Origin of the sequence: Kribbella sandramycini (genome assembly GCF_013131805.1) — a bacterium.
Lineage (GTDB): Bacteria > Actinomycetota > Actinomycetes > Propionibacteriales > Kribbellaceae > Kribbella > Kribbella sandramycini.
This window is the reverse complement of sequence record NZ_JABJRC010000005.1, coordinates 115343-340495: the sequence shown is the minus strand read 5'-3', so window position 1 is coordinate 340495 and position 225153 is coordinate 115343. Positions and strand designations below refer to the sequence as shown.

214 protein-coding genes (2 of these 214 only partly in view) are annotated in these 225153 nt (G+C 69.2%); 118 read left to right on the top strand and 96 right to left on the bottom strand.

Features of this window, described 5'->3' with window-relative positions:
* Nucleotides 1-1280 carry the 5' portion of an aldehyde dehydrogenase family protein gene (locus HPO96_RS22280; RefSeq protein WP_171675526.1) on the bottom strand. Its footprint begins 265 nt before the window's first position, so only the first 1280 of its 1545 coding nucleotides appear in the window; it begins with the start codon at nt 1278-1280; its stop codon lies beyond the left edge, outside the window.
* Nucleotides 1281-1398: 118 nt separating this feature from the next.
* Between HPO96_RS22280 and HPO96_RS22275 the strand changes: the two genes are divergently transcribed.
* The gene (locus tag HPO96_RS22275; RefSeq protein ID WP_171675524.1) at nt 1399-1881 is read left to right on the top strand and encodes a DnaJ family domain-containing protein; all 483 of its coding nucleotides are present in this window, start codon (nt 1399-1401) and stop codon (nt 1879-1881) included.
* Here the strand turns inward: HPO96_RS22275 and HPO96_RS22270 are convergent.
* Together HPO96_RS22270 and HPO96_RS22265 are read right to left on the bottom strand one after the other, a co-directional pair.
* Complete coding sequence (locus HPO96_RS22270; RefSeq protein ID WP_171675522.1) at nt 1874-3976, bottom strand: thiamine pyrophosphate-dependent enzyme; 2103 nt, start codon at nt 3974-3976, stop codon at nt 1874-1876. The two genes, HPO96_RS22275 and HPO96_RS22270, sit on opposite strands and share 8 nt — an antisense overlap.
* 24 nt (nt 3977-4000) lie before the next feature.
* Entirely contained in the window at nt 4001-4474 is a 474-nt protein-coding gene (locus tag HPO96_RS22265) for a MarR family winged helix-turn-helix transcriptional regulator (protein ID WP_171675520.1), read from the bottom strand.
* A gap of 116 nt (nt 4475-4590) precedes the next feature.
* On the opposite strand from HPO96_RS22265, the gene HPO96_RS22260 reads away from it, so the two are divergent.
* Nucleotides 4591-5892, top strand: a complete 1302-nt coding sequence (locus tag HPO96_RS22260; protein WP_171675518.1) for an MFS transporter — start codon at nt 4591-4593, stop codon at nt 5890-5892.
* Nucleotides 5893-6019: 127 nt separating this feature from the next.
* Nucleotides 6020-6646 (top strand): hypothetical protein, encoded by a 627-nt coding sequence (locus tag HPO96_RS22255; RefSeq protein WP_337796757.1) that lies wholly within the window; start codon nt 6020-6022, stop codon nt 6644-6646.
* 8 nt (nt 6647-6654) lie between these two features.
* On the opposite strand, the gene ku is transcribed toward HPO96_RS22255, so the two are convergent.
* A complete protein-coding gene (gene ku / locus HPO96_RS22250) occupies nt 6655-7521 on the bottom strand; it encodes a non-homologous end joining protein Ku (RefSeq protein WP_171675516.1) in 867 nt (288 codons plus the stop codon).
* Nucleotides 7522-7539: 18 nt separating this feature from the next.
* Complete coding sequence (locus HPO96_RS22245; protein ID WP_171675514.1) at nt 7540-8391, bottom strand: hypothetical protein; 852 nt, start codon at nt 8389-8391, stop codon at nt 7540-7542.
* 61 nt (nt 8392-8452) lie between these two features.
* Here HPO96_RS22245 and HPO96_RS22240 point away from each other — a divergent pair, with 61 nt between their 5' ends.
* Together HPO96_RS22240 and HPO96_RS22235 are read left to right on the top strand one after the other, a co-directional pair.
* Nucleotides 8453-9112 carry an NIPSNAP family protein gene (locus HPO96_RS22240; protein WP_171675512.1) on the top strand — a complete coding sequence of 220 codons (660 nt, stop codon included), beginning with the start codon at nt 8453-8455 and terminating at the stop codon, nt 9110-9112.
* 178 nt (nt 9113-9290) lie between these two features.
* On the top strand, nt 9291-10154 hold the full coding sequence (locus HPO96_RS22235) for a serine protein kinase RIO (RefSeq protein WP_171675510.1): 864 nt from the start codon (nt 9291-9293) through the stop codon (nt 10152-10154).
* 1 nt (nt 10155) lies between these two features.
* Here the strand turns inward: HPO96_RS22235 and HPO96_RS22230 are convergent, their stop codons facing one another.
* Together HPO96_RS22230 and HPO96_RS22225 are read right to left on the bottom strand one after the other, a co-directional pair.
* Entirely contained in the window at nt 10156-11928 is a 1773-nt protein-coding gene (locus tag HPO96_RS22230; RefSeq protein WP_171675508.1) for a hypothetical protein, read from the bottom strand.
* Nucleotides 11929-11982: 54 nt separating this feature from the next.
* Complete coding sequence (locus HPO96_RS22225) at nt 11983-13638, bottom strand: FAD-binding dehydrogenase (RefSeq protein WP_171675507.1); 1656 nt, start codon at nt 13636-13638, stop codon at nt 11983-11985.
* Nucleotides 13639-13710: 72 nt separating this feature from the next.
* On the opposite strand from HPO96_RS22225, the gene HPO96_RS22220 reads away from it, so the two are divergent.
* Entirely contained in the window at nt 13711-15561 is a 1851-nt protein-coding gene (locus tag HPO96_RS22220) for a DUF5107 domain-containing protein (RefSeq protein WP_238355424.1), read from the top strand.
* 131 nt (nt 15562-15692) lie between these two features.
* Nucleotides 15693-16097, top strand: coding sequence for a DUF3592 domain-containing protein (locus HPO96_RS22215; RefSeq protein ID WP_238355381.1), 405 nt, complete (start codon nt 15693-15695; stop codon nt 16095-16097).
* 58 nt (nt 16098-16155) lie between these two features.
* Here the strand turns inward: HPO96_RS22215 and HPO96_RS22210 are convergent, their stop codons facing one another.
* Nucleotides 16156-16773, bottom strand: coding sequence for a TetR/AcrR family transcriptional regulator (locus HPO96_RS22210; protein ID WP_171675503.1), 618 nt, complete (start codon nt 16771-16773; stop codon nt 16156-16158).
* 96 nt (nt 16774-16869) lie between these two features.
* Between HPO96_RS22210 and HPO96_RS22205 the strand changes: the two genes are divergently transcribed.
* Both HPO96_RS22205 and HPO96_RS22200 read left to right on the top strand, forming a co-directional pair.
* Complete coding sequence (locus tag HPO96_RS22205) at nt 16870-18021, top strand: phosphatidylinositol-specific phospholipase C1-like protein (RefSeq protein ID WP_171675501.1); 1152 nt, start codon at nt 16870-16872, stop codon at nt 18019-18021.
* A gap of 7 nt (nt 18022-18028) precedes the next feature.
* Nucleotides 18029-18472, top strand: coding sequence for an OsmC family protein (locus HPO96_RS22200; protein WP_171675499.1), 444 nt, complete (start codon nt 18029-18031; stop codon nt 18470-18472).
* A 476-nt stretch (nt 18473-18948) separates the two neighbouring features.
* Here HPO96_RS22200 and HPO96_RS22195 read toward each other — a convergent pair whose 3' ends face one another.
* Entirely contained in the window at nt 18949-20133 is a 1185-nt protein-coding gene (locus HPO96_RS22195) for an FUSC family protein (protein ID WP_171675497.1), read from the bottom strand.
* Nucleotides 20134-20187: 54 nt separating this feature from the next.
* On the opposite strand from HPO96_RS22195, the gene HPO96_RS22190 reads away from it, so the two are divergent.
* A complete protein-coding gene (locus tag HPO96_RS22190) occupies nt 20188-20688 on the top strand; it encodes a DUF5709 domain-containing protein (RefSeq protein WP_171675495.1) in 501 nt (166 codons plus the stop codon).
* A 263-nt stretch (nt 20689-20951) separates the two neighbouring features.
* On the opposite strand, the gene HPO96_RS22185 is transcribed toward HPO96_RS22190, so the two are convergent.
* Nucleotides 20952-22292, bottom strand: coding sequence for a cytochrome P450 (locus tag HPO96_RS22185; protein WP_171675493.1), 1341 nt, complete (start codon nt 22290-22292; stop codon nt 20952-20954).
* A 15-nt stretch (nt 22293-22307) separates the two neighbouring features.
* Entirely contained in the window at nt 22308-23516 is a 1209-nt protein-coding gene (locus HPO96_RS39685) for an RsbRD N-terminal domain-containing protein (protein ID WP_202886265.1), read from the bottom strand.
* A 111-nt stretch (nt 23517-23627) separates the two neighbouring features.
* Here HPO96_RS39685 and HPO96_RS22175 point away from each other — a divergent pair, with 111 nt between their 5' ends.
* Nucleotides 23628-24458, top strand: a complete 831-nt coding sequence (locus HPO96_RS22175; protein WP_171675489.1) for an SGNH/GDSL hydrolase family protein — start codon at nt 23628-23630, stop codon at nt 24456-24458.
* 133 nt (nt 24459-24591) lie between these two features.
* On the opposite strand, the gene HPO96_RS22170 is transcribed toward HPO96_RS22175, so the two are convergent.
* Nucleotides 24592-27603: a glycoside hydrolase family 38 N-terminal domain-containing protein gene (locus HPO96_RS22170; RefSeq protein WP_171675487.1), complete on the bottom strand. Its 3012-nt coding sequence runs from the start codon at nt 27601-27603 to the stop codon at nt 24592-24594.
* A gap of 174 nt (nt 27604-27777) precedes the next feature.
* Here HPO96_RS22170 and HPO96_RS22165 point away from each other — a divergent pair, with 174 nt between their 5' ends.
* Entirely contained in the window at nt 27778-28806 is a 1029-nt protein-coding gene (locus tag HPO96_RS22165; RefSeq protein WP_171675485.1) for a TAXI family TRAP transporter solute-binding subunit, read from the top strand.
* Between the two features lie 18 nt (nt 28807-28824).
* On the opposite strand, the gene HPO96_RS22160 is transcribed toward HPO96_RS22165, so the two are convergent.
* Together HPO96_RS22160 and HPO96_RS22155 are read right to left on the bottom strand one after the other, a co-directional pair.
* Entirely contained in the window at nt 28825-30201 is a 1377-nt protein-coding gene (locus HPO96_RS22160; RefSeq protein ID WP_238355380.1) for a sensor histidine kinase, read from the bottom strand.
* A 3-nt stretch (nt 30202-30204) separates the two neighbouring features.
* Nucleotides 30205-30870: a response regulator transcription factor gene (locus HPO96_RS22155; protein ID WP_132414253.1), complete on the bottom strand. Its 666-nt coding sequence runs from the start codon at nt 30868-30870 to the stop codon at nt 30205-30207.
* A 148-nt stretch (nt 30871-31018) separates the two neighbouring features.
* On the opposite strand from HPO96_RS22155, the gene HPO96_RS22150 reads away from it, so the two are divergent.
* Both HPO96_RS22150 and HPO96_RS22145 read left to right on the top strand, forming a co-directional pair.
* Nucleotides 31019-33013, top strand: a complete 1995-nt coding sequence (locus HPO96_RS22150; RefSeq protein WP_337796756.1) for a TRAP transporter permease — start codon at nt 31019-31021, stop codon at nt 33011-33013.
* Complete coding sequence (locus tag HPO96_RS22145; protein ID WP_171675481.1) at nt 33010-33987, top strand: TAXI family TRAP transporter solute-binding subunit; 978 nt, start codon at nt 33010-33012, stop codon at nt 33985-33987. The genes HPO96_RS22150 and HPO96_RS22145 overlap by 4 nt, the downstream gene beginning before the upstream one ends.
* A 180-nt stretch (nt 33988-34167) precedes the next feature.
* Here HPO96_RS22145 and mgrA read toward each other — a convergent pair whose 3' ends face one another.
* Both mgrA and HPO96_RS22135 read right to left on the bottom strand, forming a co-directional pair.
* Nucleotides 34168-35220 carry an L-glyceraldehyde 3-phosphate reductase gene (gene mgrA / locus HPO96_RS22140; RefSeq protein ID WP_171675479.1) on the bottom strand — a complete coding sequence of 351 codons (1053 nt, stop codon included), beginning with the start codon at nt 35218-35220 and terminating at the stop codon, nt 34168-34170.
* Nucleotides 35221-35302: 82 nt separating this feature from the next.
* Complete coding sequence (locus HPO96_RS22135; RefSeq protein WP_171675477.1) at nt 35303-36382, bottom strand: alpha/beta hydrolase fold domain-containing protein; 1080 nt, start codon at nt 36380-36382, stop codon at nt 35303-35305.
* A gap of 65 nt (nt 36383-36447) precedes the next feature.
* Here HPO96_RS22135 and HPO96_RS22130 point away from each other — a divergent pair, with 65 nt between their 5' ends.
* From HPO96_RS22130 to HPO96_RS37635, 12 genes are all read left to right on the top strand, one after another.
* On the top strand, nt 36448-38607 hold the full coding sequence (locus tag HPO96_RS22130; RefSeq protein ID WP_171675475.1) for an RNA degradosome polyphosphate kinase: 2160 nt from the start codon (nt 36448-36450) through the stop codon (nt 38605-38607).
* 9 nt (nt 38608-38616) lie between these two features.
* Nucleotides 38617-39495: an NUDIX hydrolase gene (locus tag HPO96_RS22125; RefSeq protein ID WP_171675473.1), complete on the top strand. Its 879-nt coding sequence runs from the start codon at nt 38617-38619 to the stop codon at nt 39493-39495.
* A gap of 122 nt (nt 39496-39617) precedes the next feature.
* Entirely contained in the window at nt 39618-40091 is a 474-nt protein-coding gene (locus tag HPO96_RS22120; protein WP_272954656.1) for a bifunctional nuclease family protein, read from the top strand.
* 165 nt (nt 40092-40256) lie between these two features.
* The gene (locus tag HPO96_RS22115; RefSeq protein ID WP_171675469.1) at nt 40257-41543 is read left to right on the top strand and encodes a hypothetical protein; all 1287 of its coding nucleotides are present in this window, start codon (nt 40257-40259) and stop codon (nt 41541-41543) included.
* A 115-nt stretch (nt 41544-41658) separates the two neighbouring features.
* Nucleotides 41659-41865 (top strand): hypothetical protein, encoded by a 207-nt coding sequence (locus tag HPO96_RS22110; protein ID WP_171675467.1) that lies wholly within the window; start codon nt 41659-41661, stop codon nt 41863-41865.
* Nucleotides 41862-42911, top strand: coding sequence for a hypothetical protein (locus tag HPO96_RS22105; RefSeq protein ID WP_171675465.1), 1050 nt, complete (start codon nt 41862-41864; stop codon nt 42909-42911). Before HPO96_RS22110 ends, HPO96_RS22105 begins: the two co-directional genes overlap by 4 nt.
* A 5-nt stretch (nt 42912-42916) precedes the next feature.
* Entirely contained in the window at nt 42917-44170 is a 1254-nt protein-coding gene (locus tag HPO96_RS22100) for a hypothetical protein (RefSeq protein ID WP_171675463.1), read from the top strand.
* 515 nt (nt 44171-44685) lie between these two features.
* Complete coding sequence (gene pstS, locus HPO96_RS22095) at nt 44686-45822, top strand: phosphate ABC transporter substrate-binding protein PstS (protein WP_171675461.1); 1137 nt, start codon at nt 44686-44688, stop codon at nt 45820-45822.
* Between the two features lie 128 nt (nt 45823-45950).
* The gene (pstC, locus tag HPO96_RS22090) at nt 45951-47123 is read left to right on the top strand and encodes a phosphate ABC transporter permease subunit PstC (RefSeq protein ID WP_171675459.1); all 1173 of its coding nucleotides are present in this window, start codon (nt 45951-45953) and stop codon (nt 47121-47123) included.
* Entirely contained in the window at nt 47120-48040 is a 921-nt protein-coding gene (pstA, locus tag HPO96_RS22085) for a phosphate ABC transporter permease PstA (protein ID WP_171675457.1), read from the top strand. The genes pstC and pstA overlap by 4 nt, the downstream gene beginning before the upstream one ends.
* A 21-nt stretch (nt 48041-48061) precedes the next feature.
* A complete protein-coding gene (gene pstB, locus HPO96_RS22080; protein ID WP_171675455.1) occupies nt 48062-48838 on the top strand; it encodes a phosphate ABC transporter ATP-binding protein PstB in 777 nt (258 codons plus the stop codon).
* A 119-nt stretch (nt 48839-48957) separates the two neighbouring features.
* Nucleotides 48958-49491, top strand: a complete 534-nt coding sequence (locus tag HPO96_RS37635) for a hypothetical protein (protein ID WP_184999604.1) — start codon at nt 48958-48960, stop codon at nt 49489-49491.
* Between the two features lie 42 nt (nt 49492-49533).
* On the opposite strand, the gene HPO96_RS39200 is transcribed toward HPO96_RS37635, so the two are convergent.
* Nucleotides 49534-49959, bottom strand: a complete 426-nt coding sequence (locus HPO96_RS39200; protein WP_171675453.1) for a DUF2752 domain-containing protein — start codon at nt 49957-49959, stop codon at nt 49534-49536.
* A 55-nt stretch (nt 49960-50014) separates the two neighbouring features.
* Between HPO96_RS39200 and HPO96_RS39195 the strand changes: the two genes are divergently transcribed.
* Both HPO96_RS39195 and HPO96_RS22060 read left to right on the top strand, forming a co-directional pair.
* On the top strand, nt 50015-50605 hold the full coding sequence (locus HPO96_RS39195) for an RDD family protein (RefSeq protein ID WP_171675451.1): 591 nt from the start codon (nt 50015-50017) through the stop codon (nt 50603-50605).
* Between the two features lie 14 nt (nt 50606-50619).
* A complete protein-coding gene (locus HPO96_RS22060; protein ID WP_171675449.1) occupies nt 50620-51339 on the top strand; it encodes an RDD family protein in 720 nt (239 codons plus the stop codon).
* Between the two features lie 3 nt (nt 51340-51342).
* On the opposite strand, the gene HPO96_RS22055 is transcribed toward HPO96_RS22060, so the two are convergent.
* From HPO96_RS22055 to thiC, 3 genes are all read right to left on the bottom strand, one after another.
* Nucleotides 51343-51897 (bottom strand): hypothetical protein, encoded by a 555-nt coding sequence (locus tag HPO96_RS22055; protein WP_171675447.1) that lies wholly within the window; start codon nt 51895-51897, stop codon nt 51343-51345.
* Nucleotides 51894-52493, bottom strand: a complete 600-nt coding sequence (locus HPO96_RS22050; protein ID WP_171675445.1) for a SatD family protein — start codon at nt 52491-52493, stop codon at nt 51894-51896. Before HPO96_RS22050 ends, HPO96_RS22055 begins: the two co-directional genes overlap by 4 nt.
* A gap of 297 nt (nt 52494-52790) precedes the next feature.
* The gene (gene thiC, locus HPO96_RS22045; RefSeq protein ID WP_171675443.1) at nt 52791-54413 is read right to left on the bottom strand and encodes a phosphomethylpyrimidine synthase ThiC; all 1623 of its coding nucleotides are present in this window, start codon (nt 54411-54413) and stop codon (nt 52791-52793) included.
* Between the two features lie 149 nt (nt 54414-54562).
* On the opposite strand from thiC, the gene HPO96_RS22040 reads away from it, so the two are divergent.
* Both HPO96_RS22040 and HPO96_RS22035 read left to right on the top strand, forming a co-directional pair.
* Nucleotides 54563-55321 (top strand): lysophospholipid acyltransferase family protein, encoded by a 759-nt coding sequence (locus tag HPO96_RS22040; protein WP_171675441.1) that lies wholly within the window; start codon nt 54563-54565, stop codon nt 55319-55321.
* Nucleotides 55322-55424: 103 nt separating this feature from the next.
* On the top strand, nt 55425-55949 hold the full coding sequence (locus tag HPO96_RS22035) for a hypothetical protein (protein ID WP_171675439.1): 525 nt from the start codon (nt 55425-55427) through the stop codon (nt 55947-55949).
* 1 nt (nt 55950) lies between these two features.
* On the opposite strand, the gene HPO96_RS22030 is transcribed toward HPO96_RS22035, so the two are convergent.
* The 7 genes from HPO96_RS22030 to HPO96_RS22000 form a co-directional block, all read right to left on the bottom strand.
* Nucleotides 55951-56949, bottom strand: coding sequence for an inorganic phosphate transporter (locus HPO96_RS22030; RefSeq protein WP_171675437.1), 999 nt, complete (start codon nt 56947-56949; stop codon nt 55951-55953).
* Between the two features lie 2 nt (nt 56950-56951).
* Nucleotides 56952-57584 (bottom strand): DUF47 family protein, encoded by a 633-nt coding sequence (locus tag HPO96_RS22025; protein WP_171675435.1) that lies wholly within the window; start codon nt 57582-57584, stop codon nt 56952-56954.
* A gap of 140 nt (nt 57585-57724) precedes the next feature.
* Nucleotides 57725-58033 carry a DUF202 domain-containing protein gene (locus HPO96_RS22020; RefSeq protein ID WP_171675433.1) on the bottom strand — a complete coding sequence of 103 codons (309 nt, stop codon included), beginning with the start codon at nt 58031-58033 and terminating at the stop codon, nt 57725-57727.
* A complete protein-coding gene (locus HPO96_RS22015; RefSeq protein ID WP_171675431.1) occupies nt 58030-58362 on the bottom strand; it encodes a YidH family protein in 333 nt (110 codons plus the stop codon). The genes HPO96_RS22020 and HPO96_RS22015 overlap by 4 nt, the downstream gene beginning before the upstream one ends.
* The gene (locus HPO96_RS22010; protein WP_171675429.1) at nt 58362-59567 is read right to left on the bottom strand and encodes a glycoside hydrolase family 3 N-terminal domain-containing protein; all 1206 of its coding nucleotides are present in this window, start codon (nt 59565-59567) and stop codon (nt 58362-58364) included. The genes HPO96_RS22015 and HPO96_RS22010 overlap by 1 nt, the downstream gene beginning before the upstream one ends.
* The gene (locus HPO96_RS22005; RefSeq protein WP_171675427.1) at nt 59564-60019 is read right to left on the bottom strand and encodes a MarR family winged helix-turn-helix transcriptional regulator; all 456 of its coding nucleotides are present in this window, start codon (nt 60017-60019) and stop codon (nt 59564-59566) included. The genes HPO96_RS22010 and HPO96_RS22005 overlap by 4 nt, the downstream gene beginning before the upstream one ends.
* Nucleotides 59998-60912 (bottom strand): DMT family transporter, encoded by a 915-nt coding sequence (locus HPO96_RS22000; protein WP_171675425.1) that lies wholly within the window; start codon nt 60910-60912, stop codon nt 59998-60000. Before HPO96_RS22000 ends, HPO96_RS22005 begins: the two co-directional genes overlap by 22 nt.
* A 38-nt stretch (nt 60913-60950) precedes the next feature.
* Between HPO96_RS22000 and HPO96_RS21995 the strand changes: the two genes are divergently transcribed.
* Nucleotides 60951-61574 carry a TetR/AcrR family transcriptional regulator gene (locus HPO96_RS21995; RefSeq protein WP_171675423.1) on the top strand — a complete coding sequence of 208 codons (624 nt, stop codon included), beginning with the start codon at nt 60951-60953 and terminating at the stop codon, nt 61572-61574.
* Here the strand turns inward: HPO96_RS21995 and HPO96_RS21990 are convergent.
* The gene (locus HPO96_RS21990) at nt 61552-62211 is read right to left on the bottom strand and encodes a potassium channel family protein (protein ID WP_171675421.1); all 660 of its coding nucleotides are present in this window, start codon (nt 62209-62211) and stop codon (nt 61552-61554) included. The two genes, HPO96_RS21995 and HPO96_RS21990, sit on opposite strands and share 23 nt — an antisense overlap.
* Nucleotides 62208-62747, bottom strand: a complete 540-nt coding sequence (locus tag HPO96_RS21985; protein ID WP_171675419.1) for an acyl-CoA thioesterase — start codon at nt 62745-62747, stop codon at nt 62208-62210. Before HPO96_RS21985 ends, HPO96_RS21990 begins: the two co-directional genes overlap by 4 nt.
* Nucleotides 62748-62881: 134 nt before the next feature.
* On the opposite strand from HPO96_RS21985, the gene HPO96_RS21980 reads away from it, so the two are divergent.
* A complete protein-coding gene (locus tag HPO96_RS21980) occupies nt 62882-63781 on the top strand; it encodes a hypothetical protein (RefSeq protein ID WP_171675417.1) in 900 nt (299 codons plus the stop codon).
* Here HPO96_RS21980 and HPO96_RS21975 read toward each other — a convergent pair.
* Complete coding sequence (locus HPO96_RS21975) at nt 63774-64649, bottom strand: phosphotransferase (RefSeq protein ID WP_171675415.1); 876 nt, start codon at nt 64647-64649, stop codon at nt 63774-63776. The genes HPO96_RS21980 and HPO96_RS21975 overlap by 8 nt on opposite strands.
* Nucleotides 64650-64726: 77 nt before the next feature.
* On the opposite strand from HPO96_RS21975, the gene HPO96_RS21970 reads away from it, so the two are divergent.
* Both HPO96_RS21970 and HPO96_RS21965 read left to right on the top strand, forming a co-directional pair.
* Nucleotides 64727-65347, top strand: coding sequence for a flavin reductase (locus HPO96_RS21970; protein WP_171675413.1), 621 nt, complete (start codon nt 64727-64729; stop codon nt 65345-65347).
* Between the two features lie 112 nt (nt 65348-65459).
* Complete coding sequence (locus tag HPO96_RS21965; protein ID WP_171675411.1) at nt 65460-66296, top strand: hypothetical protein; 837 nt, start codon at nt 65460-65462, stop codon at nt 66294-66296.
* Nucleotides 66297-66460: 164 nt separating this feature from the next.
* Here HPO96_RS21965 and HPO96_RS21960 read toward each other — a convergent pair whose 3' ends face one another.
* The 3 genes from HPO96_RS21960 to mshD all read right to left on the bottom strand — a co-directional run bounded on the left by HPO96_RS21960 (nt 66461) and on the right by mshD (nt 69038).
* Nucleotides 66461-67345 (bottom strand): PKD domain-containing protein, encoded by an 885-nt coding sequence (locus HPO96_RS21960; RefSeq protein WP_171675408.1) that lies wholly within the window; start codon nt 67343-67345, stop codon nt 66461-66463.
* Entirely contained in the window at nt 67342-67914 is a 573-nt protein-coding gene (locus HPO96_RS21955) for a DUF6318 family protein (protein WP_272954668.1), read from the bottom strand. The genes HPO96_RS21960 and HPO96_RS21955 overlap by 4 nt, the downstream gene beginning before the upstream one ends.
* A 200-nt stretch (nt 67915-68114) precedes the next feature.
* On the bottom strand, nt 68115-69038 hold the full coding sequence (mshD, locus tag HPO96_RS21950) for a mycothiol synthase (protein ID WP_171675404.1): 924 nt from the start codon (nt 69036-69038) through the stop codon (nt 68115-68117).
* Nucleotides 69039-69164: 126 nt separating this feature from the next.
* Between mshD and HPO96_RS21945 the strand changes: the two genes are divergently transcribed.
* A complete protein-coding gene (locus tag HPO96_RS21945) occupies nt 69165-70943 on the top strand; it encodes a bifunctional metallophosphatase/5'-nucleotidase (protein WP_171675402.1) in 1779 nt (592 codons plus the stop codon).
* A 51-nt stretch (nt 70944-70994) separates the two neighbouring features.
* Here the strand turns inward: HPO96_RS21945 and HPO96_RS21940 are convergent, their stop codons facing one another.
* Both HPO96_RS21940 and HPO96_RS21935 read right to left on the bottom strand, forming a co-directional pair.
* Entirely contained in the window at nt 70995-71303 is a 309-nt protein-coding gene (locus HPO96_RS21940) for a hypothetical protein (protein ID WP_171675400.1), read from the bottom strand.
* Between the two features lie 358 nt (nt 71304-71661).
* Nucleotides 71662-71901 carry a MoaD/ThiS family protein gene (locus tag HPO96_RS21935; RefSeq protein WP_171675398.1) on the bottom strand — a complete coding sequence of 80 codons (240 nt, stop codon included), beginning with the start codon at nt 71899-71901 and terminating at the stop codon, nt 71662-71664.
* Between the two features lie 134 nt (nt 71902-72035).
* Here HPO96_RS21935 and HPO96_RS21930 point away from each other — a divergent pair, with 134 nt between their 5' ends.
* Entirely contained in the window at nt 72036-72749 is a 714-nt protein-coding gene (locus tag HPO96_RS21930) for a winged helix-turn-helix domain-containing protein (protein ID WP_171675396.1), read from the top strand.
* A 45-nt stretch (nt 72750-72794) separates the two neighbouring features.
* Complete coding sequence (locus HPO96_RS21925; protein WP_238355417.1) at nt 72795-74165, top strand: hypothetical protein; 1371 nt, start codon at nt 72795-72797, stop codon at nt 74163-74165.
* Here HPO96_RS21925 and HPO96_RS21920 read toward each other — a convergent pair.
* The 3 genes from HPO96_RS21920 to HPO96_RS21910 are packed head-to-tail and all read right to left on the bottom strand — an operon-like array spanning nt 74128 to nt 75988.
* Complete coding sequence (locus HPO96_RS21920; RefSeq protein WP_171675394.1) at nt 74128-74748, bottom strand: hypothetical protein; 621 nt, start codon at nt 74746-74748, stop codon at nt 74128-74130. The two genes, HPO96_RS21925 and HPO96_RS21920, sit on opposite strands and share 38 nt — an antisense overlap.
* A complete protein-coding gene (locus HPO96_RS21915) occupies nt 74745-75311 on the bottom strand; it encodes a hypothetical protein (RefSeq protein WP_171675392.1) in 567 nt (188 codons plus the stop codon). The genes HPO96_RS21920 and HPO96_RS21915 overlap by 4 nt, the downstream gene beginning before the upstream one ends.
* A complete protein-coding gene (locus tag HPO96_RS21910) occupies nt 75308-75988 on the bottom strand; it encodes a hypothetical protein (RefSeq protein ID WP_337796755.1) in 681 nt (226 codons plus the stop codon). The genes HPO96_RS21915 and HPO96_RS21910 overlap by 4 nt, the downstream gene beginning before the upstream one ends.
* 48 nt (nt 75989-76036) lie before the next feature.
* Here HPO96_RS21910 and arfB point away from each other — a divergent pair, with 48 nt between their 5' ends.
* The 7 genes from arfB to HPO96_RS21875 all read left to right on the top strand — a co-directional run bounded on the left by arfB (nt 76037) and on the right by HPO96_RS21875 (nt 81316).
* Nucleotides 76037-76462: an alternative ribosome rescue aminoacyl-tRNA hydrolase ArfB gene (gene arfB, locus HPO96_RS21905; RefSeq protein WP_171675390.1), complete on the top strand. Its 426-nt coding sequence runs from the start codon at nt 76037-76039 to the stop codon at nt 76460-76462.
* 62 nt (nt 76463-76524) lie between these two features.
* Complete coding sequence (locus HPO96_RS21900) at nt 76525-76950, top strand: thioredoxin family protein (protein ID WP_337796754.1); 426 nt, start codon at nt 76525-76527, stop codon at nt 76948-76950.
* A gap of 62 nt (nt 76951-77012) precedes the next feature.
* Entirely contained in the window at nt 77013-77900 is an 888-nt protein-coding gene (locus HPO96_RS21895; RefSeq protein WP_171675388.1) for an RDD family protein, read from the top strand.
* A 276-nt stretch (nt 77901-78176) separates the two neighbouring features.
* Nucleotides 78177-78629 (top strand): DUF4395 domain-containing protein, encoded by a 453-nt coding sequence (locus HPO96_RS21890; protein WP_171675386.1) that lies wholly within the window; start codon nt 78177-78179, stop codon nt 78627-78629.
* Nucleotides 78630-78641: 12 nt separating this feature from the next.
* Entirely contained in the window at nt 78642-79490 is an 849-nt protein-coding gene (locus HPO96_RS21885) for a sulfurtransferase (RefSeq protein WP_171675384.1), read from the top strand.
* A 1-nt stretch (nt 79491) separates the two neighbouring features.
* On the top strand, nt 79492-79788 hold the full coding sequence (locus HPO96_RS21880; protein WP_171675382.1) for a DUF1416 domain-containing protein: 297 nt from the start codon (nt 79492-79494) through the stop codon (nt 79786-79788).
* Nucleotides 79789-80089: 301 nt separating this feature from the next.
* Entirely contained in the window at nt 80090-81316 is a 1227-nt protein-coding gene (locus tag HPO96_RS21875) for a choice-of-anchor P family protein (RefSeq protein ID WP_171675381.1), read from the top strand.
* Between the two features lie 86 nt (nt 81317-81402).
* Here HPO96_RS21875 and HPO96_RS21870 read toward each other — a convergent pair whose 3' ends face one another.
* Nucleotides 81403-82293, bottom strand: a complete 891-nt coding sequence (locus HPO96_RS21870) for a GIY-YIG nuclease family protein (RefSeq protein ID WP_171675380.1) — start codon at nt 82291-82293, stop codon at nt 81403-81405.
* Nucleotides 82293-82718: a D-aminoacyl-tRNA deacylase gene (dtd, locus tag HPO96_RS21865; RefSeq protein WP_171675379.1), complete on the bottom strand. Its 426-nt coding sequence runs from the start codon at nt 82716-82718 to the stop codon at nt 82293-82295. The genes HPO96_RS21870 and dtd overlap by 1 nt, the downstream gene beginning before the upstream one ends.
* A 95-nt stretch (nt 82719-82813) precedes the next feature.
* Here dtd and HPO96_RS21860 point away from each other — a divergent pair, with 95 nt between their 5' ends.
* Nucleotides 82814-83638, top strand: a complete 825-nt coding sequence (locus HPO96_RS21860; RefSeq protein ID WP_171675378.1) for a beta-keto acid cleavage family enzyme — start codon at nt 82814-82816, stop codon at nt 83636-83638.
* Here the strand turns inward: HPO96_RS21860 and HPO96_RS21855 are convergent.
* Nucleotides 83581-83997 (bottom strand): hypothetical protein, encoded by a 417-nt coding sequence (locus tag HPO96_RS21855; RefSeq protein ID WP_171675377.1) that lies wholly within the window; start codon nt 83995-83997, stop codon nt 83581-83583. The two genes, HPO96_RS21860 and HPO96_RS21855, sit on opposite strands and share 58 nt — an antisense overlap.
* Nucleotides 83994-85100, bottom strand: a complete 1107-nt coding sequence (locus HPO96_RS21850; protein WP_171675376.1) for a molybdopterin-dependent oxidoreductase — start codon at nt 85098-85100, stop codon at nt 83994-83996. The genes HPO96_RS21855 and HPO96_RS21850 overlap by 4 nt, the downstream gene beginning before the upstream one ends.
* A 153-nt stretch (nt 85101-85253) precedes the next feature.
* On the opposite strand from HPO96_RS21850, the gene HPO96_RS21845 reads away from it, so the two are divergent.
* Complete coding sequence (locus tag HPO96_RS21845) at nt 85254-85811, top strand: hypothetical protein (RefSeq protein WP_337796753.1); 558 nt, start codon at nt 85254-85256, stop codon at nt 85809-85811.
* The gene (locus HPO96_RS21840; RefSeq protein WP_171675375.1) at nt 85811-87451 is read left to right on the top strand and encodes a hypothetical protein; all 1641 of its coding nucleotides are present in this window, start codon (nt 85811-85813) and stop codon (nt 87449-87451) included. The genes HPO96_RS21845 and HPO96_RS21840 overlap by 1 nt, the downstream gene beginning before the upstream one ends.
* Here HPO96_RS21840 and HPO96_RS21835 read toward each other — a convergent pair whose 3' ends face one another.
* Nucleotides 87452-87814 carry a DsrE family protein gene (locus tag HPO96_RS21835; protein WP_171675374.1) on the bottom strand — a complete coding sequence of 121 codons (363 nt, stop codon included), beginning with the start codon at nt 87812-87814 and terminating at the stop codon, nt 87452-87454.
* A 165-nt stretch (nt 87815-87979) separates the two neighbouring features.
* Here HPO96_RS21835 and HPO96_RS21830 point away from each other — a divergent pair, with 165 nt between their 5' ends.
* The gene (locus tag HPO96_RS21830) at nt 87980-88474 is read left to right on the top strand and encodes a heme-binding beta-barrel domain-containing protein (RefSeq protein WP_171675373.1); all 495 of its coding nucleotides are present in this window, start codon (nt 87980-87982) and stop codon (nt 88472-88474) included.
* On the opposite strand, the gene HPO96_RS21825 is transcribed toward HPO96_RS21830, so the two are convergent.
* Together HPO96_RS21825 and HPO96_RS21820 are read right to left on the bottom strand one after the other, a co-directional pair.
* A complete protein-coding gene (locus HPO96_RS21825; RefSeq protein ID WP_171675372.1) occupies nt 88471-89148 on the bottom strand; it encodes a response regulator in 678 nt (225 codons plus the stop codon). The genes HPO96_RS21830 and HPO96_RS21825 overlap by 4 nt on opposite strands.
* The gene (locus tag HPO96_RS21820) at nt 89141-90397 is read right to left on the bottom strand and encodes an ATP-binding protein (protein WP_171675371.1); all 1257 of its coding nucleotides are present in this window, start codon (nt 90395-90397) and stop codon (nt 89141-89143) included. The genes HPO96_RS21825 and HPO96_RS21820 overlap by 8 nt, the downstream gene beginning before the upstream one ends.
* A 120-nt stretch (nt 90398-90517) precedes the next feature.
* On the opposite strand from HPO96_RS21820, the gene HPO96_RS21815 reads away from it, so the two are divergent.
* From HPO96_RS21815 to HPO96_RS21790, 6 genes are all read left to right on the top strand, one after another.
* A complete protein-coding gene (locus HPO96_RS21815) occupies nt 90518-91882 on the top strand; it encodes a cation:dicarboxylate symporter family transporter (protein WP_171675370.1) in 1365 nt (454 codons plus the stop codon).
* A 183-nt stretch (nt 91883-92065) separates the two neighbouring features.
* Nucleotides 92066-93058, top strand: a complete 993-nt coding sequence (ygfZ, locus tag HPO96_RS21810; protein ID WP_171675369.1) for a CAF17-like 4Fe-4S cluster assembly/insertion protein YgfZ — start codon at nt 92066-92068, stop codon at nt 93056-93058.
* Between the two features lie 59 nt (nt 93059-93117).
* Nucleotides 93118-94074 carry an asparaginase gene (locus HPO96_RS21805; RefSeq protein ID WP_171675368.1) on the top strand — a complete coding sequence of 319 codons (957 nt, stop codon included), beginning with the start codon at nt 93118-93120 and terminating at the stop codon, nt 94072-94074.
* 79 nt (nt 94075-94153) lie between these two features.
* Nucleotides 94154-94561: a helix-turn-helix domain-containing protein gene (locus tag HPO96_RS21800; RefSeq protein WP_171675367.1), complete on the top strand. Its 408-nt coding sequence runs from the start codon at nt 94154-94156 to the stop codon at nt 94559-94561.
* A 35-nt stretch (nt 94562-94596) separates the two neighbouring features.
* Complete coding sequence (locus HPO96_RS21795) at nt 94597-95151, top strand: hypothetical protein (RefSeq protein ID WP_171675366.1); 555 nt, start codon at nt 94597-94599, stop codon at nt 95149-95151.
* A 100-nt stretch (nt 95152-95251) separates the two neighbouring features.
* Nucleotides 95252-95599: a DUF2516 family protein gene (locus tag HPO96_RS21790; protein WP_171675365.1), complete on the top strand. Its 348-nt coding sequence runs from the start codon at nt 95252-95254 to the stop codon at nt 95597-95599.
* A gap of 2 nt (nt 95600-95601) precedes the next feature.
* Here the strand turns inward: HPO96_RS21790 and HPO96_RS21785 are convergent, their stop codons facing one another.
* On the bottom strand, nt 95602-96393 hold the full coding sequence (locus HPO96_RS21785) for a L,D-transpeptidase family protein (RefSeq protein ID WP_171675364.1): 792 nt from the start codon (nt 96391-96393) through the stop codon (nt 95602-95604).
* Nucleotides 96394-96557: 164 nt separating this feature from the next.
* Between HPO96_RS21785 and HPO96_RS21780 the strand changes: the two genes are divergently transcribed.
* Genes HPO96_RS21780 through HPO96_RS21755 form a run of 6 tightly spaced genes read left to right on the top strand, consistent with a single transcriptional unit; the run spans nt 96558 to nt 101752 of the window.
* On the top strand, nt 96558-97922 hold the full coding sequence (locus tag HPO96_RS21780) for a hypothetical protein (protein WP_171675363.1): 1365 nt from the start codon (nt 96558-96560) through the stop codon (nt 97920-97922).
* A complete protein-coding gene (locus HPO96_RS21775; protein WP_171675362.1) occupies nt 97919-98329 on the top strand; it encodes a FixH family protein in 411 nt (136 codons plus the stop codon). Before HPO96_RS21780 ends, HPO96_RS21775 begins: the two co-directional genes overlap by 4 nt.
* Nucleotides 98330-98337: 8 nt before the next feature.
* Nucleotides 98338-99423 carry a hypothetical protein gene (locus HPO96_RS21770; RefSeq protein WP_171675361.1) on the top strand — a complete coding sequence of 362 codons (1086 nt, stop codon included), beginning with the start codon at nt 98338-98340 and terminating at the stop codon, nt 99421-99423.
* Nucleotides 99424-99987: a hypothetical protein gene (locus HPO96_RS21765; RefSeq protein WP_171675360.1), complete on the top strand. Its 564-nt coding sequence runs from the start codon at nt 99424-99426 to the stop codon at nt 99985-99987. It abuts the gene before it with no gap.
* On the top strand, nt 99978-101102 hold the full coding sequence (locus tag HPO96_RS21760; RefSeq protein WP_171675359.1) for a sensor histidine kinase: 1125 nt from the start codon (nt 99978-99980) through the stop codon (nt 101100-101102). Before HPO96_RS21765 ends, HPO96_RS21760 begins: the two co-directional genes overlap by 10 nt.
* Nucleotides 101099-101752 carry a response regulator gene (locus HPO96_RS21755; RefSeq protein ID WP_171675358.1) on the top strand — a complete coding sequence of 218 codons (654 nt, stop codon included), beginning with the start codon at nt 101099-101101 and terminating at the stop codon, nt 101750-101752. The genes HPO96_RS21760 and HPO96_RS21755 overlap by 4 nt, the downstream gene beginning before the upstream one ends.
* A gap of 449 nt (nt 101753-102201) precedes the next feature.
* On the opposite strand, the gene HPO96_RS21750 is transcribed toward HPO96_RS21755, so the two are convergent.
* From HPO96_RS21750 to HPO96_RS21740, 3 genes are all read right to left on the bottom strand, one after another.
* A complete protein-coding gene (locus HPO96_RS21750) occupies nt 102202-102762 on the bottom strand; it encodes a L,D-transpeptidase (RefSeq protein ID WP_171675357.1) in 561 nt (186 codons plus the stop codon).
* A gap of 187 nt (nt 102763-102949) precedes the next feature.
* A complete protein-coding gene (gene typA, locus HPO96_RS21745; RefSeq protein ID WP_171675356.1) occupies nt 102950-104812 on the bottom strand; it encodes a translational GTPase TypA in 1863 nt (620 codons plus the stop codon).
* A gap of 151 nt (nt 104813-104963) precedes the next feature.
* The gene (locus tag HPO96_RS21740) at nt 104964-106064 is read right to left on the bottom strand and encodes an FAD-dependent monooxygenase (protein WP_171675355.1); all 1101 of its coding nucleotides are present in this window, start codon (nt 106062-106064) and stop codon (nt 104964-104966) included.
* Nucleotides 106065-106174: 110 nt separating this feature from the next.
* Here HPO96_RS21740 and HPO96_RS21735 point away from each other — a divergent pair, with 110 nt between their 5' ends.
* Nucleotides 106175-107416, top strand: a complete 1242-nt coding sequence (locus tag HPO96_RS21735) for an erythromycin esterase family protein (protein ID WP_171675354.1) — start codon at nt 106175-106177, stop codon at nt 107414-107416.
* Here the strand turns inward: HPO96_RS21735 and HPO96_RS21730 are convergent.
* Both HPO96_RS21730 and HPO96_RS21725 read right to left on the bottom strand, forming a co-directional pair.
* Nucleotides 107410-108153 (bottom strand): SDR family NAD(P)-dependent oxidoreductase, encoded by a 744-nt coding sequence (locus HPO96_RS21730; protein WP_171675353.1) that lies wholly within the window; start codon nt 108151-108153, stop codon nt 107410-107412. The two genes, HPO96_RS21735 and HPO96_RS21730, sit on opposite strands and share 7 nt — an antisense overlap.
* A gap of 43 nt (nt 108154-108196) precedes the next feature.
* The gene (locus HPO96_RS21725) at nt 108197-109186 is read right to left on the bottom strand and encodes a hypothetical protein (protein WP_184999605.1); all 990 of its coding nucleotides are present in this window, start codon (nt 109184-109186) and stop codon (nt 108197-108199) included.
* 105 nt (nt 109187-109291) lie between these two features.
* On the opposite strand from HPO96_RS21725, the gene mshA reads away from it, so the two are divergent.
* The 4 genes from mshA to HPO96_RS21705 are packed head-to-tail and all read left to right on the top strand — an operon-like array spanning nt 109292 to nt 112324.
* Nucleotides 109292-110569, top strand: coding sequence for a D-inositol-3-phosphate glycosyltransferase (gene mshA / locus HPO96_RS21720; protein WP_337796752.1), 1278 nt, complete (start codon nt 109292-109294; stop codon nt 110567-110569).
* Entirely contained in the window at nt 110570-111058 is a 489-nt protein-coding gene (locus tag HPO96_RS21715; protein ID WP_171675352.1) for a type III secretion system chaperone family protein, read from the top strand. It abuts the gene before it with no gap.
* Nucleotides 111059-111068: 10 nt separating this feature from the next.
* Nucleotides 111069-111815 carry a phosphoglyceromutase gene (locus HPO96_RS21710; protein WP_171675351.1) on the top strand — a complete coding sequence of 249 codons (747 nt, stop codon included), beginning with the start codon at nt 111069-111071 and terminating at the stop codon, nt 111813-111815.
* Nucleotides 111812-112324 carry a hypothetical protein gene (locus HPO96_RS21705; protein ID WP_171675350.1) on the top strand — a complete coding sequence of 171 codons (513 nt, stop codon included), beginning with the start codon at nt 111812-111814 and terminating at the stop codon, nt 112322-112324. Before HPO96_RS21710 ends, HPO96_RS21705 begins: the two co-directional genes overlap by 4 nt.
* 468 nt (nt 112325-112792) lie before the next feature.
* Here HPO96_RS21705 and phoU read toward each other — a convergent pair whose 3' ends face one another.
* Complete coding sequence (gene phoU, locus HPO96_RS21700; RefSeq protein ID WP_171675349.1) at nt 112793-113497, bottom strand: phosphate signaling complex protein PhoU; 705 nt, start codon at nt 113495-113497, stop codon at nt 112793-112795.
* A 185-nt stretch (nt 113498-113682) separates the two neighbouring features.
* On the opposite strand from phoU, the gene HPO96_RS21695 reads away from it, so the two are divergent.
* The 3 genes from HPO96_RS21695 to HPO96_RS21685 all read left to right on the top strand — a co-directional run bounded on the left by HPO96_RS21695 (nt 113683) and on the right by HPO96_RS21685 (nt 116840).
* Nucleotides 113683-114954: an ATP-binding protein gene (locus HPO96_RS21695; RefSeq protein ID WP_171675348.1), complete on the top strand. Its 1272-nt coding sequence runs from the start codon at nt 113683-113685 to the stop codon at nt 114952-114954.
* Between the two features lie 107 nt (nt 114955-115061).
* Nucleotides 115062-115739 carry a response regulator gene (locus tag HPO96_RS21690; protein WP_171675347.1) on the top strand — a complete coding sequence of 226 codons (678 nt, stop codon included), beginning with the start codon at nt 115062-115064 and terminating at the stop codon, nt 115737-115739.
* An 81-nt stretch (nt 115740-115820) separates the two neighbouring features.
* Nucleotides 115821-116840 carry an ABC transporter substrate-binding protein gene (locus HPO96_RS21685; RefSeq protein ID WP_171675346.1) on the top strand — a complete coding sequence of 340 codons (1020 nt, stop codon included), beginning with the start codon at nt 115821-115823 and terminating at the stop codon, nt 116838-116840.
* A gap of 98 nt (nt 116841-116938) precedes the next feature.
* On the opposite strand, the gene HPO96_RS21680 is transcribed toward HPO96_RS21685, so the two are convergent.
* Nucleotides 116939-117592, bottom strand: a complete 654-nt coding sequence (locus HPO96_RS21680) for a hypothetical protein (protein ID WP_171675345.1) — start codon at nt 117590-117592, stop codon at nt 116939-116941.
* Between the two features lie 277 nt (nt 117593-117869).
* Between HPO96_RS21680 and HPO96_RS21675 the strand changes: the two genes are divergently transcribed.
* Genes HPO96_RS21675 through ispF form a run of 3 tightly spaced genes read left to right on the top strand, consistent with a single transcriptional unit; the run spans nt 117870 to nt 119614 of the window.
* Nucleotides 117870-118355 carry a CarD family transcriptional regulator gene (locus HPO96_RS21675; protein ID WP_012918679.1) on the top strand — a complete coding sequence of 162 codons (486 nt, stop codon included), beginning with the start codon at nt 117870-117872 and terminating at the stop codon, nt 118353-118355.
* Nucleotides 118356-118406: 51 nt separating this feature from the next.
* Entirely contained in the window at nt 118407-119102 is a 696-nt protein-coding gene (ispD, locus tag HPO96_RS21670) for a 2-C-methyl-D-erythritol 4-phosphate cytidylyltransferase (protein WP_171675344.1), read from the top strand.
* Complete coding sequence (gene ispF, locus HPO96_RS21665) at nt 119099-119614, top strand: 2-C-methyl-D-erythritol 2,4-cyclodiphosphate synthase (protein ID WP_337796751.1); 516 nt, start codon at nt 119099-119101, stop codon at nt 119612-119614. The genes ispD and ispF overlap by 4 nt, the downstream gene beginning before the upstream one ends.
* Here ispF and HPO96_RS21660 read toward each other — a convergent pair.
* Nucleotides 119604-120548 (bottom strand): nitrilase family protein, encoded by a 945-nt coding sequence (locus tag HPO96_RS21660; protein ID WP_171675343.1) that lies wholly within the window; start codon nt 120546-120548, stop codon nt 119604-119606. The genes ispF and HPO96_RS21660 overlap by 11 nt on opposite strands.
* A gap of 70 nt (nt 120549-120618) precedes the next feature.
* Here HPO96_RS21660 and HPO96_RS21655 point away from each other — a divergent pair, with 70 nt between their 5' ends.
* Complete coding sequence (locus HPO96_RS21655) at nt 120619-121482, top strand: LysR family transcriptional regulator (protein ID WP_171675342.1); 864 nt, start codon at nt 120619-120621, stop codon at nt 121480-121482.
* Here the strand turns inward: HPO96_RS21655 and HPO96_RS21650 are convergent.
* The 3 genes from HPO96_RS21650 to HPO96_RS21640 all read right to left on the bottom strand — a co-directional run bounded on the left by HPO96_RS21650 (nt 121479) and on the right by HPO96_RS21640 (nt 127950).
* The gene (locus tag HPO96_RS21650; RefSeq protein ID WP_171675341.1) at nt 121479-122831 is read right to left on the bottom strand and encodes a M1 family metallopeptidase; all 1353 of its coding nucleotides are present in this window, start codon (nt 122829-122831) and stop codon (nt 121479-121481) included. The two genes, HPO96_RS21655 and HPO96_RS21650, sit on opposite strands and share 4 nt — an antisense overlap.
* Nucleotides 122832-126764, bottom strand: coding sequence for a Pls/PosA family non-ribosomal peptide synthetase (locus tag HPO96_RS21645; RefSeq protein ID WP_171675340.1), 3933 nt, complete (start codon nt 126762-126764; stop codon nt 122832-122834).
* Between the two features lie 61 nt (nt 126765-126825).
* The gene (locus tag HPO96_RS21640) at nt 126826-127950 is read right to left on the bottom strand and encodes a neutral zinc metallopeptidase (protein WP_337796750.1); all 1125 of its coding nucleotides are present in this window, start codon (nt 127948-127950) and stop codon (nt 126826-126828) included.
* 76 nt (nt 127951-128026) lie between these two features.
* Between HPO96_RS21640 and HPO96_RS21635 the strand changes: the two genes are divergently transcribed.
* Nucleotides 128027-129712, top strand: a complete 1686-nt coding sequence (locus tag HPO96_RS21635) for a DUF2207 domain-containing protein (RefSeq protein WP_171675339.1) — start codon at nt 128027-128029, stop codon at nt 129710-129712.
* Nucleotides 129713-129778: 66 nt separating this feature from the next.
* Here HPO96_RS21635 and HPO96_RS21630 read toward each other — a convergent pair whose 3' ends face one another.
* The gene (locus tag HPO96_RS21630; RefSeq protein ID WP_171675338.1) at nt 129779-130804 is read right to left on the bottom strand and encodes a neutral zinc metallopeptidase; all 1026 of its coding nucleotides are present in this window, start codon (nt 130802-130804) and stop codon (nt 129779-129781) included.
* Nucleotides 130805-131541: 737 nt separating this feature from the next.
* Nucleotides 131542-132768, bottom strand: coding sequence for a neutral zinc metallopeptidase (locus HPO96_RS21625; RefSeq protein WP_337796749.1), 1227 nt, complete (start codon nt 132766-132768; stop codon nt 131542-131544).
* Nucleotides 132769-132864: 96 nt separating this feature from the next.
* Here HPO96_RS21625 and HPO96_RS21620 point away from each other — a divergent pair, with 96 nt between their 5' ends.
* Nucleotides 132865-134544, top strand: a complete 1680-nt coding sequence (locus HPO96_RS21620; protein WP_171675337.1) for a DUF2207 domain-containing protein — start codon at nt 132865-132867, stop codon at nt 134542-134544.
* A 6-nt stretch (nt 134545-134550) separates the two neighbouring features.
* Here HPO96_RS21620 and HPO96_RS21615 read toward each other — a convergent pair whose 3' ends face one another.
* The 3 genes from HPO96_RS21615 to HPO96_RS21605 form a co-directional block, all read right to left on the bottom strand.
* Nucleotides 134551-135828: a peptidase C39 family protein gene (locus HPO96_RS21615; protein WP_171675336.1), complete on the bottom strand. Its 1278-nt coding sequence runs from the start codon at nt 135826-135828 to the stop codon at nt 134551-134553.
* 76 nt (nt 135829-135904) lie between these two features.
* A complete protein-coding gene (locus HPO96_RS21610) occupies nt 135905-136462 on the bottom strand; it encodes a GNAT family N-acetyltransferase (RefSeq protein WP_171675335.1) in 558 nt (185 codons plus the stop codon).
* A 26-nt stretch (nt 136463-136488) separates the two neighbouring features.
* Entirely contained in the window at nt 136489-137556 is a 1068-nt protein-coding gene (locus tag HPO96_RS21605; protein WP_171675334.1) for a neutral zinc metallopeptidase, read from the bottom strand.
* Nucleotides 137557-137813: 257 nt separating this feature from the next.
* On the opposite strand from HPO96_RS21605, the gene cysS reads away from it, so the two are divergent.
* The 4 genes from cysS to HPO96_RS21585 are packed head-to-tail and all read left to right on the top strand — an operon-like array spanning nt 137814 to nt 140919.
* Nucleotides 137814-139244, top strand: a complete 1431-nt coding sequence (cysS, locus tag HPO96_RS21600) for a cysteine--tRNA ligase (protein WP_171675333.1) — start codon at nt 137814-137816, stop codon at nt 139242-139244.
* A 4-nt stretch (nt 139245-139248) separates the two neighbouring features.
* Nucleotides 139249-140205 (top strand): 23S rRNA (guanosine(2251)-2'-O)-methyltransferase RlmB, encoded by a 957-nt coding sequence (rlmB, locus tag HPO96_RS21595; RefSeq protein ID WP_171675332.1) that lies wholly within the window; start codon nt 139249-139251, stop codon nt 140203-140205.
* Between the two features lie 31 nt (nt 140206-140236).
* On the top strand, nt 140237-140518 hold the full coding sequence (locus HPO96_RS21590; protein ID WP_171675331.1) for a type II toxin-antitoxin system Phd/YefM family antitoxin: 282 nt from the start codon (nt 140237-140239) through the stop codon (nt 140516-140518).
* Nucleotides 140515-140919, top strand: a complete 405-nt coding sequence (locus HPO96_RS21585; RefSeq protein ID WP_171675330.1) for a PIN domain-containing protein — start codon at nt 140515-140517, stop codon at nt 140917-140919. The genes HPO96_RS21590 and HPO96_RS21585 overlap by 4 nt, the downstream gene beginning before the upstream one ends.
* A gap of 17 nt (nt 140920-140936) precedes the next feature.
* Here HPO96_RS21585 and HPO96_RS21580 read toward each other — a convergent pair whose 3' ends face one another.
* From HPO96_RS21580 to HPO96_RS21570, 3 genes are all read right to left on the bottom strand, one after another.
* Nucleotides 140937-141809, bottom strand: a complete 873-nt coding sequence (locus HPO96_RS21580) for a chymotrypsin family serine protease (RefSeq protein ID WP_171675329.1) — start codon at nt 141807-141809, stop codon at nt 140937-140939.
* Nucleotides 141810-141952: 143 nt separating this feature from the next.
* Nucleotides 141953-142834, bottom strand: a complete 882-nt coding sequence (locus tag HPO96_RS21575; protein ID WP_171675328.1) for a S1 family peptidase — start codon at nt 142832-142834, stop codon at nt 141953-141955.
* A gap of 57 nt (nt 142835-142891) precedes the next feature.
* Nucleotides 142892-144529: a DUF7800 domain-containing protein gene (locus HPO96_RS21570; protein WP_171675327.1), complete on the bottom strand. Its 1638-nt coding sequence runs from the start codon at nt 144527-144529 to the stop codon at nt 142892-142894.
* On the opposite strand from HPO96_RS21570, the gene HPO96_RS21565 reads away from it, so the two are divergent.
* Nucleotides 144528-144995: a DUF4240 domain-containing protein gene (locus HPO96_RS21565; protein ID WP_171675326.1), complete on the top strand. Its 468-nt coding sequence runs from the start codon at nt 144528-144530 to the stop codon at nt 144993-144995. The two genes, HPO96_RS21570 and HPO96_RS21565, sit on opposite strands and share 2 nt — an antisense overlap.
* Here HPO96_RS21565 and HPO96_RS21560 read toward each other — a convergent pair.
* Nucleotides 144992-145576, bottom strand: a complete 585-nt coding sequence (locus HPO96_RS21560) for a TetR/AcrR family transcriptional regulator (protein WP_171675325.1) — start codon at nt 145574-145576, stop codon at nt 144992-144994. The two genes, HPO96_RS21565 and HPO96_RS21560, sit on opposite strands and share 4 nt — an antisense overlap.
* Nucleotides 145577-145661: 85 nt before the next feature.
* Here HPO96_RS21560 and HPO96_RS21555 point away from each other — a divergent pair, with 85 nt between their 5' ends.
* Both HPO96_RS21555 and HPO96_RS21550 read left to right on the top strand, forming a co-directional pair.
* Entirely contained in the window at nt 145662-146813 is a 1152-nt protein-coding gene (locus tag HPO96_RS21555) for an acyl-CoA dehydrogenase family protein (RefSeq protein WP_171675324.1), read from the top strand.
* A complete protein-coding gene (locus tag HPO96_RS21550; RefSeq protein WP_171675323.1) occupies nt 146810-147577 on the top strand; it encodes an SDR family NAD(P)-dependent oxidoreductase in 768 nt (255 codons plus the stop codon). Before HPO96_RS21555 ends, HPO96_RS21550 begins: the two co-directional genes overlap by 4 nt.
* 100 nt (nt 147578-147677) lie before the next feature.
* Here HPO96_RS21550 and HPO96_RS21545 read toward each other — a convergent pair whose 3' ends face one another.
* From HPO96_RS21545 to HPO96_RS21535, 3 genes are read right to left on the bottom strand one after another with little or no spacing between them, the layout of a single operon-like run.
* On the bottom strand, nt 147678-148550 hold the full coding sequence (locus tag HPO96_RS21545; protein ID WP_171675322.1) for a hypothetical protein: 873 nt from the start codon (nt 148548-148550) through the stop codon (nt 147678-147680).
* Entirely contained in the window at nt 148550-148864 is a 315-nt protein-coding gene (locus tag HPO96_RS21540) for a sigma factor-like helix-turn-helix DNA-binding protein (protein ID WP_171675321.1), read from the bottom strand. The genes HPO96_RS21545 and HPO96_RS21540 overlap by 1 nt, the downstream gene beginning before the upstream one ends.
* Nucleotides 148865-148907: 43 nt before the next feature.
* Nucleotides 148908-150128 carry a DUF4032 domain-containing protein gene (locus HPO96_RS21535; protein WP_171675320.1) on the bottom strand — a complete coding sequence of 407 codons (1221 nt, stop codon included), beginning with the start codon at nt 150126-150128 and terminating at the stop codon, nt 148908-148910.
* Nucleotides 150129-150225: 97 nt separating this feature from the next.
* On the opposite strand from HPO96_RS21535, the gene HPO96_RS21530 reads away from it, so the two are divergent.
* The 5 genes from HPO96_RS21530 (at nt 150226) to HPO96_RS21510 (ending at nt 156127) form a co-directional block, all read left to right on the top strand.
* Nucleotides 150226-151218: a LacI family DNA-binding transcriptional regulator gene (locus tag HPO96_RS21530; RefSeq protein ID WP_171675319.1), complete on the top strand. Its 993-nt coding sequence runs from the start codon at nt 150226-150228 to the stop codon at nt 151216-151218.
* 165 nt (nt 151219-151383) lie between these two features.
* Nucleotides 151384-152757 (top strand): ABC transporter substrate-binding protein, encoded by a 1374-nt coding sequence (locus HPO96_RS21525; RefSeq protein ID WP_171675318.1) that lies wholly within the window; start codon nt 151384-151386, stop codon nt 152755-152757.
* On the top strand, nt 152757-153710 hold the full coding sequence (locus HPO96_RS21520; RefSeq protein ID WP_238355376.1) for a carbohydrate ABC transporter permease: 954 nt from the start codon (nt 152757-152759) through the stop codon (nt 153708-153710). The genes HPO96_RS21525 and HPO96_RS21520 overlap by 1 nt, the downstream gene beginning before the upstream one ends.
* Nucleotides 153707-154576 (top strand): carbohydrate ABC transporter permease, encoded by an 870-nt coding sequence (locus HPO96_RS21515; RefSeq protein WP_171675317.1) that lies wholly within the window; start codon nt 153707-153709, stop codon nt 154574-154576. The genes HPO96_RS21520 and HPO96_RS21515 overlap by 4 nt, the downstream gene beginning before the upstream one ends.
* 9 nt (nt 154577-154585) lie before the next feature.
* Entirely contained in the window at nt 154586-156127 is a 1542-nt protein-coding gene (locus HPO96_RS21510) for a glycoside hydrolase family 13 protein (protein ID WP_171675316.1), read from the top strand.
* On the opposite strand, the gene HPO96_RS21505 is transcribed toward HPO96_RS21510, so the two are convergent.
* The 5 genes from HPO96_RS21505 to HPO96_RS21485 all read right to left on the bottom strand — a co-directional run bounded on the left by HPO96_RS21505 (nt 156120) and on the right by HPO96_RS21485 (nt 160407).
* Entirely contained in the window at nt 156120-158336 is a 2217-nt protein-coding gene (locus HPO96_RS21505) for a heavy metal translocating P-type ATPase (RefSeq protein ID WP_171675315.1), read from the bottom strand. The two genes, HPO96_RS21510 and HPO96_RS21505, sit on opposite strands and share 8 nt — an antisense overlap.
* Nucleotides 158333-159310, bottom strand: a complete 978-nt coding sequence (locus HPO96_RS21500) for a hypothetical protein (RefSeq protein ID WP_171675314.1) — start codon at nt 159308-159310, stop codon at nt 158333-158335. Before HPO96_RS21500 ends, HPO96_RS21505 begins: the two co-directional genes overlap by 4 nt.
* Complete coding sequence (locus tag HPO96_RS21495; RefSeq protein ID WP_171675313.1) at nt 159307-159525, bottom strand: heavy-metal-associated domain-containing protein; 219 nt, start codon at nt 159523-159525, stop codon at nt 159307-159309. Before HPO96_RS21495 ends, HPO96_RS21500 begins: the two co-directional genes overlap by 4 nt.
* Before the next feature lie 21 nt (nt 159526-159546).
* Complete coding sequence (locus HPO96_RS21490) at nt 159547-159843, bottom strand: metal-sensitive transcriptional regulator (RefSeq protein WP_171675312.1); 297 nt, start codon at nt 159841-159843, stop codon at nt 159547-159549.
* Nucleotides 159844-159936: 93 nt separating this feature from the next.
* The gene (locus tag HPO96_RS21485; protein WP_337796748.1) at nt 159937-160407 is read right to left on the bottom strand and encodes a nuclear transport factor 2 family protein; all 471 of its coding nucleotides are present in this window, start codon (nt 160405-160407) and stop codon (nt 159937-159939) included.
* A gap of 97 nt (nt 160408-160504) precedes the next feature.
* Here HPO96_RS21485 and HPO96_RS21480 point away from each other — a divergent pair, with 97 nt between their 5' ends.
* Both HPO96_RS21480 and HPO96_RS21475 read left to right on the top strand, forming a co-directional pair.
* Nucleotides 160505-161428, top strand: a complete 924-nt coding sequence (locus HPO96_RS21480; protein ID WP_171675310.1) for an ATP-binding cassette domain-containing protein — start codon at nt 160505-160507, stop codon at nt 161426-161428.
* Nucleotides 161425-162405 (top strand): ABC transporter permease, encoded by a 981-nt coding sequence (locus tag HPO96_RS21475; RefSeq protein ID WP_171675309.1) that lies wholly within the window; start codon nt 161425-161427, stop codon nt 162403-162405. The genes HPO96_RS21480 and HPO96_RS21475 overlap by 4 nt, the downstream gene beginning before the upstream one ends.
* Nucleotides 162406-162462: 57 nt before the next feature.
* Here the strand turns inward: HPO96_RS21475 and HPO96_RS21470 are convergent, their stop codons facing one another.
* Nucleotides 162463-163542: an ABC transporter ATP-binding protein gene (locus HPO96_RS21470; protein WP_171675308.1), complete on the bottom strand. Its 1080-nt coding sequence runs from the start codon at nt 163540-163542 to the stop codon at nt 162463-162465.
* Between the two features lie 300 nt (nt 163543-163842).
* Between HPO96_RS21470 and HPO96_RS21465 the strand changes: the two genes are divergently transcribed.
* The gene (locus HPO96_RS21465; RefSeq protein WP_171675307.1) at nt 163843-164862 is read left to right on the top strand and encodes a LacI family DNA-binding transcriptional regulator; all 1020 of its coding nucleotides are present in this window, start codon (nt 163843-163845) and stop codon (nt 164860-164862) included.
* A gap of 3 nt (nt 164863-164865) precedes the next feature.
* On the opposite strand, the gene HPO96_RS21460 is transcribed toward HPO96_RS21465, so the two are convergent.
* Nucleotides 164866-166401 (bottom strand): carboxylesterase/lipase family protein, encoded by a 1536-nt coding sequence (locus HPO96_RS21460; RefSeq protein ID WP_171675306.1) that lies wholly within the window; start codon nt 166399-166401, stop codon nt 164866-164868.
* Between the two features lie 76 nt (nt 166402-166477).
* On the opposite strand from HPO96_RS21460, the gene HPO96_RS21455 reads away from it, so the two are divergent.
* Nucleotides 166478-167065: a TetR/AcrR family transcriptional regulator gene (locus tag HPO96_RS21455; RefSeq protein ID WP_171675305.1), complete on the top strand. Its 588-nt coding sequence runs from the start codon at nt 166478-166480 to the stop codon at nt 167063-167065.
* A gap of 305 nt (nt 167066-167370) precedes the next feature.
* On the opposite strand, the gene HPO96_RS21450 is transcribed toward HPO96_RS21455, so the two are convergent.
* The 3 genes from HPO96_RS21450 to soxR form a co-directional block, all read right to left on the bottom strand.
* Nucleotides 167371-169155 carry a sialidase family protein gene (locus HPO96_RS21450; RefSeq protein ID WP_171675304.1) on the bottom strand — a complete coding sequence of 595 codons (1785 nt, stop codon included), beginning with the start codon at nt 169153-169155 and terminating at the stop codon, nt 167371-167373.
* A gap of 166 nt (nt 169156-169321) precedes the next feature.
* Nucleotides 169322-170002 (bottom strand): snapalysin, encoded by a 681-nt coding sequence (gene snpA, locus HPO96_RS21445; protein WP_171675303.1) that lies wholly within the window; start codon nt 170000-170002, stop codon nt 169322-169324.
* Between the two features lie 174 nt (nt 170003-170176).
* Complete coding sequence (gene soxR, locus HPO96_RS21440) at nt 170177-170650, bottom strand: redox-sensitive transcriptional activator SoxR (RefSeq protein WP_171675302.1); 474 nt, start codon at nt 170648-170650, stop codon at nt 170177-170179.
* A gap of 361 nt (nt 170651-171011) precedes the next feature.
* Here soxR and HPO96_RS21435 point away from each other — a divergent pair, with 361 nt between their 5' ends.
* Nucleotides 171012-173075 (top strand): DEAD/DEAH box helicase, encoded by a 2064-nt coding sequence (locus HPO96_RS21435; protein WP_337796747.1) that lies wholly within the window; start codon nt 171012-171014, stop codon nt 173073-173075.
* A gap of 52 nt (nt 173076-173127) precedes the next feature.
* Here HPO96_RS21435 and HPO96_RS21430 read toward each other — a convergent pair whose 3' ends face one another.
* Nucleotides 173128-174216 (bottom strand): aminotransferase class V-fold PLP-dependent enzyme, encoded by a 1089-nt coding sequence (locus HPO96_RS21430; protein WP_171675301.1) that lies wholly within the window; start codon nt 174214-174216, stop codon nt 173128-173130.
* A gap of 114 nt (nt 174217-174330) precedes the next feature.
* Between HPO96_RS21430 and HPO96_RS21425 the strand changes: the two genes are divergently transcribed.
* Genes HPO96_RS21425 through HPO96_RS21410 form a run of 4 tightly spaced genes read left to right on the top strand, consistent with a single transcriptional unit; the run spans nt 174331 to nt 180714 of the window.
* Nucleotides 174331-177504 carry a penicillin acylase family protein gene (locus tag HPO96_RS21425; RefSeq protein ID WP_171675300.1) on the top strand — a complete coding sequence of 1058 codons (3174 nt, stop codon included), beginning with the start codon at nt 174331-174333 and terminating at the stop codon, nt 177502-177504.
* 15 nt (nt 177505-177519) lie between these two features.
* Nucleotides 177520-178134 carry a YbjQ family protein gene (locus HPO96_RS21420; protein ID WP_171675299.1) on the top strand — a complete coding sequence of 205 codons (615 nt, stop codon included), beginning with the start codon at nt 177520-177522 and terminating at the stop codon, nt 178132-178134.
* On the top strand, nt 178124-179488 hold the full coding sequence (locus tag HPO96_RS21415) for a GH1 family beta-glucosidase (protein ID WP_337796746.1): 1365 nt from the start codon (nt 178124-178126) through the stop codon (nt 179486-179488). The genes HPO96_RS21420 and HPO96_RS21415 overlap by 11 nt, the downstream gene beginning before the upstream one ends.
* Nucleotides 179485-180714 (top strand): MFS transporter, encoded by a 1230-nt coding sequence (locus HPO96_RS21410; RefSeq protein WP_171675297.1) that lies wholly within the window; start codon nt 179485-179487, stop codon nt 180712-180714. The genes HPO96_RS21415 and HPO96_RS21410 overlap by 4 nt, the downstream gene beginning before the upstream one ends.
* Here the strand turns inward: HPO96_RS21410 and HPO96_RS21405 are convergent.
* A complete protein-coding gene (locus tag HPO96_RS21405) occupies nt 180689-181915 on the bottom strand; it encodes a winged helix-turn-helix domain-containing protein (protein WP_171675296.1) in 1227 nt (408 codons plus the stop codon). The genes HPO96_RS21410 and HPO96_RS21405 overlap by 26 nt on opposite strands.
* A gap of 9 nt (nt 181916-181924) precedes the next feature.
* Nucleotides 181925-182491, bottom strand: coding sequence for a hypothetical protein (locus tag HPO96_RS21400; protein ID WP_171675295.1), 567 nt, complete (start codon nt 182489-182491; stop codon nt 181925-181927).
* 94 nt (nt 182492-182585) lie between these two features.
* Between HPO96_RS21400 and HPO96_RS21395 the strand changes: the two genes are divergently transcribed.
* Entirely contained in the window at nt 182586-183797 is a 1212-nt protein-coding gene (locus HPO96_RS21395) for a pyridoxal phosphate-dependent aminotransferase (protein WP_171675294.1), read from the top strand.
* A gap of 614 nt (nt 183798-184411) precedes the next feature.
* On the opposite strand, the gene HPO96_RS21390 is transcribed toward HPO96_RS21395, so the two are convergent.
* The 3 genes from HPO96_RS21390 to HPO96_RS21380 are packed head-to-tail and all read right to left on the bottom strand — an operon-like array spanning nt 184412 to nt 187388.
* A complete protein-coding gene (locus HPO96_RS21390) occupies nt 184412-185896 on the bottom strand; it encodes a tripartite tricarboxylate transporter permease (RefSeq protein ID WP_171675293.1) in 1485 nt (494 codons plus the stop codon).
* The gene (locus HPO96_RS21385) at nt 185896-186396 is read right to left on the bottom strand and encodes a tripartite tricarboxylate transporter TctB family protein (RefSeq protein ID WP_171675292.1); all 501 of its coding nucleotides are present in this window, start codon (nt 186394-186396) and stop codon (nt 185896-185898) included. Before HPO96_RS21385 ends, HPO96_RS21390 begins: the two co-directional genes overlap by 1 nt.
* On the bottom strand, nt 186393-187388 hold the full coding sequence (locus tag HPO96_RS21380) for a Bug family tripartite tricarboxylate transporter substrate binding protein (RefSeq protein ID WP_171675291.1): 996 nt from the start codon (nt 187386-187388) through the stop codon (nt 186393-186395). The genes HPO96_RS21385 and HPO96_RS21380 overlap by 4 nt, the downstream gene beginning before the upstream one ends.
* A gap of 161 nt (nt 187389-187549) precedes the next feature.
* On the opposite strand from HPO96_RS21380, the gene HPO96_RS21375 reads away from it, so the two are divergent.
* From HPO96_RS21375 to HPO96_RS38440, 4 genes are all read left to right on the top strand, one after another.
* On the top strand, nt 187550-189190 hold the full coding sequence (locus HPO96_RS21375; RefSeq protein ID WP_202886258.1) for an ATP-binding protein: 1641 nt from the start codon (nt 187550-187552) through the stop codon (nt 189188-189190).
* Nucleotides 189187-189849, top strand: a complete 663-nt coding sequence (locus HPO96_RS21370; RefSeq protein WP_171675290.1) for a response regulator — start codon at nt 189187-189189, stop codon at nt 189847-189849. The genes HPO96_RS21375 and HPO96_RS21370 overlap by 4 nt, the downstream gene beginning before the upstream one ends.
* Nucleotides 189850-189859: 10 nt before the next feature.
* The gene (locus HPO96_RS21365; protein WP_171675289.1) at nt 189860-190381 is read left to right on the top strand and encodes a gamma carbonic anhydrase family protein; all 522 of its coding nucleotides are present in this window, start codon (nt 189860-189862) and stop codon (nt 190379-190381) included.
* Nucleotides 190382-190523: 142 nt separating this feature from the next.
* Nucleotides 190524-190886: a cupin domain-containing protein gene (locus tag HPO96_RS38440; RefSeq protein ID WP_337796745.1), complete on the top strand. Its 363-nt coding sequence runs from the start codon at nt 190524-190526 to the stop codon at nt 190884-190886.
* Between the two features lie 5 nt (nt 190887-190891).
* On the opposite strand, the gene HPO96_RS21355 is transcribed toward HPO96_RS38440, so the two are convergent.
* Complete coding sequence (locus HPO96_RS21355) at nt 190892-191698, bottom strand: endonuclease/exonuclease/phosphatase family protein (RefSeq protein ID WP_337796744.1); 807 nt, start codon at nt 191696-191698, stop codon at nt 190892-190894.
* Between the two features lie 39 nt (nt 191699-191737).
* The gene (locus HPO96_RS21350) at nt 191738-194749 is read right to left on the bottom strand and encodes a PQQ-dependent sugar dehydrogenase (RefSeq protein WP_171675288.1); all 3012 of its coding nucleotides are present in this window, start codon (nt 194747-194749) and stop codon (nt 191738-191740) included.
* A gap of 121 nt (nt 194750-194870) precedes the next feature.
* Between HPO96_RS21350 and HPO96_RS21345 the strand changes: the two genes are divergently transcribed.
* Nucleotides 194871-195977, top strand: coding sequence for a glycoside hydrolase family 172 protein (locus HPO96_RS21345; protein ID WP_171675287.1), 1107 nt, complete (start codon nt 194871-194873; stop codon nt 195975-195977).
* Here HPO96_RS21345 and HPO96_RS21340 read toward each other — a convergent pair whose 3' ends face one another.
* A complete protein-coding gene (locus HPO96_RS21340; RefSeq protein WP_171675286.1) occupies nt 195978-196598 on the bottom strand; it encodes a UdgX family uracil-DNA binding protein in 621 nt (206 codons plus the stop codon).
* A 150-nt stretch (nt 196599-196748) separates the two neighbouring features.
* Between HPO96_RS21340 and HPO96_RS21335 the strand changes: the two genes are divergently transcribed.
* The 3 genes from HPO96_RS21335 (at nt 196749) to HPO96_RS21325 (ending at nt 201025) form a co-directional block, all read left to right on the top strand.
* Complete coding sequence (locus HPO96_RS21335) at nt 196749-197621, top strand: GTP-binding protein LepA (protein WP_337796743.1); 873 nt, start codon at nt 196749-196751, stop codon at nt 197619-197621.
* A 150-nt stretch (nt 197622-197771) separates the two neighbouring features.
* Entirely contained in the window at nt 197772-198557 is a 786-nt protein-coding gene (locus HPO96_RS21330; RefSeq protein ID WP_171675285.1) for an NPP1 family protein, read from the top strand.
* Between the two features lie 77 nt (nt 198558-198634).
* Nucleotides 198635-201025, top strand: coding sequence for a hypothetical protein (locus HPO96_RS21325; protein ID WP_171675284.1), 2391 nt, complete (start codon nt 198635-198637; stop codon nt 201023-201025).
* A gap of 34 nt (nt 201026-201059) precedes the next feature.
* On the opposite strand, the gene HPO96_RS21320 is transcribed toward HPO96_RS21325, so the two are convergent.
* Nucleotides 201060-203270: a carbohydrate-binding protein gene (locus HPO96_RS21320; protein WP_171675283.1), complete on the bottom strand. Its 2211-nt coding sequence runs from the start codon at nt 203268-203270 to the stop codon at nt 201060-201062.
* A gap of 124 nt (nt 203271-203394) precedes the next feature.
* On the opposite strand from HPO96_RS21320, the gene HPO96_RS21315 reads away from it, so the two are divergent.
* The 8 genes from HPO96_RS21315 to HPO96_RS21285 all read left to right on the top strand — a co-directional run bounded on the left by HPO96_RS21315 (nt 203395) and on the right by HPO96_RS21285 (nt 211916).
* Nucleotides 203395-203949, top strand: a complete 555-nt coding sequence (locus tag HPO96_RS21315; protein ID WP_337796742.1) for a GNAT family N-acetyltransferase — start codon at nt 203395-203397, stop codon at nt 203947-203949.
* Between the two features lie 100 nt (nt 203950-204049).
* Nucleotides 204050-204370 carry an epoxide hydrolase N-terminal domain-containing protein gene (locus tag HPO96_RS39190; RefSeq protein WP_238358327.1) on the top strand — a complete coding sequence of 107 codons (321 nt, stop codon included), beginning with the start codon at nt 204050-204052 and terminating at the stop codon, nt 204368-204370.
* A complete protein-coding gene (locus HPO96_RS21310; RefSeq protein WP_171675282.1) occupies nt 204288-206987 on the top strand; it encodes an AAA family ATPase in 2700 nt (899 codons plus the stop codon). Before HPO96_RS39190 ends, HPO96_RS21310 begins: the two co-directional genes overlap by 83 nt.
* Before the next feature lie 65 nt (nt 206988-207052).
* Entirely contained in the window at nt 207053-207478 is a 426-nt protein-coding gene (locus HPO96_RS21305) for a VOC family protein (protein ID WP_171675281.1), read from the top strand.
* A gap of 48 nt (nt 207479-207526) precedes the next feature.
* Nucleotides 207527-207907, top strand: coding sequence for a hypothetical protein (locus tag HPO96_RS21300; protein WP_171675280.1), 381 nt, complete (start codon nt 207527-207529; stop codon nt 207905-207907).
* Nucleotides 207908-208072: 165 nt separating this feature from the next.
* Nucleotides 208073-209407, top strand: coding sequence for an MFS transporter (locus tag HPO96_RS21295; protein ID WP_202886257.1), 1335 nt, complete (start codon nt 208073-208075; stop codon nt 209405-209407).
* A gap of 109 nt (nt 209408-209516) precedes the next feature.
* The gene (locus tag HPO96_RS21290) at nt 209517-210812 is read left to right on the top strand and encodes a ferredoxin reductase domain-containing protein (protein ID WP_171675279.1); all 1296 of its coding nucleotides are present in this window, start codon (nt 209517-209519) and stop codon (nt 210810-210812) included.
* A 102-nt stretch (nt 210813-210914) separates the two neighbouring features.
* On the top strand, nt 210915-211916 hold the full coding sequence (locus tag HPO96_RS21285; RefSeq protein WP_171675278.1) for a hypothetical protein: 1002 nt from the start codon (nt 210915-210917) through the stop codon (nt 211914-211916).
* On the opposite strand, the gene HPO96_RS21280 is transcribed toward HPO96_RS21285, so the two are convergent.
* Nucleotides 211910-213196 carry an ABC transporter ATP-binding protein gene (locus tag HPO96_RS21280; protein WP_171675277.1) on the bottom strand — a complete coding sequence of 429 codons (1287 nt, stop codon included), beginning with the start codon at nt 213194-213196 and terminating at the stop codon, nt 211910-211912. The two genes, HPO96_RS21285 and HPO96_RS21280, sit on opposite strands and share 7 nt — an antisense overlap.
* A gap of 133 nt (nt 213197-213329) precedes the next feature.
* Here HPO96_RS21280 and HPO96_RS21275 point away from each other — a divergent pair, with 133 nt between their 5' ends.
* The gene (locus HPO96_RS21275; RefSeq protein ID WP_171675276.1) at nt 213330-215063 is read left to right on the top strand and encodes a hypothetical protein; all 1734 of its coding nucleotides are present in this window, start codon (nt 213330-213332) and stop codon (nt 215061-215063) included.
* Here the strand turns inward: HPO96_RS21275 and HPO96_RS21270 are convergent.
* The gene (locus tag HPO96_RS21270) at nt 215029-215886 is read right to left on the bottom strand and encodes a helix-turn-helix transcriptional regulator (protein ID WP_337796741.1); all 858 of its coding nucleotides are present in this window, start codon (nt 215884-215886) and stop codon (nt 215029-215031) included. The two genes, HPO96_RS21275 and HPO96_RS21270, sit on opposite strands and share 35 nt — an antisense overlap.
* 50 nt (nt 215887-215936) lie before the next feature.
* Between HPO96_RS21270 and HPO96_RS21265 the strand changes: the two genes are divergently transcribed.
* Nucleotides 215937-217421, top strand: a complete 1485-nt coding sequence (locus tag HPO96_RS21265; RefSeq protein WP_171675275.1) for a tannase/feruloyl esterase family alpha/beta hydrolase — start codon at nt 215937-215939, stop codon at nt 217419-217421.
* A 47-nt stretch (nt 217422-217468) separates the two neighbouring features.
* Here HPO96_RS21265 and HPO96_RS21260 read toward each other — a convergent pair whose 3' ends face one another.
* A complete protein-coding gene (locus HPO96_RS21260) occupies nt 217469-218353 on the bottom strand; it encodes a ScbA/BarX family gamma-butyrolactone biosynthesis protein (RefSeq protein ID WP_171675274.1) in 885 nt (294 codons plus the stop codon).
* Nucleotides 218354-218474: 121 nt separating this feature from the next.
* Here HPO96_RS21260 and HPO96_RS21255 point away from each other — a divergent pair, with 121 nt between their 5' ends.
* The 3 genes from HPO96_RS21255 (at nt 218475) to HPO96_RS21245 (ending at nt 220631) form a co-directional block, all read left to right on the top strand.
* On the top strand, nt 218475-219053 hold the full coding sequence (locus HPO96_RS21255; protein WP_171675273.1) for a ScbR family autoregulator-binding transcription factor: 579 nt from the start codon (nt 218475-218477) through the stop codon (nt 219051-219053).
* Nucleotides 219054-219065: 12 nt separating this feature from the next.
* Nucleotides 219066-219818 carry an SDR family oxidoreductase gene (locus tag HPO96_RS21250; RefSeq protein WP_202886256.1) on the top strand — a complete coding sequence of 251 codons (753 nt, stop codon included), beginning with the start codon at nt 219066-219068 and terminating at the stop codon, nt 219816-219818.
* 141 nt (nt 219819-219959) lie between these two features.
* Complete coding sequence (locus tag HPO96_RS21245; RefSeq protein WP_171675272.1) at nt 219960-220631, top strand: winged helix-turn-helix domain-containing protein; 672 nt, start codon at nt 219960-219962, stop codon at nt 220629-220631.
* Nucleotides 220632-220686: 55 nt separating this feature from the next.
* Here the strand turns inward: HPO96_RS21245 and HPO96_RS21240 are convergent, their stop codons facing one another.
* Complete coding sequence (locus tag HPO96_RS21240) at nt 220687-221895, bottom strand: MFS transporter (protein ID WP_171675271.1); 1209 nt, start codon at nt 221893-221895, stop codon at nt 220687-220689.
* A gap of 64 nt (nt 221896-221959) precedes the next feature.
* Here HPO96_RS21240 and HPO96_RS21235 point away from each other — a divergent pair, with 64 nt between their 5' ends.
* A complete protein-coding gene (locus HPO96_RS21235) occupies nt 221960-222373 on the top strand; it encodes a MerR family transcriptional regulator (RefSeq protein WP_171675270.1) in 414 nt (137 codons plus the stop codon).
* Here HPO96_RS21235 and HPO96_RS21230 read toward each other — a convergent pair.
* The 3 genes in view from HPO96_RS21230 to HPO96_RS21220 are tightly spaced (each overlapping or abutting the next) and all read right to left on the bottom strand, a layout consistent with a single transcriptional unit that may run on beyond the window.
* A complete protein-coding gene (locus HPO96_RS21230) occupies nt 222316-223248 on the bottom strand; it encodes a fumarylacetoacetate (FAA) hydrolase (protein ID WP_184999606.1) in 933 nt (310 codons plus the stop codon). The two genes, HPO96_RS21235 and HPO96_RS21230, sit on opposite strands and share 58 nt — an antisense overlap.
* Nucleotides 223223-224479 carry a pyridoxal phosphate-dependent aminotransferase gene (locus HPO96_RS21225; RefSeq protein WP_202886255.1) on the bottom strand — a complete coding sequence of 419 codons (1257 nt, stop codon included), beginning with the start codon at nt 224477-224479 and terminating at the stop codon, nt 223223-223225. The genes HPO96_RS21230 and HPO96_RS21225 overlap by 26 nt, the downstream gene beginning before the upstream one ends.
* On the bottom strand, nt 224476-225153 hold the final stretch of the coding sequence (locus HPO96_RS21220; protein WP_171675269.1) for an AMP-binding protein. Its footprint extends 861 nt past the window's final position; only the last 678 of its 1539 coding nucleotides appear in the window; its start codon lies beyond the right edge, outside the window; the stop codon is at nt 224476-224478. Before HPO96_RS21220 ends, HPO96_RS21225 begins: the two co-directional genes overlap by 4 nt.

The window sequence follows — 225153 nt, the reverse complement described above, 5'->3', positions numbered from 1 at the left end:
GTGTAGATCGAGCTGGACAACCCGTATCCAGGCTTGTTGCCCAAGGCAATCGCTTCGTCGAGGGTCGCGTACGTCGTGACGCCGACGATCGGGCCGAACGTCTCGTTGCGGAACAGCTCGTCGTCCGGGCGGACGCCGTCCACGATCACCGGGTGGTAGAACAGCCCGGCCGCCGGATCGCCGACGAAACCCGGGCGCGGGTTGTCGGCGCCGACCCGCCCGGTCGCGCCGAGCACCGTGTGGTGGGCCGCGATCCAGCCCAGCGACTTCTCGAAGCCGGCCGCGAACTTCTCGTCCAGCAACGGGCCGAACAGGACATCCTGCGTCGGGTCGCCCATCGGCGCCGCCGCGACGGCCGCGGCAAACCGCTCGACGAACTCGTCGTGCACGGACTCGTGAACGATCACCGTGCCGAGCGACGTACAGCGCTGACCGGCGGTGCCGAAACCGGAGAAGAGCGCGCCTTCGACGGCCAGGTCGAGGTCGGCCTGGGCGCTGATCACCATCGGATTCTTCCCGCCCAGCTCCAGACAGGGCGTCTGCAGATGCCGGCCGCACAGCTCGCCGATCTGCGTCCCGACCGCGCTGGAGCCGGTGAAGCCGACCTTGTCGATCAGCCCGGCCCCCAATGCCTGCTCCAACCCGGCGAACGTGTCCGGGCCGTCGGCGTACACGACGTTGAGGACGCCGGCCGGTACGCCGCCGTGCGCAAAGATCTCGTAGAACGCGTCGGAGACCACCGAGGAGTACTCCGCGGGCTTCCAGACGACCGTGTTGCCGCAGAGCAGCGCCGGGACGATGTACCAGGACGGGACGGCGACCGGGAAGTTGCCGGCCGAGATCACCGCGACCGTCCCGATCGGGCGCCGGAACGTGAACAGCTGCTTGTCCGGCATCTCCGACGGCACGGTCTGCCCGTAGAGCCGCCGGCCCTCGCCGATGAAGAAGTCGCAGGTGTCGATGATCTCCTGCACCTCGCCGCGCGCCTCGGCGATCGGCTTCCCGATCTCCCGGGTGACCAGGGCGGCCAGCCGCTCCTTGTTCGCGGTGAACAGCCGGCCGACGTTCGCAATCACCTGGCCGCGCTGGGGCGCCGGCGTCGCAGCCCAGGCCCGCTGCGCGTCCCGAGCCGCCTGCGCGGCTCGGACGAACACCTCGGGCGCCGCGCTCCCCACTGTCCCGACCACCTCGGCCAGCCGCGCCGGATTGGTCGACTCGCTGCGCCGAACCACCTCCGCGACCCGCTCGCCGGCCACCACGGACAGCACCTCGACAGCCATCGCATTCCCCTCTCGGACGGTGAGCCCACTGTAGAGGGATTCGTCCTTGTGATTGCGTTCACAAGCTCGTAGGATGGGTGCCCGGAGTAACCTGTCGATGAGACAGCGAGGTGTGACGATGACGAGCCGCAAACCGCCGAACGTGTCGTTCCAGGAGTGGGTCGACCACCAGGTCAAGGAAGCCGAGCAGGCCGGCGAGTTCGACGACCTGCCCGGGGCCGGGAAGCCGCTGAAACTCGCGGACAAACATGATCCCGACTGGTGGGTGAAGGATTTCATCAAGCGGGAGAATCTGGACTCCGAAGCGCTGCTGCCGCCCGCGGTGCTGCTCCGCAAGGAGAAGCAGAAGGTCGCCGAGACGGTGGCGAAGATGCGCCGCGAGTCCGAGGTGCGCGAGTACCTGACGGATCTGAACCGGCGGATCCTGCTCGCGATCCGCGACACCACCGGCCCGGTGGTCCCGGTCGGCAAGGTCGACGAGGCGGCCGTGATCGCCCAGTGGCGGATGGATCACGACGGTCCGCCGGTCGAGCGCACCGAGGCCGGCGTCGCCGCCGAGCGGCCGCGGCGCCGGTCGATCTGGCAGCGGTTGTTCAGCTGAGCAGTTCGCGCGCCGCCTTCTCGATGGTCGCCTCGTCGAGCAGGACGTGGTGCGCGGCCGCGCCGAGTGGGACGTACGAGTCGTAGCTGGTCACGCGGGCCATCCGGCCGGTGAAGCCGTGGTCGACCAGCGCGGCCAGGATGCCCTCGGAGACGCCGCCCGAGCGCCGGGTCTCGTCGACGACCAGCACCCGCCCGGTAGCTGTTGCCTCGCGCAACAAATCCTCCACCGGCAACGGCGCCAGCCAGCGCAGATCGAGTACCCGCACCCCCGGAACGCGCGCCGCGACCCGCAGGCTCATCGGTACGCCGTTGCCGAAGGTCACCAGGGTCAGCTCGGTGCCCCCGCCGTACGTGCGGCCGCGGCCGAGTGGGACGGGCGCGGTCGGGTACGGCGTCGCCCACGCGTCGTCCGCTTCGTCGTACAGATCGCGGCGGTGGTAGAGCGCGATCGGCTCCAGGAAGACGCTGACCGTGCCTGAAGCGCGCGCAGCGGCCGCGCAGGTGAGCAGCATCGCGGCCGCGTCGTCCGGTCGGGACGGCGAGGCGATCACGATGCCGGGGATGTCGCGGAGGACGGCGATCGCGTCGTCGTTGTGGAAGTGGCCGCCGAAACCCTTCTGGTAGCCGTAGCCGGCGATCCGCAACACCATCGGGTTCTTGTACTGCTCCTGGGAGAAGAACTTCAGTGACGCCGCCTCGCCGCGCAGTTGGTCCTCGGCGTTGTGCAGATAGGCCAGGTACTGGATCTCGGGCAGCGGGAGCAGCCCGGAGACGCCCGCGCCGAGCGCGAGACCGAGGATCGACTGCTCGTCGAGCAGGGTGTCGAAGACCCGGGCCGGGCCGAACGTCTTCTGCAGCCCGCGGGTGACGCCGTACACGCCGCCTTTGCGCCCGACGTCCTCCCCGAACACCATCGCCTCCGGGTAGGCCGCGAGGACGTCGGCCAGCGCGCGGTTGATCGACTGACTCAGTGTCAGTCGGTCTGTGGCGCGGCTCAGCTGGGGGAGGGCATCGGCGACGACCTCCGGCTCCGGGAAGCGCAGTGGCGCCGCGACGATCTCGGCCGACGAGAGTTGCGGCAGACCAGCTACTTCGGCCGCGATTCGCATCGCCTCGGCCCGCTTCTCTTCGTAGCGCTCGATCACCTCGTCGACGCCGAGACCCGCGCCGAGCAGGCGTTTCGCCGTCCCGAGCAGGGGATCCAGCTCTTCCTCGGCGGCGATCTCGGCCGGACTCCGGTACGCCGCCTCGACGTCCGACCCGGCGTGGCCGAGCAGCCGGACGGTCCGCAACCGGAGGAACGCCGGACGCCGGTTGCGACGGACGAACGTCGCCGCCTCGGTCGTCATCTCCAGGGTCGCGGCCAGATCGGTGCCGTCGGCATCGAAGTACCGGAGGCCGGGGCGATGGCCGTAGGCCTGCTTGATCCAGCCGTCCGGCGTCCGGACGCTGATGCCGAGGCCGTTGTCCTCGCAGACCAGCAGCAGCGGCATCGGCAGGCCCTGGTACGACGCGTGCAGCGCCGCGTTGATCGCGCCGGTGGCGGTCGAGTGGTTGGCCGAGGCGTCGCCGAAGCTGGTCACGACGATCGCGTCCGCCGGCCAGGGGGACGGGACGCCGAGCTTCGCCGCGCGATTCATCGAGAACGCGACGCCCATCGCCCGCGGCAGGTGGGACGCGATGGTCGACGTCTGCGGGATGATCGCCAGGTCGTGCCGGCCGAACACCTTGTGCCGGCCGCCTGCGATCGGCTCGCTGGTGGCGGCGGCGACGCCGAGCAGGATGTCGCGCAGGCCGTCCTTCGCGCCGCACTGCTCGGCGCGGGCCAGGTAGAACGCGCCGGAGCGGTAGTGCAGCAGGGCGGGGTCGGTCGGCCGGAGTGCGGCCGCGACGGCCGCGTTGCCCTCATGGCCCGCGGAGCCGATCGTGTAGAAGCCCTGGCCCTGGGATTGCAGCCAGCGCGCGGCCAGATCCGCATGCCGACTGCCGAGTTGCGCGTCGTACAGGCTGCGCAGCAACTCGGCCGGGTAGTCGCAGGGGGCGGGTTGGAGGGCGCGGACGCGGTCGGCGAACCGCTGGTCGACCGAGGTCATCGGCAGGTCCGCGGGGTTCGGGGGCTAGAGGCCGCAGTCGAAACCGTCGTCGTTCGGGTTGGCGTCGGCCAGCACGTCCAGGATCCGGCTCGCGGCGCGAAGGTCCTCATTCGATACATGATCCGCGAAGAACGTCGCGACCACAGCCTCGACCACGGGTTGAGCCTCTTTCAGCGCCTTCCGGCCGTCGTCGGTCAGCTCGGCCCAGGTCGCGCGCCGGTCCTCGGGGGTGTTCCGGCGGGCGACGTACCCGTCCTTCTCCTCGAGTTTGCCGACCAGCCGGGTCGCGCCGCTGCGCGAGATCATCAGCTGTTCGGCCAGCGGCGCCATCCGGAGCCGGCCGCCGGCGGCGTCCAGGATCCGGAGCACCTCGTGCTCGAAGTAGCTCATCTTCAGCCTGGCCCGGAGCGTGTTCTCGATATGCGTGAACAACAGCGTGTCCGCGCGGTAGAGCGCTCGCCAGGCCTGGAGTTGTGTGGGAGTCATCTCCTGCGCCATACCGGGAAGTGTACGTCGCGGCGTGCACAAATAAACCGTTGACGCGTGAACTGTTCATCTGCGTATCCTGTCTGGACCGGGTGCGAGACTCGGACGGACGAGAACGGAGGCAGGTCGTGAGCGAGGCAGGTACGGGCTGGAAGGCGGTTCGGCCGCTCCGGCACCGCAACTACCGATTGCTGTGGACCGGTCTGGCAGTGGCGCTGCTGGGCAGTGGCCTGTGGCTGGTCGCGCTGGCCTGGCAGGTGATCGAGCTGGGTGGCGGTCCGGTCCAGCTGTCGGTGGTCACGACGGCATACAGCATCGGTCTGGTGGTCTGTGTGCTGTTCGGCGGCATCGCGGCCGACCGGCTGTCGCAGCGCAGCGTGATGGTCGCGGCGGACGTCGTCCGGGGTGTGGTGCTGTTGGTGGTTGCCGGGCTTGCGCTGAGCGAGCTTCTGGAGGTCTGGCAGCTGGCAGCGGCGGCGGTGCTGATCGGCGCCGGCGAGGCATTCCTGATCCCGGCGTACACGGCGCTGGTGCCGAAGCTGCTCCCCGCTGAGGAGTTGCTTGCGGCCAACGGGCTGGAGGGCACGCTGCGGCCGCTCGCCCAGCAGGCGACCGGGCCGGCGCTCGGTGGGTTGGCGATCGCGGCGCTGTCGCCGGGGTTCGCGATCCTGGTCGCCGCGTTCACGTACTTCTTCTCGGCGGGGTGTGTGCTCGCGATGCGGATGCCTGCGGCCGACGTCGAGGAGGTTGCCGAGGAGGGTGAGCAGCCGACCGGGGTGCGGGCGATGTTCGCCGATATTCGCGAGGGCTGGGGCTACGTCCGGCAGACGCGCTGGTTGCTGGCGTCGCTGCTGTTCGGCACGGTGTTCGTGCTGCTGATCCTCGGGCCGCTGGAGGTGCTGCTGCCGTTCGCGGTGAAGGACCAGTTGGGTGGCGGGGCGTCCGAGTTCGGGCTGGTGCTGGCGGCGTTCGGTATCGGCGGTGCGGTCGGCGCGTTGCTGATCTCGTCGCGCAGCCTGCCGCGGCGGTACCTGACGATCATGACGCTGATGTGGGGGTTCGGGTCGATCCCGATGGTCGTGATGGGCTTCGCCGGCGACCTCTGGGTGATGATGGCCGGCGCGGCGCTGGTCGGGGCCACCGGATCGGCGGCGATGGTGATCTGGGGGACGCTGCTGCAGCGTCGCGTCCCGGACCACCTGCGCGGCCGGATCGCCAGCCTGGACTTCTTCGTCTCGCTGCTGCTGATGCCGGTCTCGATGGCGCTGGCCGGGCCGGCCGGTGCGCTGGTCGGGCTGACGGCGGTCTTCCTGATCGCCGGGATCGGTCCGGCGCTGGTCTCGATCGCGGTCGTCTACTTCGGCCGGATGCCGTCCGACGAGCTGGCGAACCCGCTCGACACACCGGCGGAGGAGCCCGTCACGGCCTGAGCTCTGGTGTCGGCCCGCCCGCGATGACAACCTTTCGGCACGTTCCAGACGTCTTTGTTCGGGGAACGGTGGAAGCGAGCCGTTCGTTGTCGAAGTAGCGGGTGGGGATTGACGTGAGGTGGGCGCAGTGAGTGTGCAGCGGGTGGCGATGGCCGCTGGGCTGGGTGCCGCGACGGTCGGCGCCCTGTCCGGCGTGCTCCTGCTGGGTCCACTGGGCGCGACCCTGCTGCTACTCACCGTGTTCGGCATCGTCTGGCCGCTGGCCGCCGTCATCCGGTACGTCGTCGAGGACTCCCCGGAGTACACCCCCTGGGTCGTCGCCGGCTTCGCCGCCACCGGCGTCCTCGCCCTCCCCGGCCTGGTCCGCCTGGTCGCCCTGGGCGCCTTCGGCCTCGCCGCCCTCCTGGCCGGTGCGGTGGTCTTCACCCTGATCGACCTTGCCGTCCCCGACCGCGCGCCCCGCCCCTCCCGGCGTCAGCGCCGCATCCGCCGCCTCACCGAAGAGCAGCTCCTCGAGGACGAAGCCCTCATCGCCAGCCTCAAATGCCCCCTCACCACCACCGAACTCTGCGAAGTCTGGATCGAAACCGCCGGCCAACTCGCCCAAGGCGCCGACTTCCGCGACCGCCAAGCCGTCGCCGAAGTCCGCCGCATCTGCCTCGACGAGTTCGAACGCCGCAACCCCGAAGGCTTCCACCGCTGGCTGGACGCCGGCGCCCCACCCAACCCCACCACCTACCTCCTGGGTAGGTAGCCGAGCGCTCAGGCGGCCTTCTTCTTGGTCGTTCGTTTCTTGGGGGCCGACTTCTTGGCGGCGGTCTTCTTGGCTGGGGTCTTCTTGGTGGTGCGGGCTTTGCGGGCCGCTTCGACGGAGGCACGGAGGGCGGCGACCAGGTCGGTGGAGGTGGTGGCTTCGGGCTCCTCTTCGGAGAAGACGACGTCCTTGCCCTTGCGTTTGGTGTCGACGAGTTTCTTGACCCGGTCGGTGTAGGTGTCTTTGTAGGTGGCCGGTTTCCAGTCGCCGCTCATGGCTTCGATGAGGTCGGCGGCCATCTTGAGCTGTTTGCCTGCCTTGGATTTCGCCGGGAGGTCGTTCAGTTCCTTGGCCGGGTCGCGGATCTCGTCGGCGAAGTACATGGTTTCGAGGACGAGGACCTTGCCGTCGGCCCGGACGGCGGCCAGGTACTCCTTGCCGCGCATGACGAACTTGGCGATACCGGCGCGGTTGGTCTTCGCGAGGGCGTCGCGGAGGAGGGCGTACGACGAGGCGTTCTCACGGTCCTTGGGACCGAGGTAGTAGCTCTTCTGGAAGTGGATGGGGTCGATCTCGTCGAGGTCGACGAAGGCGGAGATCTCCAGCGAGCGCGATTTACCGGGGGCGATGTCGTCGAGCTCGCTGGGCTCGACGATGACGTACTTGCCGTTGCCCAGGTCGTGGCCCTTGACGATCTTGTCGAAGGGGACTTCGCGTCCGGTGCGTTCGTTCACCCGTTTGTAGCGGATGCGGTCCGACGTGCCACGCTGGAACTGGTGGAAGTCGAGCTCGTGCTCGGAGGTCGCGCTGTACAAGCCGACCGGTACCGAAACCAGCCCGAAGGTGATGTACCCGCTCCAGATCGATCGCGCCATGCGACCCCGGTACCCAGTTCAGAGGCGGTTGTAGCGTTTGCGGGCCTCGCGGCTTTCCTTCTGGGCGTCACGGGCGGCGCGCCGCGCCTCGTCCAGCTGGGCGCCGAGCTGGTGGACGAGTTGCTGGGCGGTGGACAGGGCGTCGCGGGCGTCGTCGAGTTGCTGGTCGAGGTCTTCGACGTGGGCTTCGGCTGCTTGGGCGGCTTCGACTGCGGTTTCGAAGGCTTGTTTTGCTTCGGCTCGGGCGGCGGCTTCGCGTTCGGCTTGGGCGCGCTCCTCGGCGGCGCGGTGGGTGTCTGCCGCGGGTTCGGCCGGTGCGGGTTTGCGGCGGGCGCGGGCGGCTTCGCGGCGTTCGTCGCTGATCGGGGTGACGTTGCTCGGTTCGCCGTTCTCGTCGACGACGCCGAAGCCGACGTGGCGGAGGGCGCTGCTCAGGCGGCCCTCGCGGACGGCGTCGCCGGCGGCCGGGTCGACGAGGGCGGCGTCCAGGGTTTCGCGGAGTTTCTGGGCGACGTCGGGGCTGACTTTCTGGCCGGCGTCGGTCGACAGGCCGGTGGCGGCTTTGGCGAGTTTGTCGAGGAGCTGGTGGCGTTTCGGCGTCAGCTCGCGCAGCCGGTCGCCGTCCAGGTCGGTGGTCGCCTCGCGGAACTCCTCGCCGAGCGCGAGCAGGTCGTCCAGATCGTCCGGCAGCTCGCGGGAGACCAGGTTCGCCACCCAGGCGGCGACCGTCGGCTTGCGCAGCGCCTTCAGCCGGGTCGAGCCGAGCTGGTCGCCGTCAGCCTTCAGCTGTTTGGCCAGCTCGTTCCGCTTCGCGATGAAGTCGGCAGCCGGTACGGCGTACAACGCGTCGGCCGCCTCTTCGAAGTCCACCTCGCCGACGCTACCCGAAACCTGACACAATCTGGCAGGTTGAGCTGATTGGGTCGGATCCGTGAATGAATGCTGCACCGTCGTCGATCTCCGCCAGTACACGCTGCACAGTGGTCAGCGGGACACCCTGATCGACTTGTTCGACGAACATTTCGTCGAGGGTCAAGAGGTCTGCGGTATGCATGTCGCCGGCCAGTTCCGCGACCTCGACGACCCCGACCGCTTCGTCTGGCTGCGCGGGTTCCGCTCCCTCGACGCCCGCGCCGCGGCTCTGCAGAGTTTCTACACCGGCCCGATCTGGCGCCAGTACGCCGAAGCCGCCAACGCGACCATGATCGACTCCGACAACGCGCTGCTCCTGGAACCCGTCTACCTCGGCGCCGGCTACCCACGCCCCGACGCACCGCGCACCCCGGGCCCGACCTCGCTGGTCGCCGGCATCGTCCACCCCCGCACGAGTGTGGACGACGGCTACGTCGAGTACTTCCGGCACGACCTGGCACCCCAGCTGACCGCGCTCGGCGCACCCCCGATCGCGGTCTTCCAGTCCGTCGTCGTCCCGAACAACTTCCCGGCGCTCCCGCTGCGCGACGACATCGTGCTCGCCTGGCTCGCGCGCTTCCCCGATGAGGTGACGTACGACGCGGTGTGGTCGGCCCTGGGGGAGTGGCCCGGCCAGCACCTGCGGCTGCGGCCGACGGACCGCTCCCAGCTGCGGTGAATCAGCTGCAGTGAACCGGCTGCGGTAAATACGTTGCGCGCCCGAATCCGGGCGGGCATCCTGACTGGAGTTGTGCGGCGACGAGCGCTGCCTGGACCTAAGGAGGGCTGACGGATGGCCATCACTGTGCTGCGGCATGTCCGCGTCAGTCTCACCTCCCAGTTCAGGAGCACTCCCGATGTCTTCCGACGTCTTTCGTAGCGAATCCCAACTCTCCAACTTCGAGTTCCAGTTCCAGCAGGTCGACGAGAATCTCCGTCCCGACCAGCGCTGGTCCACCTGGCTGGACGTCGAGCGCGGCTCTCGCGGCCCTGATCCCCGCCCTTCGTGGGTGGTGACGGAACAGGCCGCGATCGACACCGAGCTCGGCGTCCTCAAAACCGGTAAGGAAGCTGATGTCTTCCTGATCGAGCGCGCCGTCGAAGCCATCGGCGACGCGCCCGCGAGGTCCTCATTACTGGCCGCCAAGCGGTACCGCACCGAGGAGCACCGGTCCTTCCACCGCAGCTCGGCGTACACCGAGGGCCGCCGGACGCGGAACAGCCGCGACAGCCGCGCGATGGCGAAGAAGACCGCCCACGGTCGCAGCGTCGCCGCCGGCGGCTGGGCCTACGCGGAATGGGAGGCGCTGAACCGCCTCTGGAAGGCGGGCGTCCCGGTGCCCTACCCGGTGCAGATCGACGGCACCGAACTCCTGATGGAGTTCATCGACGACGGCGAGGGCGGCGCCGCGCCCCGTCTCGCCCAGGTCCGCCCGCCGAAGGACCTGCTCGCCGTCTACTTCGAGCAACTCCGCCACGCCATGCGCGAACTCGCCCGCGCCGGCCTCGCCCACGGCGACCTCTCCCCCTACAACGTCCTCGCCCAGGCCGATCGCATCGTCATGATCGACCTCCCCCAGGTGATCGACATCGTCGGCAACCCGAAAGGTATGGAATTCCTCCTCCGCGACTGCCACAACATGGCCACCTGGTTCACCAGCCGCGGCCTGGAGATCGACGAACAGGAGCTGTTCGCCGATCTCCTCGGCATGGTGTTCTGACTCAGCGGGCCACTCGGTAGGCGTCCGTCACCGTCGTCTCGAATTTGTTGCCAGCAGCATCAATCACCTGGGCTCTGAGCGCGACGGCGCCGGCGCCTTCCGGTACGGCGACCGTCGCGAGGTAGCGGTGGTCGCCGCCGGCCCGGATCGGCGCGACCCGCCAGGTCGTGCCGCCGTCGGTCGAGGTCTCGACCCGTGGCGTACCTGCGGTTCCGGTCGGTGACTCGACCGTCAGCGGCAGCTGGTGGGTCGCACCGGTGCGCAGCACGTTGTTGTTGTCGACCCCCGGCTGGAAGCGGATGCCGGCCAACGGCAGCGCCGTCGTACCGGCGGTGGTCGTCGACTCGAAGCTCCAGGTGGACGTGATGGTGGGAGTCACCAGCTCCAGCTTGTACTTTCCGGGCCCCGCCGGGACGGGGTAGGCCTCCCAGTCTTTGAAGGGATAGGGGAGGACGTCGAGCTTCTGGTCGTCCCGGATCACTGTCAGCGTGCCTTCGCCGAAGCCGTAGTGCCCGTCGGCGTCCGTGTACGGGAGAATGAGCTGGAGGTTGTTTCCGGTCCGGGAGACGTTGAGCGCGCTGCTGGAAAGCACGGCCCGGCCCCACCGCTGGGTGTAGGTCTGGCCGGCTTTGTAGGTCGTGGGGTGGTCGCGCAGGCCCACCGGACTCGCATCGGGACCATCGGCGACCCACACGTCGAACATCCACGGTGTTCCGCCGCTGACGTAGAAGACCGGAGCCGCAGGCAGACCGGAGTACCGGTAGACCCTGCCTCGCCCACCACCGATGCCGGGCACGAACGACAGCGGCAGGACAGCTGCGGTGCCGCCCGCTGCGCCGACGAAGGTCGGCGTGAGCTTCGCAACCTCGGCCCTGGTGAAGATCTTGCGGAAGCCGGTGTAGTACTTGCCGGGCCGGGACTCCGAGAGCGCGTAGACGAACGGGGTCTCGTCGAAGCTGCCATCGGCGTTCTGGCGGGCGAACTGTGCAGAGGCTTCACTGGTGAGCTCCGGCACCGACTGGCCGACCTGCGCGGTGAAGACCGGCTCGCTGTCAGGGCTCTCACTGATCCCGCTGACCCAACTCGAACCGGGCCGGGTCAGCCCGAAGAAGACGTTCGCCATCACCTGATCGGCGTCCGGGTCGGTGAGGCCGACGTCGACTGCTCGCGCCTGGCGGGCGTCGAGGTTGACGGTGCGGTCGCCGGTGAGGTCCAGGCGCGGGAGCACGAGGGCGCTCGTGCCGAGCCCTGCTGTACCGCCGGCGATGGTGGAGTCGAGGAGATAGCGGCCCTTGGGGGCGAGGACCTTGGTGACGCCGTCGGGCTCGGTCGGCAAGAGGTAGAAGGCGCCGCTGTCCCGATCGATGAGCAGGTCGAGGTAGTCGCCGGTCGCCGATCCGTTGCGATCGCGATGGTTGATGGTCAGCTCGACGGTCTCACCGGACGTCGGGAGGCGGCCGGCTTTCCGCCCGCCCGGCGTGACGGTGAAGAGCTCGGGGTCGAGCTGCCCGCGACCGATCCTCGCGAGCGCGTCCGAGGGAATCACCGAGACCCGGTCGCCGGAGCGATGGATGCTGAAGGTGACCTTTCGGCCTGGTCCGGCCTCCGGGACGACGGTCTTCCGATCGGCCGAGACCCGGACCGTGTCGCCGGTGACGAGGTTGATCGTGCGGTCGGCCGGCACCGGTTCGGCGGCTTCGGCCGGGAGGGGGATCGTGGTCAGCAGGGCCAGCGCCAGCAGGCCGGCCCGGATGCGATGACGGGAACGATTCATACCCCGGATGACGCACCGAGCACGGCCTCCTGTCACAGAGCCCCGAGAACCTCGCTAGACCACGGCCTTGGCGGCGGCCCGGCCGGCGGTGCGGCCGGTGAACAGGCAGCCGCCGACGAAGGTGCCTTCGAGGGAGCGGTAGCCGTGGACTCCGCCGCCGCCGAAGCCGGCGACCTCGCCGGCCGCGTAGACGCCGGGCAGCGGGGTGCCGTCGGCGCGGAGGACGCGGGAGTCGAGGTCGGTCTGGAGGCCGCCGAGGGATTTGCGGGTGAGGATATTGAGGCGGACGGCGATCAGCGGGCCGGCCTTGGGGTCGAGGATCTCGTGCGGCGGAGCGACCCGAATCAGTTTGTCGCCGCGGTAGTTGCGGGCGCCGCGCAGGGCGGTGATCTGCAGGTCCTTGGTGAAGCTGTTCGCGATCTCCCGGTCGCGGGCGCGAATCTGGCGTTCGAGGGCGTCGAGGTCGATCAGGTTGTCACCGGTCAGGTCGTTCATCCCGCGCACCAGGTCGGGCAGGTTCGAGCGGACGACGAAGTCCGCGCCCTTGTCCATGAACGCGCGGACGGGCGCCGTCGCGCCGCCGCGGGCCCGGCCGAGGACGGCCTTGATGTCCTTACCGGTCAGATCCGGGTTCTGCTCCTGGCCGGAGAGCGCGAACTCCTTCTCGATGATCTTCTGGGTGAGGACGAACCAGGTGTAGTCGTAACCGGTCGTCATGATGTGTTCGAGCGTGCCGAGGGTGTCGAAGCCGGGGAACAGCGGCACCGGCAGCCGCTTGCCGGTCGCGTCGAACCACAGGGACGACGGGCCGGGCAGGATACGGATGCCGTGCGACGGCCAGATCGGGTCCCAGTTCTGGATGCCTTCGGTGTAGTGCCACATCCGGTCCCGGTTCACGTACCGGCCGCCGGCCTGCTCGGTGATGCCGAGCATCCGGCCGTCGACATGCGCGGGGACGCCGCTGATCATCCGGCGCGGCGGCTCGCCCATCCGCTTCGGCCACTGCGCGCGGACGAGGTCGTGGTTACCGCCGATCCCGCCGGAGGTGACGATCACGGCCTGCGCCCGAAGCTGGAACTCGCTGACCTCGACCCGCGAGCTGGCCTGACCGCGGGCGACGTCGCTCGGCTCCAGCACCTGACCGGAGACGCCGTCCACGACGCCGCCGGTGACGGTCAACTCGTCGACGCGATGCCGGAACCGGAACTCGACCAGCCCGTTGGCGACGGCCTCGCGCACCCGGCGCTCGAAGGGCGCGACCAGGCCCGGCCCGGTACCCCAGGTGATGTGGAATCGCGGCACCGAGTTGCCGTGCCCGTCGGCGTTGTAACCGCCGCGCTCGGCCCAGCCGACGACCGGGAAGAACCGCACGCCCTGAGCGTGCAGCCAGGGCCGCTTCTCGCCGGCCGCGAAGTCGACGTACGCCTCGGCCCACTGCCGGGCCCACTTGTCCTCGTCGTCCAGCCGGTCGAAGCCGGCCGAGCCGAGCCAGTCCTGCAGGGCGAGATCGCGGGAGTCCTTGATCCCCATCCGGCGTTGTTCGGGGGAGTCCACGAACATGAGCCCGCCGAACGACCAAAAGGCCTGCCCGCCGAGCGAGGCCTCCGGCTCCTGATCCAGGAGCAGCACCTTCTTACCCGCGTCGGCCAGCTCCGCGGTCGCTGCCAGCCCGGCCAGCCCGGCTCCCACGACGATTACATCGGCGTCCATGCGCTATGTATACCGGACGGTAGCTGGGCATGGACTCTGCTGCGCGTAATTGCAAGAATAATGGCCGTGACGATGCTTTCCGCGCAAGATCTGCTGCTCCCTGCCGCTGCCCTCGGGGCCGAGAACCCGCTGCCGCCGCTGCGCAGCCATCAGGAGGTGCACGAGGTCCGCAACCTCGCCGAGCTCCCGGCCGAGCTGCGCGCGAATATCGAGTACGGCGGTCTGCGCAGCACGCTGCCCTGTCTCGACCAGGACAGCTACGACCGCACACTCGTCGACACCGTGCTCCCGTCGCTTGTGCTGGAGAACGACCACGCCCGCGCCGTCGTCCTGCCGAGCCTGGGCGGCCGGCTGTATTCGCTGGTGCACAAGGCCTCCGGGCAGGAGCTGCTCTACCGCAACCCGGTCTTCCAGGCCGCCAACCTCGCGCTCCGCAACGCCTGGTTCGCCGGCGGCGTCGAGTGGAACCTCGGCAGCACCGGCCACTGGACCGGCACCTGCGCCCCGATGCACGCGGCCCGCGTCGAAGGCCCGGACGGGACGCCGATCCTGCGCCTCTGGGAGCTGGAGCGGACCCGCAATCTCGTCACCCAACTCGACTTCTGGCTGCCCGAGGACTCCGAGTTCCTCTATGTCGGCGTCCGCTTGCAGAACCCGGCCGAGTACGACGTCCCGGCGTACTGGTGGTCGAATATCGCCGTCGAGCAGTCAGCGGGAACGCGGGTGCTCGTCCCGGCCGATCAGGCTTGGCGGTACGGCTACGGCTCCCGGCTCGACCTGATCGACGTCCCGGCCGAGCTCACTTATCCGATGCGGCACGACCAAGCGGTCGACTACTTCTTCGAGCCGGAGCCCGGCGAGCGGCCGTGGATCGCCTCGGTGGATGCCGAGGGCAACGGATTGGCCCAGGCGTCGACCGAGCGGCTGCGCGGCCGCAAGCTGTTCGTCTGGGGTGAGGCGCCCGGCGGGCGGCGCTGGCAGGAGTGGTTGTCCCCGGGGCTGACCGGGCCGGGGTACGCCGAGATCCAGGCCGGGCTCGCGCGCACCCAGATGGAGCACCTGAAGTTGCCAGGGGCAACCTCATGGCAATGGATGGAGGCGTACGGGCGGGTGTCGGTCGACCCGATCGCGGCGCACTCCGACGACTGGCCGACCGCCCGGCGGGCCGGAACCGTTGCCCTGCAAGATGTTCTGGCCGGTCTGCCCGAGCGGGAGGCGGCCTGGTCCGCAGTGATCGACGCCGAACCGGCCGAGAGCCTGGCAGTAGGCTCGGGCTGGGGTGCGCTGGAGCTGGCCCGCACCGGCTGGTCGGTCTCCGCCGGTACGCCGTTCGCCCCGGAAACCATGACCGACCGCGAACGCGCGTGGTTGCCGTTGCTCGACGGCCAACTGCCGGCCACGGACGGCGTACCGGACGGGACGCTCGTCGCGTGGCGCGAGCTACTGGAGAAGGCCGAGGAGAACTGGCTGGTCTGGTACCACCGCGGGGTCGCGCGGTTCTACGCCGGTGACGAGGGCGGCGCGGTCGCCGCCTGGCGGGAGTCGGGCGACAACCCCTGGGCACTCCGGAACCTCGGGCTGGTCACCAAGGATCTGGCTGCGTACGAGCGCGCGGTCGCGTTGCGGCCCGAGTTGGTGGAGCTGCGGGTCGAGGCGGCCGTGCTCGCGCTGGAGACCGAGCCGGATCGCGCGGCCGACCTGCTGCAGGGCGACGACCCGCGCGTTCAGCTGCTGCGGGTACAGCTGGCGTTGGCGAACGGCGACGCGCAGACAGCGCACGAGTTGCTGGCAGCGGGGATCCAGCTCGCCACGGTTCGCGAGGGCGCGAACCCGCTGACCGACTACTGGTTGGCGGCGGAGGCGGCGCTCGGGACGGACCGGCCGGTGCCGCCGGCGTACCAGTTCGGGATGGGCGGTAGCTGACAAAACAAAAAGATTGTCCGAACGTGGAACCGGCCGGGCCGAACCGGCGTCTCACCGATGTGCGGCAAGGGCCGCGCAACCAGTTTCGACAAACCCCGTCGCCCGCGGGCGACGCGTCGGAGGTGAGTGCCATGTTGACGATCGTCGTACTCGGTGGGTTCGGCCTGGTGCTGCTGGTCACGGCATGCATCGTGGCGGAGGTGGTCGCCGGTTCGCGCCGGCGCGCGAACTCCACCGATGAAGAGAAGACCGCAGGTCGCGTGCTCCGCGTCCGCGGCCCGTTCCACGGTCGGCTGGACGACGGCTCGCAGGCCGTCTACACCGAGGTGACCGTGGAGTACTACACCCGTCGCGGCGAGGGCCCGTTCCAGGTCTCCCGCAAACTCCCGGCCACCGGCCGGGTCACGTACGCGAAGGACGATCGGGTGATCGTCGCGTACGACGTCCGCACGCCGCGCAAGGGCCGCATCGCCGGGCGCGTCAGCCACTGGCCCCAGCTGGGGCCGCGTACGGGGGATCCGCTGCCACAGGCGTAGATCCCCACCAGCTGTCTTCGGAGTCCCTCACCTGGGTTCAGGTGAGGGTTTTGCGATTTCAGACCGGGAAGTACGGGGCGAGCAGGCTGTAGATGGCCGGCAGACCCTGCGCGAGGACGTACTCGGCCTCCGCCTCGGAGAGCCGATCGGCCAGATGGGCCAGGGCCTCGCCCATCGCGATACTCGTGGTCACGGCCAGCCGGAAGTTGCGGTTGTCCTGGGCGCCGAACCGCTCGGTCAGCAGCTCCGCGAACTCGGCCGCGTGCTGGTCGTCGTACTCGCCCGGCTGGGTTTCCAGATCCGGGTCGCCGAGACCGCTGAGGACGACCGCGCGGAAGCCGGGGTCGGTCCGGTGCATCTCGCGGAACGTCGCCATCGTGATGTCGACCGCGGCCCGCCAGCTGGCAACGTCGGCCAACCGGGACCGCACGGTCTCGGTGTAGCGGGCCTGGTTCCGCCGCTCGATCGCCTGGATCAGGCTGCGCTTGTCCGGGAAGTAGCGGTAGACGCTGCCGACCGCGATCTCGGCCCGTTTGGCGATCCCGCTGGTCGAGGCGCCGTCGTAGCCCCGCTCGACCACCTCCGCGCACGCCGCGTCGAGGATGCGCTCGACCTGGCGGTTGGCACGGTCCTGGGTCGGTGTGCGGCGCAGCGGATACGCCCCCGATGTCACCATCCGGCCATTGTGCACCGAAACCAGGACAACGCTGCCACCTTCGTATGACAGATTGCCGTCAGATCTGCCTCATCACTCCTGGAGGGGAACGTACGCATGCGGCTCAGCAAATCGGTGATCGCCGGTCTCGCGACCACAGCGGTCGCCGCGTCCGGCCTGGCCGGATCGGCTCTGACCACACAGTCTTCGCAGGCCGGTACGTCGGCCGGCGTCAAGATGAACCAGATCCAGGTGATCGGTTCGCACAACTCGTACCACCGCGAGGTCAGCGACGCGGAGAAGAAGATCCAGTTCGGCCAGCGGCCGGACTCGGTCGACCTCTGGTACTCGCACGCCCCGCTGAGCCAGCAGCTGGAGGACCAGAACGTCCGCCAGCTCGAACTGGACCTGTTCCCGGATCCGAACGGCGGCCTCTACACCTACCCGCTGATCCGCAAGATCGCCGGCCTGCCGGCGCTCACCGACCCCGAGCTGAGCAAGCCCGGGATCAAGGTGATGCACATCGTCGACGTCGACTACAACACCGTCTGCCGCAGCTTCAAGCAGTGCCTGCAGCAGGTGAAGACCTGGTCCGACGCGCACCCGTACCACGCGCCGATCGTCTTCAACCTGGAGCTCAAGCAGTCCGACCCGGCGATCGTCGCCCAGGGCGGAGTGAAGGCTCCGCCGTGGGACGCCGCCAACCTGAACAGCGTGGACGCCGAGATCCGCTCGGTCTTCAGCGAGCAGCAGCTGCTCTCGCCGGACGACGTCCGCAAGTCGGGCCTCACGCTGGAGCAGTCCGTCACCACCAAGGGCTGGCCGACGCTGAAGAACGCCGCCGGCAAGGTGCTGTTCTACTTCGACAACGGCGGCCCGGGCGCGATCCGCGACGCGTACCGCGACGGCAAGCCGAACCTGGAGGGCCGGGCGGTCTTCACCCGCGGCCCCGAGGGTGAGCCGGATGCCGCGATCACCAACGTCAACGACCCGCGGGGCGCGAACACCGCCGAGATCCAGCGGCTGGTGACGAAGGGCTACCTGGTCCGGACCCGTTCGGACGAGCCGCTGTCGACGATCCGCAACAACGAGTTCAGCCGGGTCGGCGTCGCGCTGGGCAGCGGTGCGCAGTTCGTCAGCACCGACTTCCCGGTGGCCGGCATGGCCTCGCGGTACGACAGCGACTTCGTCGCCGAGCTGCCGGGGGACACGCCCGTACGCTTGAACCCGGTGACCGGAAAGCCCGGGGCGCGCGTCGCGGAGAGGTGAACTGAACATGTCGGAGCACGTGGTCGATATCAGTTGGAGCCGTGGTGAGCACGAGTTCGCCTACGACACCTACAACCGTGACCACGAGTGGCGCTTCGACGGCGGGATCACCGTGCCCGGGTCCGCCAATCCGGCGTACCTGGGCAACCCCGGCCCGGTCGACCCGGAGGAGGCGTTCGTGGCCGCGCTGTCGTCGTGCCACATGCTGACCTTTCTGGCGATCGCGGCCCGCAAGCGGCTGGTCGTCGACTCGTACGACGACCACGCGGTCGGGGTGATGGCGAAGAACGCGGCCGGGCGGCTGGCGGTGACGCAGGTGACGCTGCATCCGAAGATCACCTGGGGCGGCCCGGAGCCGGATGCCGCGGCGCTGGAGCGGATCCATCACCTGGCGCATCAGGAGTGTTTCATCGCGAACTCGGTGACCACCGAGGTCACGGTCGCTTCGTAGTCCCGGCAAAAGAAACCACCCACCGGGTCTGGCCTGAGCCTCGCGCAAGCGGCGTCAGGACAGCCGGTGGGTGGTTCTGCGGTGCACCTCTGTGGTGATGCACCGAACGGATCCGGCGGCGCCTTGCACAAGGGCGCCTCTGTTTTGTGCGACCTCCGAGCGGTCCAACTCGGTGGGTAGGACCGTTCGGGTGCGCCGCCTGGATCCGTCTTCGTCCGGTTCGCGCCTTAGAGGGCTGCTGAAAACTCCTCGCTACGGCGAGGAGTTCCCAGCAGCCCTCTTACTGCTCGGCGGCGGCGTCGCTCCGGTCGTCTGTGGGGTTGATCGTCTCGACCAGCGCTTCGGTCCGGCTCTGCTCGGTCGCCAGCGCGGTCATCAGTCGGTGGATCGTCATGCCAGTGAGACGCCGCCCGGGCCGGGGTATGACGGGAATTTCGAGAAGTTTCTCGATGTGACCTAGGCCACTTTGTCCGGACCTACTTCTCGTCGAGCCCGTCGAGGCGCAGCGGGACGAGTTTGCGGGCCTCGTCGTACGACGTCCCGGTCAGCTCCAGGAGGTCGACGACGGTGGAGCGGATCTGGCCCAGGACGACGACCGCGGACAGGCCGGGAGGGAGTGGGAGATCCGCCGTCCGGCGGCCGAGCTCGCCGAGGACGCGGTGCGCGGCGACTTTGGCGGCCGGCTCGAAGAGGGACTCGGCGATCAGCCGGGTGCCGTCGGCGAGGCGGTCGAGGAGCATCGGGTACTCGTCGGGCATCCGCTCGTCGCGCCAGACCGACACCGCGCAGCGGCGGACCAGGACTCTGATGTTGCGGATCGCGCGGTCGAGCGGGACGACCAGGTCGGCGATCTGCTGGACGCGGCCGCGGTGCCGGCGGCGGAACGGCGACAGGCGGACGACGGCGACGCCCTCCTCGGCCGCGCTGCGCAGATCGTCCAGCATGCCTTCGCTGGCGCGGGCCCGGCGGAGCGCGTCGGTGAGCTCCCGCTCGTCGCGGTGCTCGGCGTGGGCCTCCTGGTCGGATTTGTCCCGCAGGCCCTCGGCGGTCTCGACGAGGATCGCGGACAGCTCGTTCAGGACCTCGGAGGCTTGTTGCCGGGGGCGACGAATCGCGGCGGCCGGGGCGATGGTGGCGGCGGCGAGCGCGACGAGCCCGCCGAGGACGGCGTCCAGCCAGCGGGAGAAGCCCGCGCCGGGGTTGGGCAGCAGGGTGGTGACGATCGCGGCCTGGACGCCGGCCTGGGTGGTCATCAGGGTGCCGGCGCCGAGCAGGACGGCGATACTCATCGCGAGTGCGACGACGAAGATGATCTGCGGGACGCCGGTGCCGAAGAACCGGACGAACAGGTCGCCGACCCCGACGCCGACCGCGACCCCGACCATCACCTCGGCGACCCGGCGTAACCGCTGGCCGAAACTGAAGCCCAGGCAGACCATCGCGGCGACCGGTGCGAAGAACGGTTGCTGGTGGCCCACGACGTACCGGGCCAGCGCCCAGGCGAGGCCGGCCGCGATCGCGCACTGGCCGATGAAGAAGATCCGGTCCCGCCAGCGCTCGACCCGGCGCCGCACCGAGGCCCGCGACCGCCGGGCCGCCCGCGGGGCCACGTCGTCGCGCAGCTCCCGCAGCTGGTCCAACGTCAGCCTGACCGGATCCATTCGCTCATTGTGCCCGGCTTGATTCAACCGGGCCTGTCGGGACACTGTTGCTACATGACCGAGAACAACCGCGAGGACTACGGCAGCTACAGCGTCGACGACGAGGATCAGCTGCAGGCGTCGGACACCCTGAACGACCGCGGGGTGGACGACCTGCTCGACGAGGGCTACTCACCGCCCGAGAAGTGGTCCGCGGGTGAGGGCTTCGGCACCACCGCCGAGGAGGCCCTCCAAGGCGAGTCCCTCGACCAGCGCCTCGCCCAGGAGGAGCCCGACGTCGACCCCTACGCCGAGGACGGCGAAGACGTCGGCGGCCCCGAGGTCGGCGTCCGCCGCTCCGGCCGCCTGGTCGCCCCCGACGAAGGCGCCCACACCGACTCCGAGTCCGACCTGGTCGCCTCCGACATCGGCTTCGACGGCGCCGCCGCCTCCGCCGAAGAAGCCGCCATCCACGTAGTCGACGACGAATCCAACTTCGAACTCGACGACGACGAGTCCAACCTCGACTCCTACGCCAACGTAGACCTAGGCGACATAACCGACCCCGAAAACTAACCCCCACCCCCAGCCGGCCTGCACGGCCGACCCCCTCGCTCGTGGTCAGGTCGCGCTGCGGCCGAAAGAGCAGGTGCCGATCTGAGCCCGTGACCGGTGGTCGGGTTCCGCCGCCCGCCGCCCGCCGCCCGCCGCCCGCCGCCACGCCCGGCCCGCACCCCGTCGTCGCGGCCGGGTCCTTCGCTGGTGGTCGGGTTGCGCTGCGGCCGGAAAGACAGGTGGGGCTCCAAGCCTGTGCCCGGTGGTTGGGTTGGGGGGTGGGTTTACAGGGGTGCTGGCGGTTGGCGGGGGGTGGCTGTGAGTGTGGCGCCTTGTTTGGGGACCAGGGTCACGTTTTTTGCCTGGGCTGGTTCGGGGGTGGGGTTTGCGTGGAAGTGGTGGGTGGTTAGGGCGGCGCGGAGGATTTCGGTGCCTTCCATGAGGGAGAAGCCGGCGCCTATGCAGCGGCGGGCGCCGCCGCCGAAGGGGAGCCAGGTGTTGGGGGCGGGTGGGGGGTCGGTGAGGAAGCGCTGGGGGCGGAAGGTGGCGGGGGCGGGGAAGTGCTGGGCGTCGCGCTGGACGAGGCCGATGGCGGCCATGAGGGTGGTGCCGCGGGGGAGGCGGTAGCCGGCCAGGTCGGTGGTTTCGGTGAGGCGGCGGCCGACCTGGTAGACGACCGGGTGCAGGCGGAGAGACTCTTTGACGATCGCTTCGAGTTCGCGATCGGCGCCGGTGTCGGCGGCGTGCTGGCCGAAGGCGAGGTCGTCGGGGCGGCGGGCGAGCTCGTGGAAGGCCCAGGCGAGGGCGGTGGCGGTGGTTTCGTGACCGGCCAGCAGCAGCGTGACCAGCTGGTCGCGGAGTTCGGCGTCCGTCCACTCGCCGGCGCCGAGCAGCCGGGAGAGGACGTCGTTGCGCCCGGCAAGGTTTCCGCGGCGGCGGGCGATCTCGTCGAACAGGATCTCGTCGACCTGCTGCTGGGCCCGCAGGAACGTGCGCCACGGCGGGATCCGCAGCAGCGGCGGGTAGAAACCGCCGAGCATGAGCACCGGCGAGACCGACACAATCTTGTCCAGCAACGGCCGCAGGGTGTTCAGCCGATCGACGTCGGTGACGCCGAAGATCACCTGCAGGATGATCTCCAGGGTCAGGTTCCGCATCCGCTGGTGCATCGCGAACGGCGTCCCGGTCGGCCAGCTCGCCACCTCGGCGACCGCCAGCTCGTGCACCATCGCGGCGTACCCGCGCAGCGCCGGCCCGGTGAAGGCCGGCATCAACTGCCGCCGCATCCGGACGTGGTCGTCATCGTCGAGCAGCAGCAGCGAGCTCGGCCCCATGATCGGCTCGAGCGCGGTGTTCCCCTCACCGGCATGCATCACCGCGGGCGAGCTGCCGAACACCTCGCGAATGTGCTCCGGCCGGCTCAGCACCACACACACCCGGCTCGCCGGCACCAGCCGGATCGTGAACACGTCGCCGTACTTCGCCCGCATCCGCGGGAAGAACGTCTTGCGATGGTTCGCGAACAGCAGGCTCTGCACCAGCGTCGGCCACCGCGGACCAGGCGGCAACGTCCGAGCGGTCTGCCGATCGAGCGTGCGGGAACCGAGCAACGGAGTCGGAGCCATACGATCGACGCTACGTCAGCCGAGTGAACAGCGCGCGTCCAATGCGACAAGGGCAGCGACGATCCGCGGCAACTGCTCGTCGCTGCTCGGATCGAGCCCGGTGAGACGCGCGACCTGCCTCAGCCGGTAGTCGACGGTGTTGGCGTGGACATGCAGATCGGCGGCGGTCTGCCTGCGGTTACGTGCGTTGCCCAGATAGCAGCGCAGTGTCGCCAGCAGATCGCTGCGGTCAATCAGCGGCGTCAACAGATCGGCCAGCCGATCACGCGCCGGCGTCGGTCGGCTGAGCTGATACTCAAGCAGCAGATCGTCCAACGCATACACACCCGGCGGACGCCGATGGCTGCGGACGACGCCGAGCAGATCACGCACCAACGCCGTAGCGGCCGGTACGTCGCCCGGCGAGCTACTCGTAATCGCCAGTGTGACGTCCACGCCAGCAACCCGGCTGAGCCGCCCGCGCAGGTTCTCCGCGTCGCCACGCGAGCAGGTGAGCAAGGCGATCCCGCCGTCCGCCGACAGACTCGCCATACTCCCCGGCAACCGATCCAGCTCGACCCGGATCCGCCGAAGCTTGCGGTGGGCAACGATCTGCGGATCGACTCCCGGCTGTCGCTCGTCCGGATGCGTCCCGAACGCCAACCCAGCCACCAGGAACTCGACCGGCAGCCGGACGCCGGCGCGCAGCGCGGCCTCGTCCGCCGCGCGACCTTCGAGCAGCGCGGCCAGCACCGCCTGCCGCGAGGCCTGGTCCTCACCCGCGATCGACTGCCGCTCCTCGAAGTAGCTCGCCGAGACGATCGCCGTCACCTGCTGCAGAAAGTCGAGGATCAGCCGGTTCAGCGCGATCGCATCCGGCAGTTCCTCGGGGCGGAAATCGCGGGCGACGTCGTCCGCGCACACCTTGCCGCCCAGGTGGTACGCCGCCAGCAGCGCCTCCAACGGCACCCCCTCCTCCGCCCGCCGCTTCGCCGACTCGCGCAGCGGCGCCAGGACGTCGCCAGTCGGGACGACGCCGGTCCGGAAGGTCTCGACGAACGCGCGCAGCGACTGGTCGGTGATCCGCCGGATGTCGCCCTGCAGCTCCTCCTCCGGAAGCTGCCCGTACATCGGGATCTCGGCGACCAGCCGGGCCAGCACCTCGTCCACCAACCGGCTCAGCCGGGACCGGACGAGCTCATGGACGAGCACGCCACCGCAGCGCAGGTGTTTGTGATCTGTCACAACGATCACCTCGTGAACTCTGGGCATGGCCCCAGCGACCGGCGGGCGCTTTGGGGTCGAACATTACTACCCATAAGTACAGTGTTCGAGCCATCGCGAAGGGTGACCACAATGAAACGACGGGTACTGCTGGCCGTAGGAGTGTTGGTGGCCGGCCTGGTCAGCCCCGCGGTGGCCCACGCGGCCGAACCGCTCGAGTACGTCGCCCTCGGCGACTCCTCGGCGGCCGGGCCGCTGATCCTCCCGCAGATCGACCTGCCCTGCACCCGGTCCGGGGTGAACTACCCGCACGTCGCGGCCGCCAAGCTCGGCGCGAAGCTGACGGACGTGACCTGCTCCGGCGCGGTCATCCCCGACTTCAGCGGCCGGCAGTTCGGTTTCGTGCCCCCGCAGTACAACGCCCTGAAGTCGACGACCGACCTGGTGACGGTCGCCATCGGGGGTAACGACACCGGTCTGGTGGCCGCCGCCCTCAGCTGTATCAACGTTTTCCCGGCCCCAGCCGGCATCTCCTGCAAGGCCCGCTACACCGCGGGCGGCCGCGACCAGTTGGCCGACCGCATCACCGCCACGGCCCCCGCCTTCGGGCAGGCCCTCGACCGCATCCGCGCCCTCGCGCCGAACGCCCGCATCCTCGTCACCGGCTACGGCACCTACATCCGCCCCGGCGGCTGCTACCCGCAGATCCCGGTCTGGCCTGTCGACGCCGACTACCTCCAGGCGACGGTCGACCGGTTGAACGCCATGCTCGCCGCCCAGTCCGCCGCCCACGGCGCGACGTACGTCGACCTCCGCAAACCCTCCATCGGCCACGACGCCTGTGCTCCGATCGGCCAGCGCTGGCTCGAAGGCCTCGTCCCCACGTCGGACGCCGCGCCCCTGCACCCCAGCCGAGCCGGCATGGCCGCCTTCGGCAACCTGGTCGCAGCCGCGGCCAGCTGAAAACACCCGCGCCCGGCGTCGGAGTGACACCGGGCGCGGGTTGGCAGGTGGGCGCCGGGGTGAGGGGCGCTTGCCCTGCCGGGTGATGGCGTGGCACTCCGCGGGGTGGGGGTGTACGGAGTGCCTTGCCGGGTCAGGAACGCTTGAAACGCAGGGTGAGGATCTGGAACGGACGCAGCTCCAGCTCGCCGTTCGCACGGTCGGCCAGGTGCCGCTCCAGCAGGTCCACCTCGGTCACCGACGTCGTCGGGAACGACGGGGTGATGGTGCCGCGGGCGCGGCCGCCGGCGGACTCGTAGAGGCGGACGACAACGTCGCCGGACTGGTCGTCGGCGAGCTTCAGAGCCTCGACGACGATGTTCGGGTTGTCGATGGTGACCAGCGGCTCGACGCCCTCGGAGCCGGTGACGACCCGCTCGGGCAGGTTGATCCGGTAGCCCTCGGCAACCGCCTCACCGATGCCGGCGCCGACCACGAGCGCGTGGTTGACGGTGTGCACACCCTGGTCGGTCTTCGGGTCGGGGTAGCGCGGCGCGCGGATCAGCGAGGTGCGGATCGTGGTCGTCGTGCCGCCGTCCGGGCGGGCGGTGCGGTTGATGTCGTGCCCGTACGTCGAGTCGTTGACGACGGCGACGCCGTACCCGGCTTCGCCGACGTGCACCCAGCGGTGCGCCGCGATCTCGAACTTCGCCGCGTCCCACGAGGTGTTCTGGTGGGTCGGCCGGAAGATGTGCCCGAACTGGGTCTCGGACGCCGACCGGTCGGCGTGCACGTCGACCGGGTACGCGGCCTTGAGGAACTTCTCGGCCTCGTGCCAGTCCATCGTGGTCTCGATGTCGACCCGCTTGGCGCCCGGCCGGACGCGCAGCGTCTGGGTCACCGACGACCGGTTGAAGGACCGCTTGACGACGACCGTCGCGACCCCGTCGACGGTGCTGAAGTCGACCGAGTCGACCTCGGTGACATCGCGGACGTTGTTCTTGTAGAACGAGTCGACGTCCCACGCGTCCCACTGGTTCGGGGTGTCCACGTGCAGCTGCAGAAGGTTGCCGACGGCACCTGGCGCGATCACCTCGCGCTGCGCCTCGACGTCGTACAGCGAGGTGATCAGCCCGCGCTCGTCGATGGTCACGCGGATGACGCCGTTGTCCAGGACGCCGTTCTCGACCGTCACCGACTGGCCTTCGCCGGCCGCGATCCCCGCGCCCAGACCGGCCACGCCGCTCCGGCCGTGCGGTGCGCCGTTGAAGACGATCTGCGCGTCGCCGGAGCCGGCCAGCGCCTGCTGCGCCTTGCCGATGATCGCCTCCAGCTCGGCGCCCAGCGCGGCGTACGTCTCCTCGGCCTCGCGGTGCACCCACGAGATCGACGAGCCGGGCAGGATGTCGTGGAACTGGTTCAGCAGTACGGCCTTCCAGATCCGGTCCAGCTCGGCGTACGGGTACGCGTCCAGCTTGCCCGCGACGACGGCCGCGGCCGACCAGAGCTCGGCCTCGCGGAGCAGGTGCTCGCTGCGCCGGTTGCCCTGCTTGGTCTTGGCCTGCGAGGTGTACGTCGCCCGGTGGATCTCCAGGTAGAGCTCGCCGGACCAGACCGGCGCGTGGTCGGCGTACTCCTCCTCGGCGGCGCTGAAGAACTCGGTCGGGGACTCGATCGTCACCCGCGGCGAGGACTCCAGGTTCGCGACCCGGCGCGCGGTCGCGACGAACTCACGGGTGGGGCCGCCACCGCCGTCGCCGTAGCCGAACGGGACCAGCGAGCGGGTCGCGGCGCCGTTCTCCTGGAAGTTGCGCTGCGCGTGCGCGAGCTCGCGACCGGACAGGTCGGAGTTGTAGGTGTCGATCGGCGGGAAGTGGGTGAAGACGCGGGTGCCGTCGAGACCCTCCCACCAGAAGGTGTGGTGCGGGAACCGGTTCTCCTTGTTCCAGGAGATCTTCTGGGTCAGGAACCACTTCGAGCCGGACAGCTTCACCAGCTGCGGCAGGGCCGCGGTGTAGCCGAACGAGTCCGGCAGCCAGACCTCCTGGGTGTCGATACCGTACTCGTCCAGGAAGAATTTCTTGCCGTGCACGAACTGCCGGGCCAGCGCCTCGCCGCCGGGCAGGTTGGTGTCGGACTCGACCCACATCCCGCCCACCGGAACGATGGTGCCCTCGGCAACGGCCTTTTTGAGCCGCTCCCAGACCTCGGGGTAGTTCTCCTTCACCCAGGCGTGCTGCTGGGCCTGGGAGAACGCGAAGACGAGCTCCGGGTACTCCTCGGCCAGCGTGGCGACGTTGGAGACCGTCCGGGCGACCTTGCGGCGGGTCTCGCGCAGCGGCCAGAGCCAGGCGGAGTCGATGTGCGCGTGGCCGACCGCGGAGAGCTGGTGCGCCGACGCGTGCGCCGGGCGGCTCAGTACGTCGGTCAGCTGGGCGCGGGCGTCGGCGGCGGTCTTGGCGACGTCCTCGTAGTCCAGGGCGTCGAGGGCGCGGCTGAGCGCGCGGAGGATCTCGCGGCGCCGCGGCTCCTGCAGGGACAGCTCCTTCTGCAGGCTGTTCAGGGCCTCGAGGTCGAGGATCAGGTCCCAGACCTCGGCGTTGAAGACCGCCAGGTCGGCGCGGGTCAGCTCGTAGATCGGCTTCCCGCCCGGCTCGGGCTTGTCGCCGATGGACGTCGGGGAGAAGCCGCCCTTGTCACCGAGCACCTCCGGGTTCGCGGCCGCCTCGACGTAGAACTCGATCGAGTCGCCGGCCGCGGCCGCCGTCCCGTCCGGGCCGAGGATCGACAGCGGAGCGTAGGTCTGCCGCGGGTGCAGGCCCTTGAGCGGACGGCCGGTGGTCGTGTGCACCAGGCCCTCCGCGGAGAAGCCCGGACCGCCGCTGAAGCCGAGGTCGATGACGGCCTCGATCTCGCTCCCGGCCCACTCGGCCGGGACCTGGCCGCTGAACTTGAACCAGGCGGTACCCCAGGCCGGACCCCAGGGCAGGCCGACCGCGGCCGGCTCGAAGGTCTGGGCGAGGGCCTCGGCGGGGGACACCGGCTCACCGGGTGCGTGCCACACCTCGATGTCCAGCGGGACCGCCGCGCCGTAGATCGCGGGGCGGATCCGCTCCCGCAGGGCGCGCTGGAGCCGCTCCTCGATGAGTTGACGGTCGTCGTGCACGGAATCATCCTCCGGGGACAGGAAGTGGTGGTGATGACAACGCTGTCACATCGGGAGGGGGCCCGTAAAGACGCAGTTTGTCCGAGCGAGCCGGTACTGCGCCGGGTAGCGGTTCGGTAGCGGCCGACAGGCTTGGCTACCGATCCGGACCGGTTGCCGCATAGGTTGTCCCGTATGGATCGCCCCCGCCTGATCGTGCCGGACTCGATGAGCCGGCGCCGCGCGCTCGGTCTGGGCGCCGCCGCGGCGGCCGCGCTGACCTTGCCCGGCTGTTCCCGCGGCCGCTCCGACGAGCCCGCGCCGGCTGAGCCCGCGACGCTCGCGACCGGGAACAAGGGCGGCGTCTACAACCGCTTCGGCAGCGGTCTGGCGAGCCTGGTCTCCCAGGTCACCGGCGTCCAGCTGACCCCGGTCGTCACCGACGGCTCGATCGCGAACCTGCGCAAGGTGGCCTCCGGGCAGAACGACGTCGGCTTCACCACCTCCGATTCGGCGTACGCCGCGTACGAGGGGCTCGGGCAGTTCGCGTCCGGGCCGCTGCGCTTCCACGCCCTGGGCCGGACGTACGACAACTACGTGCATGTCGTGGTGCCGATGGCGTCCAAGATCGACAGCCTGGAGAAGGTGGCCGGCAAGGTGGTCAGCGTCGGCCCGGAGAACTCCGGGACGAAACTCGTCGCCGACATGATCCTCGCCCAGGCCGGGCTGGCCACCTCGGTCACCAAGCGCACGCTCTCGCTCGAGCAGGCCGTGAAGCAGTTGAAGGACAAGGCCGAGGGCAAGGACGGCATCGACGTGATGATCTGGAGCGGCGGCCTGCCGACCGGCCCGATCGAGGACCTGCAGAAGACCATCGGCTTCCGCCTGGTCAACATCGGGGCCGTCGCGCAGACCATCGCGCTCAAACAGTTCGGCGGTTACATCGTCTCCTCGATCCCGCCGAAGACCTACGGCCTGGCCAGCGCCGTCCCGACGCTGACCATCCCGAACTACCTGATCACCCGGCCGAACCTGCCCGACTCCTGGGCCTGGTGGATCGTCAACACCCTGTTCCGCCGCCAGAAGGACCTGATCGGCGACCCGAACGACAAGGCGAGCTTCCACCCCGAAGCCGGCGCCCTCGACCCCCGCTCGGCGATCGCCACCATGCCCGTCCCGCTGCACCCGGCCGCCGAACGCTGGTACCGCGCCAACCACATCTGAGCCGCCCGGCCGGCGGGCTCAGACGTCGTAGTCGTCGATCAGCGGGACGCGGACCTCGATCACCAGGCCGCCGCCGATCGGCGGGCGGGCGACCACGCGGCCGCCGACGCGGGCGGCCTCGGAGCGGACGATGGCCAGGCCCAGGCCGGTGCCCGGCATCTCGCGGTGGTGGGCGCTGCGCCAGAAGCGCTCGCCGACCTTCTTGAGATCGCGGGAGCCGAGGCCGAGGCCGTGGTCGCGGACGGAGAGCACGACCTCGGTGCCGTCCCGGGTCACCGAGACCTCGACCGGCGGGGCGCCGTACTTGGAGGCGTTGTCGAGCAGGACGTCGAGGATGTCGTCGACCTCCAGCTCGGGGCCGACGCCGCCGGGGACCATGTCGCCGATGATCAGCTCCAGGTCGTCGGCGGCGTACACGGCCTTCCAGCCGACCAGCCGCTCCTTGACCGCCTGGGCGAGGTCCAGCGGCTCCTCACTGTTGCCGTCGGCATCGGCGCCCGGACGGTCGGAGCCGGCCAGCCGGGACAGCCGCTGGACGATCCGGCCGAGCCGGTCGATGTCGCTGAGCGCGAACCGCGCGGTCGGGGACAGCCGGGACAGGCCCTCGATGTGGATCCGGGCCGAGGTCAGCCGCGTCCGCAGCTGGTGCGAGGCGTCGGCGACGAACTCGCGCTCGCGCTGCCGGGCCTGGTGCAGGCTGAGGGCCATCGAGTTGAAGCTGTCGCCGAGGCGGCGGAGCTCCGGCGCGCGGCCGTCGGTGGAGACCCGGGTGTCGAGCGCGCCGCGGGTGATCTGGTGGGTCGCGTTGTCCAGGTCCTTCAGCGGGCGGATCACCCAGCGGCTGATCGGCCGGACGATACCGGCGATGATCGCGCCGATGCTGATCAGCAGGCCGATCAGCAACAGGATCAGGCTGCGCCGGACCTCGACCCGCGGCTCGTCGGTCGGCACCCGCAGGACGGCGGCGCCGAGCACCCGGCCGTTGTTCGCGACCGGGCGGGCGACGACCATCTCGCCGTGCTGCCACGGCCACAGCGCGGGCGGCTCGGCCGGCAGCCGGCCGGCCAGCGTGCTGCCCAGGGCGGTCGCGATCTCCGGCTCCTCGAGCACCACGCCGGACTTCGACGTCGCGACGACCTTGTTGTTGTCGTCGACGATGAAGACCGGGGTGTCGTAGAGGTCGTCGTAGCGGACGGCCATCTCGCGCAGGTTGGCGATGTCACCGGACTGCAGCGGCGCCTCGGCCATCGTGGCGAACCAGTCGGCGTCGTTGCTCCGGGACAGGAACAGCGTGCGCGAGGCGCCGGTGGCGATGAAGTTGGCCAGCGGGACGGTGGCGATGATGGCGAGCAGGACCACCATCGGAACGAGGGACTGCAGCAGGCGACGGCGCAACGGTCAGTCCGAGCCGAGGCGGTAGCCGACACCGCGGATCGTCTGCACGAGCTCGGGCCGGCCGAGTTTGGCGCGCAGGCTCGCGACGTGCACGTCCATGGTGCGCGAGGACGCCTCGAAGACGGACTGCCACGCGTACAGGGCGACCTGTTCGCGGGGGACGACCCGGCCGTGGTGCGCGGCCAGCACAGCGAGCACGTCGAACTCCTTGCGGGTCAGGCTGATGGGCTTGTCCGCGACCTGGACGGTTCGGGCCTCGATGTCCACGGTGAGGTCGCCGACAGTCACCCGGGGGCGGGGCTGCAAGAGGCCGGTACGACGTAGTACAGCATCGATCCGGGCCAGCAGCTCGGAGATCGCGAAGGGTTTCACCACGTAGTCGTCGGCGCCGCTGCGCAGACCGCGGACCCGATCGGCCGCCTCGCCGCGCGCGGTGACCGCGATCACCGGGACGTCGGAGACCGACCGGATCTGCCGGCACACGTTGATCCCGTCGCCGTCGGGCAGGCCCAGATCCAGCAGGACCAGGTCGCCCGGGTCCGCCGCGAGGGCGTCGGCCGCCGTCCGGACATGGGTCACCATCAGGCCGTACCGGCGCAACGCGGGTATCAGGGCATTGGCGATATCGAGATCGTCTTCGACCAGCAAAATCCTGACGGCGCCACTCATGCGGTGATCGTAGGCCAGGTGACGCCCGGATGTGTCAGATCTTGGTAAAGACGTAATCACGCGACTCCACGCAGTGTTCGGCAACATTAGCCTTCCGCACACAGGAGGGAACCGGTAGATGACTGTCGGTATCGGAACGGGGGGTGGCGTGAGCACGCCCTCCGACGAAGAACTGGCCGAGTACGAGCAGGAACGGCCCGCTCGGCGGCTTCGACCTGCCCTCGATGTGATCATCGCGGTCTGGTGCGCGATCGTGAGCATCGGCGTACTGCTCCAGGTCTTCTTCCCACTACCACAGGGAACGCAGTTTTACCTGGTGATCTTTCTCGCAGCCGTGCTGCCGATGACGCTGCTGTGTTACCGGGGCTGGAAGGTCCCCGCGGTGCTGAATCCGTTTCGCAACCGTGACCACGACGACCCCGGCATCAGCGACTGGATCCTCGCGCTGATCGCGCTGGCGGCCTGTGTCTATCCGTTGCTCGACTTCGACGGCTACCTCGAACGGCGGCAGACCCCGACCACGCTCGACGTGCTCGCGGGCGCCGTCCTGCTCGTCCTGCTGCTGGAGGCCTGCCGCCGGACGACGGGCTGGGTGCTCCCGCTCGTCAGCCTGCTGTTCTTCGCCTACGCGTACTACGGCGGCCTGCTGCCCTACACCTGGTCGCTGGCGCACCAGGGCTTCAACTTCGACGCGATCATCGCGCAGTTCACGATGGGCACCGCGGGGTTCTACGGGACGCCGCTGAACGTTGCCGCCAGCTACATCGTGCTCTTCACCATCTACGGCGCCGTGCTCGACTACTCCGGCGCCGGCAAATTCTTCATCGACCTCTCCTTCGCCGCCTTCAAGCGCAGCCGGACGGCGCCCGGCCGCACGGTCACGCTGGCGGGCTTCCTGCTCGGCAGCGTCTCGGGCTCCGGGACGGCGACCGCCGTGTCGCTCGGCACGGTCTCCTGGCCGATCCTGCGCCGGGCCGGCTACCCGGCCGAGCCGGCCGGCGGCATGCTCGCCGCGGCAGGCATCGGCGCAATCCTGTCCCCGCCGACGCTGGGCGCGGCAGCCTTCATCATCGCCGAGTTCCTGCAGGTCTCGTACTTGACCGTGCTCGGGTACGCCGTCATCCCGACGATCCTCTACTACCTGGGCATCCTGCTCGCGATCGAGATCGACGCCCGCCGGCACGGGACGACGTCCACCGAGACCTCGACCCAGTCGGCCTGGAAGCTGTTCCTGCGGTTCGGCTACCACTTCCTGTCGCTGTTCGTGATCATCGGTTTCATGGCGGTCGACGTCCCGCCGTTCAAGGCCGTCGTCTACGCGGTGATCATCCAGTTCGGCTTGTCGTTCCTGGACAAGGAGCACCGGCTCACCGCCGGGCCGCTGGTCAAAGCCCTTGCCCAGGGCACCCGTTCGGTACTGCCGGTGGCGGCGACCTGTGCGACGGCCGGCGTGATCGTGGCGGTCACCACCCAGACCGGGCTCGGGCTGAACCTGGCCGAGATCATCGTCGGCGCGGCCCGTGGGCTGACCGACAACCACACCGTGATCCTGATCCTTACCGTGGTGCTGTCGGCGTTCGCCGTTCTGATCCTCGGGCTCGCGGTGCCGGTGACGGCGTCCTTCATCATCGCCGCGGTGATCATCGCGCCGGCGCTGGTGCAGCTGGGCGTCACGCAGCCCGAGGCGTACATGTTCATCTTCTACTACGCCGTGCTGTCCGAGGTGTCGCCGCCGACCGCGCTGGCCGCGGTCGCGACGTCCGCGATCACCGGCGGCAAGGTGATGCCGACCATGTGGCAGGCGTGGAAGTACACGCTGCCGGCGTTCCTGGTGCCGTTCGCGTTCGTGCTCACCGACAACGGCGCGCACCTGCTCGGCCAGGGATCGTTCGTCGGCATGATCTGGACGCTCGGGGTGTCGATGCTGGCCGTCGGGGCACTGGCCGTGGTGACCGGCGGCTGGATCGTCGTCGCCACCAGCTGGGTGGAGCGCGCGGTCTGCGTCCCGGCCGCGCTGCTACTGCTTTACCTGGCGCCCGTAACCATCGGCGCCGGGATCGGTTTGCTACTTGTTGCCGTCGTCATCAATGTGGTCCGGCGGCAACGCCAGGCCGCACCGAAGGAAGGACCCGCCAGCACATGAAGACCCGTCGCCTCCCCGCTGTCGTGGTGGCGCTCGCCGCCGCCGTCTCGCTCGTCGCCTGTGGCGGCCAGCAGGAGCCGCCCGCCTCCGGCTCGGCGTCCGGCGGCCGGCTGACCATTGCCACCGGCAACACCACGGGCGTCTACTACCAGCTCGGCGGCGCCTACGCCTCGGTGATCTCGGAGAAGATGTCCGGCTACCGGGCCACCGCGAGTGAGACCGGCGCCTCGGTGCAGAACGTGCAGGGCCTGGTCGGCGGCAACTACGACATCGCCTTCTCCCTCGGCGACACCGCCGCCGACGCGGTCAACGGCGTGAACAGCTTCCAGTCCAAGCAGGACGTCGTCGCGCTGACCCGGCTCTACAACAACTTCACCCAGGTCGCCGTCCGGACGTCGGCGAACATCAACTCGATCGCCGACCTGAAGGGCAAGCGGGTCTCCACCGGTTCGCCGAACTCGGGTACCGAGGTGATCGCCCGGCGGCTGCTCGAGGCCGCCGGTCTCGACCCGGCCAAGGACGTCACCGCCCAGCGGCTCGGCCTGCCGGAGTCGGTGGACGCGATGAAATCCGGCTCGATCGACGCGCTGGTCTGGTCCGGCGGGCTGCCGACCGGCGGCATCACCGATCTGACCACCAGCCTCGGGAAGGGCGTCAAGCTCTTGTCGATCACCGACCTGCTGCCCAAAATGACCGAAAAGTACGGCTCGGTGTACTCCGAGGCGCCGATCCCGGCCGCGACGTACAAGCAGCCGGCCGACGTCTCGACGATCGTCGTCCCGAACGTCCTGCTGGTCCGCAAGGACATGAAGGACGAGCTGGCCGAGCAGCTGACCAAGACCCTCTACGAGAACCTCGATGCCCTGGTCGCCGTCAACGCGGCCGCGAAGGGGATCGACAAGGCGAACGCCGCGAAGACCGACCCGGTCCCGCTGCACCCCGGCGCCCAGAAGGCGCTGGACGCCCTGAAGTAGTCACGAACCCGTCCTCCCCCGCACTCCAGGCGCAGCGGGGGAGGGCGTCAGACCCACCGCCGCACACCAGGCGCAGCGGCGGCGGGACCTGCCGGACCGGACAACCAGGCGCAGTCCGAGCCGGCCGACCGGGCCCGGACCTTCGGAGGCATCCGAAGGCCCCGGGCCCGGTCACTCATGTCAGTGGTCGGAGCTCTTCTTCCAGAGGTTGATGCCGGCCTCGACGGCGTCCGCGTCGATGGCTTCGAGCTCGGCGGCGCTGAACTCGAGGTTGCGGACCGCTTCGAGGTTGCCCTCCAGCTGGGCGACGCTGGAAGCGCCGATCAGCGCGCTGGTGACCCGGGTGTCCCGGAGCGTCCAGGCGATGGCGAGCTGGGCGACGGACTGGCCGCGCTGCTTGGCGATCTCGTTCAGCGCGCGGACGTGCTTGAGGGTGTCCTCGGTCAGCGACTCCGGATCCAGCGACTTGCCCTGCGCGGCCCGCGAGCCCTCGGGGATACCGCCCAGGTAGCGGTCGGTCAGCACACCCTGCGCCAGCGGCGAGAACGCGATCACGCCGACGCCGAGCTCGCCGACGGCGTCCAGCAGGTCCTCCTCGATCCAGCGGTTCAGCATCGAGTACGACGGCTGGTGGATCAGCAGCGGCGTCCCCAGCTCCTGCAGGATCCGCGCGGCCTCGCGGGTCTTCTCCGCGCTGTACGACGAGATGCCGGCGTACAGGGCCTTACCGGAGCGGACGGCGGTGTCGAGCGCGCCCATCGTCTCCTCGAGCGGCGTGTCCGGGTCGAAGCGGTGCGAGTAGAAGATGTCGACGTAGTCGACGCCCATCCGGGCCAGCGACTGGTCGAGGGAGGCGAGCACGTACTTACGCGAGCCGCCGCCCTGGCCGTACGGGCCCGGCCACATGTCGTACCCGGCCTTGCTCGACAGGATCAGCTCGTCGCGGTACTTCTTGAAGTCCCGCTGGAAGTGCGTCCCGAAGTTGGTCTCGGCGGCGCCGTAGGGCGGGCCGTAGTTGTTCGCCAGGTCGAAATGCGTGACGCCGAGGTCGAAGGCCCGGCGCAGGATGGCGCGCTGGGTCTCGAACGGCTTGTCGTCGCCGAAGTTGTGCCACAACCCCAGCGAGACCGCGGGCAGCTGCAGCCCGCTCTTACCCGTCCGTCGGTAAACCATCCGGTCGTCGTACCGCTCGCCTGCCGCTACGTAATCAGTCACCCGGCCAGTCTGCCCCATGTAGTTACAAGCGCAAAACCCCTTGTTTTGCGCAAGAAACGGCACAACTGACAGCTAGAAACCCAACTTCTGGACGCCCGGCTCAGGATGCCGGGCCGAGGGCGGCCTTCAGGTGCGCGGTCAGCGTGACGAGCGCGTCGGCGGTCGCGCCGGGCAGCGGGATCAGGTTGTAGTGACCGTGGACGAGCGTCGGGTGGTACAGGTGGGTGACCGGGACGCCGGCCGCGGTCAGCCGGTCGACGTACTCACGGGCCTCGTCGCGGAGCGGATCGAAACCGGCCGAGGTGACCAGCGCGGGCGGCAGCTCGGCGAGGGCCTTGTCGTCGACCAGCAGCGGGGACACCTCGGCGGTCGGGCGCGCGGCCGGGTCGGGCGTGTAGTGCTCGCGGTACCACATGATGTCCTCCTCGGTCAGGAGGAAGCCTTCGCCGAACAGGTCCCGGCTGGGACGGCGGCCGACCAGGTCGAGCGCGGGGTAGAGCAGCACCTGCAGCGCCGGGCGCGGAAAGTCGCGCACGACGGACTGCTGGGCGACGACGGCCGAGACGTTGCCGCCGGCGCTGTCGCCGCCGACGGCGATCCGGGCCGGGTCGACGCCGAGGTCCTCGGCGTGGTCGACGGCCCAGGTGAAGGCGGCGATGGCGTCCTCCGCGGCGGTCGGCGCGGGCGCCTCGGGGGCCAGCCGGTAGTCGACCGCGAGGACGCGAATCCCGGCGTCCGCCGCGATGATCCGGCAGAGCGAGTCGTGGGTGTCGAGGTCGCCGACGACCCAGCCGCCGCCGTGGAAGAAGACGAGCAGGCCGTTACCGGTGTCGCGACCCGTCCGCGGGACGTAGAGCCGGGCGCCGAGCTGCCCGTCGGCGCCGCGAACGGTGAGGTCGGTCACACGCTGTAGGGCCCGGGGGTGCCCGGCGACCAGTTTGTTCACGGAGCGGAACTGGGCGCGGGCCGCGAGCGCATCCGTCTTCGTTGTGCCGGGCAACAATGCGTTGGCCCGCAGCAGCAGCTGGATCTCGGGGTCGAGGGTGTTCCCGTCGATCTGGATCGGCGGGCCGGCCAGGCGGCGGCGGACGGCGGCGGGCAGCGCGTAGAGCGGCGTCAGCGCGTTCGCCTGGGCGGCGGACACGGTGCCGCGGAGCAGGGCGTCCAATCGAGGGTTCACAAGGAGTGACGCTAGCAACAAGGTCCGACATGCCCTGCGCTACCTGGCGTTCACCAAAGGGTGGGATGCTGGTCAACGTGGCTGGAGACTTGCTGGCATCCCACAATCGGGAGTACGACGTCGAACCGCCGTACGACATCGCGGCGGCCGGTGATCTGCCGGCGGATCGGTTCTCCGATCGGGAGCTGGGCTGGCTGGCGTTCAACCAGCGAGTGCTCGAACTCGCCGAGAACGACAGCGTCCCGTTGCTCGAGCGGGCCAAGTTCCTGGCCATCTTCGCCAGCAACCTGGACGAGTTCTACATGGTCCGGATCGCCGGTCTGAAGCGCCGGATCGCGGCCGGGGTCGCGGTCAAGGCGGCCAGCGGTCTGCTGCCCCGCGAGGTGCTCGACCGCAGCCTGAGCCGCAGCCGCGAGCTGATGGACCGGCAGGCCGACACCTGGCGCAAGGTGGTCCAGCCGGCGCTGACCGAGCAGGGCATCGACATCCTCCGCTGGGACGACCTGGAGCACAGCGAGCGCGAGGACATGACGCGCTTCTTCCGCGACCGCGTCTTCCCGGTGCTGACGCCGCTCGCCGTCGACCCGTCACACCCGTTCCCGTACATCTCCGGCCTCAGCCTGAACCTGGCCGTCGTCGTCCGCAATCCCGACACCGGCGGCGAGCACTTCGCCCGGGTGAAGGTGCCGCCGCTGCTGCCGCGGTTCGTCCAGGTCGCCGAGGGCCGGTTCGTCCCGCTCGAGGATGTGATCGCGACCCACCTGGGCCAGCTGTTCCCGGGGATGGAGGTCACCCAGCACCACACCTTCCGGGTCACCCGGAACGAGGATCTCGAGGTCGAGGAGGACGACGCCGAGAACCTGCTGGCCGCGCTCGAGAAGGAGCTGCTGCGCCGCCGGTTCGGCCCGCCGGTCCGGCTCGAGGTCGAGGAGTCGATCGACCCGCAGGTGAAGGCGCTGCTGCTGTCCGAGCTCGGCGTCACCGAGGCCGAGGTGTTCGAGCTGCCCGGCCCGCTCGATCTGCGCGGCCTGTTCACGATCTCCGGTCTGGACCGGGCCGAGCTGAAGTACCCGGCGTTCGTCCCGTCCACGCACCCGCACCTGGCCGAGGTCGAGACCTCGAACCCGGCCGACATGTTCTACGCGCTCAAACAGCGCGACGTGCTCGTCCACCACCCGTACGACTCGTTCTCGACGAGTGTGCAGCGCTTCATCGAGCAGGCCGCGGCCGATCCGCAGGTGCTGGCGATCAAGCAGACCCTGTACCGGACGTCGGGTGACTCGCCGATCGTCGACGCGCTGATCGACGCGGCCGAGGCGGGTAAGCAGGTCCTGGTGCTGGTCGAGATCCAGGCCCGTTTCGACGAGCAGGCGAATATCAAGTGGGCCCGCCAGCTGGAGCACGCGGGCTGCCACGTCGTGTACGGCGTGATCGGCCTCAAGACGCATTCGAAACTGTCGATGGTGGTCCGCGACGAGCCGGACGGCCTGCGCCGTTACGTGCACATCGGCACCGGCAACTACCACCCGAAGACCGCCCGCCTGTACGAAGACCTCGGCCTGCTGACCAGCGACAAGGTCGTGACCGAGGACGTCGCGCATCTGTTCAACCACCTGTCCGGCTTCGCCCGGAACGCCGGCTACCGGCGGATCCTGGTCGCGCCGCAGTCGGTCCGGCGGGGCCTGATCGAGCGCATCGATCGCGAGGTCCAGCACCATCTGGCCGGTCGCCCGGCCCGGGTCCGGATCAAGGTGAACAGCCTGGTCGACGAGGCCCTGTGCGACGCGCTCTACCGCGCGTCCCAGGCCGGTGTGCCGGTCGATCTGTGGATCCGCGGGATCTGCACGCTGCGGCCGGGGATCGAAGGGCTGTCGGACAACATCCGGGTGCGCAGCATTCTCGGCCGGTTCCTCGAGCACAGCCGCGTGTTCTGGTTCGAGAACGGCGGCGAGCCGGAGGCGTGGATCGGCTCGGCCGACCTGATGCACCGCAATCTGGACCGCCGGGTCGAGGTGCTGGTGCAGCTCAAGGAGGCCGACCACATCGCCGAGGTCCGGGAGATGTTCGACCTGGCGCTCGACGAGGGCACGCAGTCCTGGTGGCTGCAGCCGGACAACACCTGGCAGGCCCGGCTGACCGGCCCGGAGGGTGAATCCCTGCGTGATCTGCAGAGCAGACTGATTGCCACGCGTGGCCGCCGCAGAACTGCCGATCCGATTACTTAGGCTGTCACCATGAGTCACCCGGCGACGGTTATCGCCGCGGGGGGCGTCGTCTGGCGAGAGCGCCGCGGCGCCCGCGAGGTGTTGCTCGTGCACCGGCCTCGGTACGACGACTGGTCGCTGCCCAAGGGCAAACTCACGCCGCACGAGCATGTGCTGCTCGGCGCGCACCGCGAGATCGAGGAGGAGACCGGCGAGCAGGTGCTGATCGGCCCGTCGCTCGGCGTCCAGCGCTATCCGGTCCGCAAGAACGGCGCCACCGTCGAGAAGCTCGTGCACTACTGGTCGGCCGTTCCGACGACCGAGCACGGTTTCGAGCCGAACGACGAGGTCGACGAGATCGCCTGGCTGCCGGTCGGTAAGGCGCGCGGCCGGCTCAGCTACCCGCGCGATGTCGGCATTCTGGACGCCCTGGGCGGCGTCGTATCGGTGGTCGCGACGCTGATCGTCGTCCGGCATGCGGAGGCCGTGAAACGTAAGGAGTGGGACGGGAAGGACACCCTGCGCCCGCTCAACGATGCCGGTACGGCGGTCGCCGCGCGACTCACCGGCGTACTGGCGGCGCTCGGCGCCAATCGGTTGATCTCCAGTGACGCAGAGCGATGTGTCGCGACGCTGACGCCGTACGCCGACTCCCTGCAGCGGCATATCCACCTGTGGCCGGAGATCTCCGAGCGTGGGTACGACGCCGACCCGGGCGGTCTCGACGGATTGGCCGAGCGCGCCTGGAAGCCGGGCAAGGTGACGGTCGTGTGCTCGCACCGGCCGGTGCTGCCGGCGCTCGCGCGGGAGCTGGGGCTCAAGGTCGGCAAGTTCGCGACCGGCTCGTTCGTCGTCGCGCACCGGCTCGCGGACGGGCGGATGGTGTCAGAGCGTTTCCGCGCGCCCTGACACGGCTGGGTGACGATCCAGGCACAGCGGGAGGCGTGTCCGGGTGACACTGGAACCGACGGGTATGTTCCTACCGAGGAACCGGCGCCCCACCGGGAGCCGGTCTGAGGAGAGGTCGCACCATGACGATGATGCGAGAACTGACACTGATCGGGATCCGGATGGAATCGCCCAACCGGGCCCCGGTGATGATGCTGCGCGAGTCCGAGGGCTACCGCTACCTGCCGATCTCGATCGGCTCGGTCGAGGCGACCGCGATCGCCTACGAGGAGCAGGGCCTGCGGCCGTCGCGGCCGCTCACCCACGACCTGATGCGCGACCTGATCGAGGCCTGGGGCGTCCGGATCGAGGCGGTCGAGATCGTCGAGCTGCGCGAGGCCGTCTTCTATGCCGAGCTGGTACTCGACAACGGCGTCCGGGTCTCCGCTCGTCCGAGCGACTCGGTGGCGCTCGCGGTCCGGCTGAACACCCCGATCCGCTGTACCGAGGAGGTGCTGCGGGAGGCCGGCGTCGCCACTCCCGAGGAGGAGCAGGCCGAGCTCGAACGCTTCCGTCAGTTCCTCGACGGCGTCGCCCCGGAGGACTTCTCCAGCTGACGGAGAGTCACGCATTCCCCACCGAGTGTGGATTGAAACCTCGGTCACATTGCACATAGCTGCAAAACTTCGTTTCGCGGCCTGTGCGTGCGTTACATTTCGCCCACACACGCGGACTGACGGCAGGGGTGATCGTCAGGCGCTCTCACCTGGGGAAATACCTTCATGCGTAGATTCACCGCCACTGCTGCCGTGGCCGCCCTCCTGTCGGTCGGCGTCGCGGCGCCCGCCTTCGCCGCCGTCCCGGACGCGCCGACCAACGTCGCGATCTCCTGGGCCGACGCGAACAACATCAAGCTGAGCTGGGTCGACGCCGACCTGGCCAACACCGTCTACTGGCAGCTGCCGGGCGGTAACGAGCTCAAGTTCGCCGATGTCGTCTCGACCGCCGCGAACGAGATCCTCGTCCCGAAGAGCATTCTCGCCAAGGGCAAGGACAAGGTGAAGCTCATCGTCAAGGCGTCCAACGCCGAGGGCGAGAGCGCGGCGGCTCCGTCGCCGGAGTTCGACACCTTCCTGCCGGGCGTGCCGGTCGTCCAGGACGCGAACCTGGCCGCCAACGCCGCCATCAACCTGAAGTGGGCGCTGACCGCCGTCGCGGACAGCGGCACGCCGAACGACCCGCTGGACGTCCCGGGCAACGGCTCGGCCGCGGCCGTCGTCGACCTGCCGGGCTCGACTCCGAACAAGACCTACGACTTCGCCGTCGGCGCGACCACGGGCGTCGTCCCGGCGCAGGCTCGGCCGTCGTCGATCCGGGTCGTCGGCGTCAACGAGTGGGGCAGCAGCGCGGCGTCCGCCAAGATCGTGAAGCTCGGCGTCATGGGCTCCGGTATCACCGTCCCGGCCTCGGCGCTCTACTCCAACCGGCTCGCGATCAAGAGCAGCCTGAGCCTGGTCTTCACCGAGGGCCACAAGGAGAAGGCCAGCGGGATCAAGGTCGAGCTGCAGGCCCGCGGCAAGACCACCGAGGCCTTCAAGACCTACGGCCGCTACACCGGCGCCACCACCGCCGCCTTCGACACCGGGATCGCCGCGCTGGGCAACCGCCAGTACCGGCTCTACGTCCCGGCCCGCAAGGTTGCTGCTGGCAACATCATCGCGCTGACCCCGGCCACCTCGACCTCGGTCAAGTCCTCGAAGACCTACGTCAAGTTCGTCAGCGGCGGCTTCAGCCCGTCGGTCGTCAAGGTCGGCGGCCGCTCCACCCTCTCGGTGAAGATCTCCCCGGCGGTGTCGGTCCGGGCCAAGGTCCAGGGCTGGGACGGCAAGCGCTGGATCGACATCCCCGACTTCACCGTCCCGCTGACCAAGGGCTCGTACGTCGAGCGCGGTGACATCGAGACCGAGCGCTACACGCTGCGGCTGCGCTTCATCGTCCCGAACATCGTCGTCAACGGTCTCACCGTGCAGGCGAACACCAGCCCGGCGTACAACCTCACCGTGAAGTAATTGCACCAAGCTGCAACCCGTAGGACTTGCTCCACCCGCCGGTGCGTGCGCTATTTTCAGCTCACGCACTGGCGGCAGGGGTGACCACCAGGCGTTCTCACCCTGGGGATCCCGCATGCGCAAGCTTGTCGTCACCGCGGTCACGGCCGCCCTTTTGACCGCCGTCCTCCCGGCGCCCGCCTGGGCCGCCGCACCGACCGCCGCCGCGGTCGTCTGGTCTCCCGACCGGGATCTCCGGCTCTCGTGGAGCGACGACGGCGGCCCGAACACCATCTGGGCCGAGTACGAGACCCGCATCGGACCGAGCTGCTCAAGTCGGTGACTGCTGCCGAGGGCAACGAAGTGATCCTGCCGGCCAAGCTGAAGGCCGCGGACCGGGTCCGCCTGGTTGTTGCCAGTGGCGACGACCTGACCCAGTCGACCGCGACGGGCTGGTTCGACACCCAGCGCCCCGCGCCGCCCGGGCTGTCCGACGCCGGGCTGGACAGCCGGCTGAACATCAGCCTCTTCTGGGCGACGCCGTCCGATCAGGACCGGACACCGGGCGACATTCTGGACCTGCCCGGCAACGTGGGCTTCAAAGCCGTCGCTGATCTGCCCGGCACGGCCACCCAGACCTTCGACTTCGATCCCCGCCAGACCTCGGCCAACCTGGCCGCGCTGCCCCGGCCCGCCGCCGTTCGGCTGATCTCCACCAACGAGTGGGGTGAGACGCCGGACGCCAAACTGCTGCGGGTCGGCACGATCGGCGCCGGGATCAGCGTCCCCGCCGGCGCGGTCTACTCGTCACGGCTGGGTATCAAGAGCAGCCTGAGCATGATGTTCACCGAGGGCCACAAGGAGAAGGCCGGCGGGATCAAGGTCGAGCTGCAGGCCCGCGCCAAGACCACAGACGCCTGGAAGACCTACGGCCGCTACACCGGCAACACGACCACCGCCTTCGACACCGGCATCGCTTCGCTGGGCAACCGCCAGTACCGGCTCTACGTCCCGGCCCGCAAAGTTGCTGTTGGCAACATCATCGCGCTGACCCCGGCCACCTCGACCTCGGCCCGATCCTCCAAGACCTACGTCAAGTTCGTCAGTAAGGGCTTCACCCCGGCCCACCCGGCCCGCCACGCCCGCGTCGACGTCTGGGCCAAGATCCAGCCCGCCGTCACCGTCCGCGGCATGCTCCAGGTCCTCCTCAAAGGCCACTGGCGCAACGTCTTCGCAGTCCAGTTCCGCAACGGCTCCATGCTCGCCCACGCCAACACCGGCGCCGACCGAGGCCCCTACAGCTACCGCATCTCCCTCCCCGCCGCCACCATCAACAACCTCCCCCTCACCCCCACCACCAGCTCCCCCTTCCCCATCACCATCGGCTGACAACTATGCGCAAAACACTCGCCCTGACCACCGCCCTCCTCACGACCACCCTCACCACCCCCGCCTGGGCAGCCGCTCCGGATGCGCCCACCGACGTCGCTGTTGCTTGGGTCAAAGGGTTTGCCCAGGTCACTTGGCAGGACAATGGTGAAGCGAACGTGATCGAGAAGGAGTACGTCGACACCGGCGTGATCTTCGAAGTCAGGACGGTGGCGGCCGGTGCGGCGAACAAGGCTTTCGTCGACGGTTTGCCGAACAGCGACCGGATCCGGATTCGCGTGACGTCGCGGAATGCGGAGGGGGAGCGGAGTGCGGTCGCTACGTCGGTGGTGTTCGACGCGCGGCGGCCGAATCAGCCGCGGGTTCAGGATGCCGACCTGTTGGCGGATGGCTCGGTGCGGCTGTCCTGGACGCAGGAGCCGGTCGTCGACCAGACGCCAGGTGATCCGCTCGACCTGCCGGACGAGTGGCTCAAGATCACCGCGTACGGGCCTGATGGCGGTGCGGGCGTCGACATCGCCGTACCGCTGGGAGCGACCACGTTCACTGTTCCGCCGCGACCTCGGCCAACGAGCTATCGGGTGTGGGCGGGCAATACCTGGGGTCACGACTTCAACTTCGGTCGCCGGGTGGAGGTCATTTCGGCGCAGGCGGGTATCTCCGGTGTGGCGGCCCAGGTGCCGTACGGGGACAGCGTGCAGATCTACGCGTCGCCGACCAGCAGCCCGCGCACGATGCACTACGCCTCGGCGGTGCATCTGCAGGCCCGGCCGACCAGCAGTGCGGCCTGGAAGACCTACGGCAAGTTCAGCGGCTACTCCAACGACGACCCGATCCAAACCTGGATCGGGTCGCTGGGCGGCCGCCAGTACCGGATCTGGCTGCCGGGACTGAAGAAGATCAACGCGAACTCGATCGAGCTGACGCCGCCGGCCTCCAGTTCGGCGAGGTCGTCGCGGACGATCTCGAACCTGATCATCACCCGATTCGAGTCGAGCCGGCCCAAACTCGGGCAGATCACCAAGCTGAACGTGCGCGTGCTGCCGGCGATCGCGATGAACGCCGCCCTGCACCAGTGGGACGGCAAGCGGTGGCGCTACATCCGGGCCGTCCCACTGAAGAACGGCGCCGCGATCGTGCCGATCAAGGCAACTCGTCGCGGTGTCACCACTTGGCGAATCGCAACACCACCACTCAAGATCAACGGCCTCCCCGTACTCGCAACCACCAGCAAACCCTTCACCCTGACCATCCGCTGAGCGTCTTTCCGGAGTCCGCCGAAAATTGCACGAAGTTGCAACTCCGGGCAGTTTCCTGCGGGCGTCAAGAGGGTCGGTGTGGCAAATGCGGCAAGTTTGCCGGTGGAGGCGTGGGTGGGGTACGGAGTGGGCGGAGGTCAACTCGACGTACACGGCCAACCGGCGCAACGGCGACACCTGGACGCACAGCAACAGCCGGGGGTGCGGTGGGCCTGATGCGCGTCGTCGCCAACGTGTGCAAGGGCAATGCCTGCTCCGCGCCTGAGGTCACCACGGCTCAGCAGTAGTTGTCAGCTGCCCGTTACTGAAACGTGAGCAAGCACTCGTCTTTCTCTACGGAGAGTGACGGGTGCTAACTCAGTTCACCTGATGGCTGCCTGGTGGCACGCCGGGTGTCGTTTATGGTGCCTGAACCGTTCACCGGTCGTTCACCGGTGGCGGGGTGATGAGTCACCTGGTCTCCTTACCGTCTGTGGAAGTTCAGAAGTCTGATTCCCGCAGAAGGGCAACACCTCGTGTCCGTCAATCGCCTGCTCCGCGTCGGCACCGTCGCCGTGGCATCCCTCGGCGTTCTCGCACTGAGCGCCTGTGGCAGTGACCCGGAGCCGTCCGGCTCCTCGAACCCGAGCTCGGGCTCGTCCTCGACCGGCGCGGCCGACTGCCCGCAGGGCACGCTGAACGCCGAAGGCTCGTCGGCGCAGAAGAACGCCATCGAAGAGGTCATCAGCAAGTACAACGAGAAGTGCGCCGACGTGTCGGTGAACTACAACGCGACCGGGTCGGGCGCGGGTATCAAGCAGTTCAACGCGAACCAGGTGGACTTCGCCGGTTCGGACTCGGCGCTCAAGACCGAGAACAAGGACGGCGGCGAGACCGAGGCGGCCGCGGCCGCGAAGCGCTGCCAGACCAACCCGGCGCTGAACCTGCCGATGGTGATCGGTCCGGTCGCGATCGCGTACAACGTCGACGGGCTGCCGAAGCTGGTGCTGGACGGCGCCACTGCGGCCAAGATCTTCCAGGGCGACATCAAGACCTGGAACGACCCGGCGATCGCCAAGCTGAACACCGGCGCCACGCTGCCGTCGACCCCGATCTCGGTCTTCTTCCGCTCCGACGAGTCGGGCACCACCGAGAACTTCACCAAGTACCTGGCCGCCGCCGGCGCCGGTGCGTGGAAGGGCGAGCCGGCCAAGAAGTGGACCGGCACCGGTGCGGGCAAGGAGAAGTCCGCGGGTGTCGCCGAGGGCGTCAAGAGCACCAAGAACTCGATCACGTACGTCGAGTGGTCGTACGCCGTGGACAACAAGCTCGGCGTCGCGCAGATCGACAACGGCTCGGGCGCCCCGGTCGAGCTGACCGCCGAGTCCGCCGGTAAGGCGCTGGCCGCCGCGAAGCCGGCCGGCACCGGCGCCGACCTGGCCCTGAAGCTGGACTACGCGACCAAGGAGGCCGGGGCCTACCCGATCATCCTGGTCACCTACGAGATCGCCTGCAGCAAGGGTCTCCCGGCCGAGAAGACCGCGCTGGTGAAGAGCTTCCTGAGCTACTTCGCCGGCAAGGACGGCCAGGCCTCGCTGACCGAGCTGAACTACGCGCCGCTGCCGGAGGAGATCCGGACCAAGGTCGACGCGGCCATCCAGTCGATCAGCTGACCGCACCGCACTGATGTGAGCCCCGGCCGGTCCGAGTTCCTCGGAGGGCGGCCGGGGCTTCGCCTCGTCATCGAGAACATCCCGAACCGCACGCCCCACGACGACCCCAGGCGCTTGGAGCACCATCGATGAGTAGTCCAGACGGCACGGAACCGCCCGGCCGGCCGGCCGGTCCGGAGCCGAAGATCGAGGACCTGGTCGACGAGACCGGTCCCGCGCTGCGTTTCGACGCGCTGGCCGAGGAGACCGACGACGACGGACGCCGAACCGGCGGCACCGCCGTGGCGACCAAGGACGACAGCAAGAAGGAGCTCGCGCTCGGACCGGTCGGCCACCTCGGCGACCGGCTGTTCTCCGGGCTCGCGCACGGCTCCGGCGCGGTGGTCATCCTGATCGTCGCGTTCGTCGGCGTCTTCCTGCTGGCGCTGGCGATCCCCGCGCTGGCCGACAACAACAGCAACTTCTTGTTCTCCCGGGTCTGGGAGCCGGGCGGCGCCGAGCCGCGGTTCGGGATCGCGGCGCTGTTCTACACCACCTTGATCAGCTCGGTGATCGCGATGGTGATCGCGGTCCCGATCGCGATCGGCGTCGCGTTGTTCGTCACGTACTACGCGCCCCGGCGAATCGCGACCCCGGTCGCGCACGCGGTCGACCTGCTCGCCGCGGTGCCCTCGATCGTCTACGGCCTGTGGGGCGCGCTGTTCTTCGCCCCGATCCTGCTGCCGGTGATCAACGGCCTGTCGTCGGCGCTGGGCTGGATCCCGGTCTTCGACAAGGCGCCGGGCGACAACGTCGGCGTCATCTTCACCGTCTCGGTGGTGCTGGCGATCATGATCCTGCCGGTGGTCACCGCGATCAGCCGCGAGATCTTCGCCCAGACGCCGATCTCGCACCGCGAGGGCGCGCTCGCGCTCGGCGCGACCCGCTGGGAGATGGTCCGGATGGCGGTGCTGCCGTACGGCCGCTCCGGGGTGGTCAGCGCCTCGATGCTCGGTCTCGGCCGCGCGCTCGGCGAGACCGTGGCCGTGATGATCATCCTCACCGTCCCGAACGGCAACGACCCGTGGGATCCGTCGATCTTCGCCGGTGGTGAGACCTTCGCGTCGAAGATCGCCAACAACGCGGCCGAGTTCGACTCCCCGGAGAAGACCGGCGCCTTCATCGCGGCCGGCCTGGTGCTGTTCGTGGTCACCTTCCTGGTCAACTCCGCGGCCCGCCTGATCGTCGCGCGCAGCGCGCCGGGCGCCAAGCGGCCGCGACGTAACCGCCGAGCCGGCGCCACCGAGGGAGCATCCGCATGACCGCCATCGTCGAGAACAAGCCGGCGTACGACGGCAAAGCGCTGGACCTGACCGGCCGGTCGGGGGCGCGGGCGTTCAAGAACACGCTGGCCACGGTGCTGATCGTGCTCGCCTTCGTGATCGCGATCATCCCGCTGGTCTGGATCCTCTGGACCGTGATCAGCAAGGGCTACCACCTGCTGCTGAACGCGGAATGGTGGAGTCAGTCGCAGCGCGGGATCACCGTGCGCCGCGAGGGCGGCGGCGCATACCACGCGATCATGGGCACGCTGATCATGGCGCTGATCACGGCGGCGATCGCCGTCCCGATCGCGATCCTGGGCGCGGTCTACCTGGTCGAGTACGGCAAGGGCACCAAGGTCGCCCGGGCGGTCAGCTTCATGATCGACATCCTGACCGGCGTTCCGTCGATCGTCGCCGCGCTGTTCATCTACGCGGTCTGGATCACGGTCTTCGGGTTCAACCGGGTCGGGTTCGCGGTCTCGCTGTCACTGGTGCTGCTGATGCTGCCGGTCGTTCTGCGCTCCACCGAGGAGATGCTGAAACTGGTGCCGGACGAGCTCCGGGAGGCGTCGTACGCGCTCGGGGTGCCGAAGTGGAAGACGATCCTGAAGGTCGTGGTGCCGACGGCGTTCGGCGGCATCATCACCGGCGTGATGCTCGGTCTGGCCCGCGTGATGGGTGAGACCGCGCCGCTGCTGATCCTGGTCGGCTACTCCAAGAACATCAACCTGAACCCGTTCGAGGGATTCATGGGCGCGCTGCCGACGATGATCAACCAGGACCGGACCGAGCTGGCGCTGCAGCCGGCCGCGGACCGGGTCTGGGCGGCCGCGCTGACGCTGATCCTGCTGGTCCTTGCCCTCAACCTGCTGGCCCGGCTCGTCGCCCGGTTCAGCACCATCAAGTCGAAATAGTCAGAGAGGTTCTGAGTCGATATGGCGAAGCGCATCGAGGTCAGCGGCCTCAACGTCTACTACGGCGATTTCAAGGCCGTCGAGGACGTGTCGATGACGATCGAGCCCCGCTCGGTCACGGCGTTCATCGGCCCGTCCGGCTGCGGCAAGTCCACCTACCTGCGGACGCTGAACCGGATGCACGAGGTGATTCCGGGCGCCCGCGTCGAGGGCAAGGTGCTGCTCGACCAGCAGGACCTGTACGCGACCGGCGTCGACCCGGTCGCCGTCCGCCGGGTGGTCGGCATGGTGTTCCAGCGGCCGAACCCGTTCCCGACGATGTCGATCTTCGACAACGTCGCGTCCGGCCTGAAGCTGAACGGCGTCAAGGACCGCAAGAAGCTCACCCAGGTGGTCGAGGAGTCCCTCCAGGGGGCCAACCTGTGGAACGAGGTGAAGGACCGCCTGGACAAGCCCGGCGCGGGGCTGTCGGGTGGTCAGCAGCAGCGGCTGTGCATCGCCCGGGCGATCGCGGTCGAGCCCGAGGTGATCTTGATGGACGAGCCCTGCTCGGCCCTGGACCCGATCTCCACCCTCGCGATCGAGGACCTGATCGAGAAGCTGAAGGACCGGTTCACGGTCGTCATCGTGACGCACAACATGCAGCAGGCGGCCCGGGTCTCCGACCAGACGGCGTTCTTCAACCTGGCCGCGACCGGTAAGCCGGGCCGGCTGATCGAGATGGGCCCGACCAAGCAGATCTTCTCCAACCCCACCGAGAAGGCCACCGAGGACTACATCACCGGTCGCTTCGGCTGATCCCCCGCAGAACGACCACTGCAGAACGAACGGTTTCGCCGGGCGGCGCGGGTGCGTGACCCCAGACCCGTGGCACAGATAGTCTGCAGGGATTCTTCGACGCTCCAGAAGGGACCGTGGTGAGCACTCCGACGCCTCCCGGCGATGACCAGAACGACCCGAACCGGCCGCAGGACAACCCGGGTGCTCCGCAGCAGCCGGGTTACGGCCAACCCGGCCAGTACGGGCAGCCGGGGCAGCAGCCTGGCTACGGCCAGTCCCAGCCTGGCGGCTACCCGGGCCAGCCCGGTGGGTACGGACAGCAGCAGCCCGGCTATGGGCAGCAGCAGCCCGGTTACGGCCAGCAGCCGGGTGGGTACGGCCAGCAGCCGCAGCAGCCGTACGGCGCTTACCCGGGTGGTGCGCAGGCCGGCGGTTACGGCTACGGCGCCACCGCCGAGCAGAACAACACTCCGATGATCCTCGCGATCATCGGCATCGTCTGCTGGTTCTGCTGCCCGCTGGCCTCGATCGGCCTCGGTCTGTTCGGGCAGAGCAAGTTCCGCGAGCAGGGCAAGCCGGACACCCTGGCCAAGGTGGCCTGGATCGGCGGTATCGCCTTCACCGTGCTGAACATCATCTTCCTGGCGACCGGCACCGTTTACCCGCGCTGATCGCAGTACGTCGTCGCCGGGTAGCGCGGTTGCTACCCGGCGTCAGACGAGGTTGCGGGCGATGCCGTAGCCGATCATCAGCACCAGCAGGGCTTTGGTCACCCGGTCGACCGTTGCCGGGCGCATCTTCAGCCGCGGTAGCCGGGCCACCCGCACGGACTCCAGCGCCCAGGCCAGCAATTGGTAGCCGACGGCAACGCCGATCAGCGGGCCCAGCACCATGACGACCGGGTTGAAGTGCCAGGCGGCGTCCAGGTCCCCGCGCAGCATGGCGGCGGCCATCCGGGTCGAGCCGCAGAGCGGGCAGTTCAGACCGGTCAGCCCGTGCAGCAGGCACGGGATGCCGAGCCCGGTCTGCTGGTAGATCGCGGCCAGGCCGAAGCCTCCGACGCCGACCGCCGCGAGGCCGAGCACCCGTCGATCCACCGGCTGGACGCGCCGGTCGAGAACACCCTCCGGTTGACTCACTCCACCACAGTAACGTGCCGGGCAGTCCCTGATCCCGCCCCGAGAGGAAATCCAGGTGAGCACTCCTCCCAACGGCCCGTACGGCGGCCCGCCCGGACAGCCGGGGCAGTTCCCGCCCGGTCAGCCCGGGCAGCTTCCGCCCGGTCAGCCCGGCGGGCAGTTCCAGCCGGGCTACAACCCTTATGTCCAAGCGACCGCGGGGCAGGGTTACGCCTATGCGCCGCCCGGCCGGATCGCGGACTTCGGCGTCCGGGCCGGCTCCGCGCTCATCGACAGCCTGTTGCAGTCCATCCCGCTCGGCATCGGCCTGATCGCGACCATCGCGCTCAGCAGCAACAGCCCGCAGTCGGCGGCGGGCGGAGTGGCGATCGTGCTCGGCTTCCTCGGCTCGCTGGCGGTCTGGTTCTGGAACCGGGTGATCATCCAGGGCCGCAGCGGGAAGTCGATCGGCAAGAAGATCACCGGCCTGCGGATCGTGCACGCGCAGACCGGCGAGCAGCTCGGCTTCGGCGCGAACCTCGGCCGCGAGGTGATGGCCTACGTGTTCAACTACATCTGCTTCCTGAACCTGCTGTGGCCGCTCTGGGATGCCAAGGTGCAGACGTGGCACGACAAGATCGTCAACGACATCGTCATTCGTGACTGAGAAACGGACCTGAGATGAGTACTCCCACCCCTCCACCCGGCGGTAACGAGCCGCAGCAGCCCTGGAGCCCGCCTGGCCAGTCGCCGCAGCCGTATGGTCAGCCCCAGCAGCCGTACGGCCAGTCTGGGTACGGACAGCAGCCGGGCGGGCCGCAGTACGGGCAGCAGCAGCCGTACGGGCAACAGCCGCATGCGCAGCAGCCGTACGGTCAGCAGCCGTACGGCGGGCAGACGCCGTACGCGCAGGTGCCGGGCGGTTACGGCTACGGCGGCCAGCAGCACGGTGAGCTGGCCGAGTGGCTGCCGCGCGTCGGCGCTTCCTTCGTCGACTTCTTCGTCTCCGGCATCCCGGCGATCATCGGCTATGCGTTGTTCATGAGCAGCGTGCTCGCGAACGCGGCCCGCTCCTACCCGGACGACGGGCCGCGGCCCTGGGCGATCATCGCGTTCGTCGTCGGCCTGCTGATCTCCATGGGTATCGGCCTGTGGAACCGCGTGTTCCGGCAGGGAAAGACCGGTCAGAGCGTCGGCAAGAGCGTGCTGAAGCTGCGTCTGGTCGCGGACGACACCGGCCAGCCGATCGGCCCGCTGAAGTGCTTCCTGCGCGAGATCCTGTCGAGCATCTTCAACAACGCCTGTTTCCTCGACTCGTTGTGGCCGCTGTTCGACGACAAGAAGCAGACCTGGCACGACAAGGTCTGCAACACCTACGTGGTGAAGGTGCCGCAGCAGTAGGGGCTATTTCGACAGCAGGAAGCCGGCGCAGGTGACCGACCAGAGCACACTGGTGAAGGTGCCGATGATGAAGCGTTCGGCGACTGCCTGCGGAGTGACGGAGGCGGGCTGGTCAGGACTGCGCAGCTCGGGGTAGCGAGCCAGACCCTTGATGGCGAGCACGATGGCCAGCCCCTCCGGCCAGCCGGCGACCAGAGCGCCGTAGATGGCGCCCCGCTCGAGCGCACCGATCAGTGCGCCGCCTCGCAGCACCTCACCGGCTTTCTGTGTCGATTGGGCTCTGGTGTTCCCGCGGTCCACCAGAGCCAGCACAGACGTCGTCAGCGGACCGCCTCCGGTCACTGCGAGCCCACCAGCCAGCAGGAGCAGGACGTTCCACCAGCGCTCCGGCCAGTCGGCCACGCCATTCGCTGCGAGCAGTAGCAGCCCCGCAGCGATCAGACAGGCCAGCATGAAGCCGCTGATGATGATCTCCACCGTGGAGCCCGCCTTGGGCACCCAGGCCAGGACTGCGAGGACCAGACCGGCGGCCGTGAGCGCCAGGACGAGTGCCGTCACGCAGCAGCCCCGGCGTCGAGCAGCTCGGTCGCCAGCAGGCGGCCGCGTTGCTCCTCGGCGAAGCCGGCCGCTTGGGCCCGCTGTGTCACCGCAGATTGGCTGATCCCCAGTTTCACGCCGATCTCCCGTCGAGTCAGGCCCTCCGCGAGCAGGTCTGCGACGGCCCAGCCGCGTTCGCTGCGGCGTCGCAGTACGGATGCCATCAACCAGAGCACGGTTTCGACCCGGTCGGCCAGCTGCTCGTCCGAACCGACCACATTGACATGGTGCGGGCTCGATTTCGCCCGCGTCACCGCCTCCCGCGCGTGGACGAACGCATCGCCGTTGCCCGCGCGCGTACTGCGCGGCAGTGGCTGCGCCACCTCGCCGATGCCGAGCCCGACGTACCAGCTGTCCCGGCGGAGCAATTCGACGATCACGTCGATCGTTGCCTTGGCCTCGTCGAACACCGCCTGGACCTCGTCGCCGGCGGTCCGCTCGAACTTGCGGATCAGCCCGGGCCGGCGCGGCCGGCGATTGAGGCTGTTCAGTAGCTCGGGTATGAGATCGCCCGTGATTCGGCTGCCCCGCTGATCTACCGTGAGAACGAAGACCACTGCGCCGCACCTCCTTCCCAACGCAGTTAAGGCTACAGTCTTATTCACGTAGAGTGAAGGCAAAAACCTGAATCGGTTCACCCGACTACTCCCCGTGATCGCCTCGCAGGCCAGCCGATTCCCCAATTCTCCGCTCAAACCGGGCACTCTCGCATCTCGACTCACCCATCTCTTTCACCCTGCGTAAGCCCGAAACGTGTGGTTTTCGCCGCCGGAAGGCCCCCAAAACCGCTTCAGGCAGCGGTTCCAGGGGCCTTCGGGATTCAGCCGCCGGAGCGGTTCAGCCGACCAGTGGGTTCACTCGGCCAAGGGCAGGTAGAGCTTGCCGTCCTTGGCCTTGAAAGTCTCCGACATCTCGGTGAACCCGGCCTCGATCGCCTCGGTCGAGGTCAGGCCGCGCTCCTCGGCGTACGCGCGGATATCGGCGGTGATCCGCATCGAGCAGAACTTCGGCCCGCACATCGAGCAGAAATGCGCGGTCTTGGCCGGCTCGGCGGGCAGCGTCTGGTCGTGGTACGACCGCGCGGTGTCGGGATCCAGCGAGAGGTTGAACTGGTCCTCCCAGCGGAACTCGAAACGGGCCTTGGACAACGCGTCGTCCCAGGACTGCGCGCCCGGGTGTCCCTTGGCCAGATCGGCCGCGTGGGCAGCGATCTTGTAGGTGATCACACCGGTCTTGACGTCGTCGCGGTCCGGCAGGCCGAGGTGCTCCTTGGGGGTGACGTAGCAGAGCATCGCCGTCCCCAGCCAGCCGATCTGAGCGGCGCCGATCGCGCTGGTGATGTGGTCGTACGCCGGCGCGACGTCGGTGGCCAGCGGCCCCAAGGTGTAGAACGGCGCCTCGCCGCAGAGCTCCTCCTCGAGCCGGACGTTCTCCGCGATCTTGTGCATCGGCACGTGGCCCGGGCCCTCGATCATCACCTGAACGTCGTGCTCCCAGGCGACCTTGGTCAGCTCGCCGAGCGTCTTCAGCTCCGCGAACTGGGCGGCGTCGTTCGCATCGGCGATACACCCGGGCCGCAGGCCGTCGCCGAGGGAGAACGTCACGTCGTACTCGCGGAGGATCTCGCAGAGCTCGGCGAAATGCGTGTACAGGAAGGACTCCTGGTGATGCGCGAGGCACCAGGCGGCCATGATCGAGCCGCCGCGGGAGACGATCCCGGTGATCCGCCTGGCGGTCAGCGGCACGTACCGCAACAGGACGCCGGCATGGACGGTCATGTAGTCGACGCCCTGCTCGCACTGCTCGATCACGGTGTCGCGGTAGACCTCCCAGCTCAGCGCGGCCGGATCGCCCTTCACCTTCTCCAGCGCCTGGTAGAGCGGCACGGTCCCGATCGGGACCGGCGAGTTCCGCAGGATCCACTCGCGGGTCTCGTGGATGTTCTTGCCGGTGGACAGGTCCATCACGGTGTCGGCGCCCCAGCGGGTCGCCCAGACCAGCTTCTCGACCTCTTCCTCGATCGAGCTGGTGACGGCCGAGTTGCCGATATTCGCGTTCACCTTGACCAGGAACTTCTTGCCGATGATCATCGGCTCGCTCTCCGGATGCCGCCGGTTCACCGGGATGACGGCCCGGCCGCGGGCCACCTCGTCCCGGACGAACTCCGGGTCCATCCCTTCCCGGACGGCGATGTAGCGCATCTCCTCGGTGATCGTGCCGGCTCGCGCGTGCGCCAGCTGGGTCTTGCTCTCCCGGCCGGCGATCCAGTCCCGCCGGAGTGCGGGCAGACCGGCCTGGACGTCGATCTCGGCGGTGGCGTCGGTGTACGGCCCGGAGGTGTCGTACAGGTCGAAGGTCTCGCCGTTGGTGAGGTGGACGCGACGCCCTGGAACTCCCAGCTCGCCGCGGTAGATCTTCTCCGACCCCGAGATCGGGCCGGTGGTGACAGTCGGTCGTACGGTGCCGATGGTTGTCACGTGCTGCTCCCTACGCCGGAATTACCCGGACAGGTTCGGCGGTCGGCGGCGCCGGGCAGGGTGATCCCTGGCCAGCCGCCCTCTCAGCCCGCTACGGTGCGAGCTCCCGCGATCTGCAATTGTCACCGACACCTTAGTAGGGTTTCTGAATGCGTGACTTCGTGTACCCGCCTGTCGTCGGCCTTTGCCGGACGGCGTTCAAGGTGCTGGACGTGCGGTTCCAGCTGACCGGAACGGCGAACGTGCCGCGGACCGGGGGTGCGTTGATCGCCCTCAACCACATCAGTTACGTCGATTTCGTCCTCGGCGGGTACGGCGCGCTGCCGAGTGGCCGGCTGGTCCGGTTCATGGCCAAAGAGGTGTTGTTCCGGAACCGGTTCTCCGGGCCGCTGATGCGCGGGATGCACCACATTCCGGTCGATCGGAGCGCCGGGGCGGCGTCGTACCAGCAGGCTTTGGACTTTCTGCGCGCCGGGGAGGTGGTCGGCGTCTTTCCGGAGGCGACGATCAGCCGGTCGTTCGAGCTGAAGGAGTTCAAGTCCGGCACGGTCCGGCTGGCCGCGGAGGCCGGCGTCCCGGTGATCCCGATGATCCTGTGGGGCACCCAGCGGTTCCTGACCAAGGACCATCCGAAGGACTTCGCCCGGCATCGCCCGATCTCGATCACCGTCGGCGCGCCGATCACGGTCACGCCGGACGACGACCCGGGTGCGGCCACCGACGCGCTGCGCGCCACGATGGCCGGGATGCTCGACGAGACGATCCGCGCCTACCCGGAGCAACCGGCCGGCGCCTGGTGGTTGCCGGCCGCGTACGGCGGCTCCGCGCCGACCCCGGCCGAGGCCGACCGGATAGACCGCGAGGAGCTCGAACGACGGGCCGCGAAGAAAGCCCAGAGCCAGGAGTAATTCGGACAGACTCTTGACCCTCGCCCGTCCGCAAGGGTACGAAAGGCACTTGTTGTTGACAAAGCAGGGACCTGGGGGGTGCCTGTCGGGCGGGGGATGGCTTGTGTTCGATGCACCGGAAGAACTGCGCTTGTTCGATCCCGGGACGCTGGCGGTGGCGCCGCAGATCGCGGAACGGCTGCCGGATGCCGGCGCCTACTTCATCGACTGGTCGACGCGCGACCTGTCCGCGGAGCGCGCCCGGGAGGTCGAGGCGGCCGTCAATGGACGACGGTGCGCCAACGGCTGGTTCCCGCTCGAGAGCCTGGACACCATCGGCCACCGGGGCTTCTGGCGCGGCCCGCTGACCTACCTGGCGCAGATGACCGCTGACGACCCGGCCATCCTGCAGGACTGGGCGGCCCGTGGCCTGACCGGCCCGGACCGCGCCCGCATCCAGGCCACGGTCAACCACCTGCTCTACGAACAGGGCCACGCGGCCGCAGCCACCTGGGCAGTGGCAGTGCGCCCCCAGGCTGCACTGGACGCCACTGCCCTCGCTGACCGCCTCTTCACTGCCTGGGACCAGAACCTGGATGCCATCCGTCCCAAGGACGTTGCGAAGGCAGTCCGCCGCTGGAACCGCTAGATCACTCCAGAATCAGGTGTGCGATCCAGTAGCAAGCTGCTGCGACCAGACCGGCGGCTGGGATGGTCAGCACCCAGGCGGTGATGATGCCCTTCGCGACGCCCCAGCGGACCGCGGACAGCCGTTTGGTGGCACCCGCGCCCATCACCGCGCTGGTGATGGTGTGCGTCGTGGAGACCGGCGCGTGCAGGCCGATCGCCATCACGTACAGGACGCTCGCCGCGACCGCCTCCGAGGCGAAACCGCGGGCCGGGTCGAGATGGATGATCCGGCGGCCCAGGGTGCGCATGATGCGCCAGCCGCCGGAGTACGTGCCCAGGGAGATCGCGGTCGCCGCGGCCAGCTTGACCCACAGCGGGATGCCGTCGCCCTTCTGCACGTGCCCGGTGGTCAGCAGCGCCAGGAAGATCACGCCCATCGTCTTCTGGGCGTCCTGGAGGCCGTGGCCGAGCGCCATCGCGGCCGCCGACAGCGACTGCGCCAGCCGGAAGCCCCGCGTGGTCTTGCCGGGGTTGCTGCGCCGGAACAGCCACAGGATCGCGGTCATCACGATGAACGCGCCGAGGAAGCCGATCGCCGGTGACATCACCATCGGGATGACGACCTTGTCGACGATGCCCGACCAGAGCACGACGCTGCTGGACGCGAGGCCGGCGCCGACCAGGCCGCCGATCAGCGCGTGCGACGAGGAGCTGGGCAGGCCGAAGTACCAGGTGATCAGGTTCCAGGTGATGGCGCCGATCAGCGCCGCCAGGACGATCACCAGGCCGTGCTGACCGGCCGGGGTGTTGATGATGCCCTTGCCGACGGTCTCGGCGACCTCGGTGCCGAGCAGGGCGCCGAGGAAGTTGCAGACCGCGGCCATGATCAGCGCGACCCGCGGCGTCAGCGCCCGGGTCGAGACGGACGTCGCGATCGCGTTCGCGGCGTCGTGGAAACCGTTGGTGTAGTCGAAGACCAGCGCGATCACGACGACCGCGACGACGAGCGCGAGCTCCACGCTCAGCTCTCCTTGACGGCGATCTGCTCGACCGTGTTGGCGACGTGCTCGAACGCGTCGATCGCCGCCTCCAGCAGGTCGACCACGGTCTTCAGCTTCATCACCGTGAGAGCGTCGTACTCACCGCTGAACAGCTTCGCGATGATCCGCCGGTGGACGGCGTCACCGGTGTTCTCCAGCCGGTTGATCTCGATCCAGTACTCGGCGAGATCCTTCATCGTGCGCAGCCGCGGCATCGTCTCCGCGGTCAGCTGCGCGGCCCGCTGCAGGACCTCGATCTGCTCGGCGACCTCCTCCGGCAGCTTCTCCAGGTTGAAGAGGTGGACCGTGTCCACCGCCTCCTCCATGAAGTCCATGACGTCGTCGAGGTCGGACGCGAGCCGGTAGATGTCCTCGCGGTCGAACGGGGTCACGAACGTCGAGTTCACCCTGCGGATGATCGAGTGCGTGGTCTCGTCCGCGGCGTGCTCGGCATCCTTCATCTGGGCCGCGATCTGGTGGCTGGCCGCCAGACCGCTGCCGGCCGTACTGCCGAGCAGTTCGGCGAGGATGCGAGCTCCGTCCACGAGGTGGTTGGCGGACTCGGTGAAAAGGTCGTAGAACGTCGGGTCGTTCGGACGCAGACGTAACGGCACTTCAAGCTCCGGGTGAACGAGGGACAAACCGTTGATCATGCTAGGGGGAACAGCCCGCGGTTCTTGCATCCGCGGGGTCAACGTAGCGCGTCGGGGTGAACTAGTTCACTAGAAGATGACAGTCGAGTAATCAATTGGTATCAGCGTGTGACCACCGCGTAGAGGTCGAAAAGCCCGACCAGGAGGACCAGACCGGCCGCGACCCGGAGGACTCGGTCCTGCCCGAGCGAGTGGACCGCGGCGCCGCGGGTGTGCCGGTAAACCGCGCTCACCGCGGCCCAGCAGCCGAGGGAGAGCGTCAGGACGACGATGCCGAGCCCGGTCCGGACGTCGGACGAACCGTGGCCGGAGGCAAGCAGCAGGATGCCGTTGGCAATCAGCCCGAGGGAGGTCCGGCGCCAGGCGAGCAGGGTGCGTTCGGGCTGCAGGCCGCTGTCGGGTGTGCTCATCGCCACAGTGCGAAGACCAGGCCGATCAGACCGCCGATGGTGATCGTTGCTGCCAGCATCAGTGGCAGTTTGGTTACCGGGAGTGGTTCTTGGCGACGCATCGCGACGAGGTTCTGCTGCCAGCGCCGGAGCGCGCCGAGCGTGGTGGCCAGACCGGCCAGGACGAGGATGACGCCGATGATCCGGGCCGGCCAGCGGTCCCGGCCGAGATCGAGGAACTGGACCGCCGAGAGGCCACCGGCATAGCAGGCGAGTGATGTCCGCAGGTAGGCCAGATAGGTCCGCTCGTTGGCCAGCGTGAACCGGTAGTCGGGCTCCTGCTCGTCCATCAGCAGGCCACCAGGCCGTGTTTCTCCTTGAGCGCCAGCACTCGTCGGACGCTGGCGGTCAGCTTGGCAGCGAAGGCGTCGTCCTGCTGGGCCTTGGCGACCAGCGCGTTGATCATCGTCGCGTTGAGCCCGGGCGCGCCGTTGATGACGATGTCGCCGCCGGCCGCGATCACGCGGGTCGCGCGCTGACCGGCGGGGACCTTCGCGACCTCCGCGGCGGCCCCGACGTCGTCGGTGATCACGACGCCGTCGTACCCGAGATCGCCGCGGACCATCCCGCCGATGACGGTCGGCGAGAACACGGCCCGGTTGGCCGGGTCGATCTTGGTGTAGGTGACGGTGGAGACCATCAGCATCTCGCTGCCGGCCGCGATCCCGTCGGCGAACGGCTGCAGGTCGTCGTCCCCACGGACCGTGACGGTGTCGACGACTCCGGAGGAGAAGTCGGTGTTGCCGCGGACCCGGCCGATCCCGGGGAAATGCTTGACCGAAGTGATCACGCCGGCGGCCTGCATCCCTTTGACGAACGCTTGGACGGCGGGGCCGACCTCGCCCGGTGTGTTGCCGAACTCGCGGTTCAGGCTGCCGATCGGGGCGTTCCGCTGCTTGAGGTTCGCCGGGACGACGTCCGCCACCGGGGTGAGGTTGACGTTGACACCGGCGTCCATGAGTTGGCCCGCCCAGAGCTTGGCGCGGGCCGTGAGCTTCTCGCTGGACCAGGTGCCCTGCACGGTCGCAGCGGGGATTCTGGTGAAGCCGGAGCCCTTCAGGCGCTGGACTTCGCCGCCCTCCTGGTCGGCGGCCATCAGCGGCTTGATGCCCTTGACGGTCGCCGCCTTGCTGGCTGCGTTGGTGGCGGCGCGGGTGTGGGCGAGGCTGCCGCTGTTGCCGAGCAGGAGGACGCCGCCGGGCTTCTGCTTCTGGATGACCGGGCGCTGGGACGACGTCATCCCGTTCGCGCTGATGCCGGTCATGATCAGCTGGGCGGCCTGCTCGCGGAGGGTGAGCGTCTTGAGTTTGGCGTCGACACAGCTGGTTGGGGTTGCTGTTGGGGTGGGTGTCGGCGTGGGCGTTTCGGTTGGCTGGGTCGTGGGTTTTGGAACGGATGACGACGGGATGGTGCTGGGGCCGGCGGTGGGCTGGGAGGAGTCGCTGCAGCCGGTGACGAGGAGGAGCGAGAGGGCCAGGACGGCGGTTCGCTTCATGCTTGGTTCTGTTCGGCGAGCGCGGTGCAGACGGCGTACAGCTGATCGACCTGCTCCTCGGTGAGGGCGTCGAAGATCGCGCTGCGCACCTCTTCGGCGTGGCCGGGCGCGGAGTCGACCAGCTTCTGTCGGCCCGCATCGGTGAGGATCGCCACCTGGCCGCGACGGTCGGACTCGATGCCTTCTCGGCGTACCCAGCCCTGGGACTCGAGTCGGTTCACCGCGTGCGAGAGGCGGCTGCGGGAGCCGAGGGTCGCGATGGCCAGCTCGCTCATCCGCAGGCGGCCCTCCGGTGCGTCGGAGAGCCGTACGAGGATTTCGTAGTACGTGTGGGGGATTCCTGCGTCACGCTGCAGTTGCTGCTCGATCCGGCTGTTCACCACGCGCTGGGCCGCGATGAACGCACGCCAGGCCTGCTGCTCTTTCTCGTTCAGCCATCGAGGTTCCGCCATGTCCGCAGCGTAGCGTTCACTCTGATGAGGGCGACGGCAATGGCGCAGATCAACATGCCGACGACGGCCAACGGGCCGATCCGCTCGTCGAGTACGACGTACGCGAGCAGCATCGTGGTCGGCGGCACCAGATATAGCAGGCTGCTTACGCGGGTGGCGCCGGAGAGCCGCAAATTGACCAGATACAAGCCCCATCCGCCGCCCGTTGCCAACAGCACCAACCAGAGCACTGCGGCGTAGAAGCCGGGCTCGCGTGGCACGGTGAGCTGGTCGGTCGAGGCGGCGAGTGTGACGAACAAGACGGCCGACACGACACTCTGGATGCACAGCGCGTCCAGCGAACTCACTGCTGGCTTGCGGTGCCGGTCTAGGCAGGTTCCGGCGACGAGGCCCAGCAGACCGCCTAGGGGGAGCAGGAACAGTAGTAGGGAGCCGTGACCGCCTTGTAGGTCGCCGGCGACGACTAGGGCTACTCCTGCGACGCCTAGTAGGAGGCCGGTCCACTGTCTGCGGCTGACTTGTTCGCCGAGGAGTGGTCCGGCGACTGTGGCGATCACGAGGGGTTGGAGTGAGCCGATGAGGGAGGTGGCGCCTGCCGTGATGCCGTGGTCGACGCCGGTGAAGATGGCGCCGAGGTAGATGAACTGCGTGAGTACCGCCATCCAGATCTGAGTGGCGATGTCGCGGCGGGTCAGTTGGGGTCGGCGGATGCTCAGGATCGCTGTGGCGATGAGGGCTGCGAGCAGGAAGCGCCAGGCCAGCAGATCGAAGGCGTTCGTGTACTGCGTGCCCCAGCCGGCGCCGATAAAGCCTGAGCTCCAGAACAGCACGAATCCGGCACCTGCGCCGATCAGGCTCGTGGTTCGGGCTGGGGCGAGTGTTCGGGCGGTCATGGGTTCGAGGTAACCATACCGGTCGGTATACTGTCAGTATGGTTGCGATGCTGATGGTGGACCGCGAGCTGCCGGCGGCGGCTCGGCTGACGCCCGCGGGGGAGCGGATTCTGGCCGCGGCGGCGACGATGTTCTACGAGCAGGGCATCCGGACCGTCGGGGTGGATGCGATCGCCGAGGCGGCCGACGTCACGAAGAAGACGCTGTACGACCGGTTCGGATCGAAGGATCGGCTGATCGCGGCGTACCTCGAGCATCGGAGCCGGGTCTGGCATGCGTTTCTGGACGCTCAGTTGGAGGTTCGCGCGCCGAAGACGCCGGTCGAGCTGATCCTGGCCTTGTTCGCCGCTTTGACCGATTGGGTCACCGAGTCGCGGCAGGGGTGCGGGTTCATCAACGCGAGTGTCGAGCTGGCCGCGCCGGACCATCCGGCGATGCCGGTGATTGTCGGGCAGAAGCAGTGGATGCGGGCCGAGTTCGAGGCGCAGGCGCGGCTCGCCGGGCTGGATGACCCGGGAGAGCTGGCTGACCGGCTGCTGCTGTTGCACGAGGGGGCACTGGTCAGTTTCCGGGTCGCCGCGATGCCGCATGCGCCCGAGGTCGCCGCCCGGGCGGCCGCGGATCTGCTGGCCGGGTGGCCTAGGTCGAGCGGCGCGAGATAGTCAGCCCGACCAGGCGCGAGACGACCATCGCGACGTACCCGAGGCCGGCCAGCTGTTCGAGCATCACGACCGACCGGCCCCACGGCGTGATCGGGACGACGTCGCTCAGGCCGGTGCTGGACAGCGTGGTGAAGCTGAGGAAGAGCAGCTCGATCCAGGTACGATCGTTGCTTGGGGCAACTGCGGCGATGAAGCTGCCGGGGACGAGCACCTGGACGAACGAGTACAGGTAGGCGAAACCCCAGGCCACCAGGGTGAAGGTGGCGCCGGTGGCGTAGAGCTCGTCGGTGCTGACGTCGTGGTCGGAGAGCATGTAGCGCAGCAGGCTGTAGGCCGCGTAGAAGTAGAACGCGGCGTGCAGCGCGCCGGAGACGGCGACGACGGTGTCGCTGGAGTCGAAGGCGTCCCAGAGCGAGAGTGTGACGGCCGGGATGCCGAGGCCGATGCTGACCCAGGTGAGGCCCGGGGTGGCGCGGACGGAGAAGACCGCGAGGACCAGCACCATGATGCCGAGGATCTCGAACGTCACCCGGCCGCCGGTCGAGCCCTCGGTCAGCGGGTAGATCACCACGCCCAGCAGCTGCACGACGAGCAGCACGGCCGACGGATGCCGCCGAGCGCCGGCGAACAGACTCATTGCGTAGCTCCCTCTTGATCTTCCTCGCGCTGATCTTCCTCGCGGGAGGCGATGATCGCAGCCCGGCGGGCCAAGCGGTGGCTGCGACGGATCTCGGCCTCGCGGAGCCGGCGGCGGTCCTCGTCCGTCTCCGGGACCACCTGCGGGACCGCGCGCGGCTTGCCCTCCTCGTCGACCGCGACGAACACCAGGTACGCCGAGGCGACGTGCACCTCGGGCCCGACGGCGTCCCATCGGTCGGCGGTGATCCGGACGCCGATCTCCATCGAGCTCCGGCCGGTCCAGTTCACCTGGCTGCGGAAATGCACGACGTCACCGACCCGGACCGGGACCAGGAACACCATCTCGTCCATCGAGGCCGTCACCGCGGCGCCGCCCGAGTGCCGGGCCGCGACCACGCCCGCGGCCGAGTCGACCAGCGTCATGATCACGCCGCCGTGCACGGTGCCGAGCAGGTTCGTCTCGTTCTGCGCCGTGATGTGCGACAGCGACAGCCGGGTCACCGAAGTCGGCCGCGACGCCGGAATGCTGGTCATCTGGATCTCTCCTCCACGTTCTGGCCGGGTCCCGGCCGTCCGGCGCAGAGTACCGAGCGGGTTGTCCACAGGAACGAATCGACCGGCCGGAAAGGGGTCGAATCCTCGTACTTTCTCTGTCGAGGAGGTGGCCCATGACAACAACCACCGACAACCCTTCCGTCGACTTCCTGAGCCCGCTGACCGGCCCCCAGGTCGGCCGGCTCGTGTGCCTCGCGCTGGCCGTCGTGCGCAGGCTCGGCTACGAGTTGATGTACCGCGACGGCGTCCTCCAGCCGACCGATCCGCGGGCGAGTGGTCCGATCCTCGGCCTGAGCAATCTGGCCCGCGCGATCGCCCATCAGGATCCGGCAGGCTGGCCGCAGGCCGTGGAGAGGCACTTCACCGACCTGATCCGCAGGCTCGAGGAGGGTGTGCCCGATCCTCCGGCCGATCCGGAGCGGGCGCTGGTGCAGCGGCTCGTCCCGCGTGCGGCGCTGCCGGCCGAGTGGACGGCCGACCGTCCTGACTTCCTGCCCGGGCTGTTGTCCGTCCCCGCCGCTGAGCAGGGGGATGTCGTCACGATGTTCCTGAATCCGAGCGATCTCGGGCTGACCTGGAGCGCGGCAGAGGGGTTCGGCCTGGCCAACTTGCGCCGTCGTACCGACACGGTCGACTTCGTTGACGTCGGCGGCGTACAGATTGCCGCGCTGACTGGAGACTCGTTCACCGCGTCCCGGGCGTTGGTGATCGACGCCGTACTGCGTGATTCGCTCGCGATCTCGACGCCGCCGTCCGGCCTGCTCGTCGCGCTGCCCTCGCGGGATCTGCTGCTGATCCATGTGATCCGAGATCTCGGGGCCATCCCCGCCCTGGGCCACCTGATCAACCACGCCGTCCGCACCTACAACCAAGCGCCGGGCCCGCTCTCACCCGACGTCCACCTCGTCACCTTCACCCCAACCCCCACTTGGTATCCGGCAACCAGCGCCCACTCACCGACCACGCTCACCCTGTCACCCGAGCTCTCCGCACTCCTGAAGGAGTTCAGCTGAGATCCGCCCATGGTGCCGGAGGCCTGCTGGTGAAGAACTGCAACAACCCGAGCAGCCGGCTCGCCGGCGGCGCCGTCCAATGCCGTTGCCCCGGCCATGGATCTGCCGCCAACTTCGAAAGCCCCCACGACAACTGCAGATACAAGATGCCCGCTGCCAGCTCCTCTTCGCTCGGAGCCTCATCACCAACCCCCGCCAAGTACCGCGGCAACATCCCCACGACCTCACCCAACCGCAACTTCGCAAACTCGGTTGCCCGCGGCGCCCACGCCGCATCTCCCCAGTCCACCAACACCGGCTCCCCGTCCGCCCCGACGAGAAGGTTGTGCGGGGCAACATCACCATGAATCAACACCCGCGGCGCCGCCCGATCGAACCGCTGCTCCAACCGCCCGAACCACCCCGTCAACCACTCAGCCGTAGCCCCATCCACAACCCCTCGTACAGCCAACCCCTCCACCGTCACCCGCGGATCCCCCCACCCATCCACCGGCAACTCGACCTCGACTGACCGCACCTCATGCACCCGAGCCAACTCGTCCCCCACCCCCACAGACGCCCCCGCCGGCTCCACCCCATGCACTCGCTCCATCACCACATAAACCGCATCCACCACCGCCCGACTCTCATCGAACTCAACAACCTCCGGCGTCCGAACCCCCACTGCCCGGACCGCCGGCACCACCCCCACCTCCTTCCGCAGGTCCCCCTCAAACCCCGCCCGAGCCACCCGCACAAACAACTCACCCCCCACCACAAAAGCCCGATTGGCCACCCCACCAGCGACCTCCCGAACCTCCCCACCCGGCACCCCATACCGTCGCCCAACCCCCACCACCGCACCCAACAACCCACCAAGCTCGCCCACGCAACCCCTCCTTCAAGTCCGTGAGCGATCCTCGTCCCGCGCCACGCCGCCGTCCACCCGTTTGATCTACTGCCACCGTGCGACTAGAACTCGACCCGGACGAGGTCGGCCCCCGAAAGACCTACGCGACCCTCAACGCGATCGTCATCCCCAGACCCATCGCCTGGGTCTCCACCATCTCCGCCGACGGCATCCTCAACCTCGCCCCGCACTCCTTCTACACCGTCGCCTCGGTCCGCCCGCCCATGGTCCAGTTCACCTCGGTAGGCCGCAAAGACACCCTCACCAACATCGAAGCCACCCGCGAGTTCGTCATCAACCTCGCCCCCGCCCCCCTCTTCGAACAAATCAACGCCTCCGCCACCGACTTCCCACCCGAGATCTCCGAATTCGACGCCATCGGCGTAACCCCTGAACCCTCCCGCACCATCACCGCCCCCCGAGTAGCCGAATCCCCCGCCGCCCTCGAATGCACCCTCCACACCACCATCCCCCTAGGCGACTGCACCCTGGTAATAGGCCAAGTCCGCTCCATAGCCCTAACCCCCACCGCTCTCACCAACAACCACCCGACCCCCGAACTCCTGAACCCCCTAGCCCGCCTAGACCAAGACAACTGGTCCACCCTCGGCCCCCTTCGCCAAACCCCCCGAATCCCCTACCCCACCTGGCCCGCCCACTTCACCAAACCCCACTAGCCGCAGTTGACGACCCCGCCGACCGCATCCAAACTCATGAGGCCCCCGGGCCGGCCCCACACCCACGACCTCAAGACCGCCGCCACACGGCGGCGCCTGGATCGGTGCCAAAGTGAACCGCAGGCTATGTCGCGACGAGCAGCGGATCGCTGCCCACCTGGTCTACCAGGCCCTCCTGGAGATCCGGGCAGCAGCCACCGCTGGACAACGCTCCGGAGAACCGGATCTGCAACGAATGCACATGCTCGCGGACGTAGTACACAACTTGCCCGGCATTCTCGGCACCGGCAGAATCTCTGCGCGCAGCGGGCCCGATGGCTGGCCTGGCCCAGGCACGTTTACGTTCTATTGGCTTTGGACGACAGCATCGCCGGCCCAGAAAAACTGGCTGATCGAGCAGCTCCAGAACCTCGAGTACGACTACACCTACCTCGACCGCTACGGCGAGTGGCCCGTCTACACAGAACCGCCCACCTCACTCTCCCTCCGGCCGGGCGGCTGGCGACGCCCGTACGACGCGACGTCAGTCCGCATCGTCCCGACAGAAACCCTCGCCAACCTCCTGACCGAAGAGTTCGCCCGCGGTTTGACCTCGAAGCGCTCAGACCGGCTGATCGCGCATCTCAAACCCGGAGCCACGCACACCGTCATCCCGAACCAGCCCGACGACATCTTCTTCGGTCCGCGTCGCCAAGGCATCTGGGAGTATCGAGTCCTCCAGCAAATGGAAGACGGCGCCCTCATCGACGGTCACCTGCGCGCGTTTCGCACCACCATCGCCGAGCTTCCTCCCAGCGCCGCCAAACTCAAGCGCCTCTACCTCGCAGCCCTCCCACTCGGACACGCCCGCGACACAGGACTCTGGTTCCGAGACCACCAATCCGCGGATCCCAACTGCCCCCGCTGCGCAGCCCATCCGCAACGCCCCATTCCCTTGGCAGACATCTGACCGATGCAACACCATCCAGAGCCGCCAACATCAGCCCTTCGCCGCATCCGATCGCTCCGGCGCAGGCTGAGCGAGCCGCAGTGGCCTAAGGCTGTAGCCGGATAGGTGGCCCAGTCACGTCCTGGCGCCGGTCTCCTTCCGCTCTCGCCTCTCAGCACGCGAGTTCATCTGGGCGGGTCGACGAGAACTGGTACGGCTTCGCGGACTTGGAGCGCGGTTGCGGGCCCGGTGATCGGGACCAAGCTCGGGAGGTACTGCCAGTTGCCGCCGGCAACGCGGAATCGGGCGGCATAGTTCGTGGTCAACGTGAGGCTCACGTCGTTGCGCTTCATGTACTTGTGGGTGATTTCCTTAGCCGGGTACGGCTTGCCCGGCGACGTCGTGGTCTTCGTCGCGCCATCGCCGAAACGCCAGACGTAGCTCCGTGGGGTGGCCTCTACCGTGACGGGAAAGCCGAGCACTTGCACCTCAGTGCGTGCGGCGCTGGCCTCGGTGGTGTAGACGATCGTGTCGAGATTGACGAGCGTGCGCTCTGCTGGCTGGACCTTGACCGACAAGCCGGGGAAGACGACGCTTCGAGTTTCCTGGAGCACTTGCTGCCAGGTGACATCCTCGGGGCTTGGCTGAATAATGACCGGATCGCCCGGCCGGCGCGTCGGCTGCGGCATGTCCGGGCCGGTCGGCTGGCACCTCGACGGCCCAGGCACTGTTCCGTCGGGTTGCCGCATTCCGCAGATACCGATGTTCAAGTTGAGATCGACGCGCTCCGGGATCGTGGTCCGCGGATTGTCTTTCGTGTGCCTGGTGCTGCCAGAGCCGCCTCGTTGTGCGGCCTCCTTCGGTCCCGGCTTCTTCTTGCGAGCTTTCCGCAGTCGATCGTGGACGGTCTTGGTCCCCTTGATCAGGGTGCCGTCTTTCGTCGGGTCGGCTACGACGACCGGATCGTTTCCCGCTCGCACCGCGGCGTTACGGCCGGCCGCAGCGGCGGTCTGTGGCATCAGCGCCACGATCGCCGTGAGGGCAACAGCCGCAATGCCGGGTCTGATCATTGCTTGACCGACTTCATCTCGTACATGACCCAACTACCGGCCTGAGAGGACAGTGCGAACTCGCGTGTGTACGTGGCCGGTTTGCTCGCGAACGGCTTGGAGGTAGCGGTCTCTTTGGTGGTGTAAGCGCCGACGGTCACGCGCGCGGATCCGCCGAGTTGACCGTCCTCACCCCGAACCAGTTCAGCGACCTCGGTCAGTTTCTCGCGGTAGTCACCTGCCAGTAGGCCGTTGGCGGCGTTCGACTTCTGTACCGCCGCGGCGTACGCCTTGCAGTTCTCGCAGCCGGCTTCACTCGCCCCAAGCAACGGTGTGGTGTCACCGGTGTCGGCGGCGTAGTTCAACAGGCTGCTGTAGTACCGAACGAACCGCTCAGCCGCCGCTAGCGACAATCCTTTCGCATCCGCCGGGCGCTCAGGCGGACCGCTCGGGAGATCCGACGGGGTCGCACTGCTGCTCGGAGAGGTGACCGGCGTCGAGGGCGGCGGGGCTGTGTTGGGGCGGCCGGCTTCGGGGCTGCCGGGGCCGCAGGCGGTTAGGGCTAGGGCGGTGGTGGTGGTTAGGGCCAGGGCGGCCAGGGGGGTTGCGGGTTGTCACCGGGGTCACCTCTCCGTAGTCAAAATGATGGTAGACGGAGTGGGAGTGGTGGGGGGATGTCGGTTGGTGGGGGTGTGGATAAGTGGTGGGGGTGGGGGCCAGGAGCCGTCCGGCTGGGGGGTTAGGGGCGCGGACGGCTCCTGGTTGTTGGGGGGACGGTGGGGAGAGGGGTTTATGACGCGGAGTTGGGGGATTGGGGGGTGTATTGGACGTGTTGGGCGGCTGTGGTGAAGCCGAGGGAGGTGTAGAGGCGGCGGGCGGGGGTGTTGGTGCCGTCTACGTAGAGGGTGATTTGGGGTTGGGATTTGGTGGTTTGGAGGTGGTTCAGGCCTTGGAGGGTGAGGGCTTTGCCCAGGCCGGTGCCTTGGTGGGTGGGGGAGACGCCTACTACGTAGACCTCGGCTTCGTTGTTCTCGAGTTTTGTCCAGTGGAAGCCGGCGAGGGCGCCGGTGGGGGTGGTGGCGAGGAAGAAGCCTTCGGGGTCGAACCAGGGCTGGTTGAGGCGGTCGGTGAGGTCGGATTGGGTCCAGGCGCCTTGTTCGGGGTGGGTGGCGAAGGCTTGGCGGTTGAGTTCGAGCCAGGCGGCGTCGTCCTGGCCGGGGACGAAGGTGCGGACGGCGATGCCGTCGGGCCAGGTGGGGGTGGGGAGGGGGGCGGCGGGGCGGCGGAGGAAGAGGAGCTCGCGGGAGATGTGGAGGTCGAGGCGGGCGGCCAGTTCGTCGGCGCCGGGGAGGCGGCCGTGGGCCCAGACGGCGAGGCGGGGGCCGGCGTGGTCGAGGAGGGTGCGGAGGACGGCGGTGCCGGTGCCCTGGCGACGGGCGGACGGGGTGACGACGAGTTCGGCGGAGCCGTCGGGGGAGAGGGCGCCGTAGCCGATCAGGTTGCGGGCCGACTGGAGGCCGCTGGGCTCGATGGTGCCGGGTTCGCCGTCGTAGGCCAGGACGTGCAGGTCGCCGGGGTGTTCGCCGTCGAGGTGCAGCAGGGTGCGTTCGTCGAGTGGGTTCACGCCGTCGCTCTGCGCGGCCAGCCGAGCGATTTCGGTGACGGCGGCCGCGGTGGCCGTGGGCAACGGTGAGGGAACTGCTTCGAGAGTCACGGGAATACCGTAAAAGGTCCGGCTGAGTTCATGCTCAGGTCCTTGGAAGGGCCGTGGCACCCGGGGTAATTTTTCGGGACCGCCTGGCAAATTCCATGCGGTGATCGCTACGACGACGGAGTAGACATGGCCTTGACAGGACGAGACAAGACGCGGCTGAACCGACGATGGGCCGCCGGCCTGATCGCCGTCGGCACCGCCGCCGTGCTCGGCTTGGCCACGGGGGGAACCGTGACCCAGGCATCGCCGGCGAAGCCCAAGCCGACGCACACCCAGATCCAGCTGCTCGCCCTCAACGACTTCCACGGCAACCTGGAGGCGCCGGGCGGCTCGAGCGGCAACATCAACGGCATCCCGGCCGGTGGCGCGGCGTACCTGGCCACCCACCTGAAGCAGTTGCGGGAGGCCGCGGAGGCGAAGGGCCAGGAGTCCGTCACGGTCGCCGCCGGCGACCTGATCGGCGCCTCGCCGCTGCTGTCGGCCGCGTTCCACGACGAGCCGACCATCGAGGCGATGAACCTGATGGGCCTGGAGGCCGCCTCGGTCGGCAACCACGAGTTCGACGAGGGCTGGCACGAGCTGCTCCGGATGCAGACCGGCGGCTGCCTGCCCGACGGAGACGGCCAGAACAACCAGAACTCGTGCCCCGACAAGAAGCGTCCGTTCAAGGGCGCGGACTTCGACTACCTGTCGGCCAACGTGTTCTTCGAGAACACCCAGCGCACGCTGCTCGCGCCGTACACGATCAAGAAGTTCGACGACGGCCGCAAGGTCGCCTTCATCGGGATGACGCTGGAGAACACGCCCAACATCGTCACCAAGTCCGGGGTCGAGGGGCTCACCTTCAAGGACGAGATCGAGACGGCGAACAAGCTGGTCCCGGTGCTGAAGAAGAAGGGCGTGAAGTCGATCGTCGTGCTGCTGCACGAGGGCGGCTTCCCGGCCGATCCGAAGGCGTACAACAGCTGCCCGGGGATCTCCGGCCCGATCGTCGACATCAACGCGGGTCTCGACCCGGAGATCGACGCGATCATCTCCGGTCACACCCACCAGGGCTACAACTGCTCCCTGCCGGACAAGGCCGGTCAGCCGCGGCTGATCACCAGCGCGTCGTCGTTCGGCCGGCTCGTCACCGAGGTCCGGCTGAGTATCAACAACGCGACGAACGACGTCGACCGGGTGAACACGCTGGCCAACAACGTGATCGTCACCCGGGACGTCCCGCAGGACCGCAAGACCACCGAGCTGATCGGCAAGTACCAGACGCTGGTCGCCCCGATCGCGAACAAGGTGATCGGCCACATCAGCGGTACGTCGGTCTCGCGGACGCCGGACGAGTCGCTCGAGTCCCCGCTGGGCAACCTGATCGCCGACGCGCAGCTCGCCGACCCCACGGTGGTGACGGGCGGCAAGACGCCGGTCGCCGCGTTCATGAACCCGGGCGGTATCCGGGCCGATCTCGCGTCGAACGCGGGTGAGGTCACCTTCGGGCAGGCCTTCACGGTCCAGCCGTTCAACAACTTCCTGGTCTCGATGGATATGACCGGCGCGCAGATCAAGGCGCTGCTCGAGCAGCAGTTCTCCGGGGTGAACGGGCCGGAGGCCGGTAAGTACAAGGTGCTGCAGGTCGCCGGGATCACCTACACCTGGAACCCGGCCGCGGCGGCCGGCTCGAAGATCGTGGCCGGCTCGGTGAAGATCGGCGGTCAGCCGCTGGCCGACGGTACGTCGTACCGAATCGTCACCAACAACTTCCTGTCGGACGGTGGTGACGGCTTCCCGGCCTTCACCACCGCGACGAACAAGTTCTTCGGCGGGCTCGACATCGACGCCTTCGCGAAGTACCTGACCGCGCACGACCCGTACACGCCGGGGCCGACGGACCGGATCTCGACCGGGTCCTGAGCCCGGGCCGCCTGTGGGTGGGTACGCCGCTCGGCGTACCCACCCCGGCGGTCAGAGGAAGAACTTGAGCAGGACGAAGGTCAGCGCGCCGGCGGTGAACAGCGGGGACAGCGTCGAGCCGAAACCGCGGCGGACGGCGGCGCCGAAGACGGCGAGCGTCAGCGGGACGAGCATGACGAGCAGGGTGACGCCGGCGGCGTGTACGCCGACGTGGGCGTAGCCGGTGAGGAACAGGCCGAGAACCATCGCGAACGCCAGGCCGAGCCAGGTACTGCGGCGGATCGGCCCATCGGCCGTGCGGTTACCGCGGTGCGAGGCGCGGGTCGCGCGGCGATGCGAGGTCGGTGCAACGTGCGCCATCGGTGATCGGTGACCTTCCGTGGAACGACGGAATACGCAAGGTAGCAGGATCCTTGACAGTCGTAAAAGCCCGTCGAACCACCAGTCACACAACAACACACCAGTCACATCACGAACTTCGTTCACCGGACGAGGAGTGCGGTGGGCGACCGGCGAGTCAGCAGTCGGCGGCGGACCGGTGTGGGGAGTGGCGGTCGGCGGACCCGGTGTGGGGAGCGGTGGTCGGCGGGTGAGCCGTCGGCGGACCCGGTCTGGGGAGCGGTGATCCGCGGGTGAGCCGCGGGCGGACCCCGTGTGGGGAGTGGGGGTTGGCGGGTGAGTCGTCGGCGCGCCAGGCGCGGGGAGTGGGGGCGGCGGGTTAGCCGCCGGCGAAGGGGGGGAGGGCGTCTACGAGGGCGCCTTCGGGGAGGGGGGTGGTGGGGGTTGCGCGTTCGCCGTTGAGCAGGAAGGTGCAGAGTGAGAGGACTCGGGCGAGCTCCGGGCGGTCGGTGGAGACCGTGCTGATCAGGTCGGCCAGGGAGGTGGCGTCCGCGGTCGCGGTGGGGTGGCCGGCGGCGGCGCGGGCCGCGGCGAAATAGCGGATGGTGACTTCCGGCATCGGGTGCGACCTCACTGATCGGATGAGTCTTCGGTTAGTATGTCAGCTTGCTGTTGTTATCCAGTGTGTCTCGGGCCCCCGGCAATGACGCCGCTGGGGCCTGATGTGCACCTAGACCAGCACGGGGAGACAACGTGAGCACGTTGCTTCTGCTGACGAACGCACTGCAGGCCTCCACCGAGGTGCTGCCGTCGCTCGCTCTGTTGCCGCACCAGATCCGGATCCTGCCCGCCGAGGTGGCCGCGCTGGTCGACGCTCCCGACGCGGACGCCGTCCTGCTGGACGCCCGCCGTGACCTGGTCGCCGTCCGCGGGGTGTCCCGGCTGATCCGGACGACGGGGATCGACGTCCCGCTGATCCTGGTCGTCACCGAGGGCGGGCTGACCGCCGTCAACGCCGACTGGGGCTGTGACGACGTGCTGCTCGACACCGCCGGCCCGGCCGAGATCGAGGCCCGCCTGCGGCTGGTGATCGGCCGCCTGGCCGCCACCCGCACCGAGGACCCGGACACCAGCCTGATCCGCACCGGCGACGTCGTGATCGACGAGGCGTCGTACACCGCGAAGCTGAACGGCCGCGCCCTCGACCTGACCTACAAGGAATTCGAGTTGTTCAAGTTCCTCGCGCAGCACCCGGGCCGGGTGTTCACCCGCGAGCAGCTCCTCCAGGAGGTCTGGGGTTACGACTACTTCGGCGGCACGCGGACGGTCGACGTCCACGTACGCCGGTTGCGCGCGAAGCTCGGCCCTGAACACGAGTCCTTGATCGGCACGGTCCGTAACGTTGGCTACCGCTTCGTGGTCCCGCCGGCCGCAACCACCCGGGAAACGGCCGAAGCGCCCGCCTGACCTGCGGTGACGCCCCCTCCGCGGGGTAGATTCTGCGCCGTGGCGATGGAGTCGGGGTCGTTGCTCACCACGGTGGGCCGCGCTGGAGTTCTGTTCGGTAAGGCGTGGCCGAGGCTGCTGGCGGTGTTTCTGATCGCCCAGCTGGCGCACCGCGGGCTGCAGTGGGTTGCGGTCCAGGCCGGTGCGAAGGTCGAGGCCGCCGGTATCGCGGTGCTCGCGCTGCTGGTCGTGGTCTCGCTGGCGATGTACGTCGCCATGTTCCTGGTCCTCCGCGGCGAGCTGCCCTTCCACCGTCGCGCGGTCGCCGAGGGCGTGCTCGCGCCGGACGGCGTGGAGCCCGGTAAGGAGAGCCGCCCGGTCGACGCGCTGGCGGCCGCGCTGCTGCCGTTCCTCGCGTTCTACGCGGCGTACAAGTTCCTGCAGAACGAAGCGCTCGAGTACGAGTACAAGCTGGCCGTCCAGAAGGTGAACGACGCGGCTGCCACGGCGCTCGGCGGCGGCTCGGTCCCGGTGCCCGCCGAAGGGCTGGCCGCGCTGTCGACCTGGCTCTTCATCGGCCTCGGCGTCACCGCCTACCTGCTCCGCTTCGCGTTCAAGAAGTGGCGTGGTGAGACCGAGGGTCCGGTCCGCAAGCTGTTCGTCACCTACCTCGAGGCCCTGTGGATCTTCGTCGTCGCCTACCAGGCCACGTCGTACATCCCGTCGCCGAAGGAGTGGATCCAGGAGCGGCAGCTGTGGGTGTGGCTGCACGACGCCTATCTCTGGGTGCTCGACCACCTGTTCGGCGCCAGCCAGATCCGCGAGATCTGGGACGCCGTCGCCGGCTTCCTCGCATCCGGTATCGGCGACCTCTGGAGCGCGGCCGTGCTGCCGCTGGTCTGGATCACGATGACCGCAGTGATCTACGGCCGCGCGGTCAGCAAGGCGGACACCGAGCCGCGCTGGCGCTTCGACCGGATCACCAACCGCTGGCAGCGCACGCCGCGGATCGTCCAGGCGGCCGGCAACACCGTCGTCGCGGACTGGAAGGATCGCTGGTCACCGATCGCGGACGCGTTCCGGCTGGTGATTCGCTCCGGTCTCCGCCCGATGCTCGGCTACTTCCTGGCCTGGGCCGTCGTGACGTTCGCGGCCAGCGCGGTCTGGATGGTCCTGAAGCTGTGGGTGCTCGGCCCGCACAGCCTGCAGTTCTGGCTGGTCGTCGACGAGCCGCTGAACCTGATCACCGACGGCCTGAAGATCATGCTGCAGGTCGCGCTGCTGGCCGCGGCGTACGACCGGATGATCGGCGGCGTGGCCGGCTACCTGAACCGCGGTACCCGAGCCGTCCGCGAGCAGGACGCCGACGAGCAGGGCGGCGTGGCCGACCTGTCCGCCGCTACCTCGGGAATGCCAGGTACTCGGGAACTTTCGTAGCCCAGGTGATCGTCGGCTGCACGCTGTCGGCGACCGAGGTCGGGACGACGAAGATCGCGACCGTCTCGTAGGGCTTCCCGGCCTGCGGCTTCAGGTAGTGCTCCGCGTTCGCGCCCCGGAAGGACGACGGCTTCTCGTCGTAGCCGCCCGTGCAGCCGTTCGGCCGGTCCTCGAAGGCTTCGCCGCCGACGGTCAGCTGGTCCCAGACCCTGCCGTCCGGCGCGCGCAGGTGCAGCCGGCAGCCGCCGAGCCCCTCCAGGCTGGCCACGTCCGCGACCTGCTGGCGGTAGTAGACCCGGATCCGGGTCGTGTCCGGCGGCAGCGCCTTCGGCTTGCTGAACGACGATTTCAGCTGCTGCGGATCCTTCTCCACACTCGCAGCGAACCACGTCGCGCCCAGGTACTCCGTCCCGCCGTCGGCGACCGTGATCGCGTCGCGCGGCTCGGAGTCGTACCAGGACTTGTAGTCGCTCCGGGTGGTCCACCAGCCGGCCAGCGGGATCGTGAGCGCCAGCGAGGCCAGGGCCGCGGTGTTCTTCTGGAGCCAGCCGGCCTTGCGCCGGGCCCGGCGCGCGCCGCTCACGAGGCGCTCGCAGTGGTCAGCTGGACGACGTCCTGCACCTCGGGCGTCTCGACGTCGAGCGGGACGGTCGCCTCCGGCTCGAGCTCGTTGAACCCGGACTTCTCCATCACCTGCAAGGTTGCTCCTGGCAACTTGTCGGCCGGTAGCTCGACCACGAACGAGCCGCGGACCGGGATCCCGGGCGCGAGTTCGGCGCCGGACAGCGCGGTCTGGTCCAGCCCGGTGCGGTTGGCGCCGAGGTACGCGACGCCGTCCGCGGTCAGCACCCGCACCCGCTTCAGGTACATCGGCTCCCGCAGCGCGGTCACGGTGGCGTCGATCAGCACGAAGTTCGTCCGGCTCTCCCGGTCGGGGCTGCTGCGCGGGATCCGCAGCTTCTTGCCGACGCGGACGCCGTCCACGGTGAGCGTGAAGCGCGGCGTCTCGACCGCACGGCCGACGACGCCGTTCACCGGGGTCGGGTCCTGGATGTCCTTCTGCGTCGGCGTCAGCCGGTAGAGGCCGACGATCGCGATCAGAACAGCGAGCGTCAGGACGCCGTTCAGCACCTTGCGGCTCGTCATGACTTACTCGGCTTCGTCTTGTCGGTGACCTTGATCGTGCCCTCGGCCACGATGTCGGCCGGCAGCCATTTCTCGTGGTGGTCGAGCAGCGACTCGTCGTAGTGCTCGTAGCCCTGCACGGTCACCTTCGCCTCGGTCGGCAGTTCGCTCAGCTTGGGTAGTTTGAACACGTACGCGACGTCCTCGGCGGCATCCGGCGTCAGCACCGGGCTCTGCGTGTTGTCGTCCAGGGTGGCGGTCCCGACCGGCCGGGCGTCGTCCTCGAGGCCTGGTACGCCGATCAGCCGGATCAGGTCCGACGGCGGGGTGGCCCCGGTGTCGTCGGTCACCTTGAGTTTGGTCACGACCGCGATCAGTGCGCCACCCGGCTCCGGCGTGAACAGGGGCTTGAGATCGGTCACAGTGACGACCCGCTGGACCGTCACCTCGAACTGGCCCGCGTTCACCGCGGTACCGGCCGCCAGCGGGGGATTCTCCGCCTCGGCCTTGTTGAGCCCGCCGAACGCCGCGGAGATCGCGAGGACCACCGCGCCGGCGCCGATCGCCCAGATTTTGACCGGACGGCCGCGGACCTGGAGATCTGCCAGTCCCGGAAGCTCTTCGCGCTCCTGTTCCGCCGGTACCGGAAGATATCCGCGCTCCTGCTCCGGCCGCCCTGGCGTCCCCGTCTCCTGCACGGGGAGAAGCGTAACGAGCCGAAGGGGCCAACCAGCACAATAGGTGTCATGGACAACGGGCTGATCGTGCGGCCGGGGGTGGTGGTACCCGACGCGGAGCTGAGTTGGCGGTTCTCCCGGTCCAGCGGCCCGGGCGGACAGTCGGTGAACACCACTGACAGCCGCGTCGAGCTGAGTTTCGACGTCGCCGGTACGACGGCGCTGTCCGCGGTGCTCAAGTCCCGGGCGCTGGAGCGGCTCGAGACCCGGCTGGTCGACGGTGTGCTCACGATCGCCGCATCGGAGTACAAGTCGCAGTGGCGGAACCGGGAGGCGGCCAAGGAGCGCCTGGTCGCAGTGCTCAAGGAGGCGATCGCAGCGCCGCCGCGGCCCCGGCGCCCGACGAAGCCGAGCAAAGGCGCGGTACGCCGGCGCCTGGACGACAAGAAGCGCCGTGGTGAGACCAAACGGCTCCGCGGCCGCCCTGATGACTAGGCGTGTCCGAAGGGTGAAACGGCGGCTGGTGCGGAAAAACCACCGACGTACTCTGGTTTGTTGTGAGCCTAGGTCTGTGGGTGCTGGCCGGCGCGCTCGTGGCCGGAGTGCTGCTCAGCATGCTCAAAGCCTGGTACGACGGCCGTTTTCGAGGGAAGGCACAGGTGGACACAGTCTCCGCGGCCGACCTGGGCGCTGAGCTCGGCGAGCGGGCCACGCTGCTGCAGTTCTCATCTGCCTTCTGCGCCCCCTGCCGCGCCACCCGCCGCACGCTGGCCGAGGTCGAGGGCATGGTGGACGGCGTCCGTCATATCGAGCTGGACGCCGAGGCGCACCTGGAGCTCGTCCGTCGCCTCGACATCCTCCGGACGCCGACGACCCTGGTGCTCGACAGCACCGGAGCGGTCGTCAAACGGGCCAGCGGCGCACCGCGTAAACCGGACGTGATCGCCGCTCTGGCCATCGCGATCGACCACCAGCCGTCCTAACGCCTACATATCAGTCTGCAGGCGGATAGCGATCGGCCCAGCCGATGGGCGATGCTGTGCGCGTGAGCTTTCAAGCCGGTTGGTACGACGACCCCGAGAACCAGTCCCAGCAGCGGTACTGGGACGGCAACGCCTGGACCGATCGGCGCCGGCCGAAGTACGGCCAGCCGGCGCCGGAGCGCCCGCAGGACGGCCAGTCGGTCCAGCACGGCCAGGTCTTCGGCGGCGCGGGCCAGCAGGCCCAGCAGCCGTTCGGCCAGCCCCAACAGCCCTACGGCCAACCTCAGCAGGGCCAGCAGCAGCACGGCCAGCAGTACGGCCAGGGGCAGGGTTTCCAGGGCGGCTACCAGCCCTACCCGCAGCAGGCGGCTGTGGGCTACGGCGCCCCCGGCCAGAACCCGAACCGCGTCGTGACACCCGACGGGCAGCCGCTGTCCGGCTGGTGGCGCCGCGTCTTCGCATACATCATCGACAGCATCCTGTCCGGGCTGATCGCCTTGGTCTTCTCCGGCTACTTCGTCTGGAAGTTCCTGCAATGGGCGATGGACTTCTATCGCCCGCTCTTCGAAGAGGCGGCGCGCGGCGGGAATCCGGTCGCGCCGACAACGCTGCCGGCCGAGGCGTACAAATGGATCATTCCGGCCAGCCTGATCAGTCTCGCGGTCCAGTTCGCGTATCAGTACTTCTTCCTGACCAAGGCGGGCGCGACCCCGGGCAAGATGCTGCTGAGTATCGCCGTCCGACAGCGGGGCAGCCGCGGGTATCTGCCGCCTGCCGTGGCGGCCAAGCGGGTCGGCTTCTACCTCGGCGTGAACGTGGTCAGTGCCATCCCGCTCCTCGGCCAGCTCGTCTTCATCATCATCCTGCTCGACTGGTTCTGGCCGCTGTGGGACGACAAGAAGCAGGCGCTGCACGACAAGTGGCCCGGCACCCAGGTCGTCCGCACCTGACCGGTTCCAGGATGTGATCAGTTGTCTCAGTAAATGGGACAACTGGCCACCCCTCTCCACGGTTTCCGTACTCTCGGAGGCGTGGAGTACACGACTTTGCTGACCAAGCGCCGCGCGGTGGACAACTGCCGCATGCGCTCGTCACTGTGTCGCGGCCGCTGACCAGGCGGCGTCCCGAGCGCTGCGAGACCGGAATCTGAGCCCGGTGTCGCGTACGTCGTCTCCCCGCACACCCGGGCGGGTCCGGCTCGAACCACTCCTTCCGACGGAGTCGGCATGTCCGAACAGACGGCGCAGAAAGCCCAACAGGTCGACCCTCGTGGACTGCGGTTCGCAGCTGGGGTGACCGCAGTCCTGCTGGCGCTGACCCTGATCCTCGGCAATCCGTGGATCCTGGCGGTGCAGACGCTGGTGTTCGCGATCGGTGTCGCCTTCGGCGTCCAGGCGTCGCCGTACGGCCAGCTCTTCAAACGCGTCGTCCGGCCGCGGCTGGGCCCGCCCAGCGAGCTGGAGGACGCGACGCCGCCGCGGTTCGCGCAGCTGGTCGGTCTGCTGTTCGCGATCGCCGGCCTGATCGGCTACTTCAGCGGCGCGATCGTGCTCGGAGTGGTCGCCACCGGATTCGCCCTGGTCGCCGCGTTCGTGAACGCGGCCGTGGGGCTCTGCCTCGGCTGCGAGGCCTATTTGTTGATCCAACGCATTCGTACGCCAAGTACCGCTACCAACTGAGAGGCAGCACACATGAGCAGGGAATCCGCGCTTGTCTCGGCCGACTGGGTCGAAGAGCACAAGAGCGACGCCAACGTCGTCCTGATCGAGGTCGACGAGGACGTTTCGGCGTACGACGCCGGCCACATCGCCGGTGCGATCAAGCTGGACTGGAAGGACGACCTGCAGGACCCGGTCCGTCGCGACTTCGTGAACCAGCAGCAGTTCCAGGAGCTGCTGTCGGCCCGCGGCGTCAAGAACGACGACACTGTCGTGCTGTACGGCGGTAACAACAACTGGTTCGCCGCGTACGCCTTCTGGTACTTCAAGCTGTACGGGCACGGCGACGTCCGCCTGCTCGACGGCGGCCGCAAGCGCTGGGAGCTGGACAGCCGCGAGCTGACCGACGATGTCGTCAAGCGCGAGGCCACCGAGTACGTCGCCAAGGAGCCGGACCTGAACATCCGCGCGTTCCGCGGTGAGGTCGAGGAGGCCATCGGCGTCAAGAACCTGGTCGACGTGCGCAGCCCCGACGAGTACGCCGGCCGGCTGCTCGCCCCGGCCCACCTGCCGCAGGAGCAGGCCCAGCGTGCGGGGCACATCCCGACCGCGGCCAGCATCCCGTGGAGCAAGGCGGCCAACGACGACGGCACCTTCCGCTCCGACGAGGAGCTGAAGGCCCTGTACGCCGACGCCGGGGTCGATTTCGGCAAGGACACCATCGCGTACTGCCGGATCGGCGAGCGCTCGGCGCACACCTGGTTCGTGCTGCACGAGCTGCTCGGCCAGGAGAACGTCAAGAACTACGACGGTTCCTGGACCGAGTGGGGCTCGCTGGTCGGCGTGCCGGTTGCCCTCGGCGACGAACCCGGGCAGGCCTGAGATGTGCGGCGCGAAGCAGGGCGGTCTCGACCTCAAGGGGGTCGACATCGACAAGGAGGCCGTGATCCAGGGCCAGGTGCTGCGCGGCGAGGAGCCGGTCGGCGGCGCGTACGTGCGGCTGCTCGACGCCTCGGGTGAGTTCACCGCCGAGGTGCCGACGTCCGCGACCGGGCACTTCCGGTTCTTCGCCAAGCCCGGCGAGTGGACGCTGCGCACGCTGGCCCCGAAGGCCGACCCGGTCGACCGCCAGGTGGTGGCGCAGTACGGCGCCGTCGCGGAAGTGGCCGTTACCGTCTGAGGTTTCGCTCGTTACTGATGGTGCCGCCGTCGCCGGACGGCGGCCCACCCTGAAGTAGTTTCCGAAGGGCCCGGACCTTGCGCGTCCGGGCCCTTCGGCATGCCGGAACCCCTGTCGGGCAAGGGTTTTCGACCCATCACCGCGAAGTTACGGGTGACCCGGAGGAATCTCAGCCGGCGAGTCCGCAGGTAACGGTTTGGTCTCGGAGCGAGGTCGGCTCGTTACCTACCGCGACCGCCTGAGTTGTGTCTGTGTCCTGGCCCGCGCTACGGGCCATGTCATCACTCAGGGAGGAGGGGTCATGGGACCCCGCATCGGATACAAGAAGCTCGCCGCCGTCGGTGTAGCGGCGGTCGTCGGCGTTGCTTCTACGATCGCGCTGACCTCGGGCTCGGCATCGGCCAGCCCGGTCTTCGGTTACAACGGCTACGGCATCGCTGTCGAGGCCACGGGTGGCGTCGTGAACAGCGGCCCGCAGACGCTGAGCACGATCAGCTGCACCACGAACTCGTCGGCTGCCGACACGAACGACGTCGCGACGGCCAACGTCAACAACCACGCGATCGCCAAGACCGTGCGGACGAACACTCACGCGTTCAACAACAAGGACGGCAACGGCGTCACCAGCACCGCGACCGCGGTCGACGTCAAGATCGGCAACCTGCTGCACCTGACCGGTGTGAAGACCACCACCACCGCGGTGTACAAGAACGGCAAGCTGTCCTACACCGGTAACACGACCTACGCGGGCGTGAAGATCGGCGCCGTCTCGGTGCCGTCGCTGCTGAAGCCGGCCCACAACACCAAGGTCGCCGTCCCGGGCCTGGGCTACATCGTGCTGAACCGCGTCGGCGGCGTGAAGACCGAGAGCGGTATCTACTCGTACGCGCAGGGCGTCGTCGTCCACGCGAACGTGAAGAACAAGTACATCCCGGAGGGTGTCGACGTCGCGGTCCTCAAGACCCGCGCCGAGATCGCCAAGCCGGCCGTCGGCCTCGTCATCGGCGACGCCTACGTCACCAAGGCCAACGTCGACAAGCTGGTCGTCTCCGGCCCGACGTCGTACCAGGCCACCTGCAAGGGCACCGAGGGCAAGACCATCCGCGCGTCGGTCGGCGAGGTCGTGATCCCGAAGGTCGCCTACGTCGGCGCCGCGTACACCACCAAGAACGGCTTCCAGAGCAAGGACAAGGCCGCCGTCCACTTCACCTCGCACGTCGCGGGTGTCAAGGTCGGCAACCTGGCCATCGGCGCGGTGAACTCCGAGGCCAAGGCGTGGAAGACCAAGGACGGCAAGTTCGGCGTCAGCTCGACCTCGAGCATCGCGTCGATCAAGGTCGGCAACAAGGTCTACCCGGTCAAGACCGGTCAGAACGCCACGCTGGACATCCCCGGTATCGCCAAGCTGACCTTCAACCAGGTCGTCAAGCAGCAGCGCTACATCGCCGTGAACGCCCTGGTCATCGACGTCTACAGCCTGAACACCAAGGTTGTCGTCGGTCACTCGGCCGCCGGCGTCGTCGGCTGAACAAGCTGACAGTCACCGTCTGAGTCGAACCTCACCGTCTCAGAATCACCGGCCCCGGATCCGCACAGGATCCGGGGCCGGTTTCGTCATGCCAGCAAGCGCGCGGCGAGCTCGGCGTTGCGCTGGGCAAACAACTGCCAGGACGCCGGCGTGGCCGCGACCCGGTCGTGGGCGGTCCGTTCGGTCATCGCCTGTTGGGTCCAGGTCCGGACTCGCCCGCCGCGCAGGGTGAAGCCGACCAGGACGCCGTTGGCCCAGCCGTACACATCGATGTCATCGGCAACCATCTGGGCGACTTTCTGCTCGGCCATGATCCACTCGAACGCGGCCAGCTCCTCCTGCAGTTTGGCCGCGAACTCGAACCGGAGCGCCGTCGACGCGGCGTCCCGGCGCCGGACCAGCTCGGCCCGGACGGCGGTCACGGCGGCCGGCTCGCGTTCGAGGACGGCGTACGCCGCTTCGGTCAGCGCCACGCGATCGTCCGGGCTGACGCCGAACAGCCGGGCGAACTCACGCAATGAGCCGCCGGTGTCGGCGGTGTAGTGCAAGGGGATCACCCGTTGCAGAGCCGAGATCGCCTGCCGGACGCGGAGGCCGCCGAGATACGGGCCGAAGTGCGGAGCGGTCGGCGTAACTGTGTGGGTGAAGCGGGGGCCGGCGGGATCGAAGCGGATGTAGCCGACCACCTCCGCGCCGCCCCTGACTCGGTTCCAGCGCGGTTTGGAGTGTTCGAGCAGGTTGCGTTCGAGCCAGGCGGCTTCGTGCTCGGAGTCGCACCAGACGCTCTCGACGCGGGCGATCCGGGTCACCATGCGGCGTAGGCGGGGCCGGTCGCCCAGATGCGTCCAGTACGACAACACGCGGCGGCGCAGGTTCACCGCGCGGCCGATGTAGAGGACCCGGCCGTTCTCGTCCCGGAAGCGATAGACGCCGGGCTCCTGCGGCAAGCGCCGGGCGACCAGACGAGCCGGCTCCATCAGGCGTCGAGGATCAGCGTGACCGGGCCGTCGTTGACCAGCGCGACCTCCATGTGGGCGCCGAAGCGGCCGCGCTCGACCTTGGCGCCCAGCCCCTCCAGGGCTGTGCAGAAGGCGTCGTACAGCGGTTCGGAGACCGGACCGGGGGCGGCCGCGCTCCAGGACGGGCGGCGGCCCTTGCGGGTGTCGGCGTACAAGGTGAACTGGCTGATCGCGAGGATCGGCGCCTGCTCGTCGGCGGCCGATCGCTCGCCGTCGAGGATGCGTAGCGTCCAGATCTTCGCGGCCAGGGCCTGCGCTGTTGCGGGGGTGTCGTCATGGGTGACGCCGAGCAGGATCAGTAGCCCCGGCCCGTCGATCGCGCCGACCATCGCGCCCTCGACCGTGACCGATGCGCTGCTGACCCGCTGTACGACTGCTCTCATGGGAACAATCCTGCCGTGCCGGAAAATATCTCGCCAGTCGCCTGTTCGGCCGCTGAATCTCCCGGTTTCGGCGGTGTTCTGGCAAGATCTGACGCATGGCCTCGACCCTGATCACCGTTGCCCCCACCGGCGCCGAGACCGCGAAGGCGGACTGCCCGGCGCTGCCGACGACCCTCGACGAGCTGGTCGAGACGGCGAAGCGCTGCGAGGCGGCCGGGGCCGCGATGATCCACATCCACATCCGGGACGGCGAGCACCGGCCGACCCTCGACCTCGGCCGGCTGACCGAGACGGTCGCCGCCGTCCGGGCGAACTCGGGCCTGATCGTCCAGCTCTCCACCGGCGGCGCGGTCACCGACCCGTTCGAGCATCGGCTCCGCGTCCTGGACGCCGCGCCTGACTCCTGCTCGCTGACGATGGGCACGGTCAACTTCGGTGACGACGTGTTCATGAACCCGTGGCCGTTCGTCACCGAGCTCTACCAGCTCACCCAGGAGCGCGAGATCGTCCCCGAGTTCGAGCTGTTCGACCTCGGGCACGTGGCGGCGCTCGGGCGCCTGCTCGACAAGTTCGGCGTGCCGTACGGCGGCCGCGTGCACTGCGACCTGGTGATGGGCGTCCCCGGCGGAATGCCCGGGACGACGGACGCGCTGGTCGCCGCGCTCAACGCGCTGCCCGCCGCCGTCACGTCCTGGTCAGCGACCGGGATCGGGCGGACGTCGCTCACCGTCGCGCTGGCCGCGTTGTCGAAGGGCGGCCACCTCCGGGTCGGTATGGAGGACACGCTGACGCTGGCGAAGGGTGAGCCGGTCAACCACAACGCCGAGCTGGTCGAGCGCGCGGCCGCCCTGGCGACGCTGGCTCAGCGGCCGCCGATGTCGTCGGACGAGGCGCGCGATCTGTTGAACGTGAAGCGCTGAAACAGGAACACGGCCGCGCCGGTCGCGATGATGATTGCTTCTAGCAACAGCCAGTCCCGCAGGTAGTCGCGCGGGAGGATGGTCGGGTTGGCCCCCTTCCCCTGGCGGAGAAGCAGCGGAATCGCGAGCAGTGTGGTGATTCCAACGTACAGAAGTGTTGTGCGCACGATGTGATGGGTCACCACGACACTGAGAACGATGATGAGCGGGACGAGGAGGGCGTCGTCGGCGACGACGGCTCCGCCCAGCCACAGGGGCAGGTGGAAGAGGGCGCGAGGTTCCAGGACGCTGAGGAGGAGCCAGAGGCCCCACAGGCCGAGGCCGACGCCGGTGGCGCCCAGCATGATGCGGGCTCTCATGCCAGGACCTCCAGGCGGTGGACCCACTTGGTTTGCAGGACACCGGGGCGGTTCGGTGCGATGATGCGGGCCGGGAAGCCGTGGTCGAGGGCGAGTTCGCTGCCGTTGAGGCGAAGGGCAAGCAGGGTGAGCGGATCGGCGGCGAACTGGGGTGGGAGCTCGCTGGTGGCGTAGAAACCGCCCTTCTCCATCGAGACCACTCGCACCCGCGACGACGCCGGTGCGCCGCACAGGTGCAGCAGGTCGCGGATTCGGATCCCCTCCCAGTGGGCGCCCTGGCTCCACCCCTCGACACAGGCGATCGGCAGCTTGGAGTGGTTCTGGGGGAGCTGGCGCAGCTGATCGAGGGTGTACGACAGTTGCTGTGGGCCCACGACGGTGAAGCGCCAGGACGCCGTCAGCGGGTCGATCCCGGCGTCGCGGGCCGTCCGGTTCACGGGGAGCCCTTGCGGGCCGACGTCCGGCTTGCGGGGCGCCAGGACGGCCAGTGGGCCGAGCGGCGGTGCGGACTGGCCGACGCTGGTGATGCCGACCAGAGTTGCCGCGCCGGCGACCGTGCGGAACAGGCCGCGGCGGGTCAGGTCAGTCGTTGCCGGCGGCAAAGGCTCCTTACGCCACTGGATGACCGGGATCTTGACGGCGATGTGGACGAGGAGCGCGCCGACGATGATCCAGCCGAGTGCGTAGTGCGTCTGCTTGAACGGGAACGGCCAGGGGTACCACTGCAGGGTGTTCAGGTAGCCGATGAACAGCTCCAGTGCGAGGGCTGAGACCAGCACCAGGATCGACAGGCGCTCCAGCAGCGTCTTCAGCGTCGGTTTCTCGAACAGCTTGGGGTAAACCGTCCAGAGCTTTGCCAGCAGCAACGGTACGGCGACTGTTCCGCTCAACACGTGCAGACCCTGGGTGACCCGGTAGAGCGAGGCCGGCCGGGTCGGGATGTGCAGCCAGGCGGGGGATTCCTGCTGGAAATGGCTGAACAGGCCGGTCAGGAAGCAGACCAGCACGGCGACGCCGAGCCAGCGGCCCAGCACGGTCGCGACGCGCGGATGGTGCAGCGGCGACCGGAACGACTGCGCCGTCGGCGGCGCCGGAAGCTTCATGTTTCCACTACAACCCAGATCGGGCCGGTTGCGGGGCGGCGAACGCTTACTGCTCGCGAACGGGATCCGTTGCCGCTTCCGGCACGTCTGTTCTGGGGTGAGTGCGCCGCCATGGGCTTAGGGTGGGTAACTCTGGGAGAGGAGTGGGCAGCGGTGAAGACGCAGCAGCGGTCGTCGGACGACGACGAGCGCGCGATGGCGGATCTGGCCGAGGTTTCCGACTGGAAGCCGGTCTGGGGCCCGCCGGGCGCCGGCCTGGAGGCGATCCGGGCGCGGGTCCTGCGCGTCACGGCGGCCACCGGGTGGCAGCCGTGGGCGCCGGGCAACATCGACCCCGAGCGGTTCACCTGGGGCCTGGTCACGCAGCGCGAGACCGTGATGCTCCTGCTGCCGGACGCCGTCCTCCCCGAGAGCCCGCGCAGCGGCTGGTCGGCGTACGAGATCACGCCGTCCGAGGTCGCGGACGCCGAAGCGGGGCTGGACGAGCACTGGCCGTCCGAGGTCGAGCGCGCCCGCAGGCATTGGGGCCCGCCGGTCTTCGTCGGTCCGGGCGACGATCCGCGGGTGCCGCCGGAGTGGCGCGGCCTGCGTAGGCACCTCGCGGTCTGGCTGCGGCCGGGTGCCGAGTTCCATCTGTATGCGACTCAGCCCGGCGCGGACAATCCGCAGGCCGGGTTCGCGTACTCCGTCTATGCGAGTGAGGTGGCCTGATGCTCGAGGACGAACTGCTCGACGTGCTGATCAAGCGGACGCAGGTGATGATCAGCCACCTGGAGAAGGCTCGGCAGAACGCCAAGGGGACGCTGCCGCGCACCCTGCTGGAAGAAGCCCGGAACCTGCGCCGCTACCACCCGGACATCGACCGTGAGATGCGCGGTCCTGCCCCCGCCGACCAGTACGGGCGGTTGGAGCGGCAGTTGCGCGCTCTGCAGGAGCGGCATGCTCAGTTGCAGTTGCAGCTCGCCGAGCGGCAGCGGGAGGCCGAGCGCGCGAATCAGGACCTGAACCGGGACGGCGAGCCGGACAGCTCGGTCGACGACCGCGCCGAGCGGGACGAGGTGACCGACGAGCGCGGGGACGACGAGCAGCAGCGCGCCGAGGAGGAGCGCCGTCGGGAGGAAGAGGACCGGCGACGCGAGGAAGCGGAGCGTCGGCGGCAGGAAGAGGAGGACCGGCGGCGCGAGGAGGAAGAGCGGCGGCGTGAGGAAGCGGAGCGCCGGCGGCAGCAGGAAGGGAACCGGGACGGGCGCAGCGGCGAGCCGCAGGCGGAGAACCTCGGTGTCCCGGCGGCCGGGGCGGCTGCTGGAGCCGCGACGGCTGCTGACGCGGCTGCGGCGCGGGCGGACTACGAGCGGGCGGCCGCGCAGATGGAGGCCGACTTCGAGGCCGAGTCCGCGCAGAAGCATCAGGAGTTCGAGGCGCGTGGCGAGCAGATGCGCGCGGACTTCGAGGCCAAGAGCGCGCAGATGAACGAGCGGTTCGAGCAGTTCTCGGAGCAGTTCCGCAACGAGGACGGCTCGGTGAACCAGTCCGCCCTCGGTGTCGACCAGCCCGACCAGCCGGACCGGCAGTTCACCCATGAGGACGGGTCGGTCAACGAGGCCGGGCTCGGGGTGCAGGAGCCGCAGGCCCAGCAGGAGCGGGAGAGTGAGTTCACCCGCCCGGACGGCACGGCGAACCAGGCCGCGCTGAACGGCGAGGACCGCGCCCAGGAGAACGTCGCCGAGCAGAACCGCGAGTTCACCAACGAGGACGGCTCGGTCCGTCAGGAGGCGCTCGGCGTCGACCCGGCGCGCGAGGCGCAGCAGAACCGCGAGTTCACCCACGAAGACGGGACGGTCAACCAGGCCGCGCTGAACGGGCAGGAGAACGCGGCCGAGCGGGATCGGCAGTTCACCAACGAGGACGGGACGGTCAATCAGGCCGCGCTGAACGGCGAGGGGCGCAACCGGCAGGAGACCGAGCGGCAGGACGAGCAGCGCGACCGGCAGGAGGCCGGGCCGACCGGCGGGTTCCCGACCGGGGGCGACAAGGCGGCGTCCGAGCAGGTCGCCCAGCAGACTGACCAGGAGCAGCCCGTCGACCGGCTGCTCGCCGAGGAGCGCGCCAACCGCGACAACCAGCGCGCGCCGCAGGAGGGCGCCCAGCGCTCACAGATGTCCCCCGAGGAGATGCGCGCCAGCCAAAACGCCTACTCGGCCGGCACCGCCAGCCCCAACGGCGCCACCACTCGTCCCAACGAAGAGGCCCTCAGCGGCGCCCGCGGCGGCCAAACCCCCGCTCAGCGCCACGAGAAGTCGGTCAACCGGGGCGGCCGCGAATCCGAAGGCCACGGCCGCAGCCGCGAGTAGCTAATAGACGATCGCCTGGGCGTGCTCCGCCAGAATCTCTTCGGTGAAGGCGGGGGCGCCGGCGATGCGGGTGCCGGGCAGCAGGTCGGCTTCGGTGAGGTCGCGGCGCTTGACGCATTGGGTGCAGGCGGTGAGTTGACCGCCTTCGCGGATGGCAGTCAGGAGGTCCACCAGGGGGGCCGCGTGCGGGAGCTCGAAGGTTTCGGCGTGGCCGGGGACGGCGAAGCGGACGGCCTCGCCGGTGAGCCAGAAGGAGACCTGAGCGCCTGCGGCGACCGCGGTGGCGGCGACGGTGAAGGCCTGGTTGGCGCGTTCGGGCTCGTCGGCGCCTGCGGTCAGTTTGATCACCAGCGTGCGGGACATCACGCCACGGTAGCCGAAGGGCCCGGAACCATCCTCTAGACTGGCGAACGTGCTCCACGTCATCTTCACCACGCTGCTGGTCCTGGTCACCATTTTCATGGGCTGGTTCTCGGCGTACGTCGTCTACCGGCTGTTCCGCGGCCGCAGCGCGAGCTGAGTGACCCGATGGCGTTCGAGATCCCGCAGAACCTGCACCCCGACCTGATGCCACTCGCGTGGCTGCTCGGTCGCTGGGAGGGCCGCGGCCACGGCGACTACCCGACCATCGAGAAGTTCGAGTTCGGTCAGCAGATCGACTTCAGCCACAACGGCAAGCCGTTCCTGCACTACGTCAGCCAGACGTTCGTGGTCGGCGAAGACGGTAAACGCGAGCGCCCGCTGGCCCTGGAGACGGGTTTCTGGCGTCCCAAGCCGGACAACAAACTCGAGGTCATCCTCGCGCACCCGACCGGTTTCGCCGAGATCTGGTACGGCGAGATCGACGGCGCCAAGATCGAGTTGCGGACGGATGTCGTCGCCCGCACCGAGACCGCCAAAGAGGTCACCGCCGGCCACCGCCTCTACGGCCTGGTCAAGGGCGAGCTGATGTGGGCCTACGACATGGCCGCCGAGGGCCTCCCCCTGCAGCCGCACCTCTGGGCCACGCTCGTCCGGTCCTAACTCTCCGCAACCCAGCTGTACTCGACCTTGGGCCGGCCGCTGCGCCCGTCGTACCGTTGCGTGCGCAGTGCCTGGCCTTGGTCGGCCAGGTGCTCCAGGTAGCGGCGGGCGGTGATCCGCGAGGTGCCGAGTGCGGTGGCGATCTCCTCGGCCGTCCAGCCTTCACGGTTGCCGAGCAGCTGGACGACGCGGTCCAGCACCGAGCCTGCCAGCCCTTTCGGCACCGACGAAGTCCTTGCCGGATGCAACAACCGGTCGACCTCGTCCTGATCGGCGACGACCTGACCGGCCTCGGCGGCGCGGCGCTGCCGGGCGTACGCCGTCAGCCGGTCCCGCAAGGTCTCGTAGGCAAAGGGTTTCAGCACGTATTGGACGACGCCGATCCGGGCCGCCGCCTGGACCGCCGCGACCTCGCGGGCCGCGGTCACCGCGACCACATCGGTCTGGTTGCCCTGGGCCCGCATCCGGCGGACGACGTCCAGGCCGTGGCCGTCGGGCAGGTTCATGTCCAGCAGCACCAGGTCGACGTCGCCGCGGCTGAGCACCTGCAGCGCGCGGGCCGCCGTACTCGCGATGCCGACACAGGTGAAACCGGGGAGCCGGTCGACGTAGGTGCGGTGCGCCTCGGCCGCGACCGGGTCGTCCTCCACCACCAGGACGCGCAGGTCAGGCACTCGCGCTCACCGCTCGCGGCAGCCGGACCCGTACGGTCAGCGCAGGCACTTCGTCCACCTCGGAATCCGGATCGACCATCAACGTCCCTTGCCAGCGCTCGACAGTACTGCGGACCAGCACGAGCCCGAGCCCGTGTCCCGGTTCGGCCTTGGTGGTCCAGCCGCGCTCGAACATGTGCGCCAGCTCGGTGGCGCCCAGCTCGGCGCCGGTGTTCGTGACGGCCAGGTCGATCGCGTCCGGCGTCGTCCCGGCGCGGAGCTCGACCCGGCGCGGCGCCGGACCTCCGCGCGCGGCCTCGATCGCGTTGTCGAGCAGGTTACCGACCACGGTGACGACGTCCTGCGCGGGGAGGCGGGTGCTGAGCGACTCCTGCCCGAGCTCGAGCGTGAGCGTGACGCCGCGCTCCTGCGCCTGCGCCAGCTTCGCGAGCAGCAGCGAGGCGAGCACCGGGTCGCCGACCGTGCCGACGACGCGGTCCGTCATCGCTTGGGCGAACTGCAGCTCGGAGACGGCGAACTCGCGCGCCCGCTCGGGTTTGCCGATCTCGATCAGGCTGACGACGGTGTGCAGCCGGTTCGAGGCCTCATGGTTCTGCGCCTGCAGGGACTCGGCCAGGCTGCGGATCGCATCGAGCTCGCCGAGCAGCTGTTGCAGCTCGGTGTGGTCCCGCAGCGTGACGATCCGGCCGGCCCGGGCGGGCTGTTGGTTCACGACCAGGACGCCGTTCGCGCCCAGGTGCAGCTCGTCGTACGCCGTCCGGCCCGCGCGGAGCAGCTCGGCGAGCGGCGTCCCGAGGTGCAGCTCCTCGATCGGGGTGCCGGGCGGGATCTCGCGCAGCCCGAGCAGCTGACGGGCTTCGTCGTTCGCGAGCTGGACGCGACCGTCGGCGTCCAGCAGGATCAGGCCCTCGCGGGCCGCGTGCAGGACGCCTTCGTAGAAGTCGAGCATCCGGGCCAGCGACTGGGTGCCCATCCCGCGGGTGGCGCGGCGGACCCGCCAGCTCACCAGCGCGTTACCGGCGATCGCGACGCCGAGCAGCAGACACGCGACGCCGAGCATCGGGCGCAGGTCGATCCGGATCAGCTCCCACCAGCCGGGCGGGGTGCGCCCCGCGATCGCCGCGTCCCGCTCGGCCTGGGCGCGGGTGCGACTGACCAGCGCGATCCAGACCATGACGATCAGGACCGTGACCGTGCCCGTCTGCAACCAGAGGACCTGGCGACGGAGTTCCCACGGCCGGTGTTTCACAACGGACAGTCTGCACCGAGAACGATATGAACGAAATGCGCACTTCTCCTGTGCGTCACGTCACAGTTACTGAAGCTCTCCACAGCCCAGTTCTGCCCACGGCCGATACAGGAGTCCTACATGGCCACGACCGAACCCCGCCCGACTCCGGTCCGCAACGACCGGACGCACTTCCTCTACATCGCCGTCATCGTCGCCGCTCTGCTCGGCATCGGCGTCGGTCTGCTGTTCCCGAGTTTCGCGGTCGAGCTGAAACCGCTCGGCACCGGGTTCGTGAACCTGATCAAGATGCTGATCAGCCCGATCATCTTCTGCACGCTGGTGATCGGCATCGGCTCGGTCCGCCAGGCGGCGTCCGTCGGCAAGGTCGGTGGCCTTGCCCTCATCTACTTCCTGGTGATGTCGACGGTTGCCCTGGCCATCGGTCTGGTCGTCGGCAACCTGGTCCAGCCCGGCTCCGGCCTGAACCTGACCGACAAGCTGCGTGAAGCGGGGCAGAAGCAGGCCTCCGGCGCGCACGAGTCGACGACCGACTTCATCCTCGGCATCATCCCGAAGTCGCTGCTCTCCTCGCTGACCGAGGGTGAGGTTCTCCAGACCGTCCTGGTGGCGCTGCTGGTGGGCTTCGCGCTGCAGGCGATGGGCTCGAAGGGCCAGCCGATCCTGGACGGGATCGGGCACATCCAGCGGCTGGTCTTCAAGATCCTGTCGATGATCATGTGGACCGCCCCGATCGGCGCCTTCGGCGCGCTGGCCGCCGTCGTCGGCGCGGCCGGCTCGACCGCGCTGGTCAGCCTGCTGAAGATCATGGCCGCCTTCTACATCACCTGCGCACTGTTCGTCTTCCTGGTCCTGGGCGCCATTCTCAAGGTGGTCACCGGGATCTCGATCTTCCAGCTGCTCAAGTACCTGGGCCGCGAGTTCCTGCTGATCGTGTCCAGCTCGTCGTCCGAGACCGCGCTGCCGCGGCTGATCGGCAAGATGGAACACCTCGGCGTGGGTAAGTCGGTCGTCGGTATCACCGTCCCGACCGGTTACTCGTTCAACCTGGACGGCACCGCGATCTACCTGACCATGGCGTCGCTGTTCATCGCCGAGGCGATGGACACGCCGTTCTCGCTCGGTCAGCAGATCTCCCTGCTGCTGTTCATGATCGTCGCCTCCAAGGGCGCCGCCGGCGTCACCGGCGCCGGTCTGGCCACGCTGGCCGGCGGCCTGCAGTCGCACCGCCCCGAGCTGGTCGACGGCGTCGGCCTGATCGTCGGCATCGACCGCTTCATGTCCGAGGCCCGCGCTCTGACCAACTTCGCCGGTAACGCGGTCGCGACCGTCCTGGTCGGCCATTGGGTCAAGGACTTCGACAAGGACCAGGCTCGCCAGGTCTTCGCCGGTGAGGATCCCTTCGACGAGGCCGCCTTCGCCGCCGGTGACACCCACGCCGGCGACGTCCCGCAGAAACCCGCCACCCCCGCCGGCACCCACTGACCACCCTTCCCACCCCCCCACACTGCCCGCCGGAGCCACAGCCCGGCGGGCAGTGTCATGCCTGCACGAACGACAGGACGTAGACGCCGCATCGCGGCGCTGTCGGCGCCCGCCCCCGCCTGGGCGGCGGCCTGCGTAGGCATGTACGTCCTGTCCTTCATGTCCACGACGTACTCTGGTGATATGTCATCGAAGCGCAGTCCGCTGTTGGATCGGCCCGCGGCGGTTGCGGCCGACGGGATCGACGCGGGGGTTGCCGCGCATTACGGGTCGGATCTGCGGGAGCAGCGGGCGATCGTGGCGGGGGAGGCGTTCGTCGACCTGTCGCATCGGGACGTGGTGACGATCAGCGGGCCGGATCGGCTGACGTGGCTGCATGCGTTGACTTCGCAGTACTTCGAGGGTCTCAAGCCCGGTACGTCGACGACGGCGCTGCTGTTGTCGCCGACGGGGCATGTCGAGCATGTGATGTACGGCGTCGACACCGGTGAGACCTTCTGGCTGCACACCGAGCCTGGCGCGGCGGCTGCGCTGGTCGAATGGCTGCAGAAGATGGTGTTCATGTCGCGGGTGGAGATCACCGACGTGACGGATGAGTACGCGATCGTCTGGCGGCCCGGGCCCGCGCAGGGTGAGCACCTGACGCGCAGCGGGGAGGACTCGCTCGGCGGTCATGAGGTGTTCCTGCCGCGGGCCGAGCTGGGCGCGCTGGAGGGGCCGGCCGCGGGCATCTGGGCGTACGAGGCGCTGCGGATCGAGGCCGGGCACCCGCGCTTCGGGCTCGACACCGACGAGCGTGCGATTCCGAACGAGATCGGCTGGCTGGGGATCGGCGTCCATCTGAACAAGGGGTGCTACCGCGGGCAGGAGACGGTCGCCCGGGTGCACAACCTCGGCCGCCCGCCGCGGCGGCTGGTGCGCCTGCTGCTGGACGGGTCGGTGGATCACCTGCCCGTGCACGGGTACGCCGTCCGCGTGGGCGAGAAGCAGATCGGGTTCATCGGGTCCGCGGCCCGCCATCACGAGCTCGGGCCGATCGCGCTCGCGCTGGTGAAGCGCAATGTCGACCCGGAGGCCCTGCTGGAGGTGACCGCCGACGAGCAGCCGACCGTGACCGCGACACAGGAGCTGCTGGTCGACCCCGAGGTCGGGTTGCACGTGCGCGCCCGGCTGTGAGCCGGATCATCCGCATGACCGCTTTTTGCTCCTGACATCCAGGCCGTACAGTTTCAGCCGTGACCGAACCTGTGATCCTGGCCGACGTCGTCCGTAGTGGTTTCGTCGAGGGCCACCACCGTGGCTCCGTCGTGGTGACCGATCCCGACGGCAGTGTCGCGTGGTCGGCCGGGATCGTCGACGAGCCGATGTTCCCGCGCTCGTCGAACAAGCCGATGCAGGCCGTCGGCATGCTCCGGCACGGCCTCGACCTGGACGGCAAGCTGCTCGCGCTCGCGGGCGCCTCGCACTCCGGGGAGCCGTTCCACCTGGATGGCGTCCGGGAGATCCTCGCGCTGGCCGAGCTCGACGAGTCGGCGCTGCAGACGCCGCCGGCGTACCCGATCGAGGACGCCGTCCGCGACGCCTGGGTGCGTGCCGGGCACGGCCAGGAGCCGATCACGATGAACTGCTCCGGCAAGCATGCCGCGATGCTGCTCACCTGCGTCCGCAACGGCTGGCCGATCGACACCTACCGCGCGCCTGACCACCCGGTCCAGCAGGTCATCCGGACCGCCGTCGAGGACATCGCCGGCGAGAAGATCTCGTACGTCGCCGTCGACGGCTGTGGCGCGCCCATCCTCGCGATCAGCCTGGCCGGGCTGGCCCGCTCCTTCGGCCTCTTCGCCGCCGCCCAGCCCGGCACGCTCGAAGCCCGCGTCAAGGACGCCTTCCGTGCCCACCCGGAGTACGCCAGTGGCACTACTCGCGACGAGGCGGCCCTGATGCGCGCGATCCCGGGCCTGTTCGGCAAGGTCGGCGCCGAGGCCGTGTACGCCGTCGGTCTCGAGGACGGCCGCGGGATCGCGGTCAAGATCGAGGACGGTACGCCGCGGGCGCGCGCGGTCGTGATGGCCGCCGTGCTCCGCAAGCTCGGGCTGGAGCACGACGTGCTCGACGTCCAGGAGCAGTTCCCGCTGCTCGGTGGCGGGCAGCCGGTCGGCTCGGTCCGTCCGCACGCGCCGACCTTCGGTTAACAGCGCATTACCCAGTGCGTGAGTGAGGTCACGGGCAGTCTGCTTGCAATTGCAAGCACGCTGCTAGCAAACTGGGGACATGGCCAGGTTGAGTGATCGCGTCGCCGGATCGGTGGGCTCCGTCGGGGAGTACCTCGCCGAGCAGCGGCGGCAGGCGCAGCTGTCGTTACGGCAGCTGTCCGACCTGGCCGGAGTGTCGAACCCGTACCTGAGCCAGATCGAGCGCGGCCTGCGGAAACCGTCGGCCGATGTGCTGCAGCAGCTCGCGAAGGCCCTGCGGATCTCCGCGGAGACCTTGTACGTACGGGCCGGCATCCTCGATCCGGATGACAGCCCGGAGGGCAAGAAGGCCTCCGGCGTGGTCGACGCCGTCCTGCTCGACCCCGCGCTGAACGAGCGGCAGAAGCGCGTGCTGCTGGATGTGTACGCGTCGTTCGTCCGTGAGAACCAGACCCCTGACGAGTCCGCGAAGGGCTCGACCAAGTAACCGTTTCCTGCTGTGCACCCCCAAGGAGAAGCCTGATGGCTACCCGTACGCCCGTCACCCCGTTCTACGCGCTCGCCGGCGCCGGCGACCTCGCGGTCGAGAAGTTCCGCGCCGTCGGCGTGGACGTCACCGCCCGCGTCGCCAAGCTGGACCAGAAGACCGTCCAGGCCGAGCTGAGCAAGCGTCAGACCGAGCTGACCGCCGAGCTGGCCAAGCGGCAGGCCGAGCTGACCAAGCGCTTCGAGGCGCTGGTCGCCGAGGCTCGCACCGCCCCCGCCAAGCTGCGTGAGCTGCCCGCTGTCGCTCAGGCCGGTTTCACCACCGTCCTCGGCCAGGCCGAGGAGACCTACGAGGACCTGGCCGGCCGCGGCAAGGACCTGGTCGACCGGATCCGCTCGCAGCAGGCCACCGAGGACCTCGAGGCCGCAGCGAAGACCACCGTGAGCAAGGCCAAGGCCACCCGGACGACGGTCAAGAAGACCGCCGCGACCGCGACCCGCAACGTCAAGGCGACCACCACCGCCGCCAAGAAGACCGCGAAGACCGCCGCCAAGGCGACCTCCGACGCGGCCGCCAAGGTCGGCGACTGAGCGTAGTTCGCGCTCGTCGCAGCGTGAAAGTTCCGCCTGAGCGGCCCACACCTGTCCTGCACAGGGGTGGGCTGCTCGGTCTTTCGGCTAGGCTCGGTGCATGCTCCCACTCGCCTTCCCGAACCTGTTCCCGGGTTTCGCGAACCCGTTCGAGATCATTTGGTGGGTGCTGCTCGGTCTCAAGCTGGTGGCGCTGGCCGATGCCGCGCTGCGCCCGCGAGCGGTCTTCCTCGCCGCGGACAAGCTGACCAAACCCGGCTGGGTGCTGATCCTGGCCGTGTTCTCGCTCAGCCAGATCTTCCAGGGCTGGCTCAGCTTCTTCGGCCTGATCGGGATCGCCGCCGCCGGCGTCTACCTGGTCGACGCCCGGCCGGCCCTGCGCGCCGCGACCGGCCGTGGCCGCGGCGGCTGGGGGATTCGCCGCCGGCGCGGCCCGCGCCCCCTGTAGCGCTACGAGCGGTAGACGATCACCTTGTCGCCGACCTTGATCAGGTCGAAGAGCCGCTTGATCTTGGCCAGGTCCCGGACGTTCACACAGCCGTGCGAGGCGCCGGCGTACCCGCGGGCGGCGAAGTCCGAGGAGTAGTGGACGGCCTGGCCGCCGCTGAAGAACATCGCGTACGGCATCGGGGAGTCGTACAGCTTCGACACGTGGTTGCGGCTCTTCCAGCCGACCGTGAAACCGCCCTCGCGGGTCGCGGTCTTCACCGCGCCGAACCGGACGTCCATCTGCATCAGGACCTTGCCGTCGACGACGTACCGCAGTTTGCGGGTGGTCTTGTCGATGCAGAGCGCCACCCCGGTCGCGCAGCGCGCGTCCAGCTTCCGGCCGTCGACGACCGGGACCGGCGGGTACAGCTCGGTCTGTGTGGGCTCCCGAGTCGCCGCGAGCAGCTTGTCCCAGGTGTTCTGGTCGACGTACCCCAGCGGCGGGATGCCCTTGGACTGCTGGAACTTCTTCACCGCGGCGCGGGTCATCGTGCCGTACTCGTTGTCCAGGTAGCGCTTCTCCAGCAGTTTCAGCTGGATCAGCCGGGCTTCGAGTTTGCGGACCGTCGTCCCCGTCGAGCCGTACCGGTACAGCGCCTTCGGGTAGATCGGCAGCTGCCCGCTCACCTCGAACGGCACCGGCTCCAGCTCGACCGACCGTGCCTGCGCGCGGACGCCGACCCCCGCAAGCACGGCAATGACCGCGCCCGTGACCACACCGGCCACCACGTTGCGAATCATCAGCGCGCGCATCGGGACACCCCTCGGTAGAACCTGTCCCTCATAGGACGTCCTGGTAGCCAGTTTTGTTGACCACCATCGTAAATTACCCACCGCAGTGCGTAGTGCTCCGGTACTAGTCGGATCAGTCCGCTCGCCCTATGTAACCAAGTCGGCGTTTTTCTACTGTCGAAACCGTGCTCAGACGACTCACGGTGATCGGCATGCTGGCCTTCCTGCTGCTGCTCCCGGCCGCCCCCGCCGCGGCGCACGGCGTCAGCCCGACGGCAGACCTCCAGCTCGCCCAGTCGTTCGCCGGGAACGAGCTCACCGTGGTGATCCGGCGGACGCCGGCCGTCCCGGGGCCCTTGCACGTCGACGTGATCGCACACGACCCGGTCCGCCCGGTCACACTGCAGGTCAGTGTCCGCGAGCTCGAGGCGCAGAGTTCGGGAGTCGTGCGGATCGACCGGCTCGGGATGCATTCGCTGAGACTCGGCGTGACCGCGGCCGGCGCCCATGAGCTGACCCTGCGGGTGGACGACGAGGTCGCGGTGATCCCGTTCCGGGTGCTGGTTCCGGGCCCGGCGGGCTGGGAGTACTTCGTGTACGGCGGATTCGCCGCGGCCGGGCTGTTCACACTCGGTGGGATCGCGTGCGCCGTCGTCCGTCGGCCGGGGGTGCGGGCGTTCGCCGTACCGCAGGCGGCGTTGGTTGCGGTGGCGATCATCGCGTCCGGTACGACGGCCGTGCTGTCGAAGGACTTGCCGCCCGCACAGCCGCGTGGCGCGCTCGACCAACCACGGGCGTACGCCGATCCGGCCGACGGCTCGGCGCCGAACGGACGCCCGTACGCCAATCTGACCGTGCAGGCTGCGAACGCCCGGACCGGCGAGCCGTTCCGACTGGTGTTGCGCGTGACCGACGGGAACACGGGCCGCCCGGTCGACGACGTCGTCGCGCATCACGCCGCGCTGATGCATCTCGTCCTCACCGACCAGGCAGGTAATGAGTTCCGGCATGCCCATCCGGTCCGGACCGGGCCGGGTGTCTACGCCATCGAGCACACCGCTCGGACACCCGGCCGCTGGTTCGTCCACGCCGAGTTCGAACGCGCGGACAGCGGCTCTCAGCTCGTGACGGGCTCGTTCAGCGTGTCCGGCCGACCGCTGTCCGCGGTCAAGCCGACGCCGGCCGAGGTCCGCCTCGAAACGACCCGAGCCGTGGCCGGTCGACCGATCACGGTCACCGCGCGGGTCTCGGTGGACGGCAAACCGGCGTCCGATCTCCAACCCTGGCTGGGAATGGCTGGGCATCTGGTCATCCGGGACCGTAGCGGCGCGTACTTCGGCCACGTCCACGAGCTCACCTCGATGGCGGCTGCGCAGGGTCGTGATCCGGCTGCGGTACCGGACGAGACCGTCGCCGCCGAGGGGCCCGACCTGCGCTTCACCTTCAGTGTGCCCACGCCCGGCCGGTACGTCGCCTGGGTCCAGTTCGCCCGCGGCTTCCGGATTCACACCGTGCCGTTCCAGATCACTGTCTCGGAGGGACAACCATGACCAAGACCCGCAGGCGCACGCTGGCCATCGCGCTCACCGGGGTCGTGCTGGCCGCCGTCGTCGCGATCGCGTACGCCGTCGGCGGCGGCGAGGACCGGGTGGCGCTGAAGGCCGCCTCGGACCGCTACCAGATCGAGCTGTACCTCGGCGAGCAGCGGACCGGTCCGATCGACGCCGAGCTCGTCGTCCGCGACACCGGTGGGCGGCCGGCCGAACTCAGCGGCATCACGCTCGCCGGAGTGATGCCGAGTATGGGCCACGCGATGTCCGAGCTCACCGCGACCGCCACCGCTCCGGGCCGGTACGCCGTCCGCGGCGAGCTGTTCACGATGACCGGCCAGTGGGAGGTCGTCGTCCGGCTGGGCGGCTCACACGAGATCACCGTCCCGGTCACCGTTACCCGTTAGGAGCTGTCATGGAAGTGAACCGCACGCTGCCCAAGCGCGAGCAAATCGGCGCCTGGCTTCTCCTGCTCGGCACCAGCACGGCCATGTTCGGCCTGGTCTGGGACGTCCAGTGGCACTCAGATGTCGGCCCGGACACCTTCTTCACGCTGCCGCATCTGCTGCTGTACCTCGGCTCCGCGATCTCGGGAGTCACCTCGCTGACCGTGGTGCTGCTCAGCACCCGAGCGGCCCGGCAACCACAGTACGTCGACGGTACGCGCGCGCTGACTGTCTTCGGTACGTTCCGAGCGCCGCTGCCGTTTCTGATCTGCGGATCGGCCGGAGCGGTCGGACTGCTGTTCGGACTGACCGACCTGTGGTGGCACGAGGTGTACGGCTTCGACGTCACGCCAACTTCGCCGCCGCACGTGGGGATGTCTCTGATGTGGTTCTACGACTCGTTCGGGCTGCTGATGGCCTTCACCATGCTCAGGTCGACCCGAGCCGGCCGGATCGGGTTGCTCGCGGCCGCGTCCGCCGTCGTACCGGGTGCGATCTTCCTGTCGTACTCGACGCCGACGCTGCCCGGCGTCAACTCGTTCGTGCTCGCGGTCGTTGCTGTTAGCACCCTTTTGATCGCGCTGGTGGCGGGAGCGCTGCGACGGCCCGGGCCGGTGGCGGCGATCGCCGCGGTGCAGGCGGTTTGGCACGCAATGCTGTGGTTCTTCGCCCCGGTCGTGACCAGGTGGTACGCCGACAGCCTCGGCCTGGGGTTGCGGGATTTCGCCGATCAGATTCCGTCCGTGCCGGTCACGCTGCCGTTCGCGTTGCCGGTGGCGGCGCTGGTGTTCGCCGGGGGACTGGTCCTGGCCCGCCGGTGGTCGCCGCGGGTGGCGGTCCCGGCGCTGGGCGCGGTCGCCGGGCTCGTGATCGCGGCCGGCTACCTGCCGATTCCGTTCGATTTCCCCGCCTTGACGGTGGTCGTGGCCGCGCCGGTCGGTGCGTTGACCGCGTGGCTCGGCTGGATGCTCGGCTCCTTGGGGCGGGCCGAGAGCTCCGACGTCACGATCGTCCAGCCGGTCGCACCGGCCCGTCTGACTGTCCAGGAGGCCTGAATGCGTACCCTGCTTGCGATTCTCACCGCCGGTCTGTTGTTCACCGCTGTCGGTACGCCGGCGGTCGCCGGGCCGCCGCCGGTTGACGTCGTCCACTCGGAGGTGACCCAGGTCGGGCCGTACCAGCTCCGGACGTCGTTCAGTGAGTGGCCGTTGCGGTCCGAGCGTTCACTGGACTTCCTGTTCGACCCGGAGCTGGGGATCAAGGCGGTCACCGGGAAGGTCAAGCCGATCGCGCCGTCCGGGAAGGTGCTGCAGCCGCAGACGCAGTCGACGCGGGACGGCACCGGGTTCGCCCGGCATCCGCGGGCGCTGGACAGCTGGGGATTCGACATCGTCGCGCTGACCGAACCGGGGACGTGGCGGTTCGAGTACACGCTCGACGGGCCGCGTGGGGCTGGGCGCGGCGTACTGGAGATTCTGGTCGGGAGCCGGCCTGGACCGCCCTCCGAACTAGCCTGGAGCGTCGGTCTGCTGCCGCTGGCCGCGCTGGTACCGATGGGAAGCTATCTCTGGTGGAGAACTCGACGGCGTCGCGACCTCAGTCTCAACGCATGGTCCTGAAGGCTTGGCTGACCGACCGGCTGGGCCAGGTGCCGGTCGGTCAGGTGCACCATTGGGTCACTGCGGCGATTCCGCTGCTGTTCTCCTGGCTGACGGTGCAGTCCGACGGCAGCGGGTTGGTGGGGGTCGGGTCCGGGCTGGCGCAGACGCTCGCGCTGCTGGGCGCGCGGCGGGCGCCGGTGCTCGCGCTCTTCCTGGTCGGCACGATCGACCTCGGCGCGGCGTACCTCGGTTCTGGAGTGGCTGGTCTCGGGCCGGTGCTGGCGATGTACTACGCCGCGGCCTGGGCCGCTGGCCGGCAGCGCGTGGCGGCCGCGGGGGTCGGGTTTGCGTACGCCGTCGCGGTGGCGATCGCGGCTGGATGGCCGCCAGCGGCAGTGATCGTCGGGCTCGGGTTGGGCGCGTTCTGGATCAGCGGGCTGTTCGAAGCGTCGCAGCGGGCCCGGATCAGTGAGCTGCACGAGCTGGTCGAAGAACGGGCCGTGACCGAGGAGCGGGCCGCCGAGCGGGAGCGAGCGCTGCTTGCTCGGGAGCTGCACGACATCCTCAACCACTCGGTTACCCGGATGGTTCTGGACGCCGAGGCGGGTGCTGAGACCATGGCTGACCGGGAGGCGAGCGCGACGCTCCGCCGGGTCGCTGACACCGGGCGGGACTCGTTGGCCGAGCTACGGCGGTTGCTCGGCGTCCTGCGGACGCCCGGCCCGGACGAACTGCGGCCACCGCCGCATTTGGGCCAGGTGGACGAGCTGGTCGCGCGAATCCCGGCGTCCGGGCCGCGGGTGCGGCTTGAGCGACGCGGCGACGTCCGGCCGGCTGATACGAGTATCGAGCTGGCGGGGTACCGGGTGGTGCAGGAGTCGCTGACGAACGTGGCCAAGCACGCGGGCGCCGTACCGACGTCTGTGCTGTTGACGTACCTGCCGAACGCCTTGGAGATCGAAGTGACCAACGAGCTACCTGCCGCGCCCGCCTCCGGCTCTCCGGGCACCGGGCTGGTCGGTCTGCGGGAGCGCGTCGAACTGCTCGGCGGCACGCTGCACGCCGGGCCGCGGGGGCGTCCGGCGTCCGAGTTCGCCGTGTATGCGACGCTGCCGCTGCGCGGTGGCCGATGATCCGCGTTCTCGTCTGCGACGACGAGCAACTGCTCCGCGAGGCCCTCGGCCGGATCGTCGACGTCGCTGACGATCTGCACGTCGTCGGCCTGGCCGAGAACGGCAGCCAGGCCCTCGAGCTGGTCGCCAAACACTCGCCGGACGTCGTCCTGATGGACATCCGGATGCCCGTCCTGGACGGGATCGAGGCGACCCGCCTGATCGTGCGCGCTCACCCGGCGACCCGCGTCCTCATCCTCACCACCTACGACCTGGACAGCTACGTCTACGCCGCCCTCCAGGCCGGCGCCTCCGGCTTCCTCCTCAAGGACGCCCCCAGCGAACGCCTCCGCGACGGCGTCCGAATAGTTGCTGCCGGCAACTCAGTACTGGCCCCCGAAGCCACCACCCGCATGATCGAGGCCCTCCGCCCCGACCTCCCCGACGAATCCGACCAGCACCTCCTCGCCGCCATCCAAACCCTCACCGACCGCGAACGCGAAGTCCTCACCCTCCTGGCCGCCGGCCACTCCAATCAAGCCATCGCCGACCACCTCCACCTCAGCCGCCACACCATCAAAATCCACGTCTCCAACATCCTCGCCAAACTCAACCTCCCCGACCGAATCCAAGCCGTCCTGGCCCACACCCGCCTCCGCCCCCACCTGTAAGCCCCCGTTTGCTGGGTCAGCCCACCAGCAGCTGGGAGGGCCCATCGCAGGCGGTTGGCCCACCCGCCACGCGCTGCGTCAGCCCACCAGCCGGTGAGACCTCTGCTGGGCGGCGGGTGGTCTGCTCCCGTTTGGTGGGCGGACCCATCAGATTGGTGGGCGGGCCCAACAGAGGGTGGGAGGGCCTATGGCATGCGGTTGGCCCACCCGGCGTTTGCTGGGGCGGCCCAGCAAACGGCTCGAGCGGAGGGCGGAGGGTGGGGGCAGCGGATGGGAGGGTGCGGGCAGCGGGCAGCGGGCAGCGGGCAGCGGGCAGCGGGCAGCGGGCAAGCGGGCAGCGGGCAAGCGGGCAGCGGGCAAGCGGGCAAGCGGGGGCAGTGGGTGGGTGGGGAAAGGCAACAGCGGCCGAGGAGTGGGTCCTCGGCCGCTGGTGGGAAGTGCGGGGTGGATCAGCCGCTGTAGACGACGACCTTGTCGCCGATCTTGGTGGCGGCGAAGATCTTGGCGATCTTGGCCTTGTCGCGGATGTTCAGGCAGCCGTGGGAGGCGCCGCGGTAGCCGCGGGCCTTGAAGTCCGAGCTGTAGTGGACGGCCTGGCCGCCGCTGAAGAACATCGCGTAGGGCATCTTCGACTTGTAGAGCTTGGAGACGTGGTTCTTCGACTTGCGGTAGACCTTGAACTGGCCGTTCCGGGTCGGCGTCTTGGAGCCGCCGAAGCGGGCGTCCAGGACGTAGATGGTCTTGCCGTTCACCAGGTAGACCATCTTGCGCGTCTTCTTGTTCGCGCACATCACGCGGCCCTTCATGCACCGCGGGTCCAGGTGGTAGCGACCGATGTACTTCGTCTTGGCGGCCGGCTTCTTCGCGGCGGCCTTGGCGACCGCGGCTTTCGGCGCGACCTGCGGCGCCGGAGCGGCGGCGTTGGCCGCCGTCGTGCCGACAGTCAGAGCACCGACCCCGACGATCGCTACGGCGGTCACGGTGGCGCCGAGCTTACGCAGAATGCTCATGTCCTTCGTCCTTCCCCCAACTGATTTTTGCTTCTTCACAAGATCAGACGCCGTAACTCCGCAAGAGGTTGGTAACGAGTTCGCACAAACTCTTCGGCGACGGGCCGAGGAACGGTGTATCACACCGCTGTGATTCCCGTCCCGCCGCCGAAGTGCGCGTTGCCGAACCGTGCTCTGAAAAGCTTTGTTACGCCTTGTTCTTGCGGCCGAGCTTGGCCCGCTCGACCTGCGTCAGCGCGACCTTGCGCATCCGGATCGCGTCCGGCGTGACCTCGACGCACTCGTCCTCGCGGCAGAACTCCAGCGACTGCTCGAGCGAGAGCTTGCGGGCCGGGACCAGCTTCTCGAACTCGTCCGCGTTCGAGCGGACGTTGGTCATCTTCTTTTCCTTGGTGATGTTGACGTCCATGTCGTCGGAGCGCGAGTTCTCGCCGACGATCATGCCCTCGTACACCTCGGTGGCCGGCTCGACGAACAGCGTGCCGCGCTCCTGCAGGTTGATCATCGCGTACGACGTCGCGGCGCCCGTCCGGTCCGCGACCAGGGAGCCGCTCGGGCGGGTGCGCAGCTCGCCGAACCACGGCTCGTAACCCTCGAACACGTGGTGCGCGATACCGGTACCGCGGGTGTCGGTGAGGAACTCCGTCCGGAAGCCGATCAGGCCGCGCGCCGGGACCAGGAACTCCATCCGCACCCAGCCGGTGCCGTGGTTGGTCATCTGCTCCATCCGGCCCTTGCGGACGGCGAGCAGTTGCGTGACCGTGCCGAGGTACTCCTCGGGGCAGTCGATGGTCAGCCGCTCGACCGGCTCGTGCCGCTTGCCGTCGATCTCCTTGGTGACCACCTGCGGCTTGCCGACGGTCAGCTCGTACCCCTCGCGGCGCATCTGCTCGACCAGGATGGCCAGCGCCAGCTCACCACGGCCCTGCACCTCCCAGGCATCCGGCCGCTCGGTCGGCAGCACCCGGATCGAGACGTTGCCGACCAGCTCCTTGTCGAGCCGGTCCTTGACCAGGCGGGCGGTCACCTTGGTGCCCTTGACCCGGCCGGCCAGCGGCGAGGTGTTGGTGCCGATCGTCATCGAGATGGCCGGCTCGTCGACCGTGATCAGCGGCAGCGGCTTCGGGTTCTCCGGGTCGCTCAGCGTGTCGCCGATCATGATCTCCGGGATCCCGGCGATCGCGACGATGTCACCCGGTCCGGCCGAGTCGCCGGGGACGCGCTCGAGCGCCTCGGTGACCAGCAGCTCGGTGATCTTCACCCGCTGCACCGAGCCGTCGTGCCGGCACCAGGCGACCTGCGAGCCCTTCTTCAGCGTGCCCTCGTGCACCCGGACCAGCGCGAGCCGGCCGAGGAACGGCGAGGCGTCCAGGTTGGTCACGTGCGCCTGCAGCGGCGCGTCCTCGGTGTACTCCGGGGCCGGCACGTTCGCCAGGATCGTCTCGAACAGCGGCTCGAGGTCTTCGGAGTCCGGCAGGCCGCCGTCGGCCGGCTGGGTCAGCGAGGCGCGGCCCGCGCGGGCCGAGGCGTAGACGACCGGGAAGTCCAGCGCGCCCTGGTCGGCGTCGTGGTCGAGCAGGTCGAGGAACAGCTCGTACGTCTCGTCGACGACCTCGGCGATCCGCGAGTCCGGCCGGTCGACCTTGTTCACCACGAGGATCACCGGCATCCGGCGGGCCAGCGCCTTGCGCAGCACGAACCGGGTCTGCGGCAGCGGGCCCTCGGAGGCGTCCACCAGCAGGACGATCGCGTCCACCATGGACAGGCCGCGCTCGACCTCACCGCCGAAGTCGGCGTGGCCGGGGGTGTCGATGATGTTGATCGTCACCGTCTCGCCGCTGGCCATCTTGTGCCGGACGGCGGTGTTCTTGGCGAGGATCGTGATCCCCTTCTCGCGCTCCAGGTCGCCGGAGTCCATCGCCCGCTCGTCGACGTGCTGATGCGCGCCGAAGGCGCCGGACTGCCACAGCATCGCGTCGACCAGGGTGGTCTTGCCGTGGTCGACGTGGGCCACGATCGCGACGTTGCGCAGGTCGTTACGGACAGGCATGGGGAAGCGCTCCAAGCAGTAGACTGGGTGTCAGGCGGTGGCTACGGCGTGTTCTGAATCGTGTTCTGAGTCACGGAATCGGCCACTCGACGCAAGGCACAGCCTCTTTATCTTACCGGTGACCCTTCGTATCCACGAAACTCGCAGCCGGTCAGCGCCAATCCAGCAACGCGTTCCCGGAGCGCTGCGCCGCGCCGGCCGGTGCGATCCGCAACAGGCTGTCACGCAGCGTCAACCCGCGGCCGAGATGGGCGCCGAAGCGAGCCATCTGCGCCGATCGCCTGACCAGCAGTTGCGTACGCCGATACCGGGCCGCCTCGTAGCGCTGTAACCCCGCTGCGAGGTCGCAGTCCGCTGGGAGCAGCCGGCCAAGCGTCACGCCGTCCTCAAGCGCCGAGTTCGCCCCCTGGCCGAGTGTCGGCAACATCGGGTGTGCCGCGTCGCCGATCAGAACCGTACGCCCCCGGGAGTAGTACGGCAGCCGCCTGCGGAGCACCCAGACGTCGTGCCGGATCACCTGCTGCGTGGCCGCGATCCGGGCCTGGACGTCGGGCGCCCAGCCGGCGAACCGATCCCGAGCCGCCTGCAGCTCGTCCGGGAAGCGATGCGCGGCTGGGAGTGCGACGTACGCGTACCAATAGACCTCGTCGGCGCTGATCCGCAGTTCGCCGTACTCCGCGCGCCGTCCCCACACCATCGCGAAACGGTCGGCGCCACCCCCGGCGTCCGGGACGACGGCCCGCCAGCTGGAGAAGCCGCTGTACGCCAACTCGTGCGCGGGGAAGAGGGACTGACGTGTCGCGCTGCGGATGCCGTCGGCACCGACCACGAGATCGGCGGACTCGGTGTACCTGCCCCAGCTGACCACGCCGTCCGGCTCGACGGCGGTGACCCGTGCTCCGGTGACGACATCCGCGCCGGCGGCGGCGTCGAGCAGGACCTGCTGGAGCCGTCGACGGTGGATGCCGACCATTCGACTGCCGGATTCAGGTGCCTTGAGCAACCATTTGCCGTCGGCTCGGCGGGTTCCGGCCGGCTGGACGGCGAATCCGGCGCGTTCGACCGCTTCGGCGGCGTCGATCGCGGCCAGGGCGTTGAGCCCATTGGCAGTGACGGCAAGCCCGGCGCCGACCTCGCCCAGCTCAGGCGCGCTCTCCAGCACCTTGACGCGCCAGCCCGAGCGGAGCAGCGCAGCGGCGGCGGTCAGTCCCGCGATGCCGCCGCCGATCACGATCGCTTGGTGTTGTGCCATAGCTGCACGCTAGGCGGCGGACGGCGCTCGGCGCGTACGGCTGTCGGCGTATCTGCGAAGCCTTCCCCTGGAGGATGTCTGGGGACGCCGGCCGACGCGAGGCTGATGGCATGACGATTACTCGACGGCGGCTGATCGCCGGAACGACAGGTGTTGCGGCTGCGGCCGTGTTGGGTGCTGGGACGGCTCGGGCGGGCCAGACCGGCGTTCCTGAGTGGATTCGGGCGAATGCGCGGCCCGTAGGCGATCTGCGGCAGTTACGCCGTTCGATCGGAGGCGCGCAGGTTGTCGGGCTGGGAGAGGCGGTGCACGGGACGGCGGAGATCACTCGGCTCAAGCTGCGGGTGGTGCGGTATCTCGTCGAGGAGCTGGGGTTCCGGGCGATCGCGTTCGAGGACGACTGGTCGGTGGGCACCCTGCTCAACGACTACGTGCTGACCGGCCGCGGGGACCTGCGGGCGCTGGTCGGTCAGTTGAGCCGGGAGTCGCGGACACATGAGATCGGCGAGCTTTTCGAGTACTTGCGGTCCTACAACGCGACCCACCACGACAAGGTGCGGTTCGCGGGTGCGGAGTACTTCGCCACCCGCCAGCTCTCGTACGACGCCATCGACGCGTACGTCGCTCGTCGGGCACCGCATCGGCTGGCCGAGCTCCGGCGTGACCTGAAGCCGATCACGCCGCATCTGACCGATATCGGCGCGTACATCCAGTGGTATCGCGACGACGTGCAGAACAAGGAGCTCTTCATCCAGCGGGCCACTGCGGTCCATGCACTGGTACGAGACCTGCCCAGCAATCGCGAGCAGGCGGTCATCGAGCACCATGCGCGGCAGATCCGCTCGTTCTACACGGCGTTCAGCCTGCCGGACGAGGAGATCTGGGCTTACCGCGACGCCCGCGGCGCCGAGAACGTCCGCTGGTGGCAGGCGTTCACGCGCAGCAAGGTCATCTACTGGGCGGCGTCCGCACACACGATCAACGCGCCCAACCTCTGGTTCAGCGTCGGAGCCGGCTTCAAGAATGTCGGCACCTACCTGCACGAGTGGTACGGCGACCGCTACCGCTCGCTGGGCTGCACGTTCGACCACGGCACCGCACTGGGCCCGGTCGATCTACCGCCGGCTGCGCCTGACTGGTTCGAGTATCAGCTGAACGCCGCGGCGTCCGACCAGTTCACACTGGACCTCCGGAGTCCGCAGCCACCCGCGGTCCGGGAGTGGCTGCACCGGACCGCGCGTACGAGGGGCCTGCCGGACGTGCCGGGGTCGTATCTGACCGGTGACAGCCTCAGCACCTGGTTCGACGTACTGCTGCACACCAGGGAGGTGTCCCCGACACACCGCTACTGAACCCGGTGCACCTTGTGCTGTGCGGCCTGGGCGCGGGGGCGGACGGTGATCCGGTCCAGGTTGACGTGCGGCGGGCGGGTGGCGACCCAACTGACGATGTCGGCGATGTCGTCCGACGTCAGGGGCTCGGCGACGCCGGCGTACACGGCGTCCGCCTTGGCCTGGTCGCCGTCGAAGCGGGTGATCGCGAACCCCTCGCTCTTCACCATGCCCGGCGCGATCTCGGTGACGCGGACCGGCTGGTCGAACAGCTCCAGCCGGAGTGTGTCGACGACGGCCTTGGCAGCGTGCTTGGCGGCGACGTACCCGCCGCCGTTCTCGTACGCCACCTGACCGGCCGTCGAACCCATCACGATGATCGTGCCGCTTCCGGCGACCAGGGCCGGGAGCAACGCCTTGGTGACGGCGGCGACGCCGATCACGTTCACCTCGTACATCCGCCGCCACGCGTCCAGGTCGGCGTCTGCCACCGGCTCGGCGCCGAACGCCCCACCTGCGTTGTTCACCAGCAGCTCCAGCCGGTCGCCGACAGTCGCGGCCAGCGCGGCCACATCCTCCGGCGCGGTGACATCACACTGGAAGGCCCGTCCGTCGATCTCCTTGGCCAGCGCCTCGATCCGGTCCAGCCGGCGCGCAGCGGCAATCACCTCGAACCCATCCTGCGCGAGGCGGCGAGCAGTCGCCGCCCCGATCCCACTGCTCGCTCCGGTCACCACGGCAAGAGGACGCTCAGTCATGCCCCGAGTCTCCCAAACTCTGGTCAGGCGGCCGCAGCCCGTCTCACGAGACCAGAGTCGAGTGCCGCGCCGGGGGCGCGATCGGTGCGGTCAGACGGGCTTTGCGGACTACCAGAACGAGTGCTGCGACGCTGAGTACGACGAAGCCCGCAGCCAGAGCCAGGGTCGGTGCGTCGAAGCGGATGGCGGAGTGGCCGCGGACGGCTTGGAAGGTCGTGACGGTCATCAGACCGGTGTAGGCGAAGGCGGCCACGCCCAGCAGTTGGTGCCGGACGCGCTCTGGGCGCAGCCAGATGATGCGGGCGGCCAGAACGGTCAGGAGCAGGACGAGCGCGAGGAGTGCATGCAGAGCGTGCATACCGAAGAAGTGCGGGACGCGGAGGTCGCCGCCCTCGGTGCTCCAGCGGACGATCGGTAGCCCAGGCCCACCGGCTTCGACACCCACGCCGTGGCTGCCCATCAGCTCGACCGGACGGCCCTGCGCATCGGTGACCTGCTGCGGGTGCGCATCTGCTCCGGACAGGTAGAGCGCGACGGCCATCCCGGCAAAGGCCAGTCCGACCCCGACGCGGATCGCCCGGGTCAGCGGCTTGTCGCCGATCCGCTGGAACAGCAGCATGATCGCGATCACCAGGCTGGCCGTGAACAGGCCCAGCACGCCGATCGAGAAGATCTGCTGGCCGATCGCGTTGAACTTGTCGGTGTTGTTGTTGAAGTGGCTGAACGTGCCGCGCGCAGCCTGGACGGCGATGAATCCGACGTCGATCAGCCCGGTGACCGCGAACGCCGTACCGAGTAGCCAGCCGAACCGCTTCGCCTTCTGCAACCGGGAGAGCAGCCACGCGAGCGCTGCGCCGTACGCGGCGAACGACATCGCGAACTTCAGCGGTTTGAGCCAGACGGACTCGTTCAGCACGGTCCGGTCGTCGACCAGCAGACCCACCCCGGCAACCCCCGCCAGCGCGGTCATCACAAGCACCATCAGCAGCAGCGGCCGGTGCCAGCTGCGTACTTCCCCCAAGACTGTTCGCATGGCTCAATGCTTTCGATCAGCCGGGTGTTGAGCAGTGGGCCGGAGTCGCCTGATCAGGTGGTGGTAGGTCCACTTACAGGTGTATGCCAGGCGTACTCTGACCGGGTGACCGAACCGTCCGCCGTCCCTCCGCCGCGTCGGGTCGCGATGATCAGCCTGCACACCTCACCGCTCGACCAGCCCGGGACCGGCGATGCCGGCGGGATGAACGTGTACGTCGTGGAGCTGTCCAAACAGCTCGCCGAGCTCGGCACCGAGGTGGATGTGTTCACCCGGGCGACGTCGTCCGCGCTACCGGCCCGGATCGAGCTGATGCCCGGCGTGACCGTCCGCAACGTCGCCGCCGGGCCGTACGAAGGGCTGACGAAGAACGAGCTGCCTGCCCAGCTGTGCACGTTCGCTCGCGCCGTACTGCGGGCAGAGGCGATCCACGAGCCCGGCTGGTACGACGTCATCCACTCGCACTACTGGTTGTCCGGCCAGGTCGGTCTGCTCGCCCGCGACCGCTGGGCGGTCCCGCTGGTGCACACCATGCACACGATGGCCAAGGTGAAGAACCTGAGCCTTGCGGACGGCGACGTCCCGGAGCCGCCGGCCCGGGTGCTCGGTGAGGAGCAGGTGGTCGAGTCCGCCGATCGCCTGCTGGCCAACACCCCGGACGAGGCGCAGGAGCTGATCAGCCTGTACGGCGCGCAGCCGGCGAAGATCGAGGTCGTCAACCCTGGTGTGGATCTGGAGGTGTTCGCCCCCGGTGACCAGGCCGCGGCCCGGCGTGCGGTCGGTGTACCTGTGGATGCGGTGGTTCTGGCGTTCGTGGGGCGGATCCAGCCGTTGAAGGCGCCGGATCTGTTGATCCGGGCGGCTGCGCGGATGCTGGAGCGCGATCCGGCGCTGCGGGCGCGGCTGGTGGTCGCGATCATCGGTGGGCCGTCGGGGAACGGGATGGAGCACCCGGAGGCGCATGCCGAGCTGGCGCGGGCGCTGGGGGTGGACGACGTCATCCGGTTCGTGAAGCCGATGGAGCGGCCGGGGCTGGCCGAGTGGTACCGCGCCGCATCGGTTGTGTGCGTGCCGTCGTACTCGGAGTCCTTCGGGCTGGTCGCGCTGGAGGCGCAGGCGTGCGGTACGCCGGTGGTCGCGGCGGCCGTCGGCGGGCTGACGACCGCGGTCGTGAACGGGCAGACCGGGCTGCTGGTCGACGGGCACCGCGTCGACGACTTCGCCGACGCGCTGGCGCGGATCGCGACGGATCCGTACACCCGCGAGACGATGAGCCAGGCGGCGGTCAAACACGCGCAGGGCTTCGGCTGGGAGCTGACCGCCCGCAGGACGCTGGCGGCGTACCGGACCGCGGCGGAGACGATGGCAGCTGAGGTGTTCTGAATGAGAGTGTCCGCGGCGGACGTCATCCGTCAGGTGCTGACCGAGAACGAGTTGGAGTTCACCGAGGCGACGCCGGGCGCGTTCACGGCCGACCTGCCGGGGGAGCGCAAGCTGAAGACCACGGTGTCGCTGACCGTTGGCGCGCAGGCGGTTCAGGTGCACGCCTTCGTGGCCCGGCATCCGGACGAGAACCACGCGGCCGTCTACCGCTGGCTGCTCGAGAAGAACCTCAAGATGTACGGCGTCGCGTTCGCCGTCGACCACCTCGGCGACATCCACCTGGACGGGCGGGTGCCGCTGCACGCGATCACCCCGACCGAGGTGGACCGGCTGCTCGGCGCCGTCCTGGAGTACGCCGACTCGTCGTTCAACACCATTCTCGAGCTGGGCTTCGCCTCGTCGATCCGCAAGGAGTACGAGTGGCGGGTCGCGCGCGGCGAATCGACCCGGAACCTGGACGCTTTCAAGGGTTGGCTCGAACCTCAGTAAACTCTGGCCCATGACCTATCGCCTGATCCTGCTCCGCCACGGCCACAGCGACTGGAACGCGAAGAACCTCTTCACGGGCTGGGTCGATGTCGACCTGAACGCCCAGGGCGTCGAAGAGGCGCACCGCGGCGGTGAGCTGCTCCGCGATCGCGGTCTGCTCCCCGACGTCCTGCACACCTCGCTGCTGCGCCGCGCGATCCGCACCGCGAACATCGCGCTCGAGGTCGCCGAGCGCCAGTGGATCGACGTCCGCCGCTCGTGGCGCCTGAACGAGCGCCACTACGGCGCCCTGCAGGGCAAGGACAAGAAGCAGACCCTGGAGGAGCTCGGCGAGGAGCAGTTCATGCTGTTCCGCCGCTCCTACGACACTCCGCCGCCCGCGATCGAGCGCGGCTCCGAGTTCGACCAGGCCGGCGACCCGCGCTACGCGGCCCTCCCGCCGGAGATCCTCCCCGCGACCGAATGCCTCAAGGACGTCGTCGCCCGGATGCTCCCCTACTGGTACGACGCCATCGTCCCCGACCTGCGCGCCGGCAAGACCGTCCTGGTCACCGCCCACGGCAACTCCCTGCGCGCCCTCGTCAAGCACCTCGACGGCCTCGACGAGCCCACCGTCGTCGGCCTCAACATCCCCACCGGCCTCCCGCTGCTCTACGAACTCGACGAGAACCTGAAGCCGATCACCCCTGGCGGCGAATACCTCGACCCGAACGCCGCGGCCGCCGCCATCGAAGCCGTCAAGAACCAGGGCCGTTGACCGCTCGCTACGGTGAGCCGTTCGACGCCGCGCGCGCCGAGACCGAGGTGACCGAACTCCTGGTCGCCGACGTCCCGGCCGCCGGCCCGGTCACGGCCGCAGGAGACCCGGCCACCGGCGAATGGACCCACACCACCGGCCCCGGCTTCCGCGTCATCCCGCTCTGGGAAGGCGGTGACCTGACCGGTCTCTACGAAGCCGACTGGACGGCCGCCACCGAAACCGCCGAAGCCCACCTCAAGCACCTCGCCGCGGCGCTCTCGGCCACCTGGGGCCCACCCCGGGTGATCTCCATCGACGGCCCGATGCTCAAACACCAGATGGGGCAACCGGTGGAACCCCTCTACCGCGCCCTCTTCGCCCAGGACCTCTACGGCGATCTCCACCTCTGGGGCCCGATCGAAACCCGCTGGCCGGCCCTAGTCCTCGGCCACAGCGACGGCGACGCCCCCCTAGTCCTCGCCGCCCTGATCTCCACCCAAGAGATAACCCAACCCCCACCCCCGTAGAACCAGCACCCCCGCCAACCACCTGGTTGCCGGGGGCCACTTGTTCCCCACCCCACCCGCTCGGCCGGGCGGCCCCGCCGTGCGCCAGTCGCCCGTCGCGGCCGACCCGTTCGTCGTGCCCACCTGATCGCCGGCCGCAGGAAGTGCGCTCAGCGTCGAGCGCACGGCGGAGCCGCACCGTGGGACCAGCCGGTGGAGCTTCTGCTGACCCCGCTCTGTGGGCTGTCGTTCGCACGCCGGGAGCTCACTCCGCTGTGCGCCGGTTGCCCGTCGAGCCCCCCGGGCTGTGGCGCTGAGCTCACCCCGCTTTGTGCCAGTTGCTTGTCGCGGCCGGGCCGTTTGCCGTGCCCACCTGATCGCCGGCCGCAGGAAGTGCGCTCAGCGGCGCGCGCTTCCGCGGAGTGACGCTTGTGGCGCCCGTAGGGCGGGTAGCGCTGGTGCAGTTCCTGCGGCGGAGCCGCGGGCGTCTTAGTTGTTGGGGTTGGGGGTGGAGGCGCCGGCGCCGGAGCCGGCGGCGGTGCCGCCGATGGCGATGGGGAGTTCGCCGGTGACGAGGTAGACGACGCGGCGGGCCATGGAGACGGCGTGGTCGGAGATGCGCTCGTAGTAGCGGCCGAGGAGGGCGATGTCGACGGCGACCTCGACACCGTGCGGCCAGGTGTCGTCCATCATCAGGCGGAACTGGTTGGAGCGGAGTTTGTCCATCTCGTCGTCGGTGGACTCCAGGCGGGTGGCGGCGTCGACGTCGCGGGTCTTGATGACGTCGCCGGCGGCGTCGACCATGGTACCGGCGACGGTGCCCATCTCCTGGATGACGTCGTGCAGCTCGGCCGGGATCGCGGGCGCGGGGTAGCGCAGGCGGGCGATCTTCGAGACGTGCGCGGCCAGGTCGCCCATCCGCTCCAGGTCGGCGACCATCCGCAGCGCGGCGACCAGCATCCGCAGCTCGTTGGCGACCGGGGCCTGGCGAGCCATCAGCTCGAAGACCTTCTCCTCGACGCCCTCACCGGCGGCGTCGAGCTGGATATCGGCCGCGATGACCTCCTCGGCCTGCCGGATGTCGGCCTCCAGCAGAGCGGCGGTGGACCGGCGGACCGCGGTCGAGACGGTCCGGGTCATCCGCTCCAGCTCGGCCAGGATGTCGTCGAGCTGCTCGTGGTAACTGTCACGCATTGTGTTCGTTTCCGATCTGTGGTCCGGTGCCGGACAGGCCCGTACCCGTCCAACGGTGACCGTACGGCGTCGAGGTTGCCGGTCGGCGACGAGTGGTGAACGCCTGATGAACAGTTGAGACTTGTCCCGGTCAACTGGTGCTCATTCGGTCTTTCCCTGCTGGTTGCCCGCGTAGCATCGATTCCGTGGACCCCACGCTGGCTGCGGTGCTGGGCGGCGTCATCGGCGCGGCCCTGGCCCTGCTTTCACTCGGTGCGATGGTGCTCTCCGAGCGATCCCAGCGCAAGATCCCGGTCTCCCCGGATCCCGCCGTCCCGAGCGGCGTCGCGACCGTCCTTTCGGTCCTGCGCTCGTCAGCGGTCGTGATGGGCCCCGAGGACCAGGTGCTGCAGGCCAGCGCCCCGGCCCATGTGCTCGGCATCGTCCGCGGTGAGCGGCTGGTGGTCGACGACATCCTGACCATGGTCCGCGCGGTCCGCCGGGACGGCGAGATCCGTCAGCAGGACCTGGAGATCGTCCGCGGCCGGCTCGGCGCCACGCAGTACGTGAGCGCTCGGGTGGCCCCGCTGGGCAGCCAGCTCGTACTCGTCCTGGTCGAGGACCGGACGCGCGAGCGCCGCCTGGAGGCGATCCGGCGGGACTTCACCGTCAACGTCAGCCACGAGTTGAAGACCCCGGTCGGCGCGCTCATCCTGCTCGCCGACGCCGTCTCCGAGGCCTCCGACGACCCCGAGGCCGTCCAGCGGTTCTCAGACCGGATGCGGATCGAGGCGTCCCGGCTGAGCCGGCTGGTGAAGGAGATCATCGAGCTGTCCCGGCTGCAGGGCGACGACCCGCTCGAGCACCCGCACTCGGTCGACATCAACGCGGTGATCGAGGCCGCCGTCGACCGCTGCCGGGTGGACGCCGAGGACCGCGACATCAAGATCGTGGTGAAGACCGAGCCCGAGCTGGAGGTGATGGGCAGCGAGGACCAGCTGTCCATTGCCATCGGCAACCTGGTCGAGAACGCCGTCAACTACAGCCCGGACGGGACCCGCGTCGCTGTCGCGGCGCACCCGATCGGCGATCTGGTCGAGGTGACCGTGAGCGACCAGGGCGTCGGCATCCCGACCGGCGACCTGGAGCGCATCTTCGAGCGCTTCTACCGGGTCGACCGGGCCCGCAGCCGGGAGACCGGCGGCACCGGGCTCGGCCTGTCGATCGTCAAGCACATCGCCTCCATCCACGGCGGCGACGTCCGGGTCTGGAGTGTCGAGGGCCAGGGATCGACCTTCACCGTGCGCCTCCCGTTGCGGCTCGACCCCGCACCGGGCCAGACCGGCTCCCTCAGCCAGGAGGAGCCGGCCGTCACTTCGACGCCTACCCCGTCGGACATGCGGTCTGCATCACAGGATCCTTCGCAGGCGCGGCGCCCAGGCGGGCACCTCGCTGCGTTGGAGGAGGAACCACGATGAACACCGCATCGAGGCACCTCCTCCGCCTTGCGATGTACCCACCTGGACACCGCGCCTGCTGAAGCATCCCGCGATGCAGACCGCTCAATCACAAAGGAGACAGCTTCGTGACCCGAGTGCTGGTCGTCGAAGACGAAGAGAGCTACAGCGACGCCTTGTCGTACGTCCTGCGCAAGGAAGGCTTCGAGGTCGCCGTCGCGGAGACCGGGCCGGACGCCCTGGACGAGTACGACCGGGCCGGCGCGGACATCGTCCTGCTCGACCTGATGCTGCCGGGCCTGTCCGGTACCGAGGTCTGCCGGGCGCTGCGCAGCCGGGGCAACGTCCCGGTGATCATCGTCAGCGCCAAGGACACCGAGGTGGACAAGGTCGTCGGCCTCGAGCTGGGCGCGGACGACTACGTCACCAAGCCGTACAGCCCGCGCGAGCTGCTGGCCCGGATCCGCGCCGTCCTGCGCCGTGGCCAGGACGTCGAGCTGCTGCCGGACACCCTGGAGGCCGGCCCGGTCCGGATGGACGTCGAACGGCACGTGGTGACCGTCGGCGGCGCGGAGATCCGGCTGCCGCTGAAGGAGTTCGAGCTGCTCGAGATGCTGCTCCGCAACACCGGCCGGGTGCTCACCCGCGGTCAGCTGATCGACCGGATCTGGGGCGCCGACTACGTGGGCGACACCAAGACCCTCGACGTCCACGTGAAGCGGCTGCGCTCCAAACTCGAGCAGGACCCCTCGAATCCGGCGCACCTGGTGACCGTGCGCGGCCTGGGCTACAAGTTCGAGTCCTGACTCACAACCCGGGCGGCTCGTCAGGAGTCACCGGGTTAGCTTAGGCTGTCCTTAGTTGAACCCCGACTGAGGAGAGTTGTTGTGTTCTGGCCCCGTCGTCTCCGGGCGATCAGTGCGACCGCCGGCGTACTGATCGCGAGCAGCTCGCTCGTCGCGTGCGGCGCGGCCGACGACGCGCAGCCGCAGGCTTCCGGGGGGACGGCGTCCGCCGGGTTCCCGGTGACGCTGAAGAACACCTTCGGCGAGACCGTCGTCCCGGCGAAACCGCAGCGGATCGTCACGCTCGGGTGGAACGCGCAGAGCATCGTGCACGCCCTCGGCGAGACGCCGGTCGCGATGCCGAAGGTCACCTACGGCCCGACGGCCGCCGGCGTGAGCGCCTGGGACGCCGACTGGTTCGACGCCTCGAAGACCCAGTTGCTCGACACCGGCGACAAGTTCCCGTTCGAGAAGATCGCCGGGCTGAAGCCGGATGTGATCCTCGCGCCGTACGAGGGGTTCGACAAGGCGACGTACGACACGCTGACCGGGATCGCGCCGACCGTCGCCTACCCGGGCAAGCCGTGGCAGACCACCTGGCAGGAGCAGACCCTGCTCGTCGGCCAGGCGCTCGGCAAGAAGACCGAGGCGGAGAAGCTGATCAGCGATCTCAACGCCGAGGTCAAGCAGGTTGCCGCCGACCACCCCGAGTTCAAGGGCAAGACCATCTCGGTCGGCTCCTTCGGCACGGACAACTGGCTCTACATGCCGACCGACCCGCGGGTCCAGATCCTCACCGAGCTCGGCTTCGTGAACTCACCCGGCGTCGAGGCGCTGCAGAAGCAGAACGCCAAACAGGAGTTCGCCGTCCCGATCAGCAAAGAGAAGATCGCGGACGCCGAAGCCGACGTCCTGGTCGCCTATGTCGACGGCCTCGGCCCCGACAAGTTCGCCGCCGACCCCCTCTACGCCTCCCTCGGCGCCGTCAAACGCGGCAGCACCTTCGCCTCCGCCGACCAGCAACTCATCTCCGCCATGAGCTCGGTCAGCGTCCAAAGCGTCCCCTGGGTCCTCGCCAAGATCGTCCCCGCCCTCTCCAAGGCCGCCAACGCCGCCAACTGAACGTCCGCCGGGACCTCGGCCACAGGCCCCGCCGGCACGACGAAGGGGCCGTCCCGCGCCGGGGCGGCCCCTTCACCTGTCAGCCGGTGGGGACGGGCTCAGTGGCCGCCCTCGCCCTTTTCGGCGTCGTCGCGGGGGGTGGGGGAGAAGTGGTCTTCGGTGATGACCGGGATGTGGGTGGTGATGGGGGCGGCTTTGCCGAAGGTGATGACGACGTCGATCATCGTGCCGGGTTTGCCTCCGGTGACCGAGAAGGGCTTGGGGGCCGCCGGGCTCGGGGTGGTGGTGGGGGTGGCGGTCGGCGTGGCCGTGGGGGTGCTGGTGGGGGTGGCCGTGGGGGTGGGCTCGATGCCGCCGGTCTGGGGGAGGGTGATCGAGTCGCCGAGGGCGAGCGGGAGTGGCTCGAACTTGCCGAAGGTGACGACGACGGGGGCCGGGGGCTGCTCACCCTCGGCGACCGGGGCGACCGGCTTCGGCGGGGCCTGGGTGATGGAGACCAGGGTGTCGGCGGCGGCGCCGTTGTTGACCAGGACGCCGTGCAGCTCGCCCTTGCCGTCCGCGGACGCGACGACCAGGAGGTTCCGGACGGCGATCCCCGCGGAGTCGGCGTTGGTGCCCTCGGCCGGCTGGTAGGGCTGCGCGGTCTGGGCGTTGAAGTTCGCGCCGCAGGCCCCCAGGACGATACTGAGCGTGGCGGCGGCGGCCGTCAGCGCGGTACGCCGGACGGACCGCGAGGACAACGTGATCGGCACTGGAATCCCTCTCCTGCAAGCTGTTTCGGGGCCCTCGGGCAGGGCCCGGGTCGACGACCCGGCGCATTGCCTCCGGCGAAGCACAGCGTAGTGCCCGGCCGCCCCGGGCCCGACGCCGGGTGGCCCCGCAACGATGTCCTGAGCAACGGTGCCCGCGCGCACGAGGCATGAGCCGTAGCGTTTGTCAAGGCGGGAAGTGGCCTCTGACCAGCGCAAACGCCTCAACCGGACCACCGACTGCGTGGTAGGATAGGACTCGGAAAGGGGCACGTGACATATGACTTTCACAGTCGGCGAGACGGTTGTTTACCCCAACCATGGTGCGGCCGTCATCGAGGACATCGAGACCCGTCAGATCAAAGGTGAGGACAAGACCTATCTGGTCTTGAGGATCGTCGCTCAGAACGACCTGGTCGTCCGGGTCCCCGCGTGCAACCTCGATCTTGTCGGCGTGCGTGACGTCGTGGATCAGGCCGGTCTGGAGCGCGTCTTCGACGTGCTGCGGGCGCCGCACACGGAGGAGCCGACCAACTGGTCGCGACGGTACAAGGCGAACCTGGAGAAGCTGCACTCCGGTGACGTGATGAAGGTGGCGGAGGTCGTTCGCGACCTGTGGCGCCGTGAGCGTGACCGCGGTCTTTCCGCCGGTGAGAAGCGGATGCTGGCGAAGGCTCGCCAGATCCTGGTCTCCGAGCTGGCCCTGGCCGAGCACACCAACGAGGACAAGGCGGAAGCCATCCTCGACGAGGTCCTCGCGTCCTGATTTTCAGGTCGAGCCAACACCCGTGATCCTGCTGTCCTGTCCGGTCTCCCGATGAGTACCGCGGCAATCATCCCGGCAGCGGGGCTCGGGTTACGGCTCGGTGGCGAGACTCCGAAGGCGTTTCGAGAGGTCGGTGGCGATTCGCTGCTGGTCCACGCGGTGCGTGGGCTGAAGGCAGCGTCCGCCGCCGACCTCGTTTGTTTGGTGGTCGCCGTCCCGCCCGGCTCCGAGGAGTCGGTGGTCAAGGAGCTCGGCCCGTACGTCGAGGGCGTCGAGCTGCTCGTGGTCGCGGGCGGGGCCGAGCGGTCCGACTCGGTGGCGGCCGCGCTCGCCGTCGTCCCGGTCGAGGGGATCGACTGCGTGCTGGTCCACGACGCGGCCCGGGCCTTCGTCCCGGTCGATGCGATCGAGCGGGTGGTCGCGGCGGTGCGCGCCGGCGCCGCGGCCGTCGTACCGGCGTTGCCGGTGACCGACACGATCAAGCAGATCGGGCCCGGCGGCGAGGTCGTCGGCACTCCGGATCGGTCGACGCTGGTCGCCGTCCAGACCCCGCAGGGTTTCGATCCCGAGGTACTGCGGCGCGCGCATGCGGCCGGTGTCGTCGGGGCGACCGACGACGCGATGCTGTGCGAGCGGCTCGGCGTGACCGTGGTGACGGTCGAGGGCTCGACGGACGCGTTCAAGGTGACCCGTCCGCAGGATCTACTGCTGGCCGAGGCGTTGCTGGCAGAGAGGCGAGCGGTGTGAGAGAGAGCAGCTTCCCCCGGGTGGGCAACGGTATCGACATCCACCCGCTGGAGGCGGGCCGCCCGATGTGGCTGGCCGGTCTGCACTGGCCGCGGGAGACCGTCGGCGCCGCTGGCCATTCCGACGGTGACGCCGCCGCCCACGCGATCTGTACGGCGTTGCTCAGCGCGGCCAAGCTGGGCGACCTCGGCACGAACTTCGGCACCGATGAGCCCGAGATGGCCGGCGCCTCCGGGGTGACGCTGGTGGCCGAGGCCGCCAAGCGGGTCCGTAACGCGGGCTACGAGATCGGCAACGTGACGGTTCAGGTGGTCTGCAACCGGCCCCGGTTCGCGTTGCGGCGGCAGGAGGCCGAGAAGGTGCTCAGCGAGGCCTGCGGCGCCGACGTCTCGGTCAGCGCCGCCACCAGCGACGGCCTGGGCTTCACCGGCCGCGACGAGGGCATCGTCGCGATGGCGACCGCCCTGATCTACGGCTCGGCGTCCGGGTCGAACTTCGGCCCTACCTTCTGACCGGCTCCGCCGAGAACCGAGCGGTCCGCGGGTCCACCTCGTCGCCGAGGACCGTCAGCGGGCCGTACAACTCCGGACGGCGGCCGCGGATCCAGCGTCGGCCGGTTGCCAACGGCACCAAGTCCAGCTCGAGATCTCCGGTGACGATGGCCTCGGCCGGGACCGGCGTCTCCGCGACGATCCGCCCGTACGGGTCGAGGATCATCGCGTTCCCGGTCCGCACCTCGTCGTCGTCCGGCCCGACGCCGTTGCTGAAGACGACGAAGATGCCGTTGTCGTGCGCCCGGGCCGGTAGCCAGCGCAGCAGCCACTCGCGCCCGTTCCGCCCGTTGGCGGCCGCCTCCGGGTCCTGCTGCCAGAGGCCGCGCGAGATCGGCTTCATCCCGTGCGGACTGCGGGAGTTCGTTCCGCCGGTCTGATGCGGCGCCAACAGGACGGTGGCCCCGAGCAACGCCGTGATCCGCACGTTCTCGACCAGGTTGTTGTCCCAGCAGATCAGCACCCCGGCCCGGAATCCCCACGGGGTGTCGAACACGGTGTACGACGTCCCGCTCGAGATCGCCGGATGCTCGAACGCATGCAGCTTCCGGTGCACGTGGACGTCGCCGGTCGGCAGACAGACGGCGTACGAGTTGAACAGCTGCCCGTCGGCCGCCTCCAGGAACCCGACTCCGATCCCGGCGTCCAACTCCTTGGCCAGGGCAAGCACCTGCCCGATCAGCCGCCCGTCCGCCGGCGCCGCCAGCTCGGCCAGCCGCTCCGGACTCTGCCGCCGCAGATGCCAGTAGCCGAGCAAGCACATCTCCGGAAACACGACCAAGCGGGCGCCGTCGGCCACCGCTGCCCGAGCCAACCGCCCGACCGTCGCGAGATTCGCCGCCGGCTGATCCGGAATCGCCTGAAACTGGACGGTTGCCGCCCGGAATGTCGTCATACGGCTATCGAAACCCGCCTGCATCCATAGCGTCCAATGGATGTTTGTCGACTTTCTATAGTCTTGGGTTATGGATTTGCGGCTGCTGCGGGCGTTTGTGGTGGTTGCTCGGGTGCGGACGTACGGGGGCGCTGCGGCGGAGCTGGCGATGAGTCAGCCCGCGTTGACGAAGCAGATCCAGGTGTTGGAGCGGCGGGTGGGGGCGGTGCTGTTCGTGCGCGGGCGGCACGGGGCCCGGGTGACTGCGGCGGGGGAGGCGTTACTTCCGGACGCTCTGGAGTTGCTGGAGCGGGCGGACGCGTTCGAGCGGCGTGCTGCGCAGGTGGCTGCGGGGCTGGAAGGGTCGCTGGCAGTGGGGTTCGGGTTGTCGGGGATCGAGCTGGCGCCGCGGGCGGTGGCGTTGTTCCGGAGCCGGTGGCCGCGGGTGTCGGTGTCCTTGGAGGACATGTCGTCGGAGGCGCAGTACGAGCGGCTGCGGTCGGGGGCGCTGCAGGTGGGTTTTGTGCGGTTGCCGGTGCCCGCTGGGTTGGAGCACCTGCGGCTGCGTAAGGACCGGCTGGCGCTGGCGCTGCCGGTCGATCAGGCGGTTCCGCGCGACCTGGCGAGCTGGCTGGACGGGCGGCCGCTCGTCCGGCTCGTACCGGAGCGTGGCCCCGGTCTGACCGCACAGATCAACGGCCTGTACGCCGAGCACGGCTGCCGCCCGGAGGTGCTGCAAGAGGCCCGCGACGTACAGACCCTGTTGGCGTTGACTGCGGCCGGTGCTGGGCCCGCCGTCGTCCCACAGTCGGCTGAACGGATCGCTCCGGGGGAGGTGCGGCTCGTACCGCTCCCCGGCCGTGCAGCGACCTGGTGGATCGGTGCGGCCTGGTCGACTCGTGCACCGCTGACAGAACGCTTCCTGAAGGCGGCCACCGAGGTAGCGCGCGGTTAGCGCTTACGCGCTCGCCGAGGCAGTGCAGGGAGCTCGTAGCCGCCCAGCCAGACCGCGAACAGTTCGCGCAGCGCCTCTTGGTCAGCGGAGAACTGCGCAGCCTGGGCGACGAAATCGGCCGTCGTGACCGAGCCGTGCCGGTACTTCTTGGTCCAGCTGCGCAACAGCTCGAAGAACGCGTCGTCGCCGAGGTGGAGCCGCAGCGCGTGCAGAGTGATCGCGCCGCGCTTGTAGAGCCGGTCGTCGAACATCAGCTCCGGCCCTGGGTCTGACAACAGGAGGTCCTGCGGCAGACCGCGCAGCCGGGTATGGGCCTTCGACACCTGCTGGTCGGCACTCAGACCGCCGGACTCCTCCGACCACAGCCACTCGGCGTAGCAGGCAAAGCCTTCGTTCAGCCAGATGTCCTGCCAGGCAGACGGCGTCAGACTGTTCCCGAACCACTGGTGTGCCAGCTCGTGGGCTACCAGCCGCTCCGCCGTCCGCTTGCCGTCGACGTGGTTGCTGCCGAAGACGGAGATGCCCTGGGCCTCGAGCGGGATCTCCAGGTCGTCGTCCGTGACGACGACCGTGTAGCCGCCGAACGGGTAGGAGCCGAACAGCCGGCAGAACAGCTTCATCATGTCCTGCTGCCGACCGAAGTCGTGCTTGAACTCGCGCAGTTGGCCCGCGGGCAGCAGGGCCCGCGTAGTGACCGGTGCGGTCGCCAGGTCGACCGCGTCGTACCGGCCGATCTGCACAGTCGCCAAGTACGTCGCCATCGGCGCGGCCTGGTCGTAGACCCACGTCGTTCGGCTGGCCTTGACCCGCCGTGACACCAGCCGGCCGTTCGCGAGCGCGTGGTACGGCGAGTCCGTGGTGATCGTGATCCGGTAGTGCGCCTTGTCGCCGGGGTAGTCGTTACAGGGGAACCAGGTCGCCGCGCCGCTGGGCTGGCTGGCGACGATGACCCCTTCGGTCAGCTCGTCCCACCCGAGGCCGCCCCACGGGCTGTCCTCGGGTTTCGGGTTCCCGTTGTACTGGATGTCGACGACGAACTCGGCGCCGTCCATCAGGGTGCTCGACGGCGTGATGTGCAGCTTGCCGGAGCGCTGGGTGAACCGCTGCACCCGGCGGCCGTTGATGGTCACCTTGGAGACCCGCAGGCCGGACAGGTCCAGCGCGAACCGGGACAGCGCCTGCTCGGCCACAGCGGTGATGCTGGCCTTGCCGGTCAGCCGGTTGCTGTTGACGCGATAGTCGAGGTCGAGCTCGTACGACTCGACGTGGTAGCCGCCGTTGCCGTGGTTGGGCGTGTAGGGGTCGCCTGCGGACGACGCTCCGGCCTGTCCGGTGGAACGGAAGACCATTCAGCCCTGCCAGGGGGCGATCGGGTTCCCGGCCCAGCGCGTGCCGTCCGGCACGCCTTCACCACGCATCACGAGAGACACCGGGCCGATAGTAGCCCCCGCACCTACTGACGCCGCAGGCAGGACGATGCCGTGCGGTCCGAGCGTTGCTCCGGGCCCGAAGGTGACAGTGCTCATGGAGAGCACTCGATCATGAAATAGATGTGTCTGCAGCACACAACCGCGATTCACCGTTGCCCCGTCGCCCAAAGTGATCAGATCGGCCTCCGGTAACCAGTACGTCTCGCACCAAACGCCCTTGCCGACCTTGGCCCCGAGAGAGCGCAGCCAGAGCGCCAGCACCGGCGTACCGGCCGCGGCGTTCGCGAACCAGGGGGCGGCGACCAGCTCGACGAAACTGTCCACGACCTCGTTCCGCCAGACGAACGAGCTCCACAGCGGGTACTCGACGGCGCGCGTCCGGCCGACGATGACCCACTTGGCCACCGTCGCCATCCCGCCGGCGACCGCGCCGGCGGCCAGAATGACCGCACCGGACAGCACCAGCGCCCACCACGGGCCCAGCCAGATGTCGAGCGCCTGCAGAGCGAACAGGACGCCGAGCGCGATCAGCACCGTGCACATCATCGGGACGAACCGGCACAGCTCCACCAGCGCCCGCGCGACCTTGAGCTTGAACGGCGGGTTGAACGTCCGGCTCTGGTCGCCCGCGACGGCCTGCCGGCGGAGCTTCACGGGCGGCGAGCCGAGCCACGACGTCCCGGCCTTCGACTTCTTCGGCGCCGCCGACAGCACCGCGACCAGACCGTTCTTCGGGACCGACCGGCCGGGCGCAGTCATCCCGGAGTTGCCCAGGAAGGCGCGCTTGCCGACCTTCGCGCCGGCCACGTGCAGCCAGCCGCCACCGAGCTCGTACGACGCGATCATCGTGTCGTCGGCCAGGAACGCGCCCTCGCCGACTGTGGTCATCTTCGGCAGCAGCAGGACGGTCGAGGCTTCGACGTCCCGGCCGATCTTCGCGCCGAGCGTCCGTAGCCACCACGGCGTCGCGAGGCTGGCGTAGAGCGGGAACAGCAGCGTGCGCGCGGAGTCCAGCAGGCGTTCGGTCGCCCAGACCTGCCAACCGATCCGGCTGCGGACCGGGTAGTGGCCGGGCTTGATGCCGATGCCGAGCAGCCGGACGCCGATCAGCGTCAGGACGGCGAGGGTCACAAAGCCGACCAGCGTCATCAGCGGAACGGCGATCAGCGCCTGGACTGCGGCCTCGCCGAGCGTTTGGGTGCCATGCAGCGCGTTGCCCAGGACGAGCAGCGCAGCGGCCGCGGCTGCGACCGGCAACAAGGACATCACCGCGGACTGCGCGCCGTACGCCGCCACCCACCATGGCGCCCGGGCCGGCCGCTCCTCGGGCCACGGGTGCCGTGCGCGACCGATCCGCACTGCCGGACTGCCGGACCAGCGCTCGTTGGCCGGGACCTTGCCCGAAACCGCCGACCCGGCCATGATCTCGGCGCTACGGCCCACCTCGGCGCCGGGGAGCAGCGTGCTGCGTGAGCCGACCACTGCATCGGCGCCGACGCTGACGGCGCCGACGTGCAGCTGGTCGCCGTCGATCCAGTAACCGGCCAGGTCGACCTCGGGCTCGATCGAGGCGCCGCGGCCCATGGTCAGCATGCCGGTCACCGGCGGCAGGGTGTGCAGGTCGACGCCCTTGCCGATCTTGGCGCCGAGCGCACGGGCGTAGTACGCGATCCAGGGCGCACCGGCCAGGTTGGCCGCGCCGGCGGCGTCCGCGAGGTTCTCGGCGGCCCAGAGCCGGACATGCACGTTGCCGCCGCGCGGGTAGACGCCGGGCTGGAGACCGCGAAGCAGGATTCGCGCACCGACGACGGCGATCCCCATCCGGCCCGCAGGGGTGATCAGTAGCAGCCAGCCGGCCAGGATCCACCACCACGAGACGGTCCGGATCCAGGGCAGCGGACCGGCGAACTCATCGAGCAGGTTGTTCAGCGTGAACAGATAGACCAGCCAGCGGACGCCGACCACCGTTTGCAGCACCAGCGTCAGCGCGGTCTGCAGCAGCTGCGTGCCCTTCGGCGTCGGCCGGATGTCGCGCAGCTCGACCGGCTCGGCCAGGACCGGGGCGGACTCGTCCAGCCGGTCGGCCAGCGCGCCGAGCCGCGGGTACTCGTAGATGTCGGCGACCGTCACCTCTGGGTAGCGCTCGCGCAGCGCGGACACCAGCTGTGCAGCGGCCAGACTGCCGCCGCCGTGCAGGAAGAAGTCGTTATCGGGCCCAGTGACCGTCGCACCGAGCACCTTGGTCCACCGGTCGGCCAGCCAGCCCGCAGTGCCCTCCAGCTCGGCTGCAGGGCCGTCGGTCTCCATCCCGGGTAGCGGCCATGGCAGTGCGTTCCGGTCGACCTTGCCGGACGTGCGAGTCGGCAGGGTGTCCACGATCGCCAGCAGCGGGACCAGCGCGGCCGGCAACGCCTCCCGCAGTCGCTCGGTCGCTCCGGCCTTTTCGAAAGACTCCGGTTCCTCCGGGACGACGTACCCGACCAGTAGCTGGTTACCCGCCGCACTGGACCGGACTGCGGCAGCGGCACCGGAGACTCCAGGCAGCGCCTGCAGCGCGGCGTCCACCTCACCGAGCTCGATCCGGCGACCGCCGAGTTTGATCTGCTCGTCGGCGCGGCCCTGGAACAGCAGACCGGCCGCCTCGTTCTTGACCAGGTCGCCGCTGCGGTACGCGCGCTCCCAACCCAGGCTGGGCATCGGCGCGAACTTCTCCGCATCCTTGGCCGGATCGAGGTAGCGGGCCAGGCCGACGCCGCCGATGATCAGCTCCCCGATCCCGCCCTCGGCAACTTCGTTGCCTTCGGCATCCACCACGGCGAGGTCCCAGCCGTCCAGCGGCAGACCGATCCGGACCGGGCCCTCGCCGGTCAGCTGGGCGCCACACGCGACCACAGTCGCCTCGGTCGGGCCGTACGTGTTCCAGACCTCGCGGCCGTCGACGGCGAGCCGCTCGGCCAGCTCCGGCGGGCATGCCTCGCCGCCGAAGATCAGCAGCCGGACCTGGTCGAGTGCGTCGGCCGGCCAGAGCGCAGCGAGCGTCGGCACGGTCGAAACGATCGTGATGCCCTGCGCGACCAACCAGGGGCCGAGGTCCATCCCGCTGCGGACCAGCGACCGCGGTGCGGGCACCAGACAAGCGCCGTGCCGCCAGGCCAGCCACATCTCCTCACAGGACGCGTCGAACGCGACCGACAGCCCGGCCAGCACCCGGTCGTCCGGGCCGATCGGCTCCTGCTGCAGGAACAGCCGGGCTTCGGCGTCCACGAAGGCTGCGGCGGACCGGTGCGACACCGCGACGCCCTTGGGGACGCCGGTCGAGCCGGAGGTGAAGATGATCCACGCGTCGTCCGTCGGCTCCGGCCCGTCCTGGGCGCGCGGGGGCGCCGACGTGCCGGGGTCGTCCATGCGGGCGGAGTACGGGTAGTCGGAGTAGCCGTCCGCGTTGTCGTTGGCTACGACCGGTGCGGGCTGCACGCGCAGGACGGTGAGCTCCAGCTCGTCGCCTACGGTCGCAGCGACGTCGGCCTCACCGAACACCAGTTCTGCGCGTTCGTCGGGGTCGTCGGCGTCGACCGGCACGTACGCCGCGCCGGCCTGCAGTGTGCCGAGGATGGCGACGTACAGGTCGTTGTGACCGGACGAGATCCGGACGCCGACGCGGTCGCCCGGGCCGATCCCCGCAGCGGTCAACCGGCCCGCGAACTTGGCCACCTGGTCCAGCAGTTCGCGGTAGCTCAGGCTGACGCTGCCGTCGTCCAGCGCCGGCTCGTCGGCGTACTTGGCGGCCGTGTCCTGCAATACGTCCACCAGCGTCCGCGCCGCCGGCGCCAGGTCCCCGCGTCGCAACGTCACGGGCGGATCTTACTTCGCGGGGTTAACGCTCCAGAAACGCTGAACGACCAATGGACCGCGGCTACTTCACCAGATCAGCTGGTGCGGCGAAGGTGTTGCAGGCCTTGTTGGAGCCGACGTTGAAGCCGTTCTGGATCCAGAAGCCCTGGCTGGTGGCCAGACCGTGCGTGCGCTCGTCCTCCGGCGTCTTCGGCGATTCGCCGAAGCTGTTGCTGGACTGCTCCTTGAACTCGTCCATCCGCGCGGTCAACGGGTACGACTTCTCGACGGCCTTGCTGAACACACCGGCGTAGCAGGACGCCTGCAGCTCGTTGCGGCGCGAGGAGTCCAGCTTCTTCTCCGGGTGCTCCTGCAGGTAGGCCATCCGGGCGTAGAACGTCCGGCTGATGCCCTGCACGTGGTGTCCGTACTCGTGGGCGATCGTCATCAGGTACGCGAGGTCCTGCTGCGGGCCGAAGGCCTTGTTCATCTGCTGCACGTCGGTGTACATCACGTTGTTGCCGTAGCAGTAGAACGCGAGCACGCGGCCGGACAACGGCGCGAAACTGCCACACGGAGTGACGACGGGCTTGTCGAAGACCACGAGACCCGGGTCGGGCTTCTCCTCGCCGATCTCCTTGAAGATCGGCCGCCACGCCTCGTTCAGGCAGGCGAACAGCTTCTCGTAGTAGACCTTCTGCGCGGCCAGGCTGCCGTCGCCGAGCTTCTCGGCCTTGCAGTCCTGCTCCGGAAGCGGTCCGGTCCGGTAGATCTTCGCGTTCAGCAGAAAGTCCTCGGCGGAGCCCTGCTGCGGGTTCGTCGTCGGCGTCGGCACGATCGAGGGGCCGCCCAGCCCCGGGCCGGCGGCAGAGTCGCCACCGCGGCCGAGCAGCGCGCCGATGACAGCCAGCGACACGCCGACGAAGACCAGCATCACGAACCCGAACACCAGCAGCTTGACCGTGTTGTTCCGGCGCGGCGGCGGCTGGAAGCCGTTGAACTGCCCACCGGGCGGCCCGTAGTACGGCTGCGCCCACTGGCCCGGCTGCTGCTGGAACTGCTGGTACTGCCCCTGCGGCGGGAACTGGCCCTGCGGAGGCCCGGCGTACTGGCCCTGCTGCTGCCACGGGGAGGCCTGCGGCGGCGGGAGCACACCGGGTGGGGGACCGAGCCGCTGGTCCTGGGGACCGCCGTACGGGCTGCTCACCGGTCTTGTCCTCCTGTGACTGGGCTGTGGCTGGACGATTTGCCTGGACGAACCGGCACGAGACTACTCTCAACCCATGTCACTGAAGCGCCGCCTCCTCCCGGCTGCCCTGCTGAGTTGCCTGACCGTACCGATCGTTGCCTTCAGCACGTTGCCCGCGCACGCCGCGGACGACCGGATCTCGGCGTACTCCGCCCAGGCCACGCTGTCCAAGGACGGGAAGCTGACGGTCAAGGAGACCGTTGACCTGACCGCTGGCGGTTCGACGTTCAGCCGGACGCTGGCCACCCGGGTCCGCGCCGACTCCGAGCGGGACCGGACGTACGACGTCAGCGACGTCACCGCGACCGTGAACGGGCAGCCCGCGCAGGGGCTGAGCAACGAGAGCACCGACGACGGCCGCCGGATCACGGTGAACGTCTCCGGTCAGACCACCGTCGTCTACAGCTACACCGTGGACAACGTGGTGGCCGAGTCCACCGAGGGCCGCGAGGTGAGCTGGCCGATCGTGCAGGGCTTCTCGACCGCGGTGCCGCGGGCGCTGGTCTCGGTCAACGTCCCGTTCGCGACCTGGGTGACCTGCTTCGCCGGGCGTCCCGGCTCCGGGATGCCGTGCACCTCGTCGCAGCTGGCCGAGTCGGCCGAGCTGGAGATCCAGCAGAACGGCGTACCGGCTGGTGGCCGGCTGACGTTCCTGACCGGGCTGAGCTCCGAGGCGACGGTTCAGCCGAATGCGACGTACAAGACGCGCTGGACGCTGGGGCATGCGTTCACCGTCGACTCCAGCACGCTGGGGCTGGCAGTGCTGGTGCTCGGGCTCGGTCTGCTCGGTGCGGCCGGGCTGTGGTTCCTCCGCGGCCGGGACGCGGGCAAGGTCGGTGCGGGCGCTCCGGAGCGTCCGGTGCTGGAGGGCGCCGACGGTCCGCAGTTCGCCGCGCCCGATGGGATTCGTCCCGGCCAGGTGGGCACGGTGGTCGACGAGACGGCCGACGTCGTAGACATCACCGCCACGCTGCTCGATCTGGCCGTTCGGAACTACCTGACCATCGTGGAGCTGCCGCGGCAGTCCCAGTTCGGCCGTCTGGACTGGGAGCTGCACCGCCAGCACCAGGGCGGTCCGGAGCTGCTGCCGTACGAGAAGGCCTTGCTGGATGCGGTGTTCGCCGACGGTGACACGGTTGTCGTCTCCGAGCTCGGCTCGGCGCTGCGGCCGCGGCTCGGGCTGGTTCGCGAGCAGCTGTACGCCGACGTCGTCACACAGGGCTGGTTCGCCAGCCGCCCGGACGCCGTGCGGAATCGCTGGACGACGGCGGGTGTGGTGCTGGCGGGTGCGGGTGTCGTACTGACGATCGTGCTGGCCATCGTGAGCAAGTTCGGTCTGGTCGGCTTCGCGCTGATCCTGGCCGGTCTGGCGCTCGCACTGGTCGGTCAGGTCGCTCCGGCGCGTACCGCGCGCGGTGCGGCGGTTCTGGGCCGGGTGGCCGGGCTGCAGCGCTACCTGACCGACGAGACCTCGGCGAACCTGCCGCAGACGCACCGGCTCGAGTTCGCGTCCCGCTGCCTGCCGTACGCCGCCGTCCTCGGGCTGACCGAGAAGTGGGCGGCCGAGATCGCCGCGACCGATGACGACGACGACCCGGACGCCGGTATCGGCTGGTACTCCGGCCCGGCGGACTGGCACCTCTCCGACATCGGTGAGTCGCTCAGCAACTTCGTGACGTCGTTCGGCGGCTCACTGGCGAGTGCGCGCCGGCTGTTCTGAGCTCTGGTACGGCGAAGCCCGGGTCTCCCTGCGAGGGAGGCCCGGGCTTTGTCGTGACCGCAGTGCTCAGGCGACGCGGTCGCGGCCGGCCTTGAAGGTGTTGCAGCTGCCGGGCTTCTTGGTGTTGAAGCCGGCGATGTTCCACTGGTAGTTGCTCTTCGCGTTCCCGTGGTCGTGCGTGCGCGGGCGCGCGTACTCGTCACCGGTGTGCGAGATCAGGAACCGGTAGCTGGTCAGCAGCGGGCCCGTGATCGGCAGGAAGGCCGAGTTGATGCCGAGGTACGCCGCGCCCAGGCAGGTCGCCTGCAGCTCACGGCGGCGGCTCTCGGTCAGCTTGTCGGCCGGGGACATCGTCTGCGCGCGCTCGATGGACGCCGTCAGCACACCGGTCCGCTTCTGGATGTGGTGGCCGTACTCGTGCGCGAACGTGCTCAGCATCAGCGCGCGGGCGTAGACCGGGTTCGACTTGTAGGCGCGCGCGTCGGGGGCGTAGGGCATGTAGATGGTCTCGTTGACCCCGCAGTACGCCGCTCGGACGCCGCCCTGCCGGCCGCACGCGGTGTTGATCCGGCCGTTGTACACGGCAACCTTCGGGGCGCGGTACTTGACCTTGATCTTCTTCATCGCGACGCCCCAGGTGATGTTCATACACCCGAGCAGTTGGTTGTAGTAGGCCTGCGCGAGCTGGTACGACGTCGGCGCGAACGGGGGCTCCTTGCACTTCGACGGCCCCAGCAGGCCGACGCCGTACAGGTTGCTGTTCAGCACGATCGCATCCTGCTTGGCCGTGGTCGGCGTCGGCGGCGGCGACGGCTGCTCGACCGGCGTGGTCGGCGCGGACGGCGTCGGGCTCGGCGTCTCACTCGGCCCCGCGGACGGCGTGTTCCCCGCCTGCGGCTGCTCGTCGTCGCCCAAACTGCCCACCAGCAACGTGATCCCGGTGCCGACCACCAGCACTGCCAGCACCACCAGCCCGATCAGCAACACCCGCGGCGTCTTGCGCGGCTTCTTGCGCCGCCCGCCACCCGGCGGCTGCGGAATCGGAATCGGCGGGTACTGCCACGTAGGCGCCTGCTGCACCGGCTGCCCCATCGGCCCGAGCTGCCCTCTGTTCTCCGCCGGCCCCGGCTCACTGGGAGCCCACAAGTAAGAGCTTTGGGTAGGCGCGGCGGGGTGCGGAGGCGGCGGCTGCTGCTGGCCGCGGTTCGGCGGCGGGCCGACCGGACGGCTCGGTGCCGGACCCGACTGCGGGGGACGCTGGGGAGCGGAGTACGGCGGCGCGGGCTGCTGCGGGGGGCGGGGCTGCTGCGGGCGCGTGGGCGGTGTCTGGGGTGGGGTGGGGCGGTTGGCGCCGGAGGGCTGCGGCCGCGCGGGCGGCGGCTGCTGCGGGCGTGCGGGAGGACCTTGGGGCGGCGTTCCGGAGGTGTCCGGCTGTGGGCGGTCCGACTTGGTGTCTTCGGGGCGGGTGGTCCAGCCTTCGCCGAACCAGTTGTTGGGGGTGCGTGGGGTATCGGAGGCGGCGGGGTCCTGGAACTCCCGTTTCGCCTCGCTTCCGGTCCACCACCGGGGCGACTGCCCCTCCCGGCGCTCCGGCGGGCCGGCGGCCTCGCCGTCCGCCGGCTCGTTCCCCCGTGGTGGGTTCCCGCTGTCCGACATCGAAACTCCTCACGACCTTCTGGGTGTAGCCGTCAACTGCTGCTTCCGGCGCTTCTCGGGGTGCCGAGGCTGCGCACGGTCGATCGGTCCCCCCCAGAACTCCGCCGTACGCCCCCGGGTCATACTCTGCGTGATCCTGGCGCACTGCGCCAGCCACCGCGGCCGGTCGTGAGTTACTGCACCCTCCGCGACGACGCGGTGAAGGTGTTGCACACACTTGGGTTCCGGCTGTTCCAGCCACGCAGCGCCCAGTACTTGTGATTGACCCCGTCGCCGTGGTCGTTGTTGTGGTCCGTCCAGGCGCCGATCAGGAAGTTCCACTGGAACTTCGACTGCCCGGTGATCGGGTAGCTGCTCCGGTTCGAGCCGATGAAGATGTCGCCGAAACAGGAGGCCTGCAGCTCCAGCCGCCGGCTCCACTCCAGCTCCTTGGCCCGGGTCGGCGCCTCGTACTGCAACTGGTGGGTGGCGCCCATGATGCCGGTCAGGTTCTGCACGTGATGCCCGTACTCGTGCGCCAGCTGGTGCAGCATCCACATCCGCGCCCAGACCTTGTCGTAGTCGTTCGGCAGCGCGTAGTTGCGGGTGTCCTCGGTGATGTTCATGTAGATCGTGCCGTTGCTCGGGCAGTAGAACGGCGGCCCGGTGTCCGACCAGGCGCCGCACGGCGACTGCACCGTCCCGGTGAACGTCATCAGCCGCGGCGGCCGGAACGTCACGCCGGACCGCTGCACCATCGCCGGCCAGGAGCGGTTCAGGCAGTTGATCAGGTTCCGGTAGTTCACCTTGGCCCCAGCCGCGGTGGCGGGCCGTGCGCTCGACTCCCGGCAGCCGACGGACCGCATCGTCCCGGCCGACTTGTAGACCCGGTTCCGGGCGACCCGGTCCAGATCGGACACCTGAGGCTTCTTCGGCTTCGGCTTGGTCGTCCGCGGCGCCGTCGGCCGAGTGGCCACCGGCACCGGTTTGGTGGTCGTCGGTGACGCAACCGGCGTCGGCGGCCCGGCTGTCGGCTGGGTCGTCGTCGGCGAGGTCGTCGGGCTGTAGGTGTACGACGGCGTCGGGTCACTCGAGTACGACGACCCGGCGTCCTTCAGCGCGGCAGACAGGCCGACCATGCCGGCCACCGCGACACCGATCACACCGAGCACGATCAGCGCCGCCTTGCCGGCACTGCCCTTCTTCCGCGGCGGCCGCGGCTGCTGCGGCCCCCAGCCGAACTGCGGCTGCCCAGGAGGCGGCGGCGCGTAGTAGGGCTGTGGAACACCCTGGTACGGCGGCTGCCCAGGCGGGAAATGCCCCTGCGGCGGCGGGAAGTGCGGCGGCTGCTGCGGGTACTGCCCGGGTGGGGGCTGCTGCGGGTACTGGCCCGGCGGCGGGCCCCACTGATTGCCTGACACGCGCCTGACGGTAGCGGAGCGCTGGCTCAACCTGCGCCCTCCCGCACGGTATGGTGCCTCGGTCAACTGACCCTCTCTTTACGGTGTGATTGGGCAATGCGTCTACGTCTGCTCGGGACTTCCCTGTGTGCTCTCGGTCTTGCCGCCCTGACCGGCGTACCGGCCGGCGCGACCGCTACCGATGGCACGGCCGATCCGGTCGTGACCAGTTACAACGCCACCGTCCGGGTCGAGGAGGACGGCCTGCTGCGCGTCTCCGAGACGTGGAAGCTGAGTGAGGTCACCGGGACGTTCTCCCGGTTCGTGCTCACCCGGCGGCACCTGGCCGACGATGTCGACCACGTGCAGGAGCTCGGCGACGTCCAGGCGAAGGTCGGCGGCGCCGCGAAGAACGTCGAGCTGAAAGAGGACGGCGACGTCACTGCGATGGCGGTCGGCGACCTCCAGGGCAGCACGCAGCTGGACATCAGCTACACGGTCAAGGGCGCGGTGGCCAAGACGCTGAACGGCACCGAGGTGCAGTTCGCCCCGCTCACCGGGATCAACCTGACCATCCAGCAGGTGCACGTCGAGTACAGCACCCCTGCGGTCAGCCACGTCTCCTGCTTCGCGGGCGCAGTCGACAGCAATACCCCGTGCACGCTGGCGCAGCTGGCCGAGACGGCCGGCCCGACGTTCGAGCAGACCGGTCTGCCGCCCGGCAACACGGTCCGGATGACGGTCGGCTTCCCCGACGGCAAGATCGCGGCCAACTCGATCGTCGAGTACCGCAAGACGTTCAAGCGCGCGTTCTCCACCGACACCGCGCAGCTGTCGGTCGCAGTGGCGGTTCTGGTGCTCGGTGCGATCGCGCTGCTGCTCCTCTACCGGATGCGCGGCCGTGACCAGGTCGACCCGCGCCGTGTGGTCCCGGCGTCGCTGTTCAGCCTCGGCCCGGACGCGACGATCGCCTTCTCCCCGCCGTCGGACCTGCGTCCAGGCGAGGTCGGCACGCTGATCGACGAGCGGATCGATCCGGTCGACGTCACGGCGTCCATCATCGATCTGGCTGTCCGCGGCCACCTGACGATCATCGAGCTCGAGCACCGCAGCGAGTACGCCCGTCCGGACTGGGAGCTGCGCCGCGTGGCGAACGCTCCCGCCGAGGAGCTGCAGCGGTACGAGAACGTGCTGATCCGCGCCATCTTCGGCGACTCCGACTCCGTGCTGGTCTCTGAGCTGGGCCGTCAGGTCCGGGCCAACCTCGAGCAGGTGCAGGACGCCCTGTACGACGGTGTGGTCAAGCGCGGCTGGTTCAACGAGCGCCCGGACCGCACTCGCTCGCTGTGGGCCACCATCGGCATCGGGACCACTGTGGCCGGTGTCGTACTGACTGTCCTGTTCGCGCTGCTCACCAGCTGGGGTCTGCTCGGTTTGGCGATCACCGCGATCGGTGTCGGCCTGCTGGTCATCGGCCGCTACATGCCGGCCAAGGCGCCGGCTGCGGGCCGAGTGCTCGGTCAGATCGCCGCAGTCCGCGGTGAGCTGCAGGAGATGGACATCAGCGAGCTGCCGACCGACCAGCACGCGGTGCTGTGCGCGCGGGCCCTGCCGTACGCCGTCGTCCTCGGCGGCTCCGAGCGCTGGATCGATGCACTGGTCGCAACCGACGACGACGCCGACGAGGACGAAGGCTTCTCCTGGTACCGCGGTCCGAGCGGCTGGCACCTGCAGAACCTGCCGGACTCGCTCCGCAACCTCACCACCAACCTGACGGGCGCCCTGTTCGCCCGCTGATACCTACTACCAGTTGGCTTGGGGGCCGTGCGGTGGCAGCGCGGTCCCAGCCGGGTGGATGACGTAGACGAGCCCGCCGGAGTGCGGTACCCAGGCGTTCTCGAAGGCTGCGCGGTCGTACGTCGTTCGCACCTCGTCGTTACTCGGGATGAGGTGCGACGCCGGGTCGTTCACAACCACATCGCCGTTCGGCGCGAAGCCGACGATCACCATCAGGTGGCCGTTGGTTCCGTACCCCGCACCGGGCAGATCGCCCTTCTTGAACGACAGCGACGCCACCAGTGGGATGCCGGCCTTGATGAACTGCTCCGCCTCGGTCAGCGACCGCAGCCGGGTGACGAACCCGTCCACGCCACGCGTCCCGGCGTACGCCGTGTTGAACGGCCAGTTCCCGGCGCCGTCGTACGCGTAGTCGAAGACCTGCCGGGCCGCGTGGTCGACCTGCGGATCGGCGTCCTCTGGATCGACCCAGGCGGTCTCGGCCGGAGTCGGGCCGGCGCCGTAGTAGTCGAGCACCATCGCGGTAGACGTCGCTGAGCACCACGCCTCGCCGCCGCCGTCCCACTGCGGGTAGTGGCCGAGGTGCGTCTCCTGTGAGTACGTCGGAACGTCCAGAGTGATCCCCTGCGCGCCGCCAAGGGGGCTCACGGCAACTTTCGGGTCAGATGGCAGCCGGGACGCCACTGCGCCGACCGAACGGACCTGCGGCGCCTGACTGGTGCCAGTGAGCCGGTACAGCGTCACCTTCAGCTGCCAGCGGTCGATCCAGCGGTTCTTGGCCGCGACGAACGTGTCCACCGCGACTGAGCCGTTCGCGTCGCCCTGGCGTGGCACCGACGTCCGGTGCATGGTTTCGTCACCGGCTGCCCAGCGGCCGAGCACGTACCACTTGGTGGCTGTTCCCTGGTCGGTCCGGCCCGCCATCGACACCTCGACCCACGTCCCGGGCGGAGTGTCGGCGTTCCAGGACGCGATCAGCTCGGTCGCCCCGAAGCCGGTGCTCATCGGCGCCGACGTCCAGCTCACCTGGTCGTAGCTGCGCGCGGTGCCGTCCCCGAACGGGTCGACGTACGTCGTACTCCCAGCGGACTGGCCGAAGCGCAGCGTGCCGTCGGCGACTGTGGTGCCGGAGTGGGCTCCGGAGAGGAAGTCGGTGGTCGACGTCCACGTGTGGAAGGCGATCTGTCGCGGCGGGGCTACCTTGACGGCTGCGCTCGGCAGGACTGCGGAGCTCAGCACGGCCACAGCGGCGATCAGGGCGGTGGCGGTACGCGGGGCGGTCATCTTTCGACGGTAGGCCCGGATGCCGCCGCTGTCGCGGTGAACGCGTGCCGCGCACCCGGGTTATGCCGTCAGAAACTTACGAACGCTTGTCCCACTCCTCGGTGAGCAGCGCGAAGACCAACTCGTCGGTCCACTCACCCTTGAGGAACTCGTTGCGGACGAAATGCGCCTCCTGGCGCATCCCGAGCCGCTGCAGCAGCTTCACCGAGCCTGTGTTGCGGCCGTCGAGGCGGGCGATCATCCGGTGGTACCCGAGCTCCTCGAACCCGAGCCGGAGCAACTCGACCGCGGCCTCGGCGGCGTACCCCCGGCCACCCGACTCCGGGTGGAAGACGTACCCGATCTCGCCGGTGCGGTGCTCGGTGCTGTTCACGAACAACGTGACCTCGCCCAGATGGACTCCGGTCTCACGGAGGATCACCGCGAGCGTGAGAGCCTGGCCGTCGGTATCCATCGGGACGTCGGCCAGCCGGGCGGCCATCGACTCCCGGACCTGCTCCGGCGTCTTGGCGTCGTACAGCAGGAACCGCGTCACCTCAGGGTTGGACTGCAGTTTGAGCAGGTTGTCGTAATCGGTCTCGGCGTAGCGGCGGAGGGTCAGGCGCTCGGTCTCGATCGGCAGGGAATAGGTCACCGATCGAGACTAAGCGCCGACCGGGTCTACCTAACGAGCCGCGGGCTGGCTGTGAAGGTGTTGCACTGGCCGACGTTGCGCGAGTTGTAACCGCGGTTCGACCAGTAGGGCTGGATCGCCTTGCTGCCGTGGTCACGCTTGGTGTCGTACTCGTCGCCCGAGTTCGCGTGGCTCCAGACGATCTGCTTGCGGACGGCGCTGGAGACCATCGTGCTCCGGTTCGCGCCCAGGAAGACCTGGCCGAAGCAGGTCGCCTGGATCTCCATCCGGCGGTTGATCTCGAGCGCGTGGTCGCCGGTCCGCCGGTACTTGATGTTGTACATCGCGTCCAGGATGCCGGTGACCTCTTGCAGGTGGTGGGCGTACTCGTGGGTCGTCGTGTTCATGCTGGCCGCCCGCACCCAGGCGGTCGCGACCGGGTCCCGCGGGTACTTCTGCCACCAGTCGACCCGGGATTTCGCGTCCATGTAGATGGTCCGGTTGCTACCGCAGTAGAACGACCGCTGCACCATCGAGCCGCATGGGCTGTAGCCGGTTCCCCAGTAGGTGCTGGTGGAGACGGGCTTCCACTCGAAGCCGGCCGCGCGCACCTGGGCGGGCCAGGCCCGGTTGAGGCACTTCACGATATCGGCGAAGTACGTCCGGGCGCCGGGCAGCGTGGAGGGGCGGGACTTCGGCTCCCGGCAGTTCACCGAGCGCTGGACGCCGGTCTTGTAGAACTTGTTACGCGCGGTCAGATCCGTGTCGGACGGAGGTGGCGGCGTGGTCTTGGTCGGGCTCGGCCGGGTGACGGTCGGGCGCGTGGGCTTCGGCACCGTCGGGCCGGTGGACGTCGACGAGCCCGGGCCCCAGGTCGGCGCCGGAGTGTTCGTCGTCGACGTGTAGACCGGCGTCGGGTTGGCGTAGTTGTTCCGCTGCTGTTTCTGCAGCATCGCGAACAGGTACAGCGAGACGACCCCGGCGACCACGAGCACGATCGGGACGATGATGAACGGCGCCTTGCTGCGCTTGCGCTTCGGCGGGAAGCCGTTACCGCCGAACCCGAACCCCGGCCCGGGCGGCGGACCCATCGGCGGGCCCATGGGCGGACCCATCGGCGGCCCCTGCGGGGGCGGACCCCAGTACTGCTGCGGCGGCCCTTGCGGCGGGCCATATCCAGGCGGCGGTCCCTGCGGTGGTCCGTACTGCGGCGGACCGCCGTAGTGCTGCGGTGGCTGGCCGGGCGGTGGGCCGTACTGGTTCGACAAGAGGTCCTCCTGGGGGGCTCTGCACCTTATCTTGTCAAGAAGGAGTGCCACTTCGACTGGGGCGGTGGGGCGGGGAAGGCATTCAATACAGCTACCCTTGACCGGTGACACTTCGCTTGTACGACACCGCGACAGCTTCAGTGAGGGATTTCGTGCCGGTCCACCCGGGCCAGGTCGGGATCTACCACTGTGGGCTGACGGTGCAGGGTGCCCCGCATGTCGGGCACATCTACAAGGAGGTCGTCTTCGACGTGCTGCGGCGCTGGTTCGAGCGCTCCGGCTACCAGGTCACGGTGATCGCGAACGTGACCGACATCGACGACAAGATCCTGGCGAAGTCGGCCGAGCGGTCCGTCCCCTGGTGGGCGCACGCGTACGAGTTCGAGCGCGAGCTGCACTGGGCGTACGAGGTCCTCGGCTGCCGCCCGCCGACGTACGAGCCGCGCGCGACCGGGCACATCCCCGAGATGATCGAGATGATCGGCGAGCTGATCGAGCGCGGGCACGCGTACGCCGCTCCGGACGGCTCGGGTGACGTCTACTTCGACGTGAAGTCCTGGCCGGCGTACGGCGCCCTGTCGCACCAGAAGATCGCCGACATGGAGCCCGCCGAGGACGCCGACCCGCGCGGTAAGCGCGACCCGCGCGACTTCGCGCTCTGGAAGGGCTACACCGAGGGCACCCCGCGGACGGCGTCCTGGCCGACGCCGTGGGGCCGCGGCCGCCCGGGCTGGCACCTGGAGTGCTCGGCGATGGCCGGCAAGTACCTCGGTGACGAGTTCGACATCCACGGCGGCGGCCTCGACCTGCGCTTCCCGCACCACGAGAACGAGCTGGCCCAGTCGACCGCGGTCGGGCAGAAGTTCGCCCGCACGTGGATGCACAGCGCGCTCGTCACCACGGCCGGCGAGAAGATGTCGAAGTCGATGGGTAACGGCGCCGTCGTCCGCAACGTCGTCCAGCGGGTGCGGCCGATCGAGCTGCGCTACTACCTCGTCCAGTCGCACTACCGCTCGGTGGTCGAGTTCTCCTTCGAGGCGCTGGAGGAGGCTGCGAAGAGCTTCCAGCGCGTCGACGGGTTCGTCACCCGGGCGACCGAGGTGACCGGCGGCGTCGACGCGGCGTCCGAGCTGCCGTCCGAGTTCGTCGCCGCGCTCGACGACGACCTGGGGACGCCGGCTGCGGTCGCCGTCCTGCACAACACCGTCCGCGACGGGAACAAGCTGGTCGCCGACGGCGACTCGGCCGCGTTGCGGGAGAGTCTGGCCGCGGTGCGCGGGATGCTCGACGTGCTCGGGCTGGATCCGCTGGCCGAGCCGTGGGTCTCCCGGTCCGCGGCCGGTGACGAGCTCACCGGTGTGGTCGACGGTCTGGTGAAGGCGCTGCTCGAGCAGCGCGCCGCCGCCCGCGAGCGCAAGGACTACGCGGCGTCGGATGCGATCCGTGACCAGTTGAAGTCCCTCGGCGTCGTCGTCGAGGACACCCCGCAAGGCCCGCGCTGGACGATTGCGGCCTCGAACACCGAAGGACAGTGAAGTAGTGCCAGGCAGCAGTCGGCGCAAGGGCGCCATTCGTAAGAAGACGGGTAACCCGACCGCCGGTTCCGGTGGCCGGATCCGCCGTGGGCTCGAGGGCAAGGGCCCGACGCCGAAGGCCGTCGACCGGACCAAGCACCCGGCCCACAAGCGGGCCAAGGCGAAGGCACGCGCCGAGGAGCGCGCGAGCAGCCGCCGTCCGGCCCGCAAGGACGCCGACGCCACCGTCGAGTGGGTCTACGGCCGCAACCCGGTCGTCGAAGCGCTCCGGGCCGGCGTCCCGGCCGCCGCGCTGCATGTTGCCGAAGGCACCGAACGGGACGCCCGGCTGCGCGAGGCGCTGCTGATCGCCACCGAGCACGGCATCTCGATCCTCGAGGTCCCGCGCCAGGAGCTCGACCGGGTCACCGCCGGCGGCGCCCACCAGGGCCTGGCGATCCAGATCCCGCCGTACGAGTACGCGCACCCCGACGACCTGCTCGACCGCGCCTACGACGCGCACCAGGTCCCGCTGATCGTCGCCCTGGACGGCGTCACCGACCCGCGCAACCTCGGCGCCATCACCCGCTCCGCCGCCGCCTTCGGCGCGCACGGCGTCGTCGTCCCCGAGCGCCGCGCCGCCCAGGTCTCGGCGTCCGCCTGGAAAACCTCCGCCGGCGCCGCGGCCCGCATCCCGGTCGCCCGCGCCACCAACCTCAACCGCGTCCTCAAGTCCTACAAGGACGCCGGCCTGCTCGTCATCGGCCTCGACATGGGCGGCGCCGTCGAACTCCCCGCCCTCGAAGCCGCCACCGAACCCCTCGTCCTCGTCGTCGGCTCCGAAGGCAAAGGCCTCGCCCGCCTCGTCCGCGAGAACTGCGACCTCATCGTCTCCATCCCCATGACCTCGGCCACCGAATCCCTCAACGCCGGCATCGCCACCGGCGTAGCCCTCTACGAAATCTCCCGCCGCCGCGCTTGATGTACCTACTTGAGGTAGGTACATTTGCGGTATGGAGACCATCGGGCTGCGGGAGCTGAATCAGAATCCGTCGCGAGCGGTGGCGCGCGTCCGCGCGGGGGAAACCATCGTCGTGACCGATCGGGGCCGGCCGGTGCTCCGGCTGGTCCCCGAGGTCGATCGGCCGGACACTCTGCAGCGGATGGTCGAGTCCGGCGAGGTGACGCCGCCGGCCGAGCTGGGCATGCCTGACCTGATGCTCGAGCTGGCGCCGAATGTCGAGAGCCTGTCGGATCTGCTGATCGAGGAGCGCGACCGGGAGCGGCGTCGGTGATCTATCTCGACGCCTGCGCGTTGCTGAAGTTCATCAAGCCCGAGCCGGAGTCCGCCGCGCTGCGGCAGTGGCGCGAAGAGCTCTCGGAGCACGAGGAGCTGGTCACCAGCGAGCTCTCCGAACTGGAGGTCAGCCGGACGTTGCTGAGGGCCGACGTCGACCACCAGCACGTGCCGTTCTTCGCCGGGCAGGCGATGCGTGGGTGCTACCTCGTCGACCTGACCAGGACGGTGTTGCGGCGAGCCATGGCGTACCGCACCCCACGACTCGGATCGCTGGATGCGATCCATCTGGCCAGCGCCGAGCCGTTGCGTGCTGAGCTGTCGGCGTTCGTCACCTACGACCGCGAACTGGCGAGAGCCGCCACCGAGTTGGGATTCCCGGTGACGGCTCCGGCCTGATTGCCTTGATCCCTGCGTCAGTAGACGTTGACGCCGTAGCGGGAGAGGACTTCGGGGACGGGGTTGTAGTAGGTGGTGCCGCCGGTGGTGCAGTTGCCGGAGCCGCCGGAGGTTAGGCCGAGGGCGATGGTGTTGGCGAAGAGTGCGCCGCCGGAGTCGCCGCCTTGGGCGCAGACGTTGGTGCGGATGAGGCCGGTGACGGTGCCTTCGGCGTAGTTGACGGTGGCGTTGACGCCGGTGACGGAGCCGGAGCGTAGGCCGGTGGTGGAGCCGGAGCGGCGGACGGCTTGGCCGACGGTGGCGTTACCGGCGGAGGTGATGTCCTGGGTGCTGCCGTTGTAGAGGTTCACGACGCCGGGGTGGTTGGTGTAGGAGGCGGCGTACTTGACGATCGCGTAGTCGTTACCGGGGAAGCTGGAGCCGGTGACGGTACCGAGCAGCGTGGTCTTGGCGGAGTTCGCGTACCAGGTGGAGGCGATGTTGCCGCAGTGGCCCGCGGTCAGGAAGTAGTAGGCGCCTGCGTTGTCGCGGACGTTGAAGCCGAGCGAGCAGCGGTACTGCCCGCCGTAGATGGCGTCGCCGCCGGCGATGTACTTCGTCAGCTTGCCGGGGATCTTCTCGAGCGTGATCCGGCCGGCGAACCGGTCGGTGACGCGGGTCAGCTCGGTCAGCTTGGACGCCGTCACGGTGTCGTCGTACGACACGATGATCCGGCCGTCGGGGTTGGTCTGCCAGGCGGTGCCGGGGATCCGGGCGTCGGTGTTCAGGGCCGAGGTGATGTCGGCGGCGGACGGGACGACGGGGGCGGCGGATGCCGATCCGGTCAAGAGACCGGCGGCGACGAGCCCGGCAGTGGCCAGGATCGCGGTACTACGGCGGATGTGGTTCACGGTTTCAGCCTCCTCACGATGAGGACGCGCTCGGGGCGGGTGCGTCCTTGACTTCAACCAGGAGCACTCCTACCCGCAAACACCGCAGAGTATTCAAACAAACCCGGAGCGTGACCGGTTTTCGGCCACGCCCCGGGGGAAAGTCAGTACACCGCGACGCCGTACGCCTGCAGAGCCTCGACGACCGGCTGGAAGTACGTGACGCCGCCCGGCGTCTTGCAGTCGCCCGTGCCGCCGGAGGTGAGCCCGTAGGCGACCCGGCCGCTGAACAGCGGACCGCCGGAGTCACCCTGCTCGGCGCAGACGCTGGTCCGGATCAGGCCGCTGATCGGGCCGTCGCCGTAGTTGACCGTCGCGTTCAGTCCGCGGACCCGGCCGCTGCGCAGCCCGGTGGTCGCGCCGGCCCGGTAGACGTACGTCCCGAACGCCGGCGTGGTCGCGCGGGTGATGTCCTGCGACTTCCCGTTGTAGAGGTAGACGCCGCCACCCGGCTGCTTGACCCCGACCGGGTAGTTGATCAGCGCGTAGTCGTTACCCGGGTAGCTGGAGTGCTGCCGCGTCCCGAGCTTGGACCGCTTGTTGACGTCGGCGTACCAGGTCGAGGCCTCGTTGGCGCAGTGGCCGGCGGTCAGGAACGAGTAGCGGCCCTTGCGGATGACGTTGAACCCCATCGAGCATTTGTATTCGCCGCCGAAGATCGACTCCCCGCCGGAGCGGTACTTCTGCAGCTTGCCGGGCAGCTTCTCCAGCTTCACGCCGTCCCCGAGACGGCGCGTCACCGAGGTGAGTTCGCTGAGCTTTGCGCCCGTGACGGTTGAATCGTAGGAGACCAGCACCGTCCCGTCGGGCTCGGTCTGCCAGGCGGTGCCCGGGGTGTTGACGGTCTTGGCGAGTTTGGCGGTGATCGCGTCCGCCGACAGCCGCGGCGGCTTGACCGGGTCGGCCTGCGCGAGCGGCAGGACGGCGACAGTGAGTGCGGCCGTGGCGGCGAGCGCCGCACTCCGGCGGATGGTCGAAGATCTCATACGGATCAACCTCCCACAGCGAAGGGCCCACGCGGCGGTCGTGGCAACAACAGGTCGTCAAACGCTCGACTGAGGGTAACTCAGCGTGCGGCTCAGTATCTGTCGGTCACCGTCGAGTTTCGAGTGGTCCACTTCGACCGCCCATTGCTCGCCGGACAACGTCACCGTCATCGCGCCGTTCCCGAACCACGGCCCGTGCGCGAGCCGCCAGTCCGCCGCGACATCGCGGACGCCGGCCGATCGGGCGAGCCGATGCAACAGCCACGTCATCCAGCGGGCGTCGAGCAGGTGGTTCGCCCAGCGCACATGGCGCGGCACCGGGTTCCGGAACGGGGACATCGTCAGCTGCCGGATCGCCGTCCCCGGATGCTCGACGGCACGCAGCGAGGCCTCGGCGACGTAGCTGCAGTGCACATCCCCGGACAGCATCAAGATGGACGCCGGCGGATCCTCCACACTCACCAACGCAGCCAGCAGGTCGGTCACATCGTCGAACGACTTCCGGAACGACGCCCAGTGCTCCAGATCCATCCCCTGCCGGATCCGCTCACCGACCCGCGCGCCACGCGGCCCCCAGGCGCCGGACGAGATCGCCTCGTCCCAGCCCTCCAAGTGGTGCAGCCCTGGCGCCAGCAGGAACGGCAGCGTGGACGCGAGCAGCAGGTGATGGATCGGCCGGCTCGCCTCCAGCGTCACCTTCCGCACCCAGGCCCACTCGTGCGCGTCGACCATCGCCCGCTCACCCGGCTCCAGATGCCGCGAACACCGCGAGTCCACCGCGAGCAGCCGGACGCCGCGCGCCGCCGACCCGAAGTCGCGGTAGAAGCTCCACCGCGTGGACGCCGGGTCCTCGTCGGCCGTCCAGGCGAAGCTGTCCAGGTACGCCGTCCGTTCGTCGTCGTCCTCGATCGCGAGCATCGCCCGGTACGTCGCGTCCTGGTCGAGCTGCTCGGGCGACAGGTTGCCCAGGTGTTGGTAGACCCAGTACGACGCGTACGCGCCGACGACCCGGTCCCGCCACCAGGGCTGTGCGGTGACCCAGCGCCGCCAGGTCAGTGAGGTGTTCCAGTCGTCGCGCAGATCGTGGTCGTCGAGCAGCATGCACAGCGGCACAGTCGAGAACAGCCAGCGGACGGCGGGCTCGAGCCAGGCGTCGTCGTACAGCCAGGTGTACTCCTCGAAGTTGCCGATCTCGTCGGCGACCTCGGAGCCCTGCCGGCCGCCGTGCGCCTCGCGGAGCTGTTCGAGGACGGCGTCCGACGGGTCGTCGGCGTACACCTGATCGCCGAGCAGCAACAGCGCGTCCGGCAGCTCCTCCAGCCCGCCCGCGAGCGCTACCAACGCATCCGGCCCGAACCGCTTGAATCCGTCGGCATCGAACGGCGCCGACCGCCGGCACGACCCGAACGTCACCCGGAACGTCCCGTCCGCCCGCGGCGTCCGGATCACGCTCGGCCCGAACTCCGACTCCGCCAACGGCCAGACGACCTCGCCGTCCAGCCGCACCTCGTACGCCGTCTCGCTGTCCGGCGCCAGCCCTTCGATCCGGACCAGCGCATAGTGATGCCCATGGACCGACCAAGTCGGCGCGGTGTGCCCGAGAACCTCGACCGTCGCCGGCGCGCTCGTCTCCACCCAGACCGTCGCCCGCGTCTCGTCGACGTACCGCAACAACGGTCCCAACCGGAGTTCCATGGCCGAAAAACTACAGGCAATCGTCAAGTCGGCCGCGCCTGCCATACTCCACCGCCATGAGCGTCGAAAGTTCTGGGAAGTCGTGGCGGAAGCACGTCGATCGGTGGCCGGCACCAGCGACACCGAGGAGGTCGCCGAGCGGACACTGGAGCTGCTCAGCGCGCTACCCGCCGCGGAGATCGCGGCCCTCGCCCAGCCGCTCTGGGAGCTGCGCGCGACGTCGTACAACTGGCGGCTCTGGCATGCCGCCTACCTGATCAACGGCGGCTGCTCGGACGACGGTTTCGAGTACTTCCGCGGCTGGCTGATCGCTCAGGGCGCCTACCAGCAGGTCACCGGTGACTCGACGCTGCCGGATCCGGTCAGCGGTCAGTACCCGGAGCTCGGCGAGGGCTGGGACTTCGACGACGAGGCGGAGAACCAGCAGCGGCTACCGCGGCTGACCGCGCTGTTCGCGGAGGACTAATCGACGCGCAGCGAATGCAGGACGAAGGAAGCGAGTTCGCGGTAGGCCTCGGCGTCGTTCAGGCCGGTGCGGCGGGCGATGTCACCGCGCTGGATGGCCTGCATGGTGTGGGCGATCATCTCGGCGGCGAACGCGATGTCGACCTGGCGGAAGGTCTTGCTGTTGATGCCGTCCTCGATCAGGGTGCGGACGCGGTCGGCGGCGATCCGGGTGTTGTGTTCGTAGACCGAGCGGGCCGGGGCGAAGGTGGCGACGTCGTCCAGGAAGGTGCGGCTGGCCGGGCGGAGGGCGTCGGCAACGGCGTTCAGGTAGGCGGCGATCCGGCGGTCGTGGCGGGTCTGCCGGGCGACGGCGGACTCGACCTGGGCGGTCGCGTTCTTGAAGTAGTGCTTGACCACCTCGACGGCCAGCTGCTCCTTGCTCGGGGCGAGCGCGTAGAGCGTGGTCTTGCTGCAGCGCAGCTCGGCGGCCAGGTCGTCCAGGGTGAAGCGGCTGAACCCTTGGTCGAGGAACAGCGACAGCAGGCGGTCGAGTAGTTCCGCCTGCCTACGCGTTCGGCGCCCCGGGACGACTGTTGTCATATCGAGACAGCATAGAACGATACTGGAGTCTAGTCGTCAGTATCATTCCTGGTATCGTTCTCACAGCCGTTGAGAGGGGTGCCTGATGGCTGTCGATCGTCTCCTGCCGACCGAGGAATCCACTGACCTGCTCGCGCTGGTCCGCGACCTGTGCGGACACGAGCTCGCGCCGTTCGCCGCCAAGGCGGAAGAGACCGAGTCCTTCCCGCGCGACGCGTTCCGCACGCTCGGCAAGGCGGGCCTGCTCGGCCTGCCCTACCCGGAGCAGTACGGCGGCGCCGAGCAGCCGTACGAGGTGTATCTGCAGATGCTCGAGGAGATCGCGTCCGCGTGGATGTCGGTCGGGGTCGGGCTCTCGGTGCACACGATGACGAGCTACGGGGTGGCCAGTTTCGGGACGGACGACCAGAAGGCCCGCCTGCTGCCCGAAATGGTCGGCGGCGAGCTGCTCGGGGCGTACGCGCTGTCCGAGCCGCAGGCCGGCTCCGACATCACCGCGATGACGACCAAGGCCGTCCGGGACGGCGACGACTACGTCCTCACCGGGACGAAGGCCTGGATCAGCCACGGTTCGCAGGCCGACTTCTACACCACCTTCGCCCGGACGTCGGACGATCCGAAACACGGCATCTCCGCGTTCCACGTCCCCGCCCCGATCGACGGGCTGAGCTTCGGCGCGCCCGAGCGGAAGATGGGGATGACCGGCTCGACCACCACACTGGTCAACTACGACGGCGTCCGCGTCCCCGCGGCGAACCTGATCGGCGCCGAGGGCGACGGGATGCGGATCGCGCTGTCCGCGCTCGACTCCGGCCGGCTCGGGATCGCCGCCTGTGCGGTCGGTCTGGCCCAGGCCGCGCTCGACGTCGCCACCGCGTACGCGAAGGAGCGGGAGCAGTTCGGCCGCGCGATCGCCGACTTCCAGGGCATCCAGTTCCTGCTCGCCGACATGGCCGCGACGGTCGAGTCCGGCCGGGCGACCTACCTGCACGCGGCCCGCCGCCGCGACCTCGGCCGCACCTTGACCCGCGAGGCCGCGATCGCCAAACTCGTCTGCACCGACGGCGCGATGAAGGTCGCGACCGACGCCGTCCAGGTGCTCGGCGGTTACGGTTACACCCGCGAGTTCCCGGCCGAGCGGTACATGCGCGAGGCCAAGGTGACCCAGATCTTCGAAGGAACCAACCAGATCCAGCGGCTCGTCATCAGCCGCGACCTGCTGAGGAGCGCTTCATGAAGTTCAGCCCGACCGATGTCGCCCTCGTCACCGGCGGTGGTTCCGGGCTCGGCGAGGCGACCGTACGGCGGCTGGCCGCCGACGGGCTCGGCGTCGTGATCGTCGACCTGCCGTCGTCGGCAGGTAAGGCCGTCGCGGACGAGCTGGGCGACCGGGTCGTCTTCGCTCCGGCCGACGTCACCGACGAGACCGCGGTGACCGCCGCCCTGGACGCCGCGGCCGCCCTCGGCGACCTGCGCGTCGTCGTCACCTGCGCCGGGATCGCCACCCCCGGCCGGGTCGTCGGCCGGAAAGGGCCGTTGCCGCTGGCAACCTTCCGGCAGGTGATCGAGGTCAACCTGATCGGCACCTTCAACGTCGTCCGCCTCGCCGCCGAGCGGATGCTCGCCCTGGACGCCGCCCCCGACGGCGACCGCGGCGTCATCGTGATGACCGCCTCCATCGCCGCGTACGACGGCCAGATCGGTCAAGCCGCCTACGCCGCCAGCAAGGGTGGCATCGTCGGCCTCACCCTCACCGCCGCGCGCGACCTGGCCGACAAAGCCATCCGCGTCGTCACCATCGCCCCCGGCACGATGGAAACCCCCATGCTCGCCGGCCTCCCGGAGGAGACCCGCGAGCAACTGGGCCAGGCCATCCCGTACCCGTCCCGCCTCGGCAAACCCGCCGAGTACGCCGCTCTGGTCACCCACATCCTCGACAACCAGCTCCTCAACGGCGAGGTCATCAGGCTGGACGGCGCCCTCCGCATGCCCCCGCGCTAACGCTCCGGCGGGGTGACCGGGCCGGGCGGGTCGTGCACCTGGCTCGGGTCGAACGGGCGGTGCGGTCCGTCCCGTAGGGCCAGGATGCCAGGTAGCTGATCTACGACGCATGGGTCGTAGTAGAAGCGACCGGTCCAGCTGGTCGTCCCGGAAACAGTGTGACGACGTAGGTGCTGGCGCCTTGCCCACTACAACCAGGGGCCGGTGAAGCGGGCTGTAGATACGACTCCGCTGCCAGCGAGCGGCTGAGCTGTGCGGCCCTCCTGGGCGGTATATGTGACGCGGCCACCAGCTGCCCTTTGTAGTACTCGCACACGTTGGCACCGTCGGCCGGATCGTTCGACGGCAGATCGGTGCGGAGCGTGTCTTTCGGCGTGCAGCCGTAGGCGTCGGCGCCGGTGATCGGCCGGGCGGATTCGACGATCTGCAGGCGGAGCTCATCGGTCGGTGCGAGCACGCTGATCTTCGTACCGCCGACGAGCAGCGTCTCCTCCGACCAACCGTCGTCGTACCGCTTCACCCCGGGCGCCTGAACATCGTCGAACCAGACGTACGGCTGCCGTCGTGACGGCGGCAGGAAGGCCGTCGTACAGGTGTACCGCTGCCGGTCCTGCCAGTCGTACAGCCGGCCGACCACCGGCTTGTTGTCCCTCATGAACGTGCAAGGCGCCGGACCGGCGATGTAGTTCGTCCAGTCGGCCGGCACCTGGATGGTCGCGGTCTTGTACGACTCCCACCGCCAACCCGCCTTGGCCGGGCCGACCTGCGCCAGCTGCGGCTCGGTGCGGAGGGTGTTGGCGGCGGTGAAGGTAGTAGCGACCGCAGCTGCGGCCAGTACGGCGGCGCCCACGGCCCGACCGGTACTACGGCGGCGCCGACGGCTGTGGAAGCGCGTCAGCAGCCCGTGATCGGAGGGGGCGTCGGCCGCGTGCCGGGCGAGGCTCTCCGTGACCTGCTGCTCAGAAACATCCATCAGCGGTTGACCTCCTCGGTCAGCGTTTCGCGCAGGCTGGCCAGCGCGCGGTGGATCTGGGAGCGGACGGTGGCGGGTGAGCAGCCGAGAATGACCGCGATGTCCGCGTCGGGCAGGTCCTCGTAGTAGCGCAGTACGACGGCTGCCCGCTGTTTGGTGGGCAGTGTCGCGCGCTTCCAGCGTGAGTACGTCGAGAGCAGCGCGTCCTGCACTGCCTCCTCGGCCCGCCCGTGATCGCGCGTCACCAGGTAGGCGAAGCGCAGCAACGCCGCGCCCCGCTGCGCCACCCAGTCGTCGAAGTCAGGCCGGTCCATACCTGACAACACGCTCGGCGGCAGCCGAATGTTGCATCGCGGCCTATGGGTTGTCCGGAACCGTCGGCAGCGCGAGCTTCTCGTCGGGCTTGGCGCTCAGGACGTCCTCGACGTACGAGCGAGCCGCCTCCATGGTGTCGACCTCGTGGCCGGCCTGCTCGGAGAGGAACCACCGATGTTCCAGGACCTCGTGGAAGACCTCGGCCGGCTCGAGTTTGCGTTTCAGGTCCCGCGGGACGGCGCGGACGACGGGCTCGAAGACCTCCGTCAGCCACTGGTGGGCGACGATCTCCTCGTCCTCGTTCTGCTGATCGGTCGCGGCGGCGTACGAGTCGAGGTCGTTGAGCAGGCGCCGGGCCTGGTTCTCCTCGACGTCCAGGCCGGTCAAGCGGATCAGCCGGCGAGTGTGGTGACCGGCGTCCACCACCTTGGGCTGGATGCGGACCTGGCTGCCGTCCCAGTCGGTGATGATGTCGATCTCGGCGACGTCGAAGCCCAGCTCGTTCAGCCGGCGGATCCGCGAGTCCAGGCGGTGCATCTCGTCGGTGGCGAACTCCTCGGGCGCGGTCAGCTCGGCCCAGAGCGCCTCGTACCGGTCCTGGATGGACTGGACGATCTCCTGCGGGTCGAGCGACTCGTCGAGCAGGCCGCCCTCCTGCAGGTCGAGCAGCTCGCCGAACAGGTTGATCTCGGCCGTGTAGAGATCGTGCGCGCGCTGGCCGCTGGAGATCTCCTGGTGCAGCTCGCCGGTCTCGGCGTCCACCAGGTACGCCGCGAACGCGCCGGCGTCGCGCCGGAACAGGGTGTTGGACAGCGAGCAGTCGCCCCAGAAGAAGCCGAGCAGGTGCAGCCGGACGATCAGCGCGACCAGCGCGTCGATCAGCCGGTTCACCGTGTCGGGGCGCAGCGTGCTGGAGAACAGCGCGCGGTACGGCAGCGAGAACTGCAGATGCCGGGTGATCAGGATCGAGTCGATTGGCTCGCCGTGACGGTCGACGCGGTCGGTGATGACGCCGACCGGCTCGACGGACGGCGCCTCCAGCCGCTCCAGATCGCGGAGCAGCCGGTACTCGTGCAGCGCGAGGTGTTCGAGCACCTCCTTGATCGCGTACACCGTCCCGTTCACCCGGACGAAGCGGACGACGTGCCGCGAGATACCGCGCGGCAGCGCGACCAGCTGCTCCTCGGGCCAGTCCTCCAGCGGGATGTCCCACGGAAGCGACAGCAGACCGGTGTCCGGACGGGTGGCGACGAATCGAGGCACGAGCCCAGTCTGTCAGCATCCTGACCACTCAGGCAGCTGATTCCACCCAACGTAAGCCGGTGCAAGAATTTGCGTAGGTAGGCGTATTGTTTGCGTCATGACTCGACGACTTGCAGAGGTGGCCAAGAAGGTCGGCGTCAGTGAGGCGACCGTGAGTCGCGTGCTGAACGGCAAGCCCGGGGTGTCCGAGGCGACGCGGGAAGCGGTGCTCACCGCGCTCGACGTGCTGGGGTACGAGCGTCCGACCCAGCTGCGCGGTGATCGGGCGCGGCTGGTCGGGCTGGTGTTGCCGGAGTTGCAGAACCCGATCTTCCCGGCGTTCGCGGAGGTTGTCGGGGGAGCGCTGGCGCAGCAAGGTTTCACCTCCTTGCTCTGCACCCGGACGGTCGGCGGCGTCTCCGAGGCGGACTACGTCGATCTGCTCCTCCAGCAGCAGGTTTCCGGCGTGGTCTTCGCCGGTGGGTTCTACTCGCAGGCAGATGCGCCGCACGGTCACTACGAGCTGATCCAGGAGCGGAAGCTGCCGACCGTGCTGGTCAACGCGGCCGTCGACCACCTCGGTTTTCCGCAGGTCTCGTCCGACGACCATGTCGCCGCGGAGATGGCGATCGGCCACCTGCGCACGCTCGGCCACCGCCGGATCGGCATGGTCCTCGGCCCGCGTGACCACATCCCGTCGCGCCGCAAACTCGACGCGTTCCTGGCCTCCGACGAGGCGGACCCGAAGCTTGTCGAGCACACGATGTTCTCCCTCGAGGGCGGCCACGCCGCCGCCACCCGGCTGGTCGCGGCCGGCGTCACCGGCATCGTCTGCGCCAGCGACATCCTCGCCCTCGGCGTCATCCGCGCCGTCCGCCGCGCCGGGCTCGACGTCCCCGGCGACGTCTCGGTCATCGGGTACGACGACTCCGCGATGATGAACTGCACCGACCCGCCCCTCACGACCGTCCGGCAGCCGATCGACGCCATGGGCCGGGCCGCCGTCGAGATGTTGATGGCGCTGATCGAGCGCGCCGCGGTGGCGGCCGACGAGCTGCTCTTCGAGCCGGAGTTGGTGGTCCGCGCGTCCACCGCGCGCGCCCGCGGCTAGCTACTACCGGTAATGCCCCGTTCACGCAGGTGAACGGGGCATTCCTGCGTTCAGGCGTGACCGCATCCTGAAACAAGTCACGTTTTTGCAATCTTCTCTTGAAGTATTGCGCTCATGTGTCGACAACCCTACGGTGTGGCGCAGAGTCGAGGGAGAGGGTTGAAGATGACGACAAGGCGCCGCGGGCTCAGCCTGTTGCTGGTGGCGGGACTCGGGCTGGTGGCCGCGTCCTGTGGTTCGGGGGACGACAAGCCGGGAGCCCAAGGCTCCGGCGGGGCGGACGGCAAGGTGACCATCACGGTCGGCTGCCAGCCGCCGAAGAGCAATCCGAAGGAGCGGGAGGGCTGGGACGCCGACGTCGCCGCGTTCCAGAAACTGCACCCGAACATCACGGTCGAGAGCAAGGACGCGTTCCCCTGTATCAACCCGGACACCTTCCAGGCGAAGCTGGCCGGCGGGACCCAGGAGGATGTCTTCTACGTCTACTACACCGACGTCCAGAAGATCATCAAGGCGCGGCAGGCCGCCGACATCAGCCAGTACGTCGGCGACGTCAAGGCCGCCAAGGACCTGCGCCCCGACGTCCAGGGCGTGTTCAAGGACGGCGACAAGACCTACGGCCTGCCGCGGAACAACTACAACATGGGCCTGGTCTACAACCGCAAGCTGTTCACCCAGGCCGGGCTGAACCCGGACGCCCCGCCGAAGACCTGGGCCGAGGTCCAGGAGGCCGCGAAGAAGATCGCCGGGCTCGGCGCCGGCTACACCGGCTTCGGTGAGTACTCCGCCGGCAACACCGGCGGCTGGCACTTCGCCGCGTCGCTGTACGCGCGCGGCGGCTCGATGGTCGGCGACGACGGCAAGACGGCCGCCTTCAACAGCCCCGAGGGTAAAGCGGTGCTGGAGAACCTGAAGAAGATGCGTTGGGACGACAACTCCATGGGCAGCAAGCAGCTGCTGCAGTGGGAGGACCTGATGCGGATGATGGGTTCCGGCAAGCTTGGCATGATGATCGGCGCGCCGGACGTCGTCCAGTCGGTGAACAACGACTTCCAGGGCAAGTTCGAGGACTATGGCGTCACCGCCGTCCCGGAGTCCGAGGGTAAGTCGTCGCTGAGCGGCGGCGACGGGTACATGTTCAACCCGAAGGCCTCGCCGGAAAAGATCAAGGCGGGCCTGCTCTGGCTGGAGTTCCACGAGCTCACGCCGGGTCAGGGCCAGTTCAACTACGCGCGGGCCAAGGAGCAGGGCCGCCCGGTCGGCCTGCCGATCCCGGACCTGTACGGCGACTCCGCGCCGGGTAAGGAGATCGTTGCCCTCCGCAAGCAGTTCGCCACCGTTCCGGTCGACCACTTCACGCCGTACGTGACGGCGCAGTCGACGATCACCAACAAGCTCGAGCCGCCGAAGGCACAGGAGCTGTACGCCGTCCTCGACGTCGCGATGTCCGCGGTGCTGACCCGCAAGGACGCCGATATCGACAAACTCCTCGGCGACGCGGAGTCCAAGGCCAACAAGATCCTGGCGAAGAACACGTAATGACTGTCACCCAAGAGCGGGTTCGCCGTCCTCAGCACGTGAGGACGGCGGGCTCGCGCCCGGACGAGGACCGCCGCGGCGCGCTCCGGCGCGCGGTCGGGCGCAACCTCACGGCGTACGGGTTCCTCTGCGGGGCACTGATCTGTTTCGCCTTGTTCTCCTGGTATCCGATGGTCCGCGAGGTGATCCTGAGCTTCCAGGAGAACAACTTCGTCGACCCGGGGAAGTGGGTCGGTTTCGACAACTTCCGCACGGTCATCGAGGACCCGGCGTTCCGGTCGGCCTGGCTGAACACCGCGATCTTCAGCGGTCTCGCGCTGGTCATCGGGTACGCCGTCCCGTTCGTGCTGGCCGTCGTCCTCAACGAGCTCAAACACGCCGTCGGCTACCTGCGCTTCGTCGTGTACCTGCCGGTGATGCTGCCGCCGGCCGTCGCCGTCCTGCTGTTCAAATGGTTCTACGACCCGGGCGCGGGTCTGTTCAACCAGGTCCTCGGCAGCGTCGGCATCCCGCCGCTCGCCTGGCTGGACTCGACCAGTACGGCGCTCGTCAGCCTCGTCCTGGTTTCGACCTGGATGAACCTCGGCACCGGCACGCTGATCTACCTGGCTGCCCTGCAGTCCATCCCCGGCGACCTGTACGAGTCCGCCGAGCTGGACGGCGCCGGCCTGTTCCGCCGCGTCCTGCACGTGACGATCCCGCAGACCAAGCTGATCCTGCTGGTGATGCTGCTGCTGCAGGTGGTCGCGACCATGCAGGTCTTCATCGAGCCGTACCTGCTGACCGGCGGCGGCCCGGAGAACGCGACCGTCACGGTCGCCTACCTGATGTACCAGTACGCCTTCAACTTCGGCGACTTCGGCGGCGGTAGCGCGCTCGGCCTGATGCTGATGATCGTGCTGCTGGTCTTCTCCACCATCTACCTGCGCGTTTCCCGGGAGGCCGAGCGATGAGAACCCTGGTCTCCCCGCTGTCCCTGCGGACGCCGCTCGGTCGCACGCTCTACTGGACGACGCTCGTAGTCGTGGTGATCGGCTTCACCGGCGCGTTCGTGTTCCCGCTGTACTGGATGGTCACCGGCGCACTGAAGTCGCCGGACGAGCTGGCTCAGATCCCGCCGAGCTTCTTCCCGCAGAACTTCGACTTCAGCGTCTACCTGGATGCGTGGGAGCAGCTGCAGCTCGGCGTCTTCCTGAAGAACACCGCCCTGTACGCCGGTGGCGCGTGGCTGTTCACGCTGGCGGTCGACGTGAGTGCGGCGTACGCGCTGTCGAAACTCCGCCCGGTGCTCGGCAAGCTGGTGCTGGGCGCGATGCTGGCGACGCTGATGATCCCGCCGATGGTGCTGTTGCTGCCGACGTACCTGGTCGCGAAGGATCTGCCCTTACTGCACTGGGATCTGCTGAACACGCCCTGGGCGATCTGGTTGCCGGCGGCAGCGAACGGCTTCTTCGTCTTCCTGCTGAAGCGGTTCTTCGACTCGATCCCGCGCGAGCTGCTCGAGGCCGCCGAGATCGACGGCGCCTCGCCGCTGCGGATCCTCTGGTCGATCATCCTGCCGATCTCCCGGCCGATCCTCGGCGTGGTCTCGATCCTGTCCGTGGTGACGGTCTGGAAGGACTTCGTCTGGCCGCTGCTCGTGTTGCCGGAGACCGACAAGATGTCGATCAGCGTCGGGATCGCCTCGCTGTCCGCGCAGATGCCGCAGAACGTGCTGATCGCCTCCCTGGTCATCGCCAGCCTGCCGACCATCATCGTCTTCTTCATTTTCCAGCGCAGCATCATGGCCGGCCTCACCGCCGGATCCCTCAAAGGTTAAGGAGCTTCGATGGCCGACGAATGGTGGCGGGGTGCCGCGATCTACCAGGTGTACTTGCGGAGCTTCGCGGATGGGAACGGGGACGGGATCGGTGATCTGGCCGGGTTGCGGGCGAAGTTGCCGTACCTGGCGGAGCTCGGGGTGGACGCGATCTGGCTGAACCCCTGGTATCCGTCGCCGATGGCCGACGGCGGGTACGACGTCGCCGACTACCGCGCGATCGAGCCGGCCTTCGGCACGCTGGCCGAGGCCGAGGCCTATATCGCCGAGGCGCACGCGCTGAACATCCGCACGATCATCGACATCGTCCCGAACCACGGATCCGACCAGCAGGACTGGTTCGTCCAGGCGTTGCAGGCCGAGCCAGGGTCGCCGGAGCGGGAGCGGTTCATCTTCCGCCCCGGCCGCGGCGATCGGCCGCCGAACGACTGGCAGTCGATCTTCGCCGGCCCGGCGTGGACGCAGGTCCCGGACGGGGAGTGGTACCTGCACCTGTTCGCGCCCGAGCAGCCCGACTTCAACTGGCGCAATCCGGAGGTGATCGAGGAGTTCCACGACATCCTCCGGTTCTGGCTGGACCGCGGCGTCGACGGCATCCGGATCGACAGCGCCGCCGTCCTGTTCAAGGACCTGGACAGCGTCGAGGAGTCCTACACCGACCACGACGAGGTGCACGACGTCTACCGCGACTGGCGCCGCATCACCGACACCTACGACGGCCGGTTCCTCGTCGGTGAGATGTGGATGCCGGACCAGGAGCGGTTCGCGCTCTACCTGCGCCCCGACGAGATGCACACCGCCTTCAACTTCGACTTCCTGTCCCGCCCGTGGGACGCCGAGGAACTGAAGGCCTCGATCGACCTGACGCTGACCACGCACCTCCCGATCGGCGCGCCGCCGACCTGGGTGCTGTCGAACCACGACGTCACTCGCCCGGTCACGAAGTACGGCCGTCCGGACACCTCGTTCTCCCACCAGGACCGCAAACACGGGATGACGACCGACCTGGTCCTGGGCGAACGCCGAGCCCGCGCCGCGGCCCTGCTCGCGATGGCCCTGCCCGGCGCGGTCTACGTCTACCAAGGCGAGGAGCTCGGCCTCCCCGAGGTCGAAGACCTCCCCGACGCCCTCCTGCAGGACCCGATCTTCGCCCGCTCCAACGGCGCCGACCGCGGCCGCGACGGCTGCCGCGTCCCCCTACCCTGGGCCGGCCAAGAGCCGCCGTTCGGCTTCGGCGCCGGTACGCCGTGGCTCCCGCAACCCGCCGACTGGAAGAACCTCACCGTCGAGTCCCAGCAAGCCGACCAGAACTCCATGCTCGCCCTCTACCGCAACGGTCTCCAGCTCCGTCGTCACCACCTGGGCGACGGATCCCTGACCTGGCTCGACTCCCAGCCCGGCGTCCTCACCTTTCGTCGGGAGCACCTGACCTGCATCACCAATCTGTCCACGCAGCCGGTGGAGCTCCCGTCCCATGAGGGGCTGCTGATCACCAGCAGCCCCTTGGAAGCCGGCAAACTCCCGCCCGACACCACCGCCTGGATCAGCTGAGCGGTTTGAAGCTGCGCAGTCGCAGGCTGTTGGACACGACGAAGACTGAGCTGAGGGCCATGGCGGCGCCGGCCAGCATCGGGTTCAGCAGGCCTGCGGCGGCCAGGGGGAGGGCGGCTACGTTGTAGGCGAAGGCCCAGAAGAGGTTGCCGCGGATGGTTCGGAGGGTGCTGCGGGAGAGGCGGATGGCGTCGGCGGCGGCGCGCAGGTCGCCGCGGACGAGCGTGAGGTCGCTGGCTTCGATCGCGACATCGGTGCCGGTGCCCATGCTCAGACCGAGGTCGGCTTGGGCGAGGGCGGCGGCGTCGTTGACGCCGTCGCCGACCATCGCGACCACGCGGCCTTCGCTCTGCAGCTGTTTGATCGCGTCCACCTTGCCGGCCGGCAGCACCTCGGCGATCACGTCGTCGATACCCACCTCGGCCGCGACCTTCTGCGCGACGGCCTCGTTGTCACCGGTCAGCAGCACCGGCCGTAGCCCGAGCGCTTTCAGATCCTTGATCGCCCGCACGGACGTCGGTTTGACGGTGTCCGCGACGACCAGCACCGCGCGGGCCTGCCCGTCCCAGCCGACGGCGACCGCCGTACTGCCCTCGGCCTCCGCGTGCTCCTTGGCGTGCGCCAGCTCCTCGGGGAGGTGTTGGCTCCACTCCGCCAGCAGTTGCGTCCGGCCGACGAGGACGGCGTGGCCGTCGACAATCCCTTGCACGCCGAGGCCTTCGACGTTTCCGAAGTCCTCGACCTCGGGAAGCTTGCCGGCCTCCAGCGCGGCCCGGGCGACCGCCTGCGCGATCGGGTGCTCACTGGAGTGCTCCAGCGCGCCGGCCAGCCGTAGCACCTCGGCCCGGTCCTGATCCGGAGCGAGCAGGATGTCGACCAGCTCCATCCTTCCGGTCGTGACCGTGCCGGTCTTGTCGAGGACGACGGTGTCGACCTTGCGCGTCGACTCCAGCACCTCCGGCCCCTTGATCAGAATGCCGAGCTGCGCGCCGCGACCGGTGCCGACCAGCAGCGCGGTCGGCGTGGCCAGCCCGAGCGCACACGGGCAGGCGATGATCAGGACGGCGACGGCCGCGGTGAACGCGACCTCGACCGGTGACCCGTTCCCCAGCCAGAAGCCGAGCGTCGCCAGCGCCAACCCGATCACGATCGGGACGAACACCCCGGAGACCTGGTCCGCGAGCCGCTGGACGGCGGCCTTACCGTTCTGGGCGTCCTCGACGAGCCGAGCCATCTGCGCGAGCTGGGTGTCCGCCCCGACCCGCGTCGCCCGGACGACGAGCCGGCCGCCCGCGTTCACGGTCGCGCCGACGACGACGTCCCCGGCGCCGACCTCGACCGGCACCGACTCACCGGTCAGCATCGACGCGTCGATCGCGCTGCTCCCGGTGACGATCACGCCGTCGGTCGCGATCTTCTCGCCCGGCCGGACGACGAACTCGTCACCGGTCACGAGCTGATCGGCGGGGATCCGCGTCTCGACACCGGCACGCAGGACGGCGACGTCCTTCGCGCCGAGCTCCAGCAGGGCCCGCAGCGCGGCGCCCGAACGGCGCTTGGCGCGGGCCTCGAAGTACCGCCCGGCCAGGATGAAGGTCGTGACGCCGGCCGCGACCTCGAGGTAGATCTCCTCGGCGCCGCCGCCCCGGGACGGGATCAGCGTGAACGGCATCTTCATCCCCGGCTCGCCGGCCCCGCCCAGGAAGAGCGCGTACAGCGACCAGCCGAAGGCGCTGATCACGCCGAGCGAGATCAGCGTGTCCATGGTGGCGGCGCCGTGCCGCAGGTTGGTCCAGGCGGCCTTGTGGAACGGCCAGGCCGCCCACGTCACCACCGGGAACGCCAGCGTCAGCGAGGCCCACTGCCAGAAGTCGAACTGCAGCGCCGGGATCATCCCGAACGCGATCACCGGCACCGCGAGCACGATGCTGGTGAGCAGCCGGTTGCGCAGCGGCCGCAGCTCGTCGTGCTCCGGTTCGTTGCTCTCGGCAACCTCGATGGCCGGGAGCGACGCGGTGTAACCGGTCTGCTCGACGGTGGCCACCAGATCGTCGGTGCTGACGCCCTCGGCGTACGTCACCTTGGCCTTTTCGGTGGCGTAGTTGACGGTCGCGGTGACGCCGTCCATCCGGTTCAGCTTCTTCTCCACGCGGGCGGCGCAGGACGCGCAGGTCATGCCGCCGATGACAAGCTCCACCGATTGGCTCATTTGTGCTCCGCCCCCTCTTCGTGGCTGTGCGGCTTGGTCTCGGTCGGCAGTGCGGTCGGCGGCACGATCGTCTTGCCGTCGGTGCCGACGTCGACGGTGAACTCGGCCGTGTGGACGGCGCCGGCGTGTTGGAAGTCCAGGAACAGGCGGTACGTGCCCGCGGTCGGGAACGTCGTGCCGAACTTGATCTCCGGCCCGCCCTTCATCCCGACTTCGGCGTGCTGCGTCGGGTGGTTGTGCAGGTAGGCCAGGTCGCCGCTGCGCAACGAGACCAAGTGCCCGAAGGCGCCCAGATACGGCTGCAGGTCGGTCACCGGCTTACCGCCGCTGCTGACCTTGAACGTCAGCTCGGACTCCTTGCCGGCGACCGGCGTCCCGGCCAGGGTGACGTCGTACGCGTGCACGCTGTAGCTGCTGGCCGGATCATTCAGCGGGACCGGGATGTAGAGGCCGGAGACGTTCACATCCGTGCCCAGGGTCAGCGGCTCGGCGTGGCCGGCCGGCTGGAAGTCGGCGTACAGTCGCCACGTCCCGCCGGCGGTGAAGCTGAACGGGATCGACCAGGTGCCGCCCGCGTCCCGGGTCGGGTGCAGGTGATGGAAGCCGGACAGATCCCGCCGGACGACGATCAGGTGCAGCTCCTTCTCGTGGGTCGGCGTGTAGCCGGTGACCGGCTTACCGTCCGGGCCCTTGATCTGGAAGCGCAGCACGGTCTTGCTGTTCGCGGTGAAGAACGTCGTCTCCGGCGCGAGCGTGTACCCGGCGTCGGAGACCGCGAGCCCGGGCAGCTGCCCACCCGACTCGCTGTGTCCCTCGCCGTGCCCGCCGCCCATCTCGCTCATCCCGCCGGCGGGCTTTTCCGGAGCGGCCGCCGCGATCGGGTCGACGTTCGTACCGATCGCGAACGCCGCCCCGAAGGCCAGCGCGAGCGCACCGGCGAACGCGCCGAGCCGGAGCGCGACGGCCCGGCTCACGACGCCGCCAGCTCGTAGCCCGCCTCGTCGACGGCCGCGCGGACGGCGGTGTCGTCGAGCGCGGACTCGCTCGTCACGTGCACGGCGGAGGTGCCGCCGGCGTTCAGGTCGATGGTGACCTCGGTGACGCCGTCCAGCTTGCTGAGCTCCTCGGTGACGGCGGACGTGCAGTGGCCGCAGGTCATGCCGTTCACGGAGTAGGTGGTGGTGGCCATATCGGGCTCCTTCATGAGTTGTTAGCTACGGACCAGGCGGGCGATCGCGTCGGAGGCTTCGCGGACCTTCTCCTCCGCCTCCGCGCCGCCCTTCTGCGCGGCCTCGACCACGCAGTGCGACAGGTGTTCGTCGAGCAACTCCAGCGAGAACGACTGCAGCGCCTTGGTGGCCGCCGACACCTGGGTCAGGATGTCGATGCAGTACTTGTCCTCCTCGACCATCCGCTGCAGGCCGCGGATCTGCCCCTCGATCCGGCGCAGCCGCTTCAGATGGCTGGTCTTCTCCGAGGTGTAGCCATGGACGTGGTCCTCGCTCATTGCACCGCCCCTCTCTACCCCCATGGGGTATGTCGACAGGCAAAAAGTACCCCCTCTGGGTATCGGAAGCAAATACCAAGAGGGGGTATGTGATCAGAGTCCCAGTTCGGTCAGCCCGGGGTGATCGTCCGGTCGCGGTCCGGGGGCGTCCCAGTGGAACAGCCGGTCGGCCGCGTCGATCCGCTGGTCGTTGATACTCGCCCGCCGGACCCGCATCAGGCCGTACTCGTCGAACTCCCAGTTCTCGTTCCCGTGCGAGCGGTACCACTGGCCGGCCGCGTCCCGGCACTCGTAGACGAACCGGACGGCGATCCGATCGCCGGTGAACGCCCAGAGTTCCTTGATCAGCCGGTAATCGAGCTCGCGGGCCCACTTCTGGGTGAGGAACTCGACGACCCCGGCGCGGCCGGTGACGAAGGTGTCCCGGTTCCGCCAGTACGTATCCGGCGTGTAGGCCAGTGACACGGCCTCGGGATCCTGTTTGTTCCAGGCGTTCTCCGCGGCGCGGACCTTCTGGACGGCGCTCTCCGCGGTGAACGGCGGGAACGGCGGTCGAGCATTCACGACGGACTCCTCATGGTCGACAGTATCCATTCAACATTGGATCACACGGCGGAGCTGTTCGGGTGCGAGGATGTGCGTTTCGGACGAGAGGGGTGGCATGCCTGACCTGGCGATCAGTACGCGCGGTCTGCGCAAGACGTACCGGACGCGGCGCGGCCGGACGGTGGTGGCGGTCCAGGGGCTCGACCTGGACGTTCCGGTCGGGGGCGTGCACGGCTTCCTCGGCCCGAACGGCTCGGGGAAGACGACCTCGATCCGGATGCTGCTCGGCCTGATCCGGGCCGATGCCGGCACCATGACGGTCTTCGACCGGCCGGTGCCCGCGCAGCTGCCGGCTGTGGTCGGGCGGATCGGCGCGATCGTCGAGTCGCCGAAGTTCTTCCCGGCGTTCACCGGCCGCCGCAACCTCGAGCTGCTCGCGGGCGCCATCGGCGCGCCGGCGCAGCGGGTCGGCGAGGTGCTCGAGCAGACGTCGCTGGCCGAGCGCGGCAAGGACAAGTTCAAGGGCTACTCGCTGGGGATGAAGCAGCGGCTGGCGATCGCGGCCACCCTGCTCAAGGATCCGGACCTGCTGATCTTCGACGAGCCGACCAACGGGCTCGACCCGGCCGGGATCCGGGAGATCCGCGAGACCATGCGCGGGCTCGGCGACCAGGGCAAGACCGTCCTGGTCAGCAGCCACATCCTGGCCGAGGTCGAGCAGGTCGCGGACACGGTCTCGATCATCGGCCACGGGCGGTTGCTGGCGTCCGGCACGGTCGCCGAGGTGATCGGCGGCGGCGCGGCGGCGACGGTCAAACTCGGGGTGGCCGACCGGGAGGCGGCGGCCCGGGTGCTGACCGCGGCCGGGCTCGCAGTACGGGCCGATGGCAACCATTTGCTCGTCGACGGGGTGGAGCGGCCGGCCGAGCTGACCAAGCTGCTCGCCGATCAGCAGCTGTACGTCCACGAGCTGGTCCAGGTCCGCGCCGATCTCGAGTCGGTGTTCCTGGAGCTGACCGCAGGGGAGGGGCTGGCATGATCCGCCTGATCGGAGTGGAGCTTCGGCGGCTTACGTGGCGCCGGATCACGGCGATCGGCGTGATCGGGGTCTTCCTGATCACGGCATTCATGCTGTTCGCGACCTGGCGGGAGTCGCGGCCGCTGTCCGAAGCCGAGCAGCGGGCGGCCCAGACGCAGTACGAGATGGCCCACCGGGACTGGGTCGCGAACGCCGAACGCAACGAGGCCGACTGCCGGGCCAACTTCGACCCGTCGACCAGCGGCGGGATGTCGGTCGACGACGTGTGCAAGTGGTCGGAGCCGAAACGCGAGGAGTTCGGCAAGCCGCAGGCGGTCTTCCGGCAGATCGCGCCGAACATGTTGCAGGGATCGGCGTACCTGCTGTTGTTCGCCGCGTTCCTGGTCGGGGCGAGTTTCGTCGCGGCCGAGTTCAGCACCGGCGCGATCGGGAACTGGCTGACCTTCGAGCCCCGGCGGCTGCGGGTCTACGGCTCCAAGATGGCGGCGGCCGGGCTGTGGTTCGTCCCGCTCGGGATCGCGGTCACCGGCGTCCTGACTCTCGGGATCTACCTGATCACCGCGCGGCTCGGCAGTACCGCGGGGACCGACTGGAGCGACATCGTCGGCCTGATCGCGCGGGTCGTGACGACGACCGCGATCGGCGCCGTCATCGGCGGGGTCGTGGGGCTGGTGCTCCGGCACACCGCGGCCGCGCTCGGGCTCGCGATGGGCTACATCGTGCTCGTCGAGGGGATCTTCGCGAGCTTCCTGCAGAACGCCCAGCCGTGGCTCCTGGTCCGGAACTTCGACGCGTTCGTGCTGCACGACACGAGGTATGTGCTGAACAAATGCGTCACGCAGGCTGACGGCAACTACGTCTGCAACCAGATCGAGAAGACGCTCACCTTCGAGCACGGCGCCTGGTACCTGGGCATCCTGACGCTGGTGGCACTGCTCGGCGCGGGCCTGATCTTCCAGCGCCGCGACGTGAACTGACAGCAGAAGGCCCCGGGTGGACGAACCACCCGGGGCCTTCGCGTGTCGTGCGACGGATCAGGCCGTCAGGCGCTCCTCGGTCGAGGCCGAGAACAGGTGCAGCTTGTCCGGCTGCGCCTCGAGGTGGATCAGCGAGCCCTTCTCGACGTTCATCCGGGCGCCGATCTTGGCCACGATCTGCTGGTGGTTGCCGTCGTGCTCGGCGGTGCCGTAGAGGAACGCGTCCGCGCCGAGCTCCTCGATCACGGCGACCTTCACCGGCAGACCGGTGTCGGAGACCTTGAAGGCCTCCGGGCGGACGCCGACGGTCACGGTCTTGTCGCTACCGGCCTTGCCGAGGACGTCGCGCTCGATCGGGATGACGTAGTCGCCCAGCTTGGCGCCGCCCTCGACCAGGTCCGCGGTCAGCAGGTTCATGGCCGGGGAGCCGATGAAGCCGGCGACGAACTTGTTCTTCGGGCGGTCGTACAGGTTCAGCGGGGTGTCGACCTGCTGGAGCAGACCGTCCTTGAGGACGGCGACCCGGTCGCCCATCGTCATGGCCTCGACCTGGTCGTGGGTGACGTAGACGGTCGTGACGCCGAGGCGCTGCTGCAGCTCGGCGATCTGGGTACGGGTCTGCACGCGGAGCTTGGCGTCCAGGTTCGACAGCGGCTCGTCCATCAGGAAGACCTGCGGGTTACGGACGATCGCGCGGCCCATGGCGACGCGCTGACGCTGACCACCGGACAGGGCCTTCGGCTTGCGGTCCAGGTACTCCTCGAGGCCGAGCAGCTTGGCGGCCTCCTGGACGCGCTTGGCGCGGTCCTCCTTGGAGACGCCCTGCATCTTCAGCGCGAAGCCCATGTTGTCGGCCACGGTCATGTGCGGGTACAGCGCGTAGTTCTGGAAGACCATCGCGATGTCGCGCTCTTTCGGCGGCCGGTGCGTGACGTCACGCTCGCCGATGTAGATCGAGCCCTCGTTGACCTCTTCGAGGCCGGCCAGCATCCGCAGGCTGGTGGACTTACCGCAGCCGGACGGGCCGACCAGAACCATGAACTCGCCGTCCTCGATCTCGAGGTTCAGCTTGTCGACGGCGGGGGTGTCGCCACCGGGGTAGATCCGGGTGGCGGCCTTGAAAGACACAGTAGCCATGACTGAGTACATCCCTTCACCGGCAGGAACGTGCCGGACGATCCGAGTAAAGGCCCCCGGGCGGGGGTGCGCCCATCCTCACCTGCCGCGCTCGTCCTGACAAGGGACGTGGGCTGTGAAGTGTCCATTCCGTTCACTTACTGGACATGTGTGGACAATCTCAGTCTGCAAGTTCTTGCAACATCTTGCTGCAATGTCAAGGGTCGGTGGGTAAGGTGCCGCCGTGAGCGAGCGCAGCGAGCGAGCCGAAAGCACAGCGAGTTTTACTCATCACGGAGCCGAGGGCAGCGAGGCGGAGGGATGAGTAGTCGAGCGCGGCTGGCGGATATCGCGGCCAAGGCGGGGGTCAGTGAGGCGACGGTCTCGCGGGTGCTGAATGGCAAACCGGGGGTCGCGGAGGACACCAAACAGTCGGTGCTGACCGCGCTCGACGTCCTCGGGTTCGAACGGCCGACGCGGTTACGGCGGCGGTCGGCGGGGCTGATCGGGCTGGTGATGCCGGAGCTGATCAATCCGATCTTCCCGGCGTTCGCCCAGGTGATCGAGTCCGCGCTGTCCCAGCGCGGCTTCACGCCGGTGCTCTGCACGCAGTCCCCGGCCGGCGCGACCGAGGAGGAGTACGTCGAGATGCTGCTCGAGCGCGGCGTCTCCGGGATCATCTTCGTCTCCGGCCTGCATGCCGACACCGGCGCCGACCATGAGCGCTACCAGGCCCTCGTCGAGCGGAATCTGCCGGTCGTCTTCGTCAACGGCTGGCTGCCCGAGGTCTCGGCCCCGTTCGTCTCCTCCGACGACAACGCCGCGATGGAGCTGGCCGTCTCGCACCTGGTCGCCCTGGGCCACCGGCGGATCGGTTTCGCCTCCGGGCCGGAGCGTTTCATCGTCGTCCAGCGCAAACTCGCCGGCTACCGCACGATCATGAAGGCCCAGCTCGGCGCGAGTGACGACGACCTCGATCCGTTGATCGCGTTGTCGATGTTCGGCGTCGAGGGCGGTCAGGCGGCCGCCCAGCAGCTCCTCGACGCCGGCGTCACCGCGGTCGTCTGCGGCTCCGACATGATGGCCCTCGGCGTCATCCGGGCCGCTCGGCAACGGGGGCTGAGGATCCCGAACGATCTGTCCGTGGTCGGGTACGACGACGCCCCGATGATGGAGTTCACCGATCCGCCGATGACCACGATCCGGCAACCCGTCCAGGCGATGGGGCTGGCCGCCGTCCAGTCGCTGCTCGAAGAGGTGCGCGGGCATGCGACGCCGCGGACGGAGTTCCTGTTCCGCCCCGAGCTGGTGGTGCGCAACACCACCGGCCCGGCGCGGTAGCGGTCAGGAGCCGTGCAGGGCGGTCCAGAAGCCGAGTTGGTGCTCGGCTGCGTAGTCGACCGGGCCGATGCGCTTGGGGTGGAGGGATTGGACGTACGGCGCGCGCGGCCACGTCGGTAGCCCTGGGCGGTTGGGGTTGCCGGTGTGGGCGAACTGGGCCCAGTAGCGGATCATCCGGTCGGCCAGGCGACGCTGGGCCGGGGTGAAACGCGGGTTCTCGCCGGCGATCTCGTAGAGGTACATGAGCTCCGCGCCGTGATACGCGCCGTACGGGAAGGGGCCGGGTGGCATCGAGCTGAACAGCGGCGCTTCGCGATCGGCGAACTCGAAGGCGAACGTCGGCACTCGCCGGGCCAGGATCTGCTGGGTGTTCCGGGTCGTGTGCGCCCAGACGCGGTCGGTGGTCAGGTCGGCGTACCGCTGGCCGTTGTCATTGGCAACGGGTGGGTACTTGCGGAGGACTTGTGCTGCGGTTGCTCCGAAGTCCTCTTGCAGCAGGCTGCGGTAGTCGGCGTCCGTCAGGGGGTCGGGGACGGCGCCGACCAGTGAGACTCGCGCTTCGTCCCGGTTGGCCCCGATCAGGACCGGGACGTGGTGGAAGCGGCCGGCGCGCAGGGCGACAGCTGGGTCTTCCGGCAGGGTCGGCGTACCGAAGGCCGGTCCGAACTCCTTCATACCGCCGAGGAGGTCGGTGGGTGGTTTGGCGCGGAGGCAGGCGATCGTTCGGCAGTTGAGATCGGCGGCGAATTTGGTGCCGCGGGCAACTAGTACGTCGAGTGGCTCGAACGGGGTCAGGCCGCGGCCGGAGGCGTCGTACGTCGGCCATTCGGTCAGGCAGGTGCCGCTCTGCATGGCCGCTTGCCGGAACAGGCCCTTCGTGGCGGGCGCGGTCAGGTGGGCGCAGGTGCTCATCGCGCCGGCGGACTCGCCGAACAACGTGACGTTGGCCGGGTCGCCGCCGAAGGCCGCGGCGTTGCGCTTGACCCATTGGAGGGCGGCCTGCTGGTCCTGGAGGCCGAACGAGCCGGCGCCGTTCAGGCCGGGGTAGCCGAGGAAGCCGAAGACGCCGAGCCGGTAGTTCGGCGTCACCACGACGACGTCGCCGGTGGCTGCGAGCCGACGGGCGTCGTAGTCGTTTCCGGCGCCCTGGAAGAAGCCGCCGCCGTACAGCCACAGCATCACCGGGCGCGGTCGGTTGCCCGGCCGGGCGGGGGTGGTGACGTTCAGGTAGAGGCAGTCCTCGGACTGCGGGCCCGGTACGGCGTCGTCCGGTGCCTGCAGACAGTTCTTCGAAGCTTGGCCGGCATCTCGGACACCTCGCCACGACGCCGGGGGCTGCGGTGGCCGCCATCGGTTCGCGCCCGTCGGCGGGGCCGCGAACGGCACCCCGCGATACCGGTGCACTCCGTCGTCCGAGGTGCCACGTAAGGCGCCGCTGTCGATCTTGACCACCGGGCGCGCCGGCGCGGCCTGGGCGGCGGGGATCGCGAGTGGGAGCAGCAATGCGGTGGCGAGCAGAGCGCCGCTGGTCTTGCGCATGAGACCGTCCTTCGGTTGATATAGCACGAGTGTGCTACTTCGATTCAAAGTAGCACACTCGTGCTATAAAGGTCTCATGCCCAGGGTTGTCGATGTCGACGAGAGACGCGCTCTACTGGCCGCCGCCGTCTGGCGCGTCATCCATCGCGAAGGTCTGGCGAACGCCTCGGTCCGCAAGGTCGCCGCCGAAGCGCAAGTCTCGATGGGCTCCCTGCGCCACTACTTCAGCACCCAGAACCAGCTCCTGCAGTTCTCCCTGCAAGCAGTAGGCGAGCGCGTCACCCAACGCCTCGCCACCCTCGACCTCACCGGGACCCCACGCCAGGTGGCCGAACTCGTCGCCCTCGAACTCCTCCCCCTGGACGCCGACCGCCGCGCCGAAGTCGAGATCTGGATCGCCTTCTCCGCCGCCACCCTCACCGACCCCGACCTCCGAGCCCTCAGTGACCAGAGCCACGAAGCCCTCCACACCCTCCTCCGCACCCTCGTCGCCGACCTCCTCCCGCCCAACTCCCCAGACCAAGACCTGGACCTGGAAACCGACCGCCTCCACGCCCTCATCGACGGCCTAGCCCTCCACGGCGCCACCACCCCCACCCAAACCACCCCCACCCGCCTCCAAGCCGCCCTAACCCACCACCTCGAACACCTAGCCCGCAGCTAGCCCCCAGCCACCCCCAGCCACCCCCCAGCCACCCCCACTCCGCCGTTTGCTGGGCTGACCCATCAGCCAGTGGGTGTGCCCACCGCCTGCCGTTCGCCCACCCACCGCCTCGTGGGTCAGCCCAGGAAATCTCGTGGGTCAGCCCAGGAAACGTGTTCGGTCGGGTCGCGTTGGTGGGTGAGCCCGGGAAATGGCTGGGTGGGCGTGGCGGACGGCGGGTGGGCCAGGGGGCTGCGGTGGGCTTGCCCACCGGCTCGTGGGTCAGCCCAGGAAATCTCGTGGGTCAGCCCAGGAAATGGAGTGCGTCAGAAGGGGTAGCGGAGGTGGGGGTTGGGGATTGTGGTGGAGTTGGTGGTTTGGAGGGTGGTCAGTTCGGTGGGGGTTAGGGCTCGGGGGTAGAGGCGGATTTCGTCTAGGGAACCGTGGAGGTTTTGGGCGCCGTCGAGGCGTTGGCCCAGGTGGATTTGGAAGGGGCGTTTGGGGCTCAGGGAGCCGAGGGGGGCTGTGGTGGTGGCTGCGGGGGTGCCGTCGATGGTGAGGGTGAAGGCGTTGGCTTGGCGGGTTAGGGCGAAGTGGTGCCAGGTGCGGTCGTTGTAGGGCTTGGTGGTGGTGAGGGTGATGGCGGTTTCACCGGATTGGGCGAGGGCGCGGAGGCGGTTCTTCGAGGGCTCGGCGCGGAGCCAGAGCTGGGAGTAGACGTCGCCTTGGTTGTAGGCCCAGAGAATCGGTTGGTCGGCGGTGCTCGCGCCGTAGTTGAACCAGCCGGCCCAGGTGAAGTCCCCGCTGCTGACGGCGAGCTTCTCGGCGAAGGGGAGTTGGACGTGGTCGTCCGAGCCGTCGAGGGCGATCGCCGTACCGAAGCGACCGGCGGTCGGGGCCGGGCCGCCGCGCAGGTAGCCGGCGAGATTGTTGCCAGAGGCATCGGGTGTGGCCGGGACGCCGGTGGTGTTGCCGTCCGGTAGGCCCAGGTCCGCTTCGGTGAACTTGGTGAACCAGATGTAGCCGTGCGACCAGGCGGCGGCGCGTTCGTAGGCCAGGCCGACGGTGTCGTCGTCCAGCAGGGTCAGGTCCGTGTACGCCGCCATCCCGCCGTAGATCACGACGCCGCCGCCCGGATCCACCCATTCGTTCCCGCCCTTGTACGTCGAGCGGATGGTCAGGTTCTCCCGGGTGTCGCCCTTGCGCGTCTCGGTCGCCAGGAGCACGCGGTTGTAGCGATCGCCCTGATCGGTCGCACGCAATTCGAGTGTCGACGCCTGAACAGTCGGTACGGCGAGGCTCTGCTCGGCCGCTCCCGCGCGGAAGCCCTGGGAGAAGCTCTCCCCGGCATCGCTCGAAACCGCCGAGGCGACGGTGGACGACGTGTCGGTGCCGTTCTCGTCACGCGCCAGCGCGAACAGCGAACCGTCCGGCCGCTCGAACACTGTCAACTCCTGCACCTTCAGCGCCGGATCCGCCGCAGCGTCGTGCGCACCGAGCTGCCAGTTCAGCCCGCCGTCGTCGCTGTAGACGAGTGCTCCGCCTTTCGGCCCATCGTTCGCGCCGGTGAAGTGCGTTCCGACGACGAGCCGCCCAGCGTGCGGCCCGCGCCGCAGTTGAATGCCATGCGAAGGCCCGGTCGCGTAGCCGTCCCAGGCCGGCAGCTTCACCGCATTGGTGATCTCGCGCGGCGTCGTCCAGCTCACGCCGTTGTCATCGCTGTGCTGCGCCCAGACCGTGTTGTACTGCCGCGTCGTCAACAGCGAGATCCGTCCGCTCCGGGTATCAACCACTGGAGCCGGGTTGTGCGCAGTCACCCCAGACCCCGCATGCACCACCTTCGGCGCACTCCACGTCACCCCGCGATCTGTCGATCGCACCATCACCACGTCATGTGCGCCGGTATCTCCGCAGGTCGGCTTCCGCCCCTCCGCGAACAACACCAGCGACCCGTCGTTCGCCGTCACCAGCGCCGGAATCCGGAAACAGTTGTACCCACCCGTCCCCGGCGACAGGATCGCCTTCCCTTCCAGCCCGGCCCCGGACGCCGGCACCGTCAAACCGGCCCCGATCAACCCCAGCACCGCAATCGCCACCCCACGAAGTCTCATGCGGCCAAGTCTTCGCCACGAGACCGCCGTGAACGGCTGCTCACGGCGTGTCGTAGGACGTCCTATGTACGGCGGTATGCGACGCGGCCGGGGGCGGTCGGCAACGTCGCGGCGGTACTCCGGCCCGGCCTGCCCCCTGCCGGACAGGTCGGGCCGGAGAGTGTGGCTACCGGGCGACGTGGAAGGCGGCGTCCGGGAGGCTGGTCTTGCCGTTAGCCCAGAGCTGGTTGACTCGGGCGCGCTCGTTGGCGTCAGGGTTCGGGTTGGTGCAGGACGGGCCGGGGCCGCCGCCGGACATCAGCTCGGAGCAGGGGCCGGAGTAGTGGTCCGGGAGGCCGAGAACGTGGCCGGTCTCGTGGGCGGTGATGCGCAGCGAGTCGTACTGCTGGGACTGGGCGTAGTCCAGGAAGATGTAGCCGCTGCCGTGGCCGTTGGTGGAGGCGTACGACCCGCGCGGGTCGTTGCCTTCGGTGTAGTAGAAGTCGTAGTTGCTGCCCTCGACGAGCTGGACGTTGGCGACCGAGGAGTTCCAGATCTGCGTGCTGGAGTTGATCTGCGAACGGAAGGTCGGCGCGTCGACGGCGTATGTCACCGTGACGGCGTCGAGGGTCTGCCCGGCCTTGGCGGCCTTGGCCCGCTTGGCGGCGACCGACTTCATCACCGCGTCGTAGAACGCCTTGGTGGCGGCCTCGTCCTGCGGCGAGCCGGTGTACGCCGCCCGAGTGGCGGCCGTGGAGACCGACGAGTCGGCCGGGGCCGGCGCCGGTGCGGCGGTGGCGAGAGCCGGGACGGCGAGTGCGGCGGCGGCGAGCCCCGCGAGGGAAGTCAGGATACGGCGATGCGACATGGGAGGGCCTCACTCCGGATCTGTGGCGGAAAGCGACCGGTGGATTACTGATCGCTACAAATCGGGAGCCTGCCCCGGTTGCCGATTTTCCGCACGCCCTCGGGAAGAAGTCGGGGGTTAACCCGCGAAACCCGGTCGCCGTTCTATGAGATGCATAACCGCGCGGCTATGACTTCACTCACCGGGAATCCCCACGTTCAGGATCCGGGCGCCGGGGCCGCGCTCGGCCAGCCGGTCGGACTTGTTGTAGAGGTTGCAACGCTGCAGGCTGAGGCAGCCGCAGCCGATACAGCCGTCCAGATCGTCGCGGAGCCGCTCCAGTTCGGCGATCCGCTCGTCGAGGCGGCTGCGCCAGGTCTTCGAGAGCCGGCTCCAGTCGGCGCGCGTCGGCGTCCGGTCGTCGGGGAGCGAGTCGAGCGCCTCGCGGATCTCGGCGAGGGCCAGGCCGACCCGCTGGGCGGCCTGGACGAACGCGATCCGCCGCAACGTGCTGCGCTGGTACTGCCGCTGGTTGCCGGCCGTCCGCCGGGAGCCGATCAGGCCCTGGTCCTCGTAGAACCGCAAGGCCGACGCGGCCACCCCGGACCGGTGTGCGATCTCCCCGATCGAGAGCCAGTGCTCCTTGCTGGGAATGTTCTCCTCCGCCACGCCACCACCCTAGGACCGGACGCCAAGGACTCAAGCACACTTGAACTGCGGTCTGCGCACAGTTCCGGGACCAGTGGGCCGACTGGTCTGCTGTTACCGACCGTGGTCATCGCCGGGGCCCGGATCGGGTACACTTGTGGGGTGTCGGTGCGCGCGTCGCGTCACCAGAGTTCTTTCCAGGCGCTCCGACCCGTCGGTCTCGGCAACCGCTGAGAAGTCCGGCGCCGAGGGTGCAACGCGATAGCACCCGCAGGTCGATGCCTAATCTCCTGCCTGTATGTGACAGTCCGGTCAGTTTTCACTGACCGGCCTACGCGTGCGGGTCGTGCGGTGTCGTCCGCGATTTTCGAGAGAGAGTTTAGTGAGTCAGCACCACCAGCAGGACGACCCGAAGTCGAAGAAGCCCCGCCACAAGAAGTTCCAGAACCAGTCGTACGGCGAGCGGATGGGCCAGAGCCCGTCGACCGCGCCGGCCGGCGGTGACAACGTCCGCGACGACACCCGCAACGAGCGTCGCGGCGGCCCGTCGCAGTACTCCGACCGCGGCTCGCGGGACGGCGACCGCCGTCCGGTGAAGGGCTACCGCTCCGAGCGCGCGAACCAGCCGCGCCGCGACGAGCGCCCCTCCTACTCCCGTGACGAGCGTCCGTCGTACCAGTCGCGCGACGAGCGCGGCTCGTACCAGCGTCGTGACGACCGGCCGTCGTACTCGCGCGACGAGCGCCCGAGCTACCAGAAGCGCGACGAGCGTCCGTCGTACCAGTCGCGGGACGACCGTGGCTCGTACCAGCGTCGTGACGACCGCCCGCATTACTCGCGCGACGAGCGTCCGTCGTACCAGCGCCGCGACGACCGGCCGACGTACGCCAAGCGCGACGACCGGCCGGCCTACCAGAAGCGGGACGAGCGTCCGTCGTACCAGTCGCGGGACGACCGTGGCTCGTACCAGCGTCGTGACGACCGTCCGGCGTACCAGAAGCGCGATGACAAGCCGCAGTACGAGCGCTCCTCGTACCAGCGCCGTGAGGACAAGCCGTTCGTGAACCGGGAACGCCCGAACTACGTCCGCGACGAGCAGCCCGAGGACCTCGGGACCGTTGCCGCTGACAACAAGTTCGCCGAGCTCGGCCTCGCGCCGCGGCTGGTCCAGCGGCTGGCCCGGGACGGCATCACCGCGCCGTTCCCGATCCAGGCCGCCACCATCCCGGACGCGCTGGCCGGTAAGGACGTCCTCGGCCGCGGCCAGACCGGCTCCGGCAAGACGCTCGGCTTCGGTCTGCCGACGTTGATGCGGCTGTCCGGCGGGCACACCGAGTCGCGCCGTCCGCGCGGGATGATCCTGGTCCCGACCCGCGAGCTCGCGATGCAGGTGCACGACTCGCTCGAGCCGCTGGCGCACGTGATGAACGTGTCGCTGAAGCTGATCGCGGGCGGTCTGCCCTACCCGAAGCAGATCGAGTCGCTGCGCCGCGGCGTCGACCTGCTGATCGCCACCCCCGGCCGGCTGATCGACCTGTGCGAGCAGGGCGCCGCCGACCTGGGCGCGGTCGAGATCGCCGTCCTCGACGAAGCCGACCACATGTGCGACATGGGCTTCATGCCGGCCGTCACCACGCTGCTGGACATGACGCCGGCCGACGGGCAGCGGCTGCTGTTCTCCGCGACCCTCGACAACGACGTCTCCACGATCGTGAAGACCTACCTGAAGGACCCGGTCACGCACTCGACCGAGTCCGGCCAGGCCACCGTCTCCACGATGGAGCACCACCTGCTCGTCATCGAGCCGGGCCACAAGCAGTCGCTGACGGCGGAGCTCGCCAGCCGCGACGGCCGGACGATCGTCTTCGTCCGCACCAAGCTCGGCGCCGACCGCGTCGCCACCCAGCTTCGCGACCGCGGCGTGATGGCGGCCGCGCTGCACGGCGGCCTGACCCAGGGCGCCCGGAACCGGACGCTCGACCAGTTCAAGGACGGCTCCGTCCCGGTCCTGGTGGCAACGGACGTCGCCGCCCGCGGCATCCACGTCGACGACGTCGGCCTGGTCGTCCAGGCGGACCCGCCCGCCGAGCACAAGGACTACCTGCACCGCGCGGGTCGTACCGCGCGCGCCGGTGGCAAGGGCGCCGTCGTCACGCTGGTCCTCCCGCACCAGCGGCGCGGTATGGTCCGGATGGCCGAGACCGCCGGCGTCGAGGCCGAGCCCGTCCGGGCCCGCCCGGGTGACGAGCTCGTCACCGAGCTCACCGGTGGCAAGACGCCGTCCGGCTACCCGGTCAAGCTCCCGGCGCCGAAGCCCGTCCGAGGTGGCGGCCGTCGCTTCGGCGGTGGCGGCAACAACCGTCCGGGTCGCGGCTATGAAGGCAACCGCGGTAACGGCCCCCGGCGCAGCTCGTCGAACGGACCGCGCAAGTCCTACCAGCACTGACAGCAACTGAAGGCCCCGGTTCTCCTGTACTCACAGGAGAACCGGGGCTTTCTCATGTCAGGAGCGTCCAGAGCCGGGTGAGGATGGTGGCGGTTTCGGCGTCGGTGAGGGGGACCAGCTCCAGCATCAGTTCGTCGGCGGCGGCTCGGTCGGTCATGACGTAGATGGACGGGCGGCCGGCTTCCAGTTCGGTGGCGATGCGTTTGGCGTCCGGGACGTGGAGACGGACGCGGGAGACCGGGAGGCCGGTCGGATCGGCGACGACATCGGCGCGGACGCCGGGGATGCGGGCGGCGGCTTCGGCGAACGCGGTGACCTTGGCGAGCTGGTCGGCCTCCCATTTCATCCGGTCGAAGGCCTGCCACTCCTCGAGGGCGGCGATCACGCCGACGATCGCTTCCTTGGTGGGTTTCATGGTGCGGCCGATGCCGTGGTCCTGGGCGCGGACGGCCTGGACGAGCGGCCAGGCGCCGGCGATCAGACCGGCGGTGGGGGAGCCGAGATACTTCTGGCCGCTGACCAGCACCAGGTCGGCGCCGGTGGCGAGCAGATCCGCGATCCGGGGGAACTGGGCGGCGCCGTCGATGATGGCCGGGACGCCGCGGCGGTGGGCGGCGCGGACGGCGGCGACCAGGTCGATCGGGGTGCAGTGCGTGAGTCGCGAGGATACGAGGACGAGGCAACAAATGTCGGGACCGTCGAGCTCGGCCTCCAGATCGGCAAGGGTGCAACGGGTTTCGGTACCGGCCAGGTCGACGTGGGCGCCGGCCAGCCGGATGCCCTGCAGGTTCGAGTGTCCGTAGTCGACGACCTGGCAGGCCGGCAGCACCACCCGGTTGTGCAGATCTGTTGTATCGGGCAACGATGCGATCCGGCGCGGATCGGCGCCGGTCATCGTGGCCGCGACGGCCAGGGTCAGCCCGGCCGCGGTGCAGTGCACGACGGCGCCGGCCTGTGCGCCGGTGACCTGGGCGATCGCCTCACTCGCCCGGTCGCCGAGCTCGGCCATGACGAAGAACTCGGGTAATGCCTGTGCGACGGCCGCCGCCACCCCGTCGGAACTCCGTGACACCCCCAGCGGGGTGTAGGTGCCCCTGGCGTTGATCACCGCACTCAACCGATACCGATCGTGAATGCTCATGGTCCGCCTGAGCGTAGTGGTCACGGACAGCGATGGCGATACCTCGGGTCACGAGATCTTGACCCAAAGCTACTAGTGAGTCATTCTCAGTTTCTCCGACCGAGGGAGGACTCCGTGCCCCGCCCCGCACCCAGAACCCGTGCCCTCCGGCAGACGATCGCGGCGATCGCCGTCACTGCCGTGCTCGCCGCCCTGCCTGTTCCCAGCACCCAGGCGAGCCCGCAGGCCGCGTCGCCCAAGCCGCTCGCCGCGGCCCCCGTCGACTACTGCGCCGCCCAGTGCCGCGACATCCTGCCACCCGGCCAGAACGGTAACGCCACCTTCACGGATCTCCTTGGTTTCAAGGCGTTCGGCATCCGCCCGCCGCATTTCAGCGACACCGTGAAGCCCTACCAGGACCTGGTCTGGAACGCCCAGGGCATCACCGACGACGCTCTCGCGCCGTACTTCGACGATGCCTCCTTCGGCGTCAAACCGAACGATGTCGCGAGCACCTTCCAGCCCCGCCCGGATGTCACCATCGTCCGCGACAAGTCGCGCGGCATCCCGCATATCACCGGCGCCACCCGCCAGGGCCTGATGTTCGGCGCCGGGTACGCCGGCGCCCAGGACCGCCTCTTCGTGATGGACGTCTTCCGCCACCTCGGCCGCGGCCAGCTGACCCCGTTCGCCGGTGGCGCGCCCGCGAACCGCGCCTTCGAGCAGGAGTTCTGGCGGACGGCGCCGTACACCGAGGCCGACCTGCAACGCCAGTACGACGACGCCGACGAGCTCTACGGCGCCGAGGGCGTCAAGATGCAGCAGGACATCCAGGCCTGGGTCGACGGCGTCAACAACTACATCAACACGATCGGTATCGCGTACCCCGGTGAGTACGTGGCGCTCGGTCTCGACTGGCCGACCGCGCCGTGGAAGGTGACGGACGTCGTCGCCACCGCAGCCGTGGTGGCCGGCATCTTCGGCACCGGCGGCGGCGCCGAGGTGAACTCGGCCCTCGCGCTGCTCGAGGCCCAGGCCAAGTACGGCGTTGCCCAGGGCCCCAAGGTCTGGGAGTCGTTCCGCTCCCAGAACGACCCCGAGGCCAGTACGACGGTACACAACGGCGCGAGCTTCCCGTACGGCGTCACCGGCCCGAACCCGGCCGGACGCGCACTGCCCGACCGCGGCTCGGTCACCAAGGAACCCGAGGTGATCAACCAGACCGTCAACAAGAAGGCCGCCGCCAAACCCGCGCCGAAGGGTTCGGGCCAGCTCAAGGGCATCTTCGACGCCGGCGTCTTCCCCGAGGGCTTCGGCAAGAAGGCGATGTCGAACGCGCTGCTCGTGTCCGGCGCGCACACCGAGAGCGGTAACCCGGTCGCCGTCTACGGCCCGCAGACCGGCTACTTCGCACCTCAGCTGCTGATGCGCCAAGAGCTACAGGGCCCCGGCGTCAGCACCCGCGGAATCGCCTTTGCCGGCTTGAACTTCTACACGCTGATCGGCCGCGGCCCGGACTACTCCTGGAGCGCGACCTCCGCGGGCCAGGACATCACCGACACCTTCGCCGTCCCGCTCTGTGAGCCGAACGGCGGCACCCCGACCAAGAACTCGACGTACTACGTCTTCCGCGGCGAGTGCACGCCGATCGAGCGGCTCGAACGCCACAACGCGTGGTACTCCAGCCTCGGCTCCTCCGAACCGGCCGGCTCGTACACGCTGGTCGCGCTGCGGACGAAGTACGGCATCGTCACCCATCGCGGCACGGTCGGCGGCAAACCGGTGCTGTTCACCAAGAACCGCTCGACCTACGGAAACGACGCGGGCTCGGCGCTCGGGTTCATGCAGTTCAACGACCCGGACAAGATGAAGAACGCCGACGACTTCAAGAAGGCCGCGCAGAACATCGGCTACACGTTCAACTGGTTCTACACGGACAAGTCGACGATCGCGTACTACAACTCCGGTGACAACCCGGTCCGCAAGGCCGGCGCCGACCCGAACCTGCCGACCTGGAGCACCTACGAGTGGCAGGGCTGGAACTCGTCGACGAACCGGGCCGCCTACACCCCGCCGAACGAGCACCCGCAGGTCGTCAACCAGGACTACCTGACCAGCTGGAACAACAAGCAGGCCCCGGGCTTCTCGGCGTCCGACAGTCAATGGGGTTACAACGGCCTCTATCGCGACCAGCCGCTCGACGACCGGATCAAGGCGGTCATCAACGGCGGCCAGAAGTTCACCCGCGGCAAACTGGTCGAGGCGATGGAGACCGCGGCGACGGTCGACCTCCGGGCCGACTACGTGCTGCCGTACCTGCTGCGGGTGCTGAAGAGCGCGCCGATCACCGACCCGGCGGTCGCGGACGCCGTCGCCAAGCTGACCGCCTGGAAACAGGCCGGTAGCCACCGCAAGTCGCCGAACGCGGGCTCGAAGACCTACGACCACGCCGAGGCGATCCGGATCCTCGACGCCTGGTGGCCGATCCTGGTCCCGGCCCAGTTCAAGGACCTCGGGCCCGACCTGTACGCCGCCCTGGTCGCGAACCTGAAGATCGACGAGCGGCCGGGCCCGCAGGGGTCGGCGTTCCAGAGCGGCTGGTGGGGTTTCGTCCAGCGCGACCTGCGCAAGGTGCTCGGCGACCCGGTGAAGGCCGCGCAGCCGGTCACGTTCTGCGGCGGCGGCACGCTCGCGGCCTGCCGGTCGGTTCTGACGGACTCTTTGCTGGCAGCAACCAAGGTGCCGGCGGCTACGACCTACCCGGCGTCCGCGGACTGCGCGGCGGGCGACCAGTTCTGCGCGGACCAGATCGCGCACAACCCGATGGGCGGGATCACGCAGGACCGGATGGCCTGGGTGAACCGGCCGACCTACCAGCAGGTGATCGAGTTCCCGGCCCGGCGCGGGGACGACGTCAGCAACCTTGCGCAGGGCAGGACGGCGACGGCCAGCAGCCACGAGACCGGCGCGTACAACTCGCCGCCGGTGAACGCGGTCGACGGCAAGCTGAACACCCGATGGGCCAGTGACTGGTCGGACGCGCAGTGGCTGGCGGTCGACCTCGGCAGCACCCAGCAGGTCGGCCGGGTGGTGCTCAACTGGGAGGCGGCGTACGCGAAGGGGTATCGGATCGAGGTGTCCACCGACGGGTCGACGTGGCGGCAGGTGTTCGCGACGACGACCGGGAACGGCGGGGAGGACGTCGTACGGTTCCCGGCCACGCAGGCCCGGTATGTGCGGCTCGTGGGTACGCAGCGGGCGACGTCGTACGGGTATTCGGTGTTTGAGCTCCAGGTGTTTCGGCAGTGATGTCAGGATGACTCCATGACGCAGAACTTCCCTCCGAACCCGAATCAGCCCCATCAGGGATACACACAGCCGCCGCAGCAGCCTGGTTACCAGCAGGGTCCGCCTCCTGGTTACCAGGGCCCGCCGCCGCAGCAGGGGTACCAGCAGGGGCCGCCGCCGCAGGGCTACGGCCAGCCGGCTCCGGGGTACGGGCAGGCGCCGGGCAACTACCAGACGGCGCCGCAGAACGCTCCGCACGTGGCTCCGCAGGGGTCGCCGTACCCGGTGCTGGTCTCGACCATGAACGACCTGCCCGGGTACACCGCGGAGAAGGTGTTCGGCGAGGTCTTCGGGCTGACCGTCCGGAGCCGGGACTTCGGCTCGAACTTCACCGCCAGCTTCCGGTCGCTGGGCGGCGGTGAGGTTCCGGAGTACACGCAGATGCTGGCCGAGTCGCGGCACGTCGCCGTGATGCGGATGTGCCAGATGGCGCAGCAGATGGGCGCCAACGCGATCCTCGCGATGCGGTTCGACTGCACCGAGATCGCGAACACGATGAGCGAGGTCGCGGCCTACGGGACCGCGGTGATCGTGCAGAAGGCCGAGCCGGCGCAGGACAAACCCGATGAGGACGATGCGAGTGACAGCTGAGCTTTCCTTTCCGCCTGGATTCCGCTGGGGTGTGTCGACCTCGGCGTACCAGATCGAAGGGGCCGTGGCCGAAGGCGGCCGCGGTCCCTCGACCTGGGACACGTTCTGCGCCGAGCCCGGCCGCGTGCTGAACGGCGAGACCGGTGCGGTCGCCTGCGACCACTACCACCGGTACGCCGAGGATGTCGCGCTGATGCGGGAGCTCGGCGTCGACACGTACCGGTTCTCGTTCTCCTGGCCGCGCATTCAGCCGGACGGGACCGGCCCGGGGAACGCCGCCGGGCTGGACTTCTACGACCGGCTGATCGACACGCTGCTCGGCGCCGGTATCCAGCCGGCGCCGACGCTGTACCACTGGGACACCCCGCAGGCCTTGGAGGACGCGGGCGGCTGGCTGTCCCGCGACATCACCGACCGGTTCGCGGACTACGCGTCGATGCTGGCCGCCCGGTTCGCGGACCGGGTGCCGATGTGGATCACGATCAACGAGCCGATGGTGATCACGCTGATGGGCTACTCGCTCGGAGCGCATGCCCCGGGCAAACAGTTGATGTTCGACGCGCTGCCGGTGGCCCATCATCAGTTGCTGGCCCACGGCCGCGCCGTCCAGGCATTGCGGGCCGGTGGCGCGCAGAACATCGGCATCGCGTCGAACCACGCGCCGACCTGGCCGGCCAGTGACAGCGCCGCGGACGTCGAGGCGGCCGGGCTCTACGACAACCTGATCAACTGGCTGTTCGCCGATCCGGTTCTGCTCGGCAAGTACCCGTCCGGGTTCGAGGCTGCGATGCCGGGGCCGGTCGAGGACGACCTGAAGGTGATCTCGACACCGCTCGACTGGTTCGGCATCAACCACTACGCGCCGGCCTCGGTCGGCGCCGCGACGGGCGAGGCCGACACCGCTGCCACCGATGGGATTCCGTTGCCCCCGGGGCTGCCGTTCGAGCCGAAGGAGCTGGCCGGCTACGACCGGACCGATTTCGGCTGGCCGATCGTGCCGGATGCGTTCGGCGAGATCCTGCGCACGTTCAAGCAGCGGTACGGCGATCGGCTGCCGCCGATCTACATCACCGAGAACGGGTGTGCGATCAACGACGTACCGGTCGACGGCGTGGTGGACGACCAGCGCCGGATCGCTTACCTGGATGGCTATCTGCGGTCGTTGCGCTCGGCAATCGACGACGGGGCCGACGTCCGCGGGTACTTCCAGTGGTCGCTGCTCGACAACTTCGAGTGGGCGGCCGGGTACTCGCAGCGGTTCGGGCTCGTGCACGTCGATTTCGAGACGCTGGAGCGGACGCCGAAAGCGTCGTACCACTGGCTTCGCGACGTGATCGCGCAGCATCGGGGATGACCTCGGAGGCGCTCGCCGAACCCACGGATCGGGTCCGGGCCGGGTGGACGGCGGCCGTCGTACTGGCCAACGTCGGGGTGTTCGCCGCGTGGTTCGGGCCGATCCAGGTGCTGCTGGCGAAGCAGTCGGAGGCGGTCGCGCCGGGGAACAAGGAGTTCGTCTTCGGGCTGGTCACCGGGATCGGCGCGGCGGTGTCAGTGGTCGCCGCGCCGATCTTCGGCGCCGTCTCGGACCGGACGACGTCCCGGTTCGGGCGGCGGGTGCCGTGGACCTTGGGCGGCGCGCTCGGGGCTGCGGCCGGCCTGTTGGTGCTCGCCGGCGCGCAGGGGGTTGCGCTGATGCTGGTGGGTTGGTGTCTGGTGCAGCTGTTCGGCAACGCCGTCCTGGCGGCGCAGACGGCAACCGTGCCGGACCGGGTGCCGGTCGATCAGCGTGGGGTGGTCGGCGGCTGGGTCGCCGTCGCGCAGGTCCCGGGCGCGCTGGTCGGGACGGCGTTGGCAACGGTTGCCGGGGGCATCGGGTTCGGGTACGTCGCTTGTGCGGTGTTCTTCGTGTTGTCGGTACTGCCTTATGTGCTGCGGGGGCGCGACACCCCGCTTGCGGTCGCGCCGCCGCCGTTCGTCCTGCGGGGGTTCGTGCGTGGCTTCTGGGTGAGCCCGCGGCGGTATCCGGATTTCGGCTGGGCGTGGTTGACGCGGTTCCTGTTCAACGTGGGGAACTCGCTTGGGCTGCTGTACCTGTTCTATTACCTGCAGGACGAGGTCGGCGTCCCGGACGCGGCCACCGCCGTGCTGATCCTGACCGCGATCTACAGCGTTTGCGTGCTGATCACCGCGATCATCTTCGGCAGCTGGTCGGACCGGAGCGGCCGGCGGAAGATCTTCGTGATCGGCTCCGGGCTGGTGATGGGGGTCGCGGGGGTGATCCTGGCGGTCTGGCCGACTTGGCCGGGGGCGATCACCGGCGCGGTCGTCCTCGGGATCGGGTTCGGCGTCTATCTGTCCGTGGACTTCGCGCTGATCACCGAAGTCCTGCCGAATGCGCGGGACCGGGCCAAGGATCTCGGCGTGATCAACATCGCCAACTCGTTCCCACAGGTGATCGCGCCGGTGATCGCCGCGCCGATCGTCAAACACTTCGGCGGGTATCCGGTGCTTTACCTGCTGTCCGGGGTGGTCACCGCGGTGGCCGGCGTGCTGGTCAGCAAAGTCCGTTCGGTGCGCTGACGTTCTCCAGGCCGAGCCAGTCGGCCATCAGCCTGAGCTCGGCGGCCAGGGGCTCGGTGAAGTCGGGGGCGCCGGGCTCGGCGGTGACGGTGGGGACTAGCAGGGTCGAGGTGGCGCGGTCGGCCTTGAGGTCGACGCGGGCGACCAGTCGGTCGCCGAGGAGGAACGGGAGCACGTAGTACCCGTGGATGCGTTCTGCTGCTGGGGTGTAGATGCTGATCCGGTAGAAGAAGTCGAAGTAGTGCTGGGTGCGGTCGCGGTTCCAGATCAGCGGGTCGAAGGGCGAGATCAGGGCGCGGGTGTCGACCGGGCGGTCGGTTGCCTCGTGCCAGCGGTAGGACTGCTGTTTGACGCCCTCGACCTTGGCGGGGATCAGCTCACCGGCTTCGGTCAGCTCGGCGACGATGCGCCGGGCAGTGGCTGTCGGCAACTTGTAGTGGCCGCGGGCGCCGCAGAGGTCGGCGGCGGTGCCGATCCCGATACCGCGGGCGGCGATCCGGATCAGCTCGTGCTGCGGGTCGTCGGGCTCCGGGCCCGGAGCCGGCAGGGCGCGCTCGGTCAGGTCGTAGCGGCGCTCGAAGTTCTTCCGGCCGGCGACGGTGACCTGGCCGGCGGCGAACAGGTACTCGACGGCGATCTTGGCGTCCTGCCAGTTCCACATCTTGCCGGTGCCCGGGTCCGGATCGGGGTCGGTGCGCTTGCGGCGTACGTCGTCCGGGGCGATCTGCCCTGCGGTCAGCGGGCCGCGCTCGGCGATCGTGGCCAGCACCCGCTCGACGAACCCGGGGCGGTCTTTCTGGAGTCGCTGCATCCCGATGACCACCGACCAGGGCGCTGAGCCGATGCTCCAGTCCTGCTGCTCGGCGGCGCGCATTCGGTGCTGGAGCAGTGGGAAGTAGGCCAAGGGCAACAAGGCGGCCTTGTGCGCCCAGAAGTACTCGAAGAGCTCGCGATCCGGGCCCCAGCTGAGCTGGTCCAGGCGGTCGCGGGAGTAGTTGCCGAGGCGGGAGAAGAGCGGCAGGTAGTGGGCGCGGGTCAGCACGTTGACCGCGTCGACCTGCAGGACGCCGGCCTCCGCGATCGCCCGGCGCAACTGCCGGACGTCGAGCCGACCTACCGGCCGCCCGCTCGCGAATCCTTGCGCTACCAGCGCGATCCGTCGAGCCGCGGCGACCGGCACGTCGTCCCCGATCAGCTTCATGGAGCGAAGTTACCCGACCAGCGTCACCGTCTGCGTCGCCTTGCGCAGCACCTGCTGGAGCTCGGCCTGGTCCTGGAGCCGGCCGCCGACGGTCAATTCGACGTAGGCGCGATTGCCGCCGTCCAGGGTGTCGGCGTACCGGGTGGTGACGACGCGGTAGCCGCGGGCGCCGTCGGTGTAGCTGTACTTGACGTCGTAGTAGACGACCTTCGGCGCGTTGCCGGGGATCGTCGACCGCTCGACGCCGTGGTACTGCGACAGGATCTTCAGGCCCGGGACCTTCCGCAGCGCGGCGGTCTTCCGCGCGACCTGGGCCTTCGGGCTCACCTTCGCGTAGATGCCGTCCACGCGGAGCAGCTGGTTCGTGCCCTTGGTGAACTTGGCCTCGAACTGGTCGAGCTGGGTGAACTTCCAGCCCTTGGGCGCCTGGACCGCCACATTGCAGTGGTCCTTCGCCCAGCCCCAGCACTGGTAGTTGTAGCTCGGCCCGGCCGCGCTGCTCGGCGTCACCGCGACCACGGTGCTCACGATCGCCGCCGCCGCGGCACCCGCCAGCACTCGCCCCAGCTTCTTCATTGCTCTTCCCTCCCCAGGCGCCCGGCCCCAGTGGCCGAGCAGCAGTTCAGACGCAGCACGGGTGGGAGAAGTTGGCGCGGTTACCCTAAAGGGCATGGCCGTGCTGCAGTCGTCGAAACTTGCGAACGTCTGTTACGAGATCCGGGGGCCGGTGCTCGAGGAGGCCCAGCGGCTGGAGGCGGCCGGGCACAAGATCCTCAAGCTCAACACCGGGAACCCGGCCGCGTTCGGGTTCGAGTGCCCGCCGGAGATCCTGGAGGACATCGTCCGGCACCTGGCCGATGCCCACGGGTACGGCGACGCGAAGGGTTTGCCGGCCGCGCGGCGCGCCGTCGTCCAGCACTATCAGCCGTGGGGCGTGCAGCTCGACATCGAGGACGTCTACATCGGCAACGGGGTCTCCGAGCTGATCCAGATGGCGGTGCAGGCGCTGCTGGAGGACGGCGACGAGGTGCTGATCCCGGCGCCCGACTACCCGCTCTGGACGGCGGCCGTCGCGCTGGCCGGCGGGAAGGCCGTGCACTACCACTGCGACGAGCAGTCCGACTGGATGCCCGACCCGGCCGATATCGAAGCCAAGATCACCGACCGGACGAAAGCCCTGGTCGTGATCAACCCGAACAACCCCACCGGCGCCGTCTACGACCACGACCTGCTCGTCGCCCTCACCGACATCTGCCGCCGGCACGGCCTGATCCTCTACGCCGACGAGATCTACGACAAGATCCTCTACGACGACGCCACCCACACCCCACTCGCGTCGCTGGCGCCCGACGTCCTCACGCTCACCTTCAACGGCCTCTCCAAGGCCTACCGGGTAGCCGGCTACCGCTGCGGCTGGCTGGCCGTCAGCGGCCCCAAACACCACGCCACCAGCTACCTCGAGGGCCTGACGATCCTCTCCAACATGCGGCTGTGCGCCAACATGCCCGCCCAGCACGCCGTCGCCACCGCCCTGGGCGGCCACCAATCCATCAAACCCCTGGTGCTCCCCGGCGGCCGGCTCCTGGAACAACGCAACACCGCCTACGACCTGCTCACCCAGATCCCCGGCGTCACCTGCGTCAAACCCAAAGGCGCCCTCTACGTCTTCCCCCGCCTCGACCCCGCCGTCTACCCCATCAAAGACGACCGCCAACTCGTCCTGGACCTCCTCCGCACCGAAAAGATCCTCATCGTCCAAGGCACCGGCTTCAACTGGCCCACCCCCGACCACATCCGCATCGTCACCCTCCCCCACAAAGACCAACTAACCGACGCCCTGACCCGCTTCGCCACCTTCCTAACCACCTACCGCACCCGCTAACCCGCGAAAGGACACCGCTCCGCGGCGGCTGCCTGTTGGCGCCTCCGGCGCGGCCGCAGCTCGTTGGACGTCCTGGCTGTGGTTGACGCGGGGTGGTGTGGTGGACGGGGGTGGTGGTCGCCTTGGTAGGCGGGGTGCGGATGGGTGCTGCTTCGCGGCGGGTGTCGGTTGGTGCCCCTGAGCAGCCCGCAGGCCCGCCGACGCCGTGACCCGCGTCGCCACCTAACCACCTACCGCACCCGTTGACTCGCGATAACCGCGCCGCCGGGCGCCGCGCCAGGCGGACCGACGAACGGGTAGTAGCCCGGTCAGGCTGGTGGGCTACGGAGGGCGGCGGGGAGCCGAGCGTCACCTTTACCCGTTGGTCGGTGCGCCAAGAGGCAGGCGGCGAGATGTCGCGCGGAGGCAACTGCCGACGTGCTCAGCGTGGGCCGGCGGATATGCCGACCCCGGCGGAGCCTCCGGCGTTTGGTGGGTCGGCCCACCAAACGTGGAGGCCTGCGGCGATAAGGACAGGAGGTGGGGGCGGTGGGTGATGGGTGTGCGGCTGGGGAGAGGGGGGCGGCGGGCGTGCTGGGGGAACTACCTCCTGTCGTTGGAGCAGGTGACCAGGGTCAGGCGGGTTGTTTGGTGTGGGTGGGGAGGCGTTTGGAGATGAGGGGCCAGAGGAGGAGGGCGAGGATCAGCGCGTAGATGAGGTAGGAGAGGGGGCCGCCGAGGAGGCCTTGGGGGTGGCCGTTGGAGAGTTGGAGGGCGAGGCGGGCTTGGCGTTCGGCGAGGGGGCCGAGGATGACGCCGATGATGAGGGGGAGGACGGGGAGGCCGAAGCGGCGGAGGGTGAAGCCGAGGAGGCCTAGGAGGAGCAGGAGGACGAGGTCGAGGGGTTGGGCGTTGACGGCGTAGGCGCCCATGGAGGCGAAGAAGAGGATGCCGGCGTAGAGGTAGGGGCGGGGGATCTGGAGGAGTTTGGCCCAGGCGGGGGCGAGGGGGAGGTTGAGCAGGAGGAGGATCAGATTGCCGATGAAGAGGCTGGCGATGAGGGCCCAGACCAGGCGGGATTCGCGCTGGAAGAGCAGCGGGCCGGGCTGGATGCCGTAGGAGGTGAAGGCGGCGAGCATGACGGCGGCGGTGGCGTTGGTGGGGAGGCCGAGGGCGAGCATCGGGACGAGCGTGCCCGCGGCGGAGGCGTTGTTGGCCGCCTCCGGCCCGGCGACGCCCTCGATGGCGCCGTGGCCGAACTCCTCCGGATGTTTCGACAGCTTCTTCTCGGTCGCATAGGACAAGAACGTCGGGATCTCCGCCCCGCCGGCCGGCAGCGCCCCGATCGGGAACCCGTACGCCGTCCCGCGCAGCCAGGGTTTCCACGACCGCCGCCAGTCCGCGCGGCCCATCCACGGCCGCCCGACCGGGATGACGGTGCCCGGCGTCCGTCGCAGGTGCGCGGCCACCCAGAGCGCCTCGCCGACCGCAAAGATGCCCACCGCAACCACCACGACATCGATGCCGTCGGCAAGCTGTGGGACGCCGAACGTCAGCCGCTGCTGCCCGGTCACCTTGTCGATCCCGACCAGCCCGATCACCAACCCGAGCAGCAGCGCCGCGATCCCGCGGATCCGCGACGACCCGAGTACCGACGTCGCCCCGGCGAAGGCGAGCAACATGATCGCCAGGTAGTCCGGCGCCCCGAGGCTGATCGCGAACTTGACCACCTGCGGCGCGACCAGCGCGAGTAGCAGCGTCCCGATCGTGCCGGCCACGAACGACCCGATCGCCGCCGTCGCCAGCGCCTGGGCGGCGCGTCCGGAGCGCGCCATCTTGTTGCCTTCGATCGCCGTCACCACGGACGCCGATTCGCCCGGCGTGTTGAGCAGGATCGACGTCGTCGACCCGCCGTACATGCCGCCGTAGAAGATCCCGGCGAACAGGATCAGCGCCTGCACCGGCTCCAGCCCGTAGGTGATCGGCAGCAGCAGCGCGACCGTCATCGCCGGCCCGATCCCCGGCAGGACGCCGACCGCCGTCCCGACCGTCACGCCGAGCAGCGCGAGCAGCAGGTTCATCGGCGTCAGCACATCGGCGAAACCGTTCAGCAGGTCCATCACAAGATCCCTTGCAGTACGCCGGCCGGCAGGTTGACGCCGAGCCCGATCGCGAACAAATAGAACGTCGTCAGCGACAACCCGACCGCGATCACCAGGTTGCGCAGGTGGTTCCGGCTCCCCAGCGCGTACGCCGAACCCCAGAACAGCACCGCTCCGCTGATCACCCATCCGGCCGGTTCGATCAGCACCAGGTTCACCGCGAACGCCGCGATCAGCAGCCCGACCGTCCGCCAGTCGACGGGAGACGTCGGGTCGACGTCCTCACCGCCCTCGGCCTCGCCGGTCCCGCCGCGGGCGACGTCGACGGCGTACAGGACGGCGACCACGAGCAGCAGCACGCCGAGCACGATCGGCACCGGCTTCGGGCCGATCGGATCGGTGCTGTTGGCAATGTGCTGGATCCGCAGCGCGTCGGCGATCACCAGGCCGCCGACGATCGCGAGAAACCCGCAGACGCCGTACTGCGCTTTGTCGGACCGGGCGACAGCCCCGGTCACGCCGCCAGACCCAGCTTGGTCAGGACATCGGCGACCGCCTTGTCCTGCTCGGCCAGGAACGTCCCGAACGCGTCACCGGTGACGAAGGCATCCGTCCAGCCGTGTTTCGTCAGCTCGGCCTTCCACTGCTCCGAATCGTGCATCCGGGTCAGCGCGTCGATCCATAGCTGCTTGTCGGCGGCGCTGATCTCCGGCGGCGCGACGATCCCGCGCCAGTTGGTGAAGACCAGGTCGATCCCCGACCCCTTCAGCGTCGGCACGTCCTTCAGCGCGTCGACCGGCTGCTCACTCGTCACCGCGAGCACCCGCAGCTGCCCGCTCGCCACCTGGTCGAGGAACTCACCGAAACCGCTGGCGCCGAACGCGATCTTGTTGCCGAGCAACGCGGGCAGCAGCTCGCCGCCGCCGTCGTACGAGATGAAGTTGACCTGCTTCGGATCGATGCCGACCGCCTGCGCGAGCTGCATCGGCAACAGGTGGTCCGGCCCGCCGGGCGACGAGCCGCCGCCGACCGCGAACGACTTCGGGTTCGCCTTCCACGCGCTGACCAGATCGCCGATCGTCCGGTACGGCGAATCCTTCGGGACGACGATCGCCCCGGCCTCCTCGATCAGCTTGGCCAGCGGCGTCGTCTGGGTCAGCGTCGCCTTCGACTTCGAGGTGTACGTCGCCCCGACCACGCCGAGCCCCATCTGCAGGGCCAGTTTGCCGTTGCCCTTCTCGTTGACGGTCCGCTGCAGGCCGACCGTCCCGCCCGCGCCGGGCAGGTTGAACACCTGGACACCGGTCGCGATCTTCGCGTCGTCCAGGACCTTCGCCGCGACCCGCGCCGTCGTGTCGTACCCGCCGCCGGCCGTGTTCGGCACCATCAGCCGTAGCCCGGTGACCGGCTTGTCACTGCCGGTGTTCGCGGAATCGCCCTTCTCCGCCGTCGCTCCACAGGCGCTGACCCCCACCAGCGCCACCGCCGCAATCCACACCTTGAACCTCATCAGCGGAGTCCTTTCACACAGGGGATGTGGTCGAGATCGTGGCTGGGCGGGCGGTCCGCCGTCTGCGTTGTGACCGCAGCGGAGGTTGAGTTCATTGTGGTCACGACTCGTTTCGCGTCGAGGGGTGGCCTCGGACCGGTTCCAGCGGTGATCATGCGGCCGTGGCATTGCGAATCGGGAAGCGGCCGACCCTGGCCGGCCAGCTGCTGGTGCTGCAGCTGGCGATCGTGGTGGTGGTGCTGGTCGCCGTCGCCGCGGTCTCGCTGGCCCAATCGGCGGCCACGTTCAACCGGGTCGAGGGCCGCCGGGTGACCGCGCTCGCCGAGCAACTGGCCGGGAATCAGACGCTCCGCTTCGGGATTCGGCATCCGGCCCCGGCCGAGGTGCTGGCGCCGCTGCTACAGACGACGCTGATCCAGTCCGGCGTCACCTCGATCACGGTCGCGGACACGCGCGGCAAGATCATCGCGGCCACCAACCCGACCGCGATCGGGAGTCCGATCACCTTGGGTGATCCCGGTGTCACGGAGGGCCGTGGCTGGTCAGGGGAGTTGCGGGTGGACGCCGAGCCGGAGCTGGTCGCCCAGATCCCAGTCCTCAGCCAGGACACCGAGGACGGCTCGCTGGGCGCCCGGATCGGCACCGTGATGGTCGGCGAGCGGGTGCCGTCCGTCCTCGAACGGTTGCGCGGGGCATCGTCGTACCTGGCGATCTATCTCGGGATCGCCTGCCTGCTGGGCCTTCTCGGCTCCTGGATGCTTGCCCGGCGCATCAAACGCCAGACTCTCGGCCTCGAACCGCGGGAGATCGTCGGCCTGGCCGAACATCGCGAGGCGATGCTCTACGGGCTCGCCGAAGGAGTCGTTGCCCTCGACCCACAGTTGCGCGTGACGCTGGTCAACGACGTCGGCCGTCGCCTGCTCGACCTGCCCGCGGACGCCGTCGGGCGCAGCCTCCGCGAGCTGAACATTGTCGGCCGGTTGTTCGAGGTTCTCGCCGGCGAACACGAGGACACCCGGGACGCCGTCGTCGTCCGCCGCGGCCGGGTGCTCGTGATGAACCGGATGCACGTGACCAAGGACGGCCGCTCGCTCGGCTCGGTGACCACGCTCCGGGACCGGACCGAGCTGGCCCAGCTGGAGCGGGAGCTGGGCTTGTTCCGCTCATCCGCCGAACTGCTCCGCGCGCAGACCCACGAGTTCGCAAACCAGTTGCACACGATCTCCGGCCTGATCCAGATCGGCGAGTACGACGAGGTCGTCACGTACGTCGGGGCCCTCAACCGCTACCGCGAGTCGCTCGACCTGACCGTCACCCGCCGCGTTCACGACACCGCCGTCGCGGCGCTGCTGATGGCGAAGTCGAGTGTCGCGGCCGAGCGCCGAGTCGAGCTGCGGGTCTCCGAACGCACCACCCTGCAACGCCTGTCGCCCGAGCTCTCCGCGGACGTCGCGACCGTCGTCGGCAATCTGGTCGACAACGCAGTCGACGCCGCTGCGCAGTCCGGGACGCCGCTGTCACCCGCCTGGGTCGAGGTCGAGCTGCGCCAGGACGCGAGCAGCGTCGAGATCGAGGTCCGCGACTCCGGGCCCGGCGTCGCGCCCGAGCTCGCCCAGGAGGTCTTCGCGCACGGCTTCACCACGAAGGCCGCCGCCGGGGGCGAGCGCGGGATCGGGCTGGCGATGATCCGGCTGATCTGCCGGCGCCGCGGCGGTGAGGTCGCGGTCACCAACCTGGCCGACGGCGGCGCGGCGTTCGTCGCGCGGATGTCGGTTCAGCCGCTGCCCGAGGGGGCGAGATGATCAAGGTCCTGGTGGTCGACGACGATTTCATGGTCGCCCGGATCCACCGCGGGTTCGTGGACCGCGTGGACGGATTCGAGGTCGTCGGGACGGCGAACTCCGGCGAGCAGGCGCTGACCGCGATCCGCGAACTGCGGCCGGATCTGGTCCTGCTCGACCTCTACCTGCCGGATATCTTCGGGATCGAGCTGATCGGCCGGCTGCGCGCCGAGCAGCCCGACTGCGACATCCTGGTCATCACGGCCGCGCGGGAGGCGGACGCCGTCCGCGGCGCCGTCCGGCAAGGGGTCGTGAACTACCTGCTGAAACCCTTCGGTTTCGAGGATCTGCGATCTCGGTTGCAGCAGTACGTGCGGCAGCGGGCGAGCGTCCCCGATCAGGTGACCAGCCAGGCGGACGTCGATCGGGTGCTGACGCCGTCCCGGCCGCCGGCGAATCGGCTGCCGAAGGGGCTGAGCCAGGAGACCGCCGTCCTGGTGGCGACTGCGCTGCGCGGCGCCGACAGCCTGTCAGCGGCCGAGTGCGCGGAGCAGGTCGGGCTCTCCCGGGTCAGCGCGCGCCGCTACCTGGAGTTCTTCTGCACGCGGGAGCAAGCGGCGGTTGCGTTGCGGTACGGCGCGACAGGCCGTCCGGAACGCCGCTATCGCTGGCGCGCGTAGGCTCCGGCCTATGCCGCTGTTCTCGTTCGAAGGTAAGAGCCCGACCGTCCACCCCGACGCGTGGATCGCGCCGACGGCGACCTTGGTGGGTGATGTGATCGTCGAGGCCAAGGCCTCGATCTGGTACGGCGTGGTGATCCGGGCCGATCTGGGCACGATCACGATCCGCGCCGGCGCGAATGTCCAGGACAACTCGGTGATCCACTCCAACCGCGACGGCTGTGAGGTCGGCCCGAACGCGACGGTCGGTCACCAGTGCCTGGTCCACGACTGCGTGATCGGCGAGCAGGCGCTGGTCGGCAACGGCGCGATCGTGCTGGACGGCGCCGTCGTCGGCAGCCGCACGCTGATCGCGGCCGGGGCGACCGTGACGCCGGGCGCGGTGATCCCGCCGGAGTCGGTCGCGATGGGGAGCCCCGCGAAGAAGATCGTCCCGCTGGACGGGACGCCGAAACTGTTCGTCGAGCACAACGCCGCGATCTACCACGAGCTGGCCCGCCGGCACGCCGAGGGCGTCGTTCAAATCGACTGAAAATGTTGGAGTGGGACCCCGGGTGTGAGGGAGCATCGCATCCGATGCGTCGCCCCACCCCGGGAGTCCCGCTGTGGGCTGGCTGCTCAACCCGTCAAAACTCCAGTACCCATTGCGCTCCAAAGGACACAACGGAGGAAACGTGACCGAGATCGCGAACACCGGCGCCCACGTCATCAATCGCGCCAACGGCCAGGAGGACGGCGAAGGCTGGGAGGAGAACTACACAGAGTTGCCCGGCGGTGCCGGAGTGTCACTGATCCTGGAGTCCACCACCCAGGAAGGCGTCGGGCCGCGCCTGCACATGCACCCCTACGCCGAGACCTTCATCATCCGCCGCGGCTCCGCGACCTTCACCGTCGCCGACCAGCAGGTCGTCGGTCGCGCCGGGCAGATCCTCGTCGTCCCCGCCGACACCCCGCACAAGTTCCGCACCGGCCCCGGCGGGTACGAGGCGCTGCACATCCACGCCAACCCCACCTTCGAAACCACCTGGCTGGAGTAGCCGGGTCAGCCCAGCGTGAAGGTCGCGGCCACCGGGTAGTGATCGGAGGCGAACGTCGAGGGGACGGACGCCGCGGTCGCCTTCAGTGCGGGGCTGTGGAGCTGGTAGTCGATCCGCCGGGTGGGCAGCGGGACGGAACTGGTGAAGCCGAGCCCGATGCCGACCTCGGTCCAGGTGTCCTTCCAGCGCGCCGTCAGGGTTTTGATCTCGGCCGTGGTCGGGATCGCGTTCAGGTCGCCGACGAGCAGGGTCGGCTCGGTGGCGGCGCCGAGCAGGTTGACGACCGCGGTCGCTTGCTGCTGGCGCTCGGCCGGGGTGGCGTTGTTGAGGTGCGTGTTGGCGAAGCGCACCGGCGTGCCGTTGACGTCGAGTACAGCCTCGAGCAGCCCGCGCTGCTCCTCGGTCCCGACCTTCGGCAACGGCGTGTTCCGCGACTCCAGGATCGGGTACTTCGACAACACCAGGTTGCCGTACTGCCGCCGCGGCTTCCCGGGCTCCAGCGGATCCCAGTCCAGGTTGGGGGCGAACACATACGTCATCCCCAACCGCGTGGCCAGCCAGGCCGGCTGGTCCACCCAGTTGCTCCGGGCATCGAAGTACTTGTCGACCTCCTGCAGCCCGACAACCGCGGCCCCGGACGCCTCGATCGCCTTCGCGGTCCGCTCCAGATCGAGCTTCCCGTCCGTCCCCTGCCCGTGATGGATGTTGAACGTCAGCGTCTTCACCGTGGTCGCCTGTCCCGCCGCCTGAGCCGTCACCGGCGCCATCGCCAGCAAACACCCGAGAACCAGCACTCCGATTCGTCTGTACACGGCGAGCAGTATCCAACCCCCAAGGTCCACCGCGTCCGGTTACGGCAGCAGGAATTTCTGGCCCACGCCTGTGTGGCAGGTGTAGATGTTGACTCGGGTGCCGTTGGCGCTTTTGCCGTTTTCGGCGTCCAGGCAGAGGCCGGATTGTTTGTTGAGCAAGGTGCCGTCGGCGCGGGCGGTCCATTTCTGGCCGGGGCTGCCGTCGCAGGTCCATGGCGTGGTTGGGCTGCGTGGTGTGGTGCTACGCGCGTCCAGGCATTTGCCCTGGGAGCGGATTGTGCCGTCGTCCTGCGCGATCCATTGCTGTGCCGCCGCGCCGTTGCAGGTGTTGAACTGGACGACGGAGCCGGCCACCTCGACGCACTTGCCGGCGATGCCGGTGAGCGAGCCGGTGTCGCCGTACACGCCGAACTCCCAGAGACCGTTGTAGCTGCCGGCCACGCCGCGCGCGGTGATGTTGATGCGGACGTAGCGCGCGTAGTTGGGCGTGAACGCGACGCTGTCGATGAAGCCGTCGCCGGTCGTCGTCGAGTAGACCGTCTTCCAGGTGCGCCCGCTGCCGGAGATCTGGATCTGATACGCCTTCGCGTACGACGTCGACAGCCAGCTCAGCAGCGCCCGGTCAACCAGTTCGACCCGGCCGAGGTCGACGCGCAACCATTGCGGATCGCTGCGGGCGCTCGACCAGTACGTCGATGCCGAGCCGTCGACCGCGTTCGCACCCGGTCGGTTGAGGTAGACACTCGATGTCGCGACCGGTTTCTTCAAGGCCAGATTGCGTTTCGGCACGTAGGTCGCGGTGTACGTCGTCGGTGCGTCCGGCGCGACGAAGTTGTGCACCCGCGCGCCGCCGTCCGACCAGGACGCGAACCGGTACAGGTTCGTCCCGACCGGTTGTGCCGCCTCGGCTGCCAGCGTTCCGGTCGACCCGTTGATCGTCGTCCCGACGGCTGGAGTCTTGACCGTTCGATCGAGATACGTGAGCGACAGGCCGGACGGCTGGCTGGCGAAGGACAGGTTGGTCGTCTTCGGGTCGAGCCGCACGCTCTTCACATCGGTCAGCCCGCCGGCGTCCGTCGCCGTCAGCCGCAGCTCCAGGTACGACGGGTACTCGTGATCCGGCGCGGCGAACGAGCCATTGCTGCCGGTGAACGAGGTGATCGTGTGCTGATGGCAATCACTCGGGCAGTGATGCATGATCAGCGTCCACTTCAACGCCGAGCCCGGCAGCGCGCCCTGCTCCGCATCGGACGCCGAACCGGAGAAGCTGATCGCGTCGCCGACCTTCCAGGCCAACGCCGGACCGGGGCCGGTGATCGTTGCCGTCGGCGCCGTGTTGCCGACGTTGATCCGCGTCGAGGTGGTCGCCGTCCCACCCTGGCCGTCGCTGACCCGGAGCCGAACCGTCACCGGTCCGATGGCCGGGTACGTGCGTTGGACGGTCGCGGCGGTCGAGTCGTCGTACTGGCCGTCGCCGTCCAGGTCCCAGGCGTAGCTGAGCGGGTGGCCGTCGGCGTCACTGGACGCCGTGCCGTCGAAGCTCACCTGTAGCGGGGCGTTACCGCTGGCCGGATCGGCTTGGATGACCGCGGTCGGCGGGTTGTTGGTCGCGCTGTAGACGTAGCGACGGATCGTACCGCTTTCGTAGTCGACGGTGAACAGATCGCCGCCGGGGCCGATCTGCAGCCTGGTCGAGCCGTAGCCGGAGGCGAACTGGACGATCTTGGTCCTGTCCGGCAGGCCGTCCGCGCCCGGGAGCATTGCCCAGACGCACTTGCGGCTGTAGTCGGAGAAGAACAGCGCGCCGTCGTACTCGGCCGGATAGTTGCCGCCGGCATAGAACGCCATCCCGGACAGCGAGGAGCTGCCGACCGTGCAGGTCTCGTTCGCGGTCACGTGGGCCCGGTGCTGATAGGCGAAGTACGGCGCGGAAACGGCCGGAGCGCCGGCGGCGTACAGGCTCTCGCAGATGTTCACGTTGACCGAGTCGTACGCGTTCGAGCGGCCGGCGCCTTCGTAACAGGGCCAGCCGAAGTTCGCGACGCCGGCTGCCGGCAGGACGAGCCGGTTGATCTCCTCCCAGGCCGAGTAGCCGACGTCGCCGATCCACAGCTCGTTGGTCCCGGGGCGGAACGCGAAACGCATCGGGTTCCGCAGGCCCTCGGCGACGATCCGGCGGGCGTTCAGATCGGCGTTCGAGAGCAGCGGGTTACCGGGCGCGGCCTGGCCGGTGTCGGGGTTGATCCGGATGATCGAGCCGTCGAGGGTGACGGGGTCGCCGCTCGTCCGCAGGTCCTGCGAGCGGAGCGCGCCGCCTTCGGCCGTGGGCGGCGTGAGCTGCGCGCCGACCGGCGCCGTACCGTCGGCACACGCGTTGTCCGGGGTGGCGTCGGAGTCCGGATAGCCGTCCTGGCCGTAGTCGGTGAAGGTGAAACTCGCGCCGTCACCGCCACCGGCGTACAGCATGCCGTCCGGGCCGAACTCGATCGAGCCGATCGAGTGGCTCGGGTAGACCTGGCACCAGTCCTCGATCAGGACCTGTTCGGCGACGGCCGAGCCGGTCGACGTCAGCACCGACAGCCGCGCGCTGACCTGGCAGCCGTCGCTGGTCGGGCCAGGCGGTGACGGGCACGGGTCGTCGGAGGCGTTCGCCGTCCCCCACTTGGGCGCTTGCGCGCCGATCAGCGCGTCGTGCGTGTAGAGCACGTAGACGCGCGGGTCGGCCGGGAAGCCCGGGTGCAGGGCGAGGCCGAGCAGACCGCGGTCCCAGAAGTTGTGCACCTTGGTCCGCAGATCGGCGAAGACGGACGCCGAGGTGTCGTCGAGGGAGTCGAAGACCTTGATCAGGCCGCTCTTCTCGGCGACGAAGACCCGGCCGTCCGGCGAGAAGACGACGTTCGTCGGGTTCGTCAGGCCGTCGAAGACGGTCTGCTCGCTGAACCCGCTCGGCGTCGCGGCAGCCCGAGCCGGCTCGGACGCCGTCAACGGCACGAGCAGTAATACACACATCACAACCAGCACGCGCCGCAGCGCATCGGCGGAAAAACGCATGGAAATAAGCCCCCAGCCCCCACTCGGCCCCACCCCCGTGAGTTTCGCCAGGATGCGGCCTGGACAGGGACCTGCGCAAGAGTGCGTTTTACATTCGTTTCAAACGACCTGGGAGGAACGCATGACGTTCGCGGACTGGAACGCGGTCACCAAGGCCCCCGGCCGGCAGCGCAGCCGTTCGATCAACGCCGAGAATCCGACCGGTGCGCCCGGGATGGCCGCGCGGACGGCGTCCGCCCTCGGACCGTCCCGCAAGGGCAGACCCGCGATCGGCCTCGAGCCGGGCGAGACCGCCGTCCTGGCCGAGATCGACGGCTCGGGCGTGATCCGGCACATCTGGATGACCGTCCCGTCCGGCACAGCCGCGGGGCCGTGGGTACTGCGGGATCTGGTCCTGCGGATGTGGTGGGACGACGCCGAGCAGCCGGCCGTCGAAGTACCGCTCGGCGACTTCTTCTGCAACGGCTTCGGGCAGCGCGCTCTGGTGACCTCGGTCCCGATCGTGGTTGCGCCGACCGGCGGTATGAACTGCTACTTCCCGATGCCGTTCCGGCGCCGCGCCCGGATCGAGCTGACCAGTGAGCACCCGGGCCAGGTCGGCGGCATCTACTACCAGATCGACTACACCGTGGGCGACGAGCTCGGCGACGACACCGCTGCCTTCCGCGCGCAATGGCGGCGCAGCAACGGCTCCACCGCTCCCGCTGAGGACCACGTCATCCTGGACGGCATCTCCGGCAGCGGCCACTACGTCGGCACCTACATCGGCCTCACCGCACTCGAGCGCTACTGGTGGGGTGAGGGCGAGGTGAAGTTCTACCTCGATGACGACGACGCCTACCCGACTCAGTGCAGCACCGGCCTGGAGGACTACGCAGGCGGCGCCTGGGCCTTCCAGGACGCCCTCCGCGTCGACCCACCTCCAGTAGCCCTGACCTTCAGCGCGCCGTACTGCGGCTACCCGTTCTACTCCGCCGAAGACCGCACCGGCGCCTCGCCCTTCCTCACCAGCACCCTGCAGTCCCACGGCATGTACCGCTGGCACCTCCCCGACCCCGTCATCTTCCACTCCACCCTCAAAGTCACCCTCCAACAGATCGGCGCCTGGGACCACGGCCACTTCGAACGCGCCGACGACATCTCCACCGTCGCCTACTGGTACCAGCCCCTCGCCGACGCCAACGTCCTACCGGCCCTCCCACCCACCGCCCAGCGCCGCCCGCGCTAGCTACTGGCCGAGCAGGTCGCGGGCGGCTTGCAGATCGGCGACGAACAGGGCGAAGTCCTCGCGAAAACGCTCCGAGCGGACGACAGCCGACGGGTGGACGGTCGCCATCGCCGCTCGCCCGGACGGCAGCTCGACCCGCTCGCCACGGTGCTCGGTGACCTTGAAGCCGGGGCCGATCAGGGCACGCGCCGCGACGGCGCCGAGAATCACCACCAGTCGCGGACTGACGATGCGAAGTTCGCGTTCGAGCCAGGGGCGGCACGCGGTGATGTGGCCGACGGCCGGGGTCTTGTGGATTCGGCGTTTGCCCTTGGTCGTGTACCGGAAATGTTTGACGGCGTTGGTCAGGAAGACATCGGAGCGATCGATCCCGGCGGCGTCCAGGGCCTTGTCCAGGAGGCGTCCGGCCGGGCCGGCGAAGACGTGGCCCTGCTTGTCCTCGACGTCGCCGGGCTGCTCGCCGACCAGCATCAGCGCGGCCCGGGCCGGCCCTTCGCCGGGGACGACCTGCTCGGCGTGCTCCGCCAGATCACAGCCGTGGCAGGCGGGGAGGGCGGCGGTGAGCTTGCGGAGGCCGCCGGAGTTCGGGACCCAGCGGTTGGCGCCGGGGAACTGGTCCATGAGGAGCAGGTTCCCGGGGTGGGCGCAACTAATTCTCGACGTGGTGAAAAGCACGGTGGTTCGGCGGTACGGGCCGGTAGGCTGGCGGTGGCGCAGAAGGTGACCGTGATCGACTAGAGCTGTGGCCCGAAGGGGTGGGGATCCGCCGTGGTGAGGAGCCGGAAGGGTGCTGCGGCGGCGGCCGAGGCGCGGTTGATGGATCATGTGGATCGGCTGGGGGAGGAGCATCCGCCGATCCCGCTGGACAGCGCGGATTTCACGATGCGGCGGCCGGATCTGCTGGCCAGCCGGTTCGGCGGCGTCCTGGCCTACATGACGCGCGTCGAGCTGGAGGTCGAGCGGAACGTGCTCGAGCTCAATCTGCTGCTGCCTGATCCGCCGCCCGTCGACAAACACTTCTACGCCGACGTCTGGTCGCCGCAGGAGCTGCACCACGGCGTCCTGCTGGACCGGTTGCAGACGCTGGCCGGCCTGCCGGTCTCCGAGCCGAACGTCGACCAGATCTCCTTCCAGTTGCGCTTCCTGGGCGCGCTCGCGCACCTCAGCGCGATCCAGGACGTCAGCCGGATGCTCTACTACCTGACCGGCGTCGCGACCGAGCAGTCCGCGATCCTGGCCTACAACCTGTTGCACAAGGGGTTGCTGGAGCTCGACGAGCAGGCGGTCGCCTCGACGATCATCGCGCCGATCCGCCGCCAGGAGCCCGGCCACTTCGCGTACTACAAGATCGCCGCGCGCGGCCTGTGGAGCGAGATGGCCCCCTGGCAGAAGTGGCTCGTCCGGCTGCTGCGCAAACAGTCCTTCGAGGTCGTCGGCGCCTACAACAAGAGCCAGCGCGCCGAGTTCGGCGGCGTGATGGAGGCGCTGCACATCACCGACGGCGGCGACGAGGGCCTGCAGAAGTACGCCCAGCAGATCGGTCGCGTCGAGCTGGAGCTGCTCTGGGCGCAGAAACAGGGCCTGCGCTTCCCCGGGTACGTCCTCGACTCGCTGCGCAGCGCCGTCCACCTCTACCGGCGCTGAGCCGAGTCAAGGCGTCAATCGGGAAACTCTGTGTTCCGAGCGGCCCAATTCTGATCGGAATCCGGATTCTTTCGCACGTGAAGTATGTACTGACGTGAGCTGATCTGTCATGGTTCGACAGCGTTGTCTTCCCGCCCCGAAGGAGCGTCCATGACAGATCAGTCCCGTGTCCGCCGATTGACCCTCGGCGTGGTGATCGGCACGGCCACGCTGCTGGTGGCCACCACGGTCGCGGCGTACGCCGCCCCGCCGCCGAGCCTGCCGCAGAACGCGAACGGTTACGAGCAGTCCTTCTCCCCGGCCTTCGACTACGACGGCGACGGCTGTTACGCCGTCCCGGCGATCGGCGCCGACGGCACCCTGAACCCGGGCCTGAACACGACCGGCGCCGTCAACGGCAACTGTCGCGACCAGTCCGACCTCGACAACTCCCAGACCTACTCCCGCTCGAAGTGCAACAACGGCTGGTGCGCGGTCGTGTACGCCGCCTACTTCGAGAAGGACCAGGCCGTCGCCGGCAGCGGTCTCGGCGGTCACCGGCACGACTTCGAACACGTCATCTCCTGGATCAACCAGGCCAGCAACCAGGTCGAGTTCGTGACCACGACGCAGCACTCCAGCCAGGTGACCTACCCGCGGTCCCAGGTCCGCTTCGACGGCTCACACCCCAAGATCGTCTACCACAAGGACGGCGCCAGCACGCACTTCTTCCGGCTTGCCAACGGCAACGACGAGCCGCCGGAGAACCACTACCACAACTGGCGCTACCCGCCCCTGGTCGGCTGGGACGGCTGGCCGAACAACGGTCTCCGCGACACCTTGATGAACGCGAACTTCGGTTCGGCCACCATCAAGATCACCGACAACAGCGACCGGTTCCGCAATCTGCTCAACGCCTCCAAGCCGAGCGGCATCCCCTTCGACCCGTGGAACTGACGCAGAATTGACCGGAACCGGGTGACCTCCCGGGGCGTCAAGATGACCAGATCATCGACGCCCCGGAGAGGACCTGAATGCCCGAGTACGACGCCCGCCAGCGCGACCGTCTTCCCGAGGCGACCCGACTGGCCGCCGAGGTCCGGGAGTTCGCCGCGTATCCGCAGACCAAGGTGCTCGTGCTCACCCGCGACACCCCGGAGTGGCGCCGGTATCAGGAGCTCGCCGAGCAGGCCTTCGCCGCGACCGACCAGCCCTTCGAGGCGGCGGCCAAGGGCCTCGGCGGATCGGCTGCGCAGAAGGAACGCAGTCCGGTCTGGCAGGCGCGCAACGCCGCGCTCAAGGTTTTCAACGGCCCGGCCCAGCACGCGGTCGTCGCGGCACTCGGGGACAGCAGTCTGTTCACCGTCGCCGGCATCGAGCGCAAGGGTTCGGAGTTCCGGATCGTCGGCGCCGGGTCGACCCATCCGACGATCGGGGCCGATGGCAACCACGGCGTCCCGCCCGCGGCGCGCTTCGGCGCCGCCGCCTGGTACGCGGTCAACCATCTGGCCGCCAAGGAGTCCCGCGCGGTCGTCGAAGCCACGCCCTCGGCCACCTGGCGGGTGCCGGCGCCGGAGCCGATCAGCCTCGACCAGCCGATCATCATGAGGCTGAACACCGCCGCCGCGCAGACCCCCTGGAACGCCCTGGAGGTCGAGGACCTCGCGGCGTCCACCCGCAGTCGACTCCCCGAAGAGCGGAACCCCTTCGAAGCCCTCGACCAGCCGTTGGACAGGAGTACCAACTACCGCGATTGGGCGATAGACATCCGCCGCGTGCTCGACAGCGGCCAGACGACCACGGTGCTGTCAGCCGATGATCAGGGCGCCGTGGATCCGGATCGTGGCCAGAGCCCGCCCGGGCTGCGCGCGGTCATGGTCAACGACCCGAGCGGGACGCCTCAGATCACCGGCATGGTCGGCCGCGCGGCCGACGGCCGGGTGGTGGTGCGGGATGTCGAGGGCGCCTCCCGGGACGCCCGGACCACGCTGATTCTGGTCGGGATGCGCGAGGCCGAGGCGCTCGGTGTCGGGCTCGACTTCCAGGGCGACACGCCGTACCGGACGAGCGCCAAGCTGGATGAGCTGATCGATGACGTGAAGGACGTCCTCGGCCCCCGGATGGACGAGATCCCCGGTCTCGGCTGGGAGAACGCCGGTACGCCGGGAGCAGCGCCGGCCGAGGTCGCCGCCGCCGTGACCCGATTCAGCGACGCCGGCGGCGACGTCCTGCAATTCACTCCGGACGACCCGCGCTTCGCCGCCCTCCGGGGCCAGGTCGCGGACCGGCTCACGGCCGCCCTGCAGGTCCCGATGGACGACGACGCCCTCCGCCGGCTGGATGGCGCCGATGCGGCCGGCCGCGAGGTCGACCCCGAGCTGGCCGCCCTGTGGCAGGCTATGAACCCGTCGACCGGGACCGCCACCGAGACCGGGATCCCCGGTGCCGAACCTGCGTACGCCGAGGGCACGCAGGTCGCGGTGGCCATCGATCGGGACGGTACCCCGCTGGCGGCCGCGACCTTCCGCAAGACCGACGAACGGATCGAGCTCGGCGCGGCCGGCGGCCAGGCCGACGCGGTGCGGGCTGCGATCGTCGACGGGCCGTTCCGGCAGTTCGACAAGCCTGCCGGCGCCTTCGTCGGCGCCGACGTCGCAGAGACCTATCGGCAGGCCGGTGCGCGGATCGGCGGCACGCCGGCCCTCGACGCGGAATGGCTGACCAACGTCGAAGTTCGCCCCGACGAGGCGTCCCGGCTCTACTACGCCGCGGATCGCGCGCGGAACGGACAGACCCCGGAGCAGCTGAACGATCTGAACCGGCAGCTGACCAGAGCGCAGGCCGCCGGCACGGAGATCGTCGTACTCGATCATTCCGACCCGTCGGCGCGCAACCGCGCCGAGCAGCTCGCGGCGCGGATGCCCGGTTGCGTAGGTGCGGTCGAAGGCCCTCGGGACGACGCCCATCGGGCCACGATCGCCGTCGTCCAGGGCGGTCAGGTGAGCGCCTGGGCGACGGTCGACACCACGCCGGACCGGCCGATCGAGCTCGCCGAGCTGAGCAAGGGGATGACCGGAGAGCAGGCCGCGCCGGTTGACTGGTGGATGTCCAATCACCAGGAACGTCTCGACCGCGAGGTGCGGTATTCGGAGCCGCTGGTCCGCGCGATGTACGGGGCCAACGCTGACCCATCGAGGTTCGTCTGGAACGCCGACAGCAGCAAGTACCGCGTCGACGGTATTCACCACCGCTCCGGCGACAGCTTCGACGCCATGGTCGCCCAGGCCGGGAGTGAAACCCCCGGCCGCAGCGCGGACTCTCAACCCCAGCAGCAGGCAGCGCAAGGCGAAGCCGCCCAAGGTCAGCGCCCGGACACGCACCGCGGCCCAGGGACCCGAGGCCCCGACCGCGGCACCGGCCGCTGACCGCGGTACATACCGCGGTCAGCCGGCTCGCCGGTTACTCGGTGAGTCTCAGGTAGTCGAGGTTGAAGCCGCCGCTTTCGCAGTAGACGGTGATGAGTTGGTCGCCGGCCGGGAGAGTGACCGTCGTGTTGACGGACTGATACGTCGCCCAGCCGGTGGTGTCCGGGACGGAGACCTTGGTCAAGACGTTGCCTTCGGCATCCCGGATGGAGATCGCATCCGGGGCGACCGCGCCGGTGCCGTTGGCCACGCGCAGTTCGAGGTTGTACGTCGCGGCCTTGGCCAGGTCGACGCGGTACTGCAGCCATTTACCGGTGTCGGTCCAGCCGATGTTCTTGCCGCCGCTGGCCGAGCCGTTGCTCTCGACGAAGTTCGCGCCGCCCTCGGTCCAGCCCTGCTGGGCCACGTACGACTCCGCCTCGACCCGCTCGCCGACCGGCGTCCCGTGCGGGGTGACGGTGATGTCGACGGTCGACTCGTCGTACGCCGCGCCGTCCGTCACGCGAACCTTGAGGGTCTGCTTGCCGGCGGTTGTCGGCCGGAGGGTGAGCAGGCCGGTCCGCGCGTCCAGCGTGACGCCGCTCGGCAGATCCTTGGCGTAGAAGGCCAGTTTGTCCCGATCGCGGTCGGTTGCGGTCAGCTGGACCTGCGTGGTCGCGTACTGGTCGGCGGTCACGTCCGCGACGTCCCGCAGTACCGGCGCGTGGTTGTGGTGCGCCGACGGGACATCGCCGTGCCAGCGGTACGTCGCGTACGAGTTCGCCGGAACCGTGGTGGTGAAGGACTTTCCGGCCAGGACGACGCGCACCTTCTTCGCGACCGGGTTCGAGTTGCCGACGATCGCGACGAAGTTGTCGCGGCGGTCCTTGAAGGTCACGTTGCTGATGCCGTTCGCCGTCCCGCTCGACTCGACCCGGGTGTGCTCCGGCCCGAGGTACTTGGCGAACTGGCCCATCGCGTAGAGCTCGTCGCGCACCGTGAAGGTCTTGGTCGTGGTGTTCACCTTGACCAGCCGGTTCGGCCACTTGGTGGTCCGGCCGACCTCGGCCCAGTCGAGGTTGTTGTCCCGGGCCGGCGTCCAGTGCAGCGTGCCGCCGTCCTGGTCGGTGGCCTGGGCCCACATGATGTACGACGACGCGTCCAGCCGGAAGTAGTCGAGGATCGTGGCCGGCGACAGGTTGCTCGTCTCGGTCATGTGCACCGGCTTACCGGTCTGCTCGTAGGCGTCGCGCATCACCGTCGGGTCACCCCAGTACGGGTGGAACGCGATCGCGTCCGAGGCCTTCCTGGTCGCCGGGTCGTTGAAGATCCGGTGGTAGTTCTTGGTCTCGGTGCTGTTCGGGTCGCGCCAGTCCCAGAAGTTGAAGTCGTGGACGTAGAGCTCGGTCCGCAGCCCGGCCTTCCGCACCTCGCGCTTGATCGCGACCGCGAGTTTCTGCTGCTGCTCGATGCTGATGTCCATCGCCGGGTAGACGACGTCGATCCCCGGCTCGTTCAGCAGCGTCAGCGCGTCGACCCGGACGCCGAACTTCGCCATCGCCTGGATGTACTTCACGTAGTAGCGCGCGAAGACGTCGATACAGTCGTCGCGCAGCTTGCCCACCTGGTAGTACGACGTCGTGCTGCCCGGCTTGAGCGCGACTTCGCCGGTGAACCGGTTGTTGGTCTTCATCCAGGCCGGCGCGCTCCACGCCGAGGCGAAGAAGGTCGCCTTCGGGTTGTAGCGCTGGATCAGCTTGGCCGTCTCGACGATATGCGTCTCGACGTCGCGCTTGATCGAGAAGTACTTCAGGCCGAAGTCCTCGGTGACGCCCGGCGGCAGCTCGTCGTACGACCAGAACGGCAGGTGCTCGATCAGGTCCGGGCTGCCGATGGTCAGCCGGAACCGGTCGAACCCGGCGCCGTGTTTGGGGTCGACGAGCAGCCGGATGGCCCGGTCGCGCTCGGCGGGCGTCAGCTTCCACAGGTTCGACACGCTGGTCTCGTCCAGCGAGAAGCCGACGCCGCTGTACTGCTGGCGAAGCGTGCTGGGATCGATCACCACAGTGGCATCCGTGGCACCCGCCTGGTCGTTCCCGACGTACGTCGTCGGCAGCGGTTGCCACGCCTGAGCGGGGCCACTCGAATACGTGCCGGTCACAGCCGCACCACGGTCCGGCCGGCCCGCGCTGGCCGGCAGCCCGACGCTGACCAGCCCGCCGGCCAGGGCCGTCAGTACGACCGCGACCCCAACAGTTCGCCTCACGAAGCCTCCTAGTTCCACGGAAAGCGCTTACTATTCGCGGACCCTACCTGCGGGAATACGCATGCACAGCCCCCTGCCGGTTCCGGAACTTCTTTTGTCGGCGGAACGCGCCATACTGCGGAATGTGCTGACCACCCGAGCCCTGGACGCCGACACCTGGCCCGCCTTCGCGGCCCTGGTCGAGGCGAACAACGGCGTCTGGGGCGGCTGCTGGTGCGTCGGCTTCCACCTGAAACTCAAAGGCCGCACCGCCGCCGAGAACCGCGCCGAGAAAGAACGCCGCGCCCACGACGGCACTACCCGCAATGCCCTGGTCTTCGACGGCCCCGACTGCCTCGGCTGGTGCCAGTTCGGCACCCCGGCCGAGCTCCCCGAGATCAAGAGCAAACGGCGCTACGACAAAGGCCTGACCACCCTGCCCGACTGGCGAATCACCTGCTTCTTCACCGGCAAGGGCCACCGCAACAAAGGCGTTGCCAACGCAGCCCTGGCCGGCGCCCTCGACCAGATCGCAGCGCTGGGTGGCGGCGTCGTCGAGGGCTACCCCGAAGAGACCGACGACCGCAAGGTCTCCGGCTCCTTCCTGCACACCGGCCCCATGGCCGCCTTCGAGAACCACGGCTTCACCAGAACCCGCGCCATCGCCCCGCACCGCTGGGTCGTCACCCGCACGATCTGACCGGGCCCAGGGAGCGGTCCAGGGACTGACCCTGGTGCGACCGCCGGCCGTTCGCGCGCAGCGTGAGGAGATCGCTCATCCCGCGCTGCAGGAGGATCTCATGGCGATCACCACACAAGCCCCCGCCGCCACCGACAGCAGGATCCGGCCGTTCCGGATCGACGTTCCGCAAGCGGATCTGGACGATCTGCGGGCCCGTCTGAAGGCGACCCGCTGGCCCGACAAGGAGACCGTCGCTGGGTGCACGAGGTTCGCACCGGTTTCCGCTCCATCCGCTGACCGCTCGCCACCCCGCCGGGACAGTTGTCTCGGCGGGGTCGGGCGGGAATGCTGGAGCGGTGGCGGATCGGGAACTGCGGGGGCGGGAGCGAGAGCTGGCCGTGCTGGGGGAGTTGGTCGCGGGGGCGCGGGGTGGGCGTAGCGGGGTGCTGGTGGTGCGGGGGGAGGCCGGGGTCGGGAAGTCGGCGTTGCTGACAGCAATGACCGGGGCGGCGCGGGGGTGCCGGGTGGCGCGGGCCGATGGGGTCGAGTCCGAGATGGAGTTGGCGTACTCGGGGCTGCATCAGGTGTGCCAGCCGTTCCTGGAGCGGATCGGCCGGTTGCCTGAGCCGCAGTACGCCGCGTTGGGGACGGCGTTCGGGCTGCTGGTCGGGCCGCCGCCGTCGCTGTTCCTGATCGGGCTCGCCGTGCTGAACCTGCTGGCCGACGCGGCCGCGGAGGAGCCGGTGCTGTGTGTGGTCGACGACGCGCAGTGGATCGATCGGATGTCGGCGAAGATCCTCGCGTTCGTGGCGCGCCGGCTGGCGGCTGAATCGGTGGTGCTGGTCGTCGCCGTCCGGGAGGGTTCCGAGCACGAGTTCGGCGGCCTGCCGGAGCTGGAGCTCGGCGGGCTGGCGGACGCCGATGCCCGCGCGCTGCTCGACGCCGTCCTCCCCGGCCCGGTCGATCCCCGGGTCCGGGACCGGATCGTCGCCGAGACCCACGGCGATCCGCTGGCGGTGCTCGAGCTGCCACAGGCGTGGACGGCGGCCGAGCTGGCCGACGGGCTCAGCGCCGGCACGCTGACAAGCCGGATCGAGGACGGGTTTGCCCGTCGGCTCGACGCTTTGAGACCCGACACCCGCCTGCTCCTGCTGACCGCCGCTGCGGAGCCGTTGGGGGATGCGACCGTGTTGTGGCGCGCTGCCGAGCGGCTCGGCCTCGGCGATGGGCCTGCGGCGAGCGCGATCGAGTCCGGGCTGATCGAGTTCGGCCAACACGTCCGGTTTCGGCATCCGCTCGTTCGGTCGCTGGCGTACCGGATGGCGGCGCAACCCGACCGACAGGCTGTGCATCGCGCGTTGGCCGCGGAGACGCCCGAGCCTGACCGCCGGGCCTGGCATCGAGCGCAATCGACCGCGCTGCCGGATGAGGAGGTTGCCGCCGAGCTGGAGCGAGCGGCCAACCAGGCGCGCGATCGGGGCGGCTTCTTCGCTGGTGCCGCGCTGCTCGAACGCGCCGTGGAGCTGACGCCGGATCCGGGCTTGCGCGCTCAACGGGCGTTGGCGGCGGCGGTCGGCAAGTGGCGTTCCGGTGCATTGGAGTCGGCGCTCACGTTGCTCAGCGGCGCCGCGGCCGGCCCGCTCGACCCGGCCGAGGCCGCGCAGGTCGATCGGTTGCGCGGTCAGATCGCCTTCGACCAAGGCCAGGCCCGCGAGGCGGCGTCCATCTTGCTGAATGCAGCCGGTCGGCTCGAGCCGGCCCAGGCGCGCGATACCTACCTGGAGGCGGTGTCCGCGGCGATCTGGTCCGGTAGCCCGGAGACGGCTGAGCTGGTTGCGGCCGCGGTGCCTCCTGTGACAGCGGCCGATCGGCCGGCCGACCAGCTGCTGCATGCCCTCGCCGTCCGAGTCACCCGCGGCTATGCCGCCGCCGCGCCGCAGCTCGCGGCCGCGTTGGCCCGTGCGAGCGCTGCCGAGGCCGGTACGGCGGACGCCGGAAGCTGGCTCTGGCTGGCCGGGAATCGCGCCGGTGGCATCGTCGCGATCGAGTTGGCCGATCTCGAGACCGGCCTCGCCGTCGCCGCCCGGCAGGATGCGATCGCCCGGCGTACGGGCGCTCTCGTCCAGCTCCAGGTCGCACTCGACTTCCGGGCCGGGTTGCTCTGCCTGGCCGGCGATCTGGAGACGGCGAGCCGACTGGTCGACGAGGATCGCCGCGTCGCCGAGCTGACCGGGACGCACCGCCCCGGTGCGGCCCGGACGATCCTGGAGACCTATCGCGGTAACGAGTCCACCGCGCAAGAGCTGATCGCCGAGCTGGTCCGCGAGGCGAACGCCCAGGGCCAAGGCCGGCTGGTCTCGTCCGCGAGCCATGCGAGCGCCGTGCTGCACAACAGTCTCGGCCGCTACGAGCTGGCCCGGGACGCCGCCCAGCGCGTCTTCGAGCAGGACATCGTCGGGTACGGCGTACTCGTCGTCGGTGAGCTCGCCGAGGCCGCCTCCCGGACCGGTGACCTCAAACTCGTCGAGGTCGCGCATGCCTGGCTGAGCGATCGGATCGCGGTCACCCCGACCGACTGGGCACTCGGCCTGGCTGCCCGCGTCCAGGGCCTGCGGGACGGCGACGAGGCGGCGTACGTCCGTTCGATCGACCACCTGAGTCGGACGCCGGTCCGCGTCGAGGCTGCGCGCAGCCGGCTGCTGTACGGCGAATGGCTGCGCCGGCAAGGCCGCCGGGTGGATGCGCGCGAGCAGCTTCGGGCCGCGCACGACCAGTTGACCGCGATGGGCCTGCAGGCGTTCGCCGACCGGGCCCGCCACGAGCTGCTCGCCACCGGCGAGACCGTCCGCAAACGGACGCCGGACACCCGGACCGACCTGACCGCGCAGGAGGCGCAGATCGCCGGCCTGGCCCGCGACGGTCTGACCAACCCGGAGATCGCCGAGCAGCTGTTCATCAGCCCGCGCACGGTCGAGTGGCATCTGCGCAAGACCTTCGCGAAACTCGGCATCACCTCACGCCGGCAACTGCGGACGGCGCTCGTCCGGCCCCAGTGACTTTCCCTGGTGCGAAGACCCGCGCTCGAGCCCGACGCTGGAGGTCCATCAGCGAAAGGCGGACCATGGACGGCTCCCAGCTCGGCACCTTCGACCAGCGGATCGAGGTGCTGATCATCCCGGTCTCGGACGTGGACCGGTCGAGCGCCTTCTACCAGAGCCTCGGCTGGCGCCTCGACGTCACGCCGCCCGGCGTCGTCCAGCTGACACCGCCCGGCTCCTCGGCGTCCGTCCAGTTCGGCGCGGGGCTGAATCCGGCTCAGCCCGGCTCGTCGTCGGCGTACCTGGTGGTGACCGATCTGGTCGCGGCCCGGGAGGCGCTGGTCGCGGCCGGGGTCGAGGTGTCGGACTACTTCCACCGCGGGCCGGACGGGTTCACGCCGGGGCTGGACCCGGAACGGCAGACGTACGCCTCCCGCGCGACCTTCGCCGATCCGGACGGCAACCTGTGGATCCTGCAGGAGATCACCACCCGGCTTCCCGGCCGGTAGTGAGACGCTTCCTGGACAAACCGGGCTGTTTCCACCGAACCTGGGTGCGTGCGCGGTAGTGAGGTCGAGCTCGGTACGACGTATCTCGTCGAGGTCCCGCAGGTGCTGGCGGACGATCAGCGCCTGACCTTCGGCGCGCTGCGCGGCGCGCGCTTCCCGCTCACCGTGACCGCGATCGAGGAGGCGGTGGTCGAGGGCATCCGCTCGGTGCTCAGCCCGACCACCGCCGTCACGCTGACCGCCGAGCAGTGCCGCGAGCTCGGCCTGCCGGACGGCGTCTACGAGATCATCGGCAACCTGCGCAAACCGGACGGCACCCCGATCACGCTGCCGCGGATCCAGACGCTCTCGGTGCCGATCGGCTGGCTGCTCCCGCTCTCCGACGAACCCTCCGAAGGGCACTGGGACGCCACCGGATCGCTCTGGTAACTCGCTGGCGTCGCCCCGGCCGCTTGGCTACCCTCGGGCTCGTGCCGAAAACAGACACTGTGCGCCGTCGTCACGAGCGACGGCGCTGATCCCCGCGAACGCCCGGCGTCGGCCGGTCGCGTTCCCGCCCGCCGTTGCTCCTGACTCCCGGTCAGGAGCGCCTTCGTGGCGCTCGGAGTTCTCGTTTCCGGAGCGCATCTCGTGTTTGTCCTGTCTGTTCTTCATCGGCGGCGCGTCCTGTTCGCCGCCCTCGTCTCGACCGCGGTCTTCCCGCTGGCCATCACCGGCTCGACCGCCGTCGTCCCCGAAGTCACCGCCGAGCTCCCCGGTGCCGATGCCCTCGGCCCCTGGATCGTCCTTGGCTACAACGGTTTGTTCGCCGCCGCCCTCCTGCTGGCCGGTCTGGTCGCCGACCGGATGTCGCGCACGACCTTCTTTGCCCTAGGCAACATTGTCGTCGCCGCGACCGGTATCTGGTCCGCCTTCGCGCCGGACCTGGGCAGCCTGGTCGCGCTCCGAACCGCGGCCGGTGTCGGCGCGGCTATGTGCGCGGCCGGCGGCTCGTCGATGGTGCTCGCCGTCTACCCGCCCGAGGAGCGCCGCCGGGTCTACGGCTACACCGGCGCCGTGCTCGGCAGCAGCCTGGCGCTCGGCCCGATTGCGGCCCAGGCGTTGATGGCCCTCGGCGGCTGGGAGCTGGTGTTCGTCGTACCGGCGGGCATCGCAGCGCTGGCTGTGGTGGGGACGATCGGCCTGCCCAGCCTGCGGACCCGCCAAACCGCCCCCTTCGATCTGGCCGGCGCTCTGCTGTTCGGAGTCGTCATCGCCGCAACCGTCATCGCCTTCGGTTTCGCCTTACCTGTCTGGACGAACGCCGCCCTGCTGGCCGGCGCGGTGGCCGCTGCCATCGTCCTGGTCCGAGTCGAGCGCCGAGCGGCCGAGCCCGCGATTCCCTTTGATCTACTGCGGATCCCGTCGTACCGCGCGTACTCATTGGCCACCGGCGCGTTCATGGGGATGCTCGTCGTCGGCCTCGCCGTCCTCCCGCAACTTAGTGCCGAACACGATCTGGGCGCCGGTGGGGCCGGCCTGTTGCTGAGCCTCCTGACGATCCCGTCGACCCTGCTCCCGTTGGTTGCCTCCCGCATCGCACGTCGTTGGGCACGGCAACTGGTCACGATCGCCTTGCTGGCCTGCGTACTCGCCGCGATCGCCCTACAAACCAGCGACTCCGTCCCCCTGCTCTTCGTCGCCGCAGCCGTGCTCGGCGTCAGCCTGGGCCTGACCGAAGGCGTGCCGGACGGCCAAGCCCTGCAACACGTCCCGTACCAGCGCGGCGGCGCCGGCGCAGCGCTGTTCAGCACCACCCGAATGACCGTCGAAACCCTCACCCTCGCCGCCGCCATCGGCACGATCACCCTCGTCGACGCCACCACCGGCTTGATCGCCCCCGCCGCCGTCTGTCTCCTGGCAGCCGGAGTTCTCGCTCGCGGACGCTGAATATCGCTTTCTGGTTGTTGTGAGCTTCGGCACGGAAGCTCACAGCAACTGGGAGTGGGTCGCCGGGCGTCTTCCAGAGACATTTCGAAAGTTTCTGGGGGACTTTTCAATGAATACGCTGGAAGTGGTGCTGCCCGCTCCGGATCCGCTGGTCAAGCGGGTCTGGAAACATCCGCGGCTGATGCCGAGTCATCGGCTCACGGCCGGAGTGCTCGCGATCAATTGCACGGTGCTCGGGTGGGGGCTTTTTGACGGTTTTCTGGGTAACGTCGAACAGTTGGCGCTGATCGCCCAGGTGAATTTCGCGGTGGGTATTCTGGTGCGCCAGCAGTATTTGGTGAATTTGCTTTCCCGGCTGGTGATGAGGGCGCCGAGATCCTGGCCCTTGCGGCTCCGCTGGGCGCTGGCGAAGGGGTATCACCTCGGCGGGCTGCACGTCGGCGGCTCGATCGCTGGGACGCTGTGGTTCCTCGCGCTGGTCGTCGTGGCCGTGGGCGACGTCGGCTCGGATCTGATGGCGGTCTACTGCGTGCAGGCCGCGTTGCTGATCGGGATCGTCGTGACCGCGCGGCCGTCGATGCGGGCCAAGCGGCACGACCTGTTCGAGCGGGTGCACCGCTTCGGCGGCTGGGGCCTGTCCGCGTTGTTCTGGACGGGCGCCGTCCTGCTCGCCGAGGAGCGCCGCGGCGGCGCGAGCCTGCTCGCCGCCCTGGCCGGTACGCCGACCGTCTGGGTGCTCGTCCTCACGACCCTGAGCTCGGCGCTCCCGTGGCTGATGCTGCGCCGGGTTCCGATCGACGTCGTCCGCCCGTCCTCGCATGTCGCCCTGGTCCGCACCACCGGCCGCGGTACGCCGCTCGCCGGCTCGACCCGCTCGGTCGCCCGCCACCCGCTGAAGCAATGGCACAGCTTCGCCGTCATCCCCACCCCCGGTAAACAGGGTTTCCGGATGGCGGTCTCCCGGGCCGGCGACTGGACCGGCGACTTCATCGACAACCCGCCGTCCCACCTCTGGGTCCGCGGCGTCCCCACCGCCGGTATGGCCAACTACGGCACCATCTTCAACCGCGTCGTCTACATCGTCACCGGCAGCGGTATCGGCCCCGTCCTCGCCCACATCCTCGCCAACCGCACCCCCGCCACCCTCGTCTGGGTCACCCGCGACCCCGTCAAAACCTACGGCCGGCCCCTGGTCGACGAAATCCGCACCGCCCAACCCAACGCCCACATCTGGGACACCGACGCCCACGGCAAACCCGACATGGTCAAACTCGCCTACGCCGCCTACCACTCCACCAACGCCGAAGCCGTCATCTGCGTCTCCAACAAAAAAGTCACCTGGTCCGTGGTCCACGGCCTCGAACAACGCGGAATCCCCGCCCTAGGCCCCATCTGGGACAGCTGACCGCGCACCCGCCCGGCAGGTTGGGCCGGGCGGGTTCGGGTGGGCATGGGGTGGTTTGGGCGGTTAGATTGGGGTGAATTGCTGACGCGAGAGGTGCCGCCCATGCATCGAGCTCTTGCTGTTGTGGTTGTGTTGGTGGTTGCAGCGCTCGGCCCGCCGGCTGCGGTTGCTGCTGATTCGGATGCGGCGCGGGGTGAGTTGCGGGGGATGGTGGAGGACGTCGCGGGGGCGACCGGGAAGCGGTACGACGTTCGGGACGATGCCGGGCACGTGATGGACACGGTGAAGATCGTGGCGGATCCGGCCGGCGGGTATCTGGCGGTTTCGCATCATCTGGCGGCGGACGGGAAGTTCCGGGTGAACCTGGCGACGTCGTCCGATCTGCTCAACTGGCATTGGGTGCGCGAGTTGGCGGGGAGCAACACCGGGCCGGCTTCGCAGCCGACGATCGCACAGGCGCCGAACGGCGGGTTCCTGCTGGCGTGGGAGCAGGAACGGCCGGGTGGCGGCGACAACCACCTCGCGTTCCGGTACTTCGCCAATCGGGCCGATCTGCTGGCGGGCAAGGTGCATCGCGCGTTCGACTCGCCGCGCCGGCTGTCGTCCTGCGCCGAGGGGACGCCGAACATCTACCGGATCACGCTCGCGCCGGATATCGACCATTCGACGATCGACATCGGCGGCCACTACTGGTGGAACTGCGATCGCGACCGCCAGCAGCGCGGCACGCTGACCAACTTCAAGACCTGGACGACGGCGGCCCAGCCGAACTTCGACAACGCCTTGTTGCACTGGGGTGTCGGCGGCAACATCGGAGACCGCGACCAGACCACTTACCGCGGTTACCGCTTCGGCCTGATCGAAGGCCAGTACACCAAGGGCGACTTCGGCTCCTGGCGCACGTTCGTCTACGACTACCAGACCGGTAACGCCGACCGGACGACGATCCGCACCAACGCCGGCAGCACCGCCTTCGCCAACCCCACGATCACCGCCCTGAAAGCCCCCAACGGCCAGAACGCCTTCGTGATCACCCTGTTCATCCCCAGCGAAGGCGCCGCCCCCGGCGAAGCCGGCCAACTCATCTACTACAAGACCTACTGACGGGTGAGGCGGTCGATCCGCCGGCCGTCCTCGCCGAAGAGGTGCAGTTTGGCGGTGTCGACGGCCAAGCGGATGGTGTCGCGGGGTTTGAGCCCCTCGTTACTCGGGACTTCGAGGATCAGATCGGCTCGCCGGTGCGCGGGCGCCGGATCCTCCGGCGGCGGCTCGGCCGGCGTCCGGCGGAGCGCGTTGCGCAGCTTGTCCAGCAGGGACTCGTGCTCCGCGGCGTGCCGGGTATGCCCGTTCTGCATCCGGCGGACGGCGGTCGGCGGCTGGACGCCGACGAGATCCGGGTTGACCAGCTCCAGCCCGCACTCGACGAACGCGATCCACTGGTTGCCGTGAAACTCCAGCGTGCGCAGGGATCCGGTCAGCTGGGTGTCGGCGTCGCTGGTCAGCGTGAACGCGTCCGAGCGGGCGCCCACGATCACCCGCGCGCCGTCGTGCCGGTTCAGAATCAGCGAACGCCGATCCGTCGGCGGTAACGCGATCGACTGTGTGCCCAGTTCGAGTGTGACCCGGTGGTGTGCGGTCACCTTGACGGTCGCCGACATCAGGTTGATCCGCGGGCTGCCCAGGAAGCCGGCCACGAACGCCGTCGCCGGGTCGTTGAAGACCTCTTCCGGCGTCCCGATGTCCTCGATCTTGCCGTTCCGCATCACCGCGACCCGGTCGGCCAGCGTCAGCGCCTCGATCTGGTCATGGGTCACGTAGACGGTGGTGACATCCAGATCGCGGACCATCGCGCCGAGCTCCTGGCGCAGCTCGGTCCGCATCGTCGCGTCCAGGTTGGACAGCGGCTCGTCCATCAGGAACACCCGCGGCTGCCGGACGATCGCCCGGCCGATCGCGACCCGCTGCCGCTGACCGCCGGACAGCGTCCGCGGCAACCGGTCCAGGGTCGAGTCGATCTGCAGGATCCGCGCGACGCCGACCGCCTTGGCGTTGGCCTCGGCCGGCTCCTCCTTGGCCATCTGCAACGGGAAGAGGATGTTCTCGCGGGTGGTCCGGTTCGGGTAGAGGGCGCCGTTCTGGAAGACCAGCGCGACGCCGCGCTCCTTCGGCGGCAGCATCGTGATGTTGGACCGCCCGAACCAGATATCGCCCGCGGTGATGTCCTCGAGCCCCGCGATCATCCGCAGCAACGTGGTCTTCCCGCACCCCGACGGCCCGAGCAGGACGAGGAACTCGCCGGCCGGAACCTCCAGCGAGACGTCGTCGACCGCGAGGTAGCGGCCGTCGTACACCTTCGTCACCGAGTCCAGCCGGATCCCGGTCATGCACACCTCCGTGGGGCGGGTCGAGGCGAGTACACAGCCCGCCGCGGAGCTTGTCCAGAGGTTGACGGCGTAACAGTAACGAGAACTACTCGTTGTGATTGGGTCCGTACGGGGCCTGACAGGAAGACATGACATGCGTCGTGAGCACGCGGAGAATCTGGTCGGAGAACTGTACGACTCGTTGGTGTTCGTGGCCTTCCAGGCCACTTCGTCCCGCTTGGGCCGGCATCGACGGGTGCTGATCGCGCACAGCGTCGTCCAGCGGTTACCCCAATTGGTCTACGGCGACGCGGCGCCGGAGCTGTACGGCGTCGCGATTCGCGAGGCCCTGCGGGCGGAGGAGAAGCGCCGCTGGGTGCGGATCCGCGGCCTGCAGTTCTTCCCGATGAGCGAATCCCTCGAACCGCTTCAGCTCGAGGAGAGCCTGCGGGTGCTCGCGCCCGAGGTCCGCGCGGCCTGGGCGTTGCGGCAGCGGGCCGGCCTCGATGACGCGACGACGCTGGCGATCCTGCAGACCGCCGGGGTGAGCGCGGCGACCGCCGTCCTCGCGGCCGCCCAACTGGTGACGGCGCCGGTCGACCAGGTCTTCGACCCGTGTGCGGTCAAGCTCGCGCCCGAGTGGCAGCCGCCGAAACGGCGGCGGCCATGGATCCTCGCCCTACCCCTGGTGCTGATCGCGGCCGGTCTGAGCATCTGGGGCCTGTCGCGCGACGCCGACCGCCCAGCCACCGCCGCGGAGCCGGTAGCCCAGAAATTCAGCACCACCCAGGCCGACCTCTGGCGCCGGACGTCGAAACTCGACTTCAGCGCTTGGTCGACCCGCGGAGCGCTTGCCCAGGACAACCAGCTCCAGGAGCGCGTCTGGCGCTTCTGGCAGGCCGGCCAGGGCGTCACGGCCGCCGACGGCACCACCCCGGCCGCGCCCGCCGAGCGGCCCAGCCTCCTGTACGCCGGTCGGCTGGGCGACGCCGTCGTCGTGCTGATGTACGACGGCGCCCGCGTCGCGCGCTATCGCCAGACCGGCGCGGGGGAGGAGTTGCGCGTCGATCGGGTCGACTCCGCCGACCTGATGACGTCGGCCGCCGTCGTCCTCGAGCGCACGTCAGCCGGCCCGCGCTACCTCCTCGCGCCCTGGATCGCCGGCGTCGCCGTCCGCGACCTCTCCACCCGGGGCGCCTCGCGGCCACTGGCCGTCAAGGACGGTGTGACGGCCGCCGTCCGGGACGGCGGCCGCGGCTGCCGCAGCCGGAACGTGCTCGAACTGCGCAGCTCGTCAGCCGTCGCCGAGAAGCACGCCTTCGTGCTCGCCGATCTGGGCGATCTGATGCCGGCGCACCTGACCTACATGCCGCTGCCGAGCCGCGGCGCCGCGCGATCCCCGCGCGAGGTGCTCAGCCGCGACGCTCGGACGTCGTGGGCGCTGCATGCCTGCGGTTTGGATGCCTGGCACAACCGCGGCGTCCGGCTCGTCAACAGCTGGCACTTCGCCGAGCAGCAGTTACCCACCGGCGGTACGGCGCGGTGGACCTGCCTGCGCGTCGACGGCTGGTCCGGCCGCGGTGATGCCGCGATCCGGCTGGAGCCGCCGACCGGCCCGGCCCAACCGGTCGCGACGGCCGCGAACACCAGCAATTGCAGCCGTTTTGCGCAAAACATCGCCGCGGCGACCGTCTGGCGAAACTTCGTCATCGCGGCCGGCAGCAGACATGTCGCCCAGCTCCGCTTCGAAACCAGCCGCGGCACCAGCTCACTGACCTCGCCCGCGGCCTTCCCGCTCCGGGCCGGTACGACGATCTCGTCGGTTCGGGCTCAGCTGAACAACGGGAAATCGATCACGGCGCTGACGAGCCCGGCGCTGCGGCCCTGAGCAACGATCGGAGTTTCTCCTCGTCCGCGCTACCGGGGTCGGCGGTGAAGACCGCAAGGAATTGCGAGCGATCGCTGTCGACCACGTAGTCGCTGTTCAGCTCCAGCGCGCCGGCGATCGGGTGGCGGAGGTGCAGCCGCGGCCAGTCCTGTTCGAAGACCGGGTGCTCGGCCCAGACCTCGGCGTACTCGGGGCTCTGGGCAAGTAGCTGCTCGACCAGGGCGCAAGCATCCGGGCTCGACGGGCCGGCGCTGTGCGTGGCCAGCACCTCGGCCACGATCGCGCGGGAGATCCGGTCGTGGTCCTGTGGTGCGTAGAGCAACCGTTCGCCGGGCTCCAGGAACCAGCGGTACGCCCAGAACCGCCGCAGGCCCGCGAACCGGGAGTGATCGCCGAACACCGCGATCGACAACGCGTTCTGGTGCAGGGTTTCGCCGAGATGGCTGCAGATCTGGGCCGGGGTGTGCTCCAGCTGGCGCATCACCCGGAGCAGATGCGCGGCGGGCCGGTCGTGCAGATGCCGTGGCGGGTTGGGGAATCCGGCCAGCCGGAACAAGTGGTCGCGCTCGTCATCGGTCAGCCGCAGGCCGTCGGCGAGCGCGTTGAGCAACGGCTCGGACGGACGCGGCCCGCGCTGCTGCTCGATCCGGCTGTAGTAGTCGGCCGAGATCCCGGCCAGCTCCGCGACTTCCTCGCGCCGCAAGCCGTTCGACCGCCGCCGGGGTGCGCGCGGGAGGCCGACGTCCTCCGGCTGCAGCTGCGCGCGGCGGCTGCGCAGGAAGTCGGCGAGCATCGCCCGATTCGGTGCTGTGCCCTGGATCACAGGACAAAGTATCCCTGGTTGCCGGTCGGCGGTCTTGATTCGGTGTCGTCATGAAACGAATCCTGACGATGGTCGCGGCGGTCCTCCCGCTCGCCGTCCTGCTGCCGGCGTCCGGCAGCACGGCCGCCACGACCACTGGCACGACCACTGGCACCGCCTGCTCGAACGTGACCGTCGCACCGCCGTCCGGCGCCCGGATCGACTCCGTGACCGCGGTCGACCGCCCCGGCGGCACGGTCACCTTCCCGCCGACCCCGCCGTTTCCGAACGAGCCGGTCGACGGCGTTCCGGCGTACTGCGAGGTGACCGTCCGGCTCAGCCACGCCGACGATCACGTCAAGACCGTGGTCTGGTTGCCGAAGACCGGCTGGAACGGCCGCTTCCAGGCGCTCGGCGGCAGCGGTTACTGGGCCGGCGAGTTCGGCGCGCCCTGGGCCAAGGCTGTCAAGGCCGGGTACGCCGTCGCCTCGACCGATGCCGGCGTCGGACCGTCCCCGTTCACCGCGGACGACTGGGCGCTGAAGAACGGCAAGGTGGATCGCACCCTGCTGACCAACTTCGCGTCCCGCTCCGCACACGACCTTGCCGTTGTCGGTAAGGCGGTCACCAAGCAGTACTACGGCCGCGCGGCGTCGTACGCGTACTGGAACGGCTGCTCGACCGGCGGCCGGCAGGGGTACGTCGAAGCCCAGCAGCACCCCGACGACTTCGACGGCATCCTCGCCGCATCCCCTGCGATCAACTGGGAGCGCTGGACCGTCTCCGCGATCTGGCCCGCCGTCGTGATGAATGCCGAGCGCAACTATCCGACCAAGTGCGAGTTCGACGCGTTCGCCGACGCCGCCCGGCAGGCGTGTGACAACGACCAGCCGCAGAAGTGCCGCTGGGCCCCCGAACGTCTGATCGGCAAGACGATTCTCTGCGAAGGCAAGCCGGTGACGATCACCGCCGCCGACGCCAAGGTGGTCCGCAAGATCTGGGACGGCCCGCGCGGTCTCTGGTACGGCCTCACCCGCGGTACGTCGTTCGACGGCCTGGCCGTCACCAACGGCCAATCCGCCGTCCCGTTCGCCGTCCCCGACAGCTGGGTACGCAACTTCCTCAAGCTGGACCCCAAGTTCGACACCAGCACCCTCACCTACACCCAGTTCGCCAAACTCTTCCGCCAGTCCCAGGCCCAGTACAACCGCATCATCGGCAGCGACGACCCGGACCTCTCCGCCTTCCAGCGCTCCGGCGGCAAACTCCTCTCCTGGCACGGCCTCGCCGACAGCCTCATCCCCGCCCAAGGCACCATCAACTACCGCCGGCGCGTCGAACGCGAACTCGGCGGCCCCACCCGCACCAACACCTTCTACCGCCTCTTCCTCGCCCCCAACGCCGGCCACTGCGGCGGCGGCCCAGCCCCCACCGACCCCTTCACCGCCCTCGTCAACTGGGTAGAACACAACAAACCCCCAGCCACCCTCCCGGCCGCAAACCCCGACGGCAGCAACTCCCGCGAGCTTTGCGCCTATCCGAAACTCTGTCGCTGAGATTGCGAACGGGCCGTCGCGCGAAATGCGCGACGGCCCGTTGTTTGTCAGGGGTTCAGATCCAGGGGTTCGGTGCTGATGGCGGCGGTGCAGACGGGGTGGCCGGATTGGGTGGCATGGATCTGGACGACGGAGCGGCCTTGGGGGGTTGGGGGGCCGGGTTCGGCGGTGAAGAAACAGGGTTGGTCGAATTCGACGTAGCGGAAGAATTGGGTGTCGAAACCGGTGGTGGTGACCGGGACCGGTAGGCAGGCCTGGGCTGCTTGGGCGGCGGCCTCCAGCAGGACCATGCCGGGGATGTGGTCGTGCGGGTGGTCGAACAGGACGCGGTGGGTGGTGTCGACGCGGAGCTGCCAGGTGTGGGCGTCCTCGGTGGGCGAGAGGACGACGTTGCCGGTGTCGCCGCGGCCGACGAGGGCGGCGGGGACGGCAGCGGGGACGGGGATCGCGCGCTGGAAGGCGTCCTTGGCGTCGGCGTACGGGCCGCGGAGCCGGTTGTAGATGGCGGGTGGGTGCGCGCTGTAGTGGACTTCGGCGCCGCCGGCGTGCAGGTTGCCGATCAGCGCGTCGATCCGGGAGACCAGGTAGGTGGAGCCGAGCCGGCGGCGGGTGACCGATGGATGGCTGACCTGCAGGGTGACGACGTCGGCGTCGCCGACCGCGAGTGCCTTGGCGTTGATCCAGGAGCGGATCCGCTCCCAGCCGAGGCGGTGCCCGAGCGGGATCTCGTGCACGTCGTGACTCAGTAACGCCAGTGCTTGGCGCAGCGTCTCGGTGAAGAGCAGCGGGGTGTAGCGATCCCCCTCGGTGTAGAAACTGTGCTGTTGCGGCCAGCGCACGGTGACCTGCTGGACCAGGTCCGGAAGGGCGCGCCAGTCCAGCACGAGCGCTTCGTCGCTCTTTTCCTTACGGACAAGCGTTTGAATATTCATGACTTTCCCCCCTGTGGGCGACAGGTGTCTCTCGCGTATAAATTAAAGAATGTTGTTCTTTTCGTGAAGCCTGCAATTTGTGATCGCGAGATTTCAGTGAGTGACGGCGAGAGGTGGGTCGATGGCGGGACGAGCGGTGAAACAGGCGCGCGCGGAGCGGACGCGTGCCACGGTGCTGGAGGCGGCGGCCGAGGTGTTCGCCGAGCTGGGGTTCTCCGGGGCCAGCGTGATGAAGATTGCCGACCGGGCCGGGGTGACGCTCGGCGGCGTCTACTTCCACTTCCGGTCCAAGGAGGAGCTGGCCCGGGCGATCGTGGCCGGCCAGCCGGATTTCGTCGTCCCGCCGAAGGCTTCGACCGGCTTGCAGCGGGCCATCGACGTGACGCTGGTCTGGGCCCGCGCCCTCGCGGAGAGCCCGATGCTGCGCGCGGGCGCCCGCCTGGTCTGGGAGCAGGACCGCTTCATGGGCACCGTGGAGAACTCCCACGAGCAGTGGACCGTGATCGTGGCTGCCGATCTGCAGACCGCCCAGGATGAGGGTGAGTTGCGCGCGGATGTCGACGTCCAGGCGGTCGCCCGGCTCGTCGTGAACGCCTGTACGGGCGCGCAGATGCACTCGTACGTCGAGACCGCGCACAAGGATCTGCCCGATCGGGTCGAGGAGATCTGGCGCTGCCTGCTCCCGGCCCTGAAGAACTGAGGGGACCGCCCAGTGGGGAAGCTCGCAACCAGGACGATCATGATCACCGGAGCGTCGAGCGGGATCGGCGCCGCCGCGGCGCGGCATTTCGCCGCCGAGGGCGCGGCCGTCGTACTGCTTGCCCGCCGCAAGGACCGGCTGGACGAGCTCGTCACCGAGATCCGCGCCGCCGGCGGGCAGGCGGTGGCGACCCCGGGTGACGTCGTCGACGCGGACGCCGTCCGTCGCTCCGTTTCGACCGCGGTCGAAACCTTCGGCGGTCTGGACGGCGCGTTCAACAACGCCGGCTGGGGGACCATCGGCCCCCTCGTCCACGAGACGGACGATGCGCTGTTCGAGCAGATCATGGGCGTCAACGTCCGCGGCACCTGGAACTGCCTGCAGCAGCAGTTGCCGGTGCTCGGCGCGGGCGGCTCGATCGTCAACACCTCCAGCACCGCCGGCGCTTTCGCGACCGGCGCCATCTCGCCGTACGTCGCCGCCAAGCACGCGGTGCTCGGGCTGACCCGCGCGGCCGCCGCGGAGTACGGGCCGCGGGGTATCCGGGTGAACGCGCTGGTCGTCGGCACCGTCCGGACGCCGTTGATCGAGGACGCGATTCGCGAGGTGCCGGCCCTCGAACAGGGCTCGGTCGCGCGCCAGATCCAGAAGCGGATGGCCGAGCCGATCGAGATCGCTCGTGCCGCTGCGTGGTTGCTCAGTGACGAAGCGTCGTTCATTACCGGCGGAGCTGTTCCGGTGGACGGCGGCGCGTCGGCAGTTTAGGCCGATCGACGCGCGGTGACCCCCCGAACTCACTTCGTGAGAAAGTTTCGTTGACCTTAAAAAAAAGATCACTATCATTTTAGTGTCCTGGGGGGACGCTGCCAGTTGATGTCTCGTTCCGATGGCATGTGAGGTGGAGCAGTGGCACAGGGGACAGTGCGGGTGCTGGTCGTCGAGGGAGCCTCGGCGGAGATCGAGGCCCGCAGACAGCAGTTGCGCCGGCAGGGGTACGCCGTCAGCAGCGTGGACACCGGAGCCAAGGCGCTGCAGGCGCACCGGACGTCGGATTTCGTCCTGCTCGATCTCGATCTGCCCGATATCGACGGGCTCGAGGTCTGCCGGTCGATCCGGGCGGCCGGCAACAAACCGATCATCTCGGTCTCGACCGGCGCCGAGACCGACCGGGTGCTGGCGCTCAAGGCCGGCGCCGACGACTGCGTGGACGCGCAGTGCGGCTCGCGCGAGATGCTGGCCCGGATCGAGGCGGTGCTGCGCCGCTCGCTGCCGTGCAAACAGCCCGGCCGGATCATCCGGGTCGGCGATCTGAGTATCGACGCCCAGACGCACGAGGCGCGGCTCGGCGATCGGCCGGTCTCGCTGACCGGCAAGGAGTTCGAGCTGTTGCACAAGCTGGCCTCGCATCCCGATGAGCCGGTGTCCCGCAAACAGCTGATGGCCAGCGTCTGGGAGACCAGCTGGGCCGATTCGAGTCGCACGATCGACACCCATGTGCGGAGCCTGCGGGCCAAACTCGGCGCGAGTTCCTGGATCATCACTGTCCGCGGGGTCGGGTACCGCATCGGTCGTGGCTGACAGAGGCCGTGTCCGCCCGCGGGTCGCCCCGGACCGGACACGGCCTCGCCGGCGATCAGGCTGCGTTTGGTCGCCGGGTCGGGAAGCCGTGCTTGCGGGCGCCGATGACGACCAGCAGCACGGGCACCATCAGGGCCAGCACGCCCCACGCGAAGGACTTCGGTCCCAGCTGGGCGAGCAGGATGCCGCCGACGGCGCCGCCGCCGGCCATGAACGAGTTCCAGGTCGTGACCAGCAGCGCCTGCCCGCGGTCACCGCCGGCATCCGTGACGGCGGTCTGCAGCAGCGTGGTGACGCCGCCCCAGCCGAGACCCCACAGGACGACGGCGATGTAGACGACGAGGGCATTCGTCGCCAGCAGTCCGAGGGCGACCGCGGAGATGACGACCAGACCGGCCGAGCCGATCGTGAGCGTGCGCAGCTTGCGGTCGACCAGGGCTCCGGTGAGCACGATGCTGATCACCGAGGCGATGCCGAAGACCAGCAGCACCAGGTCGCGCCGGTTGCCCATCCCGTACTCGTCGAGGAACGTCGAGATGTAGGTGTAGAGGATGTTGTGCGACAGCACCCAGGCCGCGACCGTGAACAGCACGGCGACGACGCCGGGGAGCTTCAGCGCCTGCAGGATCGGCTCGCGCTGGCCGAGCTTCTGACCGGAGGCCGCCGGAACGGAGACGCCGATCCAGCCGAGCAGCAGCACGGAGATCACGGCCACCAGGCCGAAGGTGAGCCGCCAGCCGAACAGGTTGCCGAGGAACGTGCCGACCGGGATACCCAGGGCCAGCGCGAGGGGGACGCCGGCCATGGTCACCGAGATGGCTCGGCCCTGCAGATGCGGCGGGGCCAACCGGCGGGCGTAGCCGACCAGCTCGGCCCAGACGGCCGCGGCCGCGATACCGGCGAGCAGGCGGAAGCCCATCGTCAGGATGTAGCTGGACGACAGCGCGGTGACGACATTCGCGATCGCGAAGACCGAGACCGCGAGCAGCAGCAGCTGCTTACGGCCCCAGGTGGCGGTGGCCACCATCAGCGGGATCGCCGAGACGCCGGTCGCGATGGCGTAGATGGTCAGCGACTGTCCGGCCGCCGACTCGCTGACGCCGAGGCCGCGGGCCATCTCGGGCAGGACGCCGGCCGGCAGCGCCTCGGTCAGGATGCCCATGAAGGCCGCGGTGCTCAGCGCGAGCAGCGGGGACCAGGGGAGTTTGTTACTCGTGGCATCGGGTGGGGTGGGAGTTGGGGTCTCAGTCTGGGAAGCAGCCATGGCAGTATGGTCAAACCTTTTCATCTATGTGAAGGTCAAGGTCAACGGAAGTGAGGTGGGCCACATGAGGATCGGAGCCTTGGCGGAGCGCACCGGGACGTCCCGGCGGCTGTTGCGCTACTACGAGGAGCAGGGCCTGATCGGCTCGCGCCGCAGCGACAACGGCTATCGGGACTACGCCGACAGCTGCGTGGACAAGGTGATCCAGATCCGCGGTCTGCTCGACGCCGGCCTGCCGACCCGGGTGATCCGGGAGGTCCTGCCGTGTCTGGACACTCCGCGGGCCATTCAGATCTCGGCGGCGACGAGCGAGACGATCGAGCTGCTCGAGGCCGAACACGCCCGGATGAGCGAGCGCATCCGGTTCCTCGAGCGCAACCGCACCGCGATCTCGGCGTACCTCACCGCGATTCGGGAGGCTCAGGCAGAGGCAGGCCCCCAGACGCTGAACTCGGCCGAGGCCGCCGTCTCGGCCTGAGCGGCCTGGCGGACGTCGTTGGCCAGGACGACGCCGTGGCTGGCGATGTCGAAGATGATCCGGTCGCCGTCGGCGATCCGGTAGCCGGCGTGCCAGCTGGCCTTGTCCGAGCCGAGCAGCAGGTAGTTGACCAGGCCCGGACGGCGCAGCCCGGCGTAGGAGAACAGGTTGTCGACCATGTCCGGGACGCGCTGGAAGATCGCGTCCGCGCCGGCCGAGAAGTCGCCCTTCCAGGCGACCGCGCCGTCGCGCTCGATGATGATCTGACCGGTCACGGTGGTCGGCGGCTCGCCGAGGAACAGCCACGGCGTCAGCGAGGTGTCGCAGAGTTTCGCGTACGGCGTCCAGCCCCACGGGTTCTGCAGGTGCAGACCGATGTCGTTCAGGTCGTTGCCGAAGGTGTAGCCCGCGTAGTGCGGGTTCCCGTCCGCGTCGTTGACGAAGACCAGCCCGACCTCGGGCTCCTCCAGCAGTTCGACCGCGGTCGACGGCACGCTCAGCGGCCCGCCGTTGGTCTCCAGCCAGGAGCCGAACCCCTTGATCAGCCAGTTCGGGGCCTTGAACTCCTCGTCCGGTGCGGGCGGCGCCGGGAACTTCGAGCGGTGCGTGCCCATGAAGCCGGTGACGAGCGAGTTGTTGGACGCCGGTAGCAGCGGCGGCAGGAACCGCACCTCGGGGTCGTCGGCCGCGACGGTGACGGTCGCGCTCCCCGACGTCAGCGAGTCCAGCAGCGCCTGCGTGCCGCCACCGGCCAGGACGGCGTTCCGCAGCTGGTCCTCGGCAACCGGGAACAGCGTGACCGGGGCGTCGGTCGGCAGGCCGACGCCCGCGTAGCGCTGCCCGCGGTACTCAACTTCGAAGATGACGGTGGACATTGCTCTCCTTGGTTAGCTCGGTGAGAACCTCGGTCAGGCGGTCGACGGCCGCGCTGATCCAGGGCAGGGTGAGGGGGTCCGGCGCGGCCAGCGCGGCGGTGCGTTCGGCGTCGGTCTCGCCGTACAGGCGGCTGGTCGCGGCCCGGATCCGGAGTGCGCGCGGGTCTTCCCCGAAGGCGGTCCCCGGCAGCAGGGCGACGCCGTACCGGTTGCTCAGCAGGTCGGTCAGTTCGTTGCTGCCGGCAACATCGAGCCGTTCGCGGAGCGGCTCGAAGTCGGGGTAGAGGTAGCAAGTGGCCTGCACCGGCGCGAGCTCCGCGCCGGCGGTGCTGAAGACGTCGGCCACCCGGCGGACGACGCGTTCGTGCAGCCGGCGGGCGGCCGCGACGTACCGGACCACCTCCGGTGGTTCCGCCAAGGCGTACGCAGCCGCCGCCTGGACGGGCGCCGCCGTACTCGACCAGATCTGGCTGGCGATGCCGATCAGCCGGGTACGAAGGGCTTCGGTCGGCAGCCGGGCCACGCCCAGTCGCCAACCGCCGACGGCCAGGCTCTTCGTCAGCCCGGTCGTCACGATGGTCCGCTCCGGCGCGTAGTGCGCCGGCGAGACCGCCTGATCGGCCGGGACGAAGGCCAGGTCGCAGTAGATCTCGTCGGAGATGATCACCAGGTCCAGTTCGCGGGCCACCTCAGCGAGCTCACGAACCGTCTCTGGTTTGGCGATCGTCCCGGTCGGGTTGTCCGGCAGCGTCACCACGACGCTGCGCGGGTCACCACCGGCCGCCCGCGCCTGCCGGACGGCCGACCGCAACTCGGCCGGGTCCGGTACGCCGCCCTCGCCGGGCCGCGTTCGGACCGGGATCGACCGCAACCCGCCCAGCGACGCCTGGGCCGCATAGCTCACCCAGGTCGGCACCGGTACGACGACGTCCCCGCCGACCGCCAGCATCAGCGCGAACAGCAGCGGCTTGCTGCCCGGACCGCAGACGACGTCCGCCGGATCGGTCGGCAGGCCGCGGCGACTCCAATAGCCCGCAGCAGCCAGCCGGACGTCGGCCGAGCCGGCGACCGGCCCATAAGCGTTCCGGCCGGACGCCGCGACCAGGTGCTCCCGCAGTTCGGGCAGCACTGGCAACCCGATCTCGCCGGTGGCCAGGAACAAGATCTGCTCCCCGGCCAGCCGTCGCCGTTCGAACTCCGCATCGGCGGCGAGGGTCGCCGACATCATCATGCGTAGAGCTTTCGGAGCTCGACCTTGCGGACCTTGCCGGTCAGCGTCTTCGGCAGGACGTCGACGACCTCCAGCCGTTCGGGGTAGAACCGCGGGTCCTGACCCGACGACCGCAGGTGCGCCTGGATCTCCTGCAGGGTCGGACGGACGCCGTTCGGTGCGACGGTGACCGCCAGGATCGGGTCGTCCGTTTGGCCGCGCGTCCCCACCAGCGCTGCCTCGGTGACCTTCGGGTGCTGGGAGATGACGGCCTCCAGCTCCGCCAGCGGGACGACGATGCCGTCGCGCAGGATCGTGTCCTTCGCGCGCCCGAGGATCCGGATGCCACCCCGGCCGTCCTCCCGAGCGACGTCACCGGTGTCGAACCAGCCGTCCTCGGAGACCTCGGCGTCGAACGCGTCCTGCTGCTTGTAGTACCCCAGCGCCTGCGAGGCGCCGCGAACCCGGAGCCGCCCGACCGGCGCCCGCTTCGACGGGTCGTGACACAGGTCGACCCGGATCTCCATCGAGTCGATCGGCCGGCCGTGGCTGTGCGCGGCCCAGTCCTGGTCGTAGTCGAGCCGGGTGATGGTGATCGGCCCGAACTCCGACATCCCCCAGACCGAGTACGTGCGGGAGCCGAACGTCGTCCGCATCTCGTCGACCAGCCCCTGGAGCACCGGCGCGGCGCCAGT

Excerpts from the sequence above, each read along its gene's own strand:
- HPO96_RS21530 (WP_171675319.1), top strand. The coding sequence starts at position 150,226 with ATGACTCGACGACTTGCAGAGGTGGCCAAGAAGGTCGGCGTCAGTGAG.
- HPO96_RS21650 (WP_171675341.1), bottom strand. The coding sequence starts at position 122,831 with ATGGTCTTCCGTTCCACCGGACAGGCCGGAGCGTCGTCCGCAGGCGAC.
- HPO96_RS21730 (WP_171675353.1), bottom strand. The coding sequence starts at position 108,153 with ATGACTGAGCGTCCTCTTGCCGTGGTGACCGGAGCGAGCAGTGGGATC.
- HPO96_RS21325 (WP_171675284.1), top strand. The coding sequence starts at position 198,635 with ATGCCCGAGTACGACGCCCGCCAGCGCGACCGTCTTCCCGAGGCGACC.
- HPO96_RS21515 (WP_171675317.1), top strand. The coding sequence starts at position 153,707 with ATGAGAACCCTGGTCTCCCCGCTGTCCCTGCGGACGCCGCTCGGTCGC.
- HPO96_RS21305 (WP_171675281.1), top strand. The coding sequence starts at position 207,053 with ATGGACGGCTCCCAGCTCGGCACCTTCGACCAGCGGATCGAGGTGCTG.
- HPO96_RS22120 (WP_272954656.1), top strand. The coding sequence starts at position 39,618 with ATGACGATGATGCGAGAACTGACACTGATCGGGATCCGGATGGAATCG.
- HPO96_RS21340 (WP_171675286.1), bottom strand. The coding sequence starts at position 196,598 with ATGGACCAGTTCCCCGGCGCCAACCGCTGGGTCCCGAACTCCGGCGGC.
- HPO96_RS21710 (WP_171675351.1), top strand. The coding sequence starts at position 111,069 with ATGACCTATCGCCTGATCCTGCTCCGCCACGGCCACAGCGACTGGAAC.
- HPO96_RS21660 (WP_171675343.1), bottom strand. The coding sequence starts at position 120,548 with ATGACGACATTCCGGGCGGCAACCGTCCAGTTTCAGGCGATTCCGGAT.
- HPO96_RS21960 (WP_171675408.1), bottom strand. The coding sequence starts at position 67,345 with ATGATCAGACCCGGCATTGCGGCTGTTGCCCTCACGGCGATCGTGGCG.
- HPO96_RS21980 (WP_171675417.1), top strand. The coding sequence starts at position 62,882 with ATGACAACAACCACCGACAACCCTTCCGTCGACTTCCTGAGCCCGCTG.
- HPO96_RS39190 (WP_238358327.1), top strand. The coding sequence starts at position 204,050 with ATGGCGATCACCACACAAGCCCCCGCCGCCACCGACAGCAGGATCCGG.
- HPO96_RS21410 (WP_171675297.1), top strand. The coding sequence starts at position 179,485 with ATGACCTCGGAGGCGCTCGCCGAACCCACGGATCGGGTCCGGGCCGGG.
- HPO96_RS21590 (WP_171675331.1), top strand. The coding sequence starts at position 140,237 with ATGGAGACCATCGGGCTGCGGGAGCTGAATCAGAATCCGTCGCGAGCG.
- HPO96_RS22130 (WP_171675475.1), top strand. The coding sequence starts at position 36,448 with ATGCTGGTCAACGTGGCTGGAGACTTGCTGGCATCCCACAATCGGGAG.
- HPO96_RS21655 (WP_171675342.1), top strand. The coding sequence starts at position 120,619 with ATGGATTTGCGGCTGCTGCGGGCGTTTGTGGTGGTTGCTCGGGTGCGG.
- HPO96_RS21550 (WP_171675323.1), top strand. The coding sequence starts at position 146,810 with ATGAAGTTCAGCCCGACCGATGTCGCCCTCGTCACCGGCGGTGGTTCC.
- HPO96_RS21755 (WP_171675358.1), top strand. The coding sequence starts at position 101,099 with ATGATCCGCGTTCTCGTCTGCGACGACGAGCAACTGCTCCGCGAGGCC.
- HPO96_RS21830 (WP_171675373.1), top strand. The coding sequence starts at position 87,980 with ATGGCGTTCGAGATCCCGCAGAACCTGCACCCCGACCTGATGCCACTC.
- HPO96_RS21995 (WP_171675423.1), top strand. The coding sequence starts at position 60,951 with ATGGTTGCGATGCTGATGGTGGACCGCGAGCTGCCGGCGGCGGCTCGG.
- HPO96_RS21460 (WP_171675306.1), bottom strand. The coding sequence starts at position 166,401 with ATGCGCAAGACCAGCGGCGCTCTGCTCGCCACCGCATTGCTGCTCCCA.
- HPO96_RS21330 (WP_171675285.1), top strand. The coding sequence starts at position 197,772 with ATGACAGATCAGTCCCGTGTCCGCCGATTGACCCTCGGCGTGGTGATC.
- typA (WP_171675356.1), bottom strand. The coding sequence starts at position 104,812 with ATGCCTGTCCGTAACGACCTGCGCAACGTCGCGATCGTGGCCCACGTC.
- HPO96_RS21715 (WP_171675352.1), top strand. The coding sequence starts at position 110,570 with ATGAGAGTGTCCGCGGCGGACGTCATCCGTCAGGTGCTGACCGAGAAC.
- HPO96_RS21560 (WP_171675325.1), bottom strand. The coding sequence starts at position 145,576 with ATGACAACAGTCGTCCCGGGGCGCCGAACGCGTAGGCAGGCGGAACTA.
- HPO96_RS21265 (WP_171675275.1), top strand. The coding sequence starts at position 215,937 with ATGAAACGAATCCTGACGATGGTCGCGGCGGTCCTCCCGCTCGCCGTC.
- HPO96_RS21275 (WP_171675276.1), top strand. The coding sequence starts at position 213,330 with ATGCGTCGTGAGCACGCGGAGAATCTGGTCGGAGAACTGTACGACTCG.
- HPO96_RS21940 (WP_171675400.1), bottom strand. The coding sequence starts at position 71,303 with ATGGCGCACGTTGCACCGACCTCGCATCGCCGCGCGACCCGCGCCTCG.
- HPO96_RS21630 (WP_171675338.1), bottom strand. The coding sequence starts at position 130,804 with ATGGGGCAGCCGGTGCAGCAGGCGCCTACGTGGCAGTACCCGCCGATT.
- HPO96_RS21850 (WP_171675376.1), bottom strand. The coding sequence starts at position 85,100 with ATGAAGCTTCCGGCGCCGCCGACGGCGCAGTCGTTCCGGTCGCCGCTG.
- HPO96_RS21915 (WP_171675392.1), bottom strand. The coding sequence starts at position 75,311 with ATGACGAGCCGCAAGGTGCTGAACGGCGTCCTGACGCTCGCTGTTCTG.
- HPO96_RS21725 (WP_184999605.1), bottom strand. The coding sequence starts at position 109,186 with ATGCGAACAGTCTTGGGGGAAGTACGCAGCTGGCACCGGCCGCTGCTG.
- HPO96_RS21235 (WP_171675270.1), top strand. The coding sequence starts at position 221,960 with ATGAGGATCGGAGCCTTGGCGGAGCGCACCGGGACGTCCCGGCGGCTG.
- ispD (WP_171675344.1), top strand. The coding sequence starts at position 118,407 with ATGAGTACCGCGGCAATCATCCCGGCAGCGGGGCTCGGGTTACGGCTC.
- HPO96_RS21510 (WP_171675316.1), top strand. The coding sequence starts at position 154,586 with ATGGCCGACGAATGGTGGCGGGGTGCCGCGATCTACCAGGTGTACTTG.
- HPO96_RS22125 (WP_171675473.1), top strand. The coding sequence starts at position 38,617 with ATGAGTCACCCGGCGACGGTTATCGCCGCGGGGGGCGTCGTCTGGCGA.
- HPO96_RS22230 (WP_171675508.1), bottom strand. The coding sequence starts at position 11,928 with ATGAATCGTTCCCGTCATCGCATCCGGGCCGGCCTGCTGGCGCTGGCC.
- HPO96_RS21230 (WP_184999606.1), bottom strand. The coding sequence starts at position 223,248 with ATGTCCACCGTCATCTTCGAAGTTGAGTACCGCGGGCAGCGCTACGCG.
- HPO96_RS22200 (WP_171675499.1), top strand. The coding sequence starts at position 18,029 with ATGTCGGAGCACGTGGTCGATATCAGTTGGAGCCGTGGTGAGCACGAG.
- arfB (WP_171675390.1), top strand. The coding sequence starts at position 76,037 with ATGGACAACGGGCTGATCGTGCGGCCGGGGGTGGTGGTACCCGACGCG.
- pstB (WP_171675455.1), top strand. The coding sequence starts at position 48,062 with ATGGCGAAGCGCATCGAGGTCAGCGGCCTCAACGTCTACTACGGCGAT.
- HPO96_RS21675 (WP_012918679.1), top strand. The coding sequence starts at position 117,870 with ATGACTTTCACAGTCGGCGAGACGGTTGTTTACCCCAACCATGGTGCG.
- HPO96_RS21280 (WP_171675277.1), bottom strand. The coding sequence starts at position 213,196 with ATGACCGGGATCCGGCTGGACTCGGTGACGAAGGTGTACGACGGCCGC.
- HPO96_RS22275 (WP_171675524.1), top strand. The coding sequence starts at position 1,399 with ATGACGAGCCGCAAACCGCCGAACGTGTCGTTCCAGGAGTGGGTCGAC.
- HPO96_RS21290 (WP_171675279.1), top strand. The coding sequence starts at position 209,517 with ATGAATACGCTGGAAGTGGTGCTGCCCGCTCCGGATCCGCTGGTCAAG.
- HPO96_RS21405 (WP_171675296.1), bottom strand. The coding sequence starts at position 181,915 with ATGAAGCTGATCGGGGACGACGTGCCGGTCGCCGCGGCTCGACGGATC.
- HPO96_RS21400 (WP_171675295.1), bottom strand. The coding sequence starts at position 182,491 with ATGAAGAAGCTGGGGCGAGTGCTGGCGGGTGCCGCGGCGGCGGCGATC.
- HPO96_RS22210 (WP_171675503.1), bottom strand. The coding sequence starts at position 16,773 with ATGGTGACATCGGGGGCGTATCCGCTGCGCCGCACACCGACCCAGGAC.
- HPO96_RS21605 (WP_171675334.1), bottom strand. The coding sequence starts at position 137,556 with ATGGGTCCGCCCATGGGCCCGCCGATGGGTCCGCCGCCCGGGCCGGGG.
- HPO96_RS21875 (WP_171675381.1), top strand. The coding sequence starts at position 80,090 with ATGGGACCCCGCATCGGATACAAGAAGCTCGCCGCCGTCGGTGTAGCG.
- HPO96_RS21985 (WP_171675419.1), bottom strand. The coding sequence starts at position 62,747 with ATGACCAGCATTCCGGCGTCGCGGCCGACTTCGGTGACCCGGCTGTCG.
- HPO96_RS22185 (WP_171675493.1), bottom strand. The coding sequence starts at position 22,292 with ATGGCTCCGACTCCGTTGCTCGGTTCCCGCACGCTCGATCGGCAGACC.
- HPO96_RS22175 (WP_171675489.1), top strand. The coding sequence starts at position 23,628 with ATGAAACGACGGGTACTGCTGGCCGTAGGAGTGTTGGTGGCCGGCCTG.
- HPO96_RS21575 (WP_171675328.1), bottom strand. The coding sequence starts at position 142,834 with ATGAGATCTTCGACCATCCGCCGGAGTGCGGCGCTCGCCGCCACGGCC.
- HPO96_RS21240 (WP_171675271.1), bottom strand. The coding sequence starts at position 221,895 with ATGGCTGCTTCCCAGACTGAGACCCCAACTCCCACCCCACCCGATGCC.
- HPO96_RS21480 (WP_171675310.1), top strand. The coding sequence starts at position 160,505 with ATGCCTGACCTGGCGATCAGTACGCGCGGTCTGCGCAAGACGTACCGG.
- HPO96_RS21795 (WP_171675366.1), top strand. The coding sequence starts at position 94,597 with ATGGCTACCCGTACGCCCGTCACCCCGTTCTACGCGCTCGCCGGCGCC.
- HPO96_RS21740 (WP_171675355.1), bottom strand. The coding sequence starts at position 106,064 with ATGGCACAACACCAAGCGATCGTGATCGGCGGCGGCATCGCGGGACTG.
- HPO96_RS22215 (WP_238355381.1), top strand. The coding sequence starts at position 15,693 with ATGTTGACGATCGTCGTACTCGGTGGGTTCGGCCTGGTGCTGCTGGTC.
- HPO96_RS21490 (WP_171675312.1), bottom strand. The coding sequence starts at position 159,843 with ATGAGCGAGGACCACGTCCATGGCTACACCTCGGAGAAGACCAGCCAT.
- phoU (WP_171675349.1), bottom strand. The coding sequence starts at position 113,497 with ATGCGTGACAGTTACCACGAGCAGCTCGACGACATCCTGGCCGAGCTG.
- HPO96_RS21430 (WP_171675301.1), bottom strand. The coding sequence starts at position 174,216 with ATGAGCATTCACGATCGGTATCGGTTGAGTGCGGTGATCAACGCCAGG.
- mgrA (WP_171675479.1), bottom strand. The coding sequence starts at position 35,220 with ATGGGGCAGACTGGCCGGGTGACTGATTACGTAGCGGCAGGCGAGCGG.
- HPO96_RS21545 (WP_171675322.1), bottom strand. The coding sequence starts at position 148,550 with ATGGATGTTTCTGAGCAGCAGGTCACGGAGAGCCTCGCCCGGCACGCG.
- HPO96_RS22165 (WP_171675485.1), top strand. The coding sequence starts at position 27,778 with ATGGATCGCCCCCGCCTGATCGTGCCGGACTCGATGAGCCGGCGCCGC.
- HPO96_RS21840 (WP_171675375.1), top strand. The coding sequence starts at position 85,811 with ATGCTCGAGGACGAACTGCTCGACGTGCTGATCAAGCGGACGCAGGTG.
- HPO96_RS21540 (WP_171675321.1), bottom strand. The coding sequence starts at position 148,864 with ATGGACCGGCCTGACTTCGACGACTGGGTGGCGCAGCGGGGCGCGGCG.
- HPO96_RS21760 (WP_171675359.1), top strand. The coding sequence starts at position 99,978 with ATGGTCCTGAAGGCTTGGCTGACCGACCGGCTGGGCCAGGTGCCGGTC.
- HPO96_RS21465 (WP_171675307.1), top strand. The coding sequence starts at position 163,843 with ATGAGTAGTCGAGCGCGGCTGGCGGATATCGCGGCCAAGGCGGGGGTC.
- HPO96_RS22020 (WP_171675433.1), bottom strand. The coding sequence starts at position 58,033 with ATGAGCACACCCGACAGCGGCCTGCAGCCCGAACGCACCCTGCTCGCC.
- HPO96_RS21945 (WP_171675402.1), top strand. The coding sequence starts at position 69,165 with ATGGCCTTGACAGGACGAGACAAGACGCGGCTGAACCGACGATGGGCC.
- HPO96_RS21370 (WP_171675290.1), top strand. The coding sequence starts at position 189,187 with ATGATCAAGGTCCTGGTGGTCGACGACGATTTCATGGTCGCCCGGATC.
- HPO96_RS21260 (WP_171675274.1), bottom strand. The coding sequence starts at position 218,353 with ATGAATATTCAAACGCTTGTCCGTAAGGAAAAGAGCGACGAAGCGCTC.
- HPO96_RS21750 (WP_171675357.1), bottom strand. The coding sequence starts at position 102,762 with ATGAGCATTCTGCGTAAGCTCGGCGCCACCGTGACCGCCGTAGCGATC.
- HPO96_RS21520 (WP_238355376.1), top strand. The coding sequence starts at position 152,757 with ATGACTGTCACCCAAGAGCGGGTTCGCCGTCCTCAGCACGTGAGGACG.
- HPO96_RS21420 (WP_171675299.1), top strand. The coding sequence starts at position 177,520 with ATGACGCAGAACTTCCCTCCGAACCCGAATCAGCCCCATCAGGGATAC.
- dtd (WP_171675379.1), bottom strand. The coding sequence starts at position 82,718 with ATGAGAGCAGTCGTACAGCGGGTCAGCAGCGCATCGGTCACGGTCGAG.
- HPO96_RS21860 (WP_171675378.1), top strand. The coding sequence starts at position 82,814 with ATGGCCTCGACCCTGATCACCGTTGCCCCCACCGGCGCCGAGACCGCG.
- HPO96_RS21935 (WP_171675398.1), bottom strand. The coding sequence starts at position 71,901 with ATGCCGGAAGTCACCATCCGCTATTTCGCCGCGGCCCGCGCCGCCGCC.
- HPO96_RS21790 (WP_171675365.1), top strand. The coding sequence starts at position 95,252 with ATGCTCCCACTCGCCTTCCCGAACCTGTTCCCGGGTTTCGCGAACCCG.
- HPO96_RS22100 (WP_171675463.1), top strand. The coding sequence starts at position 42,917 with ATGCGCAAAACACTCGCCCTGACCACCGCCCTCCTCACGACCACCCTC.
- HPO96_RS21800 (WP_171675367.1), top strand. The coding sequence starts at position 94,154 with ATGGCCAGGTTGAGTGATCGCGTCGCCGGATCGGTGGGCTCCGTCGGG.
- HPO96_RS22205 (WP_171675501.1), top strand. The coding sequence starts at position 16,870 with ATGCGGCTCAGCAAATCGGTGATCGCCGGTCTCGCGACCACAGCGGTC.
- HPO96_RS21470 (WP_171675308.1), bottom strand. The coding sequence starts at position 163,542 with ATGGCTACTGTGTCTTTCAAGGCCGCCACCCGGATCTACCCCGGTGGC.
- HPO96_RS21785 (WP_171675364.1), bottom strand. The coding sequence starts at position 96,393 with ATGCGCGCGCTGATGATTCGCAACGTGGTGGCCGGTGTGGTCACGGGC.
- HPO96_RS21450 (WP_171675304.1), bottom strand. The coding sequence starts at position 169,155 with ATGAGACTTCGTGGGGTGGCGATTGCGGTGCTGGGGTTGATCGGGGCC.
- snpA (WP_171675303.1), bottom strand. The coding sequence starts at position 170,002 with ATGTCGCATCGCCGTATCCTGACTTCCCTCGCGGGGCTCGCCGCCGCC.
- HPO96_RS22195 (WP_171675497.1), bottom strand. The coding sequence starts at position 20,133 with ATGGATCCGGTCAGGCTGACGTTGGACCAGCTGCGGGAGCTGCGCGAC.
- HPO96_RS21855 (WP_171675377.1), bottom strand. The coding sequence starts at position 83,997 with ATGAGAGCCCGCATCATGCTGGGCGCCACCGGCGTCGGCCTCGGCCTG.
- HPO96_RS21735 (WP_171675354.1), top strand. The coding sequence starts at position 106,175 with ATGACGATTACTCGACGGCGGCTGATCGCCGGAACGACAGGTGTTGCG.
- HPO96_RS21225 (WP_202886255.1), bottom strand. The coding sequence starts at position 224,479 with ATGATGATGTCGGCGACCCTCGCCGCCGATGCGGAGTTCGAACGGCGA.
- HPO96_RS21765 (WP_171675360.1), top strand. The coding sequence starts at position 99,424 with ATGCGTACCCTGCTTGCGATTCTCACCGCCGGTCTGTTGTTCACCGCT.
- HPO96_RS22145 (WP_171675481.1), top strand. The coding sequence starts at position 33,010 with ATGAAGACCCGTCGCCTCCCCGCTGTCGTGGTGGCGCTCGCCGCCGCC.
- HPO96_RS21990 (WP_171675421.1), bottom strand. The coding sequence starts at position 62,211 with ATGAGTCTGTTCGCCGGCGCTCGGCGGCATCCGTCGGCCGTGCTGCTC.
- HPO96_RS21525 (WP_171675318.1), top strand. The coding sequence starts at position 151,384 with ATGACGACAAGGCGCCGCGGGCTCAGCCTGTTGCTGGTGGCGGGACTC.
- HPO96_RS21255 (WP_171675273.1), top strand. The coding sequence starts at position 218,475 with ATGGCGGGACGAGCGGTGAAACAGGCGCGCGCGGAGCGGACGCGTGCC.
- HPO96_RS21475 (WP_171675309.1), top strand. The coding sequence starts at position 161,425 with ATGATCCGCCTGATCGGAGTGGAGCTTCGGCGGCTTACGTGGCGCCGG.
- HPO96_RS22235 (WP_171675510.1), top strand. The coding sequence starts at position 9,291 with ATGTCTTCCGACGTCTTTCGTAGCGAATCCCAACTCTCCAACTTCGAG.
- HPO96_RS21885 (WP_171675384.1), top strand. The coding sequence starts at position 78,642 with ATGAGCAGGGAATCCGCGCTTGTCTCGGCCGACTGGGTCGAAGAGCAC.
- HPO96_RS21455 (WP_171675305.1), top strand. The coding sequence starts at position 166,478 with ATGCCCAGGGTTGTCGATGTCGACGAGAGACGCGCTCTACTGGCCGCC.
- HPO96_RS22220 (WP_238355424.1), top strand. The coding sequence starts at position 13,711 with ATGCTTTCCGCGCAAGATCTGCTGCTCCCTGCCGCTGCCCTCGGGGCC.
- HPO96_RS22060 (WP_171675449.1), top strand. The coding sequence starts at position 50,620 with ATGAGTACTCCCACCCCTCCACCCGGCGGTAACGAGCCGCAGCAGCCC.
- HPO96_RS21880 (WP_171675382.1), top strand. The coding sequence starts at position 79,492 with ATGTGCGGCGCGAAGCAGGGCGGTCTCGACCTCAAGGGGGTCGACATC.
- HPO96_RS22040 (WP_171675441.1), top strand. The coding sequence starts at position 54,563 with ATGCGTGACTTCGTGTACCCGCCTGTCGTCGGCCTTTGCCGGACGGCG.
- HPO96_RS22010 (WP_171675429.1), bottom strand. The coding sequence starts at position 59,567 with ATGAAGCGAACCGCCGTCCTGGCCCTCTCGCTCCTCCTCGTCACCGGC.
- HPO96_RS21815 (WP_171675370.1), top strand. The coding sequence starts at position 90,518 with ATGGCCACGACCGAACCCCGCCCGACTCCGGTCCGCAACGACCGGACG.
- HPO96_RS22190 (WP_171675495.1), top strand. The coding sequence starts at position 20,188 with ATGACCGAGAACAACCGCGAGGACTACGGCAGCTACAGCGTCGACGAC.
- HPO96_RS22155 (WP_132414253.1), bottom strand. The coding sequence starts at position 30,870 with ATGAGTGGCGCCGTCAGGATTTTGCTGGTCGAAGACGATCTCGATATC.
- ygfZ (WP_171675369.1), top strand. The coding sequence starts at position 92,066 with ATGTCATCGAAGCGCAGTCCGCTGTTGGATCGGCCCGCGGCGGTTGCG.
- HPO96_RS21615 (WP_171675336.1), bottom strand. The coding sequence starts at position 135,828 with ATGACCGCCCCGCGTACCGCCACCGCCCTGATCGCCGCTGTGGCCGTG.
- ku (WP_171675516.1), bottom strand. The coding sequence starts at position 7,521 with ATGGCGCGATCGATCTGGAGCGGGTACATCACCTTCGGGCTGGTTTCG.
- HPO96_RS22015 (WP_171675431.1), bottom strand. The coding sequence starts at position 58,362 with ATGGACGAGCAGGAGCCCGACTACCGGTTCACGCTGGCCAACGAGCGG.
- HPO96_RS21350 (WP_171675288.1), bottom strand. The coding sequence starts at position 194,749 with ATGCGTTTTTCCGCCGATGCGCTGCGGCGCGTGCTGGTTGTGATGTGT.
- HPO96_RS22265 (WP_171675520.1), bottom strand. The coding sequence starts at position 4,474 with ATGGCGCAGGAGATGACTCCCACACAACTCCAGGCCTGGCGAGCGCTC.
- HPO96_RS21365 (WP_171675289.1), top strand. The coding sequence starts at position 189,860 with ATGCCGCTGTTCTCGTTCGAAGGTAAGAGCCCGACCGTCCACCCCGAC.
- HPO96_RS22270 (WP_171675522.1), bottom strand. The coding sequence starts at position 3,976 with ATGACCTCGGTCGACCAGCGGTTCGCCGACCGCGTCCGCGCCCTCCAA.
- HPO96_RS21835 (WP_171675374.1), bottom strand. The coding sequence starts at position 87,814 with ATGTCCCGCACGCTGGTGATCAAACTGACCGCAGGCGCCGACGAGCCC.
- HPO96_RS21770 (WP_171675361.1), top strand. The coding sequence starts at position 98,338 with ATGGAAGTGAACCGCACGCTGCCCAAGCGCGAGCAAATCGGCGCCTGG.
- HPO96_RS21565 (WP_171675326.1), top strand. The coding sequence starts at position 144,528 with ATGGCCGAAAAACTACAGGCAATCGTCAAGTCGGCCGCGCCTGCCATA.
- HPO96_RS21380 (WP_171675291.1), bottom strand. The coding sequence starts at position 187,388 with ATGAGGTTCAAGGTGTGGATTGCGGCGGTGGCGCTGGTGGGGGTCAGC.
- HPO96_RS22005 (WP_171675427.1), bottom strand. The coding sequence starts at position 60,019 with ATGGCGGAACCTCGATGGCTGAACGAGAAAGAGCAGCAGGCCTGGCGT.
- HPO96_RS21890 (WP_171675386.1), top strand. The coding sequence starts at position 78,177 with ATGTCCGAACAGACGGCGCAGAAAGCCCAACAGGTCGACCCTCGTGGA.
- HPO96_RS21555 (WP_171675324.1), top strand. The coding sequence starts at position 145,662 with ATGGCTGTCGATCGTCTCCTGCCGACCGAGGAATCCACTGACCTGCTC.
- HPO96_RS21635 (WP_171675339.1), top strand. The coding sequence starts at position 128,027 with ATGTCACTGAAGCGCCGCCTCCTCCCGGCTGCCCTGCTGAGTTGCCTG.
- HPO96_RS21925 (WP_238355417.1), top strand. The coding sequence starts at position 72,795 with ATGGAGTCGGGGTCGTTGCTCACCACGGTGGGCCGCGCTGGAGTTCTG.
- HPO96_RS22000 (WP_171675425.1), bottom strand. The coding sequence starts at position 60,912 with ATGACCGCCCGAACACTCGCCCCAGCCCGAACCACGAGCCTGATCGGC.
- HPO96_RS21395 (WP_171675294.1), top strand. The coding sequence starts at position 182,586 with ATGGCCGTGCTGCAGTCGTCGAAACTTGCGAACGTCTGTTACGAGATC.
- pstA (WP_171675457.1), top strand. The coding sequence starts at position 47,120 with ATGACCGCCATCGTCGAGAACAAGCCGGCGTACGACGGCAAAGCGCTG.
- HPO96_RS22115 (WP_171675469.1), top strand. The coding sequence starts at position 40,257 with ATGCGTAGATTCACCGCCACTGCTGCCGTGGCCGCCCTCCTGTCGGTC.
- HPO96_RS21285 (WP_171675278.1), top strand. The coding sequence starts at position 210,915 with ATGCATCGAGCTCTTGCTGTTGTGGTTGTGTTGGTGGTTGCAGCGCTC.
- HPO96_RS21505 (WP_171675315.1), bottom strand. The coding sequence starts at position 158,336 with ATGAGCCAATCGGTGGAGCTTGTCATCGGCGGCATGACCTGCGCGTCC.
- HPO96_RS21870 (WP_171675380.1), bottom strand. The coding sequence starts at position 82,293 with ATGGAGCCGGCTCGTCTGGTCGCCCGGCGCTTGCCGCAGGAGCCCGGC.
- HPO96_RS21775 (WP_171675362.1), top strand. The coding sequence starts at position 97,919 with ATGACCAAGACCCGCAGGCGCACGCTGGCCATCGCGCTCACCGGGGTC.
- HPO96_RS21495 (WP_171675313.1), bottom strand. The coding sequence starts at position 159,525 with ATGGCCACCACCACCTACTCCGTGAACGGCATGACCTGCGGCCACTGC.
- HPO96_RS22225 (WP_171675507.1), bottom strand. The coding sequence starts at position 13,638 with ATGGACGCCGATGTAATCGTCGTGGGAGCCGGGCTGGCCGGGCTGGCA.
- HPO96_RS21620 (WP_171675337.1), top strand. The coding sequence starts at position 132,865 with ATGCGTCTACGTCTGCTCGGGACTTCCCTGTGTGCTCTCGGTCTTGCC.
- HPO96_RS21390 (WP_171675293.1), bottom strand. The coding sequence starts at position 185,896 with ATGGACCTGCTGAACGGTTTCGCCGATGTGCTGACGCCGATGAACCTG.
- HPO96_RS22110 (WP_171675467.1), top strand. The coding sequence starts at position 41,659 with ATGCGCAAGCTTGTCGTCACCGCGGTCACGGCCGCCCTTTTGACCGCC.
- HPO96_RS21570 (WP_171675327.1), bottom strand. The coding sequence starts at position 144,529 with ATGGAACTCCGGTTGGGACCGTTGTTGCGGTACGTCGACGAGACGCGG.
- pstC (WP_171675459.1), top strand. The coding sequence starts at position 45,951 with ATGAGTAGTCCAGACGGCACGGAACCGCCCGGCCGGCCGGCCGGTCCG.
- HPO96_RS21345 (WP_171675287.1), top strand. The coding sequence starts at position 194,871 with ATGACGTTCGCGGACTGGAACGCGGTCACCAAGGCCCCCGGCCGGCAG.